Raw genomic sequence first — 230,686 nt, forward strand, 5'->3', positions numbered from 1 at the left:
TCACCTGGGCCACCACTTTCAGCCAGCAGCGCATGCCGCTGGATTATTCGCTGGACCAGATCGAGAAGCTGCTGGACAAACATGATTTTTTCCGTATCAACCGCCAGTTCATCATTCACATAGACGCGATCAAAAAGATCATGGCATATTACAACAGCCGCCTCATCCTCCAGCTGGAACCCGCTGCAGGAGAGGATGTGATCATCAGCCGCGAAAGGGTGAACGATTTCAAGAGCTGGCTGGAAGGCGGAAGGGCGTAATATTTATTCCTTTACCCCCAGCGCCCGCATCACCTCCGCCCGGTACTGCCGCCCGATGGGTAGTTCAATATCTCCCACTTCAATGGCTGTGCTATTGAACGACCGGATCTTATCCACCGCGATGATGTAAGAGCGGTGAATGCGCAGGAACCTGCCTTCCGGGAGTTTTTCTTCCAGATAAGTGATGCGCTGGTAGGTGATGATCTCTTTCTCCGTGGTCTTCACTTTCACATAGTCCTTCAGGCTTTCGATGTAGAGGATGTCCTTTTCGAACACCTTCACCATCTTTTTATCGGCTTTCAGGTAAATGAAAGTGTCCGCGGAAGCGCCCGCCGCAGGGGAAATGAGCAGCGAAGGCAGGGCCGGCGCGGTTTCCTGCGCGGCGTGGTATTTATTAATGGCTACCAGGAAACGCTCAAAGGGAACGGGTTTCAGCAGGTAATCCAGCACATTCAGTTCAAAGCCTTCCAGGGCATAGTCGCGGAAAGCGGTAGTGAAGATCACTTTGGGGCGGTGTGGCAGCGTTTTCAGGAAGTCGATGCCGCTGAGCTTCGGCATTTGTATGTCCAGGAAAAGAAGGTCTACCCGGTTCTTTTGCAGGAACTTCAATGCATCTATCGCATTGTGGCAGGCGCCGGCCAGGCTGAGCGTATCCAGCTGGCTGATGTAGTTCACCAGCACTTCCACCGCCAGCGGCTCATCGTCCACTACCAGGCATTTGATCTTGTTCATCCTTCCAGGTTTATTTTAAGGTCTGCGGTATAACGGCCGGGTTCTTTCTTCAGTTCCAGCGTATGTGTGCCGGGGTACAGCAGGTCCAGGCGGCGGATCACGTTCCGCAGGCCGATGCCGTTCCGTTCCGCTTCCCCGGCGGGTTGCAGCAGGCTGTCCGTATGACTGTTCTCCACTTTTACGCTTAATATGCCGTCTTTCACCTTTACATCTATCGTTACCCAAACGGCGTTTGTCTCGTTGCTGACGCCGTGTTTGAAGGCATTCTCCACGAACGGGATGAGCAGCAAGGGCGCAATGCGCCGGCCGTTCACATCGCCGGACACGTTGAAGGAAACCTCCAGCGGCTGGCTGTAACGCAGCTTTTCCAGCTCCACATAATTGCGGATGTGCATGATCTCCTTTTCCAGCAAAATACTGTCTGAGCGGGAATCATAGAGCATATAGCTCATCAGCTCCGACAGTTTCAGCACCACTTTGGGAGCGGCCGGCGAAGATTGTAACGTCAGCGCGTAGAGGTTATTAAGCGTATTAAAAAGAAAATGCGGGTGCACCTGCGCTTTCAGGAAGTTCAGTTCCGCTTCCAGCTTTTCCCTGACGGTTTCCTGGTGGCGCTGTTCCTGCATGAACCACTGGGAGAATATTTTCACGACCAGCGTAAAAAGCAGCACGGGGCTGAGGAACCAGAGCATGCCTTTGAAGATCATGTACCAGACGAACACCTTTTCGCGGTAGGTACTATCCGGGTAAAACACCGGCTCAAACACTTTTTCCGTGACAAAGCGGTTGATCAGCGAGCCTATGAAAAGCAGCAGGACGGCCAGTGCGGAATATGCCAGGTATTTTTTCCGGAGAAAGAACCGGGGGAATAATACGTACATGTTCACATAAGCCACGAGAATAGCCGCGGGCAGCCCGCCCAGCTCTTCCAGGAAATAGAAGAACGTGCCCCGCTCCGAGTCTGCGTGTACGCCCGTGTTCACAAACAGGTAACAGATCCAGAAAAGGATATGTGTGAGCAGGCGGTTATTGGCGATATAATAATGCTTCATCATCCGTTGAATGCCGAAATTAAGGATATTCTCCCATCCCCCGGCGCTATTCGACGAACGGCATATTCCAACCCGTTTTCGGCGCAAAAGCGGCGCAAAACAGCTCCTTTCCGTTTTATGCCATACAAGACCTGCCGCCCGGCGAAAATGCTGCCAGCCGGCCCCGCAATGGCTTTCTTTTGCTGCATAAAACCGTACAACTATGCGCATCGTTTTATGTTTATTGTGCTTATCCCTCGGCGCTCACGCGCAGCAAAAGGATTCCCTGCCGGCCCCGAAAGTGCGGCAGCTGAAGGGCGTCAGCGTAACCAGCCAGAAGCAGGCGGTGGAACGGAAGCCCGGCAAAACCATCGTAAACGTGGACGCGCTGCTTTCCAACGCCGGCAGCAATGCGCTGGAAGTGCTGGAACAATCTCCCGGCGTGAAAGTGGACAATGATCTCATCAGCCTGAAAGGCAAGCAGGATGTAACAGTGTTCATAGACGGCAAACCGTCCTACCTGCAGGGAACGGAATTGGCCAACTACCTGAAATCCCTTCCCGCCGCTATCCTGGACAAGATCGAGATCATGCCCAACCCGCTGGCAGGCTTTGATGCGGCAGGCAATGGCGGCATTATTAATATCATACTGAAGAAAGGGAAGAACAGGGGCTTCAACGGCAATATCAACAGCGACAACACACATGGCCGCTACGGCCGCTACGCGCAAAGCGCCAACCTTAATTACCGCACCAGCCGGCTGAACCTGTATGGCAACCTGTACAATTACAAAGGCGCCGGGTTCTATGATTTCGTCAGTGAAAGATATTATACAGACCGTTCTGTTTCACAAACCAGCTTCAGCAAAACCGCGCACGACCAGGTACTGATCAAGCTCGGCGCTGATTACATACTGACGCCGAAAACCACGGTGGGCGGGGCGGTCACTTACAATTATTTCCACCGTAGTGAAGGCGCGCAGCCGGAAACACGGCAATCGTACAAATCCCTTTTGAACGATACGGTCATTTCAGCGGACAACCGTTCCTCGCGCAATCACCACAATACCTTCGCCAACATTTACCTGAATCACCAGCTGGATAGCGCTGGCCATGAAATATCCGCTGATCTCGATTATATCTCTTTCAACCAGAAGAACAGCTTTCATAATTACAGCATCAGCGAACCGGGCTACTACCCCGAAGAACTGTCGGGCCTGCAGCCTTTCAACATCCACATCTTCACCATCAAAACCGACTACAAGCGCCCGTTCCGCAGCGGCGCAAAGCTGGAGGCCGGCTATAAATCCTCTTTTATGGAAACGTCCAACCGCGCGGTATATGCAGGCAACCTGCCGGAATTCAATCTCGTACAGCCTTTTAATTACCGCGAGCGCATCCATGCAGGGTATGCCAGCTACCAGGGAACCTTCCGCCAAATCACTTACCAGCTGGGCCTGCGATTGGAACACACGGATACCAGGGGAAATCAGCCAGCGTCAAAAGAAGAGCAGGACAGCGTTTTTACCCGCAGCTACACCCAGCTCTTCCCCACCCTGTTCCTCACCTACAAGCCCGGGAAAACCGGCGACCACCAGCTGACCCTTGCGCTGGGCAGGCGCATTGACCGGCCCGGTTATACAGACCTCACGCCCTATGCCTCCCCCCGCGACCGATTTACCTATGACCAGGGAAATCCCTCACTGCAACCGCAATTCTCCATCAACTCTGAACTCTCCTACACCTACCGCAACACCTACACCGCGTCCATTTTCCACAACCGCCTGCGCAACGGCATAGACGAAACCATCGATGTGCGGGAAAATATTTTCTACCGCCGTCCGCAAAACATCGGCCACAGGACCATCACCGGCTTCTCGCTGGACGTTGCGCTGAAACCTGCGCCCTGGTGGACGCTCAATCCTGCTGTGGTGTACACAAGCGCCACCACCGGCACATCGCTCTACGGCCAGGATATCCGCTTCACGGCGGACAATTGGGAACTGAGCGCCATCCAGCAATTTAATTTCCTGGAGACCTGGAGCGCGGAGATCAACACCGGCTACACATCGCCGCAGGCTTATGCGCAATTCACGCAGGCCGCCACCTGGCATATACACGCGGGCATAGGCAAAAAGATCCTGCGCAACAACGGCACCATCAAGCTGAACATCAGGGATGCGGCATATACGCGGGTGGACAGGCAGGACTACAACCGGCTGAACGGCGTCACCGGCTTCAGTTCCCGCAAATGGGACACACGGAACATCACGCTCTTTTTCAGCTACCGCTTCAGCAAAGGCGATAAAAATACCCGCCCCGCCCGCGATGCAGGTACAGGAGAAGAAAGCCGCCGCCTGCAGCAATCCGAATAAAAAAAGCCGGGCGACACGTCCGCCCGGCCTGTATATTATTGAGAAAGACTCGTCATTGCGAGAAGCCGCGTGGGGCTTTGTGCAGGAGCCGCGACGAAGCACTCTCTCTTCCATAGCTTGGAGTACGCCAGTTCAACGCAGGAGATTGCTTCGTCGCCCTTCGCGCTTTGGCCCCGCTGCTCCTCGCAATGACGGGTTTATTTTTCCACGGGAATGAACAGCACCGCATCTGCCACTATCACACCATCTGCGCCGGTGTTGGAGATCTCCACGTATGCTTTATTGCCTTTTGGTAAAGTATGGCTTCCCAGTTCCACCCATTCGCCGGAAGTCTGGCCCTGCACGCGTACGGACGCTGCAGTATAAGGCACTTTCTTTTCTTTTTTACCGTCGAACACGGTGATCTGCGTGCTGGATGAAAGACCGGGAACCTTGGGCACATAAGTGTACACCTTGTATGTTCCGGCCTTCAGCACATCCGGTGTGAAACGCACGGAGCTTTGCTGGCTGCCTTTTGCAGCCTCGAAGAACGAAGGGCCGTAAGCGCCTTTTTTCTCCTGCTTCCAGTCGCCTTTTTTCTCCACATGTGCCGCATCGTCATTATCCACCAGTATTTCCGCGGTGTGGTTGCTTGCGAGCGGGCGGGCAGCCAGTTCGCGCTGCAATTTTGCAACGTCTATATCCTGCACGGAAGTTTTATTGTCGATCGCTGCAACGGCCGCGGTGGCGGAAGACTGCGCCAGCACCATGAACACCGGTTCCATGCGGATAGATCCGTAAGCGATATGCGTAGCGGAAAGGCAAACCGGCACCAGCAGGTTCTCGCAATCCTCTGCTTTCGGGATAATGGAGCGGTAGCTGATAGGATAAGGCCCGAAGCCGCCGATCTGCACGTCTCCTTCATTTTTCACCATGCCATTTTCCACGATGCGCTGGCAGTTATGGGAATCCATCGTATAGGCCGCCATGCCCACGCCGTCTTTCACCACTTCCTTCCCTTCGCAGTTGGCTTGCGTCATCACGTAAGCACCCACCATGCGGCGCGCTTCACGCACGTACATCTGGGGGCTCCAGTTGCCGAAGTCCTGGTATTCATCTTTCGGGTAACCCCATTTCAGCATCGCTTCGCGGAGGTGCTGCGGCATGCGGGGATCGTGGCCGATGAAGTAAAGCAGGCCTTTATTATACAGCTCGTGTTCTTTCGTGATCTTCTCGCGGGTGGCGTAGTCCGCTTCGGGATAGTTGTAGTTCATGCCGATCATGTCGGTAGAGAACGCGCCGTTGTTGTTGATGTCCGTTTTATGATTGGGCATGAGGTCGAACTTGAGGATACCCCAGAGGTTGCCCGGCTTTGTTTTCTCCACCACGCGCAGCAGCAGCTCGTACCGTGCGGGATCGTACCCTTCCGGCTGCGTGATGGGGATCATATTACCAGGCTCGCTGCTCAGGCATATCCTGAAATTATACGCCTGCACTTTTTTATCGCCCGAACCCTGCTCTGCCATAGGCTCAGCGCTGATGCCCCACAGCAGGCCGCTTTCGGGCTTGCCGGGTACTTTATAAGGATCAACGCCTTCGGGGAACTGGTGCTTGTTGCGCAACTGTACACCGTTGTAGGTTTCGCTGTACTGCGCGTTGGCCTCACGGCCAACCGTATACGAAACGCCGGCTTTGGCCATGAGATCGCCTTCGTAGGTACAGTCGATGAACATTTTCGCGCGGATCACGGCATGTTTGGCCGCGCCGCCGGTGGAAGATTCAAGCTGGATCCCGGTGATCCTGCCGCCGGTTTTCTGCGCGCCGGCCAGGCGGTGCTGGTACAGCACTTCCACACCCGCTTCACGGATATAGCCCTGGAAAGTACGCTCTGCCACACCGGGTTCAAATATCCATTGCTCAAACTTTCCGTAATGTTTGCCGATGCGGCGGTAGAAATCGCGGGAAATACCGGTGATGGCATATTTGTTCCCGATATCGGTATAGCCCAGGCCGCCGGAAGTAAGGCCGCCAAGGCGTTTGCCCGGCTCAATGAGTAAAACGGTCTTGTTCAGTTTCTTCGCGGTGTAGGCTGCAATCACGCCGGCGGAAGAACCGCCGTACACGCAAATGTCCACCTCCCGCACGGATTGCGCGGAAAGCCCCGCGGAAATTCCCGCCAGGCATAGTACTAATAACAATCTAAGTTTCATCATGCTTGTAAATTTTAGTAACCGGGATTCTGGTCTTTTACCGGGTCTATTGCTTTGTTGTAGTTGTATTCGATAGTGGGTATCGGCCACAACAGGTGCTTTTGCTGCACCGTTTTGCCTTTCACCGCCTGTATCACCTGCGCGGCAATGCCGAGGCGCTTCAGGTCGGGCCAGCGTTTGGCTTCGGAACAGTTTTCGTATCCCCTTTCCTTTACAACAAGATCAATGAAAGCCTGCTTGCTGCTGTAATCCGCCAGCTTGAGGTCTACCGTGGCATCAGCTGCCAGCGGGTCTTTGCCGTAAGCCCTGCGGTGCACCATGTTCAGTTTCTCCATAGCATCCGCCGTAGGCGCGCCACCAGCCTGGGCCACGCATTCGGCGTAAAACATCAGCACGTCGGCATAGCGGTACATGGGATAATCGTTGCCGCCACTCGTGGTAGTGGTCTTATCGCTGAACTTCCGGTTGAGGATCGTGGTGGCTCCAAGGCCGAAAGTTTGCGGATACCAGTTAAAAGTATAACGCAAATCGTTTTTATCCCAGTTTTTGATGAAACTATTTTGCTCTGAGTCGCTGTAAAAAGTATAAAAACCGCCGGGGGGATAATATCCCGTGCCGGGATAGTGCGCGTATTGAGGGTAAGCAAACCCTTGCCCGGAGGGCGTCCTGGAATATTTGATGTAAAAGATCTCCTCTGTAGACGACTGTACGTCGGGCCCGAATATTTTATCGAAATCTTCGGGAACGGTCACTCTCACCAGCGAGTATTTTTTGGAGTTGATCACTTCCAGCGCTTTATCCCTGGCGTCGGCGTAGCGGTTCATGTTCATCAGCACATCGGTCAGCACGGTCTTGGCTACCAGCTTGTTGGGTGTGCCGCTCAGGCGCGATGCGTCGGGCAGGTTCGTTTCGGCGTATTGGAGGTCTGCCAGGATAAAGGCATACACTTCTTCCTTCGTGTTCCGCTTCAGGTCAATGGAATCCATATTGAATTCCGTACGGATGGGTACGCCGGCCCAGTTGCGCACAAGATAAAAATACCAGAGCCCGCGCATGAAGCGCGCCTCGGCGATGTAGCGTTGTTTGTCCGCATCAGACAGTTCCTTTCCGCCAGGCGTTTTCTGGATCACGATATTGGCGTTGCGGATGGCCTGGTAAAAGGTAGCCCACATATCGCCCACGCGGGTGATGTTGGTATTATCGAGCCCGGTGTAATCGTTCAGCGGCGCATGGCTGCCGCGGCCGTACATGTATTCCGTATAGATCTCCATTTGGCACTGGTAAAGCGCGCCCAGGTTGCCGCTGCCGCGTATGGGCTGGTAGATCGCATTCAGCCCGGCTTCCACTTCGGCGGGCGTATTGTAAAATGTTTCCGCCGCGATGGACTTCGGTTTCTCTTCCAGCATTTTCGAACAGGAAGCCAGCGTAAGAGCGGTAAGTATAATGAGCAATGACTGTTTCATTCTGTAATGATTAGCGTAAAGAAAAATGGTTTAGAACCCGCAGCGGATGCCGAATGTCACTGATTTATTGGTAGGATATGTCGCATAATCGATGCCCTGGGTGATGGAATTGGCTCCGCCGAAGGCATTGATCTCGGGATCGTACCAGGAATATTTGGTAAAGGTGATCAGGTTCTGCCCGCTGGCATACACCTGCGCGCTTTTGAACCATTTCCAGCCCCAGTTGCGCGTGGGCAGGTTATAAGCCAGCTGGATGTTCTTAAAACGCAGGTAGCTGCCGTCTTCCACGAAGCGGGTGCTAATATTGCCCGCCAGGTTGCGGGTCACCTTGGGATACTTGGTGTTCGTATTTTCCGGCGTCCAGTGATTTTCATACACTTCGCGGGGCAGGTTCAGGCCCATGCCAAGATCCAGCGTAGCAGCTTTGTTCAGGTTAAAGATGTCGTTGCCCTGGCTGCCCTGGATGAATACGGTCAGCTCAAAACCTTTCCAGGTGGTGATGGAGTTGAGGCCGTAAATGAAGTCGGGATTGGGATCGCCAATGTAGGTTTTGTCTGCCGCGCTGATGGCGCCGTCTTTGGAAATATCCTCGTACATGAGGTTGCCCTGCGGCGTATAGCCGATCTCTTTATAACCGTAGAAAATGCCCAGGGGCTGGCCTTCGCGGAGCAGGTTGATGTAATCGTTCAGTGAACCGGTATAGAGCGTACGGCCAAAGATGTCCTGCCCGTTGTACAGTTTCAGCACTTTGTTGCGGTTGAAGGCGATGTTGCCTGCCAGCGTCCAGTTCACTTCCCTTTTGAGCACGTCTGCTTCCAGGTTCAGCTCCAGGCCAACGTTCTGTATCTCGCCCACGTTCTGCACGGTTGTGCGGTAACCCATGGAAGCGGGCAGCTGCACGGTATTCAGCAGGTTGGTGGTTCTTTTGTTGTAGTAATCGGCGGTAAAGCGGAGGGCATTGTCGAGGAAGGCAATGTCCACACCGGCGTCGAACATGCGGGTGGTTTCCCAGCGAAGGTCGCCGGGCAGCGTGGTGCCGGGCGCAAAGGCGGTGTACAGCGCGTCGCCGAAAATGGTATTGGTAGACGACAGCTGGTTCAGCGTCTGGTAAGGCGTTACCGCCGCGCTGCCGGAGCCGCCGTAACTGGCTCTCAGTTTCAGGTCGGAGATCAAATTGCTGTTCTTCATGAACTCTTCGCTGGAGACCCTCCAGGCAAGGGCCGCAGAGGGGAAATTACCCCATTTGTTGCCTTTAGAATAACGGGAAGACCCGTCTGTACGGAAGCTGAACGTCACCAGGTATTTATCCGCGTAGTTGTAGTTCAAACGCCCGAGGTACGACAGCAGCACCCATTTGTGGTAATTAGAGCCGGGAATGCCTGGCGTAGCCGCGCTGCCCAGGTTGCCGGTGCCGGTAACGTCGCTGAGAAAGCCAGAGCCGGAGCCGCGCAGGGTATTGAAGACGAAGTCCTGGTAGGTGAACGCGCCCATCGCGGTGAGCGTGTGCTTGCCGAACTGTTTGTTGTAAGTGATCACGTTTTCGTTGAGCAGGCTGGTAGACTGGTCGGTGTACGCTGTGGCGCTGCCAACGGAGTTGGTGGAAGGCTCAATGTTGCTGTATTGGTCCACACGGTCGTTCACATTCTCCACACCGCCGGAGATCTTAATGGTAAGGTCTTTCCAGGGCTTGATCACCAGCGCGGCATTGGCGAGGATGCGGTCGCCTTTGATATTATCTGACTGCTCGTAAAGAGGTACCAGCGGGTTGATGATCACGTTGGAGATGAACGGGTATGCCGTGTTGAGCCTGCGGTAGCCGCCATTGGCCAGGTAAGGCGTAAGGCTGGGCGGCGCCATGAGCATGGCGGAGATCAGGTCGCTGCCGCGGTTGCCAGGATCTGCATTGCTCTTCCGGCTGCTGTTGAGACGGGTGAGGATGGCGTTGTAGTTCACGCTGAACACCTTGCTGATGTCGTGCTCGATGTTCGCGCGGATGCTGTAGCGTTTGTAATCGGAATTGCGCACAATGCCGTCCTGCGAAAAGGCGGAACCACCGATAGAAAACTTCGTTTTTTCCGTGCCGCCGTTTACCGTGGCGCTGGTGGTAAACAGCGGGGCTGTATGCAGCACCAGGTCCTGCCAGTCTGTGCCGGGAGTGGCGGAAAGACTGTCTATCTGCCCTTGCGTGAAATAAGGCGCGAGCCCGTCGTTCTTGGCCTGCTCGTTGTACAGCGTGGCGTATTGCCCTGCGTTCATGAGCGCCATTTTTTTGGAGACCTTTTGCAGGGTGTAGCCTACTTCCACTTCAACGGAGGTCTGTTCTTTTTTGCGGCCGCTCTTCGTGGTGATCATCACCACGCCGTTGGCGCCGCGGGAACCGTAGATCGCGGTGGAGGAAGCATCTTTTAATATTTCGATGGAAGCAATGTCTGAGTTCTGAAGGAAAGTAGGGTTGCCGTTGAAGGGAAACCCGTCTATCACATACAGCGGTTCATTCCCGCCAAGGATGGAGTTCATCCCGCGGATGCGCACGCTGATGGCACCGCCCGGGGCGCCGTTGTTCTGCATCACGCGCACGCCCGGCGCGCGGCCGCTCAGGGCCTGCATGATGTTGGTCGACGGATACGAGGTGATGTCTTTTGATTTCACCTGCGACAATGAACCGGTGAGATCGCTTTTGCGGGCGGTGCCGTAGCCGATCACCACTATTTCGTCTGTGCTGCTTACGGAGAGCTGCAGGGTGATATTCAGGGGCTGGTCGTTCGTAACCGTTACCTCCTGCCCTTTATAACCGATGTAAGATACCACGAGCACTGCGCGACGCGGGGCTTTCAGCTTAAACACGCCGTTGCCGTCGGTAGCCGTGCCGGTGGATGTATTTTTGATCGCTACCGAAGCGCCGGGCAGCGGCTCGCCTTTGGCGTCCGTTACGCGGCCGTTGGCGTTCACTGTCGTATCCTGCGCTTTTTCATAAATGATCTTCGATACGATGCTGGTTTCTTTTTGTTTGATGACGATATTTTTCCCCACGATGGAATACGTGAGCGGCTGGTCTTTCAGGCACAGGTCCAGCGCAAGGTCCAGCGGGTAAGCTTTAAAATTGACGGTTACGCGGGCCGCCTTGTCTACCAGCGAATGATCGAAGAAGAACACATAGCCGGTCTGTTTTTCAATGTAGCGGAACACTTTTTCAAGCGGAGCGTTCCTTTCAGACAAGGTAACGCTCTGGGCGTAGCCCCGTGCGCTCACCTGCATACATGCGCACAATAAAATGATCAGGGAGAATTTCATAACTAGCAGTGTTTTGGCGATCAGCCGCCCTTTGAAATACCGCGTACAATCAGGAATAAATTGCATAATTTTGGTTTGTTAGGGTAATAAAATCCCCATCCCGGCGCTCAGCCGGGGTTGTGGAATACCGTGGAATGATTTCATCATGGTTTGCCCTTGCGAACATTGCCGGCTCCGACTGCCATCGGGCCGGTTTTTTTAGGGCTGTGCGTGCCTAATGTTTTTTCATAACTGATAAAATTTGTTTTTGCATAACGATTGTATTTGTCCTAAGGCATTACAATTATTTTCTTTCCTTCGACCCTGTAATGCACTTTACTTAGTTCGAGAATTTTCAGCACTTCCGTTACACTGCTGCTCCTTTCGATCTTGCCGCCAAACTGCCGCGGCGCGATCTCTCCTTCATACGCGATCTCCGCGTCGTACCAGCGGCCGATCTCCCGCATCACGCCCTGCAGCGACTCGTGGTTGAAGTGGAAATAACCGTTCTTCCAGGCCACTACTTCTTCCACGTCCACATCGTTTTCCAGGGTCATGCCACCGGAGGGCGTAAGCTGCACCTGCTGGCCGGGCGCGAGTTGCATGGCTTTGCCGCCATGCTGCACTTTCACGGCGCCTTCCAGCAAAGTGGTGCGGATGCCCGGTTCGTCGGCATAGGCCATTACGTTGAAATGGGTGCCCAGCACCTGCACGGCCATATCGTTCACTTTCACCCTGAAGGGCATGGAGGGATTTTTTGCTACTTCAAAATAAGCCTCGCCGCTCAGCTGCACTTCTCTTTCGCTGCCGGTGAAAGCATTCGGGAAACGCAGGGTGGATGCGGCGTTCAGCCAAACCTTGCTGCCGTCGGGCAATATGATGCGGAACTGCCCGCCGCGCGGCGTTGCCAGTGTGTTATAGCCTACGGCGCCGCCCTTCCCGGAAGGATTGTAGGCCAGCTGCCCGCTGTCCAGCTTGATCACCTGCACGTTGCCCTGCCTGGCAATGGTACCGTTGTCCGCAGTGTCGAGCGTGATCTGCCGGCCGTCTGCCAGTACCAGCACGGCTTTGTTGCCGCCGGGTATCACCTGGTTGGTATCCTGCGTATTACCGGCCTGCAACGGGGCTTTCTTCCCGCCGGGTTTATACAGCACCAGTGCTATGGCTGCAATTATTGCAGCGGCGGCGGCATATTTGAGATACCGGAGCGGCGACTTTTTAACGGGAACGGGCGCTTTTTTGGCCAGGATAGCTTTGCGCACTGCGTCGCGGCGGGCGGGGTCTGAAAGGCCGTGAAGCTGCCGGTTTTCCAGCAGGCTGGTGATGGCGGCCTGCCACTGCCCGCGCATGTCGTTATCTTCCAGGGAATGCAATACCTGTTCGGCCTCTTCCCGGCTTAAATCCTCGCTGAGGAACCTGTCCAGCAATGCATCAAAGGTTTTCTGATCCATAACGTGCAATCAATTAAAGTCCCGGCCTGGGAAGCCTGAACATTGTAAAGACGCACAACCCCGCCATAGGGAGGTGCCGGTTTCAAAAAAAAATCAGGAATGGAGCAAAAATACAGCGCAGACAAGGAAATGCGCGCCGGAAGGGTGGTTGGCCAGGGCTTTGCGGAGGCTTGCGATGGCCTGTACGATATAACTTTTGATGGTGATGCGGGAAACGCCCATGGTAACGGCAATTTCCTCATGCTGCATGCCCTCGAAGCGGCTGAGCCTGAAAGCCTTCTGCTGCTGGGGCGGCAGCAGCCTTATCGCCTGCTGGATGGTACGGTCCAGCTCCCGCAGCTCTGTGGCTGTTTCCGCGCTCTCAGCGCCGTCTTCCCGGAAACAGGAAAGGATATACTGCCGGTAGGCGTCCTGCGAGGCCAGCCTGCGGAAGCGGGAATAAATGATATTGCGGGCAGACACGAAGAGGAAACCCTCTAATTTCTGCACCCCGGCCAGCGAAGCGCGTTTCTCCCACAGCATGGTAAACACGTCCTGCGCCACGTCTTCCGCAACGGAGCCTGATTTGGTGAGTAAGAGGGCGGTGGAAAAAACAGCGTCCCAGTGGCGCTCGAAAATTACCTGGAAAGCATGCTCATCGCCGTCCGCAAGCAGGCGCAACAACTCATTTTCACTATGTGGAACATTCTGCATGAGCAATATAGACGGGATACTAATAAACTGATTTTGGCGATTTCTGCTAAACTAAAAGTAGTAAAAATTCAGAACACCGCTGCAAATCATAAAAAAAAGGTATAATTGTTACATAATCCTTTCCTATGAGTTTACTCAGCAAACTGTTCGGCATAAAGGAAAAAACAGACATTCACGACAATGCCTCTTTCTGGAAATGGTTTGCCCGGCACGACAGGGAATTTTACCGCGTGCTGGAGAAAGGAACGGAGATAGACAGCCGGTTCATGGACAAAGTGATCCCCCAACTCCACCAGCTGAACGAACAATTTTATTCCCTCGCAGGCAAATACGATGATCATACGGTTGAAATGGTGATATCCGCCGAAGGCGATATCAAATCATTTGTGTTCGTAGAAGACCTGGTGGCGGCGGCTCCCGCCCTTCCCGGCTGGAAATTCACTGCGCTGAAGCCCGGCCTTGGTTTTCCCGATATCGAGATCGGCATGAACGGTTATACTTTCAGCAGCCGCAATATCAGTTTTTACAGCAACGAGAACCCTGAATACCCCGACGAGATCGATATCACATTCGTGCATACCGATTACAACGAAGAAAACCAGAAAGAGATCGGCAACGGCATTATGATCTTCCTCGAAAACGCTCTCGGAGAGCTGGCTACAGCTACTTTGATAGACGCCATACAATTCGGCGGGCCGGAAGGTCAAACGCTGATACCGCTGGAAAAACTGGAAGATTTCCTGCGCTGGCGCGAAAAAGAATTCGTGGAGAAATACAAAGGCACCCGCAGCAATAAAGATGGCGATCTTTACTCCGTCGTGGAAGGCATGAACAACTACAATATGCCGCTGATCGCCTGCATCAATTCCGAATTGCTGGAATGGGACGCCAAACCTTCACATCCCTGGATGCTCGTGATAGAACATGAATTTGACGCCGATGATAACGGCATGCCTTCAGCCGACATGCACGAAGCGCTGGGCGATTTCGAGGACGGACTGCTGGCCGGCCTGCATGAAAAGGAAGGGCACCTTTATCTTGGCCGGAGCACAGAAGGCGGATCCCGCTTCATTTTCATCGCCTGCCGCGAATTCAGGGAAATATCCCGGCAAACAGCCGCTTACATTGAAAGATACCCCGCCAAACAGGATGTGAGCTACCGCATCTTCAAGGATAAATATTGGATGACGATGGAAAAATTCATCCCCGCTCCCTGAACAGGATGAGAACCGCTGTATCCGTTAAGTACAATACGCCCCCCTATAAAGTCGCAATTAACCCTATGAAAAGTTAAATATTCGCCTTATTTTTGATGTGTACTTAACCTACAAACCATTACAATATGAAGAACAGCATCCTTAACATTCAACCACTCAGTACTGATCTTGCAGCACTCCTTTTAAGACTTATTTTCGGCGGCCTGTTTATGTACCATGGCTGGGGCAAGCTTTCCAACTACGAAGCCATGCTCGGCATGTTCCAGGACATCATCGGCATCGGTATAAAACCTACCGTGATACTCGTAATATTCGCGGAGTTCTTCTGCGGCATTTTTGTATTGCTGGGCTTCTTCACCCGCCTTACCGTGATCCCGATCTTTATCACCATGCTGGTGGCTTTTTTCATCGCCCATGGCAAAGACCCGTTCCAGGTGAAAGAACTGGCGTTGGTTTACCTCCTGCTTTCTATCGTGATATTCCTGCTGGGCAGCGGCCGTTATTCGCTGGATGCAGCATTCCGTAAAAAGAGCTAAGATATTTGATGCCCGGACAATAAAAAAAAGAGCGGTTGAAATCAACCGCTCTTTTTTTTATGAATTGTGCGACGATGTGTTTAGAACCTTGCGCTGATACCTGCTTTGGTCCAGCTGATATCGTAACCCAGCTCGGCGAACACACTGATGTTGGGCGTAAAATAATACCTGCCGCCGGCAACCACGCCTACAAAAGGATGCACGCTGTTGTCGTCTACCAGGAAACCCGGGTTGCCGTCTGCTTTATAGTTTTCGGAACGGATACCTACCAGGGCCGCGCCGTAAACATTGTATTTTTCAGTCACCAGCTTTTCCCAGTAATAGGTACCACGCGCAGCAATGAGCAGGGTATTGAATTTGTTCTTGTAATGATTGTTGCCCACATCGTATTTATACGACATGCTGCGGAAACCCACAATGGCGCCTACACCGAGCAGGCCGGGACCGATCTCTTTCGGCCAGATGCGCTCGTAGGAAACGCTGAGAGCAGGGAAGCCGCTGTAGTTGGAATTGAAGGAGTAGGTGGAACCGAATCCGATACCGAAGTTGATCACGTTGTCGTTAACGGAAAGCTTTTGAGCGGATGCTGTTGAGCATAATAACAGGAAAAACAGCGCAACTGGATAAATGGCTCTTTGTTTCATGAAAGTTTAAATTTTTGATTTCAGGCGCCAAATTATAACATTATTTATTCCCGGGGATATGAATCCGGTTGAGTTGTCATATTTACCTGTTAAACCGTAGACGTTACTACTGGTTTTCGTGTAGCCGTGCCTACTGGTTTCCAGGTATTTACCGCTTTTTCAGCCACAGAAGGGGCTCCCGGGCCGCCGTTGGATTTTTTTCGGGGGAAGGATTATAAAGTAATCTTGTAAATACCTATAACGGGTAAATGAACGTGTAGTCAATAACGTTATAATGGTAAGACAGTCAATTTCTTGAGGAATCTGCCATTGCGCGATCGCTTTAAAACAGCCTCAGCTGCACCCCCTTCTTCCCTTTCGGCGGCTGCGCTTTTCCAAATACCGTTCTGCCGCCGTATTGCCAGGATTCGTCCCGTTCCTGCTGTACCAGCTCTTCAAAGCGGTTATTCGGCACAAAATCCTTCTCCGCTTTAACGGCCAGGGTATGCAGCGCTTTAATGGCTTCCTGCTTTTCCGTGTTCCCCAGCTTCGCTTTATGCACGGCGGTCTGCAGGGTGGCAATGGTTTCGTCGTACACTTTAATGGGTACAGGAAAAGGATGCCCGTCCTTGCCGCCATGCGCGAACGCAAAACGCGCGGGATCTTTAAACCGCGCGGGCGTGCCATGTATCACTTCGCTCACCAGTGCCAGCGACTGGATCGTACGCGGGCCGGTTCCCTGCAGCAGCAACAGTTCCTCGAAGCTGCCTACGGATTGTTCATGCGCCATCCACAGCACGGAACCCAGCCTTTTCAGGTCCACATCTTCCGCCTGCACTTCGTGGCGCGAAGGCAACAGCAGCTGCTGGACCTCCTGCATTATCAGCTCAGGCTTTTCGTGGGTAAGATCAAGCATGCCGGCGCGGGCGGAAGCGGCTTCCCTGGCGGTGAGGTTCAGGATGGGGCCTACGTTCTGACCACAGACGGCGGCGTGCGGCTCTTCCACGAAAGACAGCAGCTGGCCGGAATGCCAGTGGTAACGGCGCGCCATCTGGCTGTTGGGGCTCATCCCCTGTTGGATCACTGTCCAATCGCCGCGGTTGCTGACGATAAAGTTATGGGTATACAGCTGGAAGCCGTCCTGCACGGCGGTGTTATCCACTTTTGCGCTCAGCCTGCTGCAGCGGGCGAGATGGTCGCCATCCAGGCCGGTACGGTCCGCCACCCTGAACAGTTCATCCGGCGCTTCGCGGGAGAACCGGCCTTTGCCGCCGCAGATATAAAGCCCCAGCTCTTTTGCGCGCGGGTTCACTGCCCGTTTGAGCGCGCCCATCACGGAAGTGGTAATGCCGGAAGAATGCCAGTCCATCCCCATCACCGCCCCAAAGCTCTGGAACCAGAACGGGTTGCTCATGCGACTGAGGAAGGCTTCATGACCGTATTCGAGGAGGATGGATTCTGTAACGGCCAGCCCGAGCTTCGCCATTCTTTCGGCAAGCCAGCGGGGCACATAACCGTAGTGTAATGGCAGGTCTGCTGATCCGGAACGCTTCATACTAACAAATTTAGTATTTTTCATGCAAATCAGCGTTATTGCTCACTTACGAACTGCTAATTTTTTGAGCTTTATCATTTCAGGCTGCCGGGGCTCACCCCGAACTTCTTCCTGAATTCATTGCTGAAATGCTGAAGCGTGGAATAACCGGTTTCATACGCCACTTCCGTAACGGACTTCCCTCCGCCTCGGATCAGTTCCCTGGCCATTTCCAGGCGGTGTTCCTTCAGGTAGCTGAATACCGGCCGGCCGAACATCTTCCTGAACCCACTTTTCAATTTGAACTCGTTCAGCCCCGTTTGCCTGGCCAGCGCGCTGAGCGAGGGCGGGTTATGCAGGTCTGCCAGCAATATCTCCCGCGCCTCGCGCACTTTGTTCATATCAGCCGTGCTCAGGCCCATGGGAAGCGCCTTCCCGTTATTCACCGTTTCCAACTGGCCGCATTGCAGCGCCAGCAGCTCCAGCAGTTTCGATTGGAGGAACAGGTTCATCAGCCCGCCCTGGTAACAGCCCTGTTCTATTTCCAGGATAATGGCCAGCATGCGGGGCGTGAGCGGCATATTCGGGCCGTTCAGGTAAGGCGTGGGTTTATTGGCCGCAATGCTTTCGGCCAACTGGCCCATCACCGGCCCGGCATGCTCCGCCAGTTGCAGGAAACGCTCGGGCTGAAAGCTCATCAGCATTACCTCCAGGTTTTGCTGCGCGGGTATTTCGGTGCTCACGGCCGTATATGGATTCATAAAAACATTGTGCTGCCCGGCAGTGAACCTGCGCGGCCCGCCGCCGGAATGCGCCGTGGTGGTAAGACTGCCATGCTTCACGAAGCCCATTCCCGGCAAGGGGCCCTGGTCGTTGGTGACAAGCCGGATATGTTCGTATACATGGATATTAAAAGAACTGATATGCATGCCGTCAAAATAATGCTCGCGCATTTTCACTTTCCAGAACGGGGTGTCTTCCTGCCATTCGTTCCGCGGGGAAGAAGGCGTGATCCATTGTTCGCCGGGAGAGTCGTATAAAACCTCGTCTGTGCCGTACCTGTAAACCGTTTCCATAGTTCATTTCCTTTTTACGCAATAAATAATCCGGATACTGCAACATGCTGCCTGCGTAAATCCGTCTCTTTGTATATGAATAGAACGGCATACCCGCTCCCTACCCCTATGGGCGCAGCGGTATTTCGTTTACTTTAACATATGTGCGGATGATCTACCTGATTTTATATAAGATACTGGGCTACCGGTATGCCGTGGTGCTGCAAAACCTTTCCCGTTCTTTTCCCGAGCGGTCTTACGAAGAAGTGAACCGCCTGGCGGGCGGGTTTTACCGCCACTTTTCAGCAATATTCCTCGAAATGATCCTAATGCTGCTGGCGCCTGCTTCCCTGGTCAAAAAACGGGTGCGGGTAAAGAACGTGGAACTGCTGCAGCATTACCATGCGCAGCAGCGCAATATCATGATCATGCTGGGGCATTACGGCAACTGGGAATGCCTGAACGTATTGCCTACCTATGTTGATTTTGATATGCATGCCGTGTACAAGCCGCTGAGCAACCGTTTCTTTGACCGCGTGATGCGCAGGCTGCGCGCCCGTTTTGGACTGAAGCTGCTGCCGGCAGACAAAGCCGCGCGGCATATGCTTGCCACGAGACAGGAGGCAGGAGCGTATATTTTCGTAGCAGACCAATGCCCGGGGAAAGAAGCGCACACCGTCGATTTCCTGCGGCAGCCTACGCCGGTGATCACCGGGGCGGAACGGCTCGCCAAAACGACCGATGCCATAGTGCTATATGCCACCGTCGGCAAAACCGCCACACCCGCTTCCTGGGAAATATCCTTTCAGCTCATTACCGATTCGCCCGGCAACCTGCCGCCTTTTGCCATTACGGAGCGCTTTTCGCGCTTCCTGGAGGAAGACATCCGGCGGCAACCGCAATACTGGCTGTGGACGCACCGGCGATGGAAAAACCGTTCCTGATATGACCACGATCCTCATTATTGCAGCCGCGCTCTGCGGCCTGTTCCTGCTTATGCTAACAGTGCTGGTTACACTGATACTGCTGCACCTGCACCGCAGTGCCATACCCACAGAGCTGGCCTGGTGCCCGCATACAAACGAAGAAGACGCGCTTTGGGAAGGCTCCGCATGAAGACCGGGGATTGGGTCGGAACCCAGCTTCAAACCCGCTACAGCAGTACATTCCAATATTCCCTTTAACAAACGAATCACACGTTCGTATCTGCTTCCTTTATTTGTTGTTTCAGCCCTTTAAAACAAAATCAATCATTAATACTTACCGGGAAATTGCCATGTCTGTTTTCCGTCCTTTGCCCGCAATATGCCATTTACAATCATTTAACAAAAACGGTTGCAGATTTAATTAACTTCGCCCCCAATAACGGACACCCACTGAATCATTCCGAATATACCCAAACAAACTCCGTGCATATGGAGCCCCTGCAATTTGTTAAACGCCTGCTTGCCGCATGTGTACAGGCCATCCGCAAATCTGTCATCAACGCCGGCACTTTCAACCTGGAAGAAGAAGCGCGGAAAAAAGTGCAGCTGGTGAACACGCTCTGCTTTATTACCGCCGTGCTGGCTGTATCCATCGGTTATGTGTTCTACCGCGCCACCGGGCTGCTGGCCATTTTCATCCCGGCAGTAACAGAAGGCGCCTTGTTTGCCTGCATCATTGCGCTCAACGGCCGCAGGCGTTACGCCGCCGCCAGCGTCGGTTTGCTGCTCGTGCATTGCGCGGGCGCGCTGTATTTCTCCACGCTGCTGGGGCAACTCATGAACTTCTCCCTCATTGTCGCATTTCTTTTCGGGCTTTGTTTCCTCGTTTATTCCAAAAAAAGACAGCGCATCCTGGGGCTCACGGCTACCGCGCTCACCCTGCTTTTCCTGGAGATCAACTTTTATTACCAGTTCGTTCCCCCCATCGAAATATCGCTGCGCAACCAATATCTTTTCCGCTGGATCGCCCTTCCCTCCTTCCTCCTGTTCGACGCGATGGTGCTGTATTATTACATCCGGGAAAACAAACGCCTGTTCCAGCAGGTGAAAATGGTCGTATTCAAAACCACGCACGAGCTGCGCAACAATCTTACCTCCAACTCCATCCTGCTGGAGCTATTGAAAAACGATGCAAAGGAAAACCCGGACCTGGAAAGGATCAGGCCGTATATCGACCAGCTAAGCATCATCAACGCCGGCATGAGCAACGTGGTGAGCAACGTGCTGAGCATGGGGGAAATCGAAAGCGGGAAAATAGACAAGCTCGAAAATCACACTTTTCACATCCGTCCTTTTCTCAATAACATCGTCAGCATCCACCGCATCAAAGCGAGACTGAAAGGCGTGGCCATTAAGCTCTACATAGATAAAGGCATTCCGCCTATTATCGTGAGCGACAGCAACCAGCTGAACATCGTGATCACCAACCTGCTGTCTAACGCCGTGAAATATGCCAACGAAAACAGCGAGATCACCGTTAAAATACTTGTGGCAGATGCATTCTTCCGCATCTCCGTCAGCAACCAGTGCCCGGAGATCTCAGAAGATAAGCTGAAATACCTCTTCGAAAAATTCTTCACCGCCAAAAAGAACAGCCAGGTAGAGGGTTCCGGCCTGGGGCTGTATATCGTAAAGAGCATCGTGGAGAGCTTCAAAGGCACTTATACCGTGAAAAGCTCGCAACGGGAAACCACTTTCACCGTGAAGCTGCCGCTGAAAACGGGGCACCCCAACAACCTTCCGGAAGAACATGACAACCTCATTTACCGGCTGGACAATGCACTGGTGTTGTTTGCAGAAGACGACCTGATGAACCACCGCCTGCTGTCCAACCTGCTGCAATCTTTCGGCTGCACCAGTTCAGGCAGCATCAACGGGCGGCAGCTGATAGAAACACTGGGGCAGTGCAACGTTTTGCCGGATTGCATCCTGCTGGACGGGCAGATGCCCGAAATGAGCGGCCTGCAAACCCTGCGTTATATCAGGGGCCACAGGGACTTCCAGGATATTCCCGTCATCATCATCACCGGCAGGACCGAAAACAGGGACGAACTGCTGGAAGCCGGCGCGTCCGCCATCATTACCAAACCATTCGATAAAAAAACGCTCTTCAGCGTGATGAGCCACCACCTGATGGCGGCTCATGCAGACCAGTACTGACACGTGCCTACACCGTTTCCCTGGGCCGGAGGTCCTGGCTGGGATGGCCGCCTTTCCCGTACCTTTGGGTGAGCTCCAGCGTCCAGTGCAGGTAACCCGCGATCATCAGTTCCAGGTTACCCACATACTCCTTCACCGCGCGGTTATATTCCTTAAAATCAGGCAGGGAAGCGCTGATGCGGACAAAATCATCCACATCCTTATCGTGGATCTTCAGCATTTCCACATAGGCTTCACTGAGCGAGCTTTGATTTTGATGTTCCAGCATCAGCACGAGGTTCAGCACATCGTTCCCTTTTTCGAGGTGGGCGGAAAAATAATCATTGCTCCAGGAAAGGATGCGGCAGGTGAGATAAGCCAGTTGTTCAAGGGAAGGGTGCCTGATCACATGGCGGGGCAATACCGTGCCGGTGATGGCTTCCGCGAGGTTCACCATGGGCAGCACGTTCACCGCTTTGGTGCGTATGGCAATGAAAGTATCCATATCAGGGAAGATCATGGGAACGCGGTATTCCGTTTCTTCCTTCAGGCCCTGGAAATACAGCTCAATGCTTTCACAGAAACGTTCCAGCCATTCCGGGCTCGAAATGGCCAGCAGTTCCCGGCGCATTACAGGCAAAGTGGCATAAAGGGGGTCGTTGCTCACAAAGCGGCCATGGCGGAGTGCCTGCAACGAAATATCTTCGATGATCTCCACTTCCCCGGAGGTAGAAAATTCATGGCTATCGTCTACCGTGAAAGCCCAGATAAAAAACCGGCAGATCGCCTGCAATTGCTGCCTGGACGCCTTCGGGAAGATGCAGCCGCCGCAGTGCCCCATGCCTGTGTGCATATATTTTTTCTTTACTCTTTCCGGCAGGAAAGCAAAATGCTCCGTCACCCAGGAGTGAATGATCTTTTCCATTTTTTCAGCATGAGGATTGGTGCCGTGGGTAAAGGGGTAGTGCAGTGTGTTTGCATTTAACATGTCTCCCATAATTCAAAGTTTAAAAGTGATGAATCCTTTATATGGTGAATAGTGATATCCCTTTCAACTTCGCTTGCGCGGGCTGATCATGTCTAAGCTGCATATACATCAGAGGAAGTGGGTAAAAGAAAGGTCTTAGCTACGTGAACCTGTGTCTTTTTATAAAAGCTTATGGAATAACGGATAGGTCCGGAAGGGACGCAGGTTTAAGTTACACCAATCAGTTGGTGTTGCGGAGGGGCGGTTCGTTAATGTGAACGAAGGACGGGGCTAAAATCTGTAACGGGAATGTCTTTTTTTGTTAATTCATCAGTCGGGGTCGATGTTGTAGATAGATGAAAGCCAGATAGCACGGAGCCGGGAATACTCCACTCCGGTGAAACCGTTGCTCACCACGCTGTTCCAGGAATAGGGATACGGGTCGCGCAGCACTACTTCTATCCATGGGTTGCCGTATGCATCGCGCCGCTGCCAGATGCCCATGATCACTACCACGTGGCCGATGTTGGAAAAGGGGCTCGGGCGGATGCTGATGATGATGGGCTTGCAGTCCAGGATATTGTCCACGATCTCGTTGACGGAAAGGGGACGGTTCACCAGGTCGCAGGTGAAAGTAGTGCCGAGGTCGTTGTCTTCCAGGAACGCTTTCATCTTGTTCATATAACCGCCGGAGAAAACGGCTTCCTCGCAGTCGTCCACATCAAAATAATCTTCCACGATGTCGCATTGCGAAACGTCGGAGGAAGAGTCATGGAAGTCGATGATCATTTGCATCGTAGCGGCCCAGCACCACATGGGGGATTGCTGCCAGGCGCGGCGCACGCGGAAACCTGAGAGGCAGTCCTGCGCGGCGGCATCCAGGGAAAAACCCAGGAGCAGCAGGAGAATAGTGAGTTTAGTACGCATTTTTACCGATTTTGAGGTTAATGGTATATTTCCGGAGTCTTTTCCAATAATCAAGTTCCAGGTTGAATCCGACGTTTTGGGAAGTTAAAGACACCGGCTCGTGCAGGAATTCACCTTTCACGTTTTCGTATATTGCCAAGTTATTATCCCTTCTCAGGATGTATCCCTTTTCCAGGCTGTATTTGCTGCCGATATACTCCCCTCCTCCCCTGTCTGCTATTGTCTCGAACAGGTCTTCATAATCCCGTTCAACAAACAGTATTTTTTGTTTTTCCATATTCAGCAAAATACTGATCAGCTCATTAAATATTTTCCGTGCATCCTGTTTGTCATATGCATCATAGAATCTTATATCGAGGGTGACGGAACTGTCTTCCAGGTATTTGGACACGGTGGTTTCCAGCGCGCCCGGCACTTCGTGCGAGCAACTGAAATCAATAAAATCGTCACTCCGTTCTATTGAGAAACCCGTCCTGATATTGCGGAAATCCGAAAAGCCCTGGCGCCCAAGGTTAATCAGCGAGCGTGACAGCGAAGTATTGACCAGGCTTTGAGAATTAGCGTGGAACTGCGTTCCGGCGTTAGCACAATAATTATCCAGCTCCATTTCTCCGTCCACATACTCGGCACTGAACAGCATATCGTTATCCGGCGGGAAACGCAGGGTGGGTCTTTGTTTCCCCCTGCTGGCATTGCGCCAGTCCAGCTCGCCTTTCAGCGTTACTTCAGCGCCGGGTGCAATTTCAACGATATGGTTCCCCACGCCTCCCTGCAAAGCGATCTGTTTGGGGTCGCGGTAATAATTGGTGTCTACGCCGATCACCTTGTATTGCATGGTGAGCCTTATTTTCCGCTTGCCGTTATTCCGGAGCCTTTGCTCGTAATAGACCATCGTGTTGCGCGGATCGTCGTAAAAGTAGTAATGGCTGCTGTCCCCAAGGATGGCGATATCCTGCAGGATGGCGGTCGGAAAATGCACGATCTTCTTCGCGATATCCAGGCTCCAGTGCCAGAGGTCCGCGTGATCCGCCTTCATGATCACGCCCGCGAGGTAACGTTTCCGTACTTCCGGGGAATTGCCTTCCAGTTGACCGAACACCAGGCCGTGCCGGAAGGCGTTGCGGCGTTGTTTGTAGCCGGGGTGCGTGTTCAGCCCGAATTCATACGTGCCCATATCATACACATACGCCATCACTGTCCTGAAACTATTGGCCGCCACGGTATCCTGCAGGCGGAGCGTATCTCCCAGCTCCCACATCCTTGCAAACAGGTAACCTGCAAGTACATCGGCCTGCGCTTCCAGCAGGGTGCGCAGCTCGCAGGAAGCGGTGTTCAGCAGTGCGGCGGGATGTTCTTTGAACTGCCGCTGGTGGGCATATTCGTGGGCGAGCAAAAAGGAAACACAGAAGGGATAGACCTTCGCGCCGTATTGCTTCAGTATTTTGTCCAGGTAAGACCTGCTGAGGATGATCTCCCCGTTCCTGTCCGAGTAATTCACTTCCCCGCCGGTTATCTTAACCTTCACGCCCAGGTTCCAGAGGCTGTTGTAGTACTGTACAAAACGTTCCGCCACAGTTTCGTGGCTGAAGCCTTTTGCCGCAGGGCTATTGCCTGAAACCCGCAGTAATACAAGCATTGCGGCCGCAGCCAGCACAAGCGCTCTCATGTTGCCGGGGGTTTGGGGATTTTTCGTTCACTGATGCACCGCACGGCCTGCATGCCGCAAACGATGAACAGCGTGGCGCAGAAAATGATCAGCAGGTAACGGATCACCAGCGTCCTGGCATTGGCTTCGATCTCCTCCACGGGCCAGGCCTGCTCAGGTTCGTCGAAACCTTCCAGCACTATACGGGGCGTGATCTTCGCGCCTTTGTTCTTTTCGGACCATGCATCTATCATGACCTTCGCCTCGGGCAGGTAATTGTTCCCGATAATATACCGTTCTTTATGAATGCCGTTGTACGCCGTATGTTTTTGGTAAACATTGTTGTACAGCAGCAAAGCCGCCACGGAAAGCCCGAAGAACAGCAGGGCCGCCATCCAGTACCATTTGGCATGGCGCCGTTTTTTATACAGCCCGAAGGGCGCCAGCAGCAGCAACACGATCCCGAGGATGAGGTAACGGGCCATGCCGATGGTGTTGAGGTCGGAAGCGGAAAGCGAACCGCTTATCTCGGGCGGCACCATAACGTCCGTCAGGAACAGCACGAGTATGGTCACCGCTTCCAGGAGGATCACCCATTTGTCTTTGAGGAAAGCCGCAAAATCCATGGTTTATTTTTTCTCGATGTAAAAATCGATCGTGTCTGACTCTACGCCGGCGGGCACGATGGTGATCCGCTCGCCTGCTTTTTGACCGCCCTGTTCTATCCATACCAGTTTTTTACCGGGCATGATGCGTTTCAGGGCGTTGTTGGTGGGGTTGAATTCTTCGGTATAGCGATCCGGCGCCAGCTCAGGCCTGATAAACACCTTTACGCCCGGAACCTCGATACCTGAAGGCTTTTCGAGCACGCGCACCTTCACGTTCACCAGGGCCGGCGGCACAGGACTGGCCGCCCAGGCGTTGTTCATTTTAAGGGAAATGTCCTCATCGATGTAACGCAGGATGCGGTTGATGGAATCAGGGGCGGTGAGCTTATAGGCCATGTCCATCAGCAGGGCGTAGACCTCCAGCTCTTTGTACAATTTCTGTTTGTAGCGCAGCTGCGGTTGTGCGTTGTATTTGCTGTTGGTATAATCCCAATCCGCGATCTTCGTCACCTTGAAATCGATGCCGTCCACGCGTTTGAGGACCCCGGCATAGGCGGTATCCTTATCCGCTTTGTTGCCCCAGGTGCGGTGGGCGGCCAGCAGCGTGTTATTCATTTCGTGAACGGAACGGTCCAGGGAATCGTTGACCTTCCTGGGATCCTGCGCATGGAGGGAACCCATCATCAGCATAAGGGGAAGAAAGGCAATGCCTGCCTTCTTAAAAAGGGGTCGGTGGTTCATGGTATAGACGGGGTTTTACGGCAAATATGCTTACTGAATGTATGTCATTTCGGGCACATCTACACATTAATTAATACCCCATACGTAACTAACAACCTCACAAACAAAAAGCGCGTGCAACCACTGCAGTGGCTGCACGCGCTGGTATAAACGGTAAGTTAGTAACCCTGGTTTTGCACGAGGTAGCCGGGAATAATGGAAGCTCCGTCCATTGCGGTTTGCGGGATGGGAAAAACGCGTTTGTTCTTGTCAGTGTTCGTCTTTTCCGTCCAGGTGCCTTCGTATTTGCCGAAGCGGATCATATCCGTACGGCGCTGGCATTCCCAGTAGAATTCGAAGCCTCTTTCACGCAGCAGCAGGTCCAGGTTGATGGTGAGCAGTGGGAGCGCCGGTGTGGAAGCGGTCCTGGAAGCTCTCACGATGTTCACGTCTGCCAGCGCGGTGGCCATGGCATCTCCCCTTCTCAGCTTTGCTTCGGCGCGCATGAGGTATACGTCGGCCAGGCGCAGTATCACGATGTCGTGCTCGCCGAAGTTGCGGCCGCTCACGGAGGTTTTGCTGAACTCATATTTAGACACGCGGTAGCCGGTGTTGTAGTTGCTGCCGGCAACGGTGAAGTCTACCTGCTCTGTGAAATTCACAGCAAGCGTGGGCCTTGTACGGGTGTCGTAAAAGAGCGGGCCTACTTTCATTTTGCCATCGCTGCATTTGAGGAATATACCGCCTTTGCGAATGAGGCCGTATTGCTGACCACGCAGGATACCGCGGTTGATGTTGTAAGCGGCTGCGTCCACGCAGGTGTCGTTCGGATTGGTATAAATGCTCATGTTCTGCTTGTAGAAACGAGGATCCGCTGCTGCAGGGTCTACCGGAGCATAGGCGTTCACCCAGCTGCGGTAAAAATCCGATGTAATAGCGGGCCCATCCGTACCATTCGCGCCGGGATAAGCCGGGATCGGGAACTGGTCGCCGGAAAGGGAAAAGTACGCCATACGGTTATGCCCGTTCAGGTCGGCGCGCTGGTCTACTGCAAAGATCAGCTCTTTGTTGGTATGGTTCGCATCGTCGAACAGGGCGAAGTAGCTGGGCGATAAGGTATAGGCGTTGCTGCCGATGATCTTGTCGCAGTACTCTACCACTTTGTCCATGTCTGCTTTCTGGAATGTGAAAGCAGCGGCGTAACGGTCGCGGTACACGGCGGCGTTGAGGTGCAGGCGCGCCAGCAAGCCCCATACGGCGGCTTTTGTGATCCTGCCGGGACCGGTGGTATTGTCCAGCACGGGTTCAGCGGCTTCCAGCTCTGTCCTGATGTAGGTCATGGCTTCTTCTCCCCTGAGGATCACGGAAGTCGCCTTTGGGTCTTCTTTTTTGAACGCCAGGCCGAACAGGTCCAGTGTAAGCATGTTGTAATACGCCCTCATCGCCCTTGCTTCGGCGAGGAACACCTTGGCATTAGCGTCTTTATTTTCCGGCAGCGCTATGATGGCGGACAGTGCGCGGGAAATAGCCTGGAAGGCATGGTTCCAGGTATTGCGGATATTCGGGTCGGTGCTGGTGGTTTCATGTTTGTGCAGGGCGAGGTAGATGCCGTTGTCTCCCCAATCGGTACCGCCACGGTAAGGCAGGATGGCCTCGTCTGTGGAGATCTCCTGCAAAGCGAAATAATTGGTATGAAGGAAGATCTCCGGCAGCTTTGCGTACACGGGTGCAATGAGGCCTTCGGCAACCTGTTTGTCTGTTGAGCCGGTAGAGGATGTTTCATCCAGGATTTTCTCCTCCAGTTTCGTACATCCTGTAAATACTGATACACCCAGCAGCAGCGCTAATATTTTCTTGTTCATGATCCGGGATATTAGAATGAAACATTTAAGTTAAAAATGATGGACTTCGCTTTCGGATAACTCAGGTAATCCACGCCGTAAGAGGAAAATCCTTCGATGGTGCGGTCTGTATTCACTTCCGGGTCGTAGCCGTTGTATTTGGTGATCACGAAAAGGTTCTGGCCGGTTACAGAGAGGCGCAGCATGGAAGCGTATTTGCTGATGCCGAGCGCTCTTGTGTTGAAATTATACCCCAGGGTCACGTTGTTCAGGCGGAGGAAAGCGCCGTTTTTCAGGAAACGGGTGCTTACAGGCGCCGGGTTGTTCACGGACTCTTCGGGATATTCCACCGCTTCAGGCGTGGTGTTCACGCTTTTGGAAAGCCGGAGCTTGTAGAAGTTGGCATTGGCCGTGTTGTCGTAGATCTTGTTACCGCCCACGCCGTTGAAATTAGCCAGCAGATCGAAGCCTTTGTATGCTACGCTTGCATGGAAACTGTACATCACTTTAGGTAATGCGGTACCGGCCGCGATACGGTCCTTATCGGTCACAATGCCGTCGCCGTCGGTATCGCGGTAAGTGCTGAGGCCGTCTTTGTCAAAGCCTGTCCATTCTTTCAGGTAGAAGGTGCCCAGCGGTTCGCTGTTCACATAACCGTTGATGGTGGCGGAGGTAAGACCCGCGCCGGAAGCGGAACCGGAAGGGATCACGGAATAAGGCGAGTTCTTCAGTTCATTTTTTAACAATGTAACGTTACCACCCACACTGAAATTCACATGGCGGCCGGATTTGTAGTTGTATTCGAGGTCTGCTTCTATGCCTTTATTGACAACCTCCGCATCCTTATTGTTTACCCAGGTTTCGAAAGTAGGATTTACCGGGTCTGCAGCAACAACTTTGAGCAGCATATTATGCGTCACTTTGTTGAAGGCGTCGATAGAACCGGTGAGCGCTCCGCCAAGGAAACCGAAGTCTATGCCCACATTCGTCTGGTTAGAGGTTTCCCACTGGATATCAGGATTGGCAAAACGGACATAAGTAGTACCGCCGGGATAAGAACCGGTCGGGTACAACGGGTAGCTGCTTCCGCCGGAAACGGTGGTGATGTAAAGCGCCTGGGTGATCTTGTTAGGTATCTCCTGGTTGCCGGTAATACCCCATCCGGCGCGCAGCTTCAGGTTGCTGAAGAAAGAACCTTTCATCCATTTTTCTTCGCTCACCCTCCAGGCTGCGGAAAATGAAGGAAAATAACCGTATTTATTGTTCTTACCGAATTTAGTGGAACCGTCTGCACGGAAATTTACGGTCAGCAGGTAACGGTCGTCGTATCCATAGTTGACCCTTCCAAAATAACTCTGCTGTTCGTTTTCGATCGCAAACCCGCCGGGCCTGTTGCCGGCCAGTGTCAGTTCCTGTCCCAGGCCGGGATTGTAGATGGGATCTACCGGCGTGATGGGGAATTTGTTGATGCTGGTGTTGCGGCTTTGCTGGAAAAATTTCTGGTAGGAATAACCTGCCAGCGCGGAGAAGCTGTGCGCGCCTGTTTCGAAATTATAGGTCAGGTAGTTTTCGATCAATGTGTTGCGGTTATAGGTATTCCAGGTCACCAGGCGGCCGTCGCGCAGGGGCACCGCGTTGGGCCTGTTCACGGTATCGCGGGTGGAATTGGAATTATCTATCCCGAAATTCAGCTTATATACCAATCCTTTGATGATACGAAGGGAAGGCGAAATGTTGCCCGTTACGCGGTTGATCGTAGCAATATCGTCTTCCAGCTGCAATGTTACCAGTGGATTGCTGAGGTTCTCGTACTTGGCAGGATTACCGCTGGCGTCGTATGCCGGGTAAGTAGGGTTGTTGGCGATAGCGTCGCCGATCATCCCGCCGATGGGAGGACGTTCGTTCTTGGTATTGGCCACGCCCAGGTTAGCTTCAATGATCAGCGCATCGTCCCAGAACTTCTGGGTGGCGTTGAAGCGGCCTGAATAACGGTTCATGTCGTTATTCTTCAGGATGCCCTGCTGCTTCTGCATACCGAAGGATGCATAGTAGGTCAGTTTATCCGCGCCGCCGCTGAGGTTAAGGTTATAGTTTTGGGTAACGGCGGTCCTGGTGATCTCTTTCTGCCAGTCCGTATCGCCGCCCTGGTCATCCAGGTCTCCGCCTATGGCCACTACTTCCTTGCGGAATTCAGAAGCGGAGTACACCGGCAATGCGCGGGCGATGGTAGAGAAGCCAATGCCCGCGGAGAAACCGAGGGTGGAAGCGCCGGCTTTGCCTTTGCGGGTGGTGATAAGGATAACGCCGTTGGCGCCCCGGGAACCGTAAATAGCGGTGGCGGATGCGTCTTTCAACACGTCTATCGATTCAATGTCCTGAGGGTTCAGGAAGTTCAGCGGGTCGCCGCCGCCGGTGCTGGAATTGTCCAGGGGCAAACCGTCTACCACAAACAGGGGGGTATTGTTGGTGCGCACACCGCCCGGGCCGCGCACGGTGATGCCGAGCATGCCGCCGGGCTCGCCGCTGGCGGAGGTTACATTCACGCCGGCCATTTTGCCCTGCAGCAATTCCTGCGGAGCGTTGATGATACCCTTATTGAATTCTGCGCTTTTGAGGGTCTTCGTGGCGCCGGTCACGTCTTTCCGGCTCTGGGTACCATACCCTACCACCACTACCTGGTTCAGGTCCGTGGAAAGGGTCTGCATCAATACATCTACGGTAGTCTTGCCCGCAATAGGCACTTCCTGGGTCACATACCCCACATAGCTCACCATCAGCGCCGTTGCGTTGTCGGGCACGTTGATGGTAAAGGCCCCGTTATCGTCGGAGCTGGTGGTCTGCGCAGCGCCTTTAACGCCGATAGTTGCGCCTGACAGCGGTTTGCCGCTGGCCGCGTCTTTAATTGTTCCGCGTACGGTTTGCCTGAAGGAAATTTCATTCCCGGAAGGCACAACCCCTGCATGCGCACCGGCTGGCAAAATGCTGCATTGGCCGCATACCAGCAATGCGAAAAACGATCGCATCATGCGGTTAGGAAAGTAGACTTTGTTCATGTAAAGCGATTAAGATTTGTTACTAATACGGAGACGAAAAAAACACTCTCATATTAACGGAATGTTACGTGGAAAATATTTATACCATAACGATGAATCTAGCTACCAGACTGACTTTGATTGGTTGATGCCGTAATATAAACGATTCCTGACAAATGGCTGTTGAAATCTACGAAAACGATGTAGTTGCCCTCCCGGGCGGGTATTAAAAATATACTGCCTGACCTGTGATGATAAAAATTAATAAAGCGATATTTTTGTATAGACGGCGAAGGGTAAGAATTGGTAAAGATTAAATTAATGTTATGCTTTGGCTGGACAAATGGCCGCCTATATTTTGGCTGGTTGCTTTACGGTATTTCCTGGTTGCAGGGGTTGCTTTTATTATATGGTATCTCATTTTCCGCAGGCGCATCTTTCACCGGAAGATACAGCCTAAAATGCCCCGGATGAAAGATTACCGCCGCGAGATCCTGTATTCCTGCATGACGATCGTGATCTTCTCGCTGGTGCCGGTGCTGTTCCTGTTCACTCCATTGCGACCTTATACACAATATTACAACGATCCTTCAGGTCACAGCACATTATGGCTTATCGCCGCTTTCCCCTTAATGTTCATTATACACGATACTTATTTCTACTGGGCGCACCGGCTGATGCATCACCGGCGGTTGTTTCCCTGGTTCCATAAAGTACATCATCTTTCCACGAACCCTTCGCCCTGGGCCGCATTTTCTTTCCAACCGCTGGAAGCCCTGGTGGAAGCGGGCATTTTTCCCCTGTTATTATTTATAATGCCGCTCACACATATCCATATTGTCGTGTTCTTCGCCGTCATGATGGTCTATAATGTATACGGCCACCTGGGCTGGGAGCTGTACCCACGTTGGTTTGCCCGGCACTGGTTCGGCAAATGGATCAACACTTCCTTCAATCATAACCAGCACCACCAGTATTTTAAAGGGAATTACGGCCTGTATTTCCTGTGGTGGGACCGCTGGGCCGGCACTATCCGGGAAGATTACGAAGATAAATTCGAGGCGCAGGCATTGAAATAGCGGCCACCGCTATACGGGGAGCTGCAAAAAGACAGGCCCCGGAAGCATCTTCCGGGGCCTGGGACTCTTTTTTGTTGATGAGGTATTATTGCACGGAGAAGCTGATCTCGTTCACTTTCATCAGCCCGCTCATGCCACCGGCCTGGTATACAGCTTTGTACTGGCCGGGTTTGGTGAGGTCGTAGCCTTTCAGCAGGTCTACGGTCACGGATACACTATCTCCCGCAGGCACTTTAATATAAGCCTCTGCCGGCGGCGGCATCACTCTTTTGGCCATAGCGCCGCGGTACTGCACGTCCGTGCCGGCGGCGTCTTTAATATCCAGGAAGGAGCTGATGAAACCTTCGAAGGGGGTATGCCATTTGCAGAACTGTGAATCCACGCCGGAGCGGTTGTACACGGTGAATTGCAGCATTACCGGGCTGCCGGCCGTTACGGTAGCGGGCACGGACATTACCGTTTCCAGCCCGCCGTTGCCGGAAGCGGATTTCTGGGTTTGTTTGCAGGCGGAAAATTGAAATACGGCAAGGCATGCCGCCAGAGATACGAGCAGGTTTCGCATGGAAAAAATCGGTTTAGGGCGGAAATTTACGATTAGTTCAATGAACTGTTGTTATATAAAACCTGTTTTTTGGGTAAAAAACGCCCCGTGTCCCGGTCAGGACGGCTTATCTTTCGTATTCCTGATAAGCCCCATGCCGGCGAAAAAGAATACCGCGCCGAGGATGGCGTAAATGATGATCATCTTTACATTCCGTGTGCCGCCGCTGGCATTCACGAAGGTTACAGCCGCCATGATCAGCCCTACGGCTCCCATCAGGGAAAACACAATTCCAAGGATTCGCTTTTCCATAATGATTTTTAGCCTTGAAGTACAAATAATGTGCCTTCCCGCCGCAGCCTGTCGCATTTGGCCCCCTATTTTGTCAAAATCTGCACTTTCAAGCCCCGGCGTTCTTCGGTAATTTCATATTATAAAATCAAACCTCATGGCCACCGAAAAAGTAAAGTTCGACACGGTAGACCAGTACATCGGCTCCTTCGGCAAAGAAGACCGGCAGGTGCTGGAAAATATCCGCCAAACCATCAAAAAAGCATTACCCGCGGCGGAGGAAGTGATCAGCTACCAGATACCGGCTTATAAGCAAAACGGCTTCGTGATCTATTTCTCCTGTTACACGGCGCATTACAGCCTGTCGATCCCGCCGTCTACCGTATTTGAAAAATTCAAAAAGGAGCTTTCCGGGTACAATGTCTCCAAAAGCACGGTACAGCTTCCCAAAGGCCAGCCCATTCCCTACGGCCTGATCACGGACATGGCAAAGTACAAGGCAAAGGAAAATGAGGCGAATGCGGCGGCGAAGAAGAAATAATATTTTTTATTACCTGCCCTGACAAAAAAAACGCTCCCGGCAAACCCGGGAGCGTTTTTTATATTGGAACGTACCTGTTATTACGCTTCCACGTGTTTCTTGAAGTTATCCAGGATCGCCTGCCAGCCATCACGCTGCATTTCGATGGGGTTCATGTCTTCCGGGTCGAAGGTGGAAACGATCTTCGTTTCGTTGCCCTGGGGCGTGAAGATAACTTTCACCTGGCGGCCGTCACCCATAACGTATTCGATCAGCTCATGCTTCACTACCTGTGTGTATTCACCGCCAAAGTCGAAGCCGAAGCTGCCGTCTTTCGCTTCCATGCGGGTGAGGAACTTACCGCCCGTACGCAGGTCGTTCTCAGCGCGGGGCGCATGCCAATCGTCTGATGCAAAGGCCCATTGGGTAATGTGTTCGGGCTCGCTCCAGTATTTCCATACTTTGTCTACCGGTGCGTTCACAATGGCTTCAATAGTTACAGCTGTTTTGTCGGAGGTTTGCATATACTTGTGTTTTTGTTTTTTAAAAATGTTTGATTTGATATTGCAAACATACAACGGTCAAACGGAACCTAACGCGTATGATTACGACATAAAACAGGCGTAATACGACAGGTATAATTTTTTTTCTTCCCTGTCCAATTTATTCCTTACCGCGCATTATTGGAATGTAAATCATACATTCATTCACTATTTTAAACTGACATTCAAATGAAAGAATTTGCATTATTGTTCCGCCAGCCGAGCTACGATTACAGCAATGCGTCTCCCAAGGAAATGGAAACGCTTACCAATAAATGGAAAGCCTGGGCTGGCGGCCTCGCGGCATCGGGCAGGCTGGCCAGCAACGGCCCGCGCCTGGCGCAGGAAGGCAAGGTCTTAAAGGCAGGCGGCGTGGTTACGGACGGGCCTTTCGTGGAGATCCGCGAGCGCCTGGGCAGCTTTATTGTCGTGAAAGCTGAAAACCTGGAAGAAGCCACTACCCTCGCTCATGGCTGCCCCGCGCTGGACCAGGGCGGCAGCGTGGAGATCCGTGAGATCATCGGTTAACCGGATATTTTTAACACAAGGGCCGGCTGACGGGCCGGCCCTTTACCCCACATATGGAAAAAAGAGAAACATCATTAAAGCACCTGTTCCAGGAAGAATTTTCCAAGATGGTGGCGGTGATCAGCAAGCTGTTCGGCCTGGAGCATATCGAGACCGCGGAGGACATCGTCAGCGAAACCTTCCTGACCGCCGCTGAAACCTGGGGCGTGAAGGGCATCCCCGCCAACCCCACTGCCTGGCTGTATGCAGTGGCCAAACAGAAAACGCTCTATCACTTCAGGCGCAATAAGCTCTTCCGCGAAAAAATAGCGCCTGCCGTTGCCGGCGACCAGGAGAAAGAACAGCAGGCCGAAGACCTCGACTTTTCCATGCAGCATATCAAAGACAGCCAGCTGCAAATGCTGTTTGCCGTGTGCAATCCCGCCATTGCCAGCGAAGCCCAGATAGGCCTGGCCCTGCGCATCCTTTGCGGCTTTGGGATAGACGAGATTGCCGAGGCTTTCCTGACCAATAAGGAAACCATCAACAAAAGGCTTTTCAGGGCCAAAGAAAAACTGCGCACGGAAAACATTACCATGGAACTGCCGCCCGAACAGGAGATCGCCGGCCGGTTGGACAATGTGCTGCATATCATTTATCTACTTTTCAGCGAAGGCTATTATTCACAAACGCAGGACGAAATACTGCGGAAAGACTTTTGCTTTGAGGCCCTCCGCCTGGGCCTCACCCTCACGGAATACCCGCTTACCAACCGCCCGGAAACCAATGCCCTCATAGCTTTGATGTGCTTCCACGCCTCCCGCTTTGATGCGCGCAGCGGCGAAAATTACCCCGTGCTGTACGACCAGCAGGACGAAACCCGCTGGGATAAAGCGCTTATCGCGCAGGGAACGCATTTCCTGCACTTGTCCGCCGAAGGCGACAAAATAAGCTCCTATCACCTCGAAGCCCGCATTGCATACTGGCATTGCATGAAAGAAGACAGCCGGGAAAAATGGGAAGACATCCTTTCCCTCTACGACCAGTTGCTGCTGGTGAATTATTCTCCCGGCGTGGCGCTCAACCGCGTTTTTGCATACTATAAAGTGCATGGAAAAGAAAGCGCGCTGGCAGAAGCCGGAGCCCTCCACATGGAAAACGATCATTTCTACTGGCTGCTGCTCGGCGAGCTGCATACCGGGCTCAACAACGACAAAGCAAAAGCGCATTTCCGGAAAGCGTACGACCTGGCAAAAACGCAGACGGAGAAGGCCGTTATCCGCGGGAAGATCGACCAGCTTACGTGATTGGCAGCTCTAAAGAATTTAGCGCATAATTGAGTATAATTGCGGGTATGTTCAGATCATTCATATTTGCATTGCTTCTTCCCTCCCTGCTTTGCGGCCAGGAAAAGAAAAGCCCCAGGAGCTACGGTATTGCCATCGGCGTGATGCAACCCGGCCCGCTCAATAGCATCACTGATGTAGCGGGCGTGAAAGTGGGGCATGTCACGCTTATCAAAGGCGATTCCGTGCGCACCGGCGTAACCGCCATCCTGGCGCATGACGGCAACATCTTCCAGCAAAAGGTACCCGCAGCGGTATATGCCGGCAACGGCTTCGGCAAGCTGGCGGGCAGCACGCAGGTGAATGAACTGGGCAACCTCGAAACGCCCGTTGTGCTTACCAACACCCTCAGCGTGCCCACCGCTATGGACGCTGTTATCGAATACACCCTGCAGGAAAAAGGCAATGAGAACGTGCGCTCCGTAAATGCGCTGGTAGGCGAAACGAACGACGGCTACCTCAATGACATCCGTGGAAGGCATATTGCCAAAGCAGACGTACTGCAGGCCATCCGCAGCGCTTCCCCTGCAAGGCCCCAGGAAGGCAATGCCGGCGCGGGAACGGGCACGGTCTGTTTCGGGTTCAAAGGTGGCATCGGCACTGCGTCGCGCAAGCTGCCGGCCAGCCTCGGCGGTTACACCGTAGGCGTACTGGTGCAAAGCAATTTCGGCGGCGCCCTGCAGATAGACGGCGCGCCGGTAGGCGAAGCCCTCCGCCGGTTCGACTTCAGCGACCAGCTGCTGAATAATGCAGACGGCTCCTGCATGATCGTGGTAGCGACAGACGCGCCGCTGGACCACCGCAACCTGTTGCGCCTGGCCAAACGCGCCATGCTGGGCCTGGGCAAAACAGGCGGCATCGCCTCCAATGGCAGCGGGGATTATGTGATCGCGTTCTCAACGGCCGAAGGAACCCGGGTTCCGCATAACAGCGACCAGCGGGTGATCAGCATGCCCATTCTGCAAAACGACGCCATATCGCCCCTGTTTATGGCGGCCATTGAAGCTACAGAGGAAGCCATCATCAACTCCCTTTTTGCAGCGGAAACCATGACCGGCATGAACGGGCGGAAGATCGAAGCATTGCCTTTGGATAAAGTATTACCCATCCTGGAAAAACACCACAGTATCCCATGAGCCAGATATACGCAGTGATCAACGGTCAATTCGTGCAGGAGCAGGACGCAAAGATCAGCATCAACGACCTTTCCATCCAGCGCGGCTACGGTATATTCGACTACTTCAGGACGAGGAACAACGAACCCGTTTTCCTGCAGGACCACCTGGACCGGTTCTATCATTCCGCCTCCGTTGTGAACCTGCCTGTAATGCAAAGCCGCGAAGAACTGGCGCAACTGATCGGCGGCCTGATCGCGAAGAACAACCTCCCCCACTCCGGCATCCGCATCACGCTTACCGGCGGCTATTCGGACAACGGGTACACACCCGCCACCCCCAACCTGCTCATCACCCAATCTGCTTACACCTTCAATACCGACGCCTTCGAAAAAGGGCTCCGCCTAGTTACCTACGGCCACCAGCGCCAGCTGCCGCAGGTAAAGACCATCGATTACCTCCAATCCATCTACCTGCAGCCCTTCATCCTGGAGCATGCGGCAGACGATGTGCTATACCACGAGCAGGGCACCCTGCGGGAATGCCCGCGATCCAATTTTTTCATCGTTACAAAAAGTAACGAGATCATTACCCCTGCAGACAAAGTGTTGAAAGGCATCACCCGGAAAAAGATACTCGGCCTGCAAGGCCTGGATGTAAAAGAAGGAACAGTGATGCTGGAAGACCTCCGCGGTATCCGCGAAGCCTTCATCAGCAGCACTACCAAGGTCGTATTACCTGTGCTGGCGATAGACGGCCAGCCGGTTGGCAACGGCAGACCCGGGCGTGTCGCGGCTGAGATCTACCGGAGATTGATTGAAAAGAGGGGCGGTATTGAATGATAATTTGGAAGTATCAGATGATATCCCGAAATTTAGCCCGTACACCTATTCTTATGAAAAGTTGTTTTTTGCTTATACCTTTTTGTTTTATAGCCTTCCAGCTGAAAGCACAGTCTTCCATCCGTACAACAAGGGATACCCTCGTATTGAAACAGCTGGAACTGATCATACGCAATGCCAGCAAAAACGAGAAGGGATTTTTGTTCAACCCTGGCAATGGTAAAACTACTTTCCGCAATATTGGTGCTGCCCTGCAGTTTTCCGTTGGCGCCGCCGGGTTCCCGGGCGAAGGCACCGGCTCCTATACCAATGCCGCTTTTATCAGCAGGTACATTAAAGTGTGGCGCAATGGATTACTTCAAAACGAAAACACCACGCCTGGCGTTGTCATCAATACCGAACTGGGCAGTATTACATTTTACCCTGTCCTGTCGGCGTCAGAAAAAATATACATCGAAGCGTTATACCGTTCCGATTTTACACAATAAAATATTTGCGTTTATCCGTCATTTTTTCCCTATATGTTGAAGCGGCTTCTTTTTATCCCATGCTTATTCCTTTCAATGATTGCCTCTGGTCAGGTTTTAAAGTTATTCCCTGACTCTGTCAAAATAGACGGGGAATTGGTGTTGAAAAACAGCACAGCCGGCATAAACGGTTACCTCTATAATAACGGCGACGGCACAACGCAATTCAGGCAACTTGGCAGGAGCATACAGTTCACGGTAGGCGGCAATGGCTTTCCCCAGGCCGGAGATAGTGTGTTCCAGCAGGCTTCCCTTCAGCATTATTTTATTAAAGTGTTACGCAACGGGCTGCTGCAATACAGGGATACGGTCAATGGTGTAAAGGTGGACGATGCAACCGGTAAGATAACTTTTTATCCCCCGCTTCAGGCCAATGAATATATTTTTATAGAAGGCATCAGCGGCATGGACTTCTCCCTGCAGGGGGGCAATCCCGGAAGCCAGCCTGCGGAACGGAGGCTGAACGCCGGCGTCAGATACAATGGCAACCTTACGTTCACGCTCCGGTGGGCTACCAACGCCAAAACACTTTATATCGCCCCGCGCGTAGCAGGTCTTGGCTCTTCCACACTGGCCGGTTATGGTTTAACCGGCATGGACCGCCTGGGAGATAAGATCAGCGGCTGGCTGCAGAATAATGCCTACGCGCCGGACTGGAAGAACCTTGCTGTGGTCAGTTACAATACCAGCAACGTTTTACCGGTCAGCGAAGGGGGCATACTCGGGCATAATATCGAAACAGCCTTTGACGCCAATCCCGATTTCATATTTGTATCGCTGCCTTCGAACGACGTAGCAGCAGGGATTTCCGTCGTACAAAGCCTTACGAACCTCAGAAAAATTGATACCCTGGCCATAGCCAGGGGCATCCCCGTTTTTTTCCAGACCGCTCAGCCGCGTTCATCCTATAATGCAGCGCAGCAGTTGATGTTGAAGCAACTGGCAGACAGCATTCGCAGCAACTGGCCGAACCGCTTCGTGGAAGGATTTAATGACCTGGTGGATAAAAATGCGCCCACCCCTGCCGCTATCCTGCCGCAATATGACCAGGGAGACGGCACACATCTCACCGGCCCGGCCAACCAGCTTATTGCCGATCATCTCTTCGACCGCCTGTTAGATTATTTTCAGCCGGTAAAAGACGTAAAACGGTATATTATCGATTCTTCCTCCACTGGCTCAGCCTGGACGCTGTTTACCCAGGAAACCGACCAGAACGTCGTAAAAAAACAATATGCAAGGCCTCATGCCGGCAGGATCTATTTCAGGGTGAGAGCGGAATACCGGGATGGTACCTTTTCACCTTATTCGAACAGCACTGTGCTCAACGAACTTCTTACACCCGAAGATCCCGGTGTGGAGGACTTTGATCACCGCATCCTTGTGGACCTGGGCGGAGATGGCGTTCAAACGCTCAACGGCTCCGGCGTAGCCGACGGCCGGCCTTCCCCTTCACCTGACGGGGAAGGAAAATACTGGAACAACTGGTACGGAACCGGCACCAATACAGGTTTTGCGAATGGCTCGCTTATTTCTTCGCTGAAAACTTCCGAAAACGATCCCACGCAAATAAGCATGCAGATCATCGGCAGCCCGCAGGGAACTTTTACTTCCCCCGTTCCCACAGAAGCTATCAACTACAACGGCTTTACCAGCAACGTCGGCGACTACCCCCAACAGGCTGTATATGATAACATGTTCATACACTCCGGCGTAAATCCTAACGGAGTTACCTTAAGGATCAAAGGACTTTCCGCGGCCAACACCTACTACATCAAACTATGGGGCGCCCGGAAAGATGCCTCCACCACACAAAGAACACTGCAAGCCAAAACCGGCGGTGAAGACTGGAACACTTCCAGATCTGTTGAAACACGTTATTCCCTTACAGACACAGCTGAATACGACAGGGCTATTACATTCAAACATATTACAGGCGTCGATTCGCTGGACATAAACCTAAGAGTCGGCGGAGGCACATTTGCACACCTGAGCGTTGTAGACATTGGCGTGATGGGCACGCTGCCCCTTTTCCCCAGGCTCTCGCTGAGGGATACGAGCACTATCCTTTCAAGCATGCAACTGACGGCCACTCCTGTGAACGGCGCTGTGATCAGTTCCTACCAATGGGAACAGCTTTCCGGCCCTAATACCGCCACTATCGGCAATAGCAATTTGGCTACAGCCAATATTTCCAGCCTCACCAACGGCACCTTTGTATTCAAAGTTACCGGCACCACCACGGAAGGAAACACCCTGACCGCAACATCTACGATAAGCGTATTCCCGGATAACGGCAACAAAAAAACAATGCGTGCTCATTTTTCAAGAACCGCGGCCACGCCGGTTCCCGGCTGGTTTAATGTATACGGCCTGGTAACCAACCAGCATATTGAAATGACCGACCAGGTAACCGGCTGGACGGTAGACAATGGCGGCAATACCACCGCATACTGGACGCCTTTGGGAGGGAATAATACTTCCAACGTGGATGGAGCCACTACAGGCAATAACAGCGGGATCGTCCCGGATATCATTTCAAAGGGTTACTGGTACAATTACAGTGCAAAATATGCGGCAGGTACAGACAACCTTTTGCTCAAAGGATTAAATCCCTCGAAAACATACAATATTACCCTGTATGCCTCCCGCAACTCTTCCGGCGTTACCGGCGCGCGTTACGGCTGCTGGAGGGTAAACGGCGGCGGCGAGCTGTTGCTTAATGCACTGGATAATACCGCAAACAAGGTTGACGTGCTGAACGTAAGCCCTGATGCAAACGGCGTGATCAGGATTGCCATGTATGCACCTGACAACGTCTCCAACGGTAACTATTCAATTTTGAACGCATTGGTATTACAGGAAAACTAAAATGTAAATCCAAAGAGCAGGCACGGTCCTGGTTTGCTATGCAGTCCCGAAATCCGGCTGACCGGTTCAGTTGGCATTCTGTTGCTTCAGCGCCAGCGGCGAAGCGCCAAACCGCTGCCTGAAGGCGCGGCTGAAATGGGAGGAGCTTTCAAACCCGCATTCAAAGGCTGTTTCGGATACGGACCTGCCCGCGTTGGTGAGCAGGTGCAGCGCCAGGTTCAGCCGCTTTTCCAGCAGCCACTTCCCGGGCGACGTGTTGTACAGCCGCATAAAGTCGCGCTTGAAGGCAGACAGGCTGCGGGCGCTCAACTTCGCAAATTCCTCCAGCTTCAGGTTATAGCAGAAATTTTCCTCCATCACGCTTTGCAGTGTTACGTTTTGTGGTTCTTTCAGCAGGGAACAGAAATAAGAAAGCAATTCCACGTTCGCCGGGTTATCCGCCAGCATCAGCACCAGCTCCCTGAACTTGAGCTGCAGCAAAGCTTTGTCCGGCTCGCGACGGGCGTCGAAATAAGCGATCATGGACTGGATAAAGGCCTGCAAGGCTGGATTATTATCTACCGCGATCACCGGCTCGAATTTTTCTCCCGGCTGGCGCATCGGGCTGGATTTATTTTTAAGCGCCTCGCAGATGAATTCATCCGGCAAAAAGAAAACAACGAGGCAGAAACGCACGTCGAAGAACTGCTCTACAATGCAGGCGCCTTTCCTGACCAGCACGCAGCTGCCTTTACGAAGATCGTAGGAACCATGGGAAGTATGCCAGATCTTCCGACCTTCCAGGACGTACACGAAGTAATTGTAGTGGCTCCACATGTCCGCAAAACGGCTTTCCAGCGGACAGTTGAACAGGGTAATGAGCGATTCCCCGCAGGAAAGCTGCCTGAAGTGCCCGGGATTGCTGATGACTTTTCCGTAAAGACTGTACAAGTAAGTTCAATTGAAGCGTGAAGAAATAACAGGGGCAAAATCCAGCCTTTAAACCTAGCGAGAGATCAATGTTTCGGGGTCCGATTTGTACATGCGAAGATAGGAAATATCCGTTTTTCCCGCTGGTATTTTGATAAAAAAAGGGCCGCATCGTTGGATGCGGCCCTTTTCATTATTTTTCAATCCTTCATCTTATTTAACTTTCTTCGCCAGCTCTTTCCCCGCTTTGGCGTACGCTTCGGAGATCCTTTCGCCGGTGTCGTAGTCGTTGCCCCAGACACTCTTGCCGGGTGAGTTGTCGATCGTAGCTTTGGCTACCACCTTGCTCTTGTCTGCTGTTTCAACGATGGTCACTTCCCCGTCGATGTAAGCATTTTTGCGGTGCACTACCACGTTAAAGCCGGGTTCGGTGAAAACAGTGTTGAAAATGATGGTGTACTTCGCGTTTTTATCCAGCTGCATGCCGCTGGTTTTGCTGAACAGCTCGTCGAACTTGGGCTCGAAACGCTGCTTCCGGTCTGCCACCCAGGCTTTGGCCCATTGGTCGCCTCTGCCGGGTTCTTTTTTGTTCAGTTCTTCAGTTCTGCTTTTGATATACTCTTCTTCTTTGTCAAATTTTCCTACGCGCATATTGTCATAGGAATACTCAATGTTGATCTCTTTCTGGCCTTCCAGCACACTGAGTTTTCCTTCGGTCACCTTGATGCGCTGAGCATAGGTGCTAACGGCCAGCAGCATGGCGCCGGCGATCATAAAAAGGGGGCGTGAAACATTCATATCGGTATATTTAAGATTTTATAACCGCTGGCGAAGATAAGGAATTTAAAACATATGAAATATTTTTATTTTATTTAAATAGAGTTATTTCATAATTCATCCTCCCATGAAAAAATATCTACCGGGCATTCAGCTTCTTCTCCATTTCCAGCAGCTTTTGCTCCAGCGCTTCCTGCTTTTTATTTTGTTCGAGGATGTACAGGGTCAGCTCTTCTATTTTCGTCAGCAGCACAGCCTGGTTTTCACCCAGCTCCAATCCTTCCTGCATGACCGTTTCTGCCGAAGGTACGCCTGGAAGGTGTTTATTCGCTGCAATATAAGCGCCCAGCTGCTGCAGGGGCATTAGTTCGTAACGGTGGTCAAACACGTAATCGGGCCAGCCGGTCAGGGTTACTTTTACTTTCCGTGCCGTGATATTCCCGTTTACATTCAGCTCCTTTTGCGCGGCAGTAGTGCCAATAGCAATATCGCCGGTGATGCTGCCTCCTGTTAATGGCAGGTAGCTGGCAGGGTTGAAGTTATTGGAATCCCAAATGGTGCGCCAGGAGGTTTCCCATGCGCCGGCAACCCTTCTTTTCGTATATACGTTCCCATTATTGGTGCCCATGGCGATCATACCATTGTAGTTCCCGTCGCCGGTAAGCGCTCCCAGGTAAATGTATGCGCCGTAGTTGTTGTTGGGAATGCCGTTCGCAGGCTGAAAAGTTGTGTTCAGATAAACGCCGGGACCTGGATAGGCATAGGCCGTCGGGTCTCCCATATTAGGCGTTCCATAGCGGAAAAGCGCCGAAGAATTCACACCATCCAGCAGATCGGCGTTCAGGCCGGAGCCTGTGCCCATATTACCGGAACGCCAGATCGTTTCAGTCGTTCCGTTGTTGTAGTAGGTCAGCAGGTTTGCGCCTACATTCAGCGAATAGGTGGTACCAGGTGCTGCGGCGTCAGGGTGCCACGTAATGTTGCCGGATGTTTTATTATTAGCCAGCCCTACCTGGCTGGTTACCGTTCCATTCAGCCGTTTGACGTAAAAGCCCCTGAAAGCGTCCGCCGCAGGATCGATGATGATCAGTTGGTTGGTGGTATTACCATTCCCTGTTACGGTTTGGAGGTCTTGTGAAAAGCCTTGGCCGGAGAAGACAAAGAGGGCGGGCAACAATAGTTTACTGAATTTCATAGATACAAGATTATTTTATCGGGTTCCCAACAAATGTATCATTAAATCCCGAAAAACGAAAAAGGGCGCCCCCTTCCGGAACACCCCTTTCCTTCTCGTGCTCTAAGCGTTATGAGCTATTTTAATGAATTTTCGTAGCGCTGCAGTGCTTCCATGAAATAATAATCCGCATACACCAGCGGCACGTCTATTTCAACATTGTGCGGAATGCTTCCCACGCTGTGCATCAGCACAAAATTGCCATTCCCGCCTTCAGGCGCGCGGTACGCGCTGCTGCCAAGACTATGCAGCATCTTAATGGCAGCCTCACGGTATTTGCCGCTTTTATCGCCTGCGTAACCGCTTAACTCAAACAGCGCGGAAGCGGTAATGGCCGCGGCCGATACATCACGATATTTGATGCTCACTTTGTTGGCGTTGCTGTTTTTACCGGGAGTATAACCTGCTTCCTGCACATTAAAATCCCAGTACGGCACTTTGTCTGCCGGCAGGTTTTTATGGTCCAGGAAAAAATCCGCCATGCCCATCGCCGTTTTAAGGAAGCGCGGGTCTTTCGTTTCGCGGTATACCATGGTAAAGCCATAGATGCCCCATGCCTGGCCGCGCGCCCAGGTTGAGTTATCGGCGTATCCCTGCGCGGTTTCACGGCCTTCCACTTTACCGGTGATGCTGTCGTAACATACTACATGATAAGAACTGTAATCTTCCCGGATCTGGTTCTTCATGGCGGTTTCCGCATGGGTTACGGCAATGTGCCGGAAAGAAGTATCGCCGGTTTCGCGGGATGCGAAAAAGAGCAGTTCAAGGTTCATCATATTGTCTATGATCACGGGGTAATAATACATCCTGTTCCCATGCCAGGATTTAAACGCATTCCATGATTTGATGCTGCCGGTGGCGCTGGAGAAACGGGTGCTGAGCGAGCGGGCGGCCTGCACCAGGACCTCGCGGTAGGCTTTGTTGCCGGTGAGGCGGTAAGCGTTCCCGTAGCTGCAATACACCATGAATCCAAGGTCGTGGTGCTTCGTGAAATCTTTCAGCGGTTCCAGCTTCTCCGTCCAGGCAGTGGCCTGCCGGCGGAATTGCGGGTCTTTGGTCTGCTCCCAGGCATACCACAGGCTGCCGGGGAAAAAACCGGGCGTCCAGTCGTACATATTGGTGGTAACCAGCTGGCCGGCTTTGCCGGTTGTGCGTGGAAAAGCAAGCGGGTCGCGCCCGCCGGTCTCTTTCAGCATGTGCTTCAGCTGCGTTTTGGCGAAAGAAACATTGTCCCTGATAAAATCCTCTTCTGAGGCGCTGATCGTAAACGCAAAAAGGCTAACGGTTGCAATGAGATAAATAAATGGTTTCATGTGCTTGATTATGGTATCACTTTAATGATCAATTCCCTTACTACGCTCCTCTCTTCATCCAGGGTATGGTTGAAGGCCACGAAGGTGGCTTTGTATATGCCGGGCGCGTTGTATTTGTAGTCATACCCGGTCTTGGCCGGTTCGTTGATGCTTTTGATGCCGGTGCTTACGTCGGGCGGCAGTTTGCCGGCATATAATGGTTTGCTGACGATCCAGCTGGTATTGGTAGCTGACGATGCATTCCCGCCGGTAATTTTCAGATCATTGGCAGTGGCCGTCCAGCGGGCGGAAGCGGGCGTCCATACGTTGCCGTAGCGCGTCCAGTAGCTGGCGTCGGTGCTGAGGCTGCCAACGGTGTAGGTCATTCCGGGGAATACGTTGCTTACTACGTAATTGGTGATGGTCCAGGTGCGCTGGGTGCTGCCGGTAACGCCGTCGTATTTAAAGGCGATGAACAGGGAGTCTTTTTCATTGGCTACGAGGTCCGTCAGGTCTACCGTGCCTGAGTTCACCACGGTGGCGCTGGTGGCCAGGGCCGCACGGGATGTGATGTCCGTCCACTGCGCATTTACCACGGTAGCCGAATCAAGGCCGGCGAGCTTGTTCGTCGCCAGCACTTTCAGGGTATTTTTCTGCGTGCCGAATTCAGACTTGGATGAAAAGGAAAGGATAATATCCCCGATGCCGTAAGATAACTGCCTGTTGGCATACCGTTTCCCCGCTTCGCCGGAATAGAACGCGATGTTGCCCGCGCTGCCGGAGAACAGGAAACGAGTGGTATCTCCTAATTTATACGTGAAGGTATCTGCTACCCGCTTTGCCGGGTCGAGGCTTACCTGGAAATCAGGCGTGCCCGCTTCCATATTTTTTGTGCAGGCAACCGCTAAAACGGCCAGGGCTGCGAGTATGATAAAAGATAAACGTTGCATAGCTGAATGTTTTGAGTTCATGGATTACCAGCCCTGGTTCTGCACGAGTGCGCGGTTCAGGTTCAGTTCATAGGTAGGTTTGGGCAGCAGCACATGGCGCGGCAGCACGTTCTGCACACCCTGCAGGCCGTTCGGGTTGCCGGTGGAGGTAACGCCCGCGCCGTTGGCGGAAGCCCAGGCGGCGAAGGTCTGCATGTCCTGGTAGAAGTTGCCCCAGCGGATCAGGTCGGCCTTGCGCAAGGCTTCAAAGCACAGCTCGCGCATGCGCTCGTCGCGGATCACCTGCTGGAAGTCTTCTTTGGTCAAACCGCCGGGGAGATCGGCTTCTGTTCCATTGGTGATGGTTGCCGCAGCGGTAGCGGCTTCGCCGGCCCAGGTAAATACTGCGCCCGTCACCTCAGCACTGGAAGCGCCGGAAGTGTGCGTGGGCGGCGTATTGGTGGCAGTGCCCGCGGTGGTGACGGTATATAGGTTGCCGTTGTTGGTGACCTGTGTATTCTCCGCATAAGTTGCGCCGGGCGTCCAGGCGGTACCGATCACTACAACGGGCGCAGAAGTATAATAGCTGCCCGCTGCGATCGTACCAGGACTGCTCAGGTAAATGCCTGTCACTTTGCCGCCGGCAATCACGGCGTTGGCCGTGGCGCCGCTGCCACCGCCGCCGGAGATGGTTACTGCCGGCGCAGTGGTATAACCTGAACCCCCAGTGGTAACGGTCACGGATTTCACGACGTTGCCGTTCATGATGCCGTAACCTCTTTTGCGCACGGCATTCACATCGGCATAGGCGTTGCCCGGACCGTGCAGGTGGTTTTCCGCTTCGGCGCGCATCAGCAGCACATCTGCATACCTGATCACCGGCCAGTTGATGTTGTAAGTGCCGCCAACGCCGTTGGTGTTGCGGATCTCGGCGGGGCAATACTCTCTCCTGAATTTACCCGCGCTCATCTGCCACACGTTGTTGCGGGCCGTTTTGGCACGGGGCGTACCGCTGTAGATGAAGTTCGCGCAGTTCCAGTCGCGGCGTATGTCCAGCGAAGATTTTAACGGGGTGGCCGTGCTGTTGGGGTCCGGTTCGTACGCTTCGTACAGCTTCCGTGTGGCGGACACCCAGCTGGCCGAGCCGTAGGATGTTGGATCGGCGGCAGTTACGGAGGAAGTAATGCCTACGAAGTTCCCGATGTCGTTCCCGCTTTTGTTGACTACGCCGGCCGCAGCGCCGAGGGAACCGAGTTCCCATATGCTCTCTTTCACATCATATTTATCCTGGCAAAGGTTAATGAAGATCTGTTTGTAATCAGGATTGAGCGCGTGCAGGCCGGAGTTCACCACTTTGTTGGCATACGCGATCACCTGTTCGTATTTGCTTTCATCGCGCTGCGGGTAACCGGCCCAGTAGAGATATACTCTTGCCAGCATTGCCTGCACGGCGGTGAGCGTTGCCACGTCACTGTAGCCAACCTTGGCTACAGTGAAGTCTTTCAGCAGCACTTCCGCTTCCTTCATATCTTTTTCCACCTGCTCGTACACCTGTTTCTGCGGCGCCGCAGCCTGCGTTACTTCGCTGATCTCCAAGGGAGACAGCACCAGTGGCACGTCGCCGTAGTTGCTGGTGAGAATAAAATAAAGGAACCCGCGCAGGAAAAGCGCCTGGCCTTTGATGATATTGCGTTTGGCTTCGTCCATCTCAGGTTTGCCGATATTTTCCAGCAAGCTGTTGAGGTTGTTGATGCCCACATAGGCAAAACGCCAGATACCGCCAACGTGTACCAGCGACGCGTCGTAGTTGTAGCGCAGACCCCTGGAATCACCGTCTGCCGTGCGGTTGCTCATTGCTTCGTCTGTAGTGGATACAAAATTGAAGTGCATCACCTGGCCGTACAGCTCCGGGCGCATGAGGTCGCCGTAAACGCCGTTGAGCGCCTGGCTCAGCTGGGCCTCTGTGGCGTAATAATTATCGGGTGTGTAGAAGTCGGTCGGTTTTGTTTCCAGGAATTTCTTGCAAGAAGAAAGTCCTGCTATTGCTATGCATGCAATGATGCAAATGATCCCCGGTTTAAATGCTATGATGCTCGGTTTCATGTGTCAGGAATTTAAAAAGTTACGTTTAAGCCCAGTACAAAGGAGAGCGAATGCGGGTACACGGCGTAATCGAAGCCGGGCGTGAGGTTGCCGTTCCTTCCGGATACTTCCGGGTCTTTGCCGGAATAGTTCGTCCAGGTGTAAAGATTTTGTGCAGACGCGTAGAGCCTGAAGTTGGAGATCTTCGCGCGCCGCAGCAGTGAAGCAGGCACATTGTAACCCAACGACACCGTTCTCAGTTTCAGGTACGAACCATCTTCTATCACGCGGGAAGAATACGCCGCATTGCCCATGCCGCCTGCGCGGAACATCGTGTTGCTGGGATTGTCCGGCGTCCAGCGGTTGGCGTAGCTGGCAAACTGGTTCAGGTTGGGATTGTTCACAATGCCGCCTTCAAAAACGTAACGGTTGGCGTTGATGATATCGTTGCCGTAAGACCATTGCAGCAGCACGTTCAGGTCGAAATTCGCATACGTGAAATTATTGCTGAAACCGCCGGTATGTTTGGGCAGGCCGCTGCCGATGATGGTGTAATCCTGGTTGTTCACCTGCAGGTCGCCGTTCAGGTCTTTGTATTTAATATCCCCCGGGCGGATAGCATTCCGGGCGGAACCGTTCGTCGTAATCTCCGGTTTGAGCAAATAAGTGCCATTGGGCATCCTGTCGAAATCGGCATACTGGTACACGCCGTCGAACACAAGACCGTACATTTCGCCCATCGGGCGGCCCACTACGGAGATATACGGGAAGAGGCCGGAGTAAGTGGTATTAAAGAAAGTGCCTGAACCGGAGAGGATAGACGCCTGGTCTTCGGCCAGCGACAATATCTTGTTCTGGTTGAAGCTGATGTTGAAGTTGCTGTTCCAGCTGAATTTTTTGCCGTTCACGATCACGCCGTTCACGCTGAACTCAAGCCCTTTGTTTTCCAGCTTGCCTACATTCTTGTAACCGGTAGAGGTTTCAACACCATGCATATAAGGCAAAGCAGCATTCAGCAACAGGTCTGTCGTGGTGCGTTTGTAGGCGTCCACTGTTACACCCAGGCGGTCCTTAAAGAAGGAAAGGTCGAGACCGATGTTGGTCTGCTCGTTGGTTTCCCAGCGCAGGTTCGGGTTGCCCGCCGACGTGATCACGGAGCCGATGGCCAGCGGTTTGCCGCCCTGTGAATACCAATAATGGTTGCTCGTAAGCTGCAATTGCGGCAGGTAGGAAAAATCGTCTACCCGGTTGTTGCCCGAAGCGCCGTAACCCAGGCGGATCTTCGCGTCAGACACGAAGGAAAGCCCTTTCATGAACGGTTCGCTGCTGAAGCGCCAGGCGGCCGATGCGGAGGGAAAATATCCCCATTTGTTGTTGCCGGAAAACTTGGAAGAACCGTCCGCGCGGATAGATGCCGTGAAATAATAGGTGGATTTGTAATCGTAGTTCACACGGCTGAGGAAAGAAGCCATGGTCCATTCCGAAGCCCAGGACTGTAGCGAGATATTGGCCGGCGCCGCAAGGTCTATCCCATCCAGCCCCAACTCTTCGTTGGGTATTTGCGTGGCGCTCTGGCGGCGGAAAGAGCGCTTATGTCCCTGCGCTTCAAATACGCCCAGCACATTCAGGTTATGGTCTTTCCCGAATTTCTTTCGGTACGTCAAAGCGTTCTCGCTGCGCCAGGTGGAGTTGGGGGCGAAGGAGATCAATCCGTTCACCCCGCTTGTGCCCCATTTACTGCCGCTCTGGGTACGGGAGTTGTTGAATATGTTCGTTTCGGTATTGAAATAATTGATGCCGCCGGAAACGCGCAGGCTCAGCTCTTTGGTGAAAGCGTACTCTGCATAGGCGTTCGCGATGAGGGTATTGGTCTTGTTGCGGGTCACCTGGTTCTGGATGTTCTGCAAAGGATTTACGCGGTAGTCCTGGTTGTTGGCCAACTCGTTCGTGGGGTCGTAGAACTCGTCCAGCAGGCTCACGCCGCTGTCGCGCCCGGCAAGACTGGTGGTAGGCCGCGCTCCCCAAACGGAATACAGCGTGGTGGCGGATGCGTAGAAGTTGGTGGCGCTCACGGGGATGCCATACTGCTCGCTGTACGCGTAATTCGCATTGATGCCCACCTTCAGCTTGTCGTTCACCGTCTGGTCCAGCGTAAAGCGCGTTTGGTATCGTTTAAAACCGCCGTTGATGATAATGCCTTTCTGGTTGTTGTAGTTGCCGGAAAGGGAATACCGGGTCTTGTCATTACCGCCTCTCACGGCGAGATCGTGGTTCATGTTCTGACCGGTCTGGTAAATATGATCCTGGAAATCGATCCCTTCCACGTTGCGGTAATCGTCGAGGGTAATGCCTTTGGCGAGGTACACGGAATCGCGGATGCCTGGGTTGATGTCGCCCACGTAACGGACGAATTCGTAAGGGCTCATCAGCTCCACCTTTTCGGGTACTTTCTGCCAGCCGTAATAAGAATTGAGCGTCACCTGCGGCGGGCCCTGCTTCCCTTTTTTGGTGGTGATGAGGATCACCCCGTTGGAACCTCTTGCGCCGTAGATCGCGGTGGCGGAGGCGTCTTTCAGCACGTCGATAGATTCGATGTCTGCCGGGCTGATGGCATTGGCGTTATTGTTTTCCGTGGGGAACCCGTCTATCACGTACAGCGGCGAGTTGTCCTGCGAAATAGAGCCCGCCCCGCGGATAACAATGTTGGCCACGGAACCCGGCTGCCCGTCGTTGCTCGCCACGGCCACGCCCGCCACGCGGCCGGCCAGGGCTTCGTCGAACGACTTTACAGGCGCTTTCTCAAAGTCTTTCATGTTCACGCTGCCGACGGCGCCGGTGAGGTCTTTCCTTTTCTGCGTGGCATAACCCACCACTACCACATCGCTGAGGGTGCCGGCTTTTTCGGCCAGGCGGATGTTGTATTCGCCGGCGCTGCCCACCAGTTGCTCCACCCTTTCAAAGCCGATGTAAGTAAAAATAAGCGTGGCGCCCTGCGGCACGGAAATGGAAAACTTACCGTCCGGATCAGTGGCTGCGCCTGCCTTGTCGCCTTTGACGGCAACGGTCACACCCGGAAGCGGGTTGCCATTATTATCACGCACGGTTCCCGTCACAGTTTTTTTCTGTGCAAACAACAGGACGGGAAAGAGTAACATCACGATAGTTCCCTGTAATAATTTTAAGGCATAACGGGGAATTTGTACAGTTTTCAAAATGCGCATACCATGAATTTTGTGGAATTTGGTTGAATTAAAACATCACATGATCGCAAATATGTGGTCCGGGGTTAAGAATATGGGGAGAGAATCGTAAACGAATGGGGTGAATTTTCTAAACCGTTTTTAACAATTTGATTATCAAGCAAATGCCGGAAATATAATTTGAAAATTCATCCCTCGTTTCCGGGATTAAATTGTTCAAGTGCTTATATTTAGGTATGATTTCCAGGCGGGCGGGGTGCTTGTACCTTCTTATTTTACTCGCGTTTACTACAACCAGGGGGCAGAACATCGCATTTAACCACCTCACGGTGGAAGATGGATTGTCTCACAATTCCGTGCTGGCCATTGCGCAGGACGCGCGCGGTTTTATGTGGTATGGCACGCGTTATGGCCTCAACCGGTTCGACGGGCAGCGGTTCCGCATCTACCATGCTCCAAACGACAGCACCGGGCTTTCTGAAAACCTCATCCTCTCTCTTTTCATCGATTCGCGCAAAACATTATGGGTGGGCACCGCGGTGGGCCTCTGCCGGTACGATCCCGGGAAGGATACATTTGAAAGGATCGACCTGACGCCCAAACGGCAGGAAAATGTGATCTTTATTTTCGAAGACCGCAAACGCAGGCTCTGGGTAGCCACCACCAGCGGGTTGTACCTGCAAACCGATTCGCTGTACCATTTCCGCAAATTCTCGAAAGATGCGGGGCAGCTGGCCGGTTATACCGTGCGCAGCATTTGCCAGGACAAGCGGGGCGACATCTGGATCGGCACCAACGACGGGCTGAACCGCCTCCGTGAAAGCGGCGGCCAGTTCCATTTCGACGTATTCCGGCATGAAGAAGGCAATGCGGGCAGCCTGGGCATGAATTACATCACTTCTCTCGCCGAAGACCTTTACGGCCGCATCTGGATCGGCACACAATACGCCGGCGTGAATATCTACGACCCAGCCGCCAACACCTTTACCCATCTTACACAACCGGCGATAGCGCATAATTTCGTGCGCAGCATCCTCCGCGACAAAGCGGGCAAAATGTGGGCGGGCACACAGGAAGGGCTGAACGTGATTGACCCTGTGACCATGCGGACTGCAACTTATCAATACAATCCCGGCAATAAGAACAGCCTCTCGCAGAACTCCGTCCATTCGCTGTTTGAGGACAACAACGGCTCCATTTGGATCGGCACATATTTCGGCGGGGTGAATATGGTGCATTCTTACAGCACGGCCTTTACCATCTGGCAAAACAATGCGCTGCGGCCCGGCATCAGCAATAACGTGGTGAGCTGCATCCTGGAAGATTCCCGGCGCAACCTCTGGATCAGCACCGAGGGCGGCGGGCTGAACTATTACAACCGGCAGACCGGCGCTTATACCTATTATAAACATTCTCCGGACGATCCCGGTACCATAGGCTCCAATCTTGTCAAGATCGTATATGAAGACAAAGACCATAACATTTGGGCCGGCACGCATGGCGGCGGGCTGAATGTGCTGGAAAAAGGCGTAGGGCGTTTTAAAAGATATTTATATAATAAGCAGGATCCGAATCCTTTCCCCCGCGAGATCACCAGCCTGATGGAAGACAACCGGGGCCGTTTCTGGGTTGGCTCCAACGCAGGGCTTTACCTGATGCGGCGCAACGGCATAGCGTTGACGCCGGTGAAAGACACCATGGTAGCGGGGCCCGCCGCCACCGCTTCCATCCGTTGCATTTTCCAGGATTCGCGCGGCCGCTATTGGGCCGGGGCCGTTGGGGGGCTTTTCATGAGCCAGGGCGGCCCTTTCCAGCAAATACAGGCCAAATATATCAACACCATCCAGGAAGATTCCCGGGGCAATATCTGGGTGAGCCTTTATTACCGCGGGCTGCTGCAATACAGCCCGGACCTGCAGCAGCAGACCCTTTACACCGAAAAGAACGGGCTGCCGCACAACAACGTGATGGGGTTGCTGGAAGACGATCATCACCAACTCTGGATCAGCACGGCCAACGGTCTTGTCAGGTTCGACCCGGATAAAAAGACCTTCCAGACCTATACCACCAGCGACGGCCTTGCCGGCAACGGCTTCAACTACAACGCCTTCCTGAAAGACAGCCGCGGCGAGCTGTACTTCGGCGGCTTCAACGGCATCACCAGTTTCTTTCCTGACGGTATCGCGGCCAATACCTACACCGCTCCCATCCGTTTCACCGGCCTGCGCCTGTTCAACGAACCGGTGGGCATCAACGGGGACGACCGTTTGCTGGCACAGGACATCGGCTTCACCCAAAAGCTGCGCTTCCGCCACAACCAGGAAGTGTTCACCATCGAATTCGCGCTGCTCAACTACATCAAGAGCAGCAAGAACCGTTACGCCTATAAGCTGGAAGGCGCGGACCGTGACTGGATCGAAACCGGCAACCCCGCCGTGACCTATACCAACCTGGCTTCCGGCAGCTATACCTTTTGGGTGAAAGGCGCCAACAACGACGGCGTGTGGAGCGCGCCTATCAAAATGGAGATCACCATCCTCCCGCCCTTCTGGCGCACCTGGTGGGCGTATTGCGGGTATGCGCTGCTGCTGGCCCTGCTCTTTTTCCTCGTTACCCGTTATTTCTTTATGCGGGCATTGCTGCTGAAAGAAGAAGACCTTCACCAGGTGAAGCTCAACTTCTTCACCCATGTGTCCCACGAGATACGCACTCACCTCACCCTGCTGATGGCGCCCGTGGAAAAGATGATCCGCACCCTGAAGCAGGACGATCCCATGCAGCAGCAGCTGTACACCGTGCGTAATAATGCGGACAGGCTGTTGAAGCTCGTCAGCGAGCTGATGGACTTCCGCAAGGCCGAGACCAATCACCTCAGGCTGCACCTGGCGGAACAGAACCTTATCCCCTTCCTTCAAAACATTTTTGCCAGTTTCCGCGAGCTGTCGCTGAGCAGGCAGATCAAAACGTCTTTCAGTCACGATATGCAGCAGGCGCCCCTTTATTTCGACCGGGAGCAGCTGGACAAAGTGTTCTTCAACCTGCTCAGCAACGCCTTTAAATTCACGCCCGAAGGCGGCAGGATCAGCATGCATGTGGCACAGCATAAAAACACCATCATCGTTACCGTAACCGACAACGGGCGGGGCATTGCACCCGAATACCTGGACAAGCTGTTCACCAATTTCTTCCAGGTGGCGGATCACGGGTTTCAGAACACCGGGTATGGCATCGGGCTGGCTTTGTCGCGGAATATCGTAGAGCTGCACAAAGGCACGCTTACCGTGGAAAGCGAGCCTCCGGCGGCGGGGCGCGAAGGGCGTACATGCTTCACCGTTACCCTGCTGCAGGGCAGCCGGCACTTTGCAGGCTCCCCGCATGTGATCGGGAAAAACGAAGAAGAAATAATGCCGTTGCCGGTGGTGGAAGAATCCATCCAACCCGCCGCCGCGCCGGAAGAGAACCGCCCGCTCACCATTCATATCGTGGAAGACAACCCCGAGCTGCGCGAGCTGGTGCGGCAAACCTTCAGCGGCCAATACCAGGTGCTGGAAAGCGTAAACGGCGCCGAAGGCCTGGCCCTGGCCACCGCACAGATCCCCGACCTCGTGATCAGCGACGTAATGATGCCCGAAATGGACGGCCTGCGCTTCTGCCACCTCCTCAAAACAGACGAGCGCACCAGCCACATCCCCGTTATACTCCTCACCGCCAAAAGCTCGCAGGACGACCAGGTGAGCGGCCTCGAGACCGGGGCGGACCTTTACCTCACCAAACCCTTCAGCACCCGGGTATTGGAGCTGAACGTGCGCAACCTGCTTGTTTCCCGCGAAAAGATGCGGCAGAAGTACGGACGGCAGCTGCAGGCGCAGGAGCCCGCAGACCCTGCCGTAAGCCTGCCCAACAGCCTTGACAGCGCTTTCCTGGAGAAACTGGTGCAGCTGGTAGACGAGCATATGGACGACCCGGAATTCGGCGTCGACATGCTGGCCCGGAAGGTGGCCATGAGCCAGCCCGTGCTGTACAAAAAGCTCAAAGCCCTTACCAATATGTCCGTTAATGACTTTGTGAAGTCCCTGCGCCTTAAAAAGGCCGCCGAGCTGATCCGGAAAAAGCAGCATACCGTGTACGAAGTGGCGTACATGGTCGGGTACAACGACCGGAAATATTTCAGCCGGGAGTTCAGGAAACAGTTCGGCAAAACCCCTACAGAATACGCCGGGGAGCCGGAATTATAAATTTCCCCCCTTTTAGTTATAAAATTCACCCCGGCGGGCCAATGCGTTCGTTAGATTTGTTTTGTGCGGGAGACAACAATATTTTCCACGTAAAATTCCACCAAAATCAATGTCTATGAAACGCTCACTGCTACTCCTTTCCTTTTGCTGTACCCTTTATTTTACCGCCAGCGCCCAAACGGACTATACCCTGGTCATGGACAGGGTGAGGGCCGAACTGCTGTCTGCCGCGGGCAGCGTCACCACGCTGGACAACAATGTGAACAGCACCCTGGCCACCCTGCAAACCGACGGGTCGTGGCCGGACATCAATTACGCCTACAGTTCCACCACTTACACGGCCGACACTCATATCAACCGGGTGAAGACCTTCGTGCTGGCGTACATCCATACCAGCAGCACCCACTACCACAGCGCCACACTTTTTGACGCCATCACGCGGAGCCTGCAGTACTGGGACACATCCGACCCGCAGAGCTGGAACTGGTACCACAACCAGATATCCAATCCCCAGCGGCTTGGCGAGATCCTGATCATGCTCTACACCGCTCCCTTTTCCCTGCCATCCACGCTGAACAGCAACCTGCTCGCGCAGATGAACCGCGGCAACCCCGCAGCCCAGGCCGGCGCCAATAAACTGGACATAGCCATCCACTTCATGTACCGGGCCTGCCTCACGGCAGATGCCACGCTGATGAACACCGCCGTCACCGAAGCTTTCCAGCCCATCGTGCTCACCACCGCCGAAGGCATACAGCATGACCTGAGCTACCAGCAGCATGGCCCGCAACTGTACCTTTACGGCTACGGCACCGTGTTGGTAGACGGCGAAGTGAAAGTGGCCACCTACCTGCGCGGCACTTCCTGGGCCTTATCCGGCACCAAGCTGGCGCTGTTCAGCAATTTCATGCGCAACGCCTACCTGAAGGTCATGCGCGGCCGGTATATCGATTTCAGCGTGAACGGGCGCAGCATCAGCCGCAACAATAACCTTTCCCAGGGCGGCACGGCCATGCTCGCCAAGCTGAAAGCCCTGGATACGGCCTATACAGCCTTCTACGACGGGGCCATCGCCCGCGCCAACGGCAGCCAGCCGCCTTCGTATATGATCACGCCCGTGCATACGCATTACTGGCATTCCGATTACACCATCCATCACCGGCCCGGGTACTTTTTCGGGCTGCGGAACGTATCGCCCCGCACATCCAAATCTGAGAACGGCAACGGCGAGAACCTGAAAGGTTATTACCTCTCCGAAGGCGCCACCAACATTGCCGCAGGCGGCGGGGAATACCACAATATCTTCCCTGTGTGGGACTGGGCGCGGATACCCGGCACCACCGTGCCGTTTATCACCAGCTTCCCGCTGCGGGCGGCCTGGGGCGGCAATTACGGCACGGCTTCCTTCTCCGGCGGCGTGTCTGACTCGCTGTATGGCGTAACCGCGCTGGCTTTTAATGATTACAACACACAGGCACGCAAGTCCTGGTTCTTTTTTGACGATGAAGTGGTGTGTCTCGGTGCGGATGTGAAGTCCACCGCGGCGCAGGCCATCAACACCACTGTCAACCAGTGCCTGCTCAGCGGCGATGTAACAGTGTTTGCCAACGGCGCGCAAAGCACGTTATCCGGCGGCGCGCATAGTTTTAACAACACGTTGAAATGGGTGTCGCACAATGGCATTGGATATTATTTCCCCAACGGCGGCAACCTGCAGCTGAGCAACCAGGCGCAGTCCGGCACCTGGCAGAGCATCAACACCGGCGGCACTACCACCACGCAGACGTTGAACGTATTCAAGCTCTGGTTCGACCATGGCACCGCGCCCACAGGCGGCAGCTACGCCTATTACGTGGTACCCGGGCAAAATATGGCCACGTATGACACTACGCAGGTGCGCATCCAGTCCAACTCCGCCAACGTGCAGGCCGTGCGGCATATGGGGCTGAACATCCGGCAGATCGTTTTCTACACGGCTGGCACCTTCACCAGCGATTCAGTAACCATTACCGTAGACAGGGCTTGTGCCCTGATGCTGAAAAACGTGGGCAGCACCAGCGTAGCCGTGTCCGTTGCAGACCCTGCACAGTCATCCTCACCGGTGAATATCTACCTCACCCTGCCGAACATCCCTCAAACGCGGCATCTCACGGCCAACCTGCCCTCCGGCGTGCTGGCCGGTTCCACGGCAAGGTATACTGTAAACCTTTCCACGCCGGTATATGAACCGCTCAGCGCCATTGCCGCAGTGGCAGATACTTACGTGCGAGACGGCAGCAGCTATGCCGGCGTTAATTACGGCACCGCCACCTCGCTCTTTATCAAAAAAGACGGGGTAAGCTATACGCGGGAAACCTTCTTCAAATTCGATGTGTCGGCCCTGCCTGCCAATGCAGACAATGTGAAGCTGCGCCTGTACGTGAACTATGCCAATACCAGCGCCGCAGGCGTGCCCTGGATCGCGCAGTACATCAGCAACGACAGCTGGACAGAATCCGGCATCACCTATAGCAATATGCCCGCCGTTACTTCCAATATCGATACCGTGCCGGGGATGACGGCAGGTAATTACGCGGAATGGGACGTAACCGCTATTGCACTGGCGCAGCGGTCAGCCGACGGCACGCTTACTTTGAAAGTAGTATCTAACGGCTCCGGCGGCACAACAGACGCGTCCTTCAGCTCAAAAGAAACCGCGGACGCCGCCTTCCGTCCCTCGCTGGTGTATACGGAAAGACCGCCCCTGTTACCTGCCATTGCAGACGCTTACGTGCGCGACGGCAGCAGCTACGCCACCACCAACTATGGTACGGCCGGTTCCCTCGTGATCAAAAAAGATGTGGCAGGCTACACACGGGAAGCCTTTTTCAAATTCGACGTATCGGGCCTGCCCGCGGGCGCTGATAACGTGAAGCTGCGCCTGCATGTGAACTACGCCAACAGCGGCGCCGCCGGCGTGCCCTGGATCGCGCAGTACATCAGCAACGACAGCTGGACAGAATCCGGCATCACCTACAACAACATGCCCATCGTCACCTCCAATATCGACACGGTGCCGGGCCTTGCGGCCGGTAATTACGTGGAATGGGATGTGACCGGCATTGCGCTGGCACAGCAGTCGGCAGACGGCATACTATCGCTGAAAGTAGTGTCTAACGGCACCGGCAGTACGACAGATGCGTCCTTCAGTTCCAAAGAAACCGCAGACACCGGCCTCCGGCCAACGCTGGTTTACGCGGAAGGATCAATGCTGCTGTCCATGATGCAGCCCGCCGGTTCCGAAATAAAAATCTCAGGCACCAGGATATTCCCCAATCCCGCGGCTTCTTTCATCCGCATAGAAACAGACCGGCGATACGACAAAGCAGAACTGCGCGACGTTTCAGGCCGCGTGATCAAAGTACAAAAGCTGGAAGGGGCAGCACAGTCCGAGATCAAACTGGACCAGGTGCAGCCGGGCGTGTATATGCTGCAGCTGAGCGGGCCGAAGGGTAAAGAGGTGAGAAAAATAGTGAAAATGTAGTGATAGAAAAACATGTGGCCGTCTCGTTTATCTTTGAGACGGCCACATGTTTAAACCGGTACGGGAAAGTCCGTCATTCGAAAAAAAATCATTGCCGGAAAAGTCCGTCATTGCGAGGAGCTGCAGAAAATTCCGTGCGGCAGGAAGCGCGACGAAGCAATCTCCAACATGGAGCATATCAATCCAACGCAGGAGATTGCTTCGTCGCCCCTCCCGCGGTAGCCCTGCAGCTCCTCGCAATGACGAATTTTTTTGTGCGATAACGGCTTCTTGCAATAACAGATTTCCTGGCTACAAATGCTTGATATGACTATTTCCTTATATACCTTCACCCGCCGCCACAGCGGGCCAGCATCGGTCCTGATACTAGATTAACCCGAAGTACGATTTAAGGGCTAATAAGCGGAACCCGAAGAGCAGCCGGAGGAAGGGTGGATTTGACGTGGGCACGAGGTGGACTTGATCCGGGGTAAATGAGCATTAGTTCCTCCAAAACCCTTAACAGTAGCGGATTTTCAGGCAAACCGAACCAACCGGGAAACTCAGCTCGATTTCCTGATGATCAGCTCCGTTTTCAGCACTTTGATGATCGCTTTCCAATCCGCCAGTTCCCGGTTGATCTGGTCGATCAGCAACTGCGCTGCGGCCTGGCCGATCTCTTTTACCGGCTGCGCTACCGTGGTGAGCGCGGGATCTATGAGGCCGCTCACAAAATCGTTGCTGAAACCCACTATGGCAATATCATCCGGCACTTTCAGGCCGCGCTTTTTTATGACTTGTATGGTCTCGATGGCGGTCGGGTCGTTTACCGCGAAAATGGCGTCCGGCGGGCTTTCCAGGTTCAGCAGGTGGTTCACGTAGATCTTCACCTTTTCGATATTCAGGTCATAAGAGATCACCAGTTCCTCGTCAAAAGGAATATTATGCTTGCGGAGCGCGGCTTTATAGCCGTTGAGCCTTTTTTCGCTGATCTTGAGCGACGAAGGGCCCGCCAGGTGCGCGATCCTTTTCCTTCCCCTTTCGATCAGGTGGCTGACGGCCCGGAAAGAACCATCGTAATCATCCACGATCACTTTCGGCACATCCATTTCGTCGCACACGCGGTTGAAGAACACGATGGGAATGCCTTTGCGCTGGAATATCTTCAGGTGGTCGAAATTCCGCGTTTCTTTGGTGATAGACACCAGGATGCCGTCTACCTGGTTGGCCAGCATCACGCGCGTGTTGGCCACTTCGGTTTCATACGTTTCATCAGACTGGCAGATGACCGTGGAATAACCCGCTTTGCTCGCCACTTCCTGCGCGCCGATGATGGCTTTGGGGAAGTAGGAGCTGTGGAATTCCGGGACGATGATGCCAATCGTATTCGTTTTTTTGGTAATAAGACTGATAGCCAGCATATTCCGCTGGTAATCCAGCTTTTCCGCCAGCTCAAGCACAGCCTGCCGGGTATCCGGCTTCACGCTTTTGTGGCCGGTGAGCGCCCGGGATACGGTGGATTTGGAGAGGTTCAGCTCCTTCGCGATATCGATGATGGTTACCTGGTGCCTTTTCATCCGTTAGCATTGTTTTTTAAAAGCCCGGGCATTCTCTTGTGTCAGAAAATTGCTATGTCTGGTTTCACACCGCTAAGGAACGAAATATTTTCATGGTTGGGAACATTCCCGCAAATTGGGAATGTTCCCAATTTACCATGCGTCATTTTTTTATGCGGGAAATTGTTGTTAGTCACCATCTTTGGTTGTCAACAAATCCACACGTATGAAAAAACTGTTGCTTTCCACGGGCAGACCGGCGCCTGTTTTTACCACGTTGCATCCATTCCCCTACCGCTTCTCTATACACTTATCTACACCTAAAAATCAACCGGTTGTATGAACGTTAAGATACTGATCACATTAGTGCTCTGGATAACCGCCATGGGAGCAGGCTTCGCACAAACGCCCGCTTCGGCCAACAGGACGGTTACAGGCAAAATTACAGACATGACGGGCGAGCCCTTGCCCGGCGTTACGGTGGTGCTGAAAGGCGGCAAAGCCCAGGCCATGACGAACGAAATGGGCGTGTATTCCATCCGCATCGGCGCAGCGGCAGACGCTGTGCTGGTATTTTCCTTTGTAGGCTTCCATAGCAAGGAAGTGAAACTTGGCGCCACAGCCACCGTGTACAACACCAGCCTTGAGCCCTCCGTAAAAGGGCTGAACGACGTCGTGGTGATCGGTTACGGCTCGGTGAAACGAAAAGATGTTACCGGGTCGGTGGCAGCCGTGAAAGTGGAAGATATGCAAAAAGCGCCCGTGCCTAGCTTCGACCAGGCGCTGGCGGGCAGGGTGGCCGGCGTGCAGGTAAGCGCCGTAGACGGTCAGCCCGGCGCGGCCATGCAGATCGTTATCCGCGGCAACAATTCCGTTACGCAAAACAATTCCCCGCTGTATGTGATAGACGGTTTCCCGGTGGAACAGCCGGACAACAACGTGATCAATCCGGCGGAGATCGAATCTTTCGAAGTATTGAAAGACGCTTCCGCCACGGCCATTTACGGCGCCCGCGGGGCAAACGGCGTAATCATCATCACGACCAAAAAAGGAAAGCTGGGCACGCCGGTTGTGTCGTACCAAACATGGATGGGCACACAAAAGATCCCCAAGCAGCAGGAAATGATGGACCCTTACGAGTTCGTAAAATACCAGCTGGAGGCCAACTCCGCACTGTACACCCCCGTGTACCTGAAAGACGGCAAAACGCTGGAGGATTACAGGAATGTGAAAGGCATCAACTGGCAGGACCTCGTGCTCCGTAAAGCCTTTATGCAAAGCCATAACCTCGCGCTGCGCGGCGGTACGGACAAAACGAAATATTCATTCTCCGGCTCCATGCTCTCGCAGGACGGGATCATTATCAACAGCGGGTTCGACCGCTACCAGGGCAGGCTGGTGCTGGATCAGACCGTGACCGACAAACTGAAAGCCGGCATCAATCTTAACTATACCTATACCAAGACCTACGGCACTTTTGCCAACACCACCACATCGGGCAGTACATCCAGCCTGATGTACAGCATCTGGGGCTACCGCCCCGTTACGGGAGACGCTGCGCTGGACGAAGTGATCGTTAACGAGCCCTTCGACCCCGCAGTGGACCCGATGAACGAATACCGCATCAACCCGGTGATCTCCAACAAAAACGAATACAACCCGCGTTTTGGCAACACCCTGATGGCGAACGCCTACGTGGAATACAAGCCCATCAAACATCTTACGCTGCGCGTTACCGGCGGTCTTACCAAAAGCGCCGTGCGGCAGGAGATATTCAACAATTCCAACACACGCCTCGGCAACCCTAAAAGCAGTGTGCAAGGCATCAACGGGTCGGTGGACAATGTGGAAACCACCAACCTGCTGAATGAGAACACGCTCACCTATGCCCGCGTATTCAATAAAAAACACAACCTGAACGTAGTGGGAGGCGTCACTTTGCAGGAAGTATCCTACTACAGCTATGGTTTCACCTCCAGCCAGGTGCCCAACGAATCGCTGGGCATGAGCGGGCTGGATGAGGGCATCATCAACACCGCTCCCACTGTGAGGTCCGGCAACAAGCTGATGTCGTTCCTCGGGCGTGTGAACTATGGTTTTGATTCCAGGTACCTGTTCACTTTCTCTTTCCGTTCAGACGGATCATCCAAATTCGCGGACGGCAACAGGTGGGCTTATTTCCCCTCCGGCGCGGTGGCATGGCGGCTGGTGGAAGAACCGTTCATGAAAGGCATCACCTGGCTGTCTGATGCTAAAGTGCGCGCAGGATACGGGCTTACAGGAAATAACCGTGTGAGCGACTTTGCTTATCTTTCTTCCCTTCAACAATACCCGCATTCCGGCTATGTATATGGCAACAACGTTGCGCTGGGCGTCATTCCCAACAACCTGGGCGACAAGAAGCTGAAATGGGAAACCACGGCACAGACTGACATCGGGATCGACCTCGGTTTCTTCAAGAACCGGATCATGGTGACCGCGGATTATTATAAAAAGAATACAAAAGACCTGCTGCTGCAGGCCACCCTGGCCCCTTCCACCGGTTACCTCAGCGGCTACCGCAATGTAGGCCGCGTGTCTAACGAAGGTTTTGAGTTCACCTTAAAAACCGTGAACATTCAAACGAAGAAATTCACCTGGAGCAGCGATTTTAATATTTCCTTTAACCGCAACGAAGTGGTGCAGCTCAATGAAGGAGAGCCCAGTTATCTCTCCCGCATCACCTGGGGCAATTTCAATAACGCGTACCCGCACATCGCCATGCCCGGCAATCCCATTGCCATGTTCTACGGTCACCTGTTCGACGGTATCTACCAGTACAGCGATTTCAATAAACAGCCCAACGGCAGCTATATACTGAAGGACCATATACCGAACAACGGCGCGCCGCGGGAGAACATCAAACCGGGAGACGTGAAATACAGCGATATCAACCAAGACGGGAAGGTAGACAACAGCGACCTGACCATTATCGGCAATCCCAATCCTATTCACATCGGCGGCTTCTCCAATAATTTCGAATACGCCAATTTCGACCTGAACGTATTTTTCCAGTGGAGCTATGGCAACGACCTGCTGAATGCGAACCGCATCGTGTTCGAGAACGGCGAGCAAAGAAGTTATCTCAACCAGTTCAAAACCTACGAAAAGCGCTGGACGCCGGACAACCCGAGCAACGAACTGTACCGCGTAGGCGGCCAGGGGCCGCTGGTGTACTCTTCCCGCATTATTGAAGATGGTTCTTTCCTTCGCCTGAAAACCGTTTCGCTCGGCTACAACGTGCCCGCAAGGATATTAAAACGGGCGCATATCCAGTCGCTCCGCGCATATGCATCGGCGCAGAACCTGGTTACCTGGACCAATTACCAGGGTCTGGACCCTGAAGTGTCCGTGCGGCCTTCAGCGCTCACGCCCGGCTTCGACTGGTCTGCCTATCCGAAAGCCAGAACGATCACCTTCGGGCTGGATCTTACCTTTTAATTTTAAATACGTGCACAATGTTACAACGCATCCTCATATTCCTTTTGCTTACTTCCGGCATTTTCAGCGCCTGCAATTACCTGGATACAAAGCCGGAAGATTTTGTAACGCCTGAGAATTTCTACAATACCGAAGCGGATATGGAACGCGCGGTGGCCGGGGTGTATAACCGGCTGATAGACCAGTATGGCCGCATGTATTCACGCGGGCTGTACAGCTTCCTGGTGATCAGCGATGAATTCTATTACAAGGGTATCAGCATCAACGACCAGCGGGTGATGGATTTCGACGCGGGGCATCTTGATATCAACAAGTTCTGGGAAGTGCTTTATTCCGGCATAGACAGGGCGAACCAGCTGCTGGAAAACATCGATAAACCAAAGATGAACGAAACCAGGCGCAAAGAGATCCACGGCGAAACGCTCTTCCTGCGCGCTTATTATTATTTCCTGCTGGTGGACAATTTCGGCGGCGTGCCCCTGAAGCTCAGTTCCACCAAATCGCCTACCGAGCCCTATCTCCCCCGTTCATCCGTAGCAGAGGTGTATGCGCAGATCCTGAAAGACATGCAGCAGGCGGAAACGCTGGTGAGCGACATCAGCAAATACACTTTCAATGAAAGGATCACCCAGACAGTGGTGCAGGCCGTACTGGCAAAGGTATACCTCACCATGGCCGGGGAGCCGCTGAAGGCTGTTGCGCGCTACGAAGATGCGCTCACTTATGCAAATAAAGTGATCGCTTCCGGCCGCCATTCGCTGAACCCCAGTTATTCGCAGATCTTCATCAATCATACAGAAGAAAAATACGACACGCAGGAATGCCTGTGGGAAGTAGGCATGGCCGGCAACCAATTGGGCAGCGTGCAGCTGGCGGGCCGCGTGGGCCTCGAAAACGGCATCGAATGCCCGGATGATGTGATCGGCTACAGCAACGGCCCGCTGAAGCCCACCGGGCGCCTCTTTAAGCTCTACGGCGACGGCGACCTGCGGAGAGACTGGGCCATTGCGCCATACAAATACGTCACCACCAACGGCGTAACCACTAAAAGTTTTTATACCGCCACGCAGATGTACGAACGCACCTGCGGTAAATGGCGCAGGGAATATGAGAAGCTCACGCCTAAAAGCAGGGCCTATAGTCCCACCAATTTCCCAGTGATGCGTTATGCAGATGTATTGCTGATGAAAGCCGAAGCGGAAAATGAAGTGAACGGTCCCAACGCCGCCGCGTATGAAGCCATCAACATGGTGAGAAGAAGAGGATACGGCAAACCTGTGAACATGCCTGACGCCACAGCAGACGTGCCCGCGGGGCTGGACCAGGTGTCGTTCCGCGAAATGGTGCAGGATGAACGCGGCAGGGAACTGGCCTTTGAAGGCGCGCGCAAGCACGACCTCATTCGCTGGGGGCTGTTTATTTCCAACATGCAGTCACTGGCCGTAGAAGCCGCCGCGGAAGCGCCGGCAAATTATAAATACTCCGCCAGCGCCGCGAAGAACACCACGCCCAGGAATGTCCTATTCCCTATACCTTCCACTGAGCTGGCCGTCAACCATCTTGTTACACAAAACCCGAACTGGTAATTTATGCGCAAAGTAATATATACCATGGCCGCGGCCGTTCTGCTGCTGGCCTGTGCCAAAGAAAAAGTACCTGTGCCTGACTTCCAGGTGCAGACCACTTCCCTGACCTTTAAAGTTGGCGAGCCTGTAAAGTTCATTATCACCGGCAACCCGGACAACCTCGTGTTCTATTCCGGCGAACCCGGCCATAATTATGAATTCCGTAACCGGTCGTCTGCCGCGAACGAACTGCAGATAGACTTCAAAACATGGGTACGGTACGGCGTGATCCGCGACAACCTGCAGCTGATGGTGTCCAACGACTTCGATGGCAAAGCGGAAACAGCTTCCGTAAATGCCGCCACCTGGACGGACATCACTGACCGCGCGGTATTTTCTACCGGCACAGACCAAACGCCTTCCGGTACGCTCAGCCTGAAAGAATTTACACGTCCCGAAGCAGATTCTGCGCTTATCTATGTAGCCTTCCGTTATACCGATTATAAAAAGCCGCAAGGCCAGAACCAATGGATAGTGCGTACCTTCAATGCCACTAATGTATCCGCCGACGGCGTTGTCACCCCGCTGGCCACGATGGCCTCCGGAGGATGGATGAAGGTAGACTTCAAAAACCCTGCGTTTGTATGGAGCGTCACCAGCTCGCAATTGCTGATGCAACACCCGTCCAGCGCCAACGACGACGACAACGAGGACTGGGTGATCACCAAAGGTCTTAACCCCTGGTACATCAAGCGCGACGTTGGCGTAGTGCTGAAAAACGTCAGCACCGCGGTACGGGAACATCCCCACACGTACGAAAAACCGGGCAACTATAAGGTCGTATTTGAAGGATCGGCCGTTCGTTACAACGGCGAGCGGTATCTTACACGCGAGATCAACTTAACCATTACACCATAGCAAGAGATATGAATACTGCGATAGACACCTCCGTAATAGTGATTTTCTCCGTTTTTATCATGCTGGTAGGGTTTTCCTTTTCCAGGACGGGAAGGAACCTCAAATCCTTCTTTGCAGCCGGGGAAGCAGTGCCCTGGTTTATCGGCGGGCTTTCGCTTTTTATGAGTTTCTTTTCCGCGGGCACTTTCGTAGCCTGGGGTTCCATTGCCTACAAATACGGCTGGGTGGCCGTTACCATCCAGTGGACCATGTGCATCGGCGGACTGGTAACGGGCCTGTACCTCGCCCCTAAATGGAAGGCGACCGGCAACCTCACCGCCGCCGAGTTCATCCGCGAGCGGTTGGGCAGCGGCGTACAGCGGTCGTACATCTACATTTTCATGATCGTATCGTTGCTCATCAAAGGCTCTGTGCTGTATTCCGTGGCGCGGCTGGTAAGCTCCTCGCTGGGTTTCCCGCTGATGCCGAGCACCGTGGTACTGGGCCTGTTCATGATCGCATACACCGCCGTAGGCGGGCTGTGGGCCGTGATGGTGACAGACATCCTGCAGTTCGTGATACTCACCGCGGCCGTGCTGCTCATTATTCCCCTCGCCTTTGATGCCGCGGGAGGCGTAGACCGCTTCCTGCATTTTTCACCGGAAGGTTTTTTCAGCGTGGTGAACGGGGAATATACCTGGGGCTTCATTTTTGCTTTCGCGCTTTATCACATCTTTTACATCGGCGGCAACTGGACCTTCGTGCAGCGGTATACCAGCGTAGACACGCCCAGGTCCGCTTCCAAAGTGGCTTACCTGTTCGCCGGCCTTTACATTATCAGTCCTGTGCTGTGGATGCTCCCCCCGATGCTGTACAAGCTGATCAATCCCGCCCTCACCGGTCTGGATACAGAGAACGCTTACCTGATGGTATGCCGGCATGTATTGCCCGCGGGGCTGATGGGGCTCATTCTCACCGGCATGTACTTCTCCACCTCAGCTTCCGCGAACACGGCGCTGAACGTGGTGTCTGCCGTATTCACCAATGACATTTACAAAGGCCGCATCAATCCCGGCGCTGACGATAAAAAGCTCATGCTTGTGGCGCGGCTTTCGTCGTGGCTCTTCGGCCTGGGCATGATCGGTATTGCATTGATCGTGCCGTATATCGGCGGCATCGTGGAATTCACGCTGAGTATTGGCGCCATTACTGGCGGGCCTTTGCTGGCGCCGCCTATCTGGGCATTGTTTTCCAAAAGGTTGAACGGGAAAGCCACCTTGTTCATCACCGTGGTGAGCCTGGGCGCCAACCTGCTCTTCAAAATGATCCTGCCTTTCACGTCCGGCATCCGGCTGAACAGGGCCGATGAGATGCTCCTGGGCGTGGGGCTGCCTTTCCTGATGCTGCTGGCTTACGAGATATATGCACGCGCGGTTGGGAAGACAAGTGAAGAATACAACAGGTTCCAGAAAATAAAAGCAGAACGGAAGATCTCCGCGCAGGCGCCCGATCCGGAAGAAGCGGCGGCCATCCAGCAGCAGAATATCTTCGGGCTGAAAGTGATCGCTTTTTCGCTGGCCTTCATTGCCCTGCTGCTGTATATCCTTTGTTTCTTCGCAGCCGGCAGCGCTGCGCTGGTAGCGGGTATTGCAACGGTCGTGCTGCTGCTGGCCCTTATCCCGCTGAGAGCTTCTTTCAAAAATGCGCACCGCGCGGTGCAGCCTGTCAAAAATTAAAGATGATACGCAGATACACGATGATATTGATAAGCTGCCTGCCCGGCCTTACGGCCGTGGCACAGCAGCCTGCCGCTTTGCAGAACGGGAATCTCCGCCTGCAATGGGAACAGACGCCGCAAGGTTATTCACTCAAAACCCTGGCGGTAAAAAAAGACGGCGCCTGGCACAAGCTGCGCTCCGCCGGGGAATACACTGTATTGTATTCAGCCGCCAAACCGGATAAAACACCGGTGCCCGTGTACGATGGCAAGGGGAAAGAGATACATGATTTCCCGGAAGAAAAATACCGGTACATCCAGGCTGCATGGAAAGAGCTCACACAAGGCGTGCAGCTCAATACCGCCGGCGAGGCTTACCATTTCCGTCCTGCATCCGCAACCGCCGGCGGCGACTCGCTGGTGTTTAAAGCCGAAAACGCCGTTGCTGAAATTACCGCCGTATGGCGCAACGATCCTGCTTTCGCAACGGATATACAGGTAAGAATGACGTTGCGGGCAAAAGCGGAAGGTTATTTTTCACTGGCCTCTCCCACCCTCGCCACCTTCCGAGAAAACGAGCTGGAATGGGCCGGTATCCCCGGTTATTACCAGGGCCGTTACCTCGAAAAGGATTTTATAAAAGCAGCCATGTATTTGCAGGGCATCCCCGCAAAACCTCTCGTGGTCAGGGAAAGGACCGCCGCCACTTTATCGCCTTTCATCAACAGCCGCGACCGCATCACCCTGGCGGTGATCCCCGACCCCGGCACCGGCCGCGACCCCTGGGAGAACGACAAAAAAACGCATTCCACCTGGAAGCTCGGGCTTTCAGTGATGAACAGGAAAGCCGAGCTTTCACCCACCATTTACCATCCCGTTCTCGGCGAAGACCGCTCCTTCATGAAAAAAGGAGAAACCGTTGAATTCTCCTTCCGGTACAGCTTACAGGCGGCAGACTGGTATACCGTGTATAAACATGCTGCCAATGATATTTACCGCTTCCCGGATTTCCTGGCGCTGAAAGAGACCAAACGCTCGCTCACCAACCGCATACTGGACATGCACCGTTACGTAACGGACGATTCCACGTCCATGTGGCGCAACGAAGACATGAACGGCATGAAAATAGGCGCGCAGGCCTATCTCGGCGGGGTATACCTCTCCGAAAAGGACGCCATGAAAAACTCCGATTACGGCGCCATGTGGATGCTCGCCAATATCATGAACGATACGGTGCTGCGCAACACCAGGCTGCCCTATGCGCGTAATTTTAAACTGCAGCAGCAAAATACCACGCCCGGTTTCTTTCACGGCTCCGCCGGCGGGCAATACTATTTATACAAAAGCAAACGCTTTACGGAAGAATGGGGCCCGTATGTGGAACCGATCGGCCTTACTTATTACATGACGATGGACGCGGGGAATATCCTTCTCTTCAACCCCAACGACGCTGCCATGAAACAGCTGCTTACCGCCGCGGCAGACCGTTTGCTGGCGTGGATGGGAAAAGACGGCCAATGGCGCGTGGCCTACGACCACCTCTCCACGAAACCGCTCTTCACCGAAGTGCAGGATTTCCGGCCCACCTTCTATGGCCTCGTGATCGCGTACCGGGTGCTGAAACAACCCAAATACCTGGCAGCTGCTAAAAAAGGTGCGGACTGGTATATCAAAAACGCGGTGAATGAAGCCCGCTTCCTGGGCGTATGCGGCGATGCCCGCTTCGTGCCGGACTTTGCCACTGGTCAAAGTGCGGAAGCGCTGATGGACCTTTACGATATCACCGGTGAAAAAAAATACAAAGAGGCCGCAATCAAAACTGCGCGCATTTATACCGCTTCCGTATACACACATCCCATTCCTACCAACGCTGTTAAAACCGTGAATGGCGTGCAGCGGAAAGATTGGGAGATCAGCCAGGTAGGCCTTGGTTTTGAGCATGGCGGCACCATCGGCAGCGCCAATCCTTCCGGGCCTATCCTCCTGGCAAGCCATGCCGGCATGTTCGTGCGGATGTTTGCCCTTACCAAAGATTCGCTTTTCATCAACATGGCCAGGGCCGCCGCGCTGGGCCGCGACGCATTTGTAGACTCTGCCACCGGCGTAGCATCTTACTATTGGACGAATATGAACAAAGGCGCGGGCCCCTATCCCCACCATGCCTGGTGGCAGATCGGCTGGATCACCGATTACCTGCTGGCGGAAGCGGAACTGCGCTCCGGCGGGGCGGTCAAATTCCCGAGAGGCTTCATTACACCAAAGGTAGGTCCTCATCAATCCTACGGCTTTGCACCCGGCGTTGTGAACGGCACACCCGCGTCGCTCCTGCTGCGGCAGGGACTGCTGCAATGCGAAAACCCTTATCTCGATTATTACTGCGCTATCAGTGGAAAAGAAAAGAAACTGTTCTTCATCCTGCTGAACAACGACGACTCACCGATGCGCACCACTATACGTGCCGACTATACGAAAGTGCCGGTAACGCCGGCCGGGGCTGACAATAACATCCCGGTAGAAATAGCGCCTTATGGCATTAAAGTGATCACCGTAAACTTCCGTTGAACCGCATGAAAAAACGATTGCTTGCATGCACACTGTTGACTATCGGCTTTACCAAGGCAAAGGCGCAGCGTTCCTATTTCATGGAAGCGGAAGACTTTGGCATCCGGGGAGGCTGGATCGTTGAAAAGCCCGTTGGCGGCGGCGTTTCCGGCAAACAGATCCTGCGCGTGATATCCGGCGGGGTGAAGGCGGCGGATGCGCTCACGGTGATCCGCGTGAAAGAAGCGGGTGAATATACCGTATGGGCCAGGACCGTTGACTTCCCGGAAGACAGGCCCGGCACGAGGGTCTTCCAGGTGTTGGTGAACGATGAGCCCATGGCGCAGGAATCCGGCAGGCACGGGCATGCGGATTACCGCTGGGAAAAAGCGGGCATTGCCCGGATGGATAGCGGTGAAAACGTCATCCAGCTGCGGGACAGCCGGGGTAATTACCCGCGCGTGGATGCGTTGTTCCTTACCACGGAAAATATCGCGCCGGATAACGCCGATCTTCAACCTTATAAAACATCCCCGGTACCTGTAAATCTTACTCCCGCTGAAATGCCCGGAACAGCCCCCGGGAAGGTGGATGCCGGTGCTGCTATGATCAGCGTACTGGAGAATGAAAATATCAAACTCGAAATACTGCAATCCGGCGGGCTGATGATGCGCACTGCTATCAAACACAACGGGGCCTGGCAATACCTGGATGCCTCAGTGGAAGAGAACCGTATCGTATTGCTGTCCTCCGGCGACCCACAGATCACCTTCGGCGGCTTCATTCCCGGCTGGAATGGTTCGCTGGGTTACAGCCGCTTCAGCTGCAAAGGAAAAACATACACGGTGATGCTGCCGGAGAATCTTGGCAATCCTTTTCTTTCCGGCAAGTTCACCGCTTTCAGGCCGGCTGCTGTTGAAAAAGTTGCATCAGATAATTTATTGCTTACCTATCGTTCAGAAGACGGGCAGACGATCAAAGGTCACTGGATTCTGCGCCCGGGGCAACGCCATTTGCAGCTGAACCTGGAATACACTGCGGCGCAGGCGGCTTATTACAGCATAGCCGTAGGCGCTTTGCAGGGAGTGAAGGAAAACAAAGTGGCCAGCATTCAGCTTCCGCCGATGCACCAATACCAGCGCATCCCGCAACAACCCGTGCTGCTGCCTTCCGCGCTGATGCCGCAACCGCTGGCCATGATGGAACTGGAAGGGAAAAAACTCACCGTGTTCATCAGCGGCACAAAAGAAAGTTTCCCGAATGCCTGGGGTACCTCCCATACTTCGCCGATGGGCTTTGGCATCCGGAATGAAAGGAATGAAGTGCAGCCGGTGGCGTTTTCGCCCGTGCCGGGACTGCCATCTTCCAAATTACAGGCCGGTCAGACGATCAAAAGTTCTTTTGCCATCGGCGCTTTGCCTTCCGGCTGGAACGATGCGCTGGAGTACATTTCAGACAGCATATACACCGTGAAGGACTACCGCAGCCAGCAACTTTCCCTGACCGAAATGATGTTCAACATCACCGACCTCATCCGCAACGACACCGCTTCCGGCTGGGCGCCCGCCCTGAAAGGGTTCTATGATATCGAAGCGGACCCGAAGGCCGCACCCACCGTAGTACAGGCCGCGCCGCTGGCGGTTGTTGCAGCGGCTATTCTCGCCCGCGATGAGGACTTCTACATCCGCCGCGCCCTGCCTTCGATCGAATACACCCTTTCGCGCAGTGGCTTCCGCTGGGCACAGAAAGGCATGAGCAAAACGGCTGCCATGCTGAGCCCGTACAATTCACAATTCTCTACCGCCTACTACGAGGGGCTGTACAAACTTTTGGGAGAAACCAATCCCTGGCTGAAAAAGATCGCGCTGCCCGACGACCGCATCCGCAAGGCCAGCGGCTATTCCGTGAACGTCCCGGCATGGACGCAGGAACTGGCCGCCTACCGCCTCACCGGCCGGCAACGTTATCTCGATTCAGCGGTGGCACAGGCTAAGGCATTTATCAACACAGAAGTATATGGACGCAAAACCGTTCCCCTCGGCAAAGTGCCATTTTACAATACATCGTTTTACGCCTACTGGTGGGACCTTCCCGATCTCTACGACGCCACCGGCGATGCGTCTTTCCTTGATGCAGCTTATACCTCCGCATTTCACACATTGATCGGCGTGAGGAGTTACCCGGGCGTGGCAGACTCCTTGCAGACCATCCACAAGGGCAATGCCTTTGAAGGCAATACCACTATGTGGTGGAAAGGTGGGGAAAAATACCGGCTGGGCTTCCCCCGAAAACCGGGCGATGCGCCGGAAAAGAAAGTGCCGGCATGGCTGGTATCGCCCGTAGGGCTTGGTTTTGAACAGCCTGTTACTTTCTTCCCGCCCGGCAGGGAAGTGCGGCACGTGTTCATGAGCAGCTGGGCGCCCCACCTGCTGCGCCTATACGAAAAAGGTAACCGGAAAATATTTGAGACATACGCCCGGAATGCAGTCATAGGCCGGTTCACCAACTACCCCGGATACTACGCTACCGGCTATACGGATATTACCCTGCATCCTGATTTCCCTTACAAAGGCCCGGACGTGAGTTCTATCTACTACCACCATATTCCGCCGCACCTGGCGTTCACGATGGACTACCTGGTTACCGAAGCCATGCAGCGCTCCGGCGGCAGCGTGCGGTTCCCCTACGTAAAGCAGGACGGCTTTGTATGGTTCAACAGCCGCGTGTTTGGCGCAGGCGCAGGCAAAGTGTTTGGCGACGAAGCCGTGAGCCTCTGGCTGAAACGCGGGCTGGTACGCATCAGCAGGCCGGAAGTAAATTACATCACCGGCATTTCAGGAAATAAGTTCTGGGTGATACTGACCAGCGAAGCGCAGGACGCGCTCAGTTGCAGCGTGGAACTGGGCGAAGAAGCACCGGTTGCAGGCGGCAACGCGCTCATGCATACCACCGGGGCGCAGCCAGTAACACTGCCGGTAGAAAACCGCGCAGTGAATGTACAGCTGGTGGGTAAAGGTTTTGCGGCATTGGCATTTCCCTTATCCCGCAAACCTGCCAAAATAAAAATGCCCGCTTTGAAGGACGGCATGCAGGTAACAGACATGGGCGCAGGCATTGGCCGGTGCTACACTTTCCGCATCCGTTCGCCTTTTGGCTGGGATGCAGTGTACGGCTACCTGGAATCGCTGGAAAGCGGCAGCGTGACCATTTCCATGAACCACAAGGAAGAAACAATATCCGCTTATCCTTTCGAATGGTCGTTTCACCCGCTGAAAACCGGCGAGGAAGCGCAGCTGAAAATACAGGTTAAAACGAAAGACGGCCGCACTATTGAAAAGACGGTCGGGCTATGAATACAAACACCATGAAACAGAAATGGCTCATACAGGGTTTGCTGCTGCTGATGGCAGCGGGACAAGCCACCGCACAGAACCGGCAGGACCTTATTGCCGCTTCGCAGGCGGGCGCTTCTCCCCTTTTCTTTCAACCCGGCGCGGATGTACCGCTGGTAAGCACTGCCGGGTTCTCCGACAGCAGGGAATGCAGCCTGCGCAACGGTCTTCCCGCTTTCTTTAAAAAAGCAGGCGCCGGGAAACCGGTGGTGATCGGCTTTATCGGCGGCAGCATTACCCAGGGCAGCGTTGGCTACCGGCCGCAAACGATGCGGTATATCCAATCCATGTACCCCAATGTGGAAATAAAGGCACTGAATGCCGGCGTTTCCGGTACAGGCACAGAATTGGGCGCCTGCCGCATCGGTGAACAGCTGCTGCAGCATCAGCCGGACCTGGTGTTCGTGGAGTTTGCAGCAAACGGCGCTTACGCCAAAGGCATGGAAGGGATCGTGCGGCAGATCAGGCGGGCGAACCCCGCTGCTGACATTTGTCTTATCTACACCATTGTAACCAACCAGCCGCAGGTTTACGCTGCCGGCAACATACCTGAAAATATCAAAGGCCTGGAAAAGATCGCGGAACATTACGGTCTGCCGTCGGTGCACCTGGGGCTGCAGGCGGCTTTGCTCGAAAAAGAAGGCAGGCTGGTATGGAAAGGCAATGAAGCGGACAGCGGCAGGATACTTTTTTCCAAGGACGGCGTGCATCCCCTGCAGGAAGGCGGAAACCTTTACGCAGCCGCGATAGCGCGCAGCATGGAGAAAATGAAACAGCAACACACTGCACAAAATAGAAACGCAATGCCCGCGCCTTTATTCCCCGATAACTGGGAGGACGCCGGTATGTACGACCCGCTGAGAATCGCACAGTTCAGCGGCGATTGGCAGCCTGTTACGCTGCCGCAATTCTCCGCATGGTTCCCCCGCATACAACAGGCCTCTTCGCCCGGCGCATCTTTCACCTTCCGCTTCAAAGGCAGCGCCTTCGGGCTCTTTGACGTGGGCGGCCCGGAAGCAGGACAGATCGTGATACAGGTGAATGGAAAAGACATGAAGACCATCGCCCCGCCCGAGCCCGGCACGCAGGTATTCCGGCTGGAAGCGGGAAACAGCATCCCGGTAAACCGTTTCAACATGTACTGCAACAACCGCTACCGCGGGCAGCACCAATTGTTCAGGCTCGAACCAGGCGATTACACCGTTACCATCCGGCTATCTTCCCAAAAAGCAGATAAAGCCGCGATACTTGGCCCGGCGCAGATTGAAGACATTACCAAACACCCGGAGAAATACGACAGGACCGTATTGTACCTGGGAAAAATATTGATAAAAGGCACACCTGTTTTAAACGGAAACCGCTGATACGGTTGGGAATGTTCCCGCAAAATGGGAATGTTCCCAGCTTATTTTGCGGGAAGAAGACTAACAGTACAGTTTACACGATAATAAATTTGCCTTCCGGCATTAAAGAACACTTATGAAGAACAACTATCTGCGGATGACCATATGCCTACTGCTGACCGTATCAGGCCTGCAGGCGCAAGTGCGCGTGTCGTCCGGGAAAGATGGGATCACGCTTGCATCAGCCGGCGGCCGGTATACGTTCGCGCCGGTATTCACGATATTATACAATGCCGCCGATCCCGGTATGGCGTTGAAACCTGCGGGTATTAAAAAAGTGAGTTATAATGTACTCAGCTGGAAAGTGAAAGACAGCAGCAAGGCGGACCTGGTACAACAAAAGATCAGCGCCGCTGTAGCAGGCGATGGTTTTGACGACAGCATCCTGCGCGGCAAAAAAGAACAACGTACCCGGAGCATATTGAATGCCGGTGAAAGCACCGAACTGCGCGCCAGCAGCATCCGCAGCAAAGGCGATACCGTATTCTTTTCATTCCCTTCGCCGGGCGGCATTACGTTCGATGCCTATGTTGCAATGAACACGAAGCCTTATCCCGTTTTACATTTTACATTTAAGCCCGCGAAACCCGGCTATTACAGCATCGGGTATACCGGCGCGCCCGCGCTCTCGCCCGAACACGCCGCCGCGCTCTGGCAGCCGATGATCTGGCAGGAAAAACGTGTGCCTGACGCGCCTTATCTCACACCCGCATTCATGGCCCCGCTGCCCACCACGATGGTGTACGACGGCAAACATACACTAGGCGTGATGGCATCGCCGGAACATCTTCCTTTCCAGCCCTTGCCGACTCTGCCTAACAGCCGGTTCGGCATTGCATTGCGGAATGGCAAAGGGCAGCTGCAACCGCAGCTTTACGCACCCATTCCAGGCGGCTATGGCTCACTGATGAAAAGCGGGGACACTTTCTCCTTTTCCATGCAGCTGGTGGCAGAGCCGCTGGACATCACCCATACCTATCAAAAAATTGCGGAGGACGTCTTCGGCTTCCGCGACTACCGGCGCAATGACATTGCATCGCTCAACACCGTGCTGGACAATATGACGGCCTACGCAATGACGCACTACGCCTGGTTTGTAGACAGCCTCAAAGGTTTTGCTTACTCCACCGATGTGCCCGGCGCCGTGAAGAACGTATCCAGCCTGAACCCGCTGGAGCTGGCACTCGTGCGCGACGATGCGGAGATGTTCGAAAAACGCGCGTACCCGCTGATGGAATACATGCTTTCACGGGAGAAATTCCTGTTCAGCCTGGACAGCCTGCAGAAGATACAAAACCCCTCCCGCAGGCTGAAAGGTCCTGTGGCGCCTATCTCCGAGCTGGGCGCCTTGTACAGCGTATTCGGGAAAGAAAATGATTTTTACCTGCACCTGATGCAGCGGGAATATACCTCGAGCCGCATGCGCAACCTGGACGTGAAGGAGTCCGGCGGCAGCTGGACCAACGCCATGCGCCTGTACAAAGCCAGCGGCGACAAACAATACCTTGACGCAGCCATACAGAAAGCGGGACAATATCTTGAACAAAGAGTGCGCCGGCCACAGACGGACTTCTCCGATCCCTTCTCCGGCGGTTTCTTTTTCTGGCCGGCCTTCACAGACCGCTGGATAGAACTCTCCGAACTCTACGAGCTCACCGGCGACACGGCTTACCTCCATGCGGCTGTACAGGGCGCGAGGAATTATACGATGTTCACCTGGATGAGTCCCGGCATACCAGACAGCCTGGTAACAGTGAATAAAGGCGGCAAAGCGCCTATGTACTGGTACCTGCGCTCCAAAGGCCATGCGCAGATGTATTACCCCGAAGAAAAAGCGCCCGCCTGGCGGCTTTCAGAAACCGGTCTTACGCCTGAATCTTCCGGCACGGCCACCGGCCACCGCGCCATTTTTATGGCCAACTACGCGCCATGGATACTGCGTATCGGCTATTACGCGAAAGACACTTTCCTCATCAATGTCGCGAAAGCAGCTGTAATAGGCCGTTACAGGAGTTTTCCGGGTTATCATATCAACACGGAAAGAACCACCGCCTACGAGAAAGAAGATTTCCCGCTGCATGAACACAAAGCACAGAGCGTGAATTCCTTCCACTATAACCACATCCTGCCGATGGCCAGCATGCTGATCGATTACCTGGTGACCGATGCGTTCGTGCGCAGCAATGGCCGGATCAACTTCCCGGCGGAGTTCATTGAAGGATACGCTTACCTGCAGAATAAAATGTACGGCAGTCAAGGTGGCAGCTTTTACACGGAAAAGAATGTGCAGCTTTGGATGCCTTCAAAGCTGCTCCGTTCCGATAACGTGGAGTTGAACTATATCTCAGCGCGGAAAGGCAACAGGCTCTTCCTCGCCTTTACCAATCAAAGCGCACAGCCGGTTACCACCAGGGTCACGTTCAATCCTTCGCTGGTAAAGCTTTCCAGGCAGAGCAATATTCGTTCTTTTACTGGCAATGAAGCAATGGCGCTGCTGGACAGCTCATTCAGCATTACCGTTCCAGCCAATGGCATAGCGGCAATAGTGGTGAACGAGGCATCGCCTTCCGTGCAGTTCCAGGAAAAAATATTGACCGCCACCGGCGACCGTGGAAAGGATTACGCTGAAATAAAAACAGGCAATGCAAAGGTCATGCTGTTCCGGCTGGGCTCTTACGGCAGGCGGCTGTTCGTTTTCCTGGAAGATGACGACAGCAAATGGAAAAGCGTGCGCCTGCACTACACCGATGCTGCGGGAAAAACGCAGCAGCTGGTAGACGATGCTTACCCTTTTGAACTGACCGTTCCGCTGGAAAAAGCATACGCCGTGCAATGCCGGCTCACGCTCGAAAAAGCGGGCGGCGGTATGGTGGAAAGTGAAAAAATAATTATAGGCAAATAAAATACTGGATGATGATAAAGTCGGAAGCTTCCGGGGTACGGACATTCCCGGAAAAGAACATTGTTGTTGACCTCGTGATCACCGGGGGCGGCCTCTCAGGTGTATGCGCCGCCATTACCGCCGCCCGCCAGGGTTTGAAGGTGGTATTGGTGCAGGACAGGCCGGTGCTGGGCGGAAACGCTAGCAGCGAAGTAAGGCTCTGGATACTCGGCGCCACCTCGCATATGGGGAACAATAACCGCTGGGCCCGCGAAGGCGGCCTGGTAGACGAAATACTCGTGGAGAACACCTACCGCAACCCCGAAGGCAACGGTGTGATCTTCGACATGATATTGCTCGACAAAGTAAAGCAGGAACCTAACATCACCCTGCTGCTGAACACAGCGGTGTACCAGGCAGACATGCAGGACGCCGCCCGCATCCGTTCACTGAGGGCTTATTGCAGCCAGAACCAGACCGAATACGTACTGAAAGCCCCGCTGTTCATCGACGCTTCCGGCGACGGTGTCGTAGGCTTCCTTTCAGGCGCGGCCTTCAGGATGGGCGCGGAAAAAAAAGAAGAATTCGGCGAACTGTTCGCCCCTTCCGAAGAATACGGCGAGCTGCTTGGCCATAGCCTTTATTTTTACAGTAAAGACACCGGCCGCCCTGTAAATTTCATCCCGCCTGCCTTTGCGCTGGACGACATCACGAAAGTGCCCCGTTTCAAGAGCTTCAACGCGAAAGATCACGGCTGCAAGCTGTGGTGGATAGAATACGGCGGCCGCCTCGATACCGTGCATGATACCGAGACCATCAAATGGGAATTGTGGAAAGTGGTATACGGCGTTTGGAACTATATCAAGAATTCCGGTAAATTCCCCGAAGCTGAAACCCTCACCCTTGAATGGGTGGGCATGATACCGGGCAAACGCGAAAGCCGCCGCTTCGAAGGAGATTACATCATGCGCCAGCAGGACATCGTGGAGCAACGCAGCTTCCCCGATGCGGTAGCATTCGGCGGCTGGTCTATAGACCTGCACCCGGCAGACGGTGTGTTCAGCGAAAAGCCTGGTTGTAATCAATGGCACAGCAAAGGCATTTACCAGGTACCATACCGCAGCCTTTACAGCCGTAATATCAGCAACCTGTTCCTCGGCGGCAGGACCATTAGCGTGTCTCACGTAGCATATGGCTCCACCCGCGTGATGGCTACTTCCGCGCATGTTACGCAGGCCGCAGCCATGGCTGCTGTGATCTGTAAAGAGAAAGGGTTGCTCCCCGCAGCTATCGGCGCACATATGCATGAGCTGCAACAACGCCTGTTGCAAACGGGGCAATACATACCAGGTCTCATTTTCAACTCGCCGAAAGACCTTACTGCTACTGCGTCCATTTCCGCCAGCAGCGAGCTGGTGCTGAAAGAATTCCCCGGCGCCCCGCTCCTCAAGCCACTGGAGATCTCTTCCGCGCAAATGATCCCATTGCAGAAAGGAAAAACACCTTCGCTCGTATTTCATGCGGAGGCAGATACTGCCACCACGCTGGAAGTAGAACTACGCATCAGCAGCAGGAATGGGAACTTCACGCCGGATGAAACGCTGGCCCGCCAAAGCATTGCCATCCATCCCGGCCGGAACTGCATGAAGCTGGAATTTGAGGCGGAGATGCAAGAGAACGGTTATGCTTTCATCATCTTCCATAAAAACCCCCAGGTACAGCTACACTATACGCATAAAAGGGTAACGGGCATCCTGTCTGTTTTTAATACGGTGAACAAGGCAGTGTCCAACTTCGGCAAACAAACGCCACCGGAAGACATTGGCATGGAAGCCTTTGAATTCTGGTGCCCGCAGCGCCGCCCCGAAGGGCATAATATCGATTTCAGGATGCCGGAAGGCCTGGATACCTTCAGGGCGGAAAACATCCGCAATGGCCTGGAAAGGCCCACCACGCAGCCCAACGCCTGGGTGGCAGACTGGAACGACGCACATCCTTCGCTGACACTGGAATGGGACCAGCCTAAAGAGATCAGCGCCATAGAACTTTTCTTCGATACGGACTACGACCACCCGATGGAATCTGTGCTGATGGCGCATCCTGAAACTGCCATGCCCTTCTGCGTGCGCGAATACCGGGTAAAAGACGAAGCAGGCAATTTGCTGGCGGAGAAAAAGGATAATTACCAATCCTTCAACAGGATACAATTAACCAAACCCCTGCGCACGAAAAAACTGGTGATAGAAGTGGAGCATCCTTCCACGGATGTACCGGCAGCGGTATGCGCAGTGCGGTGTTATGGAGGGAATTAAATGACATGTCCGGCGGCCGGGGTTGATACAGTGTGACAAAAAAATATCAACCCTGGCGCGCGCTTTGATATTCTTAAACACGGGTTCATTATGATAAGTGACGCCATACCATTCGCTTTTGCCCCAGTAATAATTCAGGATGGTGTACCTGCCTGGGGGAAAAAAGGTATTTTGCACACATAAAGACTAGTCCTTAAAATTCCCTGCCAACATTTACGGGCATATGAAAAAACATTGTTTTAAACGATCAACCGATGGAATTCGACCAGGTAAAACAATTACTCACAGACGCGACCTACCGGTCTTCCCTGGAAAAGATCTGCGCGCTGCTCGGCCTGGAGCTTCATGAAGACCTGGATGTACCGCTTCTGTCCACCGCATGGACTATCGTGCGGCATTCCGGTCTTACAGAAGCAGATTTCTACCGGGTTTTGCATGCGCATACCGACGCGCTGACGGCTTTTTACCTGAAAGCGGCAGAGATGATCCCGCCGGATGAAGAGTTGGAATATCCTGAACGGGAAAGGCCTGGCGAAGAAGGCGACGGCGAAAAATGGGGCCTGTCCGTCCTGGCATTAATGATCACCATCATAGAATTCCACTACCTGCTGCACAATGATGAAAAAGGGCTGGAAACATTCTTAAAGAAAGAAAAAATTCCCTCCGTTAAATACCTGGAGCAGCTCCGGGAAGTGTATAAAGCCATCACGTTTTGATCTTTTAACTCCTTCTTTTGAAATCAGGGCTCTTTCTCGGCCTTAAAATCACCGTATTGTTGTTAACCCATTATTAACAAATAAAAAATTTCACGGCATTTATCGCTAACGGCCATTCCCCCCCGGTCATTCATCAACATCTCCTGAAACTATTTATAGTAAAAGACTACAGCGTGCATAACAAATCCCTTCAGTGAATTTTTCAAAATGATTTCTTCTCCAAAAATCATTCAGTTAACCATCCATTAACAAAAATAAATTTTGCTCCTTTAAAAGATTCTTCTAAATTCATATCATACTTTTCCTCAAAGTACATTTGTTATTTAGCATTGGTGTTACCTAAATCGCAGCAAACTCAATACTGTAAAGTGTTTTAAGACATAACACTCTACTACCCGAGGACCCTTCTTTCTTTTTGTATATGATTAGGATAACAAGTACCCAAGATTAATCCGAATTAATCCTTAAAATCTATTGTGCATGAAACCCTAGATGAATCCATATCATTTAACGACCCTGCTTCCTGGGCGACCACTTGTTTAATCCTAAGAAATTGTAACCATGAAAGGTAACAGTAACGGCATCTCTATTGCCTCCACGGTGGATGATTTTATCCGGAACCACCCGGACTTCGATCTCCTGTCTTTCGACTTCTGCGACAAAGCGGAAACCCCTGATCTTCCTCTGGACCAGCCCGGCATCAACCAGCTGATGACCCTCCAGCGGCTGCTGCGCGTGTACAACGACCGCGATGCCGCCAACACATTGCTTTCCGCTGGGCTGGATTCCGCACATGCCATCGCGCGTATACCTGCCCATCGCTTCCTGCGCATGTACGGCCCGCAATTCAATACCACGGAGGATCCCGGCATTGCGCAAAAGATCCATGCCAATGCAACCGCCATCGCGGCAAGGGTCAAGCATGTATTTGCCAATATCCACGGCATGGTGGGCTCCCCGCATTTCAACGCCGCTTTGTTCAACAACGTTTCCGATACGCTCCGGCAATACGCCATGGATATTCCCAGCTACCAGGACCTTTTCGGCGACCTGGACTTCTGTGAATGCGAGCATTGCAAGTCGATATTCAGTCCTGCCGCGTATTTTCTCGATATCATGCGTATTACGGACGACTACATCACCGATCCCAACACCATCCCAGCCGGTATGACGCTGGAAGAGCGCCGGCCGGACCTGTTCCGCCTCCTGCTCACCTGCGAGAACACCAATACCCTCATTCCTTTCCTGCAGATCGTGAACGCCGTGCTGGAAGCCAGGCTGGAAACCGGTCTGGTAGTGGCAACGGGCACAGCGCAGGGCGGCACTGCGTCTACCATCACGTTAGCTTCCACCGCTTCCGCGGATAACAATGCCTACGCCGGCATGGAGCTGGCCATCACCAGCGGCACGGGAGCCGGGCACAAAAGAATGATCCAGTCCTACGACGGTAGCACCAAAGTGGCTACCGTATCAGAAAAGTGGAGCGTAGTGCCGGATAACACAGCGGTGTACACTATCTACCAGGACGTTTACCACCAGCTGGCGCTGGCCCCCTACCCCTTCAACCTGCCCTTCCAGCTGCCATTGCAGCAGATCCGCCTGTACCTGGGCCAGCTTGGCACTTCACTCACGGATATCTATACCAATTTCCTCCACCCGGCAGAAAACGGCATAGCACAATCAGGCGCCGCCGATAATATCGTGCTGGCCAAAACCGCATCGACGGCAGACAATGCTTACAACAACATGCAGGTGCAGATCGTATCCGGCACCGGCAAAGGGCAGCTCCGCATCATCAGCAGCTACACAGGCAGCACACAAACGGCCACGGTATCAACACCATGGACCACCGCGCCGGATGCTACTTCGCAATACTACCTGACCAACACTTTGTACATGGCCACGGAGCAGCTGGGCCTTTCGGTAGAAGCCTACCAGGTATTGCTGCCGCCCGCAAACGTTTCAGGGTCTGTGCTGTCGCCGTATTTCGGGTATAAGGACCTGAACGATGAAGACCTCGTAAAAGCGCTTACGCCGCTGAACGAATTCCTGTACCGCACCGGCCTCACCCGGCCGCAGTTCGTATCGCTGATCGTGCAGGACCTCAGCCAGCAAGAGCTCTCGGAAGACCTGGCCAACCAGTTCTTCATCAACGACACCGGCGAAGGCCTGCCTTACCTGCAGATCGTTGCGGGAGACGATGGATCCGGCAATATCATTGAAAAGATCGGCAACCTCAGCATCAAACGCATCGACCGCCTGAACCGCTTCATCCGGCTGCAGCAAACAACAAAGTGGAGCTACGCCGATATGGACTGGATGATGAAAACATTTTCCCAGGCAGAGATATCCGATGCGTTCATACAGGAACTTGCGCTGGCGTGGACCTTGCAGCAATCCCCGCAGATCACGCCCCCCGTGTTCAGCAGCTTCCTGCAGGATATGAAAACGATAGGAAAAAAGGACGACGCTGTTCCGATGTCTTTCTTTGACACCGTTTACAATAACCCCGGCCTGCTGAAAGGAAAGAACCCCTATAACGCTACCGGGTACACGCCGTTCGACCCTTCCGTATTGCATGAATGGGCCATCAGCGATTATACAGGCCTGAACGCGGAGATCAGGGGCCGCCTGAAAGCAGCGCTGGGACTGAATGACAACGATCTCACCCTGCTGTCAAACTTTGTGTACTGCCTGGTAACGGCAGACCGGCTGACGCCGGGCGTATTGCCCTTGTCGCTGGCCAATCTCAGCTGGCTGTACCGGCTTTCAAAACTGGCTGCTTTGTACAAATACAGCATCAACGACTGCCTGCTGATGTTGTCGCTCATTTATTTCCCGCAGGAGCTTAACTACAAAGAGCCGCCGGCAGGCGCGCTGCAACCGGGCGTTCAGCTGCTGCTGAGCATCAAAGAAACAGATACCTGGCTGAAGAGCACCAATTTTACCGTAGCACAGCTGCAATATATCCTGACCGGCCAAACGCAAAACAAGTTCAACAAAGGATACAATCCCAATTCCGTTCCTTCTTTTGTGACCAAGCTGGCCGTGCTGGCGGAAGGTTCCCGGCTGAAAAGCGATTCTTTCGTATTCGAGGACATCGATGAGCATGAATCCGCCGACATCTTCGACGGCATGCTGAAGCTGGGGCTGATCAACAGCTACGGCATTACGCTGAAAAAGACCATCTACTACAGCCAGGCCGCGGCGCAGACGCCGATAGGAGACGACGCATTTGTAAGCGCAGACCTTACGCCCGAAGAATCGCTGACGGCATTCAACCAGCTGGTCGCCAATGATCCGCCGCTCCTCGTGGACGTTTTCACGAAAGACGGCATTCAATACGGCTATCTCAGCAGCGCCTTCACGGAATACACTTCGCTCAGTTTCCTTTTCGCTTCAAAAGGCGCGGGAGAGTCCGGCTCCATCTCGGCCTACGACGGCGCCACCCTGACCGCCACCGTGGCCCAGGCGTGGACCACCATCCCTGACAATACTTCCTACTACCAGGTGGTAGCCACCGCCAATGCCGGCACCGCTGCCGGCGCCGTTGCCAACGCCATTACGCTGGACAGTGCCGCTTCCGATAAAGACAATGCCTATTCCGGCATGGAGATCACCATTACCGCCGGAACAGGAAAAGACCAGGTGCGCACCATTACCGCTTATGCAGGCGCAACGCGGCTTGCGGAAGTGGATAAGAATTGGGATACGATACCAGATAATACCTCGACCTATGCAGTGACCTACGTTTTCGCCGAAGGGCTTGCCCAGGGTGGCACTTCCACCACCATTGTGCTGGCTGCAGGAAGCTCCGCCACCAATGACGAATACAAGGGGATGCAGATCAATATCGTGGCTTACCCGAAAGCATTGCTCAAAAGGAACCTGGTAAAGAACATCCTGCTGCAGTCCCGCAGGGATATCCTTCACGCGATGGACATATTCCAGAACGCATTCGCATTGCAGAACAAAAACGCGCTGGAAGAACTATCCGCTTTCCTGGGCACTTCCCCGGAAATGCTCACCCTGCTGTTGCCCTTCGTTTCATCCGCCGTGGACCTGGCGGACTACCTGGACGCACTATTGTCTCCCGTGCCCGCTGATGCGCAGCAGGGCTTCCTGCCTTACCTTTACGAAGATTCTTTTGTCACAGACGGGCTGATCGACGCCGCTTCTTCCAAAGCGGTATACGACGCCCTCCAGCAACACGACCCGCCGTACCTGCTGGCGAGCGTGATAGTGCCCGGCGAAAAAGTAAGGGCACAGGTAAGCAGCGCCTTTACCAGCACCACTTCCCTCGAATTCCTGTTCACCGGCGACGCGCAGGCAATCATCAAAAGAGAACGCGTACGCACCCTCCTGTTGCTCAGCCAGCGCGCCTTCAAAGTAAATACCCTGATCGATTCATCAGCCAGGAGCGTGATGCTGGTAACAGTGCTCAACTTAAGCGCCGGTGAAACAGACGCCATCTTCACGGAGCCTTCCTGCTGCAATATCAAAGACCTCAAGCATCTTACACTGCTGAACATTCAATCCATCAGCGCCTACAAAGCGCTGATCACCATCCTCCATGATTCAAGCGGCGAGCTGGTCAGGTATTTCCAGATGGATAAAGACGGGCAGTGCAGCGGCATCAAGATCACAACCCTGGCCAAACTTACCGGCTGGGACCAGGCGCAGCTCTGCAAGCTGATCAACCTGGTCTGGCCCAACGACGACATCAATAACAAACACAGCAGCTATAACACCGTTGACGGTATTTTCAGGCTGATGGGATGTTTTAACCTCGGCGTCAAAACCGGCATCGACATCAACAGCCTGCTGAACCTCTACAACCTGCAGGGATTACCGGTAGGCACCCCATCAGGGCTGCCCGATTACGCGAACTGGCTCACCTATACCCTTGCGGCGGGCGCCGTGCTGGGCAATGTAAATGCCAGCGCGGGCGACGAAGCATTCGCGGAACTGCTGACCGGGTTCAATAAAAAGACCGATACACAAAGCCGGGACGCGCTGGTGGGTTACACTATCTGGACGCTGAGCGAAACATTCCACTTCATCCGCATGCCTTCAGACCTTTACCAGTTCCTGCTGATAGATGTGGAAATGAGCGCATGCGATTCCGTTTCCCTCATCGCGCAAGGCATTGCTTCCGTACAATTGTACATGCAGCGCTGCAGGCTGATGCTGGAAGAAGGCGTTACCGACCTCAGCAACATCCAGCCGGTATGGTGGGAATGGATGATGGCATACCGGGTGTGGGAAGCCAACAGGAAAATATTCCTGTACCCGGAGAACTATATCGATCCCGCATTGCGCCGGAGCCAGACGGCGCCGTTCAAGCAGTTCTCCGAAGCCATGCTGCAATCCAATATCAGCGATGCGGTAGTGACAGCGGGCTTCCTGGATTATTTCGAGAGCTTTTCCCAGCTGGCCAGTCTTAACTATTGCGACGCCTACAACTGCCTGGTAGACAAAGGCAGCAAAACGCCTCCGGAACAGCAGACATTTTTCTTCGCCCGCACCAATACCGATCCTTATAAATTCTATTACCGGATCTATTACCCGCAGTCAGACAAATGGGAGCAATGGGAAGAGATCAACCTCACCATCAACGCGTATTTCATTACGCCGGTGTTTGCCTACAACCGGCTCTTCATCACCTGGACGGAACGCTACAACACTTCCTACCAGCAGATCTCCGGCGGATCAACTACAGACGAGGCAACGGCGTACAAGGCAGTATTCAACTACGCCTATTACGATCAGAACAAAAGCTGGGTGCAGGCGCAGGGCATCAACCGGCAAATAGTGGAGGATTATTATCCCACCACTTACAACGAGGGCAGTCTTTATATTGATCCCAGCCTGATCAATCCTGATGATCTTTACTGGCAGAAGACATATGCCCTGAGAGTGCCGCCCAAAACGATTCCCGGTACGCCGGATACACATTTCCCGGAACGTGTGCTGATCACCCTGGGCGCTTTATACAACATCCCCGAGTTCGAGGTAGATCCGGCGGATAAACCGGTAGACCGCAGGGAAAACCCGGACCTGCACGATTTTGAGCTGGCCATTTACGAAACCACCGAGCGTGTCAATGCCATGATCAAAAAAGGGAATACGCGCTCCGGCAAGATCTTCCTCAACAATTCCGCCCTTCTTTTCCCGAACCTCCAGGATACCCACCAGCACCTGGTGATACTGGATTACGACGAGCTGGCCGACCAGCCCCGTCCCTACAGGCCGCAGATGGACCTTACCAACCGCATCCTGAACGTTATTGAAAGCGACAACCTTATTTACGATAATTATTTCGCGGACTATGTGAACAGGACCGTATCGGGCGTGATGCAAACGCCTTCTTCGCGCTTTGCATTGCCGCCGATGACGCCTTCCGATAACTCGCCGATCCCGCTGTTATACAACATTTCAGATACCAAAGGCAATATCATCACCATCAAGAACCAGCCGGGATGGTTCATATTCAGCAACGGCGATGTATCGTTCCTGTTAAAAGTAAATGATGAAAATGTAAAGACCCTTTCTGATATCCTGATAGAGCTAAATGCCTCTATTTCCGGCCTGCCGGATGAGCTGGACCTGAGGACAGGGCCATATACCAGCTCGGAAATAGATTTTAACACCCTCACTTTCGCGCTCTACCGTTTATCCACCAGCACCATCGATACCATGAGCCAGCTGTTGTTCGTGGGCGGTATCGATACATTGCTTACGCCTGAAACGCAGCAGCTGCCGGAGATACCCGTCAAAACATTCTACAAGGATGGCACCATGCCCCCGCCCAACCTGGTGATCCCCGATCCTGCCACGATCGATTCACTGGATTTCAGCGGCGCTTACGGGATCTATTTCTGGGAGATCTTCTTCCATGTGCCATTCCTCGTGGGTGCATCGCTGCAGCAGAACCAGCGCTTCGAAGAAGCCATGAAATGGTACCAGTACGTATTCAACCCTACAGAACCGCCCGACCCGAGCCTCGGGAACCCGAACGACCGGTTCTGGCGCTTCCTTCCTTTCCGGAACATGACCAAGCAGTCATTGATCCAGACACTGACCGATCCCGCAACGATCAAAGCCTACAACGACGATCCCTTTGACCCGGACGCCATTGCTGCCCTGCGGCCTGTGGCTTATGCAAAGTCTATCGTGATGAAGTATATCGACAACCTGATCACCTGGGGAGACTTCCTGTTCGCGCAAGACACACGGGAATCCATCACCTCGGCCACGAACCTGTACGTGCTTGCGTCTGACCTGCTCGGGCAGCGGCCGGAAGTGATCGATAAATGCCCTACGCCGAAACCGGAATCGTTTAACGACATCAAAGCGAGCTACGACAATAAGACCATCGCCACTGGCACAGCCGTGAGCGCCACCACGCTCAGCATCACGCTGGACAGTACCGCTTCCAAAGAAAAAGACGCGTACACCGGCATGTACATTGAGATCACTGATGGCACAGGAATGGGCGAATCGCGTTACATCACGGCGTACGATGGTGCTTCCCAAACCGCGACCCTCAGCAAAAAATGGGAGGCCACGCCCGTCGCCGGTTCCAAATACCGTATTTACCAGCAAGGGATACCGCAGTTCTTTATCCGCCTCGAGAACTCCGCCTTTACAACAGGCGCCACGGAAAGCAATCAACAGCTCGCCAGCGTGGCATTCAACAACATTCCCTCTTACTTCTGCGTGCCCGAAAACAGCGAGTTCGTTGCCTACTGGGCCCGCGTGGAAGACCGGCTCTACAAGATCAGGCATTGCCAGAACATGCAGGGAATAGAGCGCCAGCTGGCCTTATTCGAGCCGCCTATCGATCCGCGCCAGCTGATCAGGGCCGCGGCTTCAGGCGGCGGGCTGTCGCTCACCAGCCAGCTGGAGCCGCAGGTACCGTATTACCGTTTTTCTTTCATGATAGAAAAAGCCCGCGCGCTCACCGGCATCCTCATGCAATTCGGCAGCGGCCTGCTGGCAGCGCTGGAGAAAAAGGACGCGGAAGCCCTGTCGCTTTTAAAAGTGACGCAGGAAAAAACGCTGCTCAATCTCACGACCTACAACAAGCAGCAGCAGATCAACGAACTGACAGTAACCGGGGCTTCATTGAGCGAAAGCCAGAAAGGGGCAAAAGAACGGAATACCTACTACAGCAACCTGATACAGACAGGATTGCTGCCCGGGGAAATACTCAACCTGGAAGCGATGACAGCTGCGATGGTACTGAATGTTGCGGCAGTAGTTGTAAAAACCATGTCCTCTATCTCCTACGCCCTGCCCAACGTGGGGTCGCCTTTTGCAATGACCTACGGCGGCGAACAGGTGGGCGCTTCCGCCAGCGGCGCAGCGGAAGCCATCGAGGTCGGCTCTATCGTATCCAATTTTGTGGCGCAGCTGAGCGCTACCATTGCCGGATACCAGCGCAGGGAGCAGGATTGGGAACTGCAGCAGAAACTCGCTTCCATCGATGAAGCGCAGATCGGGTACCAGATCATGGCCAACGATATTTCCAAACAGATCGCCGAGCAGGAACTGCTCATCCACCTGGAATCCATCAGGCAGAATGAAGAAACAGAAGCCTTCCTGAAAGACAAGTTCACCAACGAAGAGCTGTACCAGTGGATGGCCGGGCGATTGTCTACCGTATATTTCCAGACCTACAACCTCGCCGTAAGCCTCGCCCGTTCCGCGCAGCGCGCCTACCAGTACGAGCTGAACAACAACACCACTTTCATCAACTTCGGTTACTGGGACAACCTGCAGAAAGGCCTCCTGGCCGGCGAAGGCCTCATGCTGGCGATCGAACAGATGGCCACATCGTATATCGATATCAACATACGGCCCTTCGAGATACAAAAGAACATTTCCCTCATGCAGCTGGACCCGAAAGCCTTGCTGGACTTCATCAATACCGGGGAATGCATGTTCAGTTTTTCCGAAAAACAGTTCGACGATGACTATCCCGGCCAGTACGCCCGGAAGATCAAAACCATTTCTGTGTCCATCCCCGCGGTGATAGGGCCTTACCAGAACATCAAAGCCACGCTCACACAACAGGCCAACCAGATCGTCATGCAGCCGGACGTGAACGCCGTGAACTACCTCCTCGGCGGCAGCAATGCCGAAGTGCCGGAAGCAACCGTGCTGCGCACCAACTGGTGGATCAACCAGCAGATAGCGCTTTCCAGCGGGGTGAACGACGACGGGCTGTTTGAGCTGAACTTCAACGACGAGCGTTACCTGCCTTTTGAAGGCACCGGCGCTGTGTCTTCCTGGAAGCTGTCTATGCCCAAAGCCACCAACCGCATCAATTACAGCGGTATTTCCGATGTGATCATCCAGTTAAAATACACCGCGTTCAACGGCGGTAAAAAGTTCGCGGACGATGTGATGGCGCTGGATACCATGAAAGCTTACAGCGGCAGCAGCCTCTTCAGCCTGGCGCAGAACTTCCCGGCGCAATGGTACTCCTTCATGAACGTGCATCCCGACGATATCACACAGGTATTGAACTTCCACCTCTCCGGCTACATTCCGCCGCATGTTAAAAATGCGAAGCTGACCGGGCTCTTCTTCCAGCTGAAAGTGCGGGATGGCGCGAATGCTACCGGCGCGGGGAAATACATCAGCCTGAAGCTGTCCGATACGGTGTCTGTTGATTTTAACCTGAACGCAAAGCAGTCATTCATGCAGACCTTCGACTGGGCCATACCTGCGGATTCCGTGATGGATGAAACGCTCACGTTTACGCTGGCAGACACACCCGCAGACCTCAAGACCAAAACAACCCCGGCCTACCTGGATCCGCTGGTAGTGGAAGATGCAATACTGGTGCTGTTTTATGATGGAGAAATACAATGGAAGTAACGATCATTTATATTTTTTCACCCCAATAAATCCTTAGCAATATGGGACAAACCTGGTACGAAACCTGCGTATCGGAGGTAGAACACATGAAGCCTCCTGAAAAAATGTGCGATTACAATCGCTGCATGAAGATCCAGAACAAAATTGATGCCTCCTGCCACGGCAGGCACTGGGAACCCGGTACCCCCTATGTGCTGGATAACCCGGACGGCTCAGTCTGTTACTGCTGCTGCTCCTGCTTCGCCGAAAACACCCAAATAGCGGTCAGTGCGTCTGAATACCGGGCAGTGCAGGATTTCAGGCCAAACGATGTTGTATATGCGGCAGATGGCAACCTGAACTGGAAAGAATACAGGGTGGATTTCTGCACGAACGTAGACGGGCAAAAGCATGATGCCTTTATGGTGCTGATCAAATGGGGAGACCAGCCTTATGAGTATATCTCTGTCACGGAAGATCACCTGTTCCTCTTGCCGGGAAAGGTGCTCGTCCCCGCGTCTGCCGTGCAACCCGGCGATCAGCTGGTCAGACCGGACGGCAGCACCGTGAAGGTGACATTTGCCGTTACCGCTATGGTGAATGGCGGTGTATACCAACTGGCTACCGGTCAGTTTAGCGGCAGCATGGACGGGCATTTGCTGAATTCCAACGGTGTGATCTCGGCGGACTTCGCGTTGCAGGTAGGATTTATGGCGGGGCAGCTGGATAAAAAATTCCTGGTGAAAGACCTGGATACCCGCCTTCGCGTAGGCAGCCCTGAATACCAGCAAAAAAACCACAACAAGGAAGCCCAGCATTTCATTTCCCACCCGGAGCTTTGGCCCAAAGGCTTAACGATCCCGGACCGGAACAATCTTTACATCATCCCCGCAGATGCAAAAAGTTTCATCACCGATTCGCAGGCACAGCAGATCATGGATAACAAAGATGCCAAAACCCGCCCCTTCGGCAGCAACTACGGCATTGAAATGGCTGAATACCTGTGGACGACCTTCAGGGCCTTCTATCCCGGCATCAACTATGTGATGGACTGGAACAACCCGCTGCCCAATGCTTACACCTGGACCTCTTTCGGGCAGCCGTACATCCTGCTGACAGGAGGTTTGCTCAGGCAGATGGCGCTCAACAAAGAAGGGTTTTCGCTGATCCTCTCCCAGGCGCTGGCATACATGGGCGCCGACGAAGTAACGCCGCCGGCCGTGTGCGTTGGCGAAGCGGATTATCAAAGCCTGGTTTATTTCGGGAACATCTACCGCGACTCAACATTCATCAGCACTTTCCGCGCAGCCATGCTGCAGGTGGAACAGTTCTGGAGCTATATCGTCAACGATGTGGACCCGCTGAGCAAATGCCTGAACCCCGGCATACCCTGCAGGATCGAGACGTACAAGGCCGCGTCCTACCTGGATCCGCTGCCGCCCTGCGCTGACCCGGATTATGTTCCTTTTGAGCTTATTGGCGCATCCAGCAAAAAAGGCGAAGGCTCGATCGTGGTGGTTTACAACAGGCAGCTGAATGAAAGCAGCGCGCTGACCATCCTGAACTACAGCCTCAGCCCGTACCTGGAGATCATCGAAGCGCAAATGGATCCTGAAAATGATAAGCAGGTGATCCTTTTCGCAGCGGTGCTGGAAAAAACAGAATACACACTCACCGTGACCGGCGTGCTTTCCGCCCTGGGAGAGCCGCTTGACCCGGATCACGATAAAGCGGTATTTACATTGCAGGATTAGTAAACAAACAATAACAGGAGTTTTTGGCGCCGTCCAAAAACTCCTGTACTAAAATATCCAGATCATGACCGTACTTACGCAACTACAGGAAAAAGAACTGTCGTGGGACCAGATGCGCGAAGAATTTGGTGCTTACCTCGGCCTGGAAACGCCTGTTCCTTCAGCCGTTCTGAAAAAGGCCATCAACGATGAAAAATATGCATGTTATCTCATGGCGGCCAGGAATGCGCCTGCATACCTGCAGACGCTCTTTAATGTTCCGGCAGATCTTCAGGAAGACCGGAGCAACCTGCAGCTGTTGAAAAAAGCAGCCGGATCGCTGCTGAAATGGAGCGCTTCCGGTTTTGGTTATGCAGATGAGGCCGTGTATGCAAAGCGCCTCTCCGCCTGCCAATCCTGCGAATATCTCCGTGCTGCGCCGGACCAGGCCGTTTACCACCTGAAAAAGAAAAAAGAGGACATGCAGGTCTGCAGCGCATGCGGATGCGTAGCATCCCGTAAGGCGCGTCTGCGCTCCGAAAGCTGTCCTGTTGCAGATAAAACAGACGCTTCGCTGAACCGCTGGGGTGAGAAAATGAAATCATAAATAAAAACGCGCAACATTGGCTACCGAACCTTCCAGCCAGATCAGCATCCCCGCCCTCGAACTGCCTAAGGGCGGCGGCGCTATCCAGGGACTGAACGACACCTTCGCGGTAAACCAGTTCAACGGGATGGCCACCTTCTCGATTCCATTGCCATTGCCGGAAGCAAGAGCGTTGAACCCTAAGCTGGGCCTCTCCTACAATTCTTCAGACGGCAATGGCGTATTCGGCATGGGTTTCTCGCCGGGCATTTCCGCGATAGGCCGCAATACCAGCCTCGGCATGCCTGCCTACCGCGGCAACGACATCTTCACGCTTACCGGCGCCGGCAACCTGGTGCCTAAGCTGGACGCACAGCACCTGCCGGAACGGAAGACCGTGGAAAAGGACGGGGTAACATATGCAGTCACGCAATACATCCCGGACAATGAAACGAGCTTCCAGCTGATCTTTTATTGGGAAAATGTACAAAACGGCCTGTCGTACTGGGAAGTGACCGACCCTGACAATACGCAGCATACTTATGGCAAAGACGCCTCCGCTACCATCAGCAATCCTGCAAACCCGCAGCAGATCTTCCAGTGGAACCTGCAGGAATCACGGGATGCAAAGGGCAACCGCGTGATTTACAGTTACGCGGCAGACCGTTCTACCGATCCCCTGCGCCCCTGGACGAACACGTATCTCATGTCCGCCAGTTACGGCAACTATCCCAACGGTGCCGCAGAGGTCTTTGCGTTTGAGGTGAGCTTTGTGTACGACGATAAGCCGCCTGTTGCAGCGTTTGAAAGTCTTGGTACCGGTTCTATTGCCACGGCGCCCGTCCGGCAGGATGCTTTTTCTTCTTTTAAAGCCGGCTTTGAGATCAGGACGGAGAAGCGCTGCCAGAGCGTGCTGGTATCCCATTATTTCATTGGCCAATACAACGATAAAAAAATACTGACCCGTTCTTTGACATTTCAGTATGCGGACGGCAGCACACAACCTGCCGGGCAGTTCCTCCCCCTTTCCCTGCTGGAAAAAGCCACGCAGGCCAGTCACGTATGGGACGAAAGCGCGGCGCTTTACCATTCAAAAGACCTTCCTCCCATTGAGCTTACTTATATACCCTTCGCGCCTGAAGCAGAGCGTTCCTTTCATACCATGGAAGCAGGCGGCGATCTTCCCATCCCGGGTAACTTTGATGAGTTCCAGCTGGTAGACCTGCACCGCGAAGGCCTGCCAGGCATTCTTTTCAGTCAGCCTGCAGGCCATCTCTACTGGGAGCCCGAAGGGAACGGGAAATATGCATTCCCGCAAACGCCCCGTGAATTCCCCATCGACAACAACCTGGACGATCCCGTTTACACCCTGATGGACATTGACGGGAACGGCGGGCTGGAGCTGGTTGTGCAGGACCCTGCACGGCAGGGGTATTACCAGTACAACATTTACACACATGCCTGGGATAATTACGTGCCCTTTCCTAGACCAGTTGCAGGCGTGGCTGAGCGCGATAAAAAGCTGGTGGACCTGGACGGGAATGGCCGGCAGGACATTCTCATAACGGCCGCCAATTCTTCCCGTATCTTCTTTTCCGAAGGCACCGAAGGGTTCCGCGATCCCGTGAACCTTTTGCCGCTGGAAGATTTCCCTTACCAGTACAACGACAGCCCGCAGGAACTGCTCACCTTTGCCACGATCTTCGGAGACGGGCTTTCCCACTATGTACGCGTAAGGAATGGACAGCTGGACTGCTGGCCGAACCTGGGGCATGGAAAATTCGGGAACAGGATCTCACTGGCCAACGCGCCGGTGTTTGAGCAGGGCTTCGACAAAAGCAGGATGTACTTCACCGATGTGGACGGCTCCGGCACGGCAGACATTGCTTATGTTTACAGCGACCGCGTAGCTATTTATCTCAACCTGAACGGCAACTCATTTGCCGCGCCTTTCTATATCAGCCTGCCCGATACCTATACCCGGCTGGATGGCATCCGTTTCAGCGACATCCTTGGCAGCGGTTTCGACAGCCTGGTATTCACCAAAATGGCGCCTGCTGTCAGCCATTTTTATTACGATATGCTGGAAGATGCTTCCGGGAAAAGCATAAAGCCCTACCTGCTGGAAAAGATCCGCAACAACCTCGGCGCAGCGCGCAGCATTCAATATGCCAGTTCTACCAGCTACTACCTCCGCGATAAAAAGAATGGAAGGCCCTGGATCACTGCGCTCCCATTCCCGGTGCAGGTGGTGAGCAGCACGGTGAACATCGATGAGATTGAAGGATGGGCGTCCGTACAGCAATACGCATACCACGACGGGTATTATGACCCGCTGGAAAGGCAGTTTGCAGGTTTCGGTTTTATCGAAAGCTGGGACGGCGAACCCTACGACCAGTTCCGCCTGCGGCTGGGCAATGTTTACGCGCAGGCCAGCGATCAGTACAGCGAATACCTTTACGCACCTGTGTCTTACACAAAATCCTGGTACGTTATCGGCGGCTATGGCCACCAGGATGCGATCCTGCAACGTTACCAGTCAGAATACTTCAAAGGCGACCCGGATATTTACAACCTGCCGCCAAGCGCCATCGCGCCGGATATCAACCGTTACGACGACCGGACCATGCAGCATGTATACCAGGTGCTGAGCGGAAGGCTGATCCATGCGGAAGTGTATGGGCTGGATGGGATCACCAACGATGTGCCTTTTACCATCACGCAAAGCAATTACCTGGTAAAGCAGGTCCAGGAGCGGGCCGGGAACAGGTACCCCGTGTTCCAGGTGGTGGGCCGTGAAAACCTGAATTACAATTACGACCGGGCAGCCGCCGATCCGCGCGTGGAGCATGAATTGACATTGGAGACCAATGAATATGGGAACCCGCTGGAAAATTGCAAGATATTTTATCCCCGGCGGAGCAGTCCGTACAATTATCCCGGGCAGGAAGAATTAAAGGCACTGGCCGGCACAAGCGTTTATAATGAAGCCCCGGCTGAAGGTTACATCATCGGCGTGGTATGTGAAACAAGATCATTCGAGGTACCGGGGCTAAAGCCTGCGAAGTGGTACTTTACATTTGAAGAAGCGAAGATACAGGTGGATAAGGCCTTGACGGATAAAACCGCCAGGCTCACGGATTGGCAGCGCAATTACTTCTGGAACGAAGCGCAGGATGCGGCGCTGCCGCTTAGGGAGGTCACGCAGCGTTTGCTGCTCCATCACCAGCAATCCACCGTATTTGAGGCGGACTATATCGAAAACCTGGAGATCAACGGCAATAAGGTGATCACCGAAAAAGATCTGCTGGACGAAGGCGGTTACCTGCTGGATGAAGGTTATTACTGGAATGCGGGCATGGCCGGGCAATATTACAAGGCAGAAGATAACAGGTACTTCATGCCTTACCAGACGGACAATGCCTATCAAACCACCACGCAGGCGCCGTCCCTGCTGCAAAAAACCAAGGTATACTACGACGATTATATGCTGCTGCCAGTGAAACAGGTTTCTTTTTTGAAAGATGATGAAGAGGACCCGGAAAACCATGTTGTGCTCACGGAAAATAATTACATCTTTTTGAAGCCCTGGCAACTGACGGACATCAACGGAAATATTTCTCAGCTGCTATACAATACCCTGGGCCAGGTGGCGGTCACCACCCAATTCAAACCGGACCCGCTGAATGGTGGCGAGCTGGAGGGCGATAAGCCAGTAACCGGCTACGATACCAGTGTTTGGGCGGACATCAGCCTGGAGAAGGTCGTCAATGATCCCAAAAAATATATCCAGCAGTGTTCTTCATTCTTCTACTATGATACGGACGCATGGATGAATGGATCGCAGCCCGTATCGTTCGTACAGCTGTCCCGGGAGCTTTTTATAACCAGCGATCCTTCAGGCATCACGAATATATTCCAGGAGATCAGTTATAATGATGGCTTCGGGCGTACGCTTGAAACTAAGATATTAACCGCGCCGGGCGCTGCTTTCATAAGGGATCAAAGAGGAATGCTGCTGCGCACGGCAGCAGGCAGGATCATGAAGCAGGTAGTCGGCCAGCGCTGGATCGTATCCGGGAAAGTTATTTATAACAACAAAGGGAAGACCGCGCTCGATTACCAGTCATATTACTCCAATACCTTCCTGTATGAAGAACAGGCCGAAATAGCGGAAGAACTGCCTCCGCCCCATTGCATTGCGTACGATGCGGTAGACCGGGCGATAAAGGAAACATCGCCTAAAGCGGTGGTAGACGGCGTTGCCCTTGGATTCTTCACCCGCACAATATTCCGTTCCTGGGAAACCGTACGCTACGATAAAAATGATACCGTTACCAATTCCGATTATTACAAATGGTTCATGGCTAATTATCCTGTAAACCCCACACAGGAACAGGAAAACGAAAAAGATGCGCTGGAAAAAGCTGCGGTGTGCGAAAACACGCCTGCCAAAGAGATCATGAACAGCCAGGGGAATACCATCTTCAAAATAGCCGCCAATCTCGGGAAAGTGCTGGAAGCGGATGTGCGCAAAATAGTAGACAAGCTTCCGCTCAATGTGCAGGATGAAATATGGCTGCTGTTCAAAACGGATTACCTGGATAGCCTGGATTACCTGAATGAAAAATTCCGGCCGTATGATCCCGGTTTCAGGATCGATATACCGGCAGATTTGAAGCCATACGAGGCCAATATCCTCGATGTGCAGTACTACCTCGCCTCGGGTTGCCTCACCTCCGCATATATGCTGGATATTAAAGGAAGAACGCTTTGTTATACAGACCCCAGGCTTTACTACGACAACGTGCGCAACGGAACGGATTACTACAGCGCCCATTTCCGGTACGGCATGACTTCTTCCGACGCTATTTTCTCCGAAAGGCCGGATTCAGGCCAGCAGCTGGGCATTGCCAATATCCTGGACAGCATCTTTAAAAAATGGGATGCGAGGGGCTTCCTCCTGCATACGGCCTTCGACAAGCTCCAGCGGGAAATTTCCCTTCATGTAAGCGGTACAGAAATAGCACCAGCCAACCCGCCATCCGGCTGGAAACCGCTGGTGCTGGACAATACCGTCAAAATAACCACATACGGCGAAGGCGCGGCGGACGCGCAGTTGAAGAACCTCTTCGGCCAGGTGTCTGTATTAAAGGACCAGGCCGGCAAAGCAGATTACAATTCATTTACGATCACCGGCAAACCGGTACTTTCAGAACGCAGGCTGCTGAAAGCATACAAAGAAGAAGTGAACTGGGACGCCAATCCGGAGCTGGAAACGGAAATATACCGCAAAGGATTCACCTACACGGAACAAAAGGCTGTGTTGGTTGAAACGGATTACCTGGACACTGACAAGGTGTTCGAAAAATCCAACAGCTACAATGAATCCGGCGCGTTGATAACGGTGGACGAAACCACTTTCGGTCCTGCTGAGCCTGTTGTGCAAAACATTATTACGGCCATCGAATACTACCCGAACCGGCAGCCCGTTTCTGTGCATTACGGCAACGGTATGCGCACCGCTTACACTTATGAGTTCACCACGCAGCGGATGACCGGCATCGAAACGGCTGCCGATACTTCCATTGTGGGCACCACGCTGCAATCTATTCAATATACCTACGATCCGCAGGGCAATATTACGCGCACTACGGACAATTCCTTTGAGCCGGTAGCCTGCTATGGGCAGGGAACAGACCCGGTCAGGAATTACTGGTATGATCCGCTTTACCAGCTGCTGCATGCAACCGGCAGGCAGAACGTCAGCCTCAACGGCAACAGTTATATCAATGGGTTCAAGGAAAGCGCTTTCTGGAACTTTTGCCCGGGCAACCCCGCCGATGCCAATACCCTGGTAGGATACCGCGAAAACTACCAGTATGATTATGCCGGTAACATGCTGCAACTGCAGCACATCACCAACAGCACACAAGGCACCGACTGGACGCGGAACAATGCGGTGAATAAAGACAATAACCGGCTGACGCTGTACACCTATGACCGCAACGGCAACCAGCTGTCCCTCTACGAAAACAGCGCTACTCCCCTGGCCTGGAGCTACCGCAACCAGCCTTCTTCTGCTACACAGCTGCAGCGGCCGGATTATGTGGATGACGCCGAATACTATACGTACGACGCCAGCGGCAACAGGCTGCGGCGGGTGATCGAGTCGCTGGTGAGCGGGAATATCCATACCGAAGAATACATTTACCTGGAGGGATGGAATATCAAGAGAAAAAAAACATCCACCGGGGTGATCGAAGAAGAACGGTATACCCGCCAGGTATTCGCAGAGAAAAAGCTGGCTGCCAATATTTATTACTGGGCGATCAACACCTCGCATAAAACCCTGGAAGGCACGCAGCAAACAAGGTTCCAGCTGAATGACCTGCAAGCCTCCGTGGCCGTGGAAGTGGATACCGCCGGCGCGCGGATCAGTTACGAAGAATATTTTCCATTTGGCGAGTCCGCCTTCATAGCGGGGGTGAATGAAGACGAGGTGAAACTTAAATATTACCGGTTCACCGGTAAGGAAAGAGACGACACCACGGGCCTGTATTATTTCGGGGCAAGGTACTACGCATCCTGGCTTGGGCGCTGGATATCCACGGACCCCGAAAACCAGTTCGCTTCCCCCTACACTTATGCTTACAATAATCCGACCACTGCCACTGACCCCGATGGGCAATGGGCCTGGCTGATCCCGATCGTGATCGGCGGGCTTATTTCATCCTATACTGCTTACAGCGCCGCCAAATCGAACGGTGTTGAAGGCACCAAGCTGGCGGCAATTACACTCGGAGGCACAGCCATTGGCATGGCAACCGGGGGCCTGGGCGGTTACGTTGCAGCGGCGGGCATTCCGTTGGCTAATACTGTTTCGACGGCGGTCACCTCTACAGCGTCTTCCTATGCATTGAACAAACTGACAGGCGGCATTACGAATGTGACGACAAGCATCGGCGTAGCTTCCTATAACTGGTCTACAGGCGAAACCGGGTTCCTTTTCAAACGCGGGCAGTCCTACAGCCAACACCTTGCTTATTTCATGGGTGCGCTGGCCAATATACAGGATATCAGGGCGGCGATGGGCAAACCGGGTAATGTAACGTTGGTTACGGAGAGCGAGCAACCCATTCCTTATTTTAAAAAGAACTTTGACGAGATCGGGCATTCGGCCGTCGTTAATGAAGACCTGGGGATCAATGTATCCGTTGGTCCGGGTCAGCCTTATTTTCCCCAATTTGCATTAACCAAAACTTTCTGGAATGAGCTGCATACACCTGTAGTAGGCATAAAATGGAATAACTATTTTAAATCACCGCACGGATGGAAACTGCCCCTCAATAATGTGGATACCACTCCGCTCCTGGAATCCACTCAAAATATCCTGAAGAACACCGGAACATCGGCATTGCCTTATACGGGACTTGGGGACAGTTGCGCGGATTATGCATCCAGGGCGCTATGGGCCGCGGGTGTGTATCATTTTACGCCGCCCATACACCCTTATATGCTGCATGGCCAGATATTCCTGCGGGCAATAGGGATTGCTGCCAATCCCTACATTACCGGCAGCAACAGCCAACCGCAGCATCATGAAGAGTAAAACAAAAGATCAGTCCCCATAAAACGGAGCCCCGGTATCTGCCGGGGCTTTTTTTTGCGACACAGTACAAATGTACTATTGCTGAAGGATGCATCAGCGGGTAGTTTTGTTGCTGATCCGTTAATCCCCAAAACCCATCGGGTAATACCAGTGGGAGGTCCTGTCTATACTGACTTCGCGACCCGGGTGGATTCGTTTTTTTATTTATAAAAGCATCATCAATTATGCACCAGGCACTCACAAAACCAGGACACCCCGAAGCCGCAGTTAACATGCTCACCGGCGTGAAACAACGCGTAATTTCTGTAGATATATTGCGGGGCGCAGTAATGATCATCATGGCATTGGGCCATGTGCGCCACCTCCTGCATCTGCCGGCCCTGGTAGAGGAGCCAACCGATCTCGTCACTACCACTCCTGTATTGTTTTTCACTCGCTGGGTCAGCCATTATTGTGCTCCCACTTTTGTTTTCCTGGCCGGCATCTCTATTTTCCTTACCGGTCAAAACAAGCCCATCAGGGATCACAGCGCCTTCATTATGAAACGAGGCCTGTGGCTGGTGTTCGTAGAGTTATTCATCATTACTTTCGGGCTAACCTTCAATCCTCTATACAAGATGTTCATATTGCAGGTGATCTGGGCTACCGGCTGGAGTATGGCAGCACTGGGACTATTGATGCGTACCTCTCCCAAAGTGATCCTGGCAGTGGGTCTTGTTCTTTTTTTAGGTCATAACCTGCTCGACTATACGTCGTTGCCGCAACAAGGCGCGGCAGGCTTTTTGTGGAAATTCCTGTTCACCACCCGGGGAGATCTGCTGCCACTCGGCAGTTCACACAACATATACCTCGTTTATGCCATCCTTCCCTGGACGGGGATCATGTTGCTGGGATATTCGCTGGGCCCTGTATTCAAAAAGGATTTTGATGCGGCCAGGAGGAGAAGAATATTGAATATAACCGGCATTTCGCTGCTTGTTTTGTTTGTGCTGCTGCGCATCATCAATCAATATGGCGACCCGGCTCCATGGGGCCTTCAGAAAAATGGGTTATTCACTTTCATGTCGTTCGTAAATGTGACCAAATACCCGGTGTCGCTGCAATACGGCTGTCTTACCATCGGTCCTGTGTTATTGATATTGTCGGCTATAGATAGCCTGCGGGGGAAGTTTGCCGGCTTTCTCGCGATGTTCGGAAGGGTGGCTTTTTTTTATTATGTGCTGCATTTCTTTCTCATCCACCTCATCATCATGATCCTGTTCTTTGCCACCGGCCATACCTGGCAGGAAGCGATGGCGGCTGATTCTCCTTTCCTGTTCCGTCCATATAACTTCGGTTTCAGCTTAGGGGCGGTGTATATGCTCTGGATAGTGGTGGTAGCGATGTTGTACAAGCCCTGTAAGTGGTTCGTTCATTATAAACAAACACACAGGCAGTGGTGGTTGCGGTATTTGTAGTGCTAACAGGATTTATTTCCGTTTCCACCATGCTGCACCGTTTCCGGTTGTTATTTGTTCCAAACCTTTTTCATCATGTATCATGTTGTATTCAACCGTTAAATTGAACACGGGATCATACCTTATTATTTTCTGCGGAACGCCGTTGCCTGCATAATGATTTCAGCAGCAGTCATCCTGTTTGTATGATTTCTTCACACCGCATTGCTTTTCCTATACTGCGTCAGGCTTAGTTTTTTGTATTTTTTAAAGAATTTATTCAAGTGGCTTTCGTCGGTAAAGCCAAACTCATCCGCTATTTCATTGATGCGCCGGTCACTGAATTTCAGGCGGTGTTCAATAAGGCGGATCTTGTAGGCTGCGGTAAAATGCTGAATGGTTTCGCCACATTGGTTTTTGAAATAACTGCCGAGATACGTATCGGAAATGCCAAAAGCCTCAGCGATAACAGGAGCCTTCAGTTTTTGGGGTGAAAAGATATTGCTTTGAATGTAGTTGATAATGTCCTGGATGCGACTGTCGGCATTTATTTTCAACTGGGCCGGCCTGACCCTGGCAATGTTCCTGGCGGCAATAACGATCAATGCATTCACAAAGTGCATTTGCAGATCCTCCTCATAGAGATCGCTGTGGTGAATACCCTGCAGCAAAGATTGAATAATGGACCTCACCAGCGGGTAATCGGACTCATTTCGCAAAATACAGCCCATGAGGTGGGCGGAATAATACAATAAGCATTCAATCTCACAAATGTTCTTCCACCTGTATTTTTTTACATAATCGCCGGTGAACTTAATCAGGAGAAATTCCGTGGTTTGTTCAATATCAAAATTGTAGCAGTCATTGGGAGTCAGCAACATCAGGTTGCCCGCCCGGTAGGCAATCCGGTGATCGTTGATATTTAAAAATCCATTGCCTGAAATAATGTAAGCCATCTGGAAAAAAGTAAGCTGCAGGTCTTTCAGGGGGCAACCATCCACCTTCCTGTACAGGACTTCCAGGGACTGGTGGATGTTTTCTTTTTTGGTTTCACACATGTAGCAAAAATACCTTTTTATAATGGAATTGTACTGATACGTTTATCATTTCCGGTATAATTTTGCTAAAAATGAAATAAAAATAACCATGACAAAAGTTACCCGGACCGGAAAGAATACAGTCGCTTTGGTAGCAGTATGTTTAGCAGCCCTGATGTTTGGCCTGGAGATCTCCAGCGTACCGGTGATCCTCCCCACACTCGAAACGGCCTTACATAGTGATTTCAAAGAAATTCAATGGATCATGAACGCCTATACGATTGCCTGCACTACGGTACTGATGGCCACCGGTACATTGGCCGACCGGTTTGGCCGGAAGCGGGTTTTTATCATCAGCATTTTGTTATTCGGCATTACGTCTTTGTTTTGCGGTCTGGCACAAAACACGCTTGTGCTGATCATCAGCCGGTTCCTGCAGGGAATGGGAGGCGGCGCGATGCTGATCTGTTCTATCGCTATCCTTTCACACCAGTTCCGGGAAGGACGTGAACGGGGTAAGGCGTTTGCTGTCTGGGGCATCATTTCGGGTGTGGGATTGGGGTTTGGTCCCATCATCGGTGGAGCCATCGTGATGGTGTCCAACTGGCAATGGGTGTTTCTCGTACATGTGGGCATTGCGGCGATCACTGCGCTGCTTGTATTCAGGGGCGTACGGGAGTCAAAGGACCCGCAGGCCAAAAAACTGGATGTGGCGGGGATCATCTCTTTATCGCTGGCAGTATTTGGCCTGGCGTATTACATCACGCAGGGGCAGGCTATGGGATTCAGGAGCGTCGCGGGTCTTAGCATTCTCGGTGCTTCTGCGCTGAGCTTTATTATTTTTTGGAGGGTAGAAAAAAAGCATGCCCACCCCATGTTCGATTTCTCCGTGTTCAGTATCCGCCGCTTTTCCGGCGCTATCATTGGCTGCATTGGTATGAATTTTAGCTTCTGGCCATTCATGATCTACCTGCCCATCTATTTTCAAAGCGCACTCGGCTACGATATCATTATGGCCGGATCATCGCTGCTGGCTTATACGCTTCCCACCCTGGTGGTGCCCCCTTTGGCAGAACGGCTTTCACTCCGCTACGAGCCCCGCATGATTATTCCTTCGGGATTGCTGATGATCGGGTTCGGCTTTCTGCTGATGCGCTACGGCAGCAGCGTAGCGAACGCCAGCTGGTTAACGATGCTGCCCGGCTCACTATTGGCAGGTATCGGGCTGAGCCTTACCAATACGCCCGTTACAAATACGACCACCGGGGCGGTTACGCCGGACCGTGCCGGCATGGCATCCGGCATTGATATGAGCGCACGCCTGATCACTTTAGCCATCAATATCGCCCTGATGGGGTTCATCCTGGTGGAAGGAATCTATTCCTACCTGGAAAACGCTCTTCCGGGATCTGTTCCTTCTTCCCAATTACATTCGGCAGCAGAAAAGATAGCCGCAGGGCTTTCCGCAGCCGGCGTGCCTGACGCTACCGCGCATGCCGCGCTGGTGAACGGGTTCGGCTGGGTCATGCTTTTTGGAGGAGTGGGTGTGTGTTTCCTGGCGTTGGTGAGTTTCCTGGTGTTTGGGCCGAAAGAAAAGAATGTTGCCCGGGTTACAGCCTGAGTGTTGCCCGGAATAAAAAAGGAGGCGGGAAAATTGCATATTACTTTCTTTGTCAAAACAAACAAGTGAAATTTTAATTCCACCGGTATTGAACGAAAAAAGGCCACCGGTTAACTGATGACCTTTAAAGTTTGTCGGGACGCTAGATTTGAACTAGCGCCTTTACTTCCCATTTCAGCATATTATGTTATGCAGGATCATTTAATAATCTCGCAATGTTGGATTTAAACCAATTGGTTTTTACCAAGTCGCTTATTGTATATTTAAACTGTTGCAGATAGGCTTTGTTATAATAATCCTTTACACTAAAGAAAGGATAAAAAGATTCAAAATCATCACTCTCCAAGTCTTGTAGTATTGGCGCAATGTTTTCATCATTTTTAATACCCTCTTTGAATTCGACATAACTTTGCCTGGCAACAGCAATCTTGGAAACGATTTGAATAAAGCTTTTTTTCTTTTGGACTATAATTTCCTTAATGTATGCATCCTTATTATAGCCATGCCATCTCAGTTCAGCGATATTGTCCGGATGGTATATGTAATTCTCAAAGGCATAATATTGAAGTATTTTGAGATTTGGATACTTGGCCCGAATACGTGCTATTTCATCCTCCCTTAAGTAATCTCTGTCTCTTAGTCCCAGTTTAGCAGTATCTCCTTTTATAGTTAAAAACACTTCCCTGCTATTCTGAGCAGGCAAGAAAAAATACCCTTTCTCATTTAATGCCAAATTGTAATGCTTGTCATTTTGATTCTCTGCTACAACGAGTTTATATCCTTTCAGGATATTTTTCATCGTTTCCTTTGGCACTGCAATGTCATAGACCTCCATATTCTCCTTGGGTTCCGGTAATATCATTTGCGGGATATCAAAATTTAGCAGATCCAAGTCCACTATAGCAGCATTCTCGGCACTTCTTGCAAAATCAATAAAGCCCAATGCATGGGAAGCTGTCCATAATTGGGCATCATCAGGTATCCATACGTTTACAATTTCGGCCAGCAAGCTGGATTGAAGGGAGGTATTTAAATGGCAATCCATTTCATCTATATAAATGATCGCATCTTTATAGTATTCCTTACGAACAATAAAATTCAGCAAAAGAATTACTATTTGTTTTTCGCCATGGCTTAACAAATCGTAGCTTATTTTGGAGTCTCCCTTTTTAAATATTAATGTTCCGTTACTTTGTGGAGTCGCATTTTGATATTCAGCAATTTGGATGGTTGTAGATACGTCTCCACCCAGTATATTAATTAACGATGCATTTAATGGTTGAATAAAATCCTGAAATATTTTAAACGTATCTGCAGATCTACCACTAAAAACAGGCTCCCGCAATGCATTATCAATTTGTTGAATATATGTTGATAGATCATTCACAAATCGATCATCCATATCAATAAAAGATTTAGGAGCATCGGCATTAGATTTAGGAGAAGTAATATCTCCTGAGTTAATTATACGGGGAACAATTCTAATGCTAGATCGCCCTATTAGTTTTTTATTGAAATCCCTTCCTCCTTTTCCGAATTTTGTTTCCAATGTTCCAACTCTGTTTCCATCAGAAAATTCTATGTCCACTTCTGGATTAAGAGCACCTTTACTATAGTAAGGCTCATGTATGTCATCTATTAGCACAAAATTTTTGTCAATTGTAATACGCTGCCTTACATAATCCAATCCGTCAAAAACAGAGGATTTCCCCGATCCATTCGACCCGATCAATAACACTAACTTAGCTTCGGCCGGAATACCAGCAATTGTCAAGTCAGTAAATCGCTTAAAATTCTTCAGTTGAAGTTTTGTAATACGCATATTTCAAAAATAATCTATTTCTTTAATTGAACCGGTCCGCCAAATAACAAAAAAGGCCACCATTACTGATGACCTTTTTAAAGCTTGTCGGGACGACTAGATTCGAACTAGCGACCCCTTGCACCCCATGCAAGTGCGCTACCGGGCTGCGCTACGTCCCGAACTTCCGGTACCGTGTTTTGACGACGGGATGCAAAAGTAACCATTCATTTCATTTTTGCAAAAATTTTATCAGCTTTTTCTATGAATTTCTGTTTACATCCGTTCCCCGCCACTATACATCTCACCACATAAATACGTACATTTGCCCGGGATAAATTCAAATGATGCATATTTTACTGAAAAGCGCAAAGATCGTAGCTCCTTCATCCCCTCTCAACGGGCAAATACAGGATATTCTCATTCAAAACGGCGTCATCACCAACATCGCCGCCAATATTCAGCACCCTTCAGCCCAGGTCATTTCAGGTAAGAACCTCCATGTAACCACCGGTTTTACGGACGTTTTTGCCCATTTCTGCGACCCCGGGCAGGAATATAAGGAAGACCTTCAATCCGGCGCGGAAGCTGCCGCAAAAGGCGGCTTCACCACTGTCATGATCGTCCCTAACACACAGCCCGCCCTTCATACCAAATCGCAGATAGAATACGTGCTCAGCAAAACCCGCCACGGGGCCGTGCGCGTGCTCCCCATCGGCGCCATCACCAAAAACCTGGAAGGCGCCTCCCTCGCGGAAATGTATGAAATGAAAGAAACCGGCGCCGTAGCCTTCTCGGACGGACTCAAGCCTGTGCAGGCCTCCGGCATCATGCTCAAAGCCCTCCAGTACGTCAAAGCATTTTCCGGCACCATCATCCAGGTGCCCGACGATACCAGCATCTCCGGCCACGGCCTCATGCACGAAGGCATCTTTTCCACCCGCCTCGGTATGCCCGGCAAACCTGCCATTGCGGAAGAGATCATGATCAAGCGGGACCTGGACCTGCTCCGATACACCGGTTCCAGCCTGCATTTCACCGCAGTCAGCACCCGCAAGGCCATAGAGCTGATCGCCGCCGCCAAAGCCGAAGGCCTCAGCGTAACCTGCTCCGTCACCCCCTACCACCTGCTTTTCACCGAGGAAGATATGGTCACCTACGACAGCTTCCTGAAAGTGAACCCGCCCCTCCGCAGCCGCGACGATGTGCAGGCCCTCCGCGAAGCCGTCATAAACGGCGCCGTGGATTGCATCGCCACGCATCACCAGCCGCAGGACTGGGACGCCAAACAGGTGGAATTTGAATACGCCAAACCCGGCATGATAGGCCTGGAAACGACCTTCAGCGTGCTCCGCACCGCCCTGCCCCGCCTCCCGCTGGAAAGGCTCGCGGAACTGCTGAGCATCAACCCGCGCAGGATATTTAACCTGCCCGAGCTCAGCATCGCACAGGATGCGCCCGCCAACCTCACCATTTTCGACCCGGCGGAAGAATACCAGTTCACCGACGCGCACATCGGTTCCAAAAGCAAGAATTCCCCCTTCATCGGCAAGACCTTCACCGGTACTGTAAAGGGAATTATCAACAATAACCAGCTATTCCTGGCATAATTATGAGGAGCAAGATCCATATCCGATTCGGTCTGCTGGCCGCAGCCATTAATTTTGTGTTACTGCTGATCCAGTTCTTCGCCCGCATCCCGATGGCCAACCCCGCATTCAGGTTCCTGCCCGTGCTTTCCCTCGTGATCCTTGTCATCGCCGCCTGCCTGAAATTCAGCAAAGACGCCGGCGGAGAGGCCACTTTCGGCGTGGTATTTGGTACAGGGTTCCGCACAACAGCCGTGACCATCGTTATTTTTGCTATATTGTTCATCGTTTTTGTGCAAGTGGCGCCGGCTTACAAGGAACGGTTCATACAGGAAGTAGTCGCAGCAGGGCCCAATGCCGCCAGCTCTGCCAACCCTGCGGAAGACATCGCCATGCTGCGCGACCGCTTTACCGTATCCGTGCTGTCCGGCATCATACTCATGAATTTTATACCGGGCCTTATCGCTTCAGTGATCGGCGCTGCAATCGCTAAAAAGAAATGAGACATCTAGACATATCCGTAATCGTTCCCTTAAAAAACGAAGAAGAATCGCTGCCGGAGCTGGCCGCCTGGATTGCCCGTGTGATGAATGAGAACAATTTCACCTACGAAGTGTGGATGGTAGACGATGGCAGCACAGACGAAAGCTGGAGCGTGATCCGCCAGCTGTCATCCCAAAACCCCCACATCAAAGGCATCAAATTCCAGCGCAACTACGGCAAATCCGCTGCCCTCAACGAAGGTTTCCGCAAAGCCCAGGGCAACGTGGTGATCACCATGGACGCGGACCTGCAGGACTCGCCGGACGAAATACCCGGGCTTTATTCCATGATCGTGAACGATGGCTACGACCTCGTGAGCGGCTGGAAAAAAGTGCGGTACGACAATACCCTCACCAAGAACATCCCCTCCAAGCTGTTCAACTGGGCAACGGTGAAAATGAGCGGCATTAAGCTGCACGACTTCAACTGCGGCCTCAAATCGTACAGGAAAAAAGTGGTGAAGACCATCGAAGTATACGGAGAAATGCACCGCTACATCCCCGTGATCGCCAAGTGGAGCGGTTTCCGGAACATAGGCGAGAAAGTGGTGGAACACCGCAAACGCAAATACGGTACCACCAAGTTTGGCCTGGAACGCTTCGTGAACGGTTTCCTGGACCTCGCGTCCATCACGTTTGTAGGCCGCTTCGGCAAACGCCCGATGCACTTCTTCGGCGCGCTGGGCAGCCTCTTTTTCTTCGTCGGTTTCCTCATCTCAGGTTATCTCGCTTTTGCCAAAATATTCTGGATGCAATACAAAATGACGGAAAGGCCACTGTTCTTCCTCGCCATGTTATTGCTCATCATCGGTTCCCAATTATTCCTCACGGGCTTCATCGCCGAAATGGTGGCCCGTAACTCCCCGGAACGGAATTCTTACCTGGTGGAGGAAACACTGGAAAATCATCACGGATGACGAACCGCAAAATAGTGATCATCGGCCCGGCCCACCCCATCAGGGGCGGGCTGGCTGCTTTTAATGAACGCCTTGCCCGGCAACTGGCCGCCCAGGGCAACGAGGTATCCATTCATACTTTTTCATTCCAGTACCCCGGTTTCATGTTCCCCGGCAAAACGCAATACGCGGAAGGGCCCGGCCCTGCAGACCTGCGCATCTTCCGCACGGTGCATTCCCTCAACCCGCTTAACTGGCGTAAAACAGGGCTGCGCATCCGGAAAGAAAAGCCAGACCTGGTGATCGTCGCCTATTGGCTGCCCCTCATGGCCATGAGCCTGGGCTCCATTGCCCGCATGATCCGCGGCAACAAACATACCCGCGTCATTGGCCTCGTGCACAACCTCATCCCTCACGAAAAAAGACCGGGAGACGCCGTGCTGAACCGCTATTTCGTGAACAGCTGCGACGCTTTTATCACCCTCAGCAAAGAAGTGCTGGCCGATATCCGGCAGCTCACCGCCAAACCCGCAGTTTTCGCCCCCCACCCGGTGTACGACAGCTTCGGCAACGCTGTATCCGCCGCAGAAGCCAAACAGCGCCTGGGCCTTGATGCCGGCAAACGTTACCTCCTTTTCTTCGGCTTCATCCGCGCCTACAAAGGGCTGGACCTGCTGCTGGAAGCCATGCGCGACGAACGCATCAAAGCCGTCAGCAACCTGGAACTGCTGGTAGCCGGAGAGTTCTACGAAGACCGAAAAAAATATGAGCCGCTGCTCAGCGATCACGTAAAAGTGATATCAGATTTTATTCCTGACAGCGAAGTGAAATATTATTTCTCCGCCGCGGACCTCGTGGTGCAGCCCTATAAAACCGCCACCCAGAGCGGCATTTCGCAAATGGCCTATCATTTCGAAAAGCCCATGCTGGTAACAGCCGTGGGCGGCCTCCCTGAAATTGTGCCTGACGGCAAGGCCGGTTACGTGACAGCGCCCAACGCCAAAGCCATTGCAGACGGCATCCTGCGCTTCCTATCCCAGCCTCCCGGCGTTTTCAGTAACTTTATCCGGGAACAGAAACAGTTGTATTCCTGGGAACATTTCGTAAATACCCTGGGCACTTTACAATAATTTGGAGGATTTAAGGTTATAAAAGCATCATGCGAATCAGAATAGGAATTACGCTCATACTTGCCGTCTTATCCGCCACCGCCGCCATGGCTCAAAAGCTGGCGCCGGCAGACCAGGCCGCCCTCTTACAGCTCGAAGATTCACTGCGGGCCGTTCATTACGACGTGATCAACGGCAAGATGCAGGAAGTGCGCAATGCCCGCAACGACCAGTTCATCCCGCAGCTGGTGAAAGCGCTGAAAACCAAATATTCCTACTACTACCCTTTCGATTCCATCCGCACCATAGCCAAGGTATACCCGCAAGACAGCACCTTCCGCATCATCACCTGGCCGCTGGAGAACGATAACAGCACCTTCCGGCACTTCGGCGTGATACAGATGAACACGAAAGATGGTTCCCTGAAACTCTTCCCCCTGTTCGACAACTCCGATTTTACACGCAATACCGATACCATCACTAATAACAAAGGCTGGTATGGCTGCCTGTATTATGCCATCATCCAAAGGCATTATTTCAACGCGGAATATTACACCCTCTTCGGCTGGGACGCCAATTCACAGACCAGCCAGAAAAAGATCGCGGAAATGCTGACCTTTAAAAATGGCGAGCCCGTGTTCGGCGGACCTTTTTTCAGCTTCGCGGAAGACACCGTGCCCAAGCCCGCCCGCAACCGCTTCATTCTCGAATACAAACGCGAAGCCGTGGCAGCGCTCAATTACAACCAGGAAATGGACATGATCGTGTTCGACCATCTCATTTCCGAAACCGGTGAGGAATACAAAAAATATACCCTCGTGCCCGACCTGGATTACGAAGGTTTTAAATGGAAAGCCGGCAAATGGGTGCACATTGAAAAAATATTCCACGACGCACTGCAGCAAGGCAAAGCACCCGTAGGCGAACCGGTGAATAAATCGAAGGTAGACCTCACAAGACCAAGAACCGCCGAGGAGATCAACGCCGAAACCCTGGAAAAGGCCGCGCAGAAAGGGAAGAAGAAGAAAAAAGGAGAATGATCTTTTAAGCTAAAACCCCGGGAAATCCTCCTCCGGCAACGGCACATCATTATGGGAATGATGAAAAACATGCAGTTCAAAGGCGCTGATCTTATCCAGCGGGTAATACTTTACCGGCCCGAAACCCAGCATCAGCCGCACTTCGCGCAGGCTGCCCTTTAGCCCGCGGCCATTGTAAATGGGTACAAACACAACGCGTTTCCCGAATGTGGTCAGCGAGTCCTTGACCTGGATATCCGGCCGTTTCCCATGCGTATGTTCCGCGTAATAATCGTGCACCAGCCTGAACTTCCGTGAGAGGCTCTTCTCATCTTCACCGATATCCTTCAGGTCCGCGGCCATCAGCTGGCGGAAAGCTTTTTCATCGTTCTTTTCAATGGCTGTGAGCACAGCATTGCTGGTTTCCCTGATCCGGCGCTCTTCATCAGAAGTTTTTTCCCTGCAGGCTGCAAACGTAAAGGCGGTAAACATGCATAATATCCAGGTGCTGCATTTCATAGCGATCGGCTTTTGGTCATTACAAACAGATTTGCGGGAAGCAGTGTAACGGCCCTAAGTTAAAGCTTTCGGGGCAAAAAGTAAGGGGTCCTGTCATTGTAAACATAACAAAGCCGGACGCAGGGCCCGGCTTCGTTTTATCTGCTTATTCATTGCAATGCGCTAGAATAATTCCGTCTGGATATTCCCTTCATCATCTTCTTCCTTCTCCGCTTCTTCATCTTCGGTGATCAGTTCTATGCTCACGAAATCATCGCCGGCGATCCTTGTGCCGACGGTTTTCCAGCCGGCCATTTCATACATTTCATGCAGCGCGATCTCTTCTTCTTCGGGCGAACGTTTTTTACCCGTGCGCAGGATCGCCACAGGCTCGGCCTGAGTGGTCACCAGTTCCAGGTAATTGTTCGCTCCTTCTTTGATGAACGAGAATTTGTTGTTGAGCGTCTGCGTTTCGATCTTGAAACGTTTGATGTTGAATTGTTTTTTATCTGCATCGTAATACACTGCGGTCACGATACGCTCAGGATTGAATTTTTCGATGTACACCGCGTCGTTGGACTCGTAACGGTTGGTGATCTCGTAGTTGGTGAGCTCGTACGTACCGTTCTTGTAGAACACGAGGATCTTATCGTCCCCTTCAAAGGAACCGACGTAAATGCCGCGCTGTTCGGTGTTGAGGCGGCCCACTGCGTCGTCGTACCAGATCTTGATACCGCTGAGGGTGGAAACGCCTTTTTCTTTGAATTTCACGGTGCGGATGGGCCATTTGGTCACCACGTTGCCCATGGAGCTGCGCGCTTTGATGGGAATGGTCTCGAAGTAGAAATCGAATTCTTTCTTCTTGGCAGCGCAGTTCGGGCTGAGGCGGACGGTCACCACTTCGGCTTCCCCGTTGGGATTGGCGCTGAAGTAATGCACCTTGGAACCTTTTTCTCCCTTGGTAAGATGGTATTCCTTATCGCGGGTGATGCCGGTTACGTTGAAGCGTTTGGCAAGACTATAGCCGGTTTTGCCGTCCACGTAGATCATGTTGTAGGTCATGCGCTCGTCGCCTTTGCGGAACACGTCTACATGGATGATATCTTTCCCTACAAAAGTTTTATCCGCCACCTTGGTCACCAGCATTACACCGTCGCGGCGGAATACGATGATGTTGTCCAGGTCTGAGCAGTCGGCCACGAATTCATCTTTTTTAAGCGTGGTGCCGATGAAACCGTCTGCCCTGTTCACATACAGCTTGGTATTGGCGATGGCCACCTGCTGCACCTGGATGGTGTCGAACAGTTTGATCTCTGTTTTACGCTCGCGGCCTTTGCCGTATTTTTTGAGCAGGTTTTCGTAGTAGCTCACGGCGAAATCCGTGAGGTTGGCCAGGTCGTGCTTCACCTGTTTGATGTCAGCCTCAATGCCTTTGATCTGTTCGGTCAGTTCATTGATGTCCAGCCGGTAAATGCGGCGCACGGGCTTTTCGGTGAGCTTCAGGATATCTTCCCGCTGTATCTCCCGTTTCAACTGCTTTTTATACGGGCCAAAACCCTTGTCGATGGCCTGGAGAACAGTTTCCCAGTCTTTGTGTTTTTGTTCAAGCTCTTTGTAGATACCTTTTTCGAAGAATATCTTTTCGAGAGAGGTGTAATGCCATTTTTCTTCCAGTTCCGCCAGTTTGATCTCCAGTTCCCTGCGCAGCAGTTCTTTCGTGAAATCCGCGGAATACCGCAGCAGGTCGGAAGCGCCCATGAACACGGGTTTGTCGTCCATGATCACGCAGGCGTTGGGGGAAATGCTCACCTCGCAGTCGGTAAAGGCATACAGCGCGTCGATGGTGATGTCCGGCGAAATACCGGGCGCCAGCTGCACTTCGATCTCTACTTCTTTGGCGGTATTGTCCACCACTTTTTTGATCTTGATCTTGCCGTTGTCGTTCGCTTTCACAATGGATTCCATCAGCGCGGTGGTGGTTACGCCGTACGGCACGTCTTTGATCAGCAGCGTCTTTTTATCCTTTTCTTCGATATGCGCCCTTACGCGCACTTTCCCGCCGCGGCGGCCGTCGTTGTAATTGGTGACGTCTATCATGCCCCCGGTCAGGAAATCCGGGTACAGCTCGAATTTTTTACCGCGCAGGTATTTTACGGATGCGTCCAGCAGTTCGCAGAAGTTGTGCGGGAGTATTTTGGTGCTGAGGCCCACCGCGATGCCTTCCGCGCCCTGTGCCAGCAGCAGCGGGAACTTCATGGGCAGGGCCAGCGGTTCGTTCTTGCGGCCGTCGTAGCTCAGCTGCCATTCGGTGGTCTTGTTGTTGAAAGCAACGTCCAGCGCAAATTTGGAAAGGCGCGCCTCGATGTAACGCGCGGCAGCCGCATCGTCGCCGGTGCGCACGTCGCCCCAGTTACCCTGTGTTTCGATCAGCAGGTCCTTCTGCCCCAGGTTCACGATCGCATCGCTGATGGAGGCGTCGCCATGGGGGTGGTACTGCATGGTTTGACCGATCACGTTCGCCACTTTGTTGAAACGCCCGTCATCCATTTCCTTCATGGCGTGCAGGATGCGGCGCTGTACGGGTTTCAGCCCGTCTTCCACGCCCGGTACCGCACGCTCCAGGATCACGTAGGATGCGTAATCCAGGAACCAGTCCTTATACTTCTCATCTACGTGCGCAAGGCCATGCAGTGATTCGTCCGGTGTTTCGTTGATATTGCTCATATGCTTAATAGAAAAAAAATTAAAGTTTACCGTTGCCCTGCCAGGAAATCATCCCGCCAAACCCGTACGGAGTCTATCTTTACATCGTCCAGCGTGTTCAGCTCAATGAAAGAGCAATCGGTGATGGCTTCCAGCTCGTGCCAGATGCGCACAGGTATTTCCACCTTCGCCGGCGCTTCGATCACATCCGTTCTCAGCTCGTTTTCTTCCAGCGGGCACCAGTGAAGGTAAGCCTTCCCGCTCAGCAGGTACATGATCTCGGGGTTCTTGTATTCGCTGTTGCCCAGGTGGTAATGCTGGCCGCTGCTGGAACCGGCGTTGCGGTAGCAGAGGATGAAGGTCCCTGTTCTGAATGTTTGCCAGTCAAAGTTTTTCCCCCTGTTATCTTCCCCCCGCAGTTCCAGCGGCGTAATGGTAATTTCCGGCATGTTATGCATTTTCCGCCGGCGCAGCATCGCTGCCGCCCGGCAATTTGATCTCGTAATCGCGCATTGTTTTCAATTCGCCTTTGTATTCCAGCTTTTCTTCTTTGATCAGTTCTTTGAGCCGCCAGTTAAGGAACTGGTCCATCACGGGGTATTTGAACTTACCCACTACCTGCCCGATCACTTTATGGGCTTTCTGGAATTCTTTCGTGGTTTGCTGCAGCAGCTCTTTGTCAAAAAAAGCGCCCGGCTCGCCGCGCAGTTTCTTCCCTCCTTCCAGGATGCGCACGCCCGCATTCTCGTTCATCAGGCGGCGCCATTCGTCGCCGTCCAGCTCAAATTCCGCGAGCGATACTTCCCGCGCCAGCTTTTTTGCTTTCAGGAATTCCTTCGGCAATATCTGGCTAAGATGAGTGGGGTAAAACACGCCGTTCTTTTCATTCAGGAAAGGCAGGTTGTTGAGATAAATGAGGTGGATGCGGCCGGAAAAACGGTCCAGCTGGCTGATGAGCCAGTAATACCCGCAAACGTCGGTAGCATTCTGCCCTGCCCAGATCCAGATCACCAGCTCTTCTTCTTCACGGAGACGGGCCTTCAGCTCACGCACGGGGTCCGCCGGCGCTACGGCCACTTCTCCTTCGGCGGGAGCAGCCACCACTACGTCCTGCACGGTGTTCCACCATTCACGGCGCGCGGCGCGCCCGTCCGGCGTGTCCAGGATGAAGAGCGGCCCCACGGCGAGGTCGTCCTCAAAACTCATAATTTCTCCTTCCAGCAGCGGATCCAGTTCCATGGCCGCTTTCAGGTTGGCCTCGGAGCTTTGCCCGAATACAATATGTAATATCATTTCAAATCGCTCAATAAACGGTTATAATTATGCCTTTGCTTCTTCGGCCTCTTCCACGAGATCTTTTTCGTAGCGGAGGTTGCTGATGATAAAATCCTGCCTGTGCTGGGTGTTCTTGCCCATGTAGTATTCCAGCAGCTTGGCCACCGGCATCTCGTTCGAAGGGATGATAGGCGATTTGCGCATATCGTCGCCGATGAACTGGCCAAACTCTTCAGGAGAGATCTCACCCAAACCTTTGAATCGCGTGATCTCCGGCTTGCCGCCGAGCTTTCTCACGGCTTTCTGCTTTTCTTCCTCGCTGTAACAATAAATGGTCTGCTGCTTGTTGCGCACGCGGAACAGCGGTGTTTCCAGGATGTACACATGCCCGTTCTTCACCAGGTCAGGGAAGAACTGCAGGAAGAAAGTGAGCATCAGCAGGCGGATATGCATCCCGTCTACGTCGGCATCGGTGGCGATCACGATATTGTTGTACCGCAGCCCTTCCAGGCCTTCTTCGATGTTGAGGGCATGTTGCAGCAGGTTGAACTCTTCGTTCTCATACACGATCTTCTTGGTAAGCCCGTAACAGTTCAGCGGCTTACCGCGGAGGCTGAACACGGCCTGTGTTTCCACGTTGCGGCTTTTGGTGATGGAACCGCTCGCGGAGTCGCCCTCGGTGATGAAGATGGTGGTCTCTTTCTGTTTGCTGACCAGCTCGTCCTTTTGTTTGCCGGTGTACTCCTCGTTCATATGCACGCGGCAGTCGCGCAGCTTTTTGTTGTGGAGGTTGGCTTTTTTGGCGCGTTCGTTCGCCAGCTTCTTGATGCCCGCCAGCTCTTTCCGCTCCCGCTCGCTCTGCTCGATCCTTTTCTTGAGCGCATCCGCAACGGATGAATTGCGGTGCAGGTAATCGTCCAGCTGTTTACTGAGGAATTCCAGCACAAAGTTCTTCATGCTCTGCCCGCCTTCGGAAACCGCCAGGGAGCCCAGCTTGGTCTTGGTCTGGCTTTCAAATACCGGCTCCTGCACGCGCACGGCAATGGCGGCGCAGATGGAAGCGCGTATATCGGTCGCGTCGTAATCTTTTTTGTAGAAGTCGCGCACGGTTTTCACAAAGGCCTCGCGGAAAGCGGCCAGGTGCGTACCGCCCTGGGTGGTATGCTGGCCGTTTACGAAGGAATAATATTCTTCGCCGTACTGGTTTTCGTGGGTAATGGCCACTTCAATGTCCTCGCCCTTCAGGTGGATGACGGGGTAACGCAGGTCGTCAGGATTGGTCTTGCGTTGCAGCAGGTCCAGCAGCCCGTTCTTCGACAGGAATTTTTGCCCGTTGAAATTGATGGTGAGCCCGGCATTCAGGAAACAATAGTTCCATATCTGGTTCTCCAGGAAGTCCGGTATATAATGATAGTTCTTAAAAACCGTATCGTCCGGGCTAAAGGTCACCAGGGTGCCGTTGCTCTCGTTGGTGCTGGTTTCCTTATGCTCTTTCGTGAGCACGCCTCTTTCGAACTCCGCGGTCTTGGCTTTGCCTTCGCGGATGGAGGTCACTTTGAAATAACTGCTCAGCGCGTTGACGGCCTTGGTACCCACGCCGTTCAGGCCAACGGATTTCTGGAAGGCCTTGCTGTCGTACTTCGCGCCGGTGTTGATCTTACTCACCACGTCCACCACCTTGCCCAGGGGAATGCCCCGGCCAAAGTCCCGCACGGTTACGCTATGCTCGGAAACCTTGATGTCTATCTGCTTGCCGAAACCCATCATATGCTCGTCTATACAGTTATCCACCACCTCTTTGATGAGGATGTAGATACCATCGTCCATACTGCTGCCGTCTCCCAGCTTGCCGATATACATACCGGGGCGGAGGCGGATGTGCTCCCGCCAGTCCAGCGAGCGGATGGAATCTTCCGTATAGGCATTGAACATGTCTTTATTTTCTGCCATAGTCTGTCTGTTAATCTCTTGATGTTGAAACCGTTGGGGTGAGGCTGGCCCCGGCCCCTTACTAAATCTTTTAGCAAAACCCGGTCGTTGGCAAAAATAAAGGATTGTCCCAATATCCCAAGTAGATTTTATGCACCATACTTATTTTGCTGGAATTGAAAGATTTGGGGCGATATTCACATTTTTCTTTCCGCCCACCTTCCCATTTATCTCCTGTAAATCACACGAACGTAGAATAATGCGTTATCAAAAAAATGCATATTTTCTTAAATAAGCGCTCAATAACGGGCTATCAAATAAATTTCTATTCAAATATTATTTTATATGATTAAATTATCTATATTTACATCCAGCTTCCTAAAGAAAACAGAAAACCTAGTAACGAAATTAAATGCATCCTGATGAAAACTGTCTTTTTTACGTTAGTTATTGCTGTATTGATCGTCGCGCTCGTGGTGACCTACCTTGTGAGCCAGGAACAGCGGGATATGCGCCGTTTTAAGGACATATTTATCCGCCTGATGCAGAAATTCGATTCCTGGCAGGTAATGCGTTGAGGTACTTCTTCCAGTTCTCCATTTCCAGACAAACTTTTTAACTTTTTAATTCCTATACCTATGAAAACCGGCTTATTATTCAGACTGGCATGCCTGTGCATTGCCTCCGTGGTCCTGATCGCTCATTTTGCGCGCACGTACATGAGAAAAACGCGCCTGGCAAAGCTGCGCTCCGCCCACTAAGCCAAAACACAAGCCATACCTGGTATATAAAGGCGTACCAGGCACAGTTGAGAACAAAATTGATCCGTTCCTTCCGGGGCGGGTCTTTTTTTATCTCTTTCTGATACGATCCTCGCAAAAGTGCTCCAAAAATTTGCAAACCCCGCGGGGATTGAGTATATTGTCTCTCACACACAGGATTATACACTACAGTTACAGCTTGCACTAAAGGATGCGGATAAGCACCGCCTCCATCCATTAATTGATATTGCCGTTGATGATGCGCTACCATCGCCTCCGGCGCCCATATTCCACAACCAATGAAAAGAAACCACATAGTGGCCATTGCTGCTGTAGGCTTGTTGTTCTTCCGCGCCTGTACGTCCTCCCCCGGTCCGCAAAACGCTGCCGCCGGGAAGTTGCCGGATGAAGTGGATTATAATTTCCACATACGGCCCATCCTTTCCGACAAATGTTTTACCTGTCACGGTCCCGACGCCAACAAACGCGAAGCCGGGCTCCGGCTGGATATTGGGGACAGCGCTTTTAAAGCCCTCAGGGAAACGCCCGGCGCATTTGCCTTTATCCCCGGCAAACCGCATGAATCCGAAGTATACAGGCGGCTGGTCACGGAAGACACTTCCCTGCGCATGCCTCCTCCCAATTCCAATCTACAGCTGACGCAATATGAGATAAAACTCATCGAAAAGTGGATCAAACAAGGCGCGAAATACAAACCGCACTGGGCTTTCGTGCCGCCTAAAGCCGTGAAACCTCCAGCCGTTGAAGAAGACGAATGGCCGCGTAACGACATCGACCGCTTCGTACTGGAAGGCATGGAACGGAACGGCCTGAAACCCAACCCGGAAGCGGACCGCGAACGGCTGCTCAAACGCGCCTGCCTGGACATCACCGGCCTGCCGCCGTCTATCGAAATGATGGACCGTTTCCTCGCGGATACCCGCCCCGATGCATTCGAACACTGGGTAGACACACTGCTGGCCATGCCGCAGTACGGCGAAAAAATGGCAGTGCACTGGATGGACGTAGCCAGGTATGCAGACAGCCATGGTTACCAGGACGACAACTACCGCTCCCAATGGCCCTGGCGCGACTGGGTGATACATGCCTTCAACACTAATCTTCCTTACAATACTTTCGTCACCTGGCAACTGGCCGGCGATCTCCTGCCCAATTCCACCCGCGAACAGCTGCTCGCTTCCGGCTTCAACCGCAACCATAAGATCACCGAAGAAGGCGGCGTGATCGATGAGGAATACCGCGTGGAATATGTGCGGGACAGGACGAACACCCTTGGCAAAGCGTTCCTCGGCGTAACCATCGAATGCGCGCAATGCCACGACCACAAATACGATCCCTTTTCACAAAAAGAATATTACCAGCTTTCCGCCTTCTTCAACAACGTGCGTGAAGTAGGCCTGGAATCATCCGTGGGCGGGCCGGAAACATACGCCAAAACACCTTACATGGAAATATCCAACGCGGAGGTGAAAGATGTGCTTTCTTTCATCAACCGCACGGATACCAACCGCCTGATCGTATCCGTGATGGGCGACCTGGATACCGTGAGAACTACGTATATCCTTAACCGTGGGGTGTACGATGCGCACGGTCCTGAAGTAACCGCCGGCACGCCGCGTTCCATTATGAACTTCAGCGGCCAGCCTAACAGGCTGGGCCTGGCGCAATGGCTCTTCACCCGACAGAACCCGCTCACCGCAAGGGTTTTCGTGAACCGCATGTGGCAGGAAGTATTCGGCAAAGGCATCGTAAAAACTTCCGGCGACTTCGGCATGCAGGGCGAATTGCCCTCCCACCCCGCGCTGCTGGACTGGCTTGCAGTGGATTTTATGGATCATGGATGGGACATTAAAAGACTGATGAAGCAGATGATCACTTCCGCCACTTACCGTCAATCCGCCGTGGTGCCCAAAGAAAAATTACAAGTGGACCCCGATAATATCTGGCTTTCCCGCGCGCCGCGCTTCCGCCTGCCCGCAGAGGGCGTGCGCGACCTGGTACTGGGCAGCAGCGGCCTGCTCGTGAAAAAGATCGGCGGGCCCAGCGTGAAGCCGTACCAGCCGAAAGGCTTATGGGAACTGGCCACTTCAGGCAGGGGCATACTGGCGACCTATAAACAGGATCATGGCGAAAGTCTTTACCGGCGAGGGTTATACACCTTCATCAAAAGAACCGTTCCGCCGCCTTCGCTCATGATATTCGACGGCAGCAACCGCGACCAGTGCGAAGTGAAACGGCTCACCACCAACACGCCGCTGCAGGCGCTCGTGATGCTCAATGATCCGCAGGTGCTCGAAGCGTCGCGCGTGCTGGCCGCAAAGCTGCTGCACGAAAAGAAAGAACCGGTGGAAACCGCTTTCAGGATGATCGTATGCCGCAAGCCGCAGGAAAAGGAACTGGCGATATTGCAGGAATATTACAAAGACCAGCAGGCGCACTTCCGCAGCCAGCCCGGTATGGCAGACAAAGTGATCCGCGCGGGAGAATATCCCCTGCCGGATAAAAAGGAAATACCGGAAGTAGCCGCGCTCATGCAGGTGATCACCGCTATCTACAACCTCGAAGAATCGACCAGCAAAAGCTGATGGCGCAATTGAACAGCATTTTCAACCACTAAACTCCTCACTGATGGATAAAGAATTCCTGGAACACGGACTGAACATGAACCGCCGCCGCTTCCTGAGCCGCCTGAGCCTCGGGCTGGGCAGCGTTGCGCTCGGTTCGCTCCTCATCCCCGACCTTTTCAGCGGCGCCGCCGGCTCTGAAGAAATGGGCTTCCCGCCCGGCATCCCGCATTTTGCGCCGAAAGCCAAACGTGTGATATACCTTTTCCAGAACGGCGCTCCCTCGCAGCTGGAAACATTCGATTACAAACCGAAGCTCCGCGAAATGATGGGCCAGGAACTGCCTGCCTCCGTCCGCATGGGGCAAAGGCTCACGGGCATGACCTCCGGGCAGTCATCATTCCCGCTGGTGGGCTCCTTCTACGACTTCAAACAATACGGCCAGGCCCGCGCATGGGTCAGCGACCTGTTCCCGCATACGGCCAAGGTGGTAGATGATATCTGCATCATCCGCTCCATGTTCACCGAAGCCATCAACCACGACCCGGCGCTCACCTTCTTCCAGACCGGCGCGCAGCAGGGCAACCGGCCCAGCATGGGCGCATGGCTCAGCTATGGCTTAGGCAGCGAGAACAAAAATCTTCCCGCTTTCTGTGTGCTGCTCTCCCGTGGGAAAGGCAACGGGCAGGGCGTGTATTCAAAGCTATGGACCAACGGCTTCCTGGACAGCATTCACCAGGGCGTGCAATTCAGCAGCGGTGAAAGCCCCGTACTGTACCTGAACAATCCCGCCGGTATGGATTCTACCGGCCGCCGCAAAATGCTGGACAAGCTCTCCGAGCTGAACCACCTTTCCTACAGTGAGTTTGGCGACCCGGAGATCAGCACCAAGATCCAGCAGTACGAAATGGCGTACCGCATGCAAACCGCCGTGCCCGATATTACCGACCTGAGCAAAGAACCCGATGATATCATCAAGCTGTATGGCCCGAACTGCCTGGTACCCGGCACTTTCGCATCCAACTGCCTGCTGGCGCGCAAGCTCAGCGAAAACGGCGTGCGCTTCGTGCAGCTCTACCACCAGGGATGGGACGCGCACAGCAACCTGCCCAAAGACATGGCCGGCCAGGCAATGGACGTAGACCAGGCTTCCGCGGCGCTCGTTACCGACCTCAAACAACGCGGCCTGCTCGATGAAACACTCGTGATATGGGGCGGCGAATTTGGCCGCACCAATTACAGCCAGGGAAAAATGACCAAAGACAATTACGGCCGCGACCACCACCCCCGCTGCTTCTCCATCTGGATGGCAGGCGGCGGCGTAAAGCCCGGTATCGTATACGGCGAAACGGACGATTTCGGTTACAACATCACCAAAGATCCCGTGCATGTGCACGACTTCCAGGCCACCGTCATGAACCTGCTCGGCCTCGACCATGAAAAACTCATCTTCAAACATCTCGGCCGCCGTTACCGCCTTACAGACGTGGCAGGCACCGTAATAAAAGACCTGATAGCATAACCATATGAACAGAAGACAATTCCTGCAGTCCGCAGCCATCGCAGGCGGATCATTTTATATCAGCAACGGGTTATTTGCACGCGACAACGGCGCAGTGTACGGGCACAACAACATGAAGTACCGGCTGGACAACAAATGGGGAAACCTTGACCCCGCGCGCTTTCCCGTGAAGGATTGCCACGAGATGATACAGGACAAAAAAGGCCGCGTGTTCCTGCTCACCAATGAAACAAAGAATAACATCCTCATCTATAACAAAAGCGGCAAGCTGCTCAGCAGCTGGGGGCATGAGTTTCCCGGCGCGCATGGCCTGACGCTCTCACCCGAAGGCACGCTGTTTATTACGGACACTGACCGTCACCAGGTGTTCAAAACCACGCTGGACGGGAAAATACTGCTCACCATCGACTACCCGGCAGACAGCGGCGTGTATGCAAAGAAAGAAGCCTTTGTGCCCACAGAGACCACCGTGGCGGACAACGGGGATTTTTTTATCGCGGACGGTTACGGTTCCCAATACATCCTTCACTACAACGCTGCCGGCAAACTGCTCGGTTTCTTCGGCGGCAAAGGCCCGGAAGACAAGCATCTTGACAATGCGCATGGCATTACGGTAGACAAGCGCGGCGGCACGCCCACCCTGCTGGTAACCGACCGCACGCGCAACTGTTTCAAACGTTTCAGCATGGCCGGCGAATTGCAGGAAAAGATCATGCTGCCCGGCGCCTGCGTCTGCCGCCCCGTGATCAAAGGCGATCACCTTTATGCAGCCGTGCTGCGCTCGCCCGACCTGAACAGCGAAGGCAGCGGTTTCGTTACCATCCTCGACAAGGAAAACAAAGTAGTATCCAACCTCGGCGGCACCGCGCCCGAATATGAGAACGGCGTGCTCAAACCTATGCGGCAGGCGGAAAAAATACTGCATCACCCGCACGATGTGATGGTGGACGATGATGAAAATATCTATGTAGCGCAATGGGCTTCCGGCAAAGTATATCCCTACAAATTCAAACGCGTGTAGCATGCTGAAAAAGATTGCAGACAATGCGCTCATCGCGTGTAATATATTTATCCTTTTCCTGCTCGTTTTTTATCAGCAACTGCACATCCCCGCCTGGCTCCAGGTAGCGGGAAGGATGCACCCGCTGCTCCTGCATTTTCCCATTGTGCTGATCATACTCGCCGTGGCGCTGGACTTCATGAAGTTCAAAGACAGGTATCTACTGAACGGCCTTTGGCTGGCAGGCTGCTTAAGCGCCGCCATTTCCGTGATCATGGGCATTATCCTTTCACGCGAGGAAGGTTACGGCGGCGATATGCTGGCCTGGCACAAGTGGGCGGGCATTGCCGTGCTGTGGCTTGCCACGGCGTTCTATTGGTACCGCAGCACCAAAATAACAGCGGAAACGCCGCCTTCGCGGAATAAATTCCTGAAACCCGGCGGGGCCCTGCTGCTGGTATCTATCGCCATCACGGGCCACTTCGGCGCCAACCTCACGCATGGCGACGATTTCCTGCTGGCGCCGGTAACGCCCAAACCCAAAGCAGTGCCGATAGACCAGGCTCTCGTATTCGACCACCTCGTGAAGCCGATACTGGAACAGAAATGTTTCAGCTGCCATAATTCCGCCAAAGCCAAAGGCGAACTGCTCATGCAAACGAAGGAACAATTGCTGAAAGGCGGCAAGAACGGCCCGCTGTTCATCGCCGGCAATCCCGCAGCCAGCCTGATGATGGAGCGCCTGCACCTGCCGCTGGAAGCAAAGGAGCACATGCCGCCCAAAGGCAAAACACAGCTTACGCCCGAAGAGATCGATATCCTCCATCAATGGATCAGTCATGGCGCGGACTTCAAAACAAAAGTGGCTGAGCTTGCAAAAGAAGATACGCTGTACCAGCTGGCCGCGCAATTCCTTGCACCTCCGGCGGCAGATGAATATACCTTCGCCGCAGCCAGCGCAGCCACCATTCAGAAGCTCAACAACAACTACCGGGTGATCTATCCCATTGCGCGGAACAGTCCCGCGCTGGTCGCTAATTTCTATAACAAAACGCAGTACAGCAAAAAGGCGCTGGAAGAATTGCTGCCGCTGAAAGCCCAGCTGGTGGAGCTTCACCTGCAAAAGATGCCCGTGCAGGACGAAGATCTTGCCATCATCAAACAGTTCACACAACTGCGCAAGGTCAATCTCGATTTCACCGCCATCAAAGGCACAGGACTGAAAGAACTGGCCACCTTGCCGCACCTTCGCAGCCTTGCCCTTTCCGGCACCGCCATTACGCTCGCGCATCTGCAGCCGCTACTGCAAAACAAATCGCTGCGCGAAGTATATTGCTGGAGCACATCGCTCACCGCCGCAGACTGGCAGCAACTGGCCAAACAAAAACAGGTGCGCTTCGAAAAAGGATACGCGGACGATGGCAGCAATCCATTAAAACTAAACCCGCCCGTCATCGAAAACGAACAAACTATTTTCCTGGGCAAACATACGCTCGCACTGCGCCATCCCATCAAAGGCGCGGAGATCAGGTACACACTGAATGGCACCGAGCCGGATAGCCTGAGTTCGCCTGTGTATACAGACAGCCTGCGGCTGGACAGCTCTTTCACCGTAAAAGCCCGTGCCTTCAAGCCCGGCTGGTACGGCAGCGAAACCGTGCAGGCGCGCTTCCTGAAAACCACTTTCCAGCCAGACAGTGCGGTGCTGCTGAAACCCGCCAATGAAAAATATGTTGGCGAGGGCGCCCGCACTTTCCTGGACCACCAGACCGGCAATTTCGATTTTGGCAGCGGGAAATGGCTGGGCTTCCGCTTCAACGAAATGGAGCTGCTGCTGCTTTTCCGCAAGCCGGTGAATGTGAGCGCGGTGACCGTCAGCACCATGCAGCGGAAAGACAGTTACATCTTCCCGCCGCAGCGCCTGGAAGTATGGGGCGGCGCGGACCCGGGGAAATTAACGCTGCTGAAGACCATCAGTCCCGCCATGCCCGACAAAGACACGCCACCCGCCTACAACAGCCTGGAATGCAAATTCCCCGGCAAAGAAGTGACCTGCCTCAAAGTAGTAGCCGTGCCCTTGGCAAAGCTCCCCGCCTGGCATGAGGGTAAAGGACAGAAAGCATGGGTGTTCGTGGATGAGATACTGATCAATTAAAGTTTATTTTTCATACAAAAAGAGGCCGTCTCAAAAATAAATGAGACGGCCTCCTTTTTGTCGAATATGTTCGTCCGCTTCCTAGCGGTTGAAATATTTATTAACGGCATCCGTGCGGCTGCGTACGTGCAGCTTTTCGTAAATGTTGTGCACATGCCGGCGAACGGTTTCGATGCTGATGAACAGGTTGCCGGCGATCTCCTTGTAAAGGAAACCTTTGCTCAGCTGGTCAAGGATTTCTTTTTCGCGGGAAGTAAGCGCCTCCAGGGCGGGGTTGGGTTTGGCCTGCTTCTGGAAATAAGCCACCACCCTCCTCGCGATCTGGCTGCTCATCGGGGAGCCGCCGTCGTGGAGGTCGCGGATAGCGTCCAGCAGTTCACCGGGTGAGGTCTTTTTCAGGATGTACCCGCTGGCGCCTGCTTCCAGGGCCATGAAGATCTTATCGTCGTCCTCGTAAACGGTCAGCATCATGAATTGCATATCGGGGAACTCCGCTTTGAGACGGGCGATGCATTCGATGCCGTTCATACCAGGCAGGTTAAAATCCATCAGCACCACATTGGGTAACAACTGGGGTATCTTTTCCAACGCATTTTCTGCATTGTTGAAAGCGCCAATGCAAGCATATCCTTCAGAACCATTGATCAACAACTCCATAGCCGACCGGATATCATGATTGTCCTCAACAATAGCCACAGAGATGATATCCATGCTATTTTGTAGCTTTTTTTTCGAATATACCATCATTTCAGTTTAAAGTCATAACACCAAGATGTTATAAAAAGTAAATTTAGATTAATTTAATGGTATATCTAAGAAAACTGTCGTACCGTTTTGAGATATGATGTCTGCCTGCCCTCCCACCTGCTGCATCCGCTTCTCGATATTCTTGAGGCCGTTGCCGAACAGGCGCACCTTTTCAGGGTCGAAGCCCTTCCCGTTGTCTTTGATCATGATCGTCATATTCTTGAAAACCTTCACCTCGATGATCACTTCGGATGCCTGCGAATGTTTTACGACGTTGTGCAGCGACTCCTTCACGGCCAGGTAGATATGCCTGCGCGTGCCGCCGCTCAGTTTCACGTTGGGTATGTTCTCGGGTATCAGGAAGTGATGCTGGATGTGGGCATGCTCCAGGAAATCGGCCGCAAAGCTGCGCATGTAGGCTATCAGGTTGGCCAGGGAATCGTTGGAGGAGTTCATCGCCCAGATGATCTCGCTCATTTTGTCCACCAGCTCGCCCGCGGCTTCGGAAATGCGCTCTATCTCCTTGGTTTGCCCCGTATCCTTGATCTTCCGCTTGGCGATCTCGCTCAGCAGCCGGATGGTGGAAAGGCCGGACCCCAGGTCGTCGTGCATGTCGCTGGATATGCGCGCCCGCTCCTGGTCTACCGCCTGCTCTTTTTCCAGCTTCAGCTTCTCGTTCCTGATCTTGTAATCGAGGTATAGAGCGGAGAAATAATAAGCGATACCCAGCACCAGCAGCAGCAGCAGGAACCTGAACCAGAGGCTTTGCCAGAACGGTATCCTGATCACGATCTGCAGGGTGGTGGGCTCTGTGTTCCACACCTCGTCGTTGTTGCACGCCTTTACTTTGAAGATATAGCTGCCGGGTGGCAGGTTGGTATAACGGGCCATGCTTTGGTTGCCCGCCATCAGCCAGTCTTCATCTACGCCCTCCAGCATGTACTGCACCTTGTTTTTCAAGGGGTTGGTAAATTCGAGCGGCACATATTCGATGGCGATGGTATTCTGGTTGTAAGGCAGCTCCACTTTATGCAGCAGCGATATGGCAGTGTCTGACTTAAAAGGCTTGTCCAGCACCTCCAGGCGTTTGATGATCACCTTGGGCGTCCAGGGGTTGTTCTTGAAGTTCCGGGGGTAAAAGCCGGTCACGCCGCGGATGCCGCCGAAGAACAGCTCGCCGTCCATGCTTTTGAAATAGGCGCCGGTATTGAATTCGTTGCTTTGCAGGCCGTCCTCGAAATTGTAGGTCACCAGGTTATCCCCGTTCTGCCTGATTTGCGTAATACCTTTGTTATGGCTGATCCAGATACCGTCTTTATCGTCCAGCAGCACGGCGTACACGTAGTCGCTCACCATACCCGTATAGTCGTAGCTGTTATAGTGCTTCAGCCGCCGGTAATCTTCATCCAGCACCAGCAGCCCTTTGTTGGTGGCCACCAGCAGGTGTTTATGGGCATTTTTGTTGATGGATTTGATCTCTATGTCTTTCAGCCCCAGGTCGATCTGTATCCATTTGCTCTCGTCGGTCTTGCGGCAATAGAGGCTGGCCTTTGTGCCCACGTACTGGTTGCCCCAGAAGTCTTCGAAGAAGCAGGTAAGCTGCTCGTCCGAAAAACGGTGCACGATGGCCGCGGTGAGCCCGTTATCTGAACTGTTGAATTTCAACAGGTATTCGCCGTAGTTGAAATAGGTTTCCCCGTTCGCCCGCTTGCTCACGAAAGGATAGATATCATCCTGCTCGGGAAGGCCCAGCGCTTTCACTTTCGGGGTAAGGTCGCGGAAAGTTTCGGACTTGATGTCGAATAAACCGATGTCGCCCTTCACGAAGTGGAACCACAGCGTTTCATAATCCTCGCGGCAGATGGCGTGCAGGTTGTTGGCCGGGAAGGTGCCCGGCTTTTCTTCGTTGGAAATTCGTTTGAGGTATTTGCCGCCTTTTTCGTAAATGTCCAGCCCGTCCTGCAGCAGCCCTACGTACAACCGGCCGTCGTCGTGCTTGTACACGGCTTTCACGATGTTGTGGGAAATGCGCGGGGAGCGGTAGAGGGAGAACACTTTTTTATTGGGGGCGTATATCTTCAATCCGTCCCCGTCTGTGCCCACCCACATATTGTCGCCGGCGTCGCGGTAGAGGGAAATGATCTTGTTGAAGGAATTGGTTTCGAAGCCGTTGAAGCTGGTGATGTGGTTCACGATCTCGTGGTTGGCGAAATTGAACACCAGCACACCGTTGTTCCCGCCGATCCAGGCATTGCCGCGGTCGTCCAGCTCGATGGCGGAAGGGAGGAAAGGCTCTTTCAGCTCGTTCACTTCCGTATAGGGAAGGTCTGTATACTTGTTCCGCCGCGTGTCGAAAATGGTGATATGCCCGTTGCTGGCCAACAGCAGGGAATCGGGGTTCAGCACTTTGATGACGGGTTTCTCTGCCAGGGTAGGCAGGCAATACGTGGTGAGCCGCGTGGTATGGATGTCCATTTTCACCAGCTCCTCTTTTTGGAATATCATCCAGATCGCATCGTCCTGCTTGGCCAGCGCCTGCGGGATGACCCTGCGTTTCATGAACGAAGGCGGGTACAGGATGATCTTTTTCAGTTCGTAAGTGATATTGTCCAGCAGGTAAAGCCCTTTGGAAGGCCGCCACACCCAGAGGGTCTGGGTAGCCTGGTCTTCGCCGAGTATTTTGAATTTGGCCAGGACGTCGCGCTCCGTCTCGTTTACATACGCTGAATCCACGAACACGTCGCGGAAAGTGTTCTTATAGCGGTCGTACAGGCTGATGCCGAGGTTATGGGCAATGAGGAGCTGGTTGCGTTTGTCGCGGTAAAAGGAATGATGCCGGGTGCCGCTGAGGCCGAAGCTTTTCACCACTGCCCTGCCCTGCTGTGAAGCCGAACTGTACACGACGCGTTCCGCAGGCCGCAGGGGGCTTTTCTGAAATGCGGGATTGTAGCGGTATTCGTTGAACACATACCCGTCGAAGCGGTTCACGCCATCGAAAGTGGATATCCAGAGGAACCCTTCTTCATCCTGGATAAGGCTGTAGATACTGCTTTGGGTCAGGCCCCTGTCTACCCCGTAAGAATCGAAGTTATAGCTCCGTTCCTGCGCGGAAGCGGTTGGAAGGAAGGCCGGGAACCAAAATAGGGCAAAGATGCTTATCTGTATAAATGGACGCATCAGGGTGATTAAAAGGGTATTAGCATGTTTGCGGTGAATGCAAATATATAATTCTACCTTACACTTTGTAACAAATTTGCATTTTTCTTATTTATTATTGCTCCAAATTGATGTTTTATGAAACCCAGGTGGATCGTTGTCCTTCTTTTTATTACGGTATTTGCAGAAGCCCGTGCACAGCGGGCCTCCTACCGCGTTGAGGCGCTGGTAAGCGCGCCCATCAGCAGTATCCGCGGGCTCAGCGTGGTATCAGACGAAGTGGTATGGGTATCCGGCACGCAGGGGAAAGCTGGTCGGAGCACAGACGGCGGCAGGACCTGGGAATGGTTCAGCATCCCGGGCTGCGACAGCTGCGACTTCCGGGATATTGAGGCCTTTTCCGCCAACCGGGCCCTGATCATGGGCATCGCGGAGCCGGCGCGCATCTTTTTGACCGAAAACGGGGGCAAACATTGGAAACAGGTATATTTCAACGATACGAAAGGCATCTTCCTGGATGCGATGGACTTCTGGAACGATAAAGACGGCGTGATCGCGGGCGACCCGATGAATGGCCGTTTCAAAGGCCTGCAAACTCACGATGGCGGGCAAACCTGGCAGGACCTTACCCTGCCTGAAGCTGCTGAAGGCGAGGCCTGTTTTGCCGCCAGCGGCACTACCCTGCGCGCACTGCCCGGGAAACAGGCATTTGCCATCGCTTCCGGCGGCAGTAAAAGCCGGTTTTTCCGGTACAGCGGCGGCAAGTGGGCCGTTATCAACTGGCCGGCCACACAGGGCGCGGCTTCAAAAGGCATTTTCTCTTTTGCATTCCACGGCGCGAAAAACGGCGTGGCCGTAGGCGGCGATTATATGAACCCGAAAGACGAAAACAGCAATTGCCTGGTGACTTCGGATGGCGGTAACACCTGGGCCCTGCCCCGGAAAGCGCCCCGCGGCTACCGCTCCGCAGTGGAATACCTGGACGGCAGGCAGCTGATCACCACCGGCCCCGGCGGCACTGATATGTCCACAGACGGCGGGCAGACCTGGGAAGCGCTGACAGACGAAGGTTTTCACGCAGTGAGAAAAGCCAAAAAAGGATCAAGGGTGTATCTTGCCGGTGGAAAAGGGAGGATCGCTGTGCTGCGGAGGAATGACTGAGCGGATGAGTTGTAAATCAGGCGTAAAACGAAGAATGGACCGTGTTAATAAAGAGGCGCCCTGGAAAGGAGCGCCTGAGTTTAATACGCTTATTGTATCACAACCGGAACAATAGGTTAAAGCAAAAAGTACATATACCTACAAGTTACTTTATCTCACTGCAATATTTTGGGAGAAGTTCGTCAAGACAGGGATTTTTTTTGTGAAAGGCTGAATTACCCCGTTTAATGCATGAAAAGAATAATTTTTGATTAATTTAGATTGGCTCCAGCCTCAGGCCAGGGCCTATTATTCAGAAAAAGAAACAGATTGGCGCGATGCAAGTGGCAACAACATCGGGTAAATACTCAGTAAAACATTACCCGGACACAATTCAAACGTGGAAAAAGGAAGGAAACTACTTTTATTTCTATACCTCCACCACCATCCTCGAACTGCGGGTCATTTCGGACAAGATCGTCCGTTTCCGCTATGCGGCGGACGGGCAGTTCCAGCGGGATTTTTCTTATGCAGTGAGTGAAAAACTGGAAGAATCTCCCGAATACTTCGAGATCCGCGAATGGGCGGATTCCTTTGAGATCATCACCACCGCTATCCGCGTGTTCGTTGCGCGGGAAAACCTGCGGATCACCATCACGGATATAGAGGGAAGGATCATCAACCAGGACGAAACCGGCTTCCACTGGCAGTATTACCTCCAGAAAGGCGGCAAGATCGTATACTGCACCAAGCTCATCCAGGAAGGGGAATCTTTTTACGGGCTGGGCGACAAGCCTACCGAGCTGAACCTGCGCGGCAAACGCGTGGAGAATTTCGGCACGGATGCTTACGGTTACAGTAAAGACACCGATCCGCTGTACCGCAACATCCCTTTCTATTATGGCCTTCACAACGGCATCGGCTACGGCATTTTCTTCGACAATACTTTCCGCACCCTCTTCGATTTCGGCAAAGAAAGAGAAGACGTGAGCAGCTTCTGGGCGCGCGGCGGGGAAATGAACTATTATTTCATCTACGGGCCCGAGCTGCTGAAAGTAGCTGAATCGTACGCCCGCATCACGGGAACGGCAGAACTGCCGCCGCTTTGGGCGCTGGGTTATCACCAGTGCCGCTGGAGCTATTTCCCGGATACCAAAGTGAAAGAGATCGCTAAAACCTTCCGGGACAAAGGCATTCCCTGCGATGCGCTGTACCTGGACATCGACTATATGGAAGGTTTCCGCTGCTTCACCTGGAGCAAAGAATACTTCCCCGATCCCAAAGGGTTGCTGGGCGGCCTCGCGGCGGATGGTTTCAAAACCGTCGTGATCATCGACCCTGGTATTAAAGTGGACCCTGACTACCCTGTTTACCAGGAACTTATACAGAAAGGCTACGCCTGCAAGCGGGCGGACGGCGCGCTGATGGAAGGCGATGTATGGCCCGGCAAATGCGTGTTCCCCGACTTCACCGATCCCAAAGTGCGGGAATGGTGGAGCGGCCTCTTCCAGGACCTGACAGCCAAGGGCGTTCGCGGCGTATGGAACGATATGAACGAGCCCGCCGTGTTCGAACTGGGCACATTCCCTGAAGACGTGCGCCACGACTACGACGGCGAGAACGTAAGCCACCGCAAGGCCCACAACGTGTACGGCCACCTCATGAGCAAAGCCACTGCCGCCGGCCTCAAAAAACACCTGATGCCTCACCGCCCCTTCGTGATCACGCGTTCCGCCTACTCGGGCACACAGCGCTGGAGCTCCGTCTGGACGGGCGACAATATTGCTTCCTGGGAACATCTCTGGCTGGCCTCCGTGCAATGCCAGCGTCTTTCCGTATCCGGCCTTTCCTTTGCCGGCAGCGACATTGGCGGCTTCATCGGCGAGCCCGACGGTGAACTGTACACCCGCTGGATACAGCTGGGAGCTTTCCACCCGCTAATGCGCACGCACTCCGCCAGCAACGAAACCGGCTTCGACCAGGATCCCTGGAGCTTCGGGCCTGAATATGAAGCGATCGTAAAATCGTTTATCCAGCTCCGTTACAGGCTGCTGCCCTACATCTACACCACTTTCTGGCAATACGCCGCCTACGGCACGCCCATGCTGAGGCCCCTGGCCTTCGTGGCGCAAAACGATCCCAATACGCACGACCTCAACCATGAGTGGCTGCTGGGAGACAGCCTGCTGATCAGCCACGTGAGCGAAACCGGCATGAAAACCAAATCCGTGTACCTGCCAGAAGGCACCTGGTATTATTATTTTAACGACCAGCGCTTCACCGGCGGCCAGGCCGTTACCATTCCCACGCCGCTGGCAGAAATGCCGCTGTTCGTGAAAGGCGGCGCCGTAGTGCCGCAATATCCCGATATGGAATATGTGGGCCAGAAAAAGATCATGGAAATGATCCTCCAGGTATACCACGGCGAAGGCACCACGCACAGCATCCTCTACGAAGATGCAGGCGATCATTACGCTTATAAGACCGGGCAATACAACCTCGTCCGTTTCAAACAAACCTCCGACGCACAGCAATTCCGCCTGAAGAAAAAGTTCGTGGGCCGCTACGAAGCGGATTACACCCACCACCGCGTACGTGTGCACGGCCTGCCCTTCACACCGAAGGAATATGTGCTGGACGGCGCCGTTCAGCCCCTCCTGCCTGAACATCTTGTGCAGGGCGTGGTAGAACTGAACCTGGAAAGGAAATTCGAGGAACTGGTGATCAGGTAACCGATACAGGAAAACTTTTGTGTTATACAGGAAACGGGATCATGAAGATCCCGTTTTTTTATGCGCGGTAAAAAATGTTTGTATGTTTAATACCAATCTTCTATATTTGTCTACAAGATTTGTAGACTAATCCAAACCAACCATATGCATCACCTGAACTGGATTGCACTTTCCATCGGCGGTTTCCTGTTTTTTATCGGGCTTGAATACCTTGTTTCGCGCCGCACGGGGAAGAATTATTTCCAATTTGCAGAATCTGTTGCCAACCTGAACATCGGCATCGCGGAGCGTTTGCTGGATATTTTTGTAACGGGGTTATTCTATTTCTTTTTTGATTACATCTACCGCCATTTTGCGGTATGGAACATCCAGCCGAACTGGCTGACCTGGTTCCTGCTGTTCCTTGCAACGGACTTCGTGTGGTATTGGTATCACCGGCTGGCACATGAGGTGAACATTCTCTGGGCGGCGCATGTGGTGCATCACCAGAGTGAGGATTTCAACTACACTGTGTCTGCCCGCATCACCGTTTTCCAGGCAGCGGCACGCTGCCTTTTCTGGTCCGTATTGCCGCTGGCGGGCTTTCCGCCGGGCATGATCACGGCGTTGCTGCTGGTGCATGGCCTCTACCCTTTCTTCATCCATACCCAAACCATCGGCAGGCTGGGCATCCTGGAATATTTTATGGTCACGCCTTCGCATCACCGCGTGCATCACTCTTCCAATGAAAAATACCTGGACAAGAATTACGGCGATGTGCTGATCATCTGGGACAAGCTGTTCGGCACTTTCGTGAAGGAAGATGATAAAGAACCCTGTGTGTACGGGCTCACTACACCGTTGAAAAGCCATAGTTTCCTCTGGCAGCAGTTTCACTTCATGCTGGAGCTGGCCACGGCCTTCCGCCGGGCCACCAGCTGGAAACAAAGATGGAACGTGATCTTCGGCAAGCCGGACGATATAGATCCCGCTATACGCGGTCAGCTGGAAACTATCTGGCTGCGCAAAACGGAAAGCCGGAAACAAACAAAGGGGCAGCGCATTTATATCGTTATTCAAACAATAGTGAGCATCAGCCTGCTGTTCGCCACGAGCCTGCTGGAAGCTTACATCCCTGCCGGGCTGGCCGTTTTCATCGTGCTGTTCATTCTCGTGAGCCTGGTGAACACGGGGGCTATCCTGGAGCAGAAGAAATGGTTCTTTTACCTGGAATATGCCCGCATGATGCTGCTGGCCATTACCTGCATGGTGTACTTCCAGCACCTGTACGTATTTGTGAGCGTGCTGCTATTCGCTGGGCTGATGACCTTTTATTTCTCAAAGATCGAAAGATCGTTCAAACGCTGGCTTTTCCAGCGCGCATAGTGCCAAAGTAAATGTCGCGTGGCCGAGTGGTTAGGTAAAGGCCTGCAAAGCCTTTCACGGTGGTTCGAGTCCACCCGCGGCTATCCAGCCATCAAAAACGAAAGGAGGAAATGTATACATTTTCCTCCTTTTTTTGTTCACCATACCTTCCGGGTATTTGGCATAATATTTTTAGTTGTTACCGGTATGGACCATATCCAGATCATCCGGGAACATTTACTGAGAAGCAAAAAGACTGTGGCTGTGGCGGAAAGCGTTACGGCCGGGCTTTTGCAGTTTGCGCTGGCCGGCGCCGAAGATGCCGCGCAGTTTTTCCAGGGAGGTATTACGGCGTACAACCTGGGGCAGAAATACCGCCATTTGCGGATAGAACCTATTCATGCGGAGCAGTGTAATTGTGTGGATGAGCTGGTGGCCATGGAAATGGCGAAAAATGTATGCAAACTGTTTTGCAGTCAATGGGGCATCAGCATTACCGGCTATGCCACGCCGGTTCCCGCGTCCGGCAACAGTTTGTATGCCTGGTATGCTATTGCCCATGGCGACGAAGTGCTGCTGTCGCAGCAGCTCCATGCTGCTTCCGCTGCGCCGGCCGCCGTGCAGCACTGGTACGCCGATATGGCGCTTACCGCTTTTGCGAACGTGCTGCAATACAGGCGTTGATGATGGTATAATGCTTACCACAATGGCGGACCTTTTAAAAAGGTTTTACTTCTTCTTCCCGCTGCCCGTCTTTTCCATAATCCCCTTCCACAGCCTGGATGGCCTCTCTTTCCTTTTTCGAAGGCTCGTGTGTGATCTCTTCACGGCCGGCCTTATCGCTGGGCTCGTTCAGTTTGCGCGCATTGGCGGCTGCCAGTGTATCGCCCAGCAGGTCAGACATAAAAACGTGCGTCCTGGCCGTGGACCCGGAAATGACCTTGCTCTCGCCTCTCATCAGCGCTTCATATCCATCTTTAGCCGCATCGGCGGGATCGTCCAGTTTCTTTTCCTTGTAGCCGACAGTGTTCTGCTGGTGCGCTTTGTGAAAGAAGTCCGTATCCGTAGGGCCCGGCAGCAGCACGGTGATGGTGATGTTCTTATCCTTCATTTCGTTGGCAAGCGCCGCGCTGAAAGAAAGCACGAAGGCTTTGGTAGCTGCATAGACAGACAGCAGCGGCATTGGCGTGGCGCCGGCTTCGGATCCCAGCTGCAATATTTTACCTTCGTTGCGGTTCACCATATCGCGGAGGAATAGCTTGGTGAGCGAGATCAGCGCAATGATGTTCAGCTGTATGATATCGATCTCCCTTTGCAATTCCGTTGTGATGAAAGGCCCCCATTCGCCCTGCCCGGCATCGTTCACCAGCACGTCTACCGAAACGCCCAGGCTCTTTGCAAATTCATATACTTCTTCCGCGGCGCCGGGCACAAACAGGTCTTTCGCATGTGGCGTGATTTCCACACTATATGCATTTTTCAACTCATCGGTCACTTCCTGCAAACGTTCTTCATTTCTCGCCACGAGTATAAGATGATAACCATCCGCGGCGAAAAGCTTCGCCAGCTCGTAACCTATTCCGCTGGTAGCGCCGGTTATCAGCGCATAGCGGTTCCTGTTCTCAAGATGCTGGTTTTCCATATCAGATAGCTTTTTGTTGTGTATCGGCGGGTATTTTCAGGATACCGTTCACCAGCTTCTTCCACTGGAAATGCGAGTATCCCAGCATTGCGCCGATGGCGGTAAAAAGATTGCGGATCTTGTCCCACAAAAGCCGCACGCCGGTATTGGGCGTTTCATTCCTTCCATAAACGCCGGCCTTTACTTCACGGCCTTTTAATTCAACCATGAACGAGCTGGTGGCGTACCGCCTGAAGAAATGGGAAATGCGCTGCCTGGGCTGCCCCGGCCTGGCTGCGGGCCTAACGCGCATAATGAAGGAAAATGAATTATCGGGCACATAGATCTGTTCGCGGATATCTTCCACCCTCACCCAATCGAACCCGTCGCCTTCAATGCTGCCCGGCCCGGGAACGTTGATGCGGATATAATCGCCGGGAGCGGCCATCCTGTCTTGCGGATGCCCGTTGCTGCTCACCAGCTGGAATGAAGCGGAGGCGATGCCGCTGAGGTCTTTCCAGTTGTTCACGGATAACAACCGGTTCATGGCTTTTTCAAACAGGAGCCGCGCCTCGTCTGTGCTGGGAAGTATGATGGACTGGCTGTCGTTCGTGCTGTTGCCTGTCAGTTGCGGCGGGATAGCATTCGTGATGTCGATCGTTTCCATACGTTCTTCTTTCATGTACAAAAAGAGAAAACTATGCCACATAAACAACTATAAACCCTTACTGCTGCTGCATTGGCATCATTTTTTAATCAATAGTCGTAACAATCGGAAGAAAATATGAACGGATATTCACCTTGGTATGCGGCTGTCTACAAAACGCTTACGGATGTTTCGGCCCAAACAGTTTACAATTATTCTTTACACGGATACTCCATACAGGCACAGCTTACAGACCATGCGTTGTGGCTGGAGACCAAGTGGCCTAAAGGCGGTGGCATCGCGGTAAGAACGGCTTACGCGCCCGAGGCGGGCTTACAATTGACCGGATCGGAAATCTTCGCGGGAGGCGTTAAATTTCAATTGGAATCACCTATCGGTCAACATTTTGTACAAATAAAGTACGAACCGGGGAAAATTCCACTCTTCCGTTGCACCGTGAGCTTTATCCCTTTACAGCCATTAACGTTCCCGTTCTGGCCCCGCGATCTCGTAATGCTGGGAAAGGCTGCCCATCCCAATGGCCGGGTGCATATTTCACAAAAAGGCCCCCGCTCCGGGCTGATATTCTTCAGCCTCACCAAACCCGCTATCGGTTCCGTGCTGTATTTCCAGCATCTCGGTTCGCTGCAGGATTACAACGAAACGACGCATACCGAAGCTGCAGACACTGTGGGCGGGCAGTGGCCTGAAATAGGATTCGCGCTGCCTTCCGGCAACCAGCCTTTACAGGAAGGAAAAGAATATGTGCTGTCAGACGCTACATTGCTGTTCAGCGAAAAGATCCCGAAAACGGAATTCGAGGAAGCGGAACAGTTCCTGGAAATGCTTTCGGAAGTGTATCATCATCTTCCAAAGCCTGAAACAGACTACCACGACTGGCCCGAAATACTGCAAAGATCCCTGCACAACCTGCAGCTCAACCCCGGCTGCTGGCAGCAGTTTGAGCAAAACGCATTTCTGAACGCTTACGTGAGCGATTATGATACCCCGCCGGAAACCATGGTGCAAATGGCGGTGCTGCTGCCGTTGATGGATTATGCCGAATGGAGCAGGGAAGAGATCACGCTCGTAAACATCATGAAACAAGGCCTTCCTGCATTTTTTGACGACAGGATAAAAGCGATCGGCCGCTGGCTGCCATCCCGGGAAGATAAGCTGGATAAAAGTGAAGAGCATAAAAAAGAGCGGGTCATGGATTCCTGGTACCTGCACCACCCGATGCTGAACCTCGGCCGGCTGGCGGGGAAAGGCGATAAACACGCGAAAGTATTATTCCTCCGGTCGCTGCAATTTGTCATAAAAGTGGCGCGGCATTTTAAATATGAATGGCCCGTATTTTACAACCTGGACACCCTGGAAGTGATAAAAGCCGACACACAGCCCGGCCAGGGCGGCGAAAAAGACGTAGCCGGCATTTATGCGCACATACTCATACAGGCTTACGAGCTCACCGGCGAACATAAATATCTCACTGAAGCAAAAAGGGCGGCGCGTTCACTGAAAGGCAAAGGCTTTAACCTGTTCTACCAGGCAAACAACACCGCTTTTTCCGCCGGCGCGTTGCTGAAGCTGTACAAGATCACCGGAGATAAAAGTTTCCTGCGCCTGAGTTATATCTGCATAGCCAACCTCATGCGCAATACCGCGATTTGGGATTGCCAGTATGGTAACGGCAAACATTTCAGCACATTTTTCACCCTCTTCCCGCTGAACGACGCGCCGTATACCGCCGTATACGAAGAACTGGAGGGCTTCAGCGCCTTCCATGATTACCTCCGGCAGGCACAGGGCGTGGAAATACTGCCCGCCGTATCCATGCTGCTGGCTGAATATATACGGTACCTGCTGCATAGGTCCATTTATTACTACCCTCCCGCACTGCCGCCTGAAATGATCAGCAGGAAACCGAAAATGGGCGAGGTAGATAACCGGCTGTGGATCCCGCTGGAAGACCTGCAATTCGGCTGGAACCAATCCGGCACCGTGGGCCAGGAAGTATACGGCGCAGGACTTGCCTTTGCCATCGTGCCACGGCATTATTTCAAGCTGCGCAATGAAGAAGTGATGCTGTTCATAGATTACCCCGCCACCAACCTCAGAGCGGGAACCAACGGCAGCATGCATTTCGCCGTCCAGGGCGACGAAAGGCTTACCTGCCGCCTGCTTCTTTATTCAGTGAACGGCAAGCCGCTGAAGTCGGTAAAAATAACCGGCAAACGCGGCAGGCATACTACCGTGTATTCACCGTCGGCCGACAGTAAAGGCAGGCTCGTAGTGGACATACACGGCAACCAGAAAATAACTGTTGAACTAAATAAATCTGTACATCATGGAAAACGCACCTGACATACACGGTAAGATCCTGGAAGGCATTTCAGTGCTCATCACCGGCGGTACCACCGGCATTGGAAGGGCCACGGCATTGCTGCTGGCCGAACATGGCGCAAAGATCCTTTTCTTCGGCCGCCACGAAAAAGAGCTGAACGACGTGACGGAAGAATTTACGAAGAATGCCCTGGAAGATAAAGTAATGGGCGTCATTGCCGATGTTTCCCGCAAAGACGATATCGATTTCATTTTCCAGCAGGCAGACGGCTTCCTGGGGCAGCTGAATGTGCTGGTAAACAATGCGTCACTCGGCTACAAAAGCATCATGGAAGGGAATTACGACGATTGGCAATACATTCTCCAGGTAAATCTCCTGGGCTACATGGCCTGCACCCACGAAGCAGTAAAACGCATGAAAGACAAGAACGGCGGGCATATCATCAACATCGGCTCCATGAGCGCGGATATACGGGAAAAAGGCAGCTCCGTATACGTGGCCACCAAAGCAGGTATACAAGGCTTCTCTGAAGCATTACGCAAAGAAGTGAACCCGCTGGGCATAAAAGTAACGCTGATAGAGCCCGGCGCCGTAGGCACAAACATGCAGCCCGGCTCGTCTGAAGACCATCGCGAAAAGACCAAGGAAATGGAAATGCTGAAAGCCGAAGACATCGCGCAATGCGTGCTGTACGTGCTTACCCAGCCCAAACGCTGCGATGTGGTGGAAGTGAAGATCCGGCCGCATTTGCAACTGATCTAAACCTTCAAACATGAAAAAACATTCCTGGCTGTACCTGAACAGCCTGACCATAGCGTTCGTGAGCATGCTCGTGATCTGCCTTGCAGCGCAGGCCTACACAGGATTGGAGCAATTCAATGATGAGCTGGAAAAAATGGGCATGGAAAAGATCTCCTTTGCCGCCTATCTCACCAGCCCTCATTTCCTGGAAGCAACTTTCGAGAACTGGGAAAGCGAGTTCCTGCAAATGGCCATGTATGTAGTGCTCACGGTATGGCTGCGGCAGATCGGTTCCGCAGAATCCAAAGACCCGGATAAGAAGGAAGATGTGGACCGGGAGCCCAAACCCGGCCCGGATGCGCCCTGGCCGGTAAACAAAGGCGGCTTCTGGCTGAAGCTGTATAAACATTCTTTGTCGCTGGCGTTCCTGGTATTGTTCCTGGTTTCTTTCTGCCTGCATTTCAAAGGCAGCCTGGGGCATTACAACATCGAGCAGGTCAGTGAAAACAAACCCACCGCTACTGCGGCGGAATATATTTTGAATTCGAAGTTCTGGTTCGAGTCGTTCCAGAACTGGCAAAGTGAATTCCTTTCTGTCGCCTCTATCGTGTTTCTCTCTGTTTACCTGCGCCAGTGGGGTTCGCCGGAATCAAAGCCGGTGGATGCGCCGCATATGGAAACAGGGAAATGATGGCTACAGCGCGGGATCGGCCTGTTCAACCTTTAAGCCGTTGAGCGCTGCCTGGATGTGCACAGCGTTGTACCGCAGCAATTTTTCCAGGATAGCATGCAGCACTCTCGGTTCCACGGGCTTGCGCAGGTAGCCGTCCATGCCCATGCCGATCACCTCCGCTTCCTGCTCCTTGAATGCGTTGGACGAAACAGCGACCACCGGGATACGTTGCAGCTGCTCGTCTTTGCGGAGGTAAAGGAAAGTATCCCGGCCGTTCATTACAGGCATGTGCAGGTCCATCAGGATCACGTCCGGCTTCAGCCTGCGCGCCATTTCAATGCCTTCGGAGCCGTCGTGCGCAAACCATACCTGCGTAACGCCGAGGCGGGCCAGGAAATGTTTCATGATCGTATGGTCGATGTCGTTATCGTCCATTACCAGTATCTTGGAATCAGCAGGGAGTTTGGGGAGTTCCACAGGTTGGGCGGGCAGTTCCTGCACTTCTTCGCTTACCAGCAACGGCAGTGTGATGATAAAATTGCTGCCTTGCCCGGGCGTGCTGCTCACCCTCAGGTTGCCGCCCATGTTCTCAGCTTTGCGTTTGGCGATGGCCAGCCCCAGGCCGCTGCCCATAAACTCGCGGTACAGCTCGCTGTCACCCTGTTCCAGCGGTTCAAAGAGCGCGTCTATCTGGCCGTCTGTAATTCCTTTCCCTTCGTCGCACACCTGCAGGAAAAGTGTGGTTTGTTTGTGAAAACAGCGTACCCTGATGTTCTTACCGGCGGAAGAGAATTTCAGCGAATTAGAGAGGATATTATTCACCACCTGGCCAAGCATCATCTTGTCGCAGAGGATCATTTCCGGGAAGCGGCTGTCTATCTCCAGGTGTATGAGGATGGACTCTTTGCTGGCGATGCTTTGGTAGATGCTCACGGTATGGGTCAGCCATTCTTTCAGCGAGAAAGGTTCAGGCCTTGGTTCCTCTGTGGTTCCAGCTTCTATCTTTGACAATTCTAAAACACTGTTTACGAGTTCTATAATGTTGTGGCTCACAGCGTTCATGCTCTTGGCCATTTGCCGCGCCTGTGCGCCTGTGGCCGTATTCAGCCTGCTCATTTCGTCACTAAGCAGCTCGCTCAGCCCTGCCAGGGTATTCAGCGGCGTTCTGATCTCGTGGCTCAGTTCGCTGATGAACTGCGTTTTGGCTGTATTGGCTTTTACGAGAGCAAAGGTACGCTCGCGCACCAGCTGCTCCAGCTCTTTGCTGTATTTTTCGAGTTCCCTGCGCTGCCGCTCAATTTCCCGGCGGCTGCTGGCAAGAGAAGTATTCCGGCTGCGCAGCGCCCGCAGCAGGTCCATGATATTATCCTGGTACAGGCTGATAGCGAGGTAATTGAGGAACAGCACCACCGGCATCACCATCCAGCGGTATATGTTCTGGGTAGTTTGACTTAACGGTAAGGACGTTACGAGGTGAAAGTAATAAATAAACTCAAGGATTACGAGGCAAATAATTGGCATTGAAACGCATATGAAACGCTGCACTTTTTCCTGCGGCCGCCAGATGAGCAGCGCAATGCTCATCATGAACACCGCCAGCAGCTGCACTTCCGTAACCCTCCCCAGGATGGCGCCGTAATACAGGATCACAAGGATGTATAATACGTATGCGCCTATACGGGAAACCATATACTGCTGCTTCCCGTTCAGCCAGATCATGACAAAGAAGGCAGGACAGAAAAAGCAAACCGCCGGTATCAGTATCAGCAGGGAACTGAGCAGCAGGTAGAATGCAATGCCATAAACGGCAACCAGGATGCCTGATGCCAGGCTCACAACGTTCACCACTCTGATCCTCCTTGCTTCTTCTTTTTCTGACATTTGCAGGATGCCCGTCCGGTATACCTGCTGCATACGGGCGCGGAATGATTGGGATAAAAAACGCATCATCACGAATAGGTTTTATAAAACAAACGTCCTGGGAAATCCAGGGGCCCGGCCAATTACAACGGTTTTTCATTTCACAGGCCAAGGATATGAGTCGGCCGGGTGCAATTTAGTTTTTGGTCAAATAGGTTCTAAAGGGCTCAACATTAAAAATAATAGATTTCTGTTCCGACGTGGTATATACGAAATAAGATCCCACCCGGATTCTATTCTTTTCCTTTCTTCTTTTTGCCGCCAGTGGCGGCTTCGTGGGGTAAAGGAGTTGTTTGCGATTTCGGCCTGTTGCCGATCACTGAATTGCTCAGCTCTCCTCTTTCGTAAGTTTCACGCATCATCACGCCGTCTTCGTCGTATACTTTCCATTCGCCGTGTTTTACGGAATAACCTTTGCGTGTTACTTCCGTCAGCGTTTCCTGCCCGCTCACGGGGTCTATTACCACGATGGTATCTTTCTGTCCGTCGATGTCTACGGAAAGCATATTGCCGACGGCGCTTACTTTGCCGTTGGGGTAATAGTATTTGCAAAGACCATCCAGCACGCCGTTCTTAAAGGTTTCTTCGGCCATCACGTCACCGTCTGCCGAATATTTTTTCCATACGCCTTCCTTACGGTCATTTTTATAAATGCCTTCCCAGCTGTAGCCCGGCTCCCCGCGTAGCGGCGGCACCTGTTCCACCCAGGGGCCCTGTTTACGTTTTTTTGCATCCGTTTGATTGGCAGCGGATTGAGCGGAGGCAAACACTGCAATACAGCAGCAGATGATCAACAATGATATTTTTTTCACAGGAGGATGGATTTATGATCACAAATTAATCTTTTTCTTCAAATGTAAAAGGCCCCGGACCCATCCGGAGCCTTTTACCTGGAAATGTAGGTTATGAGAGCTTATTTGCTGAGTGTAATGACCGGCAGTTTTGTATCCTTATTCTGTTCTACCTTAACGCCGGTGACCGTGGTGTCTTTATACCCGTTGCCTGCGTTCACGAATACGCTGTAAGTGCCTGTTTTGAGACCACGTACCTTAAACTCGCCCTGCCGCCCGGGGATTGCATAGAGGGAATCGAGATCGTTGTATACGGTGATCACCGCCTGGGCATCTGTCGGTAACACTTTACCTGAAACGGAGCCTGTCTGGCGTACGGTCCACACGTGGATAACGGGTTTGAGGATGAACTTGCCCCTGCTTACCTGGATGATGGAACGCTGAACGTCGAAGTCGAGCCAGAGCTGGAGGTTATCGGGTGTAACTTCATCCCATTCTTCATGCCTTACTTTGATCAGTATTTTCACCTGGCCGTTGATAGACCTGAGCGGATAGCTTACGCTGTCTTTAACGAGGGAATTGTTGGATCCGAGGGTGATACGGATCTTTTCGATGCGGCCTTTCGGTACATAGCCGTTGGCCAGGCTGGTATCTACGCCATTGCGGAGGGCGAGCAGGTCGTATACGCCGGGGTTGATGTCGAGGGTATCCCATACTTCGCAGTCTTTGTCCCTGTCTTTGTCTTTCCAGTCTTCCCACCAGCCGCAGCGGTCGCGGTCGTCCCAGCGGTCATCGTCGCCCCTGCCGTTGTTGTCGGAGCAGGTATCCACGAGCACTTCAACCCGTTGGATGTCAACTAAAACCTGGTCAAAAAGGCCGGGGTCGTCTGTCAGTCTGAGGCTAACCTTTTGCATACCTTCCGGGACCTTTTCAGGTGCGGCGGAATCATTTTTTGTACATGCGTAAATGATAATGGAAAGGGCGCCCAACAACAACACCGGCAGGCCCATTTTACGGAACATGTTTTTCATAATAAAGAATGGTTTAAGAGTGATAGTTTTTCAACCCGGTTAAAGCTCTTATAGTGTCCGGCATCATCAGGATAATGTCCATAGATTGGATGGTGTCCGGATGATGTCCGTGTTGTATTGTCGTTGTATTTCAGATAATGGCTACTTAAAAACGCATCCTCACAGTTCCTTATTGCGGCACTCCTTTAGATCATCCCAACTTCCAAAAGTTTAAACCGTTGTTCCGTTGTTAGAAAATTTTCCCAAAAAATAAACTGGGCTGTGTTCCTAATGGCAATGTGCACAGTATTTTTTGGGAAAATTTCCTAACAACTCCACCTGCAAGAGGTGCAGCGGTGATGGGCGGAGGAATGGATAAACCCTTGCTGTTTGCGAATCAAGTATTTGATAATAAATGATTTGAGGAATCATTTTCTTGGGGAAGAAGAAAAAAAGTCAAAGGGAGCAAAAGGAAGTAGAAGTAAAGGAGTAATACCGATAGTTTCATTATCAGGTCATGAGACCTGATAGCAGTGTATTTGTTAATAGAGGATTTTGTAAGTAAAAAGATCAAAGAAACCCTCCTGGCCTGACACTAATTTTTTATGGTACTACCGAGGATGAATGGCAAATTTTTATAAAAAATGCTGTGCCCACAGCCATAGCAAACGCAGCCCAGTTTATTTTTTATAAAAATTTGCCATTCATCCGCAACGAACATAGCCCGGTTTATTTTTTATAAAAATTATTCTTTTGTCCGTTTCCGAAGGATGGAAGCGCCGAGGGGCGGGAGTCTTAAATGAATATCGTAGGGTTTGCCAAACCGGCCGGGGACGGGTTTAATGACGCCTGTATTAACGACCCCGCTGCCGTAAAATTCCGGGGAGTCGCTGTTCAGTATCTCTTCGAACGGTTCGCCCCAGGGAATGCCGATGGGATAATCTTCTCTTGGAACGGGGGTCATGTTGAGCGCGGCGAGCAGCACTTCTCCCTTTTCGTTTTTACGGGCAAAAACAAGAATGCTGTTTTCCTGGTCGGCCAGGTGTATCCATTCAAAGCCTTTCCCGTCGAACTGGGTTTGATATAATGCGGGTTCGGAGGTATACAGTTTGTTGAGGGCTTTTACATATTGCTGAAGGCCACTGTGGGTGGGATGTTTCAGCAGGTCCCAGCCGAGCTCGGATTTGAAGTTCCATTCCTTTGTATCGCCAAATTCACCGCCCATAAACAGCAGCTTAGTGCCGGGGTGCATGAACATGTAGCTGTACAATAGCCGGAGGTTGGCAAACTGCTGCCAGTCGTCGCCGGGCATTTTGTAGATCATCGGGCTTTTGCCGTGCACTACTTCATCATGACTGAGCGGGAGCATGAAGTTCTCGCTGAAGGCGTACATGATGCTGAAAGTGATCTGGTTGTGATACCATTTCCGGAAAAGCGGGTCTTTTTTGAAATAGTCCAGCGTGTCGTTCATCCAGCCCATCATCCATTTCATGCCGAAGCCCAGGCCGCCCATAAAAACAGGGCGGGATACGCCGTAAAAGGAAGTGGATTCCTCGGCGATCGTTTGCGTATCGGGGAAACGGGAATAGATGACGGAGTTCATTTCCTTCAGGAAGGCGATAGCTTCCAGGTTTTCGTTGCCGCCGTGAACATTGGGCTCCCAGGTGCCGGCCTTGCGGGAATAATCCAGGTGGATCATGGAAGCCACCGCATCCACGCGCAGGCCGTCTATGTGGAATTTGTCCAGCCAGAAACAGGCGTTGCTGAGCAGGAATGACTTTACTTCGTTGCGGGCATAGTTGAATACATAGCTGTTCCAGTCCGGGTGGAAACCTTTGCGCATATCCGCATATTCGTAGCAATGACTGCCATCAAAGCGGTACAGGCCGTGCTCGTCGTACGGGAAGTGGGAAGGTACCCAGTCCAGGATCACGCCGATGCCGGCCTGGTGAAAGGCATCTACCAGCGCCATAAAATCCTGCGGCGTCCCGTACCGGCTGGTGGGTGCATAAAAACCGGTAAGCTGGTACCCCCAGGAGCCGTCGAACGGATGTTCCATAACAGGCATGAACTCTACGTGGGTGAAACCCATGTCTTTGACGTAAGGCACCAGCATGGCGGCTATTTCACGGTAACTGTAAAATACCTCATGGTTATTCGGATCAGGCCTGCGCCATGACCCGAGGTGCATTTCGTACACTGAAAAAGGACTTTTGAGACTGTTCTTAGAAGCCCGTTTGTTCATCCAGGCAGCGTCTTTCCACTTGTATTCCAGGTGGGTGGTCACGGAAGCCGTTTTGGGCCGCACTTCCCAGAAATTGGCAAAGGGGTCGCCTTTGCGCAGCTCTTCCCCGGAGTTGGAGCGGATAAAGTATTTGTAAAGAGTATGTTCCTTCAGGTGAGGCACAAACCCTTCCCAGATACCGGATTTGTCCCAGCGGGGGAACAGGGTGTGGCTGTAGGTATTCCAGCCGTTGAAGTCGCCGATCACGGAAACGAAAGCTGCGTTGGGCGCCCATACTGCGAAGTAAGTACCGGTCACGCCTTCATATGTCAGCGCATGCGACCCGAATTTTTCATACAGCCGGTCGTGTGAGCCTTCCTGGAATAACTGGATATCCTTCGCGGAGAATAATGAAAAGGGTTCTACCGGTTCCAGCTTACGGAAGGGTTCTTCATCGCGTGGAATGATATTTTTCTTTTGTTGGGTCGCCATACCTTGCAGAGAGTGCTTTCCTTACAAGGTAAAAAATAACCCGCAAACTATCGCCTGCGGGTTAATTTTTTTATCATGATGATGATTATGAACGTTTTCCGCGGAAACCGCCGCTTCCGCTCTTGGAGAACTCACGGCGCGGGCGGAAACCACCGTCTTCGCTGCCGGTCCAGGTTTTGCGGGGCTTGTCGCCATACGAGCGGTAACCGCCGCCGGACTTGCGTTTATCGCCGTCCTGGCTGGTCTCGATCCTTACGGAACGGCCATTGTATTCCACTTTAGTGAAGCTCTGCTGTACTTTTTCCACCACATCGTTCTCTACTTCAAAGAAGGAATAAACCCCTTTCAGGTCAATACGGCCGATCTTGTTGCCGCGCAGGCCGGTATTGTCGCAAATGAAGCGCAGCATGTCGCCGCGGGTGAAATTGTCTACAGAACCGAGATTGATGAACAGGCGGGTGAACTTGCCGGAGAAGCGGTTGCTCATAGAGTTCTCGTCGCCGCGGCGCTCTTCCTTCACGTTCAGGTCCGGCGCATCCTGGTAGTATTCCAGGAATTCGTTGAATTCCAGGGAAGCGAAGCGGCGGATCAGGTCTTCTTTGGACAGGTCCGCGAATTCTTCGTATATACGTCCCAGGTAGGGATCGATCTGTTCTTCGTTTACGGTTACGTTGTGCACCTTATGCACGAGGGCGAAGAGCTGTTTTTCGCATACTGCGAAGCCATCGGGCACTTCCGCTTTCACGAATTTCTTGCCGATCACGCGCTCTATCTGGCGGATCTTACCGATGTCCCTTCCGCCGATAATGGCGATGGAAACGCCAGAACGGCCTGCGCGCGCGGTACGGCCGCTGCGGTGGGTGTAGTTCTCCACGTCGTCGGGCAGGTCGTAGTTGATCACGTGCGTTACGTTATCCACGTCGATGCCGCGGGCGGCTACGTCGGTAGCTACCAGCACCTGGATGGATTTTTCACGGAAGCGTTTCATCACTTTATCGCGCTGTTGCTGCGTGAGGTCGCCATGCAGTGCGTCTGCATTGTAACCGTCGCGGATAAGGGATTCTGCGATCTCCTGTGATTCTATCTTGGTGCGGGTGAAAATGATGCCGAAGATCTCGGGATTGAAGTCTACGATGCGTTTCAGCGCGGCGTATTTGTCGCGGGGGCGCACCACGTAGTATTCATGTTCGATGTTGGCGTTGCCGCTGTTTTTGCTGCCTACGGTCAGTTCGAACGGATCTTCCATGTAGTTCTTGGCGATCCGGCGTACTTCAGCGGGCATGGTGGCGGAAAACAGCCAGGTGGTCTTGCTTTCCGGGGTGTTAGACAGGATGCTGTTGATGTCTTCCTGGAAGCCCATGTTCAGCATCTCATCCGCTTCGTCGAGGATGGCGTAACGAACGTTATCGAAATTGATGGCGCCGCGCTCGATGATGTCCAGCAGGCGGCCGGGCGTGGCTACCACGATGTGGGCGCCGCGTTTCAGCTCACGCAGCTGCAGGCCGATGGCAGTGCCGCCATATACGGCTACGATGCTCAGGTCGCCGAGATATTTGGAAAAATTCTTGAGATCGTTGGTGATCTGTAAGCACAGCTCACGGGTAGGGCACAAAATGAGACCCTGTGGCTGGCGGATCTTGAGATCCAGTTGATGAAGCAGGGGAAGGCCGAAAGCAGCGGTCTTACCGGTACCGGTCTGCGCCAGGCCCACAAAATCCCGATCGCCGCCCAGCAATACGGGGATGGCTTTTTCCTGGATCGGTGTGGGGTTCACAAAACCGAGGTCTGTTACTGCTTTCAGGAGGTTGTCCTGCAGTCCTAATGATTCGAATGTTGTCATTTAATTTTTTTCGGTGGCCCGCTTGTTGTTTTAACAGGCCGGGTGATCAATACGCCGGTGTCAATCAGTTGTAAACCATTTTAAACCAGCTCTCCTTCCAAGTCATAGTCGAACGCCTTGGTAATTTTAACCTGTACGAAATCTCCGGGTTTCAACTTCTTGTCCGTGTTAATGATCACTTCATTATCCACCTCTACCGAATCGAACTCCGTGCGGCCCAGGTAACGGCCGGATTCTTTTTTATCTACGATTACTTTAAATACTTTTCCTACTTTCTCCTGGTTCTTTTCCAGGGAGATCTCCTGCTGCGTTTCCATGATATCCTGCGCGCGGCGTTCTTTCTCTTCGGCAGGAATATTGTCTTCCAGCTCGTACGCGGAAGTGTTTTCCTCGTGGCTGTAGGTGAACACTCCCACCCTGTCGAACCGCACTTCTTCCAGGAAACGTTTCACATCTTCCACGTCTTCTTCTGTTTCACCCGGGAAACCCGCTATCAGCGTGGTGCGGAGGCAGATGCCGGGCACTTTTTCGCGGATGGTCTGCACCAGGTCGAATATCTCCTTTCGGGTGATCTGGCGCTTCATGGCTTTCAGCATGGGGTCCGCAATATGTTGCAGGGGCATATCCAGGTATTTGCAGATATTATCCCTTTCACGCATCACGTCCAGTATTTCCAGCGGGAACTTGGTGGGATAGGCGTAATGCAGCCTGATCCATTCCAGCCCCTTCACGTCCGCCAGCGCATGCAGCAGCTCGGCCAGGCGGCGTTGTTTGTACAGGTCAAGACCGTAATAGGTCAGCTCCTGCGCAATCAGCATGATCTCCTTCACCCCGCTTTTCACCAGCTTTTCCGCTTCCGCCACCACCTGCTCGATGGGCTTGGACACGTGCTGACCGCGCATCAGGGGAATGGCGCAGAAAGCGCAGGTGCGGTTGCAGCCTTCGGATATTTTCAGGTACGCGTAATGAGACGGGGTGCTGAGCAAACGTTCGCCGATCAGTTCCGCTTTATAATCCGCGTCAAACTTCTTAAGGATGAGAGGCAGCTCCATGGTGCCAAACCAGGCGTCCACACCGGGGATCTCTTTTTCAAGGTCTCCGCGGTAACGTTCGCTGAGGCAGCCGGTCACAAAAACCTTGTCCAGCTTACCCCTGCTTTTCAATTCCACCTGGTCCAGGATCGTGTTGATGGATTCTTCTTTGGCCTTGTCAATAAAACCGCAGGTGTTCACTACCACGATGTTATGGTCGCGTTTGGCATTTTCATGCACCACGTCGATATCGTTGGCTTTGAGCTGACCGCTTAATACCTCGGAATCAACCATATTCTTGGAACAACCCAGCGTTATAATATTAACCTTGTCTTTCTTTAAAGTTCTAGTCTTCAAATAGCAATTTTTAGAATTTGCCACGAAGACACGCAGACACGCTCGGAAAATACAGCAGGCAAGCTGTTTGAGTGACTATGAGCCTAAGTGGAGGTCTAATGAAAGACGCAAAGGTAATCAAATAATTTGAATTACACAGGTTTATCGCTGCGGTGCGGGTTAATTTATTGTTATAACATTAATTTCAGGCATGCATACGGCGCATGGCGCGTTCCGCCCGTTCGTTGGCCACTTTCCTCTTATAGTGGTACCACCATTCCGGCGCCATTTTGATCAGCAGGTTGTTCATGCTGCGGAGGCCGGCAATATGGTACAGGCCGTTCAGCTTGCCGCTGAGACTTTGGTCCAGGGCACGCAGGCTCATGGCAAAGCCGCCGTCCAGGTATTCCATATGATGCCAGTATCCGCCGGGCATAAACATGGTTTCACCGTGTTCCAGCACGGTAGTATATGCTTTGGCGTAGCGGAGCGCGGGGAACTTCTGCTCGTCCAGCTGTTCGCTCCAGTTTACAAAGCTGGCAGCGCTTTCCACGGTCATGGGCATGCGGTAGATCAGCTCCGACTGGTTGTTTTCCAGCAGCAGTACCCTTTTGCGGCCTATGAACTGGGTATGGAGAATATGACTGAGGTCGATGTCGTAATGCATGTGGGCAATGGAACCTGCACCGCCTACAAAGAGCATCGGGTATTTTTTAAGGAAGCCTTTTACAAGAAAGTCAGGCCAGTTGAAATCCCGCACCAGCTGGGGTGCATGCTGGAAGATGTTGAACAGGAAAATACGGAGCTGGACGGGCCCTTGTTGTATCATATCCAGGTATTTACCAAAGGTAATGTAGTCGTCTGCCCCATTCACGAGGGTTTTGGCGCCGGCCCGTTCATTATTGTAAACGCCTACGGTCTTATCCCCCACCAGGGACTTGAAATAATCCCAGGTCCATTTTTCATAAGCTGGCCAGGATTTAGACAATCCGGTAATGATCAAGGGTTTACGTGGTTCATAATAACGGGTCTTGAATTCTTCTGGTGTGATGTTCTCAACTCGATCTATGGATTGCAATTGCATAAACACGAATTGTTAAAAGGGTGAAACAAAATGTTACCAAATTTAACAAATAGATGCATTCGGAGCGCAGAGTGTATAAATGGTTGATAATTTTGGGGTTAGATGGCCATAACACGAATAGAAAAGCCGGAAGCAGAACTTCCGGCTTTTGATATTTTAATTTGAATATCAGCCATTTAAACTAAACAGTGTATCCACAAATGCTTCCTTGTCGAACACCTGCAGGTCTTCCATCTTCTCGCCTATGCCGATGTATTTTACCGGTATTTTGAACTGGTTGGCGATGGCCAGCACTACGCCGCCTTTGGCCGTTCCGTCCAGCTTGGTGATGGCAAGGGAAGTTACTTCTGTAGCGGCTGTGAACTGTTTGGCCTGTTCCAGTGCGTTCTGGCCGGTAGAGCCGTCCAGCACCAGCAGCACTTCATGAGGTGCATCCGGGATCACTTTGTTCATCACCCGCTTGATCTTGCTGAGCTCGTCCATTAAGTGCAATTTATTGTGCAGGCGGCCGGCGGTGTCGATAATGATGACGTCCACATTACGGGCAGCGCCGCTTTGCACCGTATCAAACGCTACGGCGGCGGGATCCGAGCCCATTTGCTGTTTTACGATGGGCACATCCACCCTTTCGCTCCAGATGGTCAGCTGGTCTACCGCCGCGGCGCGGAAGGTATCCGCAGCGCCGAGGAGCACCGATTTCCCGGCTTTTTTGAAGTTATAGGCCAGTTTGCCGATGGTGGTGGTTTTACCAACGCCATTCACGCCTACGACCATGATCACGTAGGGCTTTTTACCTTCCGGCACATCAAAATCCCTGAAGCCACTGTGTGGCGCGTCCACGAGAATTGCCGCCACTTCTTCTTGCAGTATCCTGTTCAGCTCGCTGGTATTCAGGTATTTATCTTTTGATACACGTTCTTCTATCCGGCTGATAATGCGAACGGTGGTATCCACGCCTACGTCCGCTGCTACGAGCGCTTCTTCGAGATTATCGAGTACTTCTGCGTCTACGGTAGATTTGCCGGCGATGGCGCGGCCTATTTTGGAGAGGAAACTTTCTTTTGTTTTCTGCAGGCCCTGGTCCAGACTTTCCTTCTTTTCGCGGGAAAAGAGTTTATTGAAAAAACCCATAACAAAATCGATTCTGATAAATAATGTAGGCGAAAATACAGAATGTAGCGGAGAAAGGCGGTAAATGTTGCATTTGAAGTATTAGGTGCGAAAAATGGAGAAAGTATTAGTGGGAGACGGGATAATATCAGGGTAAAAAATGGGAAGACCGGGAAGGCGGGGGTAAATTTGGGAATTGTTTGTTAACCTAAATGGAAGCTGAAAGATGCCATTGGAAAGATATGAATTTAGCGCTAACGGGGATTTTACGGAATTTGAATTTTGGAGCGAGGGACCGAGGGGAAGGATCAGGAAGGTGGTGCGGTACGCAAGGCTGAACGAACGGATCGACGGGGAAACGTTACACAGCCTGAGTTTCGGGGATCCGCTGGAGCTGGGCGATCAGAATATGTATCATGCGCGGTCGAATAACGGGGACCGGGACAAGATCCTGGCAACGGTGGCTTTTACCGCGCTGGAATTTGCGCTCCGGCATCCGGAGGGCAAGATATTGATCCGCGGCAGCACTCCTGCCAGGACCCGTCTTTACCAGATGGGCATGAATGCCAATTGGGGCTACATCGGGGAGCTATTCCGGCTGGAAGGGTTCCGTTGCGGGCAGTACGAGGAATTCAGGAGGGGACGAAATTATCAGTATTTCCTGGCACAGCGGAAAAGCTAGGGCACTTTTTTGGGAAGAGCCTCCTGCCAGGTGAGGGCGAGCCACCCTTGCAGGGTTACCGGGAGGAAGTCAGAGCAACCGGATATAATTCATTTTTCTAAATCAATTTGATATGGAACAACATTTGTCTCGCACCGGCAGTGGATATCTGCCTAAAAAGACCTGCCACCGCAAACCTAAGCCCGAAACGGACGGGCCGCCGCTTACACTGGAAGAATTCCTGGAAATACAATGCCAGGCGATAGATTGGGAACAAACCAGGTTATTGCTGAAGAGGGAGTTTCCTTATAACGACCGGAAGGAATGGAAAGATTGAGGAGACGAAACCTTTACCCGGGCAGCTTTGCTGAGCAGGAGTTTTCGCTATTACAACCGGAAAGAATGGAAGCAAAACCTTTAACCACATTTAACAGGACGGCCCCACCGCGCCCTCGATGCGAATGATCGGTTTAAAGCGAAAAACAGCCAGTTGAATCACTAACCGGGCAACAGCAACCGGCATCCAGTAAAGTCGCTTTCTGCACTGATCCGGCCTTAAAGGCCCTGAGGCATCCATATTTTACCCACGCCCCTAAACACAAAAAGCCGTCCCGAACCGGACAGCTTTTTTGCAGTATGATTAGTAAAGCCGAATTACTTCTGGTTAATGAAGTCCTGTACTTTATCCTTATGCACGATCGCATCTTTAAAAGTATATGCACCGGATTTCGGAGAACGAACCGCCCTGATCACCTTAGTCCACACTTTTGCATCGGCTGCGGCTTTCGTATCTTTTACTTTCGCGTTCTTAGAAGTTTGTTTTGCCATTTTGTTAAAAGTTAAGCGTTAATTGTAAGTCAATCGTCCAGGAGCTAATCGCAAGAACCTTAAACGATTAACCGCTAACAATTAAAGTTGACCTTATTTGATTTCTTTGTGTACAGTCACCTTCCTGAGGATAGGGTTGTACTTCTTCAGCTCCAGACGCTCCGGAGTGTTCTTTTTGTTCTTGTTGGAGATGTAGCGGGATGTACCGGGCATACCAGAGTTTTTATGCTCTGTACACTCCAGAATTACCTGCACCCTGTTTCCTTTCTTTGCCATTTTGTATTCTGATTAAGTTGATCCTTAATGAATTAGATGTCTTTGTTACCTTCTGCACGCAGTTCTTTCACTACGGCATACAGGCCACGCTTGTTAATGGTTCTCAGACCATCGGCAGACACTTTCAAAGTGATCCAACGATCTTCTTCCGCCAAAAAGAAACGCTTGGTTTGCAGATTGGGCAGAAACCTTCTTTTTGTCTTAATGTTCGAGAAAGATACATGATGACCTGTAATCGGTTTTTTCCCTGTCACCTGACATACTCTAGCCATGATTCTAAAAAATTTTGGACTGCAAAAGTCGCATTATTTTATGTAAATATCAAATTATGCGAAGTGTTTTTATTCACATAATTATTTGGTGTATATTTTAGTGGACAGTTTTACCCTCACAGCAATACCCCCAAACTCTTCACAACCGCCCCCAGCCTGACGCCATCCAGGATCCGCTGCTGCTCGGTACCGTGCTTTAGTAAAGCGTCCTCATGGGAAGTCACACACATTTCACAGCCGTTCAGCGCCGAGATCACCAGGCTCACCAGCTCAAAAAACTCCTTCCCGGTCACCGGGTTGGCCATAATGCTCATCCGGATACCGGCAGGCGCAGACGTGTAAAACTCCTTCCCCACGAAATGGCGGAAACGGTAAAATACGTTGTTGGCGTTCATCAGGGAAGTGCAGCTCACCACTTCGGCCACTTCTTTATCCGTAGCGCCGGCAGCCGCAGCCAGCTGCTCAAACCCGGCCTGCAGGGCAGGCAGCTTCTCATTTACCGCCACAGCGAGGCCCAGCAGGTAAGCCTCCTTTTTGGAGAGGGTAGCCGCTTCCAGGGCATTGGCAATGTTGATCTTCAGGTCTTTCAGGTACCGCGCATCCACTGCAGCCAGTGAACCCAGCTTGGCGGGCACTTCCGCAGCCGGCATGCCTACTGCCTGTAAAATCTGTTGCGCAGTATCCTGCGTATTAGTAGCAAACATATTAGGATTTGTTTCAGATTAAAAAAATACCGGGCAGCGCACTGCCCGGTAAGCATATACCAGCCTTGATTATGCGTTGAGGGTAGCTTCGCCTTTCTGCCAGTTGCAGGGGCACAGCTCATCTGTCTGGAGCGCATCCATTACGCGGATCACTTCCTTCACGTTGCGGCCTACAGAGAGGTCATATACGGAAGTCCAGCGCACAATACCCTGGGGGTCAACCACGAAAGTAGCGCGGTATGCGATCTTTTCATTTTCTTCCAGGATGCCCAGTTCGCTGGCGAGGGATTTGGAAGTGTCTGCCAGCATGGGGAACTGCAGGCCGCGGAGGTCGTCATGATCTTTCCTCCAGGCGAGGTGTACAAACTCAGTGTCGGTAGAAGCGCCGATCAGGATCGCATCGCGGTCAGCGAAATCCTGGTAATGTTTGTTGAATTCGGCAATCTCGGTAGGACATACGAACGTAAAGTCCTTAGGCCACCAGAACATCACCATCCATTTGCCGGATGCCTTGATCTCTTCGGAAGAAACTTCGTAAAATTCTTTGCCTTTCTCGATGGAAACAACTGCCTTTTTTGAGAACTCAGGGAATTGTGCCCCTACTGATAAAACTGCATTTTTCATGATACTATCTCGGATTTATTGATTTTATGCTATGCTATTTCGTAAAGCCGCCGCAAAGTTCATCTTCCAAAAGGGTAAAATCAAATAGATTTACACACATGCAATATCGATTTCATCTATACTATTTAAATTTTTCATAGAGAGGGTTTCAAGTAAATCCTTATCCAGCAACAACTTGCGGATTTACAGGCACTTCAGGGCCAAAATTCATGGTTGTTTTTAACAGTCTGGCGTAACCTTTTGGCACGTTATTTAGTTATATATAGAGCAAGATTTAAAACGACTGGTTATGAAATTGAAGAACATACTTTTAGTGATCCTTACGGTTGGCCTTGCTTTGATTCCGTTTATCAAAAACAGCATCAACAAACAAGATGAATTTGACGCTACACAGGATTTATTCATCTAGTTTAGGCGGGTTATGGGTATAGTTATGAAGGGTTACCCCTCTTCCCAAAACGACCATAACAGCAGCGGGTTCCATTGTACCGTATTCTGAAAAATTTCCCGTTAAATGCGGGAACAGGAAGTCTTTTGCCACGCCGGGATGTTGCCGGATAAGCAGAAGAGGAACTTCCACCCCCCTACATCAATATTCAATTAAAGGCTAATAGCCTACCATAAACGCAGGGCTGACCAACAGGCAAAAAACCAACGGTCAGCCCTGCATGTTTTTTATGCCCTTCCAGGCCGCAGCAAGGAATGAAGAAATTCAGCCAATAAAAAAGCCGCCCCTGCCGGGACGGCTTCTGTTTTATCATTTTTACCATCAGGTAGTTTCATTAATAAAATCCATCATGCTCTTAACTCCCAGCATCTTCGCGGAAGTGAACCCTTCCGCATACCCTACGCCCACCATTTTGCCGAGCATTTTCGCGCGGTAGACCACGCTGTCAAAAAATTCAGGGGAAGAGATATAGGTTTGCGGCTCATGGTCCTTTTCAGCCAGGAACTGGGTCTTAAAGCACCTGATCGCCTCCAGCTTGAGGTCTATCACTTCGCTGATGTCCACCACGAAATCCGGCTTAAAATAGCGGTCCTGGATGAAATGATACACCTGCTTGGGCCTCCATGCCGCCTGTGGCTTCCCGTTCTCATCGAAGGTTTCCACTTTGCGCAACCCTGCCAGGAAAGCGCTGTCTTTGATCAGCTGCGCCGCCCTGCCATGGTCCGGGTGACGGTCGTCTATCGCATTGGCCAGCACAATATCCGGCCTGTATTTCCGGATCGCAGCCACCACTTTCAGCTGGTCTTCGCGGGAGTTTTGAAAAAAGCCGTCTGCCAGGCCAAGATTTTCCCGCACATCCACGCCCATTACCCTGCAGGCCTCCTGCGCTTCCAGGATACGCCCATCAGGCGTACCGCGCGTACCCAGCTCGCCGCGGGTAAGGTCTACAATGCCTGTTTTCAACCCCTGTTTTGCATGCACCATCAGTGTTCCGGCGCAAGACAGTTCTACGTCGTCCGGGTGTGCGGCTATCGCCAGTATGTCCAGTTTCATGTTCCTTTAAATTTTGCCGAGCAAAGGTCGGGTATATGGGGAGATGTTCCAAATCGGGAGAATGGAGGCACAGGGGTTTATGTTGTCAGTTATAGCGGTTGTACAGCTGTATTTCCTGAACGATCAGCTCAATGTCTTTATCGTCCTGGGTATTGAACTCGCTTTTGAGATTACCGCCGAAGAAGAAGGCCACGGTTTGGTACATACGCGCGCTGAAGCCGCCTTTCAGCTCTTTTACGATATCGTAGCAGTTCTCCCCGGTTTCGCGGTGGATCAGCTTCATAAGCACCTTGCCCTGGTAAACGGAGAGGTTTTCCAGCTTGTCGCCAAACTCGGCTTTGAGCAGCTTTTCCTTGGAGGCCAGGTATTCTTTGCGTTGCTTTTTGGTGGTGAAGGTCCGGAGGTCGCGGTTCACATCTTTGAGAATGCGGCCGGCGGACACGGCGTAGGGATAAGTAACATATACGGCGTTGCGCAGTCTCGTCCAGCGCTCGCGCTGTTTGCGGAGGCGTTTGGGCAGCTTATCTACTACGTCGAAGATGGAAAGGGTAATGGAAGGGATCGTATCGTTGCCATACAGCACAGCTCCTACGGCCACGGTATCCGTAGCGGTGCGCTGCTGGGCAGCAGCCCCGCCTGCAAGGCACAGGATGCATATGAAAATGACAAGCGAACTGCGAAACACGGTCAAGACGATTAATGATAAACCCTGATCCTTCCCAAGATACGAATTACTTCCGATTCCCGTTTACTTCCTGCCACCATGCATTGATAGCGGCTTCCACGCCGGGCACATCGCCGGAAGTAATGCTGGAGCCGATCACATGGGTGCCTGCTTTGGGAATGGCCACGGCGCGCTTCAGGCTGTCCGGCGTACCAAGCTCCCTGTGCATTTCCAGGATGGCGGATACTTTCACGGTCTGGTCCTGCTCGGTTTCATTTTTATAATAATACAGGTTCAGCACCGGCTGATGAATGCGCGCGAACGTTTCGGGCTTCATGGTATGCTCTACCAGGTTCTCCAGTTCCACAACGGCTTCCAGCCTGTATTTGGTATACCAGTATTTGGCTTTCTCCGGGTTCTCCGGCTTGTATTCATTATACTTCCCCCCTTTCACCAAACGCGCCACCATCAAGCCCCAGGGCTCATCCAGCATGCCGATCATCTTTTCGTTGATGGCGATGTTAGGACTCATGTTGATCACGGCCGCCACATCATCCGGGTATTGTGCGGCCAGCAGCAATGCCAGGGTGCCGCCGGTGGAAGTACCCATCACTATTACTTTGTTTCCCAACTGTTTACCGATGGCAAGGGCTTCCTTGGCATCTTCCCAGAGGCCCTGGGCCGTCATTTTTTCGAGCGCTTCGGCGGTATCTATTCCATGTTGATCCAAACGGGAGAGATAGAGATTATAGCCATTCAGCGCGGCAAAATCGCGGTGAACAGGATCGCCCTCCTTTTCGCTGGCCGAAAAACCATGCAGGTAAACCACGCTGTAAGGCGTTTTCTGCCCTTCGGCGCCCGCCCATACAATACGGGCCTCATTTCCCGGGCGGAGGCGTTGCCGGGCCTCTTTCTGGCCGATATAGCTCTCCAGCCGCACCGTTTGATCCGGCACACCGGGCAATGCTCCGCCCAGCACCGGCGGTGCGGGCTTTGGGCCAAGGAAATATACAATGGCCAGCAGGGCTATGATGATCAAAGTAGTTTTTATGATCCGGCGCATAGGGTAGGGTTTTGATGCAATATAACAAAAAGGGCGGCCTTCCGCAGCCGCCCTTTTATTATCATGTTGTAAAACAATTATTTGTTAGCACCTTTCAGCCGCTGGCGTATGCTCATCACGAAGCCGATGATCATCACGATAATGCCGATCCACAGCACGTTGATGTACGGGAAAACCAGCGCTTTCAGCACGATGAAATCCATCGGCTCGCGGGTTTCTTTTATTTCCAGCTCTACCTTGTTGTCGTTAGGCAGGATCTTCGTAAAACGCACAGCCAGGCTGAGCGGCGCGATCGTATCGGGCACATTGCCCTGGAAACTGCTGTCGCGGATGAAATAAACAGGCCGCATATTAAAATCGCCGTTCTCGCGGGTATGCACGTAGATGTCCGCACCTACGGCGATATCCCCGGGCTCAGGTTTGTAGTTCTTTTGCTGGGGGCCGGTTTTGAGGCCGGAGAGCACCATGAAGCCTTTAGAGAAGAAGATGGTATCTCCCTGCGCAATGGTATGCTTCTCATACGGCAGCGTATCCGTTACCGCGCCTTTGATAGGCGCAAGCGTTACGTAAGTGAAGATATCGCGGGTAAGGTAGTGCTTGGAATCCGGGTTGGGCGACAACTGCCCCTCCTGCCCTTTCACGTTGAGATACGCATCCGGGTACAGCGTGAAACGCTCGGTAGGCTCGGCTTCCAGGCTTGGCTTCTTTTCATAGTCCACGATGAAGAAGGTCTTGTCCTTATCCGCCGTTCCCACGGAATCGCCCCTGTAGGTCACGAAATAAGGCCCCATCTGCACGGGCAGGCCTTTGGGCAGCAGGGTGTTCTCCTGGCTTTTCTGGCCGCTTTCTTTCGTGAAATACCCTGCCAGCATGTTCATTTTGTCCACGCTCAGCACTTCTTTTTTAGAAGAAGAGATCAGGATGCCGAGCAGCACCAGCCCGAAACCGATATGCGCCACGGAAGCGCCGGCCGCTTTGGCTTTGCCTTTCAGCACGGTGATGATATACCCAAAATTAGCCACCACCGCGTAAACGCTGGCGAACAGCATCAGGTAAATAGCCACCAGGAAGCCGGGACCGAATTCGTTATAGTTGATGCGCCCGATCCAGCCGATCAGCACGGTGAGCGCAACTGAAATAGCGGTGGGCCAGAAAAGTTTTTTCCATACAGTGCCCTTCGGCGTGTCTTTATACTTGAAATACTGCACGATAGCAGTAAGTCCGCCAACGATAGCCGCCAGCCAGATCTGTATCTGGTTGTAGTGGAACACGGGGTCGGTGGGCGGCGCAAAATCCTGGAGATTAAGCAGCTTCTTCAGGCCGAAAAGGTCCAGCAACTTGTTCCACACGGGAATGGAAGTGGTGAAGGTGATCTGTATGGCAGACACCATCAGGATGAGCGCGCCTACGAACAGCCAGAATTCACGGCTGTAGGTGCTTTCCTCTTTCTGGATCTTCGGTATCTCTTTATTCCGCACGATCAGCATCACGAATGCGGGAATGGTGAAGATGCCCATGAATATGAGCAACTGGCCGCTCATGCCCAGGTCCGTAAACGAGTGCACGGACGTTTGCCCCAGTATCCCGCTCCTGGTGAGGAAAGTGGAATACAGGATGAATACGAAGGATATAATCAAAAAGAAGAAACTAGAACGGAGTGCATGACCGGAACTGCGGTATGCCAGCATCGTGTGGAAACCGGCCACCAGCGTAAGCCAAGGCACAAGGGAGGCGTTCTCCACCGGGTCCCAGGCCCAGTAACCGCCGAAAGTGAGCGATTCATAAGCCCATGCGGCGCCCATCATGATGCCGGTACCCAACACCACGGTGGCAAACAGCGCCCAGGGCAGGGCGGGCTTCACCCAGCTGGTGTAATCGCGCGTCCATAGGGCGCCCAGAGCGTAGGCAAAGGGAACGATCACGGAAGCAAAGCCCAGGAACAATACCGGCGGATGGATCACCATCCAGTAGTTCTTCAGCAGTACGTTCAGGCCGTTGCCATCAACGAACTGCTTGAACTGCATATAATTGGCGTTCAGGAAGATCGGGGATTCCGGCGCATCCTGGCGCATGAGAATAAACGGGTTGCTGCCTACCTTGTATTCGAACCAGGGCAGGTCCAGGTAAATGCCGAGCAGCATGGATCCCAGGCCGATCTGCGCAAAAGCCAGCACGGCCATCACAGGGCCTTCCCATTTTTTGGAGCTCCTGATCAGGATAAGGCCCAATACGCTGTGCCATACGCTCCAGAGCAGGAAACTGCCCTCCTGCCCCTCCCAGAAGCAGCTGAGCAGGTATTGCACTTCCAGGTCGCGGCTGGAGTGCTGCCAGGCGTATTTGTATTCGAAATAGTGATTGGAAATGATGTAGTAGAGGATACCGAAAACGGCGAAAACGGAGAAGGCCTGGATAATGAAGGCCCAGCGGCCCATCTTCAACCAGGAAGCCTTTTTCAGTTCATCTTTTTGCTGAACGCCGCAGAAATACGCAACGGTAGCCACAATTGACGCCACAAATGCGAGAATGGTAAAGAAATGCCCCAATTGTCCGGGAAGTAAATGCTCCCCTGCATATTTGATTTGTTCCAATTGTATGATCCGTAAAACGTTATTAAATCCCGCCGCAGCCGGGTATAGCAGGCAAAGGCAGACGATATACAGTTACAGTTTAAATGTCTTTGGAGGCGCTGTAGGCCGTTTGCTCATCTTTATATTTGGAAGGGCATTTCATGAGTATTTTACTGCAGTGGAATTCATTCCCGACCATCTTGCCTGTGAGCACCAGTTCTGTGGATTTTTCGAAGTCCGTGGGCCTGGTTCCGTTAAATACCACTTTCACCACGTCCCCGCTTTTGTCTTTCATATGGAAGCTGAAAAAATCGGCGTTCGTCACCGGGTCGTACACCATGCCTTTCGCCTTATCCAGCGCGCCGATCACGTGGATCTCCCTGCCTTCCTTCTTGCGTGCGGTGGCAAAGGTTTCGTAGGTGCTGAAATCCCCCACCATCATTACCATACCGGCAACGCACACCGCTATAACAATCAGTAGAATAATACTTGTTTTCTTCATCCTTACCAGATTAATCGTGAGCAAAGGTAGCCAAAAAAACCATGGCAAAGGGCTGATATTCGTCAGGTTTACCCGCTGGGGGAACCAATTTTTACCGTTACCTTTGCGCCGAAATAAGCAAAGTACTGATTTATCATGGCTGATCTATCGCAATTTGACCCCAATTCGCCCGGATTGCTGTCCAATAACATATTCGGACTGCCGTTCAGCGAAGAGGATGCGCGGCTGGTATTGCTGCCTGTGCCCTGGGAAGTAACGGTATCTTACAACAACGGTACCGCCCGCGGCCCCGAGCAGATTTTCAAAGCCTCCCTGCAGGTGGATATTTATGATGCAGACGTGCAAGACGGCTGGAAACAGGGCTTTTTCATGCGGGAAAGCAACCGGCAATTGCTGCTCAAAAGCGATTACCTCCGCAAAGAAGCCGAACTTTACCTTAAGTTCCTTTCCGAAGGCGGGGATATTTCCGAAAACGAGTTCCTCCGCCGTTCCGTGGAAGACGTGAACCGGGGCTCGGAAAAAATGAATGAATGGGTGTACGCCCAAACGAAGGAACTGCTGCAGAAAGGCAAGCTGGTAGGCCTTGTAGGCGGCGACCATAGCACGCCGCTGGGTTATTTCCGCTCTATCGGCGAGCATAAAGGCGATTACGGCATTTTGCAGATCGATGCCCATGCAGACCTGCGCAACAGCTACGAAGGTTTTAAATATTCCCACGCATCCATCATGTACAACGCGCTGGCGGAAGTGCCGCAGATCAAAAAGCTCGTACAGGTGGGCGTTCGCGATTATTGCGACGAGGAAGTGAATTATATCAGGAACAGCGAAGGCCGCGTGGTCACGTTCTTCGACCAGGAGATCAAGGAGCGGCAATACGAAGGCGAAGCCTGGAAGAGCATTTGCGACAGCGTCATCGATCATTTGCCGCATCAGGTGTACATCAGTTTTGATATAGACGGGCTGGACCCGAAGCTCTGCCCCCACACCGGCACCCCGGTTGCTGGCGGGCTCGAAGGGCCGCAGGTGTTCTATCTTTTCAAAAGGCTGCTGGAAAGCGGCCGCAGGCTGATCGGTTTCGACCTGAATGAAGTGAGCGCCGGGCACGATGAGTGGGACGCCAACGTGGGCGCCCGCATGTTGTTCAAATTGTGTAACCTGATGGTGAAATAAACATGTACAGATTCCGCATATTACATCCCAACGCCATGACCCGCCTGCGTTTGCAGCCGGTAATGCATGGCATGATAGGCGTCCTTTTCCTGTTCAACGTGATCGGCGTTTACAAAATGGAGAACCCGAACTGGGTGATGGCTGCGCTGTTCATCGTAATGGGCTCGGCCAGCCTGCTGTTTCCCTTCATGCTGCGCCGCGTGCGCAAGATCACCGAAACGAACTCGGTGCTGCGCATGTTGCAGGCCTTTACCCTGCTCAGCGGATGCCTGTTCTTCTTATCGCATATGCAGCCGCTGATCGGGTTTACCTTGCTGCTGGCGGGCCTTGGCGTGGCCTATATCGGCTATGCCGAATACCGGATATTACAGCCTGCTTACGTAACGACAGACACCACCGGCATATCGCTCCCCACCGTTTTCAGCCAGCGCCGCCACGGATGGAACGAGATGAAAAACGTAATTTTGCGGAACGACCTGCTCACGCTGGACTTTAAGAACAATAAAATATTACAGCTAGAAGTGCTGGATGAATTCGGCCCCGTGGAAGCAGCCGAGATGAATGCTTTCTTTCAATCAAGGATCAACTCATGAACGTATCGCCTTACATATTATATTCAGACGGGAAGGGGAATATTTTTGAAGATACTTCCCTTTACGTAGCCGGCCGCAGCGGCTGGGACGCGCTGCCCATCCCGGACGACGAGTGGATAGAGCTGCCCGAGGGCGGCAACCTCTACGAGCTGCCGGGCCGCCGTGGTATCGGCATAGACGTGGAGACCGGCGAAATGCGCCTCTGCGAGAAAGGATGGGCCGTTGCGGCTTTCATTCCTCCCGCACATACCGGGTTTTACCTCGCCGCTTACGAAACTGCGCCCGATGCGCCCACGCTCCCGCTCTTCTGTTATACCGCCGCAGGCTGGCACAACGATAAATTCTATGTGCCCGCCATCCGCATCGAGCAGGACATCCGGCAGGAATGCGCCGGCTTCAGCGACAGCAAAGTGAAAACCGGCGTGAGCCACATGCTGGAAGCTTACCCGCACAACCGGCTGGTACAGCACCTGGCCAATAATTGCGCGCTCACCTATCATTGCCCCGCCGCAAGGAATTATTTCATGGGCCGCTGGGAATGCCCCATCCCTTCATCACCCGCCTGCAACGCCAACTGCATTGGCTGCATTTCTTTCCAGCCGGAAGAAGAGACCATCGTGAGCACGCAGGACCGGCTTACCTTCAAACCCACCGCGGCCGAGATCGTTGAATTCACCGTGCCGCACCTGGAAACCGCGCCCTACCCCATTGTGAGCTTCGGGCAGGGCTGCGAAGGCGAACCGTTGCTGATGTGGGAAACCATCCGCGAATCCATCATTGAAATACGCAAGCATACCCCGAAAGGGAGCATCAATATCAATACCAACGGCAGCAAGCCCAACGCCGTGCGCGAGCTCTGCAAAGCAGGGCTGAACAGCATCCGCGTGAGCCTGAACTCCGTGCGGGAACACATTTACACGCCGTATTACCGGCCCAACAACTACACGTTTGCAGACATCATTGAAAGCATCAAAGTAGTGCGGGAACATGGCGGCTGGGCTTCCATCAATTATTTCGTGTTCCCCGGCATGACAGACAGCGTGGAGGAATACGAAGCCCTGCGCACTATCATCCAGGAAACAGGACTGAACATGATCCAGTGGCGGAATTTCAACATTGATCCCGACTGGTATCTTGGCAAAGTGGGCGTAACGGAAACCGGCGATTGTTTAGGAATGAAACAAATGATGGAACTGCTGCGCGATGAATTCCCCGACTTGAAATTCGGCTATTTCAACCCGCCGATGGAGAGGATCAAAGGGAATTATGAAGCGGATTTTGCGCACGCGTAAAACTCTTTTCAAAATATAACGGCGCTGCGGCGGGAACTAGGCTTCCACCGCAGCGTTTTTCATTGCAGCCTCATTCACTTCCGGCGCCGGCGTGGCATTCCCCCGCTTCAGCATGACCCTGAAACCTATACTGGCCAGCACACAAATGCCACCCACGATATACCACCAGTTGGCAAACCCGATGCGCTCCACCGCAAAGGCCCCCAAAGTGGGCGCCGCTATGGTGGCCACGCAGTAAGCAATGGTGTACAGCGCCGCATATTGCCCGCGGTTGTGCTCTTTGCTGCGGTGTATCCAGAAATTGTTCATAAAAGGCATGCTCAGCATTTCCCCCGACGTAAACAGCAGGATGTACACGAATGCCACGGCGAACACCGGCGGCAGAAAATTGAAACTCACATAAGCAAGTCCCAGCAAAATGGATCCCATGCTCATGTACAGCATATCGGGCCGCCTGTTTTCCAGTTTGTACACAAGTATCATCTCTATCAGCGCGATCAGGATGCCGTTTACGGACATCACAATGCCGATGAGGGCTTCAGACATATGTATCTTTTCCTTGAAATACACCGGCACGATATTGAACAGCTGGAACAGGCAGAGGGCAAACATCGTAACAAGCACGATGAAAAAGAGGAACACTTTATCAGTATACGCAGAAACGCCATCCCGTACCGGGTTTGCAGCTACCGCGCCTTTATCTGCTGCGCTGCGCACAGGTTTCAGGAATACGCGCAGCAGGACCGCTGCCGCGATGCAGGTGAGACCGTCCACCCAGAACAGGAGAGCGTAGCTGAAAGTGGCTAACAGTCCGCCGATGGCCGGACCTATCGAAAACCCCAGGTTAGAGGCCAGCCTGAGCAGGGAATACGACCGTATACGGGTGCTGGCATCGCTGTAGTGTGCTATGGCTGCGCTGTTTGCCGGGCGGAAGGATTCTGCAAATATACCGGTGATAAAAATAGCGATGATCACCTGCGTAAAAGTGCTCATTTGTCCTAATACTATGAACATCAGCCCGTTCAGCACCAGGCTCCAGAACTGCACCGGTGCAAAACCGATGGTATCAGCCAGTTTGCCGCCCACCCATGCGCCGGCGATGGCGCCGAGACCGAAAAAGGTAACGACCAGGCCGGCCTGCTCCAATGAAAACCCGAGCCTGGACGTTAAATAGATGGTCAGGAAAGGAATGACCATGGCGCCGCTGCGATTGATCAGCAAGACCGTGGCCAGCAGCCATATTCGCCGCGGAATGCCGCCATAAGCATTTTTGTACAGTGAGATCGTTTGGTGGTACATGCGCCCGCAAACTACATTGAGCCCGTACAATTTCCAAGGTGGAAATGATGAACCGCATTAGCGGAGGATGAACCTTTCGCGCAACGGGCGCATCCGGCAGGGAATTTGCAACAAACAGACGGCCTACCGCCGTAACAAAAAAATATTAACTTTGGAACAAGATGGCTGATCAAAAACAAGAAAAGAACGTAAAAGCGGCCGGCGTGACCATCGCCGTGCATGCGTTACTGTTAGTGGGGCTGTTCCTCATCAGTTTTTCCGCGCCCCCGCCCCTGCCAGACCAGGACCTGGGCATGGAAGTGAACCTTGGTACTTCGGACGACGGTATGGGAGACGAGCAGCCGCTCAACCCCAATCCTCCTGCCGCCGCGCAGCCTGAGCCATCCACGCCTCCGCCGGCGCCCGCCGAAGCGGAAGAGCAGGGCAATACGCAGGAACTGGCCACGCAGAACGAGGAAGAGGCACCAGAAGTAAAACAGCCGCCCAAGCCCGCTCCCAAGCCGAAAGAGATTGCCAAGACCATAGAGACCAAAACGGAAAAGGAAACACGCAAGCCTAAAGCCGTGCAGCCGCCTGCCCCCACTCCGCCCGCGCCGCAAAAACCGAAGGCCGTATTTACCGGCGGTACTTCCAACAGTGCCAACAGCGGTAACGGCGCCAACGGCAGCAACAATTCCACCGGCGAAGGCAATACCGGCAGGCCCGGCGACCGTGGCGTGATCGGCGGCGATCCCAATGCGACCGGCTACACCGGCACACCCGGCGCAGGCAGGGGCGCATCAGACTTCAGGCTGAGCGGCCGCAACCTGGTGAACCGCCCGTCTGTTGAATGGGATGGCAACGAGACAGGATATGTTTCCGTAAACATCAAAGTGGACCGCAACGGTAATGTGACCAGCGCCACGCATTCGCTGCGGGGCTCTACCATCAACAACCCTGCGGCAGTGCGCATAGCCCGCGACGCGGCCATGCGGATAAAATACAACGCCAGCGACAAAGCGCCAGAAGAACAGTTCGGTACCATCCGTTTCTATTTCAAGGCGCAATAAAAGCATACGGTAGAATAATCCGCTTATTTTCCCGTTATAAGAACTATCTGCGAACTAATCTGCCGACTTTCTATGCAGCATACAAGACTATTAAGCACCATGCTGTTCCTGTGCGCTGCCATTGCATCGCATGGGCAGAGCTTCCCGGGGTATCACACCAGCCAGTATGCAGGCATACATGCCGTGCCTTTCAACCCCGCGCTCGCCGCAGGCACCCGCTACCGCTGGGATGTGAACATCGTGGCCGCGGATGTGAAAGCCGGTAATACCTATATCCGCTTCAACAAGTCTTCCCTTCTTTCATCAGATGGCAAGAACAATAAACTGGTCAGGAATGTCGACTATTTCCCGGACAGCCTGGCCACGCGCAAACAATACGCCTGGGGCAGCGCAGACCTGATGCTGCCGTCTGTACTGTATTCTATAGACGAACGTCAGTCCATCGCCTTCACCTGGCGGGTGCGCGGTTCCGTTTACGGCGGCGACGTTAAAACAACCACTGCCAACTTCTTCGCGCTCGACTATCCCAATCCCCGGTTTATGCAAAAGACCTTCGCGGATGAATACGGCGGCACTTTCGGGCATGCCTGGAACGAATTTGCATTCAGCTACGCGCGGGTGATCAAAGACAATGGGGATCACCGCTGGAAAGCGGGCCTCACGCTCAAATATCTCGGCGGGCAGGCGGCGGCTTACGCCGTGGGAAGGGATGCTTCATTTATTTTTGACAACCCGAACCAGGTAGACATCAACAGCGGCCGTTTTTATTACGCTTATAACGAAGAAATGGACGAAGTGAGCGGCAATAACTGGAACACCATTTACAACCCTTTCCAGAACCCCGGCATCGGCGCGGATATTGGCGTGGTATATGAATGGCGGCCGGACAACGACGGGTTCAATTCCTTCCAGGAAGGCGGTGACTGGAACCAGGACGCCGATACCTGGAAAGCCCGTTTAGGCGTGTCCATTGTAGATATTGGAGGGATCAGCTATTCAAAATCAGCCACCAGCGCCAACCTGGATATGCGTGCACAGGATTTCCCGGCAAGCGAATTAAGAAAGAAAAAAGGAGAAAGCATGCGGTCGTGGACCAACCGCCTCGCCAGCACCTTTGCCCCACTTGAGCGGGAAGATAAATTCTACATGAACCTGCCTACCAGCCTGAACCTGATGGGCGATTACAATATCGACGGACGTTTTTTTGTAAGCGCCAGCGCCACCGTTGCGCTTACCGGCGGCCGGAAAGATGACAACAAAACTTCCGCCCTCACGCAACTGCAGGTAACGCCGCGCTGGGAAAGCACGCATCTCGGCGCTTACCTGCCCATCCAGGTGAACCGCTACGGGCAGACCGATGCAGGCGTAGTGCTTCGCGCGGGGCCGCTTGTAATAGGCTCCGCCACATTGTTCACCACACTGTTCCGAGAAACGATCAATCATGCGGATGTATTCGTAGCTTTGCGGGTAATTCCCATCCGTTTCAACAGATGGAGCTGGGATAAAGGCAACGGCGGTATCTTCCGGAAGAAGCGTAACCAGCTGGGATGCCCTGACATATAGCGAGGCAATCATGAACTATCAGCAAACCATCGAATTCTTATACAGCCAGTTGCCCATGTTCAGCAAAGTAGGGGCTTCTGCATTGAAAAACGACCTGCTCAATATCCGAGAGCTGTGCGGCATACTCGATCACCCCGAACAAAAATTCCCATCCGTACATATCGCAGGCACCAACGGCAAAGGCTCCACCAGCCACATGCTCAGCGCCATCCTGCAACAAGCCGGTTATAAGACCGGCCTCTACACTTCCCCTCACCTGCACGATTTCCGGGAAAGGATCAAAGTGAACGGGGAAATGATCCCGGAAGAAGAAGTAGTACGTTTCACGGAACAAATGAAAGGCCATATCGAAACCATACAGCCATCGTTCTTTGAGCTGACCGTGGCCATGGCCTTCGAATATTTCGCGCAGCAGAAAGTGGATATCGCTATCATAGAAACTGGTCTGGGCGGGCGTTTGGACAGCACCAACATCATCTCGCCCCTTCTATCCGTGATCACCAATATCAGCTACGACCACATGAATATCCTGGGCGATACCCTGCAACAGATCGCATTCGAAAAAGCGGGGATCATCAAACCGGATACGCCGGTGGTGATCAGCGAAACACAGCCTGAATCCATGCGCGTGTTCCAGGAAGCGGCAGACAAACGCAACGCTCCCATCCGTTTTGCGGATAAAGAATACCGCATCATTTACCGGCAGCCTGCCGCAGATACATTGCATCTTTCCGTGGAATACATTCCCACGGCGGATGTAGAGCCTTACCTGCTGGACCTTCCCGGCCATTACCAGGAAAAGAATCTCATCGGTGTGCTGGCTGCGATGGAAGTATTGCAGCTCAAAGGTTTCCCCGTGCCGCAGGAAATGATCCGTGCCGCGTTAGCCAATGTAAAACGCCTTACCGGCCTGGGCGGCAGATGGGAAGTGATCGCAACGAAACCTTATACCGTATTGGATGTGGGGCACAACGAAGCGGGCATCCGCGCGATTATGGAACAACTGGCGCTGGTGAGCTACCGTAAACTGCATATCGTAACAGGTTTCGTGAAAGATAAAGATGTGGCCGCCTCGCTCAGGCAGCTGCCGCAGGATGCAACATATTATTTTACCAAAGCGCAGATACCCCGCGCGATGCACGAAACAGACCTGCTGAAACTAGCCGGGGAAGCGGGTTTAAGCGGCCTCTCCTATCCTGATGTACCAACGGCTTATGCCGCCGCACAGGCCGCCGCAGCAGACGAAGATATGATCCTCGTTTGCGGCAGCGTGTTTATCGTAGGCGATATGCCGGCCAATTCCGGGAGGATATAATTTATTTCCCCTGTAATTCCTTCAGCTTTTCCAGCCCGTAATACAGGCAGCTCACGTGCAGCGCCTGCAGGAACTCGCGTCTTTTCAGCATTGCTTCCAGCTCTTCAATGCTCACGGCCAGTACTTCGATCTCTTCGTTGTCGTCCAGCTGCTGGGCCTGCACCTTCTTTCCGCCCGTGGCCAGGAACATATGCACGAGGTTGGTGGTGGTAGACGGGTTAGCAGAGACCTCACCAAGACTATGCATTTCATTGAACGCATACCCGGTTTCTTCCAGCAATTCACGGCGGATGGCTATTTCGGGGCTTTCATCTTCCTTATCCATTACGCCGCCGGGTATTTCCACCAGCACCCGCCCGATAGCGTGGCGGTATTGACGGATAAGCAGCACCTGCCCCTCTTCCGTGAGGGCCATGGCGTTTACCCAGTCGGGGTATTCGAGTACATAATAAGCGTCTACATGCTTGCCCAGCGGGGTTTCGCAGATGTCTTTCCGTACGGTGAGCCAGGGTTCTTTAAAAAGATATTCCGATCCTAAAAGTTTCCAATCCAATGTATATAATGTTATATGGTTACAATTATTGCCATCCTTCGCGCTCCTTCAGCTTTTCGATATGGGCGAGGTGATGCAGCCCGTGCCAGCTGTAATTGGCCAGGTGCGTGGCCATATTGCTCACCGCGTTGTTGCCGGGGTGAAAGAAGGTACGATCCCAATGCCGCGCTTCCATATGCTCCAGCACGGCTACCCAGCGTGTATGCAAGGCATGCAGCAGGGTGATGGACACGTTAATGGGCGTGTACTGCACATCGGGCAGTTCGGCCCAGGCGGTTTCGTCGTAAGGTTTAATGGTAGGGTTATCTTCCGTGAGCGCCAGCTTCAGGCGGGTAAAGCCGTTCATATGCGAATCCGCCACGTGATGCACTACCTGTGCCACGGTCCAGCCGCCGGGGCGGTAGGGCGTGCCCAGCTGGTGCGCGTCGAGGGTTTGAACGGCCAGCTCCAGGAGAGACGGCAGGTGCCGGATATCGTTGATGTACTTTTTGCGCATGTCTGCAGTAACCAGCGCCGGCGCGTGGAAGCGGCCGATAGGATAGCGTAAGTCTTCCATTATACGAAACGTTTAGCTTTATTCTTCGCGGAGGTCCTTACCGGTAAGATGGATGAACACATCTTCCAGGTTGGCCAGCTTCACTTCTTTCTTCCGCTCAAAACCTCCCGCCACCAGCTGATCTATCAGCGCATCAGGCGAGTCCAGCGCGATGATCTTCCCGCTGTCTACGATCGCGCAGCGGTCGCAGAGAAACTCGGCTTCGTCCATGTAATGCGTGGTGATCACAACGGTGGTGCCCTGGTCCCGCACCTGCTGGATCAGCGTCCAGAGGTTGCGGCGGGCCTGCGGGTCCAGCCCGGTGGTGGGCTCGTCCAGGAAAATGATGCGCGGGCGGTTGATGAGCGTGGTGGCGATGGAAAAACGTTGCTTCTGGCCGCCGGAAAGGGATTTGTATTTCGCTGTGGATTTGTCTTCGAGGTTGAACTGCTTCAGCAGTTCCCGGCCGTCTACCTTGCGGTTGTACAGGCCGCCGAACATCTCTATCAGCTCCAGCAGGTTGAGGCCGGGGTAATAGCCGGATGTTTGCAGCTGCACACCGATGAGCTGTTTGATGGCGTCGGGATTTTCATCCAGGTTAAAACCGTCTACCACCACGGTACCGGACGTTTTTTCCCGGAGGGTCTCAATGATCTCCAGCGTGGTGCTTTTACCTGCCCCGTTCGGACCCAGGAGGCCGAACACTTCGTTCTCGTATACGTCAAAGCTGATCCCTTTCACGGCCGTGAAGTCCCCGTACTTTTTCACGAGATCCCTCACTTCAATGATCTTGCGTTTTTCCATGGGGCCAAATTACGGCAAAAAACATTGCGCAGTACCTGCAATTTGGAGGGCAAGACCGGCGGGTAAACTTTTTAGGACGGGTCAGTTGGCGCAAGTCTGAAGGGCGGGCGGTGCGCGTGAGCCGACACAGGAGCCGGGCCTCAGACCTGTGCCTGCGATAAGCAAAGCTTCAAAAAGGCAAAGGCGCAGTTCCCTGCGCCCTTACCTTCAAAATAAACAGTTAGTAAGCAGTTACTTCTTAGCCGTGGTAAGCGGCTTGTTGATGAATATCTGCGTGAAATAAACAATGTTGCCTTTGCCCCTGGCCGTGCCGATGCCGATCAGGTTAAAATCGCCCAGCATGTTCTTGCGGTGGCCCGGACTTTTGATCCATCCATCCACTACGGCTTCGGCGCTGAGATTGCCATAAGCCACGTTTTCCGCCGCAGCGCGCACGGTGCCGAGCTTTTTCGAAATATCATCCACCCGGGATTCAAACCCGTCGTGCCCGAAGTTCCTCCGCCCGGTAGCCATCGATTTGCTGTGATCGCGCGCTTCGATACTGATCACATTGTTCAGCTCCAGCGGTTTCAGGCCTTTGGAGCGGCGAAATTTGTTGACGTAATACAGGATATCCTCATCCACATTGTCCCCCGTTTCCCGCACGCCCGCGTTGGTGGAAGATGCGGGAGCGACGGGCCTGGAACAGGCTACGGACTGGGAAGCGGCAAATACGGCGGCCGCCAGTACAAGGATCTTACAATAATGCTGGTTAAACATGTTTCTTAAAACGGTTTTTTAATACCAAAAATTGTCTGATCCAATATCAGGCCAAAAGTTTAACAGCACACCCTTCCGGTTGAAGCGGCTATGCTGCCGGTAAGACTGGCATACCTGCGAAAAGTTTAACGCAGCACTTCTTTTACCGCTTCCACCATATTGCGCGAGCCGATGAAGATCGGGATGCGCTGGTGCAGCTCGGAAGGCTTGATGTCCAGCAAACGGCGCTCCCCGTCTGCAATGGCCATACCGCCGGCCTTTTCCATGAGAAACGACATGGGATTGCATTCGTAACACAAACGCAAACGGCCCTGGGTATATTTCCCGAAAACGGGATACATGAAAATACCGCCCTGGATAAGGGTGCGGTGGATCTCAGACACCATGCAGCCCACAAAACGGTGACGGTATATTTTTTGGTTGTTGTCTTTCGCCATAAAGAGGTCTATGGCTTTCCGCACGTTTTCCTGGTATAAATGATAATAGCCCACATTCACGGAGAAAATATCGCTGTCCTGCGGTACTTTCAGGTTGGGGTGGCTCAGGCAGAACTCGCCGATGGACGGGTCCAGCGTAAAGCCCTGCACGCTGCGGCGGGTGGCATATACGAGCATGGTGGACGAACCGTAAATGATGTAACCGGCGGCTATCTGCTGGCTGCCGGGCTGGAGGAAATCTTCCAGGGTACAGCGGCTCCCGTTGGGGGAAAGGCGGCGGTAAACGGAAAAGATGGTGCCGATGGACACATTCACATCGATATTGCCGGAACCGTCCAGCGGGTCCATGAGCACCACGTATTTGGAGTTCATAGACAGCTCGTCGTCGAATGCAATAAAATCTTCATTTTCTTCGGAGGCCACGCCGCAGCAGTAGATGCTGTTGCGCAGCGAGCTGATGAGCTGGTCGTTGGCGAACTCGTCCAGCTTCTTTACAGACTCGCCCTGTACATTGGTTTTCCCGGCTTCGCCAAGGATATCCGCGATGCCGGCCTTATTCACTTCAACATTCACTCTTTTGGAAGCCAGCCCGATATCTCTCAGAAGACCGGATAGCTGGCCGGTGGCACCGGGGTAATTGCGCAGTTCCTGGATCGTAAATTCGTCCAGCGTCATCACTCGTTGGTTCATTTTCATACGTGTTTTGGTGGTTTTTGATTCGGGTGCGCTAAAATAAGCTAAATCAGGGTGTTTCTAAGAAAACGGTCATTTCCGGGAAAAGAGATTTTCAAACAATTCTACATTGATGTACTTTTGCGGGATATTTTTTAAAAGAAGAGGTTTATCCTTATGAAGGTTTTCAAATTTGGCGGCGCAAGTTTAGAAACTATTGAGCGCATACAACAGGTGGGTAAGATCATCCAGGCATTCCCCGACGATAAGCTGCTTGTCGTGATATCCGCAATGGGCAAAACCACCAATGAACTGGAAAAGGTGGCCCAGAACTATTTCATGCGCAAAAGGGAAATAGCCGCGCAGCTGCTTTACAACATCGAGCAGCAGCATATCCAGACCGCAGAAAGCCTCCTCGGCACGCGCGAGCACCCGTTGTTCGTGCAATTACAGCAATTCTTCACCGAAGCGGAATGGACCCTCGGTGAAAAGCCGATCCGCAACTACGATTATTATTACGACCAGCTGGTAGGCCTTGGCGAACTGCTGAGCACCGCTATCGTGAGCGCATATTTCAACCAGGAAGGCATTACCAACACCTGGCTGGACGTGCGGGACGTGTTCCGCACAGACGATAACTTCCGCGATGCGAACATCAACTGGGAAGTGACCGAAATGCAGGTAAACCAAAAGGTGCTGCCTCTTTTTAATGCCGTGAACATCGTGATAGCACAGGGTTTCATTGGCAGTACGGACCAGAACGAAAGCGTAACCCTCGGCCGCGAAGGCAGCGACTTCTCCGCCGCCGTGTTTGCCAACCTGCTGAATGCCGAAAGCCAGACGATCTGGAAAGATGTGGAAGGGCTCAAGAATGCAGACCCAAAGCTCTTTGCAGACACCATCAATATTCCCGAGATCGCCTATGGCGAAGTGATCGAAATGGCGTATTACGGCGCTCAGGTGATCCACCCCAAGACCATCAAGCCCTTACAGAACAAACAAATACCGCTCTACGTAAAATGCTTCCTGGACAAGGATCTTCCCGGCACCGTCATCCGGCAGGACGCGGACAACCGCAAGCTCCCGCCCATCATCGTGCTCAAGAAGAACCAGGTGCTGATCTCCATTACTTCCCGTGATTTCTCGTTTATCACCGAAGACAAGATCAGCGACATTTACGAGATCTTCCACGATAAAAAGATCAAGATCAATCTTACGCAGAATGCCGCGATCACTTTCTCCTGTTGCATAGACAACAACCCGGAGAAGATAGAACTGCTCATCAAGGCGCTTCACCAGGGGTTCAAGATCTCCTATAACGAAGGTCTTGAACTGCTCACTGTACGGCATTACAAAAACGGCTTGCTGGAAGAACTGACGAAAGGAAGGAAGGTATTGCTGGAACAGCGGTCAGACAGCACGGTTCAGCTGGTGATCAAATAAGCTAATAAAAGAACGTTACGTTTAGGGCTCCCTGCGGTTTTCCCCGCAGGGAGTTTTTGTTATTACAATATCTCTCTTTTAGCACATCCCCTTTCCTTCTCTTTCCAATACTTTCCTTTAGGTATTATTTTTTATTATTAAAAATGAATAAATTCTTACTATTTTGTTACCGATGCCATATACTTCAAACCAGAAATAAAACCAAAATAGCGCGGCGATGTAACAGGAACGACCGGCATTCCACATTTAATCATTTGAAAAACAGTCTGATAAGCATGAGATTCCACCCTCTTAACAATTCTTTAATGGTTACTTAACCTGAAAGGAGGTGTAAACCTTTCCTTTTATTCCCAACTTGCGCCCGCTAACGTTTGATTTTGCGGCGCCTTTGTGAAACTGACAGTGCAGGATACTGCCCTGAACGGGCCTGCCATTTCGCGACTCTTTGTATTTGTATAACTATAAAACCTTCAAACATGCTCACCACGCTTCGATCACTCAGCGGCTGGTTGCTATTGCTGCTTTGCCTTTTCCCGGCATTGGCCAATGCCCAGCAAAACGGCGCCACCTTATCCGGCGTAATTACAAGCTCTACAGGGGAAAAACTCCCGGGCGTTTCAGTAGAAGCCCGATCGGCAGACGGCCAGCGCAAAGGCACTGCGTCTCTCGCCAACGGCAGCTACACACTTGCCAACCTGCCCGCGGGCGTTCCCTTGCAGATCACTTTTACCTTCATCGGGTATGAGCCGCATGTGATCAAGGACAAAATCCTTAACAACGGCAACAACACGCTTACCGTTCAGCTCCAGGAAGGAAATCAGAAACTGAATGAACTGGTAGTGGTTGGTTACGGCACACAGAAAAAAGTGAATCTCACCGGCGCCATCGCCCAGGTAGATGCGAAAGTCCTGGAAAACCGCCCCGTAGCCAATGTTACGCAAGCCCTGCAGGGCGCCATTCCCGGCCTGAACATCAACTTTACCGATGGCCGCCCCGGCGCCAACGGCCGCTTCAACATACGCGGCAACAACCCGCTCAGCTCCGGCGCTACCCCGCTGGTGCTGATAGACGGCGTACCCGGTTCCATGAACAATGTGAACCCGCGCGACATTGAAACCGTGACCATCCTGAAAGACGCCGCCGCGTCCGCTATCTACGGCGCCCGCGCCGCCTTCGGCGTAGTGCTGGTAACTACCAAAGCCGCCAAAAAAGGCAAGCTCACCGTAAACTACGGCAACAACTTCTCCAAATCCTACAGCACCGTAAGCACAGACTTTATCACCGACGGTTATACTGCCGCCATGCTGAATGACGAGGCCTTCCTCGTTACTACCGGTAACACCTATACGCGTTATACGCCGGCCGATATGGAGGAACTGAAAAAACGCCAGACGGACAAATCGCTGCCCACCGTGATAACAGATATCCGCAACGGCCGCGAGCAGTACGTTTATTATGGCCATACTGACTGGTGGAAAGAATTTTTCCTGCCTGCGCAGGACGGTATGGAGCACAGCCTGAGCGTTTCCGGCGGCACCGACAAAGTGGACTTCCTCCTTTCCGGCCGCATGTTCAACAAAAAAGGCATGATGCGTTATAACCGTGATGAATACAATTCCTTCAACCTCCGCACCAAGCTGACCGTAAGGGCTAACAAATGGCTGACGTTCACCAACAACACCCAGTTCATGATCGGCAAGTACACCTATCCCGGGTGGCATCCTAACACGAACTTCGTGAATTCTACCGTGCACGCCCTCCCCTCCTACGTTCCCAAGAACCCGGACGGCACGGCCACTTACATCACCGCGCTGAACAACTACCAGATCGGCGACGGCCTGTTTTCCGACCTGCTGTACGGCAAAAACAAAGGCACCGACCGCTGGAACGAATTGATGAGCACCTGGGGCGCCACCATCAAAGTGAACGACAACATCAACCTGTACGCCAACTATACTTTTACGCTGAATCCTGCCAGGGACAACGATAATCCTACTATCTCCACCTTCAGGCAGACCTCTTCCCCGTATTCCATTTATCCCGGTGTGATCAGCAAAGTGCCCAGGCCCGACTTCCTGCGCGAAGAGACCAACCAGGACTATTACCACGTTGCCAACGCCTATGGTGAGTTCCAGAAGAGCTACGGCAAACATAACGTGAAGTTCATGGCAGGTTATAACCAGGAGCTGAAACAGTTCAAACAAATCAGGGCCGAGCGAGGCGACCTGCTGTCGCAGGACCTGAACGACGTGAACCTTGGATCCGGTTACTACACACTTACCGGCGATCAGAGCGAATGGGCGCTGCTCGGCTTTTTTGCCCGCGCAAACTATGACTATAAAGGTAAATACCTCCTGGAAGTGAACGGCCGTTACGACGGTACTTCCCGCTTCCCGAAAGGCCAGCGTTTTGGTTTCTTCCCCTCCGTTTCCGCAGGCTGGAGGATCAGCGAGGAAAACTTCTTCGAGCCGCTTAAGAACACCCTCAGCGACCTGAAATTCCGCGCTTCTTACGGCCAGCTCGGCAACCAGGTGACTTCCAACTATCCCTACATCCCGCTGCTGGCACGCGGCACATCAGATTGGATCGCCGGCGGTAAAAAGATCGAATACCTGACTGCGCCCGGCGCCATCTCTCCGAACCTGACCTGGGAAAGGACCGCTTCGCAAAACTTCGGTGTTGATGCAGGACTGTTCCAGAACAAGTTGTCCCTCAGCTTCGACTACTACATCCGCGACACCAAAGACATGCTTACCAGGGGCGCGACCGTACCCGTTGTTTTCGGCACCACCGAAGCGCGGGAAAACGCCGCAGACCTCCGCACCAAAGGCTTTGAGCTGAGCATCAGCTACAACGACCAGTTCGAGCTTGCAGGCAAACCCTTCATGTGGAGCATTGGCGGTAACATCAGCGATTTCAGATCGGTGATCACCAGGTTCTCCAACGACAACAAACGCCTGAACGACTACTATGTGGGACAGGAGTACGGTGAAATGTGGGGTTACCTCACAGACGGTTATTTTAACAGCGACGAAGAAGCTGCGGCATGGCAGGCTAAAGTGAACCAGGACCTCGTGGGCTCCAACATCAAGAGCGCTTCCGGCCAATGGAACAAGCTACGCGCAGGCGATCTGAAATTCAAGGACCTCAATGGCGACGGCACGATCAGCCCAGGTTTGAACACCCTCGACAACCATGGCGACCTCGTATACCTCGGCAACAACCAGATCCGCTACCCGTATGCCTTCAACGGCAGCGCCAGCTGGAATGGCATCGACCTGTCCTTCTTCTTCCAGGGCATCGGTAAAAAAGACTGGTACCCCGGCGCCAATGCAGACAAATTCTGGGGTCCTTACAGCCGTCCTTATTACTCCTTCCTCCCCACCAATTTCCCCGACCTGGTGTGGACGCCCGAGAAAGGCCAGGACAGCTATTTCCCGCGCCTTCGCGGTTATATCGCCCTCAATGGCAACAACCCACTCACCAATACGAACGACAGGTATATGCAGGATCTAGCTTACCTCCGGCTGAAGAACCTTACCATCGGTTATTCCCTGCCGGACCACCTGCTGAAGCGCATTAAAATGTCCCGTTTGCGCGTATACGTAAGCGGAGACAACCTGGTGACCTGGACCAAACTGGAATCCAAATACATCGACCCGGAACAGGCGGCCGCTGACGCAAACGGCCGTGTTTACCCGTTCGGTAAAACATTTTCAGCCGGCCTGGACCTGTCTTTCTAACCAATTAAAAGAGCATCGAAATGAAAAAGCAAATATCCATACTTGCACTCGCCGCAGCCGGTCTTTTCAGCAGCTGCAGCAAATTCATGGACCGTCAGCCGCTTTCGCAGATTGCGCCGGACCAGTATTTTAATAACGAAAACGAGCTGAAGTTCTACCTGAACTCGCTGTACAGCATCTTCCCCAACGCGGAAGGCGTATATAACGAAGACATCGACAACGTCGTAAAGCAATCCCTCGGCGACAACATCACCGGCCGCCGCACTGTGCCACTGACAGGCGGCAACTGGACCTGGGGGGAACTGCGCAAGATCAACTTCTTCCTGGACAACTACAACCGCGTAATGCCCGAAAGCCAGGCCGCCAGGTATGCAGGCGTAGCCAAATTCTTCCGCGCTTATTTCTACTTCGACAAAGTGCAGCGTTTCGGAGATGTGCCCTGGTATTCCCACGTTGTGTTGCAGAACGACCAGGCCATGCTTACCAAAGCAAGAGCCCCCCGCAAGCTGGTGGTAGATTCCATCATAGCGGACCTCGATTACGCCATCGCCAATATCAACGAAACCAGCACCTCTACCGAAATGGTGACCCAATACACCGCTATGGCCCTGCTAAGCCGTGTTTGCCTGTTCGAGGGAACCTGGAAAAAATACCGCGGTGAAACCGGCTGGGAAGCCCTGCTCACCAAAGCAGCGGCCGTTTCAGAGCAACTGATGAACAGCGGCAAATACAAGATCTACAATTCAACTCCCGGAAAGGCGTACCTGGAACTTTTCGCTTCCATCGCACCGGTCAAGGATGAGATCATCCTGGCCAGGAACTTCAGCAACGAGCTGTCTGTATGGCATAACGTGAACTACTATACGATCACGTCTTCCTATGGCAAGCCGGGCCTGGACAAACAACTGGTGAACAGCTACCTCATGGCAGACGGTACCCGTTTTACAGATATTTCCCGTTACGACACCATCACCTTCTACAGCGAAACGCAGAACCGCGACCCGCGCCTGTCTCAAACGATCCGCACGCCCGGTTACGCCCGCATCGGCACCACCAACCCGCTGGTTCCCGACTTCGGCGCAAGCGTGACCGGTTACCAGCTGATCAAGTTCGTGACTGATATGTCTTTCGACTCTTATAACCGTTCCATCAACTCCATGCCTATTTTCCGCTACGCGGAAGTGCTGCTCAACTTTGCAGAGGCCAAAGCAGAACTCGGCACGCTCACACAGGCGGATATCGACAAATCCATTAAGCTGCTGCGCGACCGCGTAGGCATGCCGAACCTAAACCTGGCTGCAGCCAATGCCAGCCCGGACCAGTACATGGGCGGCCAATACCCGGCCGTTGCCGGCGCCAACAAAGGCGTGATCCTCGAGATCCGCAGGGAAAGAAGGATCGAGCTGGTGATGGAAAGCTACCGATGGAATGATCTCATGCGCTGGAAATCAGGCCAGAGCCTGGTTCGCCAGTTCAAAGGCATGTACTTCCCCGGCGTAGGCCAGTATGATCTTGACCGCAACGGCAAAATCGACGTGTATATTTACGAAGGCACCAAACCCACACCGGTAGCGGGTGTCCAGTACTTCAAACTCGGTACTGAGATCGACCTGGAAAACGGCGCGGCCGGCGGTAACGTGATCATCAACCGCAGCACGACCAAAACCTTCGACGAAGAAAGAGATTACCTGCAGCCTATTCCCATCCAGGAAAGGCAGCTGAACACCAATCTCACACAGAATCCCAAATGGGTAGACGGGCTGTAAAGCAGCAGCCGTTACTAATACGAAGAGGCCGTCCTGGATCATTCCGGGACGGCCTCTTTTTTATCAATGCGAAATTTATTTCACCCTCACCGGGTCTGCCGGTTTCGGCACCGGTTCGTATGATTTTGTTTTCAGTTCATCCAGCAATACCTGCACGCCTTTTTCCAGTTGCGGGTCGCGGCCGGCGATCACGTCTGCCGGGGTTTGTTCTACTTCAATATCCGCGGGCGTTCCATAGTTCTCAATGATCCAGTTGCCTTTGGCATCGTAGATGCCGAAGCTCGGGGAAGTGACAGAACCGCCATCTATCAGTGAAGGATAACCGCTGATGCCCACCAGGATGCCCATCGTGCGTTTGCCGATCAGCTTGCCGAGTTTCTTTTGAGAAAACATCCACGGCATCATATCGCCGCCGGAGCCTGCGTATTCGTTGATCAGCATGGCTTTGGGGCCGTAAATGGAATTGCCCGGCGTGGTAAAGCTACGCCCGTCGCGAACGCCCCAGTAGCTGAGCACCTCACGGTCCAGGATGTCTATCACGTAATCCGCCACGGAACCGCCGCCGTTGAAGCGTTCGTCCAGCAGCAGCGCCTTTTTGTCTGTTTGCGCAAAATACATGCGGTTGAAGGATGTGTATCCCTGCTGACCGGTGTTGAGCATGTACACGTATGCGATCTTGCCGTTGCTGAGCTGGTCTACCTTGCGGCGGTTGCTTTCCACCCAGTCGGAATGGCGCAGGCCCAGTTCGTCGTTGATAGAAACGGGCTCTACGGTGATCTCACGCGCGCCGGCGTCGCCCGGCTGGCCGTTTACTTTCAGCAGCACCTGGCGGCCTACCTGGCCTTCCAGCAATTGGTCTATGCTCATGTTCTCCGTCAGTTCCCTGCCGTTCACAGCGAGAATGTAATCGCCTTCTTTCACGTTAAGACCGGCAACGCTGAGCGGCGCTTTATTAGCCGGGTACCAGCGTTCGTTGGTGTATATTTTTTTAATGCGGTACCTGCCGTTGCTGATCTCGTAATCCGCACCCAGCAAGCCGGTGCTTACGTTCGGGCCTGTCTGTATGTCGCCGCCGCTTACGTAATTGTGGCCTACCACCATTTCGCTCATCATTTCATTCACCAGGTAAGAAAGGTCTGCGCGGTTGCTCACGTAAGGCAGCAGCGCGGCATAACGTTTCCTGTTCGCGTCCCAGTCCACGCCGTGCATGTTCTTCACATAAAAGAAATCCTTTTCGATCTTGTACACTTCGTCGAAGATCTGCTTCCATTCGGCAACGGGATCGACGAACAGGCTCACGCCTGAAAGGTCTATCTTGCCCTCGCCCGGATTGCCGGGTTTGCGGCCTGCATCCAGAACCTGGAAACCTCCGGGAGTAGCCAGCAGCATCTTTTTGCCATCGGCGCTGATCATAAACCCGAAACCTTTGATGAAGGTCTCAGCCTTGCGCTCTTTCAGGTCGTAATAACGAACCTCGTCATCGGCAATATAAAAAAGCTTGTCTTTCACCTGCCCGTTCAGCGCGCGGTAGTTGCCCGCCGGCAAAGGCAACGCGATGATGCGGTCCTGTATGCCGTCGAAATCCACGTCAGACGCTGCCGGTTTGGCTGTTTTAGCGCTGTCTTTCTTTGTTTCCTTCTCTTTGTCTTTATCCGCTTCTTTCACCGCTTCTTCATCGCTTTCGGGAGTAAAGATGGTGGGCGTTGATTTGGACAGCAGTACAGCGTAGATATTGGAGGTCACTCTTCTTTCGTAGGTCTGCATGTGCAGCCCGCTGATGGCCATGCCGCTGTTGGTGCTGGCCGGGAAGAAGATGTATTTGCCGTCTGCGCTGAAGGTCGGGTTGCCGGTGTCTGTCATGGCATCGCTTACCTGCACCGCTTTGCCGGATTCGAGGCTGTAGAGGTATACACAGTCGAAGCCGTTAGGCATCGCGTTCACGTAAGTAAGGTACTTGGAATCGGGGCTCCACACGGGCGCGAACACGTTGGAACCGCCGGAAGGAATGGAACCATAGGTATACGTATCCACCTTTGTGATCTTTTTGGAAGCCACGTCGAGATAAAACAGGTTGAAATGTGCGTCGCTGAACACGATCTTCTTGCTGTCGGGGCTCCAGGTGGGGCTGAAGTAATAAACGGTCTTGCCCAGCTCAATTTCCACGGGCTCTTTCAGCGCTTTCTGATCGCGGAGAATGAGCTTATAATTCCCGTCTTTGTCTGACAGGTAAGATATCCATTTGCCATCCGGCGACCATGCCGGGTCTCTTTCGTGTGAACCGGGGGAATTGGAAATATTGCGTACATCGCCTTTTTCCTTCGGCACTGAAAATATCTCGCCCCTGCCCTGCAGCAGCACGCGCTGGCCGGTGGGAGAAATACCTACTTTTTCAAACAAATTGACCTTCTCGTAACGCGGGCGCTTGTAAGGAATATCCGCGCGGATAGAAACGGGCACATCGGTCACTTCGTTGTTGGAGGGGTTCAGCAGGTGAATGGTAAAGTCCTGCTCAAACGCCAGCGTTTTGCCGTCGGAGTTGAGGGTCTTTACATCGGCGTTATTGAATTTGGTCACCTGTGTAACCTGCTTGCTGTCTGTATCGTACCGGAAAATATTAACGGTATGATTGCGGTCGCTGAGGAAGTATATGCTTTTGCCGACCCATACCGGGCGGACGTTATTGGAATTGGCAGCGGGGATCTCCTCGATCTGCGCAGTGGTGTTATTGAATATCCATATCCTGGGCATCCAGCCGCCGCGGTAGCGCTTAAACGGCCTCCAGCTGCCAACGGAACCTTCCGTTGGATCAGGATTTTTGATGTAAGCGGTAAACTTACCATCTGGCGATACGGCGCCCTGCGTGGCTTCCGGTATCCTGGCGTGCACCTGTGGCAGGCCGCCTTTGATGCTTACGGAGAACAGCTGCGTGGTTCTCATGGTAGGCGAAGTGGCGCCGGATGCAAAAAGGATGCGGTCGTTGCCGATCCAGCCGCGCACCACGTCCCTGGCGGGATGGAAGGTTACACGCTGCGGGTCGCCCCCTTCAACGGGAACGATGTATACGTCGGAGTTGCCGTCGTAGTTGCCGGTAAACGCGATCCATTTGCCGTCGGGTGAAAAGTACGGGTCCTGCTCGAAAGCGGGGTTGACGGTGAGGCGCACGGGCGAAGAGCCGTTGCGGTTGGCGATCCAGATGTCCCCGGCGTACATAAAAGCGATGTGCTTCTCGCTGACTGCCGGGTTCCTTAAGAGTTTTGTTTCAGACTGTGCGTGGGCGGACAGTGTGCCTGCGGTAAGGAGGGCCCAGCCGGACAGCTTCAATAGTCTATGCATCATAAGCGGTTCTTGGGTTGTAAAAGGAATAAATCAATTGGCAATGGTGCAAAATAACGGAAAAAGCGATAAGGAAGGCCGGTGGACCGGATGTAAATGTACAAATGGCCGGAAAAGCAGGACAAGGGGCACGGGCGCAGCAAAGTGTCCGGAAGCGGACGATGAAGGGAAATCCGGGGCTTAAAACAGCTAAAGCCCGTCATTGCGAGGAGCTGCAAGGAATTCTGCGCAACAGGAAACGCGACGAAGCAATCTCCCAATACTGGGAATGTCAATCCAACGAAAGAGATTGCTTCGTCGCCCCTCCCGCCTTGGCTCGGTTCCTCCTCGCAATGACGGGCTTCTTTCAGGTGTTTGTATGATGAAGGAAAGGATTCATCCCATGGTCAGCATCATGTCGCGGATAACGGCGATCAACCCTGAAGGATACACGCCGAGCCACAGCAGCAGCCCCATCAGCGCTGAAAGCGCGAATATGCCGAAGAAAGGCATGCGCTTGCGCACAGCCGGCCCGGGCAGCGGCTGGAACATGATCGCCACCAGGCGGATATAATAAAAAAGCCCGATCACGCTGTTGATCACCAGCAAAATGAGCAGCAGCCACAATTCAGCATCTACTCCTGCGGCCACTACATAGAACTTCCCGATAAAACCGGCCGTGAGCGGTATGCCCGCCAGCGAAAGCAGCATGCCCGTAAAAATGGCCGCCAGCCAGGGCTGCCGCCAGAAAAGGCCGCTGAAGTCCTGCAGGTTCTCCGCATCGTTCTTTTCGTCGGACATCAGGGCCAGTACCCCGAAAGCGCCGATGCTGGTGATCACGTAGGCCACCAGGTAAAAGATCACCGCCTCCTGCCCTGCTTCCTGGCCGGCAAGGAACGCGATGAGGATGTAACCCATATGCGCGATAGACGAATAAGCCAGCAGCCGCTTCACGTTCTGCTGCATGAGCGCCAGCCAGTTGCCGGCAAACATACTGGCCATCGCGATAATGGCAAACACCCACCAGAGTATCGTGTATTCATACCCGTTAATATCCCTGTAAAAGCGCATGAGCAATACCAGCATGCTGCCTTTGGACACGGTGGCAATATAGGCTGCCACCGGCAGGGGCGCTCCTTCATAAATATCCGGCGCCCACATATGGAAAGGCACAATGCCCAGCTTGAAGCCCACTCCTATCACCATCAGCCCGAAACCGGCCACCACTGCCACAGGCGCGGTATGTATGCCTTCCAGGTATGCCCCTATGCCGGTAAAGTCCATCTTCCCCGATTCCGCGTACACCAGCGCCATGCCGAAAAGCAGGAAGGCAGAGGAAAGCGCCGCCAGCAGCAGGTATTTGATCCCCGCTTCGTCTGACCGCTCCCGTGCGCGCAGGTATGCGATGAGGCCGTAGAGGCTGATGCTCATGGTTTCAAGGCCCAGGAACAGGGAAATAAAATGCTGGCTGATCACCAGCACCATGCCGCCGACAGTGGCCAGCAGCAGGAGGATGTAATATTCTTCCTTCCGTTCTTCGCGCTGCTCAAAATAACTGTAGGAAAGGAACAGCACACTCAAACCCGCCAGCAGAATCAATCCCGTATTGAACAGCGCAAAGGCGTCCACCACGAAAAGCGGCGCTATCACGTAAGGCACTGCATACGGCTGGAAATACAGGGCCGCCAGCGCGCAGATGAATGCGAATACCGTGAAGGCATGCATCACCCGGTGATTGCGCCGGATGGCCACCAGCAATATCGCTATCACGGCGGCTCCGCTGATGATCAGCAAAGGGAGTAAACTGAGAAGGTCTGATACGGACATACCCTTTGTTTTTTATTTAGTTGAATGAATCGCCACGGAAGGCATGGCCCTTCCCGCCACGTTGATCACCGGTTGCGGGTATACGCCCAGCCAGATGATCGCGATAATGAGCGGCACCATCATCAGCATTTCACGCAGGCTGAGGTCCGGCAGCTTATATTCGCGTTGCGAAACGCCGAAAAATACTTTCTGCATGATGCGCAGGCTGTATACCGTAGCCACCACCAAACCGATGGTTGCCGCGATCGTGATCCAGGGCGCAGCCTGCCAGCTTCCCGCCAGTATCAGGAACTCCGCGATGAAGTTGCCCAACCCCGGCAATCCCAGCGAAGCCATGACGAACACCATAGTGACCACGCCCATCTTCGGCAAGGCCGGCCACAATCCGCCCATCTGCTCCAGCTCCCGCGTGTGCAGCCTTTCATACAGCGAACCCGCGATCATGAACAACGCGCCGGTGCTGATGCCATGGGTGATCATCTGCATCACCACTCCCTGGTAGGCCAGGGCATTGAATGCAAACGCCCCCACCAGCACAAATCCCATATGGCTCACACTCGTATAGGCCACCAGTCTTTTGAAATCAGTTTGCGCATACGCCAGCTTGCCCCCGTAAAGTATGCCGATAGCGCCCAGCAGCATGATCCACGGCGCAAAGAACTGCGATGCTTCCGGGAATAGGGGTATCACGAAACGCAGGATGCCGTAAGCCCCCGTCTTCAGCAGCAGCCCTGCCAGTATCACGGAACCCGCGGTGGGCGCCTCTGTATGCGCATCAGGCAGCCAGGTGTGGAAAGGGAATGCGGGCAGCTTCACGATGAACGCAACGAGGAAGCCCAACATTAACCAGCGCCCGGTTTCAACGGCCATCGGGGTATTGAGGAGGGTGAAATAGGAAAAAGTATAAGTACCTGTGGCAGACGCATGGATGAAATATAATCCCAGTATAGACAACAACATCAGCAGCCCGCCCGCCTGCGTGAACAGGAAGAACTTGAATGCGGCGTAAATACGGTTGCCATGGCCCCAGATGCCGATCAGGAAATACATGGGGATGAGCATTACTTCCCAGAAGAAATAGAACAGGAAGAGATCCATCGTGAGGAATACACCGGCAATGCCGCCCAGCACAAACAAGAGGTTGAAGTGAAAGAACCCGACACGCTCTTTGATCTCATTCCAGGATACCATTACGGACAGAGCGCCGAGGAAAAAAGTAAGCACCAGCATGAGCAGGCTCAGGCCATCCAGCGCCAGCGAGAAACTGATGCCGAAACGCGGCATCCAGGGCAGCTCGTAGGTTTCCAGCCAATGGTCGCCGATGAAATATACATCGTCCTGCACCTGCCACCAGAGCCCGGCGGAAAGCACCAGCCCGGCCAGCATCACCAGCAGGGCCACCCAGCGCGGCAGCGACCTGTTCACCGCCGCGGAAAGCCAGGCCACAAATGCGCCCAGGATAGGTAAGAGTATGAAGGCAAGGAGGATCATCGTATCAATATTTTAAAGTTTCAGACAGCATATTCCCGCCAGATGATCACCGACAGGATGATAACGGCGCCCATCACGATACCCATCACATACCAGCGGAGAATACCGCTTTGCGTGGCGGACATGATGCGGTGGAAGCCGCGGGTAACGGCAGCAAGGCCGGTATATACTTTGTCAACAATATCTTTCCTGTTCAGCCTGGCCAGCTGTACAAAAGGCTGTACAAACAACACCTGGTACGCATCATCGAAGCCCCAGCCGTTTTTCAGGAACTGCTTCAGGCCTGAAGGGAACGGTGCGGCGAGCAGCCGCCAGGCCAGCCAGATGGCTAGCGCGCACAACGCTACTGTAAGCCCCTGCATTCCCCACTCCAGCGCCAGCCCGCCATGGTCCGTTACAACGGCAGGCAATACCGGCGACAAAAAATCACTGAGCAGGGTGACATGCCCCAGCGTGTGCGGCAGCTCAATAAAGCCCGCCAGCGTGGATAATACAGCCAGTATGTACAACGGCGCCATCATCACCGGCCCGGGATGGTGGTGCACATGTGTTTTTTCCTTCCCGAAAAAAACGAGGAATATCATCCGCGCCGTGTATGCCGCCGTGATAAAAGCCCCCAATATGGCGGCCAGCGAATAAAAAGCGCTGCCGTTCGCGGAGGCGCCTGCCAGCCATACGATCTGGTCTTTGCTATAAAAACCCGAGGTCACAAACGGCAATGCCGCCAGCGAAGCGGAACCCACCAGGAATACGAGGAACACACCCGGCAGCGATCTGCGAAGGCCGCCCATCCTGAACATATCCTGCTCATGATGCAGCGCCACGATAACGGCACCTGCGCCAAGGAAGAGCAATGCTTTAAAGAAGGCATGGGTCATGAAATGGAAAATGGCGGCGCTCCATGCGCCTACGCCCAGCGCGAGGAACATATAACCGATCTGGCTGATGGTGGAATACGCCAGCACCCGTTTGATGTCCGTTTGCACGAATGCGCTGCAACCGGCCAGCAGCAGGGTAACAGCGCCCACGATGGCCACCGCCGCCTGTGCGGAAGGAGAAAGGGTGAACAGCACATTGGTGCGTGCAATAAGGTAAACGCCCGCCGTTACCATCGTGGCTGCGTGGATAAGCGCGCTCACCGGTGTAGGACCCGCCATAGCATCGGGCAGCCAGGTTTGCAGCGGCAGCTGCGCGCTTTTGCCTACCGCGCCGCCCAGCAAAAGGAAAGCGATCAGCACCACCGTAGGGTCGCCGGCAGACCATAGCTCCTGCGCCCTGGCGAGCACAGTACTCAGCTGCAGGCTGCCGGTGTGCTGCACCAGCAGGAACAAGGCAATGGCCATCGCCGTATCTCCTACGCGCGTAACGATAAACGCTTTGCGGGCGGCCGCGCCGTTGGCGGGATCTTTATACCAGAACCCGATCAGCAGGTAACTGCAAAGGCCTACGCCTTCCCAGCCAAAGTAGAGCAGCAAAAGATTATCGGCCAGCACCAGCATAAGCATGGCGCCCACGAAAAGGTTCATGCAGGCGAAGAAACGCGCGAAGTCAGGATCGTCTGCCATATAGCCGGTGGAGTACACATGTATGAGGAAGCCTACAAAAGTGATCACGAACGTGAAAACGAGGGAAAGCGCATCGAACCGCAGGTCTATGCCGATGCGGAAAGTGCCGATGCTCACCCAGTCCCACAAATGCTGCACGAATGCAGGACTGCCCTGCTGCATGAACTGCAGGCCCGCAATGATGGTTACCAGCGCAGCCAGGCCCACGCTGCCGCAACCGATGAGGGCCACGCCCTTTTTCCCGATCCGCCGGGAGGCCAGGACCAGGAGCAGTGCGCCCAGGAAGGGCAAAGCGGGTATCAGGTAGATCCACTGCATAACAGAATGATTTTATTTTTAACCTCTCATCTTACTGGCCTCATCGCTGTCCAGTGTTTTGAGCTGGTGATAGATCTGTAAAATAAGCGCAAGCCCTACAGACACTTCGGCTGCGGCCATAGCGAGGATGAACATGAACATCACCTGCCCTTCAGGCTGGCCCCAGCGCGCCGCGGCTACAATGAAGGCAAGCCCCGCCGCGTTCAGCATGATCTCCACGCTCACCAGCATAAAAATGATGTTCCGCCTGATCAGCATGCTGATCAGCCCCAGCGTGAATAAAATGCCGGCCAGTACAAGGCCTTCCATGGTTGTATTCATACGTCAGTTCTTTCAAGGAATCGGTGTAAGATCTTTTTCTTTTGCCGGCCCAGGTGATAGGCCCCTACGATCCCGGCCATCAGCAACATGCCCGCAAGCTCCACCGCCAGGATGTAAGGACCGAATAAGCTCATGCCTACCGCTTTCGGGTCCACCGTAATTACATCCCCGGCTGTGCCGGCCGGCTGGAGGATGAGGTATACCAGTTCCGCGAGTAAAACAATACAAAGGATGGAGGGCCCTATCCAGATGCGGGGCGTCAGCCATTTGGCCTCGTCCCCGGCCGTCTGCGGCCCAAGGTTTAGCATCATTACAAAAAATATGATCAGCACCATGATGGCGCCCGCATACACGATCACTTCCAGCGCAGCCATAAACGGCGCGCCGTACTGGTAAAAGATCACCGCCACGCTCAGCAGCGAAACGATGAAATACAGCAGCGCGTGCATGATATTGTAGCGCGTGATCACCATCAGCGTGGATAATACGGCTACTGCCCCGGCGATATAGAATGCAGGTCCCATTGGGCGAATGATTTTAAGGTAACAGGCTTTTCACGTTCACCGGCGGCTCTTCCCTGCTGGCCTCTCCTTTCTCTTTGCCGCCGATGGCCATGCCAGCCACGCGATAATAGTTGTAGCCCGGGTATTTCCCCTGGCTGTTGATCAGCAGGTCTTCCTTTTCGTATACCAGGTTCTGCCGGTCGTATTCCGCGATCTCGAAATCGGGCAGCAGCTGGATGGCGTAGGTAGGACAAGCTTCTTCGCAGAACCCGCAGAAGATGCAGCGGGAGAAGTTGATGCGAAAAAAGCCCGGATACCGTCGGCCATCGGGCATTTCAGCGGCCTGCAGGCTGATGCAGTCCACCGGGCAGGCGGCCGCGCAGAGGTAGCAGCCTACGCAGCGTTCTCCGCCGTCAGGGTCGCGGGTGAGCGCGATGCGGCCGCGCCAGCGTGCGGGCAGCGGTGCTTTTTCTTCCGGGTACTGGTAGGTTTCCCGCTTGTGGAACATATGCAGGAACACCAGCCACATGCTTCTGAGTAAACTGAACATAAGTCATCAATTATCAGTCATCAATAATTTCACCGCCGCTGTTGCCAAAAGATTCAGCAAAGAGAGCGGGAACAATACTTTCCAGCCATATTCCATCAGCTGGTCGTACCGCGGCCTGGGCATGGAAGCCCGCAGCAGGATGAACAGCGATATAAAAACGAATGTCTTGATCACGAACCAGATGATCCCCGGCAGGAACGCAGGCCCGAGCCAGCCGCCGAAGTACAGCGTTACGATCATAGATGATACCAGCGTAATGCCCAGGTATTCGCCGATGAAGAACATACCGAACTTCATGCCGGAGTACTCCGCGTGAAAACCCGCCACCAGTTCGCTTTCCGCTTCAGGTATATCAAACGGCAGCCGGTGCGTTTCCGCTACGCCCGCTATGAGAAAAATGATAAAACCCAGCGCCTGCGGCACCACGTACCACATTCCCCGCTGCGCTTCCACGATCTCCCGCAGGTTGAACGTGCCGCTTAGGAGCACCACGCCCATCAGGGCAAGACCCATGAATACTTCATAGCTGATCATCTGGGAAGCGCCGCGCATAGCGCCCAGCAGCGCATATTTGTTATTGGAAGCCCATCCTCCCAATACGATGCTGTATACGCCGAGCGACGACATGGCCAGGAAAAACAGCAGCCCGATGTTCCAGTCCGCCACCACTACGTTCGGCCCGAAAGGCACGACAGTAAAGCTCATCAGCACGGAAGCCACCACCACCGCGGGCGCAAACACGAACACGATCTTATCCGAGAAAGGCGGTATCCAGTCTTCTTTAAAGAACAACTTGATTGTATCCGCCAGTACGATGAACAGCCCGAAAGGCCCGGCCCTGTTGGGACCGTAACGGTCCTGCCAGAGCGCCAGCATCCTGCGTTCCAGCCAGATGAGGCCGGCTGCGGTATTGAGCAGTACGAATAATACGCCGCCTATCACCCACCAGTATTGTGCTTCCATGATCAGTATGTTTGCGCTGCTGTGCAGCATTTCCTAATCTGTTTTTTACCGCGCTGCCTGCAAGGTTTCGCTTCCGCTCAGCCTGATGCACTGCGGCAGGTCGATGATCTTTGCACGGGGCAGCCCCGCATTCAGTGCGGCCACGCCTCTCGGCAGCCAGTGGTTGGGCACGGCCACCATCTGGTAAGAATGATGATCCACATCAAAGCTCACCCAGACGCCCGGCGAAACGCCCCACTGGTGCATATCTTCAGGGTTCATGTACATGCTGAAAAAATCCTGCGCGCTGTGGGCGATGCCTTTGGTGTACATGCTCAGTTCTTCGGAACCGAAAATGCTGTAAATGGGCATCACATGCACATGACCGGGAATGGGAACGTATTTATCCGGCGCTTCCCTGAAGTACGGCGGCTTACCGTTCACATGCGGCTCCAGCAGCCGCAGACCGGGGTCGCCGCCGTGGAGGTGACCGCCTATTTCTGTCTGGTATTTGTTCACCGATTGCACAGAGTTCCATCCCGGCGACCAGAAGTACGGTATCAGCGGGGCAGGCGGCTCTCCGCGAAAACCTTCCATGGTAAAGGATAAGGGAGTATCTATATCGTCCGCCGGCTTGGGCTCGCTCACGTTCTCGTTAGCCAGCATGGCCGTGCGGCCGCTGTAGCGGTGCGATTCGCGGGGTATCTTCTGCCCGTTGATCCTGAAATCGGCATGCGGGGCAATCTGCTGCACGGGCTCCAGGAATGGCACTGCCACGCACATGGCCCATATGATGTCGTCAAGGTTTTGCAGGCCGTTAAGCCGCGGCACCTGCGCTTTGTCTGCTATCTGCAGGAACCAACGCCAGCTTTCCTGCACGGAACCTTTTGGGACAAATACCTGGAAGAAGCGCTGGGCGCGGCCTTCATTATTTACCAGCGTACCGTCCGCCTCAGCGAAAGTGCCCGCGGGCAACAATACGGTGGCCTTTTCTGCAGTCTGGTTATAGAGATGATCTACCAGGATCACTTCTTTTGCGTGCCGGAACAACTCGTCTACCACATGTTCATCGGCGCGGCGGTACAGGTCATTTTCGAGGATGATAATCGTATCCGCTTCGCCATGTTTTACCACGTCTATCGCGGAATCCAGGCGGTGGCCGCCGAGCATTTCCAGGCCAAGACTGTTGCACTCAGGCAGGGTGAGGCTCAGCATCGGGTTGCGGCCCTGCTGCTGCAATGCCCAGCTGATATTGGCGGCGGCTTTCATGAAGTGATCGTAGCCGGAGCCGTAACCGCTGATGATGAGCGGGTTCTTTGCAGCAAGCAAAGCATCGGCTATTTGTTTCACCAGGATTTTTTCTTCGTCGTGCAGATCGCTCACTGGCGTTATATCCGCGCCCAGCTGGGCGGCTATTGCAAATGCAAGGCGGGCGAGATTGTCCGGCGCGCCGCGTTGCACGGCAGTGGCCAGTTCATCCAGCTTGGTAGGGAATGTGTTGAAGATGAACAGCGGGCCTTTCCGGTCCTGGATGGCTTCGCGCACAGGAGCGTCCTGCCATGGCGCGAGGTGCAGCTGTTGCCCCACTTCCTGCATAGGTTGCTGCCGCACGGCCTGGCGAACGGCCAGGGCCATCATGGGCGCGGTATTGGTAAGGTCTTCGCCGAGGATAAGTATGGCGTCCGCATGTTCTGTTTCGTGCAGCGAAGGCGTGCGCACGGGGCCTTCTTTCAATATCTTCAGGGCAAGGGAAGTGTGGTCGTGATCCGCGTCGGACATGCCGAGGTAAAAATGATCCGCGCCCACCAGTTGTTTCAATGCAAAGTTGCTTTCCAGGCTGGCGCGCGGCGAACCGATGCCGATCACCCGGCTGTTCTTCAGCCTGGCCGCCACATGCTCGATGATATGTTCTTTATGGATCGTTCCGTTGGAATGCGGGCGCATGGCCGGTTCGTATATGCGTTGCGTGCTGTTCACGAATTCATACCCGTAACGCCCGCGGTCGCAGAGGAAATAACCGTTCACTTCGCCGTTGTAGCGGTTGGCGATCTGCCGCAGGGTACCGTAACGTTCTCCGGCGCTGGTGTTGCAGCCGAGCGAGCAGCCCTGGCAAATAGACGGGGCATAGGTCAGGTCCCATTTGCGGGTGTAGTGCGATTGCAGGGTCTTATCGGTGAATACGCCGGTGGGGCATACTTCGGCCAGGTTGCCGCTGAACTCGCTTTCCAGCTTGCCGTCGCCGCAACGCCCGAAATACACATGGTTATGCGCGGCGAACACGTCAAGGTCTTTGCCGCCCGCATAGTCTTTGTAGTAGCGCACGCAGCGGTAACACTGTATGCAGCGGTTCATTTCATGGTTCAGGAAAGGACCAAGGTCCTGGTTGTTGTAAGTGCGTTTGGAAAAACGGTAATCGCGGTAATTGTGGCCCGTCATCACTGTCATATCCTGCAAATGGCAGGCGCCGCCTTCGTCGCACACGGCACAGTCGTGCGGGTGATTGGTCATCAGCCAGCCTATCACCTGTTCCCTGAACCCCTTGGCGTCCGGGTCTTCCAGCGAAATACGCACATTATCACGCACGGGTTCCATGCATCCCATTACCAGCCTGCCTTTCTGATCATCTTCATCTTTATACAGCTTGATGGCGCATTGCCGGCAGGCGCCTACGGAGCCAAGCGAGGGGTGCCAGCAGAAATAAGGGAGGTTGAGCCCCACCTGCAGGCAGGCTTCCAGGAGATTCTTCCCTTCCTTTATTTCGTATTTTTTATTATCAATGAATATGTTCATAACCTTTGGAATGAAGGTGATGGTGATGCGGGTAGTTGCCGTAGGGGCAGCTTTGTTCCGCTATGTGTCTTTCAAAATCTTCCCTGAAATATTTGAGCGCGCTTTGCAATGGCTCCATGGCGCCGGGCGCAAGCGCGCAGAAGGTATTGCCGGGGCCCAGCAGCCGCGTTTGCGAAGCCAGCAGCTCCAGGTCTTCCATCCGGCCATCGCCTTTTTCTATGGCGAACAGCAGCTTTTCCGTCCAGGGCAGGCCTTCGCGGCAGGGCGTGCAGAAGCCGCAGCTTTCCTGCGCAAAGAAATGCTCGAGGTTGTGCACGAACCCAACGGGGCAGGTCTTATCGTCCAGCACGATCATGGTACCGGTGCCCAAACGGCTGCCGGCCGCGGCGACGCCAGCAAAATCGAGCTGTATGTCCATATGCTCTTCCACCAAAAAATCGGTGGAGGCGCCGCCGGGTAGTACGCCTTTAAAACGGTAACCGTCGGTCATGCCGCCTGCATGTTCTTCTATCAGCTCGCGCAAAGTGATGCCCATGGGCAGTTCCCAGGCGCCGGGATTTTTCACGCGGCCGCTCACGCCATATATCTTCGTGCCGCCGTCTGCGGTGAGACTCAGTTTCTGAAACCAATCCGCGCCTTTGTTCACGATATGCGGGATATAACTGAGCGTTTCCACGTTGTTCACAATGGTAGGCCTGCCGAACAGCCCGCTTACCTGCGGGAAAGGCGGCTTGGATCGCGGTGTGGCGCGCCTGCCTTCCAGCGAATTGAGCAACGCTGTCTCTTCGCCGCACATATATCTTCCTACGCCGGTATGCAAATGCATCTCAAGACTGTAGCCGGTACCGAGGATGTTTTTGCCGAGATAACCCGCGTCATAGGCTTCCTGTATGGCTTTGCGGATCTCCTGTGCCGCCACTTTATAAGCCCAGCGCAGGAATACGAACGATTCGGTGGCCTGTATGGCGTAAGCCGCCACGATCATACCTTCTATCAGCTGGTGGGGATTGCCTTCCAGCAGCCAGCGGTCTTTAAAAGTGCCGGGCTCCATTTCGTCGGCGTTGCAGATGAGGTACTTCGGGCCCTGCACATTCATGGGCACGAAGCTCCATTTCATGCCGGTACTGAAACCCGCGCCACCTCTGCCTTTCATGTTCGAATCTTTCACAAGCGCGGTCACCTCCTGCGGCTGCATATGTTTAATGGCCTTGCGGGCAGCCTGGTAACCGCCTACGGCTTCGTATTGGCGGAGGCCCAGCGGCGGGAAGGTGATATGTTGTGTGAGCGGGCGTTCCATGGTCATGTATATTTTTCGAGAATGTTAGCAATGGCCGCGGGCTGAAGATCGCGGTACAGGTCATGATCCACCATCAGCGCGGGCGCATGGTCGCAGGTACCAAGGCAAGGATTGGGCAGCAGCGTAAAACGGCCGTCGTCAGTGGTTTCCCCGTATTGTATCCCCAGCAGGTTCACCAGTTCTTCATGCAGCGCATTGAGGCCCATCACGTAGCAGCTGATGCTGTCGCAAAGGAGGATGATGTGCCTGCCCACAGGCTGCCTGAAAATGAGATTGTAGAAAGTGGCCACGCTGTCCACCTCTTCAGGACTCATTTCCAGGATGGCCGCCACGTCTTGTATGCCTTCGTCAGACACCCAGCGGCGGTGCTCCTGCACGATCTTCAGCGCTTCTATGCAAGCGGCTTTTTTTACCGGCACCTGCCGGATCTCGTGTTCGATCTGTTCCTTTTCTGCGGTACTGAGCATAACATTTGCTTTTTACCTGTCAATATTATTCAGCCTGCGCGGCTCCCTGCGGCCGCGTGGGGATGGTTACCTGTCAATATCGGCCAGCACGTAATCCATGGCGCCGAGTATGGAGAGCAGGTCGGCCACGGTGTACCCGCGGCTGATATACGGTATCATCTGCATATGCGCGAACGATGGTGTGCGCACCCGCACCCGGTAAGGCGAAGTATTGCCGTCGCTCGTGAGATAGTAGCTGTTCCAGCCTTTGGTGGCTTCTGTTACCACCATCGCTTCGCCGTTGGGTATCACCGGCCCCCAGCTTACGTGCAGGAAGTGGTGGATCAGCGTTTCGATGTCCTTCATCGTCATTTCCTTGAGCGGCGGCGTAGCCAGCGGGTGGTCCGACTTGTAAGGCCCTGCCGGCATATTGTCCAGGCATTGCTCGATGATGCGGAGGCTCTGCCACATTTCATTCACGCGCACCACCGCCCTGTCGTAACAATCGCCGTTCTGCGCAACGGGTATGTCGAATTCATAGTTCTCATAACCGCTGTAGGGCTGTTTCTTCCGCATGTCCCACTCCATGCCGCAGGCGCGGAGATTAGGCCCCGTGGCGCCCCAATCTATCGCCTCTTCCTGCGTAAACACGCCGATGCCTACGGTGCGGGCTTTGAAGAGCGCGTTGCGCATCACCATCTTATCGTATTCTTTCAGTTTTTTCGGGAAATAATTCACGAAATCGCGCACAAGCTTGTCCCAGCCATTAGGCAGGTCCTGCGCCACGCCGCCGATGCGGAACCAGTTGGGGTGCATGCGCCCGCCACAAACGGCTTCGATGATGTTGAATATCTTTTCACGGTCTGTGAACATGTAGAACACGGGACTGAGCTGCCCTACGTCCTGCGCGAAGGTGCCGTACCAAACGAGGTGGCTGGCAATGCGGAACAGCTCGCAGAGCATTACGCGGATCACTTCGGCGCGTTCCGGGATGCGGATGCCGGCGAGTTTTTCTACAGACAGTAAATAAGCAAGATTGTTGTTGACGCCGCCGAGGTAATCGATGCGGTCTGTGTAGGGAATGTAAGTGTGCCAGCTTTGCCGTTCGCCCATCTTTTCAGCACCGCGGTGGTGGAATCCGATGTCGGGAACGGCGTCTACAATGTCTTCCCCGTCCAGCTGGAGAATGATGCGGAGAACGCCGTGGGTGCCCGGGTGTTGCGGGCCGATATTGAGAAACATGTAATCTGAATCCTCGCTGTGCCGTTTGAGCCCCCATTCCTCCGGACTGAATTGCAGCGCTTCCTGTTCCCTGTCTTCTTTCGCTGCAAACAACCGGAAGGGGCCCATCTCAGTAGCGCGGGCCGGGTGCTCCTTCCGGAGCGGGTGCCCCTCCCAGGTCACGGGCATGAGAATGCGTTTGAGGAGCGGGTGGCCATCGAAGCGGATACCGAACATATCGTACACTTCCCTTTCGTACCAGTTGGCGGCGGGCCAGATGTGCGTGACGCTCGGCGTGGAGGGGAATTCGCCGCGGAGGGCTACTTTCAGGCGAACGAATGCATTGCGTTCAAACGAAAAAAGGTGGTAAACGAGTGTGAATTCGCAGGTGCCGTTGTACTTACTTTTACAGGCACGCTCGTCGATGGCCGTAAGGTCATAGAGCATGCGAAAAGGTTGTTCCGCATCACTGCGGAGGTATTCGAGTACGGCAATAATTTTCCCTTGTGGCGTCCAGATGGTGGGCGTCTCATCCCGGGTGAGCTGTTCGTGGAAAATATCCTCACCGAACCGGGAGCAGAGGGCAGAAAAGATGCTCGCGGGCATGATTACATTTTTGATTGTATCAATGCGCCATGCTGCTTAGCTTTTCCAGGCTTGTGGGTCCCTTGCTTTTAATGAGCTGTTGTAAGAAGTATCAGGTTTTGTATCAGTCGTACATTGTTATATTTTTTCTTCCGGCTTCCGCATACTGAGAATGACATCCTGTTCCATCACCAGGTAAGGCTGCGCGGCCTTTGCCTGTGAAGCGCTGTGCCTGTGCGCCAGGAACCTGTTCCTGAATTTCTCAGCGGCCCTCCGCATAATGGACTTGCCATGGCCGAAGCAGGCAATGTCAAAATCGAAGGTAGACAGCTTTTCGAGGCTGTGCCCGGCTTCGGTGAAGTTTTCGTAGAAGCAGTTGTAGCTTAAACCAAACAGGTTATCGGCTGCATCTGCCGCAAACAACACATTTTTCCGTCCCGGCAGGAAGAACGCCACCTGCCCGGCGCTGTGGCCCGGGATGTGAATGACGTGCAATCCGCCTGCAATTGGCAACCAGTCTCCATCCTGCAATAACACATCCACCTTTGTGGGCTGGATGTAACCTGAAGCATTTTTAACGAACAGGTTATACATCAGTTTATTGACGAAGCTCGTGAAGTAAGGTTCGGACGGTTTAGGCACAAAACCCTTTTCCACGTTCAGTTTCTCTGCAGGGTGCATATACACCTTTGCGCCGGTGATCACTTTCAGCTGCGCCACGCTCCCCGCATGATCGGGGTGGCTGTGGGTGAGCAGGATATGCTTCAGCTCCTCCGGCTGCCGGCCTATTTCGCGGATCATTTCAATGATCTGGCCGGTACTGTCCGGCACTCCCGTATCTATCAATGTGAGCTTCTCATCTTCTTCCACCAGGAAAGCGTTTACCTTCCCGAGCTGAAGCTCATACACATTTTCAGTGATCCTTCTGATACTCATCCGTACATGATTTTATATAGGGCCCCGGCGGGAATTCGTCTCCTGTCCGGCGTTTCAAGTTACAGTTTTTTTCATTGTTTCCGAAGGGATCATATCTCGTCGGGTGTCTTGAATTCCGTCATTTGCTGCCGTTTCTCACGGTTCAGGTCGCGCATGCTCACTTTTTCCGGTTTTATCACGCCCTGTTCCCCGATCGTCCAGCTGAGGGGGCGTTTTTCTTTGCCTACAGACTGCTGCAGCAGCACCAGCCCGTGCATGAACGCATCCGGCCTTGGCGGGCAGCCGGGAACGTAAACATCCACCGGCAGGAATTTGTCCACGCCCTGCACCACGCTGTAAATATCATACATCCCGCCGGAATTCGCGCAGGAACCCATGGAGATCACCCACCGCGGCTCCATCATTTGTTCGTACAGCCGCTGGATGATGGGCGCCATTTTGATGAACACCGTGCCGGCAATGATCATCACATCTGCCTCGCGGGGCGTGCCGCGGATCACTTCTGCGCCGAAACGCGCAAGGTCGTATTTAGGCGTCATGCCGGTGGCCATTTCCACGAAACAGCAGCTCAGCCCGAAGTGAAAGGGCCACATGGAATTCTTGCGCCCCCAGTTCAGCAGCCTGTCTACGGAGGTCAGCATCACGGCCTGGCTCACGGATTCTTCCATGGAGTAGTTGCCGGACTTTTGCGCGGCTGCTTCTTTAGGTTCAGTTAACCACCACTTCATGCCTGGTTGTTTTAACGGTTTCTTTCCCGGACCCTTTCCGCATTTTACGGTAGGCCCTGAGTATTTTTTTACCGTCGGGCCCGAAGTCGAGCGCGCCGTTGCGCCACTCGTACACGAGCACGGCCAGCAGGATCAGGATGAATACAGATACGCCGATAAAACCCGGCCATCCCAGTTCGCCGAATGCAATGGCCCAGGACACGATGAACACGGTCTCGATGTCGAAGATCACAAACAACATGGCTACGAGGTAGAATTGGGAAGGGAAACGGAGGCGGGCGGAACCGGTGGAGAGCACGCCGGACTCATAGGCTTCGCCGGTAGCGCGGTCTTTATGGCGCTGGCCCAGGATGTAGGACAGACCCAGGATAGCCAGTACCAATACAAGCACGATGGCTCCAAATACGAGGAAAGGCCAGGACGGGTTCATGGTTGTCGTGTTTTATAGTCGATCTGTATGATCCGTAGTAATGAGTCCGGGTTGTTGTTTTTGTATGTCCATGCTGCGCTGCACCGCTCAGGGGATGCCGACGATAAAACAAAAAACAACGCTGGGTAACAAAGGCGTGGCTGTGGATTAGATTGCCTGGCTAGTGGTGAGTGCCGTTAATGTAACATTCGAGGTTCTCAATAATATGCTTCTGTTCGTCCATAATGTATTTCACAACGTCGCCGATGGAAATTACGCCGATCAGTCTGCCGCCATCGTCTACCACGGGTAAATGACGGATCCTTTTGTCTGTCATTTTACACATGCAGTTTTCAATGGTCTCGTCTTCCGTAACAGTAATAGGATGTTCGGTCATGATCTCGCGGATGGTGGTTTCCTTGGAGGCGCGGCCTTTCAGGATCACCCTGCGGGCGTAATCCCGCTCGGAGAAAATACCTAGGAATTTGTCGTGGTCTAAAACTACAAGGGCTCCCACGTTTTTGTCCACCAGCACCTTAAGGGCTTCATATACGGTGCTGTCTGGATGTACGGAGTATACTGCGTGACCTTTGCCCACCAAGATGTTCCTGACTCTGCCCATGGTAAGCTGATTTTAACGTGAAACAATACGATGTGCGAAAAACCTACTTTAAGTTAACTGTTTTTTTCTGCAAAATCAAAAAGTAAAAGGAAAAAAGAATCCTGCCGCCTGGTATTCATCTCTTTTCCTTTTATCATATAACGATCTATACTTGACGTTTTTTCGCCGTTTGTTAACCGCCGCTGCAATGTGCGGCACAGTGGCGCACATTGGTATTATTTTTTATTATATTTATGATGCCCTGTTGTTATCCTCCTCCATTCAAATAAAATGACCATGGCTTACATTGTTGCTCCAAACACGGAAGTACTGCATAGTATCCAGACAGCCAATCCCTGGAAAAACGGCATCCCTGACAAGTTCAGCGTATGTGTGCAATACAAAGGCGGGGTTATGCCGGCCCATGCTGCGTATGATAAACGTTCCAGGCTGCAGGGTTATATCCTCCATGCAGCATCAGACAACAGTTACCGGCGGATGCCGGATGCATTGGCCAAACTGTGGTTAGACAGACGGGTACCCGGCCAGCGATTACCTGAGCTTTTACATTTAATTGAATCCCGGCCCGAAAAAAAAGATGTCACTCCCCATCTTACATTGAACGCCATACAGCGTACCACAAGAGTCGTTGGCGTTATTCTGCTTGGCGTCATTATTGGCTGCCTTGGATGGTTGCTGCACCGGGAAGGCGTGGCATGGGGCCTGGTGCTTTCTGCCGGTGGTATCCTTTTCAGTATCTGGTACCTGGTACACCTGCAAAGAATGGCTGCGAGGCGGAAGACGCTCACCGCCTGGATCCTGGCGCAACTGGCGGCTACTCCCTGATCTTATCATTCACCGCCTTCAGCAGCGATTTGCCATCGCGGCTGTCCTGCGTCAGTTCCCAGATCATCACGCCGCCTGCTTTGCTGCTGAGAGCGAAGGCCACTTTCTGGCGGATGGTGTTGAGGCCGTTGTAGTAGATCTTCCCTCCCCCGTTTACCGTTACTTCGTCTGCATTTTCAGCGCCGGGGTATTGTGCCACAAGGTCTTTATACCAGGCGCTGGCAGGCGCGTTCGTTCCGAAGCCATACCCATAGAAAGGCAGGCCTATGAACAGTTTTTCCGCAGCCACACCGCGCGTTTGATTAAAATAATTGAAATCGTTCACCGCCATTTCATAGGGCGAATGCGGGCCGGGATTCGCCGGGTTCCAGGGGCCCGTTTTATCGTAACTCATGATGTTGATGAAATCGTAACTCCGCATGGTAGCATCGGGGATCTTACCGGCATTCCAGGAAGCGAGAGCTGCCGTCATAAGTTTATTCTTCGCCTTGAGGGCGGTGCGTAATTCGGCCACAAATGCGGGATAATCAGCGTTTATGAGATCATTTTCCAGGTCTACATCCACCCCTGCAAACCCATGCTGCTCCGCCAACGCAACGATGCCCGCCACAAAATCGCTTCGCTTCGCTGGTTTGATCAGTTCAGCCAAATGCGCAGGCGCGTCGCCGCCGCCGATAGACATGAATACCCGCACATCCGCCGTCCTGGCTTTATCTACCACCTGCCTCACGGCAGGGCCGATGCTGAAACTGCCATCCGGCCCGGGGTTCAGGAAAGCGAGGTTCAGGTCGGTGATCATTGACAGGTCGATGGAATTAACCGCGGTATGCCAGTTGTTGTCGCTCAGCAGGTAACCAAGCACGCGGAGCTTTACCTGTTTTTCATCCTGCGGGGTCCCGGTTTTCTTTTTGCAGGCCAGCGAAAGCGCGGCGAAAAAAATAATGTACAGGGGGAGCAATAGTTGCCTCATGGTAAAAGGAAGTAATGGTGACCAATAATCAAACGGCTGTGCATCCGGCGGTGGCGCGGATGGCGGGCGTTGACGATAAAAAATGATTATTGGTTAATTGAGAGCAGGGTGAAGATAGAACATCCTTTTTATTTCTCCAAACAACAAGGGGCTGCCAAAAATGAAATGCTCCCAAAGCCAGGAACCTTGGGAGCATTTTTTATGAATACGCGGTAATTGATCGTATTAATCTATCCACGTTTTTTCGCCTTTCTTCATTTTGTCGAGCGTTTCAGCGTACGCTTTCCTGTCGCCGCCTTCCGGGATAAGGTTAAGGGCTTTCCCTTCCCAGGCGATGGCTTCATCTTTTTTGCCCATCTTGTAGAGGATGTTGGCGTAGGTATCCATAAACATCGGGTTGTTATTGCCCTCCAGGGAACGTTTGCTCCACTCCAGTGCCTCTGTTACACAGGTCATGTCTTTACAGTTTTCAAAAACAGTCCATGCGAAATCATTGAGCTTTTCGGGGGAAACGCCGGACCCGTATTTTTTCATATAGCTCATGACCGCCGGTGCAAATTTTTCCCAGTTCCTGGTGTATTGAAAATACCTCACTTTGCCTTCCACTACGACTTCCTCGCCAAACGCGGGGTATTTTTTACCCAGGTCCGCAGACAATGCATTCCAGTCCGGTTCCTGGTCCTTGTTTTTGGCGATCCTGCTAAATACCTCTTCCTGCAGGATAATGCCCTTTACGATCCTCTCAGCCTTCCCTTCTCCCAATGCAGCATTGGCCTTTTTGGGATTTTTCAGTAAAAGGGCAAAGCCCTCGTCTTTAGAACTGCGCGTGAATTTGGAAATATACTCCAGGTTGTCTTTGGTATAGAGGTCCTTTTGAGTGGCGAGATAGGCCTTTGAAAGAACGGCGGCATTTTTCTCATCATAAGCCTCCATAGCCGCGACGGATGCTTTTTTCAGGAACTCCGGCGATTGATTGCCTTTTTCATACTGTTTGATCAGTGTATAATATTGCTGCTCCGGGTCAAAAGCGGGTGTTACTCTTTTGATCCATCCGGGGCCGTCTGAAGCCCCGCCCACCACGCGGTGCACGGCCTCTCCCTGCGGGTTGAAGAAGAGGAAAGTGGGATAGGCATTCACGGAATATTCTTTGGCAATACTTTCCCCGGTGGCATACCAGCTCTTCACTTCATCATTGTCCGCCTCGGTTTTGTCCAGCTGCAGCTTAACGCTGATGAACTTGTCGTTGAAATAATTCCCCACCTCTTCGAGCGGGAAAATGGTGCTGCTCATGAATTTACAGGGGCCGCACCAGGTGGTGAAACAATCTACAAAGATGTATTTGTTCTCTGCTTTGGCTTTTTCTTTCACCTGTTCCCAGGTAAGGCCATGCACGAACTGAATGCCTTTTTCCTGCGAGAAGGCGATAGCCGGGGCCAGGAACAGCAGGAGGAAAATTAATTTTCTCATGGTGATTGGTTTTGGTTAAGATGGGTTGAAATTAGTTGGTCAGGTTTCAACTAACAATTTAGTAAATATTCCACAATATGGAAAAAGTATGGATAAGCGGTCCGGGAAGCCCGTTTTAGGTGCAAATATGGGCGATAGAACGATTGTGAACGCGGGGTACCGGCAAAAAAAGGGCCGTCTTTCCTGTCTGCAAAAACAGGAAACGGCCCTTGTGATCCTTATGGCAAGTGCCCTTGTCAGGGCGATGGTGCAAAATATTCCACGCGGAAGGCCCATCTCCTGGGATTGGGGTTGTACTCCGTGATCACGTACCGGCCGGGCAGGTTGCTGCTATTGTATTCAATGAATTTTTGCCAGCCCTGCGGCCCATTGCCCGTCCAATTGTTGCGGGACAGTACGGGCGGGCTCACATAATCCATCGGCAGGCGCCATACCAGGCCATGACTGAGGTTTATCAGCCGCTCTATTGCAGGCGAATTATCGAAGGTGAAATAAATATCTTCCTCATACCCCGTCGTAGAAATAATGCGGTTGAAATTGCGGTTCGCGCCGGCATAAATATACATCGTCGTATCCAGCGTACCGTGACTGTTGAGGCCAATGGCCAGCGCGGTATCCGGGTGGTATGTAAAATTCGTGGTGCCGCCAAGGTAAAGCGAATCGCGGTTGGGATAGCTGCTGTACCATGATTCCACTGCCGAAGGCAGGGTATCGCTGCCGGGATAGATGAACTTCCGGCGGGCATTAATGCCCGGAAGCACGCTTAAATATTCGTCCGCCTGCACAACCCGGTGCCGTGTATCGTAGAACAATGTATCTCTTTCGGCCAGTTGCAGGTTCAACGTATCTCTGACGGCTTCATAAATGTGCCTGCTTACGGGCTTGTAATAGCCGTTGTATTTAAACTCATATACCTGCTTCAGGTAGGTAGCGGCCGGCTCCCCCGGCAGAGGGTTTACCTCGCCGCTTTGCCGCACCAGGGTTATTTTGCTGATGAGCCATTGCGGCTTTGCCGGAACGGGGGGCACTTCAGGGCCGGGGTGTTTGATGCAGCCTGCCGCCAGTAACATGCAAAGCAGGAGCGGGTGAAAGGTTTTCATGAGGGAGTGGCTTTCATATACTTAAAGTTATCTGTTAACCCGCTGAAATCTATTACTTGATCAAGTAGTCCGCCACCGTTTTCGGGCAAAAGCCTGTACTTATTCTCGTACCCATTCAAACAAAATGATTAAATTGTATGCTATAGCAAACCATTTAACCGATGAGATCAATACCCCTGCAAGCGGCTCTTACCCTGGCCCTTGCCCTCAGCATTTCCTGCAGCAAAAAGAAAGACGACAACACACCCAAAGCGCCTAATGCATATGCCCTCGGCACGAACAACAACCTGCTGGCGTTCCATACCAGCAACCCCGCCACCGTTACCGGCCGCGAGATCACGGGCCTGCAGGGCGGGGAACAGTTGCTGGGGATAGACTTCCGCCTGTCGGACGGCATGTTGTACGGCGTTGGCAGCACTTCCCGCCTGTACCAGATCAATACTTCCACCGGCGCGGCCACGATGGTGGGCCCCGGCCCTTTCCCGGAGCTGCTGGCCAATAGTTATTACGGCATCGACTTTAATCCCGTGGCAGACAGGCTGCGGGTGGTCAACATCGCAGACCTGAACCTGCGCCTCAACCCCGCCAACGGCTCGCTGGCGGGAAAAGATGTGAATATTACCCCGGGTGCCACCGCCATTTCCGCGATCGCTTATGCCAACAACTACAGCGGCGCCGCTTCCACCGTGCTGTATGGTATCGAAGCTTCCACCGGCCGCCTGTTCCGCCTGGATAATCCCAATGGCGGCATACTGACGCTGGTGGGGAAGCTCGGTGAAACCGCCGACGCGGCCGACGGGTTTGATATCGTTGGGCAGGACAATAAAGCGTATGCCTTGTTCAGATCCGTCGGCACCAAACTCTACCGCATCGATCTCCAAACCGGCGCGGCCACCGTAGCCGGGGATTTTCCCATGACGGTGAAAGGGCTCGCGCTCGTGCCGGGACAATAACGGCGCATGCTGCTGTGAAATAAGCGGATTACGTACTTTTGTAACGGACACCTGCCCGTTAATTTCATGCTATGGGAAAAGAAATGTTCAAGAGCATCCTCACCCGGCTGCTCTCTTCAGCCGGCGTTACTATAAACGGAAATGAACCATGGGACATCCACGTACACCATGATGACTTTTACCGCAAAACATTGACCGAAGGCTCGCTGGGCCTGGGTGAAACATATATGTCGCAGTGGTGGGACAGCCCCGCGCCTGATGAATTCATCACCCGGGTGCTGCGCGGTAATCTTGCACAACAACTGAAGCCCAGCCTGAAACTGAAGATGGACCTTCTCCTCTCCCGCTTCTTCAACCGCCAGGGACCTGCCGCCGCATACCGCAACGGCAGCAGGCATTACGACATCGGCAACGACCTGTTCGTGCTGATGCTGGACAAACGCATGACCTACACCTGCGGCTTCTGGAACAATGCGCGCACGCTCAACGAAGCGCAGGAAAACAAGCTGGACCTCACCTGCCGCAAGCTCAGGCTCAGGCCCGGCATGCACGTGCTGGACGTTGGTTGCGGCTGGGGCAGCTTCGGGAAATTCGCGACGGAAAATTATGGCGTAAAAGTAACCGGCATCACTATCTCCAAAGAACAGGCCGAGCTGGGCCGCCAGATTTGCAAAGGCCTGCCGGTAGATATCCGGATCATGGACTACCGCTCCCTCCATGAAAAATTCGATGCGGTCGTATCCATCGGCATGTTCGAGCATGTAGGCTACAAGAACTATGCAACGTATATGAAAACGGTGCACCGGTGCCTGAAAGACGATGGCCTGTTCCTGCTGCACACTATCGGTTCCAATATTACTTCCACCCTCACCGATCCCTGGATCAACAAATACATCTTCCCCAATTCACTGATCCCTTCCATCCGCCAGATCGGCGAGGCCATCGAGGGTTTGTTCGTAATGGAGCACTGGGAAAATTTCAGCGTGGATTACGATAAAACATTGATGGCATGGTATGAGAATATCGCGGCAAACTGGGACCGGCTGAAAGGCAAATACGATCCCACTTTCTTCAGGATGTGGAAATATTACCTGCTCTCCTGCGCCGGCGCGTTCAGGTCGCGGAGCAACCAGCTGTGGCAGGTGGTGCTTTCCAAAAGCGGCGTAGCGGGCGGGTATAGCTTTGCGTGATCTTTTCGCTGTAAACAGTTGTTCAAAAAAAACGCCGGAAGAAAGCTCTCCCGGCGGTGTTTATCATCTTTACGTTTTATCAGATATTGTTCTTCTTCAATTCGCTCACTGCATGGTCTGCCGCGCGGGCAGTCAGTGCCATGTAAGTGATGGAAGGGTTCTGGCAGGCGGAAGAGGTCATGCAGGCGCCGTCTGAAATGAACACGTTCTTCACGGTATGCATCTGGTTAAAACCGTTCAGCACGCTGGTTTTCGGATTGCGGCCCATGCGCGCAGTGCCCATCTCGTGGATGCAATGCCCCGGAGGCGGCATACTGTCTCCCCCGCCTACATTCTTCAGCCCTGCGGCTTCCAGCATTTCCTTCGCGCTTTCAAGCATGTCTTTCCGCATGGCCATTTCGTTTTCGCGGAAGTTGCAGTCGATGTCCAGCGTAGGCAGGCCGTACATGTCTTTTTTCTCTTTATTGAGCCGTACGGTATTGTCCTGGTATGGCAGATGCTCGCCCCAGGCGCCGATCCACATACTCCAATCCCCCGGTTCCGCCTGCGCTTCCTTCAGCCCGACGCCGATACCTTCAAAAGCTACGCCGCGCCCGCGGGACGCGCCGCCCTGGTAACCGAAACCGCGCACATAATCCTTTTGCCTGGTAGATTCGCTGATGTTGCGGAAACGCGGGATGTAAATGCCATTGGCCCTCCGGCCGTAAATATATTGATCCTGGAAACCGTCGAAAGAGCCGCCTGCGCCCACACCGTAGTGATGGTCCATCAGGTTGCGGCCTACCTGGTCGCTGTCGTTGCCGAGGCCGGTTGGGAAGCGGTTCGATACGGAGTTGAGCAAAATAGCCGTGGTGCCCAGGGTGGATGCGTTGATGAAGATGATCTTCGCAAAGTATTCCATCACTTCTTTCGTTTCCGCATCCATGATGCGCACGCCTTTGGCTTTTTGCGTGTTTTCGTCGTAGATCACTTCCAGCACAATGGAGTAAGGCCTCAGTGTGAGGTTGCCCGTTTTCTGCGCTGCGGGCAGCGTTACGCCGTTGCTGCTGAAATACCCGGTGAAAGGGCAGCCCCTCGCGCACAGATCGCGGTACTGGCAAGGGCCGCGGCCGTTGTGCGCAGTGGTTACATGCGCCACCCTGCCGATGGTCATAATGCGGTCTTTATATTTTTCTTTGATCCTCGCGGCCACATGTTTTTCAAGACAGTTCATTTCCATGGGAGGCAGGAACTCGCCGTCCGGCAGCTGCGGCAAACCTTCGGCCTGCCCGCTGATACCTGCGAATTTTTCTACGTAGCTGTACCAGGGCGCAATATCTTTGTAGCGGATCGGCCAGTCTACACCATGACCGTCCTTCGCGTTGGCTTCGAAGTCAATATCGCTCCAGCGGTACACCTGCCGGCCCCACAGGAGCGAACGCCCGCCCACGTGGTAGCCGCGTATCCAGTTGAAGGGTTTTACCTGGTTGTATGGATTCTCTTTATCGTTCACCCAAAAGTGTTGCGTGGCCTCATCAAAGCCATAACATTGGCTCTGGATGTGATAGTTCTCTTTCATTTCGTTGGAGAGAAGGCCGCCGCGGTATTTGAAGCTCCAGGGATCCCAGTTGGCCGTCGTATAGTCTTTTACGTGCTCTACGTTGCGGCCCCTTTCCAGTACGATGGTCTTAAGGCCTTTTTCGCAAAGTTCTTTCGCCGCCCAGCCTCCGCTGATGCCGGAGCCTACCACGATCGCATCGTAGGTATGTTCCTGGGTCGCTTTAATGTTCAGATTCATGTTAAGCGTGGGTTTTTAGGTATGCATATTATTGTTCACTGTTATTGTTCACTGTGCCGCATTATCATAACAAACGGGTGTTGTAAGCAGGAAGAGCCGCTCAATGAGGCGGCTCTTCCATAAGATATATCCTGTGTCCTTTCCGGGATCAGATATTGCCTTTCTTCAGTTCTTTCACCGCATAGTCCGCCGCTCTTGCAGTCAGCGCCATGTAGGTAAGCGAAGGGTTCACGCAGGACGCGGAGGTCATGGCCGCGCCGTCTGTCACGAACACGTTGGGAACGGAATGCACCTGGTTGAAACCATTGAGGATGGAAGTTTTCGGATCGCGGCCCATGCGCGCAGTGCCCATCTCGTGGATGGCCATGCCAGGCCAGGAGCCGTTGTCGTAGGTCTTCACATTCTTGATGCCGGCCGCTTCCAGCATTTCGGCAGCGTCGTTCATCATATCCTTGCGCATTTTTGCTTCGTTCTCTTTGAACTCAGCGTTGAAGCGCATCACAGGCTGGCCCCATGCGTCTTTCTGGCTGTTGTCCAGCACTACGGTATTGTCTTCGTAAGGCAGGCATTCGCCGAAGCCGCCAAGCCCCATGGTCCATTGACCGGGTTCGGTGAGCATTTCCTTGAAGTCTTTACCCACGCCCATTTCGGCAATGCCGCGGCTCCAGCCGCTGCGGCTTGCGCCGCCCTGGTAACCGAAACCGCGGATGTAATCGCGTTTGTCGGAACCGATATTTCGGTAGCGGGGAACGTACAAACCGTTCGCACGGCGGCCGTAGAAATATTTGTCTTCATATCCTTCAGCAACGCCGGACGCGCCGATCTTGAAGTGGTGGTCCATCAGGTATTTGCCCAGCACGCCGCTGTCGTTGCCCAAACCATTGGGGAAGCGGTTGCTGATGGAGTTGAGCAGCACGAAGGTGGAACCGAGCGTAGAACCGTTCACGAAGATGATCTTCGCGTGAAACTCGATCATTTCCTTGGTGTGCTTGTCTATCACCCGTACGCCGGTGGCTTTCTTTTTGCCTTCGTCGTAGATAATGCTGTTTACGATGGAATCAGGGCGCAGCGTAAGGTTGCCGGTGGCCATGGCCGCGGGCAGCGTAGACGACTGCGTGCTGAAATAAGCGCCGAAGGGGCAGCCCCTGCTGCAGAGGTTCCTGTACTGGCATTTGGTACGGCCGGGCAGGTCCTGCGTGATGTTGGCCACGCGGCCGATGGTGATGGTGCGGCTTTTGAAAGCTTCTTCAACGCGTTTTTTCACGTCTTTTTCCACGCAGTTCATTTCCATCGCGGGCATGAAGATGCTGTCAGGCAGCTGGGGCAGGTTTTCGGCCTGGCCGCTGATGCCTACGAATTTCTCCACGTATTCGTACCAGGGCTTGATGTCTTTATAACGGATCGGCCAGTCTATCGCGATGCCGTCTTTCAGGTTGGCCTCGAAGTCCAGGTCGCTCCAGCGGTAGCTCTGGCGGCCCCACATGATGGATTTGCCGCCTACGATATCAGGACGGTACCAGTCGAAGCGTTTGTCTTCTTTATAAGGGCTCTGGCTGTCGTTGATCCAGTATTTTTCGTTGTGTTCGCTGTAAGGATAGTCGCGGACGAGCTTTTCGTGGCTCTGGCGCTGATCCTGGGTGATGCGGCCGCGGTGCGGGAATTCCCAGGGATCTTTGGTGGCGGTTTCGTATTTGCCGTGCTCGAGGTTCTTGCCACGGTCCAGCAGCAATACTTTCAGGCCTTTTTCGGTCAGTTCTTTGGCAGCCCATCCGCCGCTTACGCCCGATCCGATTACGATGGCGTCATACGTGTTCTGGTCCTGCGCTTTTATGTTCAGGTTCATTTGTCTGGTGTTTTGTGGTTCGAAGAAAAGGATTAGGCCCAGGCTTTGTCGCCTTTTTTGTAAGGCACGCAGCCTTCGTATTTACCAGGCACGGCTATGTAACGCAGGGCTTTGGTAGCGCCGGGCTCCGAAGTGAAATACCCGAGCAGGGTCAGTTCCTTCATGTATTGGAAATAGTGCGCGGGATCGTCCTTTTTCTTGTTCTCCCGTTTGTTGTAGTCCACCCTCTCTTTATCGATCGCCGTGAGCAGTTCGGTGCGCTGTTCAGGAGTGATCTCCATGAAATCTTTCCCGGAGAATTTCTTCTTGCTCTCTTCATTGACCTTATTCAGACCGGATTCAAAAACCTTCTGGGCTTTTTCATCATAACAATCGTTGATCATGAGCACGATGAAATCCTGTACATTAGCGGCTTTGGCGCCGGGACTGGTCGTTTCCGGGATGATGGTTTCGGCTATTTCAGCCAAAAGGGCTTTGGTTTCCGGTGTCTGTAGCGTTAGAGTAGCAGGCTTGGATTTACAACCCTCCAGAGCCGCTAACGTGGAAGCGGAAAGCGCGGTTCCCATAAGGATCGCGACATTCCTGATGGCATCTCTTCTGTTCATATTAGTAAATTGATTTGACCTTCACGGTAAGTTTCGAAAAAATACTGAGATTTTCAAATAAAATAGGGGTATTGGCAAAATAATATGTAGAAATGACACAAAGGGGGTTTTTCACCCAGTCACTTCAATATTGCATCAAAAAAAAGAGCATCGCCGCTGCGATGCTCTTTTTCCAATAATATTATAACTGTCAGTTGCCATTCGCTGCTTTCGCTGCGGCGCTCTGTGCAATGGGCGGCGCTTGCTGCGGCGTGGTATACACGTATTTGCCCTGGCTGTTTACCAGCACCACGGGCAATTTGCGGTGTTTTTCAAAATAATCGTAAGCAGATTTCAGGTTGATCCAGAATTTCTGCGCTTCGTTGTCTGTGAGTGAAATGCTGCCCAGGTAGTCCATAGACCTGGAGTTGCCGAAACGCACCGGGAACACGTGCACGGGGATGAAATCCTGCCCGTTGTTCTTGGCGTGTACGGCCATGATATATACTTCCTCGATAAATTCATCGGTAAGCGGTATGCAGCCGATGGTGAGGCAGTTGCCATGAATATAAATATCCCCGCCGGGCTTCTTCTGGTCGCTCAGTATCCTGTCCGAGAAATTGGGATAGTTGATACCGAGAGAAAGATGGAAGCTGCTGTTCGGGTTAAAATCGTTGATATAATAGAATCCTTCCGGAACCTGTCGGTCGCCCTCCTTGCGCTTGGGCCCCATCTTGCCGGACAAGGTGCAAACGCGGTAGGTTTTCAGCAGCGTAAAAGTGTCGGATACATTGTTGCGCACCCAGATCTCCAACTCGCTGTCCAGCTTGAAGGAACGGATGTACATCTGTTTGGCAGGATAGGCGATGCCTTTTTTGGCGAACGCCTGTTTGAGCGATTCCTCTTTTTCACGGAAAGCTTCACCAACCCTGGGGAACAACTTCTGATTCTCCAGGAAAGTTTGCTGCGCGTGAACATTCATAGCGCTCAGTAGGGATAAGGATAAAATACCAATTAATAACCGCTTCATAATTTTATGACTTTCCAAATTCATACCAGGAAATAATAGGCCAGGTAGAATAGTACAAATGCAAAAATAACATATATTATTGAACCGACCTTCCGGTTGGCAATGCGCAGCACGTAATGCCGTTGCCCGGCGAAGATCAGGTAGGCGGTCAGCAACTGGAGCAAACCGGCCAGGATAAACAGGTACCCGAATAAGTCTCTTAAGTCCATAAATATTAACGTCAAATATAAAGATTTAGTGGGTAAAAGGGGTTAAAAACGGGTAAAATTTCAACAAAACGGCAGTAAAACAGGCATTTTTTAACGTAAACAGCCTTATGGATTTTTTACTATTTTGTTGGCCATAAAAAATATTCCGCATGCTGCTCCAAACCCTGTTTACGGCGATGCTCGCCTTCTCTCCCTTTCCCGCAGACACGTCCGGTTATAAACTGACCTGGAGTGATGAGTTTAACAACGATGGCGTTCCCGACCCCGCGAAATGGGATTACGAACGGGGCTTTGTGCGCAACAACGAGCCGCAATGGTACCAGCCTGAAAATGCTGTTTGCCGCAATGGCCTGCTGGTAATAGAAGCGCGGAAAGAAAAAGTCAGGAACACGAATTACGATCCTTCCAGCAAAGCCTGGCAGCGCAACCGCGAATACGCGGAATACACATCCACCAGCATGATCACCAAAGGCAAATTCGATTTCAAATACGGCCGGGTGGTAATGCGGGCGAAGATAGACGTGCGCAAAGGCATGTGGCCCGCGTTCTGGATGCTGGGCAGCAAACGCGGCGCAGGCGGCTGGCCGGCCTGCGGCGAAGTGGATATCATGGAGTTCTACCGCGGTAACCTGCTGGCCAACTGGGCCTGGGAAGGCAACAACCAGGTGGCCTGGAACACAGGCAAATTCCCCGTAGCAACCTGGGGCGGCGAACAATGGGCGAAAGAATTCCATGAATGGGCGCTGGAATGGGACGAAAACAAAATGACCATCTTCCTGGACGGCAAGGAGATCAACTCGCAAGACCTCTCCAAAACCATCAACCATCAAAAAGGCAACAACCCTTTCCGCGAAAATTTTTACCTGCTGGTAAACCTCGCGCTCGGCCAGGCTGGTGAAGAAATCCCGGACAGCCATATTCCCGCGCAGCTGCTGGTGGATTATATCAGGGTGTACCAAAGAACTTTATAAAACCTAAACGTGAAAATATGACGCCCTATTCCGAACCGCCTGAAATGCCCGGATCATTCAACTTTCAATGGCTGGAATGCCTGACCATCGACAGCATCAAACAGCGCCTGGGAATAACAGCGCTGCAATTCCGGACCATCAAAGCTGCGGACGGCAGCATCCTGGACTATTGCTGCCACTGGGACTTTGAGCGGAAGCTTACTGTAAGAATGGAAAGAGCCCTCATTCATCAGGTAAAAGCGGATGCTTCCGTTTTGCTGAACCTCAAAAGACAATGGTCTGCCGGGAAGTACGGCGCCTACCACCTATTCACTGTCACTGCTTATGTGGACAACTGGCCGGACTATACCGAAGGGGAAGACAGTGGCCATGAGCAGCAATATTCAGTATACAACGGGTACAACGATTGGACCGACGATGATATTGATATTGCTTTTGAAGGCGACCCGGATAATACCTGGAATACCGACTAAAAAAAGCCGCCGGCCAAAAGACCGGCGGGATGCTGAATTGTTGTGTTGTTGTAAACTCCAGTTAAAAAAACTTACAGGTTCCCGCGCAGCGCCTGTTCTCTTTCAATGGATTCGAACAGCGCCTTGAAATTGCCTTTCCCAAAGGATTTGGCGCCTTTGCGCTGGATGATCTCGAAAAAGAGCGTAGGCCTGTCTTGCAGGGGTTTGGTAAAAATTTGAAGCAGGTAACCTTCATCGTCGCGGTCAACCAGGATGCCCAGCTCGCGCAACGGGGCAATGTCTTCGTCGATGTCTCCCACCCTTGCGGTAAGATCTTCGTAATAGGAAGCCGGCACGGTCAGGAATTCAATGCCGCGGTGCTGCAGTTCGCCCACTGTGTGCACGATGTCGTTGGTGGCAATGGCAACATGCTGTACGCCAGGCCCGCCGTAGAATTCCAGGTATTCCTCGATCTGTGACTTTTTCTTCCCTTCCGCCGGTTCATTGATCGGGAATTTGATACGGCCGTTGCCGTTGCTCATCACCTTGCTCATCAGGGCGGAATACTCGGTGGAAATATCCTTGTCGTCGAACGATACGAGGTTATGGAAGCCCATGGTACGGCTGTAGAAGTCCACCCAGGTATTCATTTCATTCCAGCCTACATTGCCCACGCAATGATCTACGTATTGCAAACCGGTGCTGGTGGGATTGTATTTGCTTTCCCAGGTTTTATACCCCGGCAGGAAAGGCCCGTTGTAGTTCTTCCTTTCAACGAAAATATGCACGGTCTCACCGTAGGTGTGAATGCCGCTGCGCACTACTTCGCCGAATTCATCTTTCTCTACCGTCGGCTCCAGGAAAGGCTTTGCGCCTCTTTTTACGGTTTCCTCGAAAGTTTTACGCGCATCTTCCACCCAGATAGCCAGTACTTTCACGCCGTCCCCGTGATTGTCTATATGCATAGACATTTCATTGCCGGGGCGCAGCGGGGTGGTGAGCACAAAGCGGAGCTTGTTCTGCACCAGCACATACGACGCGCGGTCTTTCACACCGGTTTCAGGCCCGGCATATGCCAGCGACTGGAACCCGAAAGCTGTTTTGTAAAAGTGTGCGGCCTGTTTGGCGTTGCCGACGTAAAACTCTACGTAATCCGTACCGAGCAAAGGCAGGAAATCCTGCTGATCCTGCGCCGGTGTTGGTTTTACTGCTGCACTGTTCATAAAAAAATGGATTGGTTTTTTAAAAAAATTGTTCTGGTGTATGATGATCTTTAAACCGATACAAGGCTCAAAGCATACAGGTGCTTATTGATAAAATCGATCTCTTCCGGCGCCAGTTTGATATCTATCGCCTTTGCGTTCTGAATGGCTTGCCCTGCGTTCCTCGCTCCTACCAATGCCACGGTAATGCCCGGCCTTTCTATGGTCCAGCGGATGACCAGCTGCGCCAGCGTGGCATTCTTGCTTTCCGCGAGTGGTTTGATGAGGCCCAGGAATGCATTGATGCGCGCGATGTTATCCGGCTGGTAGAACTTCGTTGTGGGGCGGTGATCGCCTGCTTCAAACTGGTGGTCTGCCCTGATCTTCCCGGTGAGGATGCCCCGTTGCAGCGGGCTGTAAGCCAGGATGCCTTTGTTGTTCTTTATGCAATAAGGCGTCAGCTCTTTTTCGATGCTGCGTTCCACCATGCTGAAAGGAACCTGGTTGGAAGCCAGTTTGACCACTGCGTCCGCCTGCTTCATTTGCTCCGCGTTGTAGTTGCAAACGCCCGCTGCGCGGATCTTTCCCTGTTCCTGCAACCGCAGCACCGCTTCGAAGGTTTCTTCTATCGGCGTTGTTGCATCAGGCCAGTGGATCTGGTAAAGATCGATGTAATCCGTTTTCATGCGGCGGAGGCTTTCCTCGCATTCACGGATCACGCTTTCTTTACCGGCATATTTGTAAATATCGATCGCCTTGCCGCTGTTGTCTGTGCTGCTGAAGCCGAAAGTACCCTTGTTACCTTCCCAGGTCATGCCGAATTTGGTCAAGATCTGCACTTTATCGCGCTGGATGCCTTCCAGCGCTTCGCCTACGATCTCTTCGCTGGTGCCCTGGCCGTAGATGGGCGCCGTGTCTATGGAAGTAACGCCCTGGTCTACAGAAGCCCTGATAGCTTCCCTGGCGTCCTTTCTTTCCGCGCCGCCCCACATCCATCCGCCAATGGCCCATGCGCCGAATGTGATGGCCGATACTTTCAAATTGCTTTCTCCGAGTTGTCTGTATTCCATGCTTAAATTTTTCCCTAAAAGTAATACCGGGAATTTTATTCCGCCCAGCTCATTACATATTGCTGGTCTTCGATATTCAGCGCTTCTTTCGTGATCTGCAGGGGATGGAAAGTATCCACCATTACCGCCAGCTCTTTCGTTTCCTTCGCGCCCAGGCTCTTCTCCACCGCCCCGGGATGCGGCCCGTGCGGGATGCCTGCGGGGTGAAGGGTGATCATGCCGCGGGTAACGTGCTTGCGGCTCATAAAGTCGCCATCCACGTAATACAGCACTTCATCGCTGTCTATATTGCTGTGGTTATACGGCGCGGGCACAGCCAGCGGGTGATAGTCGAACATTCGCGGGCAGAAGGAACATACCACGAAGTTGTGCCCTTCGAAGGTTTGATGCACCGGCGGCGGCTGGTGCACGCGGCCCGTGATGGGCTCGAAGTCGTGGATAGACAGCGCGAAGGGATATTCGCATCCATCCCAGCCTATCACGTCGAACGGGTGATGGCCGTAGTGGATGGGATACATGATGCCTTTCTTTTTCACGAGTATGGTGAAATCTCCCGCCCGGTCGATCGTTTCAAGGTTCTGCGGCTGCCGGATATCCCGTTCGCAGAAGGGCGCGTTTTCGAGCAGCTGGCCGTAAGGGCTGAGGTACCTTTTCGGGAAACGCAGCGGGCTGAAAGATTCGACGATAAAGAGGCGGTTTTGCTGGTTGGAGAATTCCACCTGGTAAATGGTGCCCCTCGGTATCACGATATAATCGCCGTAGCCGAACTGCAGCTGCCCGTACTGGGTGTGCAGGATGCCGCTGCCTTCGTGGATGAAAAGCAGCTCGTCCGCATCGGCGTTCTTATAAAAATAATCTTTGGTGCTTTGCTGCGGGGCAGCCAGGGAAAGATGGCAGTCGCTGTTTACCAGCACGGGTTTGCGGCTTTTCAGGTAATCCGCTTCAGGTTGGATATTGAAGCCCTGGAAGCTGCGGTGTTTCAGCATTTTTTCCTCCGCAACGGAAGGCGCCGCGTTGTAAGGTTCGTCCACTTTGATGATCTCCGTGGGCGGATGGCAGTGATACAGCAGGGAATAGTGGGAAGAAAAACCTTCCGTGGAAAAAAGCTGTTCCGAGTACAACTTACCGTCCGGCTTACGGAACTGCGTATGCCGTTTATGCGGAATCTGCCCTAATGTGTGATAATGAGGCATAATTGGGTTTATTAATAAATAACAAGTATCCGGCCATTTAGATGGCAAAATCAGGAATCAGCCTAAAGGCTGGCCGGTAAAGCGGGAGATTATAACGCCGAATCCATGGCGAGCGTGGCCATGAGGAAGCAGTAATTGCACTGGTTTTTGTATGTAAGCGAACTGTGCATGAGATTGTACGGGCTAAAATTATGTCTTTTTTCAGATATGGGGGAAATTAATTTATTGATTCCCCGCCAATCACCATAATGAGGCCAATTTGGCGATTCAAAGAAAGGCAGTTATATTGTAGCATATTTCGACCGAACCAAGCAACCCCGATGAAGATAAATTCAATGACCTATTTACCTGTGTTTAGATGATGTTAACACCATTTTCGGAAATCAAGTAAACGACTTTTTACATGCCCAATCTCTATATCCTCACGATCCGGATTCTATCCTGCGTCCCTTTATTGCTTTGCGTTTTGAGCGTAGCCGCTCAAAACGCTCCTAACACCAGCGCCCGTCCTTCAGCAACAGCGGATGCGACACCTGCGGCGTATTCCAATCCTGCTGTCAATTATATCCGTACCTGGGAGCCAGCTATGCTTACTACCGATCCAGCAGTGGTAACGGCCACAGCGCGGACTGTAAAGGAAGTAAAGCAAACTACGCAATATTTTGATGGATTGGGCCGACCACTGCAGCAGGTGGCCAAAGGCATGAGCGGCGGGGTGACGGCGGAGGCCACAGGTGGTAAAGACCTGGTGAGCATGCATGTGTATGACGCATATGGCCGGGAGCAGTTGCAATACCTGCCATATGTGCCGCAGACCGGCAATACCAGCGATGGGTTATTCAAGACCGCGCCTTTTACCGGCCAGGCGGCCTTTTACCAGAATGCTACCCTGAACCCTGGCGCACAGGGTGAGACAATCTATTATACCCGTACCGCTTTTGAAGCTTCTCCATTAAACCGCGTAGTGCATACCTACGCGCCCGGCAACAGCTGGGCGCTGGAAGGCGGTAACCGCCCGGTGAGTCTGCAATACCTGGTTAATACTGCGGCCGATTCCGTACGTATATGGAATATCCCGGCAGGTAATACTATTCCTACGAGCGCTGCCAGCCAGGTGTACGGAGCAGGACAGCTTTCCAAACAATTGACCCAGGACGAGGCTGGCAACCAGGTGATAGAGTATAAAGATAAGAAAGGCCAGACCCTCCTGAAGAAAATACAATTGGCTTCCTCTCCGGGCACGGCCCATGCCGGCTGGCTATGCACGTATTACGTGTATGACAATCTCTATAACCTGCGTTTTGTGATCCCGCCCCGCGCTGTAGAGCTGATCAATAGCAACTGGGTAATCAGCACAGCGATTGCCAATGAACTGTGCTTCAGGTATCAATACGATGGACGCAGGCGCATGATTGAAAAGCGTATTCCTGGCGCCGGGCCGATGCTGATGGTATATGATGTCAGGGATCGGCTTGTGTTTACCCAGGACTCTGTGCAACGCGCCAAATCCCCCACCAAAGAATGGCTGGTGACCTTTTATGATGCGCTGAACCGGCCGGTGATGACGGCGCTCTATCCCTCCAACTCCACGCGGGACCAGTTGCAAACAGCGATGAACGCCGCTACTGCCAGCTCAACGCTGACCTATACCGCCCCTGGTACAGCAGACCTGGTAGTAGGCAACCGGCAAACCGGCCTGACCAGCTATAAGGCCACCAGCAGCATCATTTTTCAACCTGGCTTTGAGAGCGAAACGGCCGCTGAGTTCGTAGCCGAGATCGATCCGGCCCTGCAAGGACTGACTACCCAGCTCGCCGTCACCAACCCGCTGCCCAACATCACCGGGTATCAGCCACTGACCTATACTTTTTACGATAATTACAGCTATACCGGTGCCCATAGCCTGCAAACGGCAGACCTTTCCAAGCCGCAGGCCGGCACCAATCCTTATGCGGAATCTTCCACCGCCGCCAGTACCAGGATTAAGGGATTGACGACCGGTACCCGGATAAGGGTACTGGGCACTACGGACCAATGGCTGACCACCACGATATACTATGATAACAAAGGCCGTGCGATCCAGACGATCAGTGATAATTCCGGCGGCGGTAAGGACATCGTCACCAGCCTCTATGATTTTAACGGCAAAGTGCTCAGCAACTACCTGCGCCATACCAACCCGCGCAGCGGCGCCACGCCGCAAACGACGGTGCTGACGATGAACCAGTATGATGCCGCCGGACGCCTGCGTTCCATCAAAAAGAAGCTCAATGATAATGCTACGTTGGAAAGAACCGTGGCCACGATGGAATATGATGAGCTGGGGCAGCTCAAAGAGAAGCGGCTGGGCGTAACAGATGCCACTACCCAACTGGAGAAGTTGGCCCATGAATATAATATCCGCGGCTGGCTGAAAGGCATCAATAAAACCTACGTCAACACGGCAAGCAGCACATCTAACTGGTTTGGACAGGAATTAAGCTATGATTACGGCTTTACCACCAACCAATACAATGGCAATATCGGCGGGCTCAGATGGAAAGGCCGCGGAGACGGAATTGCCCGTGCTATGGGATTCGGATATGACAAAGTGAACCGGTTGATATCAGGTGATTTTAACCAACAAAACCCCGGCACGACCACCTGGCAGAAGAACCTGGCGGACTTCAGCGTAAGCAACCTGGCATATGACGCCAACGGCAATATTATGTCCATGACCCAGCGGGGCCTGAAAGCCGGTGCCCCGGCCACAGTGGACCAGCTGAGTTATGCTTATTACGCCAATAGTAACCGCCTGCGCTATGTAAGGGATAATGTCAACGACATCAGCAGCACACTGGGTGACTTCAAAGAACCAACATCCAACAACACTTCCAACCAAAATACGCCAACCATAGACTTCGATTACAGCTATGATGTGAACGGCAATATGACTGCTGATAAGAACAAGGAGATCACGGGCATTGTCTACAACCACCTGAACCTGCCGCAGGCGATCACGGTCCCTAATAAAGGGAGTATAAGCTACCAGTACGATGCTACCGGCAACAAGCTGAAGAAGACAGTGACTGATATCACGGTCAATCCTTCCAAGGTGACCACTACCGATTATATGGCCGGCGGGATGATGTACGTAAATGACACACTGCGGATGCTACCCCATGAAGAAGGCCGCGTTCGCACAGTATTCAAGTCCGGCCAGCCTTTGCAATACAAGTATGATTATTTTGTAAAAGACCACTTGGGCAACGTGAGGGTAGTGCTGACGGAACAAGTAGATTTTTCAATGTATATGGCCAGCATGGAAACGGAGAGCGCGGCGAAGGAAAGTGCGCTGTTCAGCAACATCGATGCAACCCGTACTTCCAAACCCGCAGGCTACCCCCAGGATGCTACCACCAATCAGAACAGCTTCGTAGCGAAACTGAACGGAGACAACCCGGATAAGAAGATCGGCCCGAGCCTGGTACTGAAGGTAATGGCGGGAGATACAGTACAGATCGGCGCCAAAGCGTTTTTCAAATCACAGCAAACCTCGCAAAACAAAAAGACAGTTCCTCCTGCAGATATGCTGAGCGCGTTGATCAGTTCCTTCGGAGGCCAAGGCGCTGAAACAGGCCATGGCGCCTTGGCTTCTGCCAGTCTCAACAATACGCCGTTCAACAATGACTTTAATAACGCTTACCAGCGTTTGAAAGAAAAAGATGCGCAAAATTCGAGCCCGCAGCGCCCGAAAGCCTACCTGAACTACGTACTGTTCGACGAAAAGCTCGGCCTGGTGGAAGACAATAGTGGTGTGAAACAGGTACAGGCCTCACCCGACGAGTTGCAAACGCTGGCGCAGGATAAGATGGTGATGCAGAAAAACGGATTTCTATATGTTTATACCAGCAATGAAAGCCCGCAGGACGTTTATTTCGACAACCTGATAATCATCACAAACCCGGCCCCCCTGCTCGAGGAAACACATTACTATCCATTCGGGCTGATAATGGATGGGATATCCTCCAGGGCCGCAAACATTCTCCCCAATAAAGAGCAAACGTTCCAGGAACAAAAATTCGATGATGAATTGGGTGTAAACTACATCCAGTTTAAGTACAGAAGCCACGATCCACAAATCGGACGGTTTATACAGGTTGATCCTCTTGCTGATGATTACAGATATAACAGCACTTATGCCTTCAGTGAAAACAGGGTTACCAATGGCCGGGAGTTAGAAGGTTTGGAATATATTTCTATTCACCACTATACTGATGGAACGAAGGGAACCAAGATGCATTACAAATCTACCGATGAGGAGATTAATAAAATACATGGTACAACAGCAGGATTTTATAATTCAGCTTCGTATGGCCCGTTAGGAAGAGGGGTTGTTCATTATTATTATAGCAGTAATGGAAAAATTCTTGACACCAAATGGGATCAAGCTCAGGACGGCGGTAAATCAGATTTTGCACGCCATGGTCTTTATTCCGGGGCGGGAAGCGTAACAACAGACGGAGGAGAAAAAAGTAAAAATTATGATTTTAGCTATCAACCAATAGATTGGGCTGACGCTATTGCAAAAAGGCATGATATGGACTATGCCGCGGCAACAGCAACAGGAGAAAAATCAGCTGGTTTTTTGGAGGATGTAAGAACTTTGCAAGCTGACAAAGATATGATTCAGCGTCTTTGGGATTACACAAACCCATTTAAAAAAATTGAAGGTGTTGAAACACCATTACGTACATCCTGGTCAGGAGAATTAGAGCTTGCGATGGCGGGTCAACTGGATGTAATAACTGCATTAGCCACCTACAAACAATGGAAAGTAGACAACGGCTACGGTAATAAAGATACTTATGATACATTGCGATGGCAATTTTATAGGTTTGACGCATTAACAGCCGCCCTCATTGATATAATTAATTCAAGATAAAAGCAGTTATATGAAAAAAAATATTGTCTTACTCATCATGATCGTGAGCCTCACGGGATGCCTGTGGGAGAAAATTGAAATAACATCGGATTATATTATTAACGGGAATTGGAGTGAGCATGTAAACTCCATCGAAATCAATAAGCTTCGATTAAAAAAAGATAGCACAATAAATCCTTTTGCAAATTTAAATCAGGCTGAAATATTGGAAAAACTTGAAGACGACACCTCCTTCATATTTGTAGGCAACGTTAAATACAATGGAGAAAAGTATTCCACCCGGAAAGTTTTTTTCAATAAAAAAAATAATTTTCTATGGTGGACGACTAAGGGGGATACACAAATAGAAACCATCGGCAGCTTACAAAAAAATACATGGTACAAATTTTCCAGTCTAGGAAACTACCCTTACATCGTCTATATATATGTTGATAGTGCTAACAAAGTACATCGTTTTACTGTGAATCAATCCAATTGGTGATATTGGATTCCAAAACAAACATCTATTCCGCTTTTAAAATAATAGTCATGAAAAGGTTTTTCGTTCCACTTATTATCATTATAAGCCTTACAGGATGTCTGAAGAAAAAAATAGAGATAACAGCGGAATATGTTATTAATGAGAACTGGAGTAAACGTGTAAACTCAATAAAAATAAATAAACTCAAAGTAAAAGAGGATAGTACTATAAATCCTTTTTCGAATTTAACTCATATTGATCTATTAGGAAAACTTGAAGACGACACTACATTTATATTTGTAGGCAACGTCAAATATAATGGTGAAAACTATTCTACCCGAAAAGTTTTTTTTAACAAAAAAAATAATTTTTTGTGGTGGACAACCAAGGGGGACACACAAACAGATACAATTGGCACCTTGCAAAAGAATACTTGGTATAAATTTTCCAACCTATTAACCTATCCATACTACCTTTATATATACGTTGACAGCACAAGCCAAGTGCATCGTTTTGATGTAAATCAGTCCAATTATTAATATGGGTTACAAAATACATGCGAGAACCATCTTTAGAAACGATAGTCATATGAAAAAAATTGTTATACTCATCACGATTATAAGCCTTACAAGTTGCCGCCTGATAGAAAAAAATAGAGATAACAGCGGACTATATTACCAATTCGAATTGGGATGAGCAAGCGAATGCAATAACAATTGATAAACTTATTCTAAAAAATGACAGTACTATAAACCTTTTTTCAGAAGTATCATATGTTGAACTACTGGAAAAATTTGACTTCGACACATCATTCTCATTTGAAGCCAACGTTAAATATAATGGGGAAAAATATGCCAAACGAAAAGTGTACTTTAATAAAAAAGAAAATTTTTATTGGCTATCAAATAAGTTTGAAACAAAATCAGAAACCATTGGCAGCTTGCGAAAAAATACCTGGTATAGATTTTCCGGCTTGGTAACTTTCCCATACTATCTATATATTTATGTCGACAGTACAAACAAAACGCATCGTTTTGACGTGAACCAGGCTAATTATTGACCCAATGAACCTCAAACCATAAATGCCCTAAACATATTCCCTATGCGTTGTAAATCTATCGCTGTATGCCTGGCCTTACTGATAATATCCCCAGTAATAAACGGGCAGGAATACAACACGCTAAGCACCCTGACCCCGCTTCCTCCTAATACGGCCTCTTTATTCAAAACAATGGAGAAGCCCACCGGCTCTTTTACCGGCATACCTCCTATTGATATTCCGTTACATACTGTAACACGACAGGGGCAGACCATTCCTATTGCCCTAAGCTACAACGCAGGAGGAATCAAGGTAGAAGAAATTGCCAGCTCAGTAGGGCTGGGCTGGAACCTGATGGCTGGCGGGACAATCACGCGCATAAAAAACGGCCTCCCGGATGAAACAACCACTAACGGCTACCTGGATTGTTCTATCAAACCTCACATGTTTGACTATAGCAGGTGGCATATGGAACTTTATTCAGGAGGCGGATTGGACCTTGAGCCGGACCTGTTTATGTTTACCTTCAATGGCAGAAGCGGGCGCTTCGCTTTCGACATCAATAGAAATATTCACCTGCTCGATCAGCAAAAGGACTTTATCGTTAAGCCACTGTGGCAAACAAATCTGCCTTCACCTTCGGATTCTCTTTTCGCCGGGTTCACAATAACAGATGACAAAGGCATCACTTACTATTTTGGAACAAATAAAGACAGAAGTACCAGTGCCACCAACTATAATTCCTCAGATTTTTACACGACGGGCTGGCAGCTTATGCAGATCTGCGATATCAATGGAACAGAGCTTGCTTCATTTACATACCAGCAAGGAGCTTTTCATTATGAAGCGAGAAGGCAGGCATTTGAAGTAAAATTTTTTGGCGGTATCGGTGATTCCCAGATGGGCTGTACCCCGGGAGACTACAATGGCGCTAATTACTATTCGGATGTCCACGCCTATGAAACGTTTATAAAGGAAATCAGGATGGGTGGCGAAAAAGTCGTGTTCTGGTACGGTAATCGATTCGACTTTCAGGGTGCGCTAAAGGCGGATAGTATGCAAGTGCTCGATGAGTCCAACAACATCAGAAAACGGTTCCATTTTAACTATGGCTATTTTACTGTACCCGGCGCATCTCCAACATACGATAATTTAAATAAACGGCTTAAGCTGCTGAATATGTCGCAACTTCCCGTGACCGGCACAGACTCCATAACACATTCCTTCACTTATATCGAAACCGAGAATCTTCCCAGCCGGCTCACAGGGTCAACGGACTACTGGGGATTCTTCAATGGAGGCACCAGCGGAGGGCCCATTATCCCGAATGGGCTGTACTATTACCAGGGCAAAACAGTAGCCGTACAAAATCATGCCGAACGGCGCATCAACCATGCCTATACAAGTGCCAATACGCTAAAAAGAATAACTTTCCCTTCAGGCGGCTATCGCGAATTTACTTACGAAGGCAACCAGGTATTATATAACACATATTACAAATTCGAAAATATAGAACCGGATCTTAATGATCACACATCGGAAACCTACTTTGAATATCCGGCTGGTAATCCTTATCCGCTGGACGAGCCGGCTTATACAAAGGATATTACTATCAACAGCAGCTTCGGTTCATCGTTATTACATTTCCTGTTGTCCGGCTGGTCGACTCATTTTTTTGTGCGGATAATTGATAAGAACGGCGCCTTCGAAACCACACTTGCTGAGATTGAGAATGATTTGGATAATTATTATCTCCTGCCCAATGGTAACTACAGGTTCGAGCTATATTATAATTTCGATGGCAACTTCAGCCAGGTGTTTTTATGGTGGCGGGAACTAAATATGTCGCCAAACACCATCTCCAGGTACGGGGAAACATTCTATAAAACCCACCGGGACGCAGGCGGGCTTAGGATAAGCATGATAGATGACTACGACCCACTAACCAACAAACATCTTAAAACCTGGTATAAATATTATCTCCCTTCAGACACTACCCTGAGTAGCGGCATGCTCGTTTCTGTTCCTGCTATCCTCAGCAGAAACGGTTGCGAAGAACTAAATTGCGACCTGATGCGGATTTCTTCTTATAGTGCCTATCCTTTAAACTCCCAGCAAGGTTCATATGTATGTTATCCCAACGTCCGGGTAATTGAAGAGCAAAATGGGTATACCGATCAGTTGTTCACCTTTACGCAGGACACTGACGCATCAAATTTACTTTTCTTTCCGCCCGTCCCTGCTATTAATCATGGTTATCAGAGAGGTCAGCTGATGAGTCTTAAACACTACGATCAAAGCGGCAGCCTGATCAGGAACGACAGCACTGAATTTTATTATCAACCTATACCTCCGGCTCAAATTTACGGACATAGGGCGGCGGTTTATGTTCGGGAAACCTGGCTGGCTTGTGGCCAGGATTGCAGCCTTCTTGTCCGCCCCGAACCCGTGCCCAAAACTCAATGGAGCACTGTTTATTCGTCCAATGGCGACTTTCAGACCAAAACAGAGTATACCTACAACGATGAGTTTTACCGGTCAGGCATAAAACGAGTGAAAGTAACTCATAGTGACAGCAGTATACAGGAAACATGGTACCGTTACCCATACAATGTTCTCTCAGATTTTAAATTAGGTTTGAGCACTGCTGAAAGAACGATGAAGGACACTTTACTTAAGTACAACTACCTGCAACCAATAGAAACAACCACATATTTAAAAACCGGGGCTGATTCCATTTTACAACAAGGGACAAAAAACAGCTGGGAATTTTTCCACACCTTTAAAAAATACCCGGGTAAAATAAAACAATTCACATCAACCGCTGATTCCACGATAGTCAATCTATCCAATTACGACACAACCGGCAACCTCAGGGAAGCATACAAGACAAATAATATAAAAGAGGTGTTATTATGGGGCTATAACAATAAATATGTGGTGGCCAAAGTAACGGGATCGGATGTAGCTACTGTGAGCAGCTTCATCAATAATAATATTCTCCAGGCCCCGTCCAGCGATGCTGCATTAAGAACAGAACTTAATAAGATCCGTACAGGCCTTGCTAACTCCCAGGCCCAGGTAATCACCTACACACATCTTCCGGCTGTCGGCATATCATCGATTACAAATGAAGCTGGTGAAATAATTTTCTACGAATATGATAAACATGGAAGGCTTGAGCATATCAGGGATGAAAACAACAATATCATAAAGAAAATAGAATATAAAACCGCCCAATAACCGACATATGCACAAAAGCTTATTTTACATAATAGTTGCATGTTTAAGCTGCCTTTCATCCTTTGCGCAGGACGAAAAGGCTGTTGATTCCCTCGTTTCTCTCAAATCAGTCAGTGAAGTGAAAAAGCAGTTTGAACTGACCGAGACTGAGCAAAAGCGTTTATTTGAAGCAAATAAAATTGCGCGTCAGAAACAGAAGGAAGTGATGGCGTTGTATCGGAATACTCCAGCGTTCGCCGTGGCTTTTGACAGGGTTCAGCAACAAAAAGATTCAATCTATGCGGAAATACTGGGAAAAGAGAGATTCGTTAGGTATAAAAGCAGGGAAACACAAAACCGTGATCAATTCGAATTGGCCCAGCGATTGAAACAGCAACGACAAAAAGATTCTATCCAGGCTTTGATATTAAAAGAATAAAACCATGTGGACATCCCTCACCGCCTTCGGCAAACTCATCCGGCAGCATAACAAACAATGGTCCGGACTGATGCATACCGCCGCTTTTATATTTTTCGTGATCGGCGTTCTGGCCGGCGGGGTTATTATCAGCGTGCTGGGCATGGTCTTCATGCCTGAAGAGAATCTGACCGATCCCCCTACTTACCTGCTGAGCAACAGCCTGCGTTGTGGTTGCTGGGCAACAGTTATCGGCTGCGGGCTCACGGCGGCGGCTTTCAGCCGCAACAGTACGGCTCCGGGCTCTTTTGCGGAACTTTCCCGCCAAACGCCTAAGGTGGCCTGGCTGCGTTTCATTTCCCTGAGCCTGCTGCAAATTTTATTCGTGTTTATCGGGATGTACCTCACGTTCAAAAGGTCCGCCGCTTTTGCTTCGGAAGGGTTGCAGACGGCTGACCGGGCCAATACTTACTATTTATGGGCGATGAACTTTACGTTCTTGCTCACCCAGGTAACTGCCGCAGCTTTTGCGGGCATCGTTTTTATCAAAGGCGCAGGCGCCGCCAGCATAGCGCCTTACAGGGGTAAGCTGGCAATTTTGATGGTGACGGGTTTCATACTGGCCTCGCTGATCACTTCGGTCTTTTACGATCTCCATACCATTCTCCTCAGCCCCGTTCTTTTTTCCATACTCAGCCTGCCCGGCGGCGAGTACTCTTCTGCCGTCGTTATCGCCCTGTTTACCCTGCTTACCGCCCATATCTGGACCTGGCTGATTTGCAGCGCTTTTTATGAGGAAGAGATAGAATTCGAACTGGAAGAAGAAACCAAAGTGAACGTCCATAAATAACACAAATTGTCACAAAATTGTAATAGACTTTAAAGGCAACTTGTCCGCTTTCTCATCCCCT

At 52.7% G+C, this 230,686-nt stretch carries 162 protein-coding genes and 2 tRNA genes (1 of these 164 only partly in view); 73 read left to right on the forward strand and 91 right to left on the reverse strand.

What is annotated here, in order from left to right; genetic code table 11:
* Positions 1–260: the final stretch of a LytTR family DNA-binding domain-containing protein gene (locus tag R3I13_RS21960; protein WP_346320125.1), read on the forward strand. 499 nt of this gene lie to the left of the window's left edge; 260 of the gene's 759 nt are visible here — the last part of the coding sequence; its start codon lies beyond the left edge, outside the window; its stop codon occupies positions 258–260.
* A gap of 3 nt (positions 261–263) precedes the next feature.
* Here the strand turns inward: R3I13_RS21960 and R3I13_RS21965 are convergent, their stop codons facing one another.
* Positions 264–992: a LytTR family DNA-binding domain-containing protein gene (locus R3I13_RS21965; protein ID WP_346320126.1), complete on the reverse strand. Its 729-nt coding sequence runs from the start codon at positions 990–992 to the stop codon at positions 264–266.
* A complete protein-coding gene (locus tag R3I13_RS21970) occupies positions 989–2,047 on the reverse strand; it encodes a histidine kinase (protein ID WP_346320127.1) in 1,059 nt (352 codons plus the stop codon). The genes R3I13_RS21965 and R3I13_RS21970 overlap by 4 nt, the downstream gene beginning before the upstream one ends.
* A 199-nt stretch (positions 2,048–2,246) precedes the next feature.
* Here R3I13_RS21970 and R3I13_RS21975 point away from each other — a divergent pair, with 199 nt between their 5' ends.
* On the forward strand, positions 2,247–4,397 hold the full coding sequence (locus R3I13_RS21975; protein WP_346320128.1) for an outer membrane beta-barrel protein: 2,151 nt from the start codon (positions 2,247–2,249) through the stop codon (positions 4,395–4,397).
* Between the two features lie 197 nt (positions 4,398–4,594).
* Here R3I13_RS21975 and R3I13_RS21980 read toward each other — a convergent pair whose 3' ends face one another.
* The 5 genes from R3I13_RS21980 to R3I13_RS22000 form a co-directional block, all read right to left on the reverse strand.
* A complete protein-coding gene (locus R3I13_RS21980; RefSeq protein WP_346320129.1) occupies positions 4,595–6,589 on the reverse strand; it encodes an FAD-dependent oxidoreductase in 1,995 nt (664 codons plus the stop codon).
* 11 nt (positions 6,590–6,600) lie between these two features.
* The gene (locus R3I13_RS21985) at positions 6,601–8,049 is read right to left on the reverse strand and encodes a RagB/SusD family nutrient uptake outer membrane protein (RefSeq protein WP_346320130.1); all 1,449 of its coding nucleotides are present in this window, start codon (positions 8,047–8,049) and stop codon (positions 6,601–6,603) included.
* Positions 8,050–8,079: 30 nt separating this feature from the next.
* Entirely contained in the window at positions 8,080–11,340 is a 3,261-nt protein-coding gene (locus R3I13_RS21990) for a TonB-dependent receptor (protein WP_346320131.1), read from the reverse strand.
* Between the two features lie 269 nt (positions 11,341–11,609).
* Positions 11,610–12,770 (reverse strand): FecR domain-containing protein, encoded by a 1,161-nt coding sequence (locus R3I13_RS21995; RefSeq protein WP_346320132.1) that lies wholly within the window; start codon positions 12,768–12,770, stop codon positions 11,610–11,612.
* A 93-nt stretch (positions 12,771–12,863) separates the two neighbouring features.
* Positions 12,864–13,463 (reverse strand): sigma-70 family RNA polymerase sigma factor, encoded by a 600-nt coding sequence (locus tag R3I13_RS22000; protein WP_346320133.1) that lies wholly within the window; start codon positions 13,461–13,463, stop codon positions 12,864–12,866.
* A gap of 125 nt (positions 13,464–13,588) precedes the next feature.
* Here R3I13_RS22000 and R3I13_RS22005 point away from each other — a divergent pair, with 125 nt between their 5' ends.
* Entirely contained in the window at positions 13,589–14,680 is a 1,092-nt protein-coding gene (locus R3I13_RS22005) for a DUF695 domain-containing protein (RefSeq protein ID WP_346320134.1), read from the forward strand.
* A gap of 125 nt (positions 14,681–14,805) precedes the next feature.
* Positions 14,806–15,216 carry a DoxX family protein gene (locus R3I13_RS22010; RefSeq protein ID WP_346320135.1) on the forward strand — a complete coding sequence of 137 codons (411 nt, stop codon included), beginning with the start codon at positions 14,806–14,808 and terminating at the stop codon, positions 15,214–15,216.
* An 80-nt stretch (positions 15,217–15,296) separates the two neighbouring features.
* On the opposite strand, the gene R3I13_RS22015 is transcribed toward R3I13_RS22010, so the two are convergent.
* The 3 genes from R3I13_RS22015 to R3I13_RS22025 form a co-directional block, all read right to left on the reverse strand.
* Positions 15,297–15,860, reverse strand: coding sequence for a hypothetical protein (locus R3I13_RS22015; protein WP_346320136.1), 564 nt, complete (start codon positions 15,858–15,860; stop codon positions 15,297–15,299).
* 322 nt (positions 15,861–16,182) lie between these two features.
* Positions 16,183–17,394, reverse strand: a complete 1,212-nt coding sequence (locus R3I13_RS22020) for a DUF763 domain-containing protein (protein WP_346320137.1) — start codon at positions 17,392–17,394, stop codon at positions 16,183–16,185.
* A 74-nt stretch (positions 17,395–17,468) separates the two neighbouring features.
* The gene (locus tag R3I13_RS22025; protein ID WP_346320138.1) at positions 17,469–18,449 is read right to left on the reverse strand and encodes an AraC family transcriptional regulator; all 981 of its coding nucleotides are present in this window, start codon (positions 18,447–18,449) and stop codon (positions 17,469–17,471) included.
* 149 nt (positions 18,450–18,598) lie between these two features.
* Between R3I13_RS22025 and R3I13_RS22030 the strand changes: the two genes are divergently transcribed.
* From R3I13_RS22030 to R3I13_RS22040, 3 genes are all read left to right on the forward strand, one after another.
* Positions 18,599–19,372: a lysophospholipid acyltransferase family protein gene (locus R3I13_RS22030; protein ID WP_346320139.1), complete on the forward strand. Its 774-nt coding sequence runs from the start codon at positions 18,599–18,601 to the stop codon at positions 19,370–19,372.
* A 1-nt stretch (position 19,373) separates the two neighbouring features.
* The gene (locus R3I13_RS22035; protein WP_346320140.1) at positions 19,374–19,544 is read left to right on the forward strand and encodes a hypothetical protein; all 171 of its coding nucleotides are present in this window, start codon (positions 19,374–19,376) and stop codon (positions 19,542–19,544) included.
* Positions 19,545–19,843: 299 nt separating this feature from the next.
* A complete protein-coding gene (locus R3I13_RS22040; protein ID WP_346320141.1) occupies positions 19,844–21,574 on the forward strand; it encodes a hybrid sensor histidine kinase/response regulator in 1,731 nt (576 codons plus the stop codon).
* Between the two features lie 7 nt (positions 21,575–21,581).
* On the opposite strand, the gene R3I13_RS22045 is transcribed toward R3I13_RS22040, so the two are convergent.
* The 7 genes from R3I13_RS22045 to R3I13_RS22075 form a co-directional block, all read right to left on the reverse strand.
* Positions 21,582–22,550, reverse strand: a complete 969-nt coding sequence (locus R3I13_RS22045; RefSeq protein WP_346320142.1) for a hypothetical protein — start codon at positions 22,548–22,550, stop codon at positions 21,582–21,584.
* Positions 22,551–22,850: 300 nt separating this feature from the next.
* Entirely contained in the window at positions 22,851–23,447 is a 597-nt protein-coding gene (locus R3I13_RS22050) for a papain-like cysteine protease family protein (protein WP_346320143.1), read from the reverse strand.
* Positions 23,437–25,113, reverse strand: coding sequence for a hypothetical protein (locus R3I13_RS22055; RefSeq protein ID WP_346320144.1), 1,677 nt, complete (start codon positions 25,111–25,113; stop codon positions 23,437–23,439). The genes R3I13_RS22050 and R3I13_RS22055 overlap by 11 nt, the downstream gene beginning before the upstream one ends.
* A complete protein-coding gene (locus R3I13_RS22060; protein WP_346320145.1) occupies positions 25,110–25,718 on the reverse strand; it encodes a hypothetical protein in 609 nt (202 codons plus the stop codon). The genes R3I13_RS22055 and R3I13_RS22060 overlap by 4 nt, the downstream gene beginning before the upstream one ends.
* Before the next feature lie 3 nt (positions 25,719–25,721).
* Positions 25,722–26,441 carry a hypothetical protein gene (locus R3I13_RS22065; protein ID WP_346320146.1) on the reverse strand — a complete coding sequence of 240 codons (720 nt, stop codon included), beginning with the start codon at positions 26,439–26,441 and terminating at the stop codon, positions 25,722–25,724.
* A gap of 158 nt (positions 26,442–26,599) precedes the next feature.
* Positions 26,600–28,282 carry a RagB/SusD family nutrient uptake outer membrane protein gene (locus tag R3I13_RS22070; protein WP_346320147.1) on the reverse strand — a complete coding sequence of 561 codons (1,683 nt, stop codon included), beginning with the start codon at positions 28,280–28,282 and terminating at the stop codon, positions 26,600–26,602.
* Positions 28,283–28,293: 11 nt separating this feature from the next.
* The gene (locus tag R3I13_RS22075; RefSeq protein WP_346320148.1) at positions 28,294–31,314 is read right to left on the reverse strand and encodes a TonB-dependent receptor; all 3,021 of its coding nucleotides are present in this window, start codon (positions 31,312–31,314) and stop codon (positions 28,294–28,296) included.
* Positions 31,315–31,763: 449 nt separating this feature from the next.
* Between R3I13_RS22075 and R3I13_RS22080 the strand changes: the two genes are divergently transcribed.
* Complete coding sequence (locus R3I13_RS22080) at positions 31,764–32,372, forward strand: sterol desaturase family protein (RefSeq protein ID WP_346320149.1); 609 nt, start codon at positions 31,764–31,766, stop codon at positions 32,370–32,372.
* 85 nt (positions 32,373–32,457) lie between these two features.
* Here R3I13_RS22080 and R3I13_RS22085 read toward each other — a convergent pair whose 3' ends face one another.
* Positions 32,458–32,934, reverse strand: coding sequence for a hypothetical protein (locus tag R3I13_RS22085; protein ID WP_346320150.1), 477 nt, complete (start codon positions 32,932–32,934; stop codon positions 32,458–32,460).
* A 96-nt stretch (positions 32,935–33,030) separates the two neighbouring features.
* Entirely contained in the window at positions 33,031–33,225 is a 195-nt protein-coding gene (locus R3I13_RS22090; RefSeq protein WP_346320151.1) for a hypothetical protein, read from the reverse strand.
* A gap of 136 nt (positions 33,226–33,361) precedes the next feature.
* Between R3I13_RS22090 and R3I13_RS22095 the strand changes: the two genes are divergently transcribed.
* Positions 33,362–33,745 carry a DUF1801 domain-containing protein gene (locus tag R3I13_RS22095; RefSeq protein WP_346320152.1) on the forward strand — a complete coding sequence of 128 codons (384 nt, stop codon included), beginning with the start codon at positions 33,362–33,364 and terminating at the stop codon, positions 33,743–33,745.
* A gap of 80 nt (positions 33,746–33,825) precedes the next feature.
* Here R3I13_RS22095 and R3I13_RS22100 read toward each other — a convergent pair whose 3' ends face one another.
* On the reverse strand, positions 33,826–34,248 hold the full coding sequence (locus R3I13_RS22100; RefSeq protein ID WP_346320153.1) for an SRPBCC family protein: 423 nt from the start codon (positions 34,246–34,248) through the stop codon (positions 33,826–33,828).
* A gap of 207 nt (positions 34,249–34,455) precedes the next feature.
* Here R3I13_RS22100 and R3I13_RS22105 point away from each other — a divergent pair, with 207 nt between their 5' ends.
* The 6 genes from R3I13_RS22105 (at position 34,456) to R3I13_RS22130 (ending at position 41,474) form a co-directional block, all read left to right on the forward strand.
* Positions 34,456–34,794: a YciI family protein gene (locus tag R3I13_RS22105; RefSeq protein ID WP_346320154.1), complete on the forward strand. Its 339-nt coding sequence runs from the start codon at positions 34,456–34,458 to the stop codon at positions 34,792–34,794.
* A 53-nt stretch (positions 34,795–34,847) separates the two neighbouring features.
* Positions 34,848–36,080 (forward strand): DUF6596 domain-containing protein, encoded by a 1,233-nt coding sequence (locus R3I13_RS22110; protein WP_346320155.1) that lies wholly within the window; start codon positions 34,848–34,850, stop codon positions 36,078–36,080.
* A 47-nt stretch (positions 36,081–36,127) separates the two neighbouring features.
* A complete protein-coding gene (locus tag R3I13_RS22115) occupies positions 36,128–37,255 on the forward strand; it encodes a P1 family peptidase (protein WP_346320156.1) in 1,128 nt (375 codons plus the stop codon).
* Positions 37,252–38,076 (forward strand): aminotransferase class IV, encoded by an 825-nt coding sequence (locus R3I13_RS22120; RefSeq protein WP_346320157.1) that lies wholly within the window; start codon positions 37,252–37,254, stop codon positions 38,074–38,076. Before R3I13_RS22115 ends, R3I13_RS22120 begins: the two co-directional genes overlap by 4 nt.
* 68 nt (positions 38,077–38,144) lie before the next feature.
* Positions 38,145–38,564: a hypothetical protein gene (locus R3I13_RS22125; protein ID WP_346320158.1), complete on the forward strand. Its 420-nt coding sequence runs from the start codon at positions 38,145–38,147 to the stop codon at positions 38,562–38,564.
* 141 nt (positions 38,565–38,705) lie between these two features.
* Entirely contained in the window at positions 38,706–41,474 is a 2,769-nt protein-coding gene (locus R3I13_RS22130; RefSeq protein ID WP_346320159.1) for a hypothetical protein, read from the forward strand.
* Between the two features lie 66 nt (positions 41,475–41,540).
* Here the strand turns inward: R3I13_RS22130 and R3I13_RS22135 are convergent, their stop codons facing one another.
* The 7 genes from R3I13_RS22135 to R3I13_RS22165 form a co-directional block, all read right to left on the reverse strand.
* Positions 41,541–42,404: an AraC family transcriptional regulator gene (locus R3I13_RS22135; protein WP_346320160.1), complete on the reverse strand. Its 864-nt coding sequence runs from the start codon at positions 42,402–42,404 to the stop codon at positions 41,541–41,543.
* A 192-nt stretch (positions 42,405–42,596) separates the two neighbouring features.
* Positions 42,597–43,181: a hypothetical protein gene (locus R3I13_RS22140; RefSeq protein WP_346320161.1), complete on the reverse strand. Its 585-nt coding sequence runs from the start codon at positions 43,179–43,181 to the stop codon at positions 42,597–42,599.
* 118 nt (positions 43,182–43,299) lie between these two features.
* On the reverse strand, positions 43,300–44,355 hold the full coding sequence (locus R3I13_RS22145) for a hypothetical protein (protein WP_346320162.1): 1,056 nt from the start codon (positions 44,353–44,355) through the stop codon (positions 43,300–43,302).
* Between the two features lie 116 nt (positions 44,356–44,471).
* Complete coding sequence (locus tag R3I13_RS22150; protein WP_346320163.1) at positions 44,472–45,707, reverse strand: glycoside hydrolase family 88 protein; 1,236 nt, start codon at positions 45,705–45,707, stop codon at positions 44,472–44,474.
* Between the two features lie 8 nt (positions 45,708–45,715).
* A complete protein-coding gene (locus R3I13_RS22155) occupies positions 45,716–46,636 on the reverse strand; it encodes a DUF5017 domain-containing protein (protein ID WP_346320164.1) in 921 nt (306 codons plus the stop codon).
* 24 nt (positions 46,637–46,660) lie between these two features.
* Positions 46,661–48,718, reverse strand: coding sequence for a RagB/SusD family nutrient uptake outer membrane protein (locus R3I13_RS22160; RefSeq protein WP_346320165.1), 2,058 nt, complete (start codon positions 48,716–48,718; stop codon positions 46,661–46,663).
* Positions 48,719–48,729: 11 nt separating this feature from the next.
* Entirely contained in the window at positions 48,730–51,918 is a 3,189-nt protein-coding gene (locus tag R3I13_RS22165; RefSeq protein ID WP_346320166.1) for a TonB-dependent receptor, read from the reverse strand.
* A gap of 308 nt (positions 51,919–52,226) precedes the next feature.
* Here R3I13_RS22165 and R3I13_RS22170 point away from each other — a divergent pair, with 308 nt between their 5' ends.
* Both R3I13_RS22170 and R3I13_RS22175 read left to right on the forward strand, forming a co-directional pair.
* Complete coding sequence (locus R3I13_RS22170; protein ID WP_346320167.1) at positions 52,227–56,132, forward strand: two-component regulator propeller domain-containing protein; 3,906 nt, start codon at positions 52,227–52,229, stop codon at positions 56,130–56,132.
* Between the two features lie 115 nt (positions 56,133–56,247).
* On the forward strand, positions 56,248–59,655 hold the full coding sequence (locus tag R3I13_RS22175) for a polysaccharide lyase family 8 super-sandwich domain-containing protein (RefSeq protein WP_346320168.1): 3,408 nt from the start codon (positions 56,248–56,250) through the stop codon (positions 59,653–59,655).
* A gap of 542 nt (positions 59,656–60,197) precedes the next feature.
* Here the strand turns inward: R3I13_RS22175 and R3I13_RS22180 are convergent.
* Positions 60,198–61,211, reverse strand: a complete 1,014-nt coding sequence (locus tag R3I13_RS22180) for a LacI family DNA-binding transcriptional regulator (RefSeq protein ID WP_346320169.1) — start codon at positions 61,209–61,211, stop codon at positions 60,198–60,200.
* A 318-nt stretch (positions 61,212–61,529) separates the two neighbouring features.
* Between R3I13_RS22180 and R3I13_RS22185 the strand changes: the two genes are divergently transcribed.
* The 15 genes from R3I13_RS22185 to R3I13_RS22255 all read left to right on the forward strand — a co-directional run bounded on the left by R3I13_RS22185 (position 61,530) and on the right by R3I13_RS22255 (position 103,352).
* Positions 61,530–64,670 (forward strand): TonB-dependent receptor, encoded by a 3,141-nt coding sequence (locus R3I13_RS22185; RefSeq protein ID WP_346320170.1) that lies wholly within the window; start codon positions 61,530–61,532, stop codon positions 64,668–64,670.
* A gap of 17 nt (positions 64,671–64,687) precedes the next feature.
* Positions 64,688–66,256, forward strand: coding sequence for a RagB/SusD family nutrient uptake outer membrane protein (locus tag R3I13_RS22190; RefSeq protein WP_346320171.1), 1,569 nt, complete (start codon positions 64,688–64,690; stop codon positions 66,254–66,256).
* A gap of 3 nt (positions 66,257–66,259) precedes the next feature.
* Positions 66,260–67,153: a DUF5017 domain-containing protein gene (locus R3I13_RS22195; protein ID WP_346320172.1), complete on the forward strand. Its 894-nt coding sequence runs from the start codon at positions 66,260–66,262 to the stop codon at positions 67,151–67,153.
* Between the two features lie 8 nt (positions 67,154–67,161).
* Positions 67,162–68,868 carry a sodium:solute symporter family protein gene (locus tag R3I13_RS22200; RefSeq protein ID WP_346320173.1) on the forward strand — a complete coding sequence of 569 codons (1,707 nt, stop codon included), beginning with the start codon at positions 67,162–67,164 and terminating at the stop codon, positions 68,866–68,868.
* A 2-nt stretch (positions 68,869–68,870) separates the two neighbouring features.
* Positions 68,871–71,411, forward strand: coding sequence for a glycerophosphoryl diester phosphodiesterase (locus tag R3I13_RS22205; RefSeq protein ID WP_346320174.1), 2,541 nt, complete (start codon positions 68,871–68,873; stop codon positions 71,409–71,411).
* Between the two features lie 5 nt (positions 71,412–71,416).
* On the forward strand, positions 71,417–74,743 hold the full coding sequence (locus tag R3I13_RS22210) for a hypothetical protein (RefSeq protein ID WP_346320175.1): 3,327 nt from the start codon (positions 71,417–71,419) through the stop codon (positions 74,741–74,743).
* Positions 74,744–74,754: 11 nt separating this feature from the next.
* Positions 74,755–76,146, forward strand: coding sequence for an SGNH/GDSL hydrolase family protein (locus tag R3I13_RS22215; RefSeq protein WP_346320176.1), 1,392 nt, complete (start codon positions 74,755–74,757; stop codon positions 76,144–76,146).
* 115 nt (positions 76,147–76,261) lie between these two features.
* The gene (locus tag R3I13_RS22220; RefSeq protein ID WP_346320177.1) at positions 76,262–79,087 is read left to right on the forward strand and encodes a hypothetical protein; all 2,826 of its coding nucleotides are present in this window, start codon (positions 76,262–76,264) and stop codon (positions 79,085–79,087) included.
* An 11-nt stretch (positions 79,088–79,098) separates the two neighbouring features.
* On the forward strand, positions 79,099–81,378 hold the full coding sequence (locus tag R3I13_RS22225; RefSeq protein WP_346320178.1) for an FAD-dependent oxidoreductase: 2,280 nt from the start codon (positions 79,099–79,101) through the stop codon (positions 81,376–81,378).
* Between the two features lie 254 nt (positions 81,379–81,632).
* Positions 81,633–82,094, forward strand: a complete 462-nt coding sequence (locus R3I13_RS22230) for a hypothetical protein (protein WP_346320179.1) — start codon at positions 81,633–81,635, stop codon at positions 82,092–82,094.
* 561 nt (positions 82,095–82,655) lie between these two features.
* Positions 82,656–91,985 carry a neuraminidase-like domain-containing protein gene (locus R3I13_RS22235; protein WP_346320180.1) on the forward strand — a complete coding sequence of 3,110 codons (9,330 nt, stop codon included), beginning with the start codon at positions 82,656–82,658 and terminating at the stop codon, positions 91,983–91,985.
* A gap of 41 nt (positions 91,986–92,026) precedes the next feature.
* Positions 92,027–93,718 (forward strand): Hint domain-containing protein, encoded by a 1,692-nt coding sequence (locus R3I13_RS22240; RefSeq protein ID WP_346320181.1) that lies wholly within the window; start codon positions 92,027–92,029, stop codon positions 93,716–93,718.
* Positions 93,719–93,782: 64 nt separating this feature from the next.
* On the forward strand, positions 93,783–94,304 hold the full coding sequence (locus tag R3I13_RS22245) for a hypothetical protein (protein WP_346320182.1): 522 nt from the start codon (positions 93,783–93,785) through the stop codon (positions 94,302–94,304).
* Between the two features lie 16 nt (positions 94,305–94,320).
* Complete coding sequence (locus tag R3I13_RS22250; protein WP_346320183.1) at positions 94,321–101,895, forward strand: SpvB/TcaC N-terminal domain-containing protein; 7,575 nt, start codon at positions 94,321–94,323, stop codon at positions 101,893–101,895.
* 224 nt (positions 101,896–102,119) lie between these two features.
* Complete coding sequence (locus R3I13_RS22255; protein ID WP_346320184.1) at positions 102,120–103,352, forward strand: heparan-alpha-glucosaminide N-acetyltransferase domain-containing protein; 1,233 nt, start codon at positions 102,120–102,122, stop codon at positions 103,350–103,352.
* A gap of 194 nt (positions 103,353–103,546) precedes the next feature.
* On the opposite strand, the gene R3I13_RS22260 is transcribed toward R3I13_RS22255, so the two are convergent.
* Positions 103,547–104,389 (reverse strand): AraC family transcriptional regulator, encoded by an 843-nt coding sequence (locus tag R3I13_RS22260; protein WP_346320185.1) that lies wholly within the window; start codon positions 104,387–104,389, stop codon positions 103,547–103,549.
* An 88-nt stretch (positions 104,390–104,477) separates the two neighbouring features.
* Here R3I13_RS22260 and R3I13_RS22265 point away from each other — a divergent pair, with 88 nt between their 5' ends.
* On the forward strand, positions 104,478–105,989 hold the full coding sequence (locus R3I13_RS22265) for an MFS transporter (RefSeq protein WP_346320186.1): 1,512 nt from the start codon (positions 104,478–104,480) through the stop codon (positions 105,987–105,989).
* 187 nt (positions 105,990–106,176) lie between these two features.
* On the opposite strand, the gene R3I13_RS22270 is transcribed toward R3I13_RS22265, so the two are convergent.
* Complete coding sequence (locus R3I13_RS22270; RefSeq protein WP_346320187.1) at positions 106,177–107,811, reverse strand: AAA family ATPase; 1,635 nt, start codon at positions 107,809–107,811, stop codon at positions 106,177–106,179.
* An 87-nt stretch (positions 107,812–107,898) separates the two neighbouring features.
* Positions 107,899–107,972: transfer RNA gene (locus tag R3I13_RS22275), tRNA-Pro, on the reverse strand.
* A gap of 162 nt (positions 107,973–108,134) precedes the next feature.
* Here R3I13_RS22275 and R3I13_RS22280 point away from each other — a divergent pair.
* The 5 genes from R3I13_RS22280 to R3I13_RS22300 are packed head-to-tail and all read left to right on the forward strand — an operon-like array spanning position 108,135 to position 112,966.
* Positions 108,135–109,400, forward strand: coding sequence for a dihydroorotase (locus tag R3I13_RS22280; protein ID WP_346320188.1), 1,266 nt, complete (start codon positions 108,135–108,137; stop codon positions 109,398–109,400).
* Between the two features lie 2 nt (positions 109,401–109,402).
* Positions 109,403–109,882 carry a DUF4199 domain-containing protein gene (locus R3I13_RS22285; protein ID WP_346320189.1) on the forward strand — a complete coding sequence of 160 codons (480 nt, stop codon included), beginning with the start codon at positions 109,403–109,405 and terminating at the stop codon, positions 109,880–109,882.
* Positions 109,879–110,838, forward strand: coding sequence for a glycosyltransferase family 2 protein (locus R3I13_RS22290; RefSeq protein WP_346320190.1), 960 nt, complete (start codon positions 109,879–109,881; stop codon positions 110,836–110,838). The genes R3I13_RS22285 and R3I13_RS22290 overlap by 4 nt, the downstream gene beginning before the upstream one ends.
* A complete protein-coding gene (locus R3I13_RS22295; RefSeq protein ID WP_346320191.1) occupies positions 110,835–111,947 on the forward strand; it encodes a glycosyltransferase in 1,113 nt (370 codons plus the stop codon). Before R3I13_RS22290 ends, R3I13_RS22295 begins: the two co-directional genes overlap by 4 nt.
* A 29-nt stretch (positions 111,948–111,976) precedes the next feature.
* Positions 111,977–112,966 (forward strand): hypothetical protein, encoded by a 990-nt coding sequence (locus R3I13_RS22300; RefSeq protein WP_346320192.1) that lies wholly within the window; start codon positions 111,977–111,979, stop codon positions 112,964–112,966.
* 9 nt (positions 112,967–112,975) lie between these two features.
* On the opposite strand, the gene R3I13_RS22305 is transcribed toward R3I13_RS22300, so the two are convergent.
* The 5 genes from R3I13_RS22305 to R3I13_RS22325 all read right to left on the reverse strand — a co-directional run bounded on the left by R3I13_RS22305 (position 112,976) and on the right by R3I13_RS22325 (position 119,371).
* Positions 112,976–113,464 (reverse strand): hypothetical protein, encoded by a 489-nt coding sequence (locus tag R3I13_RS22305; protein WP_346320193.1) that lies wholly within the window; start codon positions 113,462–113,464, stop codon positions 112,976–112,978.
* A gap of 162 nt (positions 113,465–113,626) precedes the next feature.
* On the reverse strand, positions 113,627–116,167 hold the full coding sequence (locus R3I13_RS22310; RefSeq protein WP_346320194.1) for a DNA gyrase/topoisomerase IV subunit A: 2,541 nt from the start codon (positions 116,165–116,167) through the stop codon (positions 113,627–113,629).
* A 26-nt stretch (positions 116,168–116,193) separates the two neighbouring features.
* A complete protein-coding gene (locus tag R3I13_RS22315) occupies positions 116,194–116,595 on the reverse strand; it encodes a hypothetical protein (RefSeq protein WP_346320195.1) in 402 nt (133 codons plus the stop codon).
* A 1-nt stretch (position 116,596) separates the two neighbouring features.
* On the reverse strand, positions 116,597–117,439 hold the full coding sequence (locus tag R3I13_RS22320) for a DUF1835 domain-containing protein (protein ID WP_346320196.1): 843 nt from the start codon (positions 117,437–117,439) through the stop codon (positions 116,597–116,599).
* A gap of 27 nt (positions 117,440–117,466) precedes the next feature.
* On the reverse strand, positions 117,467–119,371 hold the full coding sequence (locus tag R3I13_RS22325; protein WP_346320197.1) for a DNA topoisomerase IV subunit B: 1,905 nt from the start codon (positions 119,369–119,371) through the stop codon (positions 117,467–117,469).
* 401 nt (positions 119,372–119,772) lie between these two features.
* Here R3I13_RS22325 and R3I13_RS22330 point away from each other — a divergent pair, with 401 nt between their 5' ends.
* From R3I13_RS22330 to R3I13_RS22350, 5 genes are all read left to right on the forward strand, one after another.
* On the forward strand, positions 119,773–119,928 hold the full coding sequence (locus R3I13_RS22330) for a hypothetical protein (RefSeq protein WP_346320198.1): 156 nt from the start codon (positions 119,773–119,775) through the stop codon (positions 119,926–119,928).
* A 482-nt stretch (positions 119,929–120,410) separates the two neighbouring features.
* Complete coding sequence (locus R3I13_RS22335; protein ID WP_346320199.1) at positions 120,411–122,717, forward strand: PSD1 and planctomycete cytochrome C domain-containing protein; 2,307 nt, start codon at positions 120,411–120,413, stop codon at positions 122,715–122,717.
* A 43-nt stretch (positions 122,718–122,760) separates the two neighbouring features.
* Entirely contained in the window at positions 122,761–124,218 is a 1,458-nt protein-coding gene (locus R3I13_RS22340) for a DUF1501 domain-containing protein (RefSeq protein WP_346320200.1), read from the forward strand.
* A 4-nt stretch (positions 124,219–124,222) separates the two neighbouring features.
* Positions 124,223–125,239: a 6-bladed beta-propeller gene (locus R3I13_RS22345; RefSeq protein WP_346320201.1), complete on the forward strand. Its 1,017-nt coding sequence runs from the start codon at positions 124,223–124,225 to the stop codon at positions 125,237–125,239.
* 1 nt (position 125,240) lies between these two features.
* On the forward strand, positions 125,241–127,373 hold the full coding sequence (locus tag R3I13_RS22350) for a c-type cytochrome domain-containing protein (protein ID WP_346320202.1): 2,133 nt from the start codon (positions 125,241–125,243) through the stop codon (positions 127,371–127,373).
* A gap of 81 nt (positions 127,374–127,454) precedes the next feature.
* Here R3I13_RS22350 and R3I13_RS22355 read toward each other — a convergent pair whose 3' ends face one another.
* Positions 127,455–128,084, reverse strand: a complete 630-nt coding sequence (locus R3I13_RS22355; protein WP_346320203.1) for a response regulator transcription factor — start codon at positions 128,082–128,084, stop codon at positions 127,455–127,457.
* Between the two features lie 84 nt (positions 128,085–128,168).
* On the reverse strand, positions 128,169–131,297 hold the full coding sequence (locus tag R3I13_RS22360; RefSeq protein ID WP_346320204.1) for a triple tyrosine motif-containing protein: 3,129 nt from the start codon (positions 131,295–131,297) through the stop codon (positions 128,169–128,171).
* 117 nt (positions 131,298–131,414) lie between these two features.
* Between R3I13_RS22360 and R3I13_RS22365 the strand changes: the two genes are divergently transcribed.
* The 5 genes from R3I13_RS22365 to R3I13_RS22385 all read left to right on the forward strand — a co-directional run bounded on the left by R3I13_RS22365 (position 131,415) and on the right by R3I13_RS22385 (position 137,176).
* Entirely contained in the window at positions 131,415–132,437 is a 1,023-nt protein-coding gene (locus R3I13_RS22365; protein WP_346320205.1) for an oxidoreductase, read from the forward strand.
* A gap of 317 nt (positions 132,438–132,754) precedes the next feature.
* Positions 132,755–135,148 (forward strand): glycoside hydrolase family 31 protein, encoded by a 2,394-nt coding sequence (locus R3I13_RS22370; protein WP_346320206.1) that lies wholly within the window; start codon positions 132,755–132,757, stop codon positions 135,146–135,148.
* A gap of 144 nt (positions 135,149–135,292) precedes the next feature.
* A complete protein-coding gene (locus R3I13_RS22375) occupies positions 135,293–136,513 on the forward strand; it encodes a sterol desaturase family protein (protein ID WP_346320207.1) in 1,221 nt (406 codons plus the stop codon).
* 12 nt (positions 136,514–136,525) lie between these two features.
* Positions 136,526–136,600, forward strand: a tRNA-Cys gene (locus R3I13_RS22380).
* Between the two features lie 99 nt (positions 136,601–136,699).
* On the forward strand, positions 136,700–137,176 hold the full coding sequence (locus tag R3I13_RS22385; protein WP_346320208.1) for a CinA family protein: 477 nt from the start codon (positions 136,700–136,702) through the stop codon (positions 137,174–137,176).
* Positions 137,177–137,210: 34 nt separating this feature from the next.
* On the opposite strand, the gene R3I13_RS22390 is transcribed toward R3I13_RS22385, so the two are convergent.
* Together R3I13_RS22390 and R3I13_RS22395 are read right to left on the reverse strand one after the other, a co-directional pair.
* Positions 137,211–138,134, reverse strand: a complete 924-nt coding sequence (locus R3I13_RS22390; RefSeq protein ID WP_346320209.1) for an SDR family oxidoreductase — start codon at positions 138,132–138,134, stop codon at positions 137,211–137,213.
* 1 nt (position 138,135) lies between these two features.
* Positions 138,136–138,795, reverse strand: a complete 660-nt coding sequence (locus tag R3I13_RS22395) for a hypothetical protein (protein ID WP_346320210.1) — start codon at positions 138,793–138,795, stop codon at positions 138,136–138,138.
* A 102-nt stretch (positions 138,796–138,897) separates the two neighbouring features.
* Between R3I13_RS22395 and R3I13_RS22400 the strand changes: the two genes are divergently transcribed.
* The 3 genes from R3I13_RS22400 to R3I13_RS22410 are packed head-to-tail and all read left to right on the forward strand — an operon-like array spanning position 138,898 to position 142,538.
* Positions 138,898–141,126 carry a hypothetical protein gene (locus tag R3I13_RS22400; protein WP_346320211.1) on the forward strand — a complete coding sequence of 743 codons (2,229 nt, stop codon included), beginning with the start codon at positions 138,898–138,900 and terminating at the stop codon, positions 141,124–141,126.
* Positions 141,110–141,868 (forward strand): SDR family oxidoreductase, encoded by a 759-nt coding sequence (locus tag R3I13_RS22405; RefSeq protein WP_346320212.1) that lies wholly within the window; start codon positions 141,110–141,112, stop codon positions 141,866–141,868. Before R3I13_RS22400 ends, R3I13_RS22405 begins: the two co-directional genes overlap by 17 nt.
* 10 nt (positions 141,869–141,878) lie before the next feature.
* Entirely contained in the window at positions 141,879–142,538 is a 660-nt protein-coding gene (locus R3I13_RS22410) for a DUF6766 family protein (protein WP_346320213.1), read from the forward strand.
* Positions 142,539–142,541: 3 nt separating this feature from the next.
* Here R3I13_RS22410 and R3I13_RS22415 read toward each other — a convergent pair whose 3' ends face one another.
* The 8 genes from R3I13_RS22415 to ftsY all read right to left on the reverse strand — a co-directional run bounded on the left by R3I13_RS22415 (position 142,542) and on the right by ftsY (position 154,379).
* Positions 142,542–144,470, reverse strand: a complete 1,929-nt coding sequence (locus R3I13_RS22415) for an ATP-binding protein (protein ID WP_346320214.1) — start codon at positions 144,468–144,470, stop codon at positions 142,542–142,544.
* Positions 144,471–144,673: 203 nt separating this feature from the next.
* A complete protein-coding gene (locus tag R3I13_RS22420) occupies positions 144,674–145,252 on the reverse strand; it encodes a hypothetical protein (protein WP_346320215.1) in 579 nt (192 codons plus the stop codon).
* A gap of 101 nt (positions 145,253–145,353) precedes the next feature.
* A complete protein-coding gene (locus R3I13_RS22425; RefSeq protein ID WP_346320216.1) occupies positions 145,354–146,262 on the reverse strand; it encodes a DUF4382 domain-containing protein in 909 nt (302 codons plus the stop codon).
* 724 nt (positions 146,263–146,986) lie between these two features.
* Entirely contained in the window at positions 146,987–148,957 is a 1,971-nt protein-coding gene (gene glgB, locus R3I13_RS22430) for a 1,4-alpha-glucan branching protein GlgB (protein WP_346320217.1), read from the reverse strand.
* Positions 148,958–149,042: 85 nt separating this feature from the next.
* The gene (locus R3I13_RS22435; protein WP_346320218.1) at positions 149,043–150,797 is read right to left on the reverse strand and encodes a DEAD/DEAH box helicase; all 1,755 of its coding nucleotides are present in this window, start codon (positions 150,795–150,797) and stop codon (positions 149,043–149,045) included.
* An 80-nt stretch (positions 150,798–150,877) separates the two neighbouring features.
* Positions 150,878–152,185 carry a 30S ribosomal protein S12 methylthiotransferase RimO gene (gene rimO / locus R3I13_RS22440; protein WP_346320219.1) on the reverse strand — a complete coding sequence of 436 codons (1,308 nt, stop codon included), beginning with the start codon at positions 152,183–152,185 and terminating at the stop codon, positions 150,878–150,880.
* 184 nt (positions 152,186–152,369) lie between these two features.
* On the reverse strand, positions 152,370–153,248 hold the full coding sequence (locus R3I13_RS22445) for a cupin-like domain-containing protein (RefSeq protein WP_346320220.1): 879 nt from the start codon (positions 153,246–153,248) through the stop codon (positions 152,370–152,372).
* Between the two features lie 168 nt (positions 153,249–153,416).
* Positions 153,417–154,379, reverse strand: coding sequence for a signal recognition particle-docking protein FtsY (ftsY, locus tag R3I13_RS22450; protein WP_346320221.1), 963 nt, complete (start codon positions 154,377–154,379; stop codon positions 153,417–153,419).
* A 205-nt stretch (positions 154,380–154,584) separates the two neighbouring features.
* On the opposite strand from ftsY, the gene R3I13_RS22455 reads away from it, so the two are divergent.
* Complete coding sequence (locus R3I13_RS22455) at positions 154,585–155,040, forward strand: hypothetical protein (protein WP_346320222.1); 456 nt, start codon at positions 154,585–154,587, stop codon at positions 155,038–155,040.
* 112 nt (positions 155,041–155,152) lie between these two features.
* The gene (locus tag R3I13_RS22460) at positions 155,153–155,356 is read left to right on the forward strand and encodes a hypothetical protein (RefSeq protein ID WP_346320223.1); all 204 of its coding nucleotides are present in this window, start codon (positions 155,153–155,155) and stop codon (positions 155,354–155,356) included.
* A gap of 317 nt (positions 155,357–155,673) precedes the next feature.
* On the opposite strand, the gene R3I13_RS22465 is transcribed toward R3I13_RS22460, so the two are convergent.
* The 10 genes from R3I13_RS22465 to R3I13_RS22510 all read right to left on the reverse strand — a co-directional run bounded on the left by R3I13_RS22465 (position 155,674) and on the right by R3I13_RS22510 (position 164,020).
* A complete protein-coding gene (locus tag R3I13_RS22465) occupies positions 155,674–155,847 on the reverse strand; it encodes a DUF4295 family protein (protein WP_346320224.1) in 174 nt (57 codons plus the stop codon).
* A gap of 93 nt (positions 155,848–155,940) precedes the next feature.
* Entirely contained in the window at positions 155,941–156,123 is a 183-nt protein-coding gene (gene rpmG / locus R3I13_RS22470) for a 50S ribosomal protein L33 (RefSeq protein WP_120514459.1), read from the reverse strand.
* Between the two features lie 32 nt (positions 156,124–156,155).
* Entirely contained in the window at positions 156,156–156,395 is a 240-nt protein-coding gene (rpmB, locus tag R3I13_RS22475) for a 50S ribosomal protein L28 (protein ID WP_119079658.1), read from the reverse strand.
* Positions 156,396–156,511: 116 nt separating this feature from the next.
* A complete protein-coding gene (locus R3I13_RS22480; RefSeq protein ID WP_346320225.1) occupies positions 156,512–157,099 on the reverse strand; it encodes a carboxymuconolactone decarboxylase family protein in 588 nt (195 codons plus the stop codon).
* Positions 157,100–157,168: 69 nt separating this feature from the next.
* The gene (locus R3I13_RS22485; protein WP_346320226.1) at positions 157,169–157,723 is read right to left on the reverse strand and encodes a peroxiredoxin; all 555 of its coding nucleotides are present in this window, start codon (positions 157,721–157,723) and stop codon (positions 157,169–157,171) included.
* Positions 157,724–158,492: 769 nt separating this feature from the next.
* Positions 158,493–159,224, reverse strand: coding sequence for a bacillithiol biosynthesis deacetylase BshB1 (gene bshB1 / locus R3I13_RS22490; RefSeq protein WP_346320227.1), 732 nt, complete (start codon positions 159,222–159,224; stop codon positions 158,493–158,495).
* 85 nt (positions 159,225–159,309) lie between these two features.
* A complete protein-coding gene (locus R3I13_RS22495) occupies positions 159,310–159,909 on the reverse strand; it encodes a DUF4294 domain-containing protein (RefSeq protein ID WP_346320228.1) in 600 nt (199 codons plus the stop codon).
* Between the two features lie 46 nt (positions 159,910–159,955).
* Positions 159,956–160,951 (reverse strand): alpha/beta hydrolase, encoded by a 996-nt coding sequence (locus tag R3I13_RS22500; protein WP_346320229.1) that lies wholly within the window; start codon positions 160,949–160,951, stop codon positions 159,956–159,958.
* Between the two features lie 77 nt (positions 160,952–161,028).
* Complete coding sequence (gene ccsA, locus R3I13_RS22505) at positions 161,029–163,539, reverse strand: cytochrome c biogenesis protein CcsA (protein WP_346320230.1); 2,511 nt, start codon at positions 163,537–163,539, stop codon at positions 161,029–161,031.
* 79 nt (positions 163,540–163,618) lie between these two features.
* A complete protein-coding gene (locus R3I13_RS22510; protein WP_346320231.1) occupies positions 163,619–164,020 on the reverse strand; it encodes a cytochrome c maturation protein CcmE in 402 nt (133 codons plus the stop codon).
* 135 nt (positions 164,021–164,155) lie between these two features.
* Between R3I13_RS22510 and R3I13_RS22515 the strand changes: the two genes are divergently transcribed.
* From R3I13_RS22515 to R3I13_RS22525, 3 genes are read left to right on the forward strand one after another with little or no spacing between them, the layout of a single operon-like run.
* Entirely contained in the window at positions 164,156–165,190 is a 1,035-nt protein-coding gene (locus tag R3I13_RS22515) for an agmatinase family protein (protein WP_346320232.1), read from the forward strand.
* 2 nt (positions 165,191–165,192) lie between these two features.
* Positions 165,193–165,783 (forward strand): hypothetical protein, encoded by a 591-nt coding sequence (locus R3I13_RS22520; protein WP_346320233.1) that lies wholly within the window; start codon positions 165,193–165,195, stop codon positions 165,781–165,783.
* Positions 165,780–167,075 (forward strand): radical SAM protein, encoded by a 1,296-nt coding sequence (locus tag R3I13_RS22525; RefSeq protein WP_346320234.1) that lies wholly within the window; start codon positions 165,780–165,782, stop codon positions 167,073–167,075. Before R3I13_RS22520 ends, R3I13_RS22525 begins: the two co-directional genes overlap by 4 nt.
* 36 nt (positions 167,076–167,111) lie before the next feature.
* On the opposite strand, the gene R3I13_RS22530 is transcribed toward R3I13_RS22525, so the two are convergent.
* A complete protein-coding gene (locus R3I13_RS22530) occupies positions 167,112–168,374 on the reverse strand; it encodes an MFS transporter (protein ID WP_346320235.1) in 1,263 nt (420 codons plus the stop codon).
* Between the two features lie 161 nt (positions 168,375–168,535).
* On the opposite strand from R3I13_RS22530, the gene R3I13_RS22535 reads away from it, so the two are divergent.
* The 3 genes from R3I13_RS22535 to R3I13_RS22545 all read left to right on the forward strand — a co-directional run bounded on the left by R3I13_RS22535 (position 168,536) and on the right by R3I13_RS22545 (position 172,301).
* Positions 168,536–169,423: a hypothetical protein gene (locus tag R3I13_RS22535; protein ID WP_346320236.1), complete on the forward strand. Its 888-nt coding sequence runs from the start codon at positions 168,536–168,538 to the stop codon at positions 169,421–169,423.
* Between the two features lie 72 nt (positions 169,424–169,495).
* Entirely contained in the window at positions 169,496–170,986 is a 1,491-nt protein-coding gene (locus R3I13_RS22540; protein WP_346320237.1) for a DUF5723 family protein, read from the forward strand.
* A 10-nt stretch (positions 170,987–170,996) separates the two neighbouring features.
* Positions 170,997–172,301, forward strand: coding sequence for a folylpolyglutamate synthase/dihydrofolate synthase family protein (locus tag R3I13_RS22545; RefSeq protein ID WP_346320238.1), 1,305 nt, complete (start codon positions 170,997–170,999; stop codon positions 172,299–172,301).
* A 1-nt stretch (position 172,302) separates the two neighbouring features.
* Here the strand turns inward: R3I13_RS22545 and R3I13_RS22550 are convergent, their stop codons facing one another.
* The 5 genes from R3I13_RS22550 to fbp form a co-directional block, all read right to left on the reverse strand.
* A complete protein-coding gene (locus R3I13_RS22550; protein WP_346320239.1) occupies positions 172,303–172,854 on the reverse strand; it encodes an NUDIX hydrolase in 552 nt (183 codons plus the stop codon).
* 25 nt (positions 172,855–172,879) lie between these two features.
* Positions 172,880–173,410 carry a YfiT family bacillithiol transferase gene (locus R3I13_RS22555; protein WP_346320240.1) on the reverse strand — a complete coding sequence of 177 codons (531 nt, stop codon included), beginning with the start codon at positions 173,408–173,410 and terminating at the stop codon, positions 172,880–172,882.
* An 18-nt stretch (positions 173,411–173,428) separates the two neighbouring features.
* Positions 173,429–174,193 carry an ABC transporter ATP-binding protein gene (locus R3I13_RS22560; protein WP_346320241.1) on the reverse strand — a complete coding sequence of 255 codons (765 nt, stop codon included), beginning with the start codon at positions 174,191–174,193 and terminating at the stop codon, positions 173,429–173,431.
* Between the two features lie 231 nt (positions 174,194–174,424).
* Positions 174,425–174,952, reverse strand: a complete 528-nt coding sequence (locus tag R3I13_RS22565; protein ID WP_346320242.1) for a CAP domain-containing protein — start codon at positions 174,950–174,952, stop codon at positions 174,425–174,427.
* Positions 174,953–175,077: 125 nt separating this feature from the next.
* The gene (gene fbp / locus R3I13_RS22570) at positions 175,078–176,079 is read right to left on the reverse strand and encodes a class 1 fructose-bisphosphatase (protein ID WP_346320243.1); all 1,002 of its coding nucleotides are present in this window, start codon (positions 176,077–176,079) and stop codon (positions 175,078–175,080) included.
* A 159-nt stretch (positions 176,080–176,238) separates the two neighbouring features.
* Between fbp and R3I13_RS22575 the strand changes: the two genes are divergently transcribed.
* The 3 genes from R3I13_RS22575 to R3I13_RS22585 all read left to right on the forward strand — a co-directional run bounded on the left by R3I13_RS22575 (position 176,239) and on the right by R3I13_RS22585 (position 183,013).
* Positions 176,239–177,504 (forward strand): aspartate kinase, encoded by a 1,266-nt coding sequence (locus tag R3I13_RS22575; RefSeq protein WP_346320244.1) that lies wholly within the window; start codon positions 176,239–176,241, stop codon positions 177,502–177,504.
* 476 nt (positions 177,505–177,980) lie between these two features.
* Positions 177,981–181,247 carry a TonB-dependent receptor gene (locus R3I13_RS22580; RefSeq protein ID WP_346320245.1) on the forward strand — a complete coding sequence of 1,089 codons (3,267 nt, stop codon included), beginning with the start codon at positions 177,981–177,983 and terminating at the stop codon, positions 181,245–181,247.
* 20 nt (positions 181,248–181,267) lie between these two features.
* Positions 181,268–183,013 carry a RagB/SusD family nutrient uptake outer membrane protein gene (locus tag R3I13_RS22585; RefSeq protein ID WP_346320246.1) on the forward strand — a complete coding sequence of 582 codons (1,746 nt, stop codon included), beginning with the start codon at positions 181,268–181,270 and terminating at the stop codon, positions 183,011–183,013.
* A 75-nt stretch (positions 183,014–183,088) separates the two neighbouring features.
* Here R3I13_RS22585 and R3I13_RS22590 read toward each other — a convergent pair whose 3' ends face one another.
* The 16 genes from R3I13_RS22590 to R3I13_RS22665 form a co-directional block, all read right to left on the reverse strand.
* Positions 183,089–186,349: a PDZ domain-containing protein gene (locus R3I13_RS22590; protein WP_346320247.1), complete on the reverse strand. Its 3,261-nt coding sequence runs from the start codon at positions 186,347–186,349 to the stop codon at positions 183,089–183,091.
* Positions 186,350–186,721: 372 nt separating this feature from the next.
* Entirely contained in the window at positions 186,722–188,152 is a 1,431-nt protein-coding gene (locus tag R3I13_RS22595; protein ID WP_346320248.1) for an NADH-quinone oxidoreductase subunit N, read from the reverse strand.
* A 12-nt stretch (positions 188,153–188,164) separates the two neighbouring features.
* Complete coding sequence (nuoM, locus tag R3I13_RS22600; RefSeq protein ID WP_346320249.1) at positions 188,165–189,643, reverse strand: NADH-quinone oxidoreductase subunit M; 1,479 nt, start codon at positions 189,641–189,643, stop codon at positions 188,165–188,167.
* A 20-nt stretch (positions 189,644–189,663) separates the two neighbouring features.
* Positions 189,664–191,526, reverse strand: a complete 1,863-nt coding sequence (gene nuoL, locus R3I13_RS22605) for an NADH-quinone oxidoreductase subunit L (RefSeq protein WP_346320250.1) — start codon at positions 191,524–191,526, stop codon at positions 189,664–189,666.
* A gap of 18 nt (positions 191,527–191,544) precedes the next feature.
* On the reverse strand, positions 191,545–191,847 hold the full coding sequence (gene nuoK, locus R3I13_RS22610; RefSeq protein WP_206614337.1) for an NADH-quinone oxidoreductase subunit NuoK: 303 nt from the start codon (positions 191,845–191,847) through the stop codon (positions 191,545–191,547).
* Positions 191,844–192,371, reverse strand: a complete 528-nt coding sequence (gene nuoJ / locus R3I13_RS22615; protein ID WP_346320251.1) for an NADH-quinone oxidoreductase subunit J — start codon at positions 192,369–192,371, stop codon at positions 191,844–191,846. The genes nuoK and nuoJ overlap by 4 nt, the downstream gene beginning before the upstream one ends.
* Positions 192,372–192,384: 13 nt before the next feature.
* Complete coding sequence (gene nuoI, locus R3I13_RS22620) at positions 192,385–192,900, reverse strand: NADH-quinone oxidoreductase subunit NuoI (protein ID WP_346320252.1); 516 nt, start codon at positions 192,898–192,900, stop codon at positions 192,385–192,387.
* 6 nt (positions 192,901–192,906) lie between these two features.
* Positions 192,907–193,893, reverse strand: a complete 987-nt coding sequence (gene nuoH, locus R3I13_RS22625) for an NADH-quinone oxidoreductase subunit NuoH (protein WP_346320253.1) — start codon at positions 193,891–193,893, stop codon at positions 192,907–192,909.
* A 15-nt stretch (positions 193,894–193,908) separates the two neighbouring features.
* A complete protein-coding gene (nuoG, locus tag R3I13_RS22630) occupies positions 193,909–196,632 on the reverse strand; it encodes an NADH-quinone oxidoreductase subunit NuoG (protein WP_346320254.1) in 2,724 nt (907 codons plus the stop codon).
* Positions 196,616–197,935, reverse strand: coding sequence for an NADH-quinone oxidoreductase subunit NuoF (gene nuoF / locus R3I13_RS22635; RefSeq protein WP_346320255.1), 1,320 nt, complete (start codon positions 197,933–197,935; stop codon positions 196,616–196,618). The genes nuoG and nuoF overlap by 17 nt, the downstream gene beginning before the upstream one ends.
* Positions 197,932–198,396, reverse strand: a complete 465-nt coding sequence (nuoE, locus tag R3I13_RS22640) for an NADH-quinone oxidoreductase subunit NuoE (protein WP_346320256.1) — start codon at positions 198,394–198,396, stop codon at positions 197,932–197,934. Before nuoE ends, nuoF begins: the two co-directional genes overlap by 4 nt.
* 66 nt (positions 198,397–198,462) lie before the next feature.
* Positions 198,463–200,202 carry an NADH-quinone oxidoreductase subunit C/D gene (nuoC, locus tag R3I13_RS22645; protein ID WP_346320257.1) on the reverse strand — a complete coding sequence of 580 codons (1,740 nt, stop codon included), beginning with the start codon at positions 200,200–200,202 and terminating at the stop codon, positions 198,463–198,465.
* Positions 200,203–200,319: 117 nt separating this feature from the next.
* Complete coding sequence (locus R3I13_RS22650; protein WP_346320258.1) at positions 200,320–201,117, reverse strand: MBL fold metallo-hydrolase; 798 nt, start codon at positions 201,115–201,117, stop codon at positions 200,320–200,322.
* Between the two features lie 89 nt (positions 201,118–201,206).
* Positions 201,207–201,845, reverse strand: coding sequence for an NADH-quinone oxidoreductase subunit B family protein (locus tag R3I13_RS22655; RefSeq protein ID WP_346320259.1), 639 nt, complete (start codon positions 201,843–201,845; stop codon positions 201,207–201,209).
* Positions 201,826–202,275: an NADH-quinone oxidoreductase subunit A gene (ndhC, locus tag R3I13_RS22660; RefSeq protein ID WP_346320260.1), complete on the reverse strand. Its 450-nt coding sequence runs from the start codon at positions 202,273–202,275 to the stop codon at positions 201,826–201,828. The genes R3I13_RS22655 and ndhC overlap by 20 nt, the downstream gene beginning before the upstream one ends.
* Before the next feature lie 160 nt (positions 202,276–202,435).
* Positions 202,436–202,876, reverse strand: coding sequence for a CBS domain-containing protein (locus tag R3I13_RS22665; protein ID WP_346320261.1), 441 nt, complete (start codon positions 202,874–202,876; stop codon positions 202,436–202,438).
* 276 nt (positions 202,877–203,152) lie between these two features.
* Between R3I13_RS22665 and R3I13_RS22670 the strand changes: the two genes are divergently transcribed.
* Positions 203,153–203,701: a hypothetical protein gene (locus R3I13_RS22670; RefSeq protein ID WP_346320262.1), complete on the forward strand. Its 549-nt coding sequence runs from the start codon at positions 203,153–203,155 to the stop codon at positions 203,699–203,701.
* On the opposite strand, the gene R3I13_RS22675 is transcribed toward R3I13_RS22670, so the two are convergent.
* The 3 genes from R3I13_RS22675 to R3I13_RS22685 all read right to left on the reverse strand — a co-directional run bounded on the left by R3I13_RS22675 (position 203,691) and on the right by R3I13_RS22685 (position 207,238).
* The gene (locus tag R3I13_RS22675; RefSeq protein WP_346320263.1) at positions 203,691–204,671 is read right to left on the reverse strand and encodes a glycosyl hydrolase family 18 protein; all 981 of its coding nucleotides are present in this window, start codon (positions 204,669–204,671) and stop codon (positions 203,691–203,693) included. The genes R3I13_RS22670 and R3I13_RS22675 overlap by 11 nt on opposite strands.
* 225 nt (positions 204,672–204,896) lie before the next feature.
* A complete protein-coding gene (locus tag R3I13_RS22680; protein ID WP_346320264.1) occupies positions 204,897–206,138 on the reverse strand; it encodes a thioredoxin fold domain-containing protein in 1,242 nt (413 codons plus the stop codon).
* A gap of 236 nt (positions 206,139–206,374) precedes the next feature.
* Positions 206,375–207,238, reverse strand: coding sequence for a hypothetical protein (locus R3I13_RS22685; RefSeq protein ID WP_346320265.1), 864 nt, complete (start codon positions 207,236–207,238; stop codon positions 206,375–206,377).
* Positions 207,239–207,399: 161 nt separating this feature from the next.
* Here R3I13_RS22685 and R3I13_RS22690 point away from each other — a divergent pair, with 161 nt between their 5' ends.
* Together R3I13_RS22690 and cfa are read left to right on the forward strand one after the other, a co-directional pair.
* Positions 207,400–208,191, forward strand: coding sequence for a DUF4394 domain-containing protein (locus R3I13_RS22690; protein ID WP_346320266.1), 792 nt, complete (start codon positions 207,400–207,402; stop codon positions 208,189–208,191).
* 71 nt (positions 208,192–208,262) lie between these two features.
* Positions 208,263–209,381, forward strand: a complete 1,119-nt coding sequence (gene cfa, locus R3I13_RS22695) for a cyclopropane fatty acyl phospholipid synthase (RefSeq protein ID WP_346320267.1) — start codon at positions 208,263–208,265, stop codon at positions 209,379–209,381.
* 79 nt (positions 209,382–209,460) lie between these two features.
* On the opposite strand, the gene R3I13_RS22700 is transcribed toward cfa, so the two are convergent.
* The 5 genes from R3I13_RS22700 to R3I13_RS22720 all read right to left on the reverse strand — a co-directional run bounded on the left by R3I13_RS22700 (position 209,461) and on the right by R3I13_RS22720 (position 214,824).
* Positions 209,461–211,158 (reverse strand): GMC family oxidoreductase, encoded by a 1,698-nt coding sequence (locus tag R3I13_RS22700; RefSeq protein WP_346320268.1) that lies wholly within the window; start codon positions 211,156–211,158, stop codon positions 209,461–209,463.
* 148 nt (positions 211,159–211,306) lie between these two features.
* A complete protein-coding gene (locus tag R3I13_RS22705) occupies positions 211,307–213,001 on the reverse strand; it encodes a GMC family oxidoreductase (RefSeq protein ID WP_346320269.1) in 1,695 nt (564 codons plus the stop codon).
* A gap of 32 nt (positions 213,002–213,033) precedes the next feature.
* Entirely contained in the window at positions 213,034–213,606 is a 573-nt protein-coding gene (locus R3I13_RS22710) for a gluconate 2-dehydrogenase subunit 3 family protein (protein ID WP_346320270.1), read from the reverse strand.
* 190 nt (positions 213,607–213,796) lie between these two features.
* Positions 213,797–214,567, reverse strand: a complete 771-nt coding sequence (locus R3I13_RS22715; RefSeq protein ID WP_346320271.1) for a L,D-transpeptidase family protein — start codon at positions 214,565–214,567, stop codon at positions 213,797–213,799.
* Positions 214,568–214,635: 68 nt separating this feature from the next.
* The gene (locus R3I13_RS22720) at positions 214,636–214,824 is read right to left on the reverse strand and encodes a hypothetical protein (RefSeq protein WP_346320272.1); all 189 of its coding nucleotides are present in this window, start codon (positions 214,822–214,824) and stop codon (positions 214,636–214,638) included.
* A gap of 149 nt (positions 214,825–214,973) precedes the next feature.
* Here R3I13_RS22720 and R3I13_RS22725 point away from each other — a divergent pair, with 149 nt between their 5' ends.
* Positions 214,974–215,795 (forward strand): glycoside hydrolase family 16 protein, encoded by an 822-nt coding sequence (locus R3I13_RS22725; protein WP_346320273.1) that lies wholly within the window; start codon positions 214,974–214,976, stop codon positions 215,793–215,795.
* Between the two features lie 17 nt (positions 215,796–215,812).
* Positions 215,813–216,268, forward strand: a complete 456-nt coding sequence (locus R3I13_RS22730) for a hypothetical protein (RefSeq protein WP_346320274.1) — start codon at positions 215,813–215,815, stop codon at positions 216,266–216,268.
* A 71-nt stretch (positions 216,269–216,339) separates the two neighbouring features.
* On the opposite strand, the gene hppD is transcribed toward R3I13_RS22730, so the two are convergent.
* Genes hppD through R3I13_RS22745 form a run of 3 tightly spaced genes read right to left on the reverse strand, consistent with a single transcriptional unit; the run spans position 216,340 to position 219,712 of the window.
* Positions 216,340–217,470 (reverse strand): 4-hydroxyphenylpyruvate dioxygenase, encoded by a 1,131-nt coding sequence (gene hppD / locus R3I13_RS22735; protein WP_346320275.1) that lies wholly within the window; start codon positions 217,468–217,470, stop codon positions 216,340–216,342.
* 50 nt (positions 217,471–217,520) lie between these two features.
* Complete coding sequence (locus tag R3I13_RS22740) at positions 217,521–218,519, reverse strand: aldo/keto reductase (protein ID WP_346320276.1); 999 nt, start codon at positions 218,517–218,519, stop codon at positions 217,521–217,523.
* 35 nt (positions 218,520–218,554) lie between these two features.
* Entirely contained in the window at positions 218,555–219,712 is a 1,158-nt protein-coding gene (locus R3I13_RS22745; protein ID WP_346320277.1) for a homogentisate 1,2-dioxygenase, read from the reverse strand.
* Between the two features lie 403 nt (positions 219,713–220,115).
* Between R3I13_RS22745 and R3I13_RS22750 the strand changes: the two genes are divergently transcribed.
* The 6 genes from R3I13_RS22750 (at position 220,116) to R3I13_RS22775 (ending at position 230,625) form a co-directional block, all read left to right on the forward strand.
* On the forward strand, positions 220,116–224,636 hold the full coding sequence (locus R3I13_RS22750; RefSeq protein WP_346320278.1) for a DUF6443 domain-containing protein: 4,521 nt from the start codon (positions 220,116–220,118) through the stop codon (positions 224,634–224,636).
* 10 nt (positions 224,637–224,646) lie between these two features.
* On the forward strand, positions 224,647–225,117 hold the full coding sequence (locus R3I13_RS22755) for a hypothetical protein (protein ID WP_346320279.1): 471 nt from the start codon (positions 224,647–224,649) through the stop codon (positions 225,115–225,117).
* Between the two features lie 47 nt (positions 225,118–225,164).
* A complete protein-coding gene (locus tag R3I13_RS22760) occupies positions 225,165–225,635 on the forward strand; it encodes a hypothetical protein (protein WP_346320280.1) in 471 nt (156 codons plus the stop codon).
* A gap of 692 nt (positions 225,636–226,327) precedes the next feature.
* Positions 226,328–229,378, forward strand: coding sequence for a hypothetical protein (locus R3I13_RS22765; protein WP_346320281.1), 3,051 nt, complete (start codon positions 226,328–226,330; stop codon positions 229,376–229,378).
* A 7-nt stretch (positions 229,379–229,385) separates the two neighbouring features.
* A complete protein-coding gene (locus R3I13_RS22770; protein ID WP_346320282.1) occupies positions 229,386–229,796 on the forward strand; it encodes a hypothetical protein in 411 nt (136 codons plus the stop codon).
* Between the two features lie 4 nt (positions 229,797–229,800).
* Complete coding sequence (locus tag R3I13_RS22775) at positions 229,801–230,625, forward strand: hypothetical protein (protein WP_346320283.1); 825 nt, start codon at positions 229,801–229,803, stop codon at positions 230,623–230,625.
* Positions 230,626–230,686 lie beyond the last annotated feature (61 nt).

Source organism: Chitinophaga sp. YIM B06452 (assembly GCF_039655965.1).
Taxonomy (GTDB): Bacteria; Bacteroidota; Bacteroidia; order Chitinophagales; family Chitinophagaceae; genus Chitinophaga.

Coding starts and splice junctions, on each gene's coding strand:
- R3I13_RS21965 (WP_346320126.1), bottom strand. CDS start 992: ATGAACAAGATCAAATGCCTGGTAGTGGACGATGAGCCGCTGGCGGTG.
- R3I13_RS21970 (WP_346320127.1), bottom strand. CDS start 2,047: ATGATGAAGCATTATTATATCGCCAATAACCGCCTGCTCACACATATC.
- R3I13_RS21975 (WP_346320128.1), top strand. CDS start 2,247: ATGCGCATCGTTTTATGTTTATTGTGCTTATCCCTCGGCGCTCACGCG.
- R3I13_RS21980 (WP_346320129.1), bottom strand. CDS start 6,589: ATGATGAAACTTAGATTGTTATTAGTACTATGCCTGGCGGGAATTTCC.
- R3I13_RS21985 (WP_346320130.1), bottom strand. CDS start 8,049: ATGAAACAGTCATTGCTCATTATACTTACCGCTCTTACGCTGGCTTCC.
- R3I13_RS21990 (WP_346320131.1), bottom strand. CDS start 11,340: ATGAAATTCTCCCTGATCATTTTATTGTGCGCATGTATGCAGGTGAGC.
- R3I13_RS21995 (WP_346320132.1), bottom strand. CDS start 12,770: ATGGATCAGAAAACCTTTGATGCATTGCTGGACAGGTTCCTCAGCGAG.
- R3I13_RS22000 (WP_346320133.1), bottom strand. CDS start 13,463: ATGCAGAATGTTCCACATAGTGAAAATGAGTTGTTGCGCCTGCTTGCG.
- R3I13_RS22005 (WP_346320134.1), top strand. CDS start 13,589: ATGAGTTTACTCAGCAAACTGTTCGGCATAAAGGAAAAAACAGACATT.
- R3I13_RS22010 (WP_346320135.1), top strand. CDS start 14,806: ATGAAGAACAGCATCCTTAACATTCAACCACTCAGTACTGATCTTGCA.
- R3I13_RS22015 (WP_346320136.1), bottom strand. CDS start 15,860: ATGAAACAAAGAGCCATTTATCCAGTTGCGCTGTTTTTCCTGTTATTA.
- R3I13_RS22020 (WP_346320137.1), bottom strand. CDS start 17,394: ATGAAGCGTTCCGGATCAGCAGACCTGCCATTACACTACGGTTATGTG.
- R3I13_RS22025 (WP_346320138.1), bottom strand. CDS start 18,449: ATGGAAACGGTTTACAGGTACGGCACAGACGAGGTTTTATACGACTCT.
- R3I13_RS22030 (WP_346320139.1), top strand. CDS start 18,599: ATGATCTACCTGATTTTATATAAGATACTGGGCTACCGGTATGCCGTG.
- R3I13_RS22035 (WP_346320140.1), top strand. CDS start 19,374: ATGACCACGATCCTCATTATTGCAGCCGCGCTCTGCGGCCTGTTCCTG.
- R3I13_RS22040 (WP_346320141.1), top strand. CDS start 19,844: ATGGAGCCCCTGCAATTTGTTAAACGCCTGCTTGCCGCATGTGTACAG.
- R3I13_RS22045 (WP_346320142.1), bottom strand. CDS start 22,550: ATGGGAGACATGTTAAATGCAAACACACTGCACTACCCCTTTACCCAC.
- R3I13_RS22050 (WP_346320143.1), bottom strand. CDS start 23,447: ATGCGTACTAAACTCACTATTCTCCTGCTGCTCCTGGGTTTTTCCCTG.
- R3I13_RS22055 (WP_346320144.1), bottom strand. CDS start 25,113: ATGAGAGCGCTTGTGCTGGCTGCGGCCGCAATGCTTGTATTACTGCGG.
- R3I13_RS22060 (WP_346320145.1), bottom strand. CDS start 25,718: ATGGATTTTGCGGCTTTCCTCAAAGACAAATGGGTGATCCTCCTGGAA.
- R3I13_RS22065 (WP_346320146.1), bottom strand. CDS start 26,441: ATGAACCACCGACCCCTTTTTAAGAAGGCAGGCATTGCCTTTCTTCCC.
- R3I13_RS22070 (WP_346320147.1), bottom strand. CDS start 28,282: ATGAACAAGAAAATATTAGCGCTGCTGCTGGGTGTATCAGTATTTACA.
- R3I13_RS22075 (WP_346320148.1), bottom strand. CDS start 31,314: ATGAACAAAGTCTACTTTCCTAACCGCATGATGCGATCGTTTTTCGCA.
- R3I13_RS22080 (WP_346320149.1), top strand. CDS start 31,764: ATGAAAGATTACCGCCGCGAGATCCTGTATTCCTGCATGACGATCGTG.
- R3I13_RS22085 (WP_346320150.1), bottom strand. CDS start 32,934: ATGCGAAACCTGCTCGTATCTCTGGCGGCATGCCTTGCCGTATTTCAA.
- R3I13_RS22090 (WP_346320151.1), bottom strand. CDS start 33,225: ATGGAAAAGCGAATCCTTGGAATTGTGTTTTCCCTGATGGGAGCCGTA.
- R3I13_RS22095 (WP_346320152.1), top strand. CDS start 33,362: ATGGCCACCGAAAAAGTAAAGTTCGACACGGTAGACCAGTACATCGGC.
- R3I13_RS22100 (WP_346320153.1), bottom strand. CDS start 34,248: ATGCAAACCTCCGACAAAACAGCTGTAACTATTGAAGCCATTGTGAAC.
- R3I13_RS22105 (WP_346320154.1), top strand. CDS start 34,456: ATGAAAGAATTTGCATTATTGTTCCGCCAGCCGAGCTACGATTACAGC.
- R3I13_RS22110 (WP_346320155.1), top strand. CDS start 34,848: ATGGAAAAAAGAGAAACATCATTAAAGCACCTGTTCCAGGAAGAATTT.
- R3I13_RS22115 (WP_346320156.1), top strand. CDS start 36,128: ATGTTCAGATCATTCATATTTGCATTGCTTCTTCCCTCCCTGCTTTGC.
- R3I13_RS22120 (WP_346320157.1), top strand. CDS start 37,252: ATGAGCCAGATATACGCAGTGATCAACGGTCAATTCGTGCAGGAGCAG.
- R3I13_RS22140 (WP_346320161.1), bottom strand. CDS start 43,181: ATGAATGTTTCACGCCCCCTTTTTATGATCGCCGGCGCCATGCTGCTG.
- R3I13_RS22145 (WP_346320162.1), bottom strand. CDS start 44,355: ATGAAATTCAGTAAACTATTGTTGCCCGCCCTCTTTGTCTTCTCCGGC.
- R3I13_RS22150 (WP_346320163.1), bottom strand. CDS start 45,707: ATGAAACCATTTATTTATCTCATTGCAACCGTTAGCCTTTTTGCGTTT.
- R3I13_RS22155 (WP_346320164.1), bottom strand. CDS start 46,636: ATGCAACGTTTATCTTTTATCATACTCGCAGCCCTGGCCGTTTTAGCG.
- R3I13_RS22160 (WP_346320165.1), bottom strand. CDS start 48,718: ATGAAACCGAGCATCATAGCATTTAAACCGGGGATCATTTGCATCATT.
- R3I13_RS22165 (WP_346320166.1), bottom strand. CDS start 51,918: ATGCGCATTTTGAAAACTGTACAAATTCCCCGTTATGCCTTAAAATTA.
- R3I13_RS22175 (WP_346320168.1), top strand. CDS start 56,248: ATGAAACGCTCACTGCTACTCCTTTCCTTTTGCTGTACCCTTTATTTT.
- R3I13_RS22180 (WP_346320169.1), bottom strand. CDS start 61,211: ATGAAAAGGCACCAGGTAACCATCATCGATATCGCGAAGGAGCTGAAC.
- R3I13_RS22185 (WP_346320170.1), top strand. CDS start 61,530: ATGAACGTTAAGATACTGATCACATTAGTGCTCTGGATAACCGCCATG.
- R3I13_RS22190 (WP_346320171.1), top strand. CDS start 64,688: ATGTTACAACGCATCCTCATATTCCTTTTGCTTACTTCCGGCATTTTC.
- R3I13_RS22195 (WP_346320172.1), top strand. CDS start 66,260: ATGCGCAAAGTAATATATACCATGGCCGCGGCCGTTCTGCTGCTGGCC.
- R3I13_RS22200 (WP_346320173.1), top strand. CDS start 67,162: ATGAATACTGCGATAGACACCTCCGTAATAGTGATTTTCTCCGTTTTT.
- R3I13_RS22205 (WP_346320174.1), top strand. CDS start 68,871: ATGATACGCAGATACACGATGATATTGATAAGCTGCCTGCCCGGCCTT.
- R3I13_RS22210 (WP_346320175.1), top strand. CDS start 71,417: ATGAAAAAACGATTGCTTGCATGCACACTGTTGACTATCGGCTTTACC.
- R3I13_RS22215 (WP_346320176.1), top strand. CDS start 74,755: ATGAAACAGAAATGGCTCATACAGGGTTTGCTGCTGCTGATGGCAGCG.
- R3I13_RS22220 (WP_346320177.1), top strand. CDS start 76,262: ATGAAGAACAACTATCTGCGGATGACCATATGCCTACTGCTGACCGTA.
- R3I13_RS22225 (WP_346320178.1), top strand. CDS start 79,099: ATGATAAAGTCGGAAGCTTCCGGGGTACGGACATTCCCGGAAAAGAAC.
- R3I13_RS22230 (WP_346320179.1), top strand. CDS start 81,633: ATGGAATTCGACCAGGTAAAACAATTACTCACAGACGCGACCTACCGG.
- R3I13_RS22235 (WP_346320180.1), top strand. CDS start 82,656: ATGAAAGGTAACAGTAACGGCATCTCTATTGCCTCCACGGTGGATGAT.
- R3I13_RS22240 (WP_346320181.1), top strand. CDS start 92,027: ATGGGACAAACCTGGTACGAAACCTGCGTATCGGAGGTAGAACACATG.
- R3I13_RS22245 (WP_346320182.1), top strand. CDS start 93,783: ATGACCGTACTTACGCAACTACAGGAAAAAGAACTGTCGTGGGACCAG.
- R3I13_RS22255 (WP_346320184.1), top strand. CDS start 102,120: ATGCACCAGGCACTCACAAAACCAGGACACCCCGAAGCCGCAGTTAAC.
- R3I13_RS22260 (WP_346320185.1), bottom strand. CDS start 104,389: ATGTGTGAAACCAAAAAAGAAAACATCCACCAGTCCCTGGAAGTCCTG.
- R3I13_RS22265 (WP_346320186.1), top strand. CDS start 104,478: ATGACAAAAGTTACCCGGACCGGAAAGAATACAGTCGCTTTGGTAGCA.
- R3I13_RS22270 (WP_346320187.1), bottom strand. CDS start 107,811: ATGCGTATTACAAAACTTCAACTGAAGAATTTTAAGCGATTTACTGAC.
- R3I13_RS22280 (WP_346320188.1), top strand. CDS start 108,135: ATGATGCATATTTTACTGAAAAGCGCAAAGATCGTAGCTCCTTCATCC.
- R3I13_RS22285 (WP_346320189.1), top strand. CDS start 109,403: ATGAGGAGCAAGATCCATATCCGATTCGGTCTGCTGGCCGCAGCCATT.
- R3I13_RS22290 (WP_346320190.1), top strand. CDS start 109,879: ATGAGACATCTAGACATATCCGTAATCGTTCCCTTAAAAAACGAAGAA.
- R3I13_RS22295 (WP_346320191.1), top strand. CDS start 110,835: ATGACGAACCGCAAAATAGTGATCATCGGCCCGGCCCACCCCATCAGG.
- R3I13_RS22300 (WP_346320192.1), top strand. CDS start 111,977: ATGCGAATCAGAATAGGAATTACGCTCATACTTGCCGTCTTATCCGCC.
- R3I13_RS22305 (WP_346320193.1), bottom strand. CDS start 113,464: ATGAAATGCAGCACCTGGATATTATGCATGTTTACCGCCTTTACGTTT.
- R3I13_RS22310 (WP_346320194.1), bottom strand. CDS start 116,167: ATGAGCAATATCAACGAAACACCGGACGAATCACTGCATGGCCTTGCG.
- R3I13_RS22315 (WP_346320195.1), bottom strand. CDS start 116,595: ATGCCGGAAATTACCATTACGCCGCTGGAACTGCGGGGGGAAGATAAC.
- R3I13_RS22320 (WP_346320196.1), bottom strand. CDS start 117,439: ATGATATTACATATTGTATTCGGGCAAAGCTCCGAGGCCAACCTGAAA.
- R3I13_RS22325 (WP_346320197.1), bottom strand. CDS start 119,371: ATGGCAGAAAATAAAGACATGTTCAATGCCTATACGGAAGATTCCATC.
- R3I13_RS22330 (WP_346320198.1), top strand. CDS start 119,773: ATGAAAACTGTCTTTTTTACGTTAGTTATTGCTGTATTGATCGTCGCG.
- R3I13_RS22335 (WP_346320199.1), top strand. CDS start 120,411: ATGAAAAGAAACCACATAGTGGCCATTGCTGCTGTAGGCTTGTTGTTC.
- R3I13_RS22340 (WP_346320200.1), top strand. CDS start 122,761: ATGGATAAAGAATTCCTGGAACACGGACTGAACATGAACCGCCGCCGC.
- R3I13_RS22345 (WP_346320201.1), top strand. CDS start 124,223: ATGAACAGAAGACAATTCCTGCAGTCCGCAGCCATCGCAGGCGGATCA.
- R3I13_RS22350 (WP_346320202.1), top strand. CDS start 125,241: ATGCTGAAAAAGATTGCAGACAATGCGCTCATCGCGTGTAATATATTT.
- R3I13_RS22355 (WP_346320203.1), bottom strand. CDS start 128,084: ATGGATATCATCTCTGTGGCTATTGTTGAGGACAATCATGATATCCGG.
- R3I13_RS22360 (WP_346320204.1), bottom strand. CDS start 131,297: ATGCGTCCATTTATACAGATAAGCATCTTTGCCCTATTTTGGTTCCCG.
- R3I13_RS22365 (WP_346320205.1), top strand. CDS start 131,415: ATGAAACCCAGGTGGATCGTTGTCCTTCTTTTTATTACGGTATTTGCA.
- R3I13_RS22370 (WP_346320206.1), top strand. CDS start 132,755: ATGCAAGTGGCAACAACATCGGGTAAATACTCAGTAAAACATTACCCG.
- R3I13_RS22375 (WP_346320207.1), top strand. CDS start 135,293: ATGCATCACCTGAACTGGATTGCACTTTCCATCGGCGGTTTCCTGTTT.
- R3I13_RS22385 (WP_346320208.1), top strand. CDS start 136,700: ATGGACCATATCCAGATCATCCGGGAACATTTACTGAGAAGCAAAAAG.
- R3I13_RS22390 (WP_346320209.1), bottom strand. CDS start 138,134: ATGGAAAACCAGCATCTTGAGAACAGGAACCGCTATGCGCTGATAACC.
- R3I13_RS22395 (WP_346320210.1), bottom strand. CDS start 138,795: ATGAAAGAAGAACGTATGGAAACGATCGACATCACGAATGCTATCCCG.
- R3I13_RS22400 (WP_346320211.1), top strand. CDS start 138,898: ATGAACGGATATTCACCTTGGTATGCGGCTGTCTACAAAACGCTTACG.
- R3I13_RS22405 (WP_346320212.1), top strand. CDS start 141,110: ATGGAAAACGCACCTGACATACACGGTAAGATCCTGGAAGGCATTTCA.
- R3I13_RS22410 (WP_346320213.1), top strand. CDS start 141,879: ATGAAAAAACATTCCTGGCTGTACCTGAACAGCCTGACCATAGCGTTC.
- R3I13_RS22415 (WP_346320214.1), bottom strand. CDS start 144,470: ATGATGCGTTTTTTATCCCAATCATTCCGCGCCCGTATGCAGCAGGTA.
- R3I13_RS22425 (WP_346320216.1), bottom strand. CDS start 146,262: ATGAAAAACATGTTCCGTAAAATGGGCCTGCCGGTGTTGTTGTTGGGC.
- glgB (WP_346320217.1), bottom strand. CDS start 148,957: ATGGCGACCCAACAAAAGAAAAATATCATTCCACGCGATGAAGAACCC.
- R3I13_RS22435 (WP_346320218.1), bottom strand. CDS start 150,797: ATGACAACATTCGAATCATTAGGACTGCAGGACAACCTCCTGAAAGCA.
- R3I13_RS22445 (WP_346320220.1), bottom strand. CDS start 153,248: ATGCAATTGCAATCCATAGATCGAGTTGAGAACATCACACCAGAAGAA.
- ftsY (WP_346320221.1), bottom strand. CDS start 154,379: ATGGGTTTTTTCAATAAACTCTTTTCCCGCGAAAAGAAGGAAAGTCTG.
- R3I13_RS22455 (WP_346320222.1), top strand. CDS start 154,585: ATGCCATTGGAAAGATATGAATTTAGCGCTAACGGGGATTTTACGGAA.
- R3I13_RS22460 (WP_346320223.1), top strand. CDS start 155,153: ATGGAACAACATTTGTCTCGCACCGGCAGTGGATATCTGCCTAAAAAG.
- R3I13_RS22465 (WP_346320224.1), bottom strand. CDS start 155,847: ATGGCAAAACAAACTTCTAAGAACGCGAAAGTAAAAGATACGAAAGCC.
- rpmG (WP_120514459.1), bottom strand. CDS start 156,123: ATGGCAAAGAAAGGAAACAGGGTGCAGGTAATTCTGGAGTGTACAGAG.
- rpmB (WP_119079658.1), bottom strand. CDS start 156,395: ATGGCTAGAGTATGTCAGGTGACAGGGAAAAAACCGATTACAGGTCAT.
- R3I13_RS22480 (WP_346320225.1), bottom strand. CDS start 157,099: ATGTTTGCTACTAATACGCAGGATACTGCGCAACAGATTTTACAGGCA.
- R3I13_RS22485 (WP_346320226.1), bottom strand. CDS start 157,723: ATGAAAAATGCAGTTTTATCAGTAGGGGCACAATTCCCTGAGTTCTCA.
- bshB1 (WP_346320227.1), bottom strand. CDS start 159,224: ATGAAACTGGACATACTGGCGATAGCCGCACACCCGGACGACGTAGAA.
- R3I13_RS22500 (WP_346320229.1), bottom strand. CDS start 160,951: ATGCGCCGGATCATAAAAACTACTTTGATCATCATAGCCCTGCTGGCC.
- R3I13_RS22510 (WP_346320231.1), bottom strand. CDS start 164,020: ATGAAGAAAACAAGTATTATTCTACTGATTGTTATAGCGGTGTGCGTT.
- R3I13_RS22515 (WP_346320232.1), top strand. CDS start 164,156: ATGGCTGATCTATCGCAATTTGACCCCAATTCGCCCGGATTGCTGTCC.
- R3I13_RS22520 (WP_346320233.1), top strand. CDS start 165,193: ATGTACAGATTCCGCATATTACATCCCAACGCCATGACCCGCCTGCGT.
- R3I13_RS22525 (WP_346320234.1), top strand. CDS start 165,780: ATGAACGTATCGCCTTACATATTATATTCAGACGGGAAGGGGAATATT.
- R3I13_RS22530 (WP_346320235.1), bottom strand. CDS start 168,374: ATGTACCACCAAACGATCTCACTGTACAAAAATGCTTATGGCGGCATT.
- R3I13_RS22535 (WP_346320236.1), top strand. CDS start 168,536: ATGGCTGATCAAAAACAAGAAAAGAACGTAAAAGCGGCCGGCGTGACC.
- R3I13_RS22540 (WP_346320237.1), top strand. CDS start 169,496: ATGCAGCATACAAGACTATTAAGCACCATGCTGTTCCTGTGCGCTGCC.
- R3I13_RS22545 (WP_346320238.1), top strand. CDS start 170,997: ATGAACTATCAGCAAACCATCGAATTCTTATACAGCCAGTTGCCCATG.
- R3I13_RS22555 (WP_346320240.1), bottom strand. CDS start 173,410: ATGGAAGACTTACGCTATCCTATCGGCCGCTTCCACGCGCCGGCGCTG.
- R3I13_RS22560 (WP_346320241.1), bottom strand. CDS start 174,193: ATGGAAAAACGCAAGATCATTGAAGTGAGGGATCTCGTGAAAAAGTAC.
- R3I13_RS22565 (WP_346320242.1), bottom strand. CDS start 174,952: ATGTTTAACCAGCATTATTGTAAGATCCTTGTACTGGCGGCCGCCGTA.
- fbp (WP_346320243.1), bottom strand. CDS start 176,079: ATGAACCAACGAGTGATGACGCTGGACGAATTTACGATCCAGGAACTG.
- R3I13_RS22575 (WP_346320244.1), top strand. CDS start 176,239: ATGAAGGTTTTCAAATTTGGCGGCGCAAGTTTAGAAACTATTGAGCGC.
- R3I13_RS22580 (WP_346320245.1), top strand. CDS start 177,981: ATGCTCACCACGCTTCGATCACTCAGCGGCTGGTTGCTATTGCTGCTT.
- R3I13_RS22585 (WP_346320246.1), top strand. CDS start 181,268: ATGAAAAAGCAAATATCCATACTTGCACTCGCCGCAGCCGGTCTTTTC.
- R3I13_RS22590 (WP_346320247.1), bottom strand. CDS start 186,349: ATGATGCATAGACTATTGAAGCTGTCCGGCTGGGCCCTCCTTACCGCA.
- R3I13_RS22595 (WP_346320248.1), bottom strand. CDS start 188,152: ATGTCCGTATCAGACCTTCTCAGTTTACTCCCTTTGCTGATCATCAGC.
- nuoM (WP_346320249.1), bottom strand. CDS start 189,643: ATGATCCTCCTTGCCTTCATACTCTTACCTATCCTGGGCGCATTTGTG.
- nuoL (WP_346320250.1), bottom strand. CDS start 191,526: ATGCAGTGGATCTACCTGATACCCGCTTTGCCCTTCCTGGGCGCACTG.
- nuoK (WP_206614337.1), bottom strand. CDS start 191,847: ATGAATACAACCATGGAAGGCCTTGTACTGGCCGGCATTTTATTCACG.
- nuoJ (WP_346320251.1), bottom strand. CDS start 192,371: ATGGGACCTGCATTCTATATCGCCGGGGCAGTAGCCGTATTATCCACG.
- nuoI (WP_346320252.1), bottom strand. CDS start 192,900: ATGTTCAGTTTACTCAGAAGCATGTGGCTGGTGTTCCTGCATATGTTC.
- nuoH (WP_346320253.1), bottom strand. CDS start 193,893: ATGCTGCACAGCAGCGCAAACATACTGATCATGGAAGCACAATACTGG.
- nuoG (WP_346320254.1), bottom strand. CDS start 196,632: ATGAACATATTCATTGATAATAAAAAATACGAAATAAAGGAAGGGAAG.
- nuoF (WP_346320255.1), bottom strand. CDS start 197,935: ATGACCATGGAACGCCCGCTCACACAACATATCACCTTCCCGCCGCTG.
- nuoE (WP_346320256.1), bottom strand. CDS start 198,396: ATGCTCAGTACCGCAGAAAAGGAACAGATCGAACACGAGATCCGGCAG.
- nuoC (WP_346320257.1), bottom strand. CDS start 200,202: ATGCCCGCGAGCATCTTTTCTGCCCTCTGCTCCCGGTTCGGTGAGGAT.
- R3I13_RS22650 (WP_346320258.1), bottom strand. CDS start 201,117: ATGAGTATCAGAAGGATCACTGAAAATGTGTATGAGCTTCAGCTCGGG.
- R3I13_RS22655 (WP_346320259.1), bottom strand. CDS start 201,845: ATGAAGTGGTGGTTAACTGAACCTAAAGAAGCAGCCGCGCAAAAGTCC.
- ndhC (WP_346320260.1), bottom strand. CDS start 202,275: ATGAACCCGTCCTGGCCTTTCCTCGTATTTGGAGCCATCGTGCTTGTA.
- R3I13_RS22665 (WP_346320261.1), bottom strand. CDS start 202,876: ATGGGCAGAGTCAGGAACATCTTGGTGGGCAAAGGTCACGCAGTATAC.
- R3I13_RS22670 (WP_346320262.1), top strand. CDS start 203,153: ATGGCTTACATTGTTGCTCCAAACACGGAAGTACTGCATAGTATCCAG.
- R3I13_RS22675 (WP_346320263.1), bottom strand. CDS start 204,671: ATGAGGCAACTATTGCTCCCCCTGTACATTATTTTTTTCGCCGCGCTT.
- R3I13_RS22680 (WP_346320264.1), bottom strand. CDS start 206,138: ATGAGAAAATTAATTTTCCTCCTGCTGTTCCTGGCCCCGGCTATCGCC.
- R3I13_RS22685 (WP_346320265.1), bottom strand. CDS start 207,238: ATGAAAACCTTTCACCCGCTCCTGCTTTGCATGTTACTGGCGGCAGGC.
- R3I13_RS22690 (WP_346320266.1), top strand. CDS start 207,400: ATGAGATCAATACCCCTGCAAGCGGCTCTTACCCTGGCCCTTGCCCTC.
- cfa (WP_346320267.1), top strand. CDS start 208,263: ATGGGAAAAGAAATGTTCAAGAGCATCCTCACCCGGCTGCTCTCTTCA.
- R3I13_RS22700 (WP_346320268.1), bottom strand. CDS start 211,158: ATGAATCTGAACATTAAAGCGACCCAGGAACATACCTACGATGCGATC.
- R3I13_RS22705 (WP_346320269.1), bottom strand. CDS start 213,001: ATGAACCTGAACATAAAAGCGCAGGACCAGAACACGTATGACGCCATC.
- R3I13_RS22710 (WP_346320270.1), bottom strand. CDS start 213,606: ATGAACAGAAGAGATGCCATCAGGAATGTCGCGATCCTTATGGGAACC.
- R3I13_RS22715 (WP_346320271.1), bottom strand. CDS start 214,567: ATGAATGTTCACGCGCAGCAAACTTTCCTGGAGAATCAGAAGTTGTTC.
- R3I13_RS22720 (WP_346320272.1), bottom strand. CDS start 214,824: ATGGACTTAAGAGACTTATTCGGGTACCTGTTTATCCTGGCCGGTTTG.
- R3I13_RS22725 (WP_346320273.1), top strand. CDS start 214,974: ATGCTGCTCCAAACCCTGTTTACGGCGATGCTCGCCTTCTCTCCCTTT.
- R3I13_RS22730 (WP_346320274.1), top strand. CDS start 215,813: ATGACGCCCTATTCCGAACCGCCTGAAATGCCCGGATCATTCAACTTT.
- hppD (WP_346320275.1), bottom strand. CDS start 217,470: ATGAACAGTGCAGCAGTAAAACCAACACCGGCGCAGGATCAGCAGGAT.
- R3I13_RS22740 (WP_346320276.1), bottom strand. CDS start 218,519: ATGGAATACAGACAACTCGGAGAAAGCAATTTGAAAGTATCGGCCATC.
- R3I13_RS22745 (WP_346320277.1), bottom strand. CDS start 219,712: ATGCCTCATTATCACACATTAGGGCAGATTCCGCATAAACGGCATACG.
- R3I13_RS22750 (WP_346320278.1), top strand. CDS start 220,116: ATGCCCAATCTCTATATCCTCACGATCCGGATTCTATCCTGCGTCCCT.
- R3I13_RS22755 (WP_346320279.1), top strand. CDS start 224,647: ATGAAAAAAAATATTGTCTTACTCATCATGATCGTGAGCCTCACGGGA.
- R3I13_RS22760 (WP_346320280.1), top strand. CDS start 225,165: ATGAAAAGGTTTTTCGTTCCACTTATTATCATTATAAGCCTTACAGGA.
- R3I13_RS22765 (WP_346320281.1), top strand. CDS start 226,328: ATGGAGAAGCCCACCGGCTCTTTTACCGGCATACCTCCTATTGATATT.
- R3I13_RS22770 (WP_346320282.1), top strand. CDS start 229,386: ATGCACAAAAGCTTATTTTACATAATAGTTGCATGTTTAAGCTGCCTT.
- R3I13_RS22775 (WP_346320283.1), top strand. CDS start 229,801: ATGTGGACATCCCTCACCGCCTTCGGCAAACTCATCCGGCAGCATAAC.